The sequence below is a fragment of the Nocardiopsis moroccensis genome (genome assembly GCF_055763695.1).
Genome location: NZ_CP199747.1, coordinates 975,967 through 1,205,079, shown reverse-complemented (window position 1 = coordinate 1,205,079; position 229,113 = coordinate 975,967). Strand labels below are relative to the sequence as shown.

At 70.1% G+C, this 229,113-nt stretch carries 202 protein-coding genes, 3 pseudogenes, 1 CRISPR repeat array and 2 riboswitches (2 of these 208 cut by a window edge); of the genes and pseudogenes, 86 read left to right on the top strand and 119 right to left on the bottom strand.

Annotated features, from left to right (window positions below; all coding sequences use genetic code 11):
- A protein-coding gene (locus ACUKCB_RS05020; RefSeq protein WP_473039279.1) for an ATP-binding cassette domain-containing protein crosses the window boundary here: on the top strand, positions 1-1,259 show its 3' portion. 1,147 nt of this gene lie to the left of the window's left edge; the window shows 1,259 of its 2,406 coding nt (coding positions 1,148-2,406); the start codon falls outside the window, past its left edge; the stop codon is at positions 1,257-1,259.
- A 272-nt stretch (positions 1,260-1,531) separates the two neighbouring features.
- On the top strand, positions 1,532-2,077 hold the full coding sequence (locus ACUKCB_RS05015; RefSeq protein WP_473039278.1) for a hypothetical protein: 546 nt from the start codon (positions 1,532-1,534) through the stop codon (positions 2,075-2,077).
- A gap of 332 nt (positions 2,078-2,409) precedes the next feature.
- Here the strand turns inward: ACUKCB_RS05015 and ACUKCB_RS05010 are convergent, their stop codons facing one another.
- From ACUKCB_RS05010 to ACUKCB_RS04985, 6 genes are all read right to left on the bottom strand, one after another.
- On the bottom strand, positions 2,410-2,790 hold the full coding sequence (locus ACUKCB_RS05010; protein WP_191269243.1) for a VOC family protein: 381 nt from the start codon (positions 2,788-2,790) through the stop codon (positions 2,410-2,412).
- 186 nt (positions 2,791-2,976) lie between these two features.
- Positions 2,977-3,822, bottom strand: a complete 846-nt coding sequence (locus tag ACUKCB_RS05005) for an ABC transporter ATP-binding protein (RefSeq protein ID WP_473039277.1) — start codon at positions 3,820-3,822, stop codon at positions 2,977-2,979.
- Entirely contained in the window at positions 3,819-4,853 is a 1,035-nt protein-coding gene (locus ACUKCB_RS05000) for a FecCD family ABC transporter permease (protein ID WP_473039276.1), read from the bottom strand. The genes ACUKCB_RS05005 and ACUKCB_RS05000 overlap by 4 nt, the downstream gene beginning before the upstream one ends.
- Complete coding sequence (locus tag ACUKCB_RS04995) at positions 4,850-5,893, bottom strand: FecCD family ABC transporter permease (RefSeq protein ID WP_473039275.1); 1,044 nt, start codon at positions 5,891-5,893, stop codon at positions 4,850-4,852. Before ACUKCB_RS04995 ends, ACUKCB_RS05000 begins: the two co-directional genes overlap by 4 nt.
- The gene (locus ACUKCB_RS04990) at positions 5,890-6,918 is read right to left on the bottom strand and encodes an iron-siderophore ABC transporter substrate-binding protein (RefSeq protein ID WP_473039274.1); all 1,029 of its coding nucleotides are present in this window, start codon (positions 6,916-6,918) and stop codon (positions 5,890-5,892) included. Before ACUKCB_RS04990 ends, ACUKCB_RS04995 begins: the two co-directional genes overlap by 4 nt.
- A 290-nt stretch (positions 6,919-7,208) precedes the next feature.
- Complete coding sequence (locus ACUKCB_RS04985) at positions 7,209-7,988, bottom strand: helix-turn-helix domain-containing protein (RefSeq protein WP_473039272.1); 780 nt, start codon at positions 7,986-7,988, stop codon at positions 7,209-7,211.
- 83 nt (positions 7,989-8,071) lie between these two features.
- On the opposite strand from ACUKCB_RS04985, the gene ACUKCB_RS04980 reads away from it, so the two are divergent.
- Positions 8,072-9,055, top strand: coding sequence for an ABC transporter substrate-binding protein (locus tag ACUKCB_RS04980; RefSeq protein WP_473039271.1), 984 nt, complete (start codon positions 8,072-8,074; stop codon positions 9,053-9,055).
- Between the two features lie 54 nt (positions 9,056-9,109).
- Here the strand turns inward: ACUKCB_RS04980 and ACUKCB_RS04975 are convergent, their stop codons facing one another.
- From ACUKCB_RS04975 to ACUKCB_RS04955, 5 genes are all read right to left on the bottom strand, one after another.
- Positions 9,110-9,502, bottom strand: a complete 393-nt coding sequence (locus tag ACUKCB_RS04975) for a VOC family protein (RefSeq protein ID WP_473039270.1) — start codon at positions 9,500-9,502, stop codon at positions 9,110-9,112.
- Between the two features lie 166 nt (positions 9,503-9,668).
- Positions 9,669-13,679, bottom strand: coding sequence for an MMPL family transporter (locus tag ACUKCB_RS04970; RefSeq protein WP_473039269.1), 4,011 nt, complete (start codon positions 13,677-13,679; stop codon positions 9,669-9,671).
- The gene (locus ACUKCB_RS04965; RefSeq protein WP_473039268.1) at positions 13,676-14,377 is read right to left on the bottom strand and encodes a response regulator transcription factor; all 702 of its coding nucleotides are present in this window, start codon (positions 14,375-14,377) and stop codon (positions 13,676-13,678) included. The genes ACUKCB_RS04970 and ACUKCB_RS04965 overlap by 4 nt, the downstream gene beginning before the upstream one ends.
- A 199-nt stretch (positions 14,378-14,576) precedes the next feature.
- Positions 14,577-16,562, bottom strand: a complete 1,986-nt coding sequence (locus ACUKCB_RS04960; protein WP_473039267.1) for an alpha-L-arabinofuranosidase C-terminal domain-containing protein — start codon at positions 16,560-16,562, stop codon at positions 14,577-14,579.
- The gene (locus ACUKCB_RS04955; RefSeq protein WP_473039266.1) at positions 16,502-17,101 is read right to left on the bottom strand and encodes a carbohydrate binding domain-containing protein; all 600 of its coding nucleotides are present in this window, start codon (positions 17,099-17,101) and stop codon (positions 16,502-16,504) included. The genes ACUKCB_RS04960 and ACUKCB_RS04955 overlap by 61 nt, the downstream gene beginning before the upstream one ends.
- 537 nt (positions 17,102-17,638) lie before the next feature.
- On the opposite strand from ACUKCB_RS04955, the gene ACUKCB_RS04950 reads away from it, so the two are divergent.
- Complete coding sequence (locus tag ACUKCB_RS04950) at positions 17,639-17,878, top strand: hypothetical protein (RefSeq protein WP_473039265.1); 240 nt, start codon at positions 17,639-17,641, stop codon at positions 17,876-17,878.
- A gap of 47 nt (positions 17,879-17,925) precedes the next feature.
- Here ACUKCB_RS04950 and ACUKCB_RS04945 read toward each other — a convergent pair whose 3' ends face one another.
- The 7 genes and pseudogenes from ACUKCB_RS04945 to ACUKCB_RS04915 all read right to left on the bottom strand — a co-directional run bounded on the left by ACUKCB_RS04945 (position 17,926) and on the right by ACUKCB_RS04915 (position 31,626).
- Complete coding sequence (locus ACUKCB_RS04945) at positions 17,926-18,423, bottom strand: hypothetical protein (RefSeq protein WP_473039264.1); 498 nt, start codon at positions 18,421-18,423, stop codon at positions 17,926-17,928.
- Positions 18,424-18,461: 38 nt separating this feature from the next.
- A complete protein-coding gene (locus tag ACUKCB_RS04940) occupies positions 18,462-19,229 on the bottom strand; it encodes a polymorphic toxin-type HINT domain-containing protein (protein ID WP_473039263.1) in 768 nt (255 codons plus the stop codon).
- A 328-nt stretch (positions 19,230-19,557) separates the two neighbouring features.
- The gene (locus ACUKCB_RS04935; RefSeq protein WP_473039262.1) at positions 19,558-19,926 is read right to left on the bottom strand and encodes a helix-turn-helix domain-containing protein; all 369 of its coding nucleotides are present in this window, start codon (positions 19,924-19,926) and stop codon (positions 19,558-19,560) included.
- Between the two features lie 42 nt (positions 19,927-19,968).
- Positions 19,969-20,085 (bottom strand): annotated as a pseudogene (locus ACUKCB_RS04930) (helix-turn-helix domain-containing protein); the annotation flags it as partial.
- A gap of 135 nt (positions 20,086-20,220) precedes the next feature.
- A complete protein-coding gene (locus ACUKCB_RS04925) occupies positions 20,221-20,838 on the bottom strand; it encodes a hypothetical protein (protein WP_473039261.1) in 618 nt (205 codons plus the stop codon).
- Entirely contained in the window at positions 20,835-26,810 is a 5,976-nt protein-coding gene (locus ACUKCB_RS04920) for an RHS repeat-associated core domain-containing protein (protein WP_473040926.1), read from the bottom strand. Before ACUKCB_RS04920 ends, ACUKCB_RS04925 begins: the two co-directional genes overlap by 4 nt.
- A 1,294-nt stretch (positions 26,811-28,104) precedes the next feature.
- Positions 28,105-31,626, bottom strand: a complete 3,522-nt coding sequence (locus ACUKCB_RS04915; protein WP_473039260.1) for a LamG-like jellyroll fold domain-containing protein — start codon at positions 31,624-31,626, stop codon at positions 28,105-28,107.
- A gap of 512 nt (positions 31,627-32,138) precedes the next feature.
- A riboswitch (cobalamin riboswitch) is annotated at positions 32,139-32,320 on the top strand.
- 25 nt (positions 32,321-32,345) lie between these two features.
- On the opposite strand from ACUKCB_RS04915, the gene ACUKCB_RS04910 reads away from it, so the two are divergent.
- Genes ACUKCB_RS04910 through ACUKCB_RS04900 form a run of 3 tightly spaced genes read left to right on the top strand, consistent with a single transcriptional unit; the run spans position 32,346 to position 35,550 of the window.
- A complete protein-coding gene (locus tag ACUKCB_RS04910; RefSeq protein WP_473039259.1) occupies positions 32,346-33,392 on the top strand; it encodes an ABC transporter substrate-binding protein in 1,047 nt (348 codons plus the stop codon).
- Positions 33,393-33,400: 8 nt separating this feature from the next.
- Positions 33,401-34,492: a FecCD family ABC transporter permease gene (locus ACUKCB_RS04905; protein ID WP_473039258.1), complete on the top strand. Its 1,092-nt coding sequence runs from the start codon at positions 33,401-33,403 to the stop codon at positions 34,490-34,492.
- Positions 34,489-35,550, top strand: a complete 1,062-nt coding sequence (locus ACUKCB_RS04900; RefSeq protein ID WP_473039257.1) for a FecCD family ABC transporter permease — start codon at positions 34,489-34,491, stop codon at positions 35,548-35,550. The genes ACUKCB_RS04905 and ACUKCB_RS04900 overlap by 4 nt, the downstream gene beginning before the upstream one ends.
- A gap of 65 nt (positions 35,551-35,615) precedes the next feature.
- On the opposite strand, the gene ACUKCB_RS04895 is transcribed toward ACUKCB_RS04900, so the two are convergent.
- Positions 35,616-36,482 carry an NPCBM/NEW2 domain-containing protein gene (locus ACUKCB_RS04895; protein ID WP_473040925.1) on the bottom strand — a complete coding sequence of 289 codons (867 nt, stop codon included), beginning with the start codon at positions 36,480-36,482 and terminating at the stop codon, positions 35,616-35,618.
- A 280-nt stretch (positions 36,483-36,762) separates the two neighbouring features.
- Here ACUKCB_RS04895 and ACUKCB_RS04890 point away from each other — a divergent pair, with 280 nt between their 5' ends.
- Positions 36,763-36,933 (top strand): hypothetical protein, encoded by a 171-nt coding sequence (locus tag ACUKCB_RS04890; RefSeq protein WP_473039256.1) that lies wholly within the window; start codon positions 36,763-36,765, stop codon positions 36,931-36,933.
- Between the two features lie 60 nt (positions 36,934-36,993).
- On the opposite strand, the gene ACUKCB_RS04885 is transcribed toward ACUKCB_RS04890, so the two are convergent.
- A complete protein-coding gene (locus ACUKCB_RS04885; RefSeq protein ID WP_473039255.1) occupies positions 36,994-37,497 on the bottom strand; it encodes an SMI1/KNR4 family protein in 504 nt (167 codons plus the stop codon).
- Positions 37,498-37,674: 177 nt separating this feature from the next.
- On the opposite strand from ACUKCB_RS04885, the gene ACUKCB_RS04880 reads away from it, so the two are divergent.
- Complete coding sequence (locus ACUKCB_RS04880) at positions 37,675-38,454, top strand: DUF4097 family beta strand repeat-containing protein (RefSeq protein WP_473039254.1); 780 nt, start codon at positions 37,675-37,677, stop codon at positions 38,452-38,454.
- A gap of 116 nt (positions 38,455-38,570) precedes the next feature.
- On the opposite strand, the gene ACUKCB_RS04875 is transcribed toward ACUKCB_RS04880, so the two are convergent.
- Together ACUKCB_RS04875 and ACUKCB_RS04870 are read right to left on the bottom strand one after the other, a co-directional pair.
- Positions 38,571-39,356: a sporulation protein gene (locus ACUKCB_RS04875; protein ID WP_473039253.1), complete on the bottom strand. Its 786-nt coding sequence runs from the start codon at positions 39,354-39,356 to the stop codon at positions 38,571-38,573.
- 137 nt (positions 39,357-39,493) lie between these two features.
- A complete protein-coding gene (locus tag ACUKCB_RS04870) occupies positions 39,494-40,306 on the bottom strand; it encodes a sporulation protein (RefSeq protein ID WP_473039252.1) in 813 nt (270 codons plus the stop codon).
- A 477-nt stretch (positions 40,307-40,783) separates the two neighbouring features.
- Between ACUKCB_RS04870 and rox the strand changes: the two genes are divergently transcribed.
- Positions 40,784-42,211, top strand: a complete 1,428-nt coding sequence (gene rox / locus ACUKCB_RS04865; RefSeq protein ID WP_473040924.1) for a rifampin monooxygenase — start codon at positions 40,784-40,786, stop codon at positions 42,209-42,211.
- A gap of 108 nt (positions 42,212-42,319) precedes the next feature.
- A complete protein-coding gene (locus tag ACUKCB_RS04860; RefSeq protein WP_473039251.1) occupies positions 42,320-42,802 on the top strand; it encodes a YbaK/EbsC family protein in 483 nt (160 codons plus the stop codon).
- A gap of 53 nt (positions 42,803-42,855) precedes the next feature.
- Here the strand turns inward: ACUKCB_RS04860 and ACUKCB_RS04855 are convergent, their stop codons facing one another.
- A complete protein-coding gene (locus ACUKCB_RS04855) occupies positions 42,856-43,356 on the bottom strand; it encodes a hypothetical protein (RefSeq protein WP_473039250.1) in 501 nt (166 codons plus the stop codon).
- A 177-nt stretch (positions 43,357-43,533) separates the two neighbouring features.
- Here ACUKCB_RS04855 and ACUKCB_RS04850 point away from each other — a divergent pair, with 177 nt between their 5' ends.
- Both ACUKCB_RS04850 and ACUKCB_RS04845 read left to right on the top strand, forming a co-directional pair.
- On the top strand, positions 43,534-44,124 hold the full coding sequence (locus ACUKCB_RS04850) for a hypothetical protein (RefSeq protein WP_473039249.1): 591 nt from the start codon (positions 43,534-43,536) through the stop codon (positions 44,122-44,124).
- Positions 44,125-44,344: 220 nt separating this feature from the next.
- Positions 44,345-46,660 (top strand): FdhF/YdeP family oxidoreductase, encoded by a 2,316-nt coding sequence (locus ACUKCB_RS04845; RefSeq protein WP_473039248.1) that lies wholly within the window; start codon positions 44,345-44,347, stop codon positions 46,658-46,660.
- An 89-nt stretch (positions 46,661-46,749) separates the two neighbouring features.
- Here ACUKCB_RS04845 and ACUKCB_RS04840 read toward each other — a convergent pair whose 3' ends face one another.
- Entirely contained in the window at positions 46,750-47,958 is a 1,209-nt protein-coding gene (locus ACUKCB_RS04840; protein ID WP_473039247.1) for an FUSC family protein, read from the bottom strand.
- A 157-nt stretch (positions 47,959-48,115) separates the two neighbouring features.
- On the opposite strand from ACUKCB_RS04840, the gene ACUKCB_RS04835 reads away from it, so the two are divergent.
- On the top strand, positions 48,116-48,751 hold the full coding sequence (locus tag ACUKCB_RS04835; protein ID WP_473039246.1) for a histidine phosphatase family protein: 636 nt from the start codon (positions 48,116-48,118) through the stop codon (positions 48,749-48,751).
- Positions 48,752-48,809: 58 nt separating this feature from the next.
- On the opposite strand, the gene aroQ is transcribed toward ACUKCB_RS04835, so the two are convergent.
- Positions 48,810-49,265, bottom strand: a complete 456-nt coding sequence (gene aroQ / locus ACUKCB_RS04830; RefSeq protein WP_473039245.1) for a type II 3-dehydroquinate dehydratase — start codon at positions 49,263-49,265, stop codon at positions 48,810-48,812.
- Between the two features lie 145 nt (positions 49,266-49,410).
- Between aroQ and ACUKCB_RS04825 the strand changes: the two genes are divergently transcribed.
- Entirely contained in the window at positions 49,411-51,207 is a 1,797-nt protein-coding gene (locus ACUKCB_RS04825; protein WP_473039244.1) for an acyl-CoA dehydrogenase, read from the top strand.
- A gap of 84 nt (positions 51,208-51,291) precedes the next feature.
- Here ACUKCB_RS04825 and ACUKCB_RS04820 read toward each other — a convergent pair whose 3' ends face one another.
- The 6 genes from ACUKCB_RS04820 to rpmG all read right to left on the bottom strand — a co-directional run bounded on the left by ACUKCB_RS04820 (position 51,292) and on the right by rpmG (position 55,742).
- Entirely contained in the window at positions 51,292-51,669 is a 378-nt protein-coding gene (locus ACUKCB_RS04820) for a hypothetical protein (protein ID WP_473039243.1), read from the bottom strand.
- Positions 51,666-52,421, bottom strand: coding sequence for a MerR family transcriptional regulator (locus tag ACUKCB_RS04815; protein WP_473039242.1), 756 nt, complete (start codon positions 52,419-52,421; stop codon positions 51,666-51,668). The genes ACUKCB_RS04820 and ACUKCB_RS04815 overlap by 4 nt, the downstream gene beginning before the upstream one ends.
- 108 nt (positions 52,422-52,529) lie before the next feature.
- A complete protein-coding gene (locus ACUKCB_RS04810) occupies positions 52,530-54,920 on the bottom strand; it encodes a lysylphosphatidylglycerol synthase transmembrane domain-containing protein (RefSeq protein WP_473039241.1) in 2,391 nt (796 codons plus the stop codon).
- A gap of 155 nt (positions 54,921-55,075) precedes the next feature.
- Entirely contained in the window at positions 55,076-55,246 is a 171-nt protein-coding gene (rpmF, locus tag ACUKCB_RS04805) for a 50S ribosomal protein L32 (protein ID WP_473039240.1), read from the bottom strand.
- A 56-nt stretch (positions 55,247-55,302) separates the two neighbouring features.
- Positions 55,303-55,548: a type B 50S ribosomal protein L31 gene (locus ACUKCB_RS04800; RefSeq protein ID WP_473039239.1), complete on the bottom strand. Its 246-nt coding sequence runs from the start codon at positions 55,546-55,548 to the stop codon at positions 55,303-55,305.
- Positions 55,549-55,577: 29 nt separating this feature from the next.
- Positions 55,578-55,742, bottom strand: coding sequence for a 50S ribosomal protein L33 (gene rpmG, locus ACUKCB_RS04795; protein ID WP_452547669.1), 165 nt, complete (start codon positions 55,740-55,742; stop codon positions 55,578-55,580).
- 170 nt (positions 55,743-55,912) lie between these two features.
- On the opposite strand from rpmG, the gene ACUKCB_RS04790 reads away from it, so the two are divergent.
- The 3 genes from ACUKCB_RS04790 (at position 55,913) to ACUKCB_RS04780 (ending at position 59,833) form a co-directional block, all read left to right on the top strand.
- Positions 55,913-57,688: a PhoX family protein gene (locus ACUKCB_RS04790; RefSeq protein ID WP_473039238.1), complete on the top strand. Its 1,776-nt coding sequence runs from the start codon at positions 55,913-55,915 to the stop codon at positions 57,686-57,688.
- Between the two features lie 127 nt (positions 57,689-57,815).
- A complete protein-coding gene (locus ACUKCB_RS04785) occupies positions 57,816-59,189 on the top strand; it encodes a sensor histidine kinase (protein ID WP_473039237.1) in 1,374 nt (457 codons plus the stop codon).
- A complete protein-coding gene (locus tag ACUKCB_RS04780; RefSeq protein ID WP_473039236.1) occupies positions 59,171-59,833 on the top strand; it encodes a LuxR C-terminal-related transcriptional regulator in 663 nt (220 codons plus the stop codon). The genes ACUKCB_RS04785 and ACUKCB_RS04780 overlap by 19 nt, the downstream gene beginning before the upstream one ends.
- Positions 59,834-59,971: 138 nt before the next feature.
- Here the strand turns inward: ACUKCB_RS04780 and ACUKCB_RS04775 are convergent, their stop codons facing one another.
- The 7 genes from ACUKCB_RS04775 to metH form a co-directional block, all read right to left on the bottom strand.
- A complete protein-coding gene (locus ACUKCB_RS04775) occupies positions 59,972-61,744 on the bottom strand; it encodes an ABC transporter ATP-binding protein (RefSeq protein ID WP_473039235.1) in 1,773 nt (590 codons plus the stop codon).
- A 73-nt stretch (positions 61,745-61,817) separates the two neighbouring features.
- A complete protein-coding gene (locus tag ACUKCB_RS04770) occupies positions 61,818-62,831 on the bottom strand; it encodes an ABC transporter permease (protein ID WP_473039234.1) in 1,014 nt (337 codons plus the stop codon).
- Between the two features lie 93 nt (positions 62,832-62,924).
- Positions 62,925-64,670, bottom strand: coding sequence for an ABC transporter substrate-binding protein (locus ACUKCB_RS04765; RefSeq protein WP_473039233.1), 1,746 nt, complete (start codon positions 64,668-64,670; stop codon positions 62,925-62,927).
- A 98-nt stretch (positions 64,671-64,768) separates the two neighbouring features.
- The gene (locus ACUKCB_RS04760; protein WP_473039232.1) at positions 64,769-65,800 is read right to left on the bottom strand and encodes an ABC transporter permease; all 1,032 of its coding nucleotides are present in this window, start codon (positions 65,798-65,800) and stop codon (positions 64,769-64,771) included.
- Between the two features lie 565 nt (positions 65,801-66,365).
- Positions 66,366-66,893, bottom strand: a complete 528-nt coding sequence (locus ACUKCB_RS04755; protein ID WP_473039231.1) for a cellulose synthase — start codon at positions 66,891-66,893, stop codon at positions 66,366-66,368.
- A 131-nt stretch (positions 66,894-67,024) separates the two neighbouring features.
- Positions 67,025-67,738, bottom strand: a complete 714-nt coding sequence (locus ACUKCB_RS04750) for an HAD family hydrolase (RefSeq protein WP_473039230.1) — start codon at positions 67,736-67,738, stop codon at positions 67,025-67,027.
- Between the two features lie 85 nt (positions 67,739-67,823).
- Positions 67,824-71,297, bottom strand: coding sequence for a methionine synthase (gene metH, locus ACUKCB_RS04745; protein ID WP_473039229.1), 3,474 nt, complete (start codon positions 71,295-71,297; stop codon positions 67,824-67,826).
- A 283-nt stretch (positions 71,298-71,580) separates the two neighbouring features.
- Here metH and ACUKCB_RS04740 point away from each other — a divergent pair, with 283 nt between their 5' ends.
- Together ACUKCB_RS04740 and ACUKCB_RS04735 are read left to right on the top strand one after the other, a co-directional pair.
- Positions 71,581-72,420, top strand: coding sequence for a PAC2 family protein (locus ACUKCB_RS04740; RefSeq protein ID WP_473039228.1), 840 nt, complete (start codon positions 71,581-71,583; stop codon positions 72,418-72,420).
- Between the two features lie 229 nt (positions 72,421-72,649).
- Positions 72,650-73,846, top strand: a complete 1,197-nt coding sequence (locus tag ACUKCB_RS04735) for a glycosyltransferase family 4 protein (RefSeq protein WP_473039227.1) — start codon at positions 72,650-72,652, stop codon at positions 73,844-73,846.
- A 96-nt stretch (positions 73,847-73,942) separates the two neighbouring features.
- Here ACUKCB_RS04735 and ACUKCB_RS04730 read toward each other — a convergent pair whose 3' ends face one another.
- A complete protein-coding gene (locus tag ACUKCB_RS04730) occupies positions 73,943-74,368 on the bottom strand; it encodes an ABATE domain-containing protein (RefSeq protein WP_473039226.1) in 426 nt (141 codons plus the stop codon).
- A gap of 323 nt (positions 74,369-74,691) precedes the next feature.
- Here ACUKCB_RS04730 and ACUKCB_RS04725 point away from each other — a divergent pair, with 323 nt between their 5' ends.
- The gene (locus ACUKCB_RS04725) at positions 74,692-75,240 is read left to right on the top strand and encodes a nitroreductase family deazaflavin-dependent oxidoreductase (RefSeq protein WP_473040923.1); all 549 of its coding nucleotides are present in this window, start codon (positions 74,692-74,694) and stop codon (positions 75,238-75,240) included.
- A 61-nt stretch (positions 75,241-75,301) separates the two neighbouring features.
- Here the strand turns inward: ACUKCB_RS04725 and mshC are convergent, their stop codons facing one another.
- The 3 genes from mshC to ACUKCB_RS04710 form a co-directional block, all read right to left on the bottom strand.
- On the bottom strand, positions 75,302-76,525 hold the full coding sequence (gene mshC / locus ACUKCB_RS04720; protein ID WP_473039225.1) for a cysteine--1-D-myo-inosityl 2-amino-2-deoxy-alpha-D-glucopyranoside ligase: 1,224 nt from the start codon (positions 76,523-76,525) through the stop codon (positions 75,302-75,304).
- A gap of 114 nt (positions 76,526-76,639) precedes the next feature.
- Positions 76,640-76,828 (bottom strand): hypothetical protein, encoded by a 189-nt coding sequence (locus ACUKCB_RS04715; RefSeq protein WP_473039224.1) that lies wholly within the window; start codon positions 76,826-76,828, stop codon positions 76,640-76,642.
- Positions 76,829-77,041: 213 nt separating this feature from the next.
- Positions 77,042-77,353 (bottom strand): hypothetical protein, encoded by a 312-nt coding sequence (locus tag ACUKCB_RS04710; protein ID WP_473039223.1) that lies wholly within the window; start codon positions 77,351-77,353, stop codon positions 77,042-77,044.
- Positions 77,354-77,670: 317 nt separating this feature from the next.
- On the opposite strand from ACUKCB_RS04710, the gene ACUKCB_RS04705 reads away from it, so the two are divergent.
- Entirely contained in the window at positions 77,671-77,823 is a 153-nt protein-coding gene (locus ACUKCB_RS04705) for a hypothetical protein (RefSeq protein ID WP_473039222.1), read from the top strand.
- A gap of 103 nt (positions 77,824-77,926) precedes the next feature.
- On the opposite strand, the gene ACUKCB_RS04700 is transcribed toward ACUKCB_RS04705, so the two are convergent.
- A complete protein-coding gene (locus ACUKCB_RS04700; RefSeq protein ID WP_473039221.1) occupies positions 77,927-78,355 on the bottom strand; it encodes a hypothetical protein in 429 nt (142 codons plus the stop codon).
- A gap of 277 nt (positions 78,356-78,632) precedes the next feature.
- Here ACUKCB_RS04700 and ACUKCB_RS04695 point away from each other — a divergent pair, with 277 nt between their 5' ends.
- Entirely contained in the window at positions 78,633-78,866 is a 234-nt protein-coding gene (locus tag ACUKCB_RS04695; protein WP_473039220.1) for a hypothetical protein, read from the top strand.
- On the opposite strand, the gene ACUKCB_RS04690 is transcribed toward ACUKCB_RS04695, so the two are convergent.
- A complete protein-coding gene (locus ACUKCB_RS04690) occupies positions 78,794-79,243 on the bottom strand; it encodes a DUF397 domain-containing protein (protein ID WP_473039219.1) in 450 nt (149 codons plus the stop codon). The two genes, ACUKCB_RS04695 and ACUKCB_RS04690, sit on opposite strands and share 73 nt — an antisense overlap.
- A gap of 182 nt (positions 79,244-79,425) precedes the next feature.
- Here ACUKCB_RS04690 and ACUKCB_RS04685 point away from each other — a divergent pair, with 182 nt between their 5' ends.
- Positions 79,426-79,941, top strand: a complete 516-nt coding sequence (locus tag ACUKCB_RS04685; RefSeq protein ID WP_473036174.1) for a winged helix-turn-helix domain-containing protein — start codon at positions 79,426-79,428, stop codon at positions 79,939-79,941.
- A 28-nt stretch (positions 79,942-79,969) separates the two neighbouring features.
- Positions 79,970-80,476 carry a transposase gene (locus tag ACUKCB_RS04680; RefSeq protein ID WP_473036173.1) on the top strand — a complete coding sequence of 169 codons (507 nt, stop codon included), beginning with the start codon at positions 79,970-79,972 and terminating at the stop codon, positions 80,474-80,476.
- A gap of 7 nt (positions 80,477-80,483) precedes the next feature.
- Here ACUKCB_RS04680 and ACUKCB_RS04675 read toward each other — a convergent pair whose 3' ends face one another.
- The 3 genes from ACUKCB_RS04675 to ACUKCB_RS04665 form a co-directional block, all read right to left on the bottom strand.
- Positions 80,484-80,633 carry a Scr1 family TA system antitoxin-like transcriptional regulator gene (locus ACUKCB_RS04675; RefSeq protein WP_473040922.1) on the bottom strand — a complete coding sequence of 50 codons (150 nt, stop codon included), beginning with the start codon at positions 80,631-80,633 and terminating at the stop codon, positions 80,484-80,486.
- 116 nt (positions 80,634-80,749) lie between these two features.
- On the bottom strand, positions 80,750-80,941 hold the full coding sequence (locus tag ACUKCB_RS04670; protein ID WP_191269134.1) for a DUF397 domain-containing protein: 192 nt from the start codon (positions 80,939-80,941) through the stop codon (positions 80,750-80,752).
- An 8-nt stretch (positions 80,942-80,949) separates the two neighbouring features.
- On the bottom strand, positions 80,950-81,807 hold the full coding sequence (locus ACUKCB_RS04665; protein ID WP_473039218.1) for a DUF5753 domain-containing protein: 858 nt from the start codon (positions 81,805-81,807) through the stop codon (positions 80,950-80,952).
- A 220-nt stretch (positions 81,808-82,027) separates the two neighbouring features.
- Here ACUKCB_RS04665 and ACUKCB_RS04660 point away from each other — a divergent pair, with 220 nt between their 5' ends.
- The 8 genes and pseudogenes from ACUKCB_RS04660 to ACUKCB_RS04625 form a co-directional block, all read left to right on the top strand.
- Positions 82,028-82,285: a hypothetical protein gene (locus ACUKCB_RS04660; RefSeq protein WP_473039217.1), complete on the top strand. Its 258-nt coding sequence runs from the start codon at positions 82,028-82,030 to the stop codon at positions 82,283-82,285.
- Positions 82,285-82,626 (top strand): hypothetical protein, encoded by a 342-nt coding sequence (locus ACUKCB_RS04655; protein WP_473039216.1) that lies wholly within the window; start codon positions 82,285-82,287, stop codon positions 82,624-82,626. The genes ACUKCB_RS04660 and ACUKCB_RS04655 overlap by 1 nt, the downstream gene beginning before the upstream one ends.
- Positions 82,623-82,895: a hypothetical protein gene (locus tag ACUKCB_RS04650; RefSeq protein WP_473039215.1), complete on the top strand. Its 273-nt coding sequence runs from the start codon at positions 82,623-82,625 to the stop codon at positions 82,893-82,895. The genes ACUKCB_RS04655 and ACUKCB_RS04650 overlap by 4 nt, the downstream gene beginning before the upstream one ends.
- Before the next feature lie 184 nt (positions 82,896-83,079).
- Positions 83,080-83,280 carry a hypothetical protein gene (locus ACUKCB_RS04645; protein ID WP_473039214.1) on the top strand — a complete coding sequence of 67 codons (201 nt, stop codon included), beginning with the start codon at positions 83,080-83,082 and terminating at the stop codon, positions 83,278-83,280.
- A 148-nt stretch (positions 83,281-83,428) separates the two neighbouring features.
- A complete protein-coding gene (locus ACUKCB_RS04640; RefSeq protein ID WP_473039213.1) occupies positions 83,429-83,779 on the top strand; it encodes a hypothetical protein in 351 nt (116 codons plus the stop codon).
- Between the two features lie 19 nt (positions 83,780-83,798).
- Positions 83,799-84,347, top strand: coding sequence for a VanZ family protein (locus ACUKCB_RS04635; protein ID WP_473039212.1), 549 nt, complete (start codon positions 83,799-83,801; stop codon positions 84,345-84,347).
- Between the two features lie 260 nt (positions 84,348-84,607).
- On the top strand, positions 84,608-85,393 hold the full coding sequence (locus ACUKCB_RS04630; RefSeq protein WP_473039211.1) for an SAM-dependent methyltransferase: 786 nt from the start codon (positions 84,608-84,610) through the stop codon (positions 85,391-85,393).
- A gap of 407 nt (positions 85,394-85,800) precedes the next feature.
- Positions 85,801-86,004, top strand: a pseudogene (locus ACUKCB_RS04625) (methyltransferase domain-containing protein); the annotation flags it as partial.
- On the opposite strand, the gene ACUKCB_RS04620 reads toward ACUKCB_RS04625, so the two are convergent.
- Positions 85,928-86,512, bottom strand: a complete 585-nt coding sequence (locus ACUKCB_RS04620) for a roadblock/LC7 domain-containing protein (RefSeq protein WP_473040921.1) — start codon at positions 86,510-86,512, stop codon at positions 85,928-85,930. The pseudogene ACUKCB_RS04625 and the gene ACUKCB_RS04620 sit on opposite strands and share 77 nt — an antisense overlap.
- Here ACUKCB_RS04620 and ACUKCB_RS04615 point away from each other — a divergent pair.
- Entirely contained in the window at positions 86,498-86,635 is a 138-nt protein-coding gene (locus ACUKCB_RS04615) for a hypothetical protein (RefSeq protein WP_473039210.1), read from the top strand. The two genes, ACUKCB_RS04620 and ACUKCB_RS04615, sit on opposite strands and share 15 nt — an antisense overlap.
- Before the next feature lie 320 nt (positions 86,636-86,955).
- Positions 86,956-88,278: a helix-turn-helix transcriptional regulator gene (locus ACUKCB_RS04610; RefSeq protein ID WP_473039209.1), complete on the top strand. Its 1,323-nt coding sequence runs from the start codon at positions 86,956-86,958 to the stop codon at positions 88,276-88,278.
- A gap of 2 nt (positions 88,279-88,280) precedes the next feature.
- Here the strand turns inward: ACUKCB_RS04610 and ACUKCB_RS04605 are convergent, their stop codons facing one another.
- Positions 88,281-89,159: a phosphotransferase enzyme family protein gene (locus ACUKCB_RS04605; protein WP_473039208.1), complete on the bottom strand. Its 879-nt coding sequence runs from the start codon at positions 89,157-89,159 to the stop codon at positions 88,281-88,283.
- Positions 89,156-89,866, bottom strand: coding sequence for an HAD family hydrolase (locus ACUKCB_RS04600; protein ID WP_473039207.1), 711 nt, complete (start codon positions 89,864-89,866; stop codon positions 89,156-89,158). The genes ACUKCB_RS04605 and ACUKCB_RS04600 overlap by 4 nt, the downstream gene beginning before the upstream one ends.
- 235 nt (positions 89,867-90,101) lie before the next feature.
- On the opposite strand from ACUKCB_RS04600, the gene fxlM reads away from it, so the two are divergent.
- From fxlM to ACUKCB_RS04575, 5 genes are all read left to right on the top strand, one after another.
- On the top strand, positions 90,102-91,382 hold the full coding sequence (gene fxlM / locus ACUKCB_RS04595; protein WP_473039206.1) for a methyltransferase, FxLD system: 1,281 nt from the start codon (positions 90,102-90,104) through the stop codon (positions 91,380-91,382).
- Positions 91,379-91,576, top strand: coding sequence for an FxLD family lanthipeptide (locus tag ACUKCB_RS04590; RefSeq protein ID WP_473039205.1), 198 nt, complete (start codon positions 91,379-91,381; stop codon positions 91,574-91,576). Before fxlM ends, ACUKCB_RS04590 begins: the two co-directional genes overlap by 4 nt.
- A 73-nt stretch (positions 91,577-91,649) precedes the next feature.
- The gene (locus ACUKCB_RS04585) at positions 91,650-94,643 is read left to right on the top strand and encodes a lantibiotic dehydratase (RefSeq protein WP_473039204.1); all 2,994 of its coding nucleotides are present in this window, start codon (positions 91,650-91,652) and stop codon (positions 94,641-94,643) included.
- Positions 94,640-95,878 (top strand): lanthionine synthetase C family protein, encoded by a 1,239-nt coding sequence (locus tag ACUKCB_RS04580; protein WP_473039203.1) that lies wholly within the window; start codon positions 94,640-94,642, stop codon positions 95,876-95,878. The genes ACUKCB_RS04585 and ACUKCB_RS04580 overlap by 4 nt, the downstream gene beginning before the upstream one ends.
- 228 nt (positions 95,879-96,106) lie before the next feature.
- Positions 96,107-96,415 (top strand): restriction endonuclease, encoded by a 309-nt coding sequence (locus ACUKCB_RS04575; protein ID WP_473039202.1) that lies wholly within the window; start codon positions 96,107-96,109, stop codon positions 96,413-96,415.
- 144 nt (positions 96,416-96,559) lie between these two features.
- Positions 96,560-97,629: direct repeats of the CRISPR family, unit length 29 nt; unit sequence GGGTCCATCCCCGCGTGCGCGGGGAGCAG.
- Between the two features lie 153 nt (positions 97,630-97,782).
- On the opposite strand, the gene ACUKCB_RS04570 is transcribed toward ACUKCB_RS04575, so the two are convergent.
- Positions 97,783-98,562 (bottom strand): NRDE family protein, encoded by a 780-nt coding sequence (locus tag ACUKCB_RS04570; protein WP_473039201.1) that lies wholly within the window; start codon positions 98,560-98,562, stop codon positions 97,783-97,785.
- A gap of 251 nt (positions 98,563-98,813) precedes the next feature.
- Here ACUKCB_RS04570 and ACUKCB_RS04565 point away from each other — a divergent pair, with 251 nt between their 5' ends.
- The 4 genes from ACUKCB_RS04565 to ACUKCB_RS04550 all read left to right on the top strand — a co-directional run bounded on the left by ACUKCB_RS04565 (position 98,814) and on the right by ACUKCB_RS04550 (position 104,654).
- A complete protein-coding gene (locus ACUKCB_RS04565) occupies positions 98,814-101,381 on the top strand; it encodes an HAD-IC family P-type ATPase (protein ID WP_473039200.1) in 2,568 nt (855 codons plus the stop codon).
- A gap of 147 nt (positions 101,382-101,528) precedes the next feature.
- Positions 101,529-102,125, top strand: a complete 597-nt coding sequence (locus ACUKCB_RS04560) for an NUDIX domain-containing protein (RefSeq protein ID WP_473039199.1) — start codon at positions 101,529-101,531, stop codon at positions 102,123-102,125.
- Positions 102,126-102,187: 62 nt separating this feature from the next.
- A complete protein-coding gene (locus ACUKCB_RS04555; RefSeq protein WP_473039198.1) occupies positions 102,188-102,634 on the top strand; it encodes an ArsR/SmtB family transcription factor in 447 nt (148 codons plus the stop codon).
- The gene (locus ACUKCB_RS04550; protein ID WP_473039197.1) at positions 102,627-104,654 is read left to right on the top strand and encodes a heavy metal translocating P-type ATPase; all 2,028 of its coding nucleotides are present in this window, start codon (positions 102,627-102,629) and stop codon (positions 104,652-104,654) included. The genes ACUKCB_RS04555 and ACUKCB_RS04550 overlap by 8 nt, the downstream gene beginning before the upstream one ends.
- Here ACUKCB_RS04550 and ACUKCB_RS04545 read toward each other — a convergent pair.
- Positions 104,627-105,262: a class I SAM-dependent methyltransferase gene (locus ACUKCB_RS04545; RefSeq protein WP_473039196.1), complete on the bottom strand. Its 636-nt coding sequence runs from the start codon at positions 105,260-105,262 to the stop codon at positions 104,627-104,629. The two genes, ACUKCB_RS04550 and ACUKCB_RS04545, sit on opposite strands and share 28 nt — an antisense overlap.
- A gap of 7 nt (positions 105,263-105,269) precedes the next feature.
- The gene (locus tag ACUKCB_RS04540) at positions 105,270-105,749 is read right to left on the bottom strand and encodes a GNAT family N-acetyltransferase (RefSeq protein WP_473039195.1); all 480 of its coding nucleotides are present in this window, start codon (positions 105,747-105,749) and stop codon (positions 105,270-105,272) included.
- A gap of 106 nt (positions 105,750-105,855) precedes the next feature.
- Here ACUKCB_RS04540 and ACUKCB_RS04535 point away from each other — a divergent pair, with 106 nt between their 5' ends.
- The gene (locus ACUKCB_RS04535) at positions 105,856-106,344 is read left to right on the top strand and encodes a nucleoside deaminase (protein WP_473039194.1); all 489 of its coding nucleotides are present in this window, start codon (positions 105,856-105,858) and stop codon (positions 106,342-106,344) included.
- A gap of 56 nt (positions 106,345-106,400) precedes the next feature.
- Here the strand turns inward: ACUKCB_RS04535 and ACUKCB_RS04530 are convergent, their stop codons facing one another.
- From ACUKCB_RS04530 to ACUKCB_RS04515, 4 genes are read right to left on the bottom strand one after another with little or no spacing between them, the layout of a single operon-like run.
- Entirely contained in the window at positions 106,401-106,727 is a 327-nt protein-coding gene (locus tag ACUKCB_RS04530; RefSeq protein WP_473039193.1) for a nuclear transport factor 2 family protein, read from the bottom strand.
- A gap of 59 nt (positions 106,728-106,786) precedes the next feature.
- Entirely contained in the window at positions 106,787-109,042 is a 2,256-nt protein-coding gene (locus ACUKCB_RS04525; RefSeq protein WP_473039192.1) for a xanthine dehydrogenase family protein molybdopterin-binding subunit, read from the bottom strand.
- A complete protein-coding gene (locus ACUKCB_RS04520) occupies positions 109,039-110,040 on the bottom strand; it encodes an FAD binding domain-containing protein (RefSeq protein WP_473039191.1) in 1,002 nt (333 codons plus the stop codon). Before ACUKCB_RS04520 ends, ACUKCB_RS04525 begins: the two co-directional genes overlap by 4 nt.
- On the bottom strand, positions 110,040-110,630 hold the full coding sequence (locus ACUKCB_RS04515; protein WP_473039190.1) for a (2Fe-2S)-binding protein: 591 nt from the start codon (positions 110,628-110,630) through the stop codon (positions 110,040-110,042). The genes ACUKCB_RS04520 and ACUKCB_RS04515 overlap by 1 nt, the downstream gene beginning before the upstream one ends.
- A 299-nt stretch (positions 110,631-110,929) precedes the next feature.
- On the opposite strand from ACUKCB_RS04515, the gene ACUKCB_RS04510 reads away from it, so the two are divergent.
- On the top strand, positions 110,930-111,643 hold the full coding sequence (locus tag ACUKCB_RS04510; protein WP_473039189.1) for a potassium channel family protein: 714 nt from the start codon (positions 110,930-110,932) through the stop codon (positions 111,641-111,643).
- 106 nt (positions 111,644-111,749) lie between these two features.
- Here the strand turns inward: ACUKCB_RS04510 and ACUKCB_RS04505 are convergent, their stop codons facing one another.
- A complete protein-coding gene (locus ACUKCB_RS04505) occupies positions 111,750-112,364 on the bottom strand; it encodes an FxsA family protein (RefSeq protein ID WP_473039188.1) in 615 nt (204 codons plus the stop codon).
- A 94-nt stretch (positions 112,365-112,458) separates the two neighbouring features.
- Complete coding sequence (gene lnt, locus ACUKCB_RS04500) at positions 112,459-114,114, bottom strand: apolipoprotein N-acyltransferase (protein WP_473039187.1); 1,656 nt, start codon at positions 114,112-114,114, stop codon at positions 112,459-112,461.
- A gap of 620 nt (positions 114,115-114,734) precedes the next feature.
- Here lnt and ACUKCB_RS04495 point away from each other — a divergent pair.
- Positions 114,735-115,955 carry an ABC transporter ATP-binding protein gene (locus ACUKCB_RS04495; protein ID WP_473039186.1) on the top strand — a complete coding sequence of 407 codons (1,221 nt, stop codon included), beginning with the start codon at positions 114,735-114,737 and terminating at the stop codon, positions 115,953-115,955.
- A 126-nt stretch (positions 115,956-116,081) separates the two neighbouring features.
- On the opposite strand, the gene ACUKCB_RS04490 is transcribed toward ACUKCB_RS04495, so the two are convergent.
- Entirely contained in the window at positions 116,082-116,579 is a 498-nt protein-coding gene (locus tag ACUKCB_RS04490; protein ID WP_452547480.1) for a TspO/MBR family protein, read from the bottom strand.
- A gap of 172 nt (positions 116,580-116,751) precedes the next feature.
- Here ACUKCB_RS04490 and ACUKCB_RS04485 point away from each other — a divergent pair, with 172 nt between their 5' ends.
- Both ACUKCB_RS04485 and ACUKCB_RS04480 read left to right on the top strand, forming a co-directional pair.
- Entirely contained in the window at positions 116,752-119,010 is a 2,259-nt protein-coding gene (locus ACUKCB_RS04485; RefSeq protein ID WP_473039185.1) for a prolyl oligopeptidase family serine peptidase, read from the top strand.
- 288 nt (positions 119,011-119,298) lie between these two features.
- Positions 119,299-120,501, top strand: coding sequence for a JmjC domain-containing protein (locus ACUKCB_RS04480; protein ID WP_473039184.1), 1,203 nt, complete (start codon positions 119,299-119,301; stop codon positions 120,499-120,501).
- Between the two features lie 34 nt (positions 120,502-120,535).
- Here ACUKCB_RS04480 and ACUKCB_RS04475 read toward each other — a convergent pair whose 3' ends face one another.
- Complete coding sequence (locus ACUKCB_RS04475; RefSeq protein WP_473040920.1) at positions 120,536-121,312, bottom strand: TetR/AcrR family transcriptional regulator; 777 nt, start codon at positions 121,310-121,312, stop codon at positions 120,536-120,538.
- Between the two features lie 133 nt (positions 121,313-121,445).
- Here ACUKCB_RS04475 and ACUKCB_RS04470 point away from each other — a divergent pair, with 133 nt between their 5' ends.
- Together ACUKCB_RS04470 and ACUKCB_RS04465 are read left to right on the top strand one after the other, a co-directional pair.
- Entirely contained in the window at positions 121,446-122,252 is an 807-nt protein-coding gene (locus tag ACUKCB_RS04470; RefSeq protein ID WP_473039183.1) for a DUF2306 domain-containing protein, read from the top strand.
- Between the two features lie 240 nt (positions 122,253-122,492).
- The gene (locus ACUKCB_RS04465; protein ID WP_473039182.1) at positions 122,493-123,353 is read left to right on the top strand and encodes a ferric iron reductase FhuF-like transporter family protein; all 861 of its coding nucleotides are present in this window, start codon (positions 122,493-122,495) and stop codon (positions 123,351-123,353) included.
- A gap of 223 nt (positions 123,354-123,576) precedes the next feature.
- Here ACUKCB_RS04465 and ACUKCB_RS04460 read toward each other — a convergent pair whose 3' ends face one another.
- The 11 genes from ACUKCB_RS04460 to ACUKCB_RS04410 form a co-directional block, all read right to left on the bottom strand.
- Positions 123,577-123,876 carry a hypothetical protein gene (locus ACUKCB_RS04460; protein ID WP_473039181.1) on the bottom strand — a complete coding sequence of 100 codons (300 nt, stop codon included), beginning with the start codon at positions 123,874-123,876 and terminating at the stop codon, positions 123,577-123,579.
- Positions 123,877-124,294: 418 nt separating this feature from the next.
- The gene (locus ACUKCB_RS04455) at positions 124,295-125,602 is read right to left on the bottom strand and encodes an MFS transporter (RefSeq protein WP_473039180.1); all 1,308 of its coding nucleotides are present in this window, start codon (positions 125,600-125,602) and stop codon (positions 124,295-124,297) included.
- Between the two features lie 104 nt (positions 125,603-125,706).
- Positions 125,707-125,973 (bottom strand): hypothetical protein, encoded by a 267-nt coding sequence (locus ACUKCB_RS04450; RefSeq protein WP_473039179.1) that lies wholly within the window; start codon positions 125,971-125,973, stop codon positions 125,707-125,709.
- Positions 125,974-126,169: 196 nt separating this feature from the next.
- Positions 126,170-126,574 carry an aspartate 1-decarboxylase gene (gene panD / locus ACUKCB_RS04445; protein WP_191271696.1) on the bottom strand — a complete coding sequence of 135 codons (405 nt, stop codon included), beginning with the start codon at positions 126,572-126,574 and terminating at the stop codon, positions 126,170-126,172.
- A gap of 211 nt (positions 126,575-126,785) precedes the next feature.
- Entirely contained in the window at positions 126,786-129,623 is a 2,838-nt protein-coding gene (locus ACUKCB_RS04440) for a DEAD/DEAH box helicase (protein WP_473039178.1), read from the bottom strand.
- Positions 129,624-129,635: 12 nt separating this feature from the next.
- On the bottom strand, positions 129,636-130,532 hold the full coding sequence (locus ACUKCB_RS04435) for a diacylglycerol/lipid kinase family protein (protein WP_473039177.1): 897 nt from the start codon (positions 130,530-130,532) through the stop codon (positions 129,636-129,638).
- 92 nt (positions 130,533-130,624) lie between these two features.
- The gene (locus ACUKCB_RS04430) at positions 130,625-131,050 is read right to left on the bottom strand and encodes a DUF397 domain-containing protein (RefSeq protein ID WP_473039176.1); all 426 of its coding nucleotides are present in this window, start codon (positions 131,048-131,050) and stop codon (positions 130,625-130,627) included.
- A 153-nt stretch (positions 131,051-131,203) separates the two neighbouring features.
- Positions 131,204-132,055 carry a twin-arginine translocase subunit TatC gene (tatC, locus tag ACUKCB_RS04425; RefSeq protein WP_473040919.1) on the bottom strand — a complete coding sequence of 284 codons (852 nt, stop codon included), beginning with the start codon at positions 132,053-132,055 and terminating at the stop codon, positions 131,204-131,206.
- Between the two features lie 266 nt (positions 132,056-132,321).
- Positions 132,322-132,651: a Sec-independent protein translocase subunit TatA gene (tatA, locus tag ACUKCB_RS04420; RefSeq protein ID WP_473039175.1), complete on the bottom strand. Its 330-nt coding sequence runs from the start codon at positions 132,649-132,651 to the stop codon at positions 132,322-132,324.
- 54 nt (positions 132,652-132,705) lie between these two features.
- Positions 132,706-132,891, bottom strand: coding sequence for a hypothetical protein (locus ACUKCB_RS04415; RefSeq protein WP_473039174.1), 186 nt, complete (start codon positions 132,889-132,891; stop codon positions 132,706-132,708).
- 60 nt (positions 132,892-132,951) lie between these two features.
- Positions 132,952-135,003, bottom strand: coding sequence for a helix-turn-helix transcriptional regulator (locus ACUKCB_RS04410; RefSeq protein WP_473039173.1), 2,052 nt, complete (start codon positions 135,001-135,003; stop codon positions 132,952-132,954).
- 100 nt (positions 135,004-135,103) lie between these two features.
- Between ACUKCB_RS04410 and ACUKCB_RS04405 the strand changes: the two genes are divergently transcribed.
- A complete protein-coding gene (locus tag ACUKCB_RS04405) occupies positions 135,104-136,198 on the top strand; it encodes a DUF3866 family protein (protein WP_473039172.1) in 1,095 nt (364 codons plus the stop codon).
- On the opposite strand, the gene ACUKCB_RS04400 is transcribed toward ACUKCB_RS04405, so the two are convergent.
- The 6 genes from ACUKCB_RS04400 to ACUKCB_RS04375 all read right to left on the bottom strand — a co-directional run bounded on the left by ACUKCB_RS04400 (position 136,185) and on the right by ACUKCB_RS04375 (position 142,214).
- On the bottom strand, positions 136,185-137,231 hold the full coding sequence (locus tag ACUKCB_RS04400) for a methionyl-tRNA formyltransferase (RefSeq protein ID WP_473039171.1): 1,047 nt from the start codon (positions 137,229-137,231) through the stop codon (positions 136,185-136,187). The two genes, ACUKCB_RS04405 and ACUKCB_RS04400, sit on opposite strands and share 14 nt — an antisense overlap.
- A gap of 168 nt (positions 137,232-137,399) precedes the next feature.
- Positions 137,400-138,524, bottom strand: coding sequence for an FKBP-type peptidyl-prolyl cis-trans isomerase (locus ACUKCB_RS04395; protein WP_473039170.1), 1,125 nt, complete (start codon positions 138,522-138,524; stop codon positions 137,400-137,402).
- A gap of 191 nt (positions 138,525-138,715) precedes the next feature.
- Positions 138,716-140,074 carry a Pup--protein ligase gene (gene pafA, locus ACUKCB_RS04390; RefSeq protein WP_473039169.1) on the bottom strand — a complete coding sequence of 453 codons (1,359 nt, stop codon included), beginning with the start codon at positions 140,072-140,074 and terminating at the stop codon, positions 138,716-138,718.
- A gap of 113 nt (positions 140,075-140,187) precedes the next feature.
- The gene (gene prcA, locus ACUKCB_RS04385) at positions 140,188-140,943 is read right to left on the bottom strand and encodes a proteasome subunit alpha (protein ID WP_473039168.1); all 756 of its coding nucleotides are present in this window, start codon (positions 140,941-140,943) and stop codon (positions 140,188-140,190) included.
- Positions 140,944-140,997: 54 nt separating this feature from the next.
- Positions 140,998-141,843 carry a proteasome subunit beta gene (prcB, locus tag ACUKCB_RS04380; RefSeq protein WP_473039167.1) on the bottom strand — a complete coding sequence of 282 codons (846 nt, stop codon included), beginning with the start codon at positions 141,841-141,843 and terminating at the stop codon, positions 140,998-141,000.
- 170 nt (positions 141,844-142,013) lie between these two features.
- Positions 142,014-142,214, bottom strand: a complete 201-nt coding sequence (locus tag ACUKCB_RS04375; protein ID WP_473039166.1) for a ubiquitin-like protein Pup — start codon at positions 142,212-142,214, stop codon at positions 142,014-142,016.
- A gap of 666 nt (positions 142,215-142,880) precedes the next feature.
- Between ACUKCB_RS04375 and ACUKCB_RS04370 the strand changes: the two genes are divergently transcribed.
- Together ACUKCB_RS04370 and ACUKCB_RS04365 are read left to right on the top strand one after the other, a co-directional pair.
- Entirely contained in the window at positions 142,881-144,032 is a 1,152-nt protein-coding gene (locus ACUKCB_RS04370) for a S1 family peptidase (RefSeq protein WP_473039165.1), read from the top strand.
- Between the two features lie 444 nt (positions 144,033-144,476).
- Positions 144,477-145,631, top strand: a complete 1,155-nt coding sequence (locus ACUKCB_RS04365) for a S1 family peptidase (RefSeq protein WP_473039164.1) — start codon at positions 144,477-144,479, stop codon at positions 145,629-145,631.
- Between the two features lie 200 nt (positions 145,632-145,831).
- On the opposite strand, the gene dop is transcribed toward ACUKCB_RS04365, so the two are convergent.
- The 3 genes from dop to ACUKCB_RS04350 form a co-directional block, all read right to left on the bottom strand.
- A complete protein-coding gene (gene dop, locus ACUKCB_RS04360; protein WP_473039163.1) occupies positions 145,832-147,355 on the bottom strand; it encodes a depupylase/deamidase Dop in 1,524 nt (507 codons plus the stop codon).
- Between the two features lie 623 nt (positions 147,356-147,978).
- On the bottom strand, positions 147,979-149,748 hold the full coding sequence (arc, locus tag ACUKCB_RS04355; protein ID WP_473039162.1) for a proteasome ATPase: 1,770 nt from the start codon (positions 149,746-149,748) through the stop codon (positions 147,979-147,981).
- A gap of 308 nt (positions 149,749-150,056) precedes the next feature.
- Positions 150,057-151,028 carry a tRNA (adenine-N1)-methyltransferase gene (locus ACUKCB_RS04350; RefSeq protein WP_473039161.1) on the bottom strand — a complete coding sequence of 324 codons (972 nt, stop codon included), beginning with the start codon at positions 151,026-151,028 and terminating at the stop codon, positions 150,057-150,059.
- 195 nt (positions 151,029-151,223) lie between these two features.
- Between ACUKCB_RS04350 and ppgK the strand changes: the two genes are divergently transcribed.
- A complete protein-coding gene (ppgK, locus tag ACUKCB_RS04345; protein WP_473039160.1) occupies positions 151,224-152,012 on the top strand; it encodes a polyphosphate--glucose phosphotransferase in 789 nt (262 codons plus the stop codon).
- Positions 152,013-152,249: 237 nt separating this feature from the next.
- Here ppgK and ACUKCB_RS04340 read toward each other — a convergent pair whose 3' ends face one another.
- The gene (locus ACUKCB_RS04340) at positions 152,250-152,630 is read right to left on the bottom strand and encodes a hypothetical protein (RefSeq protein WP_473039159.1); all 381 of its coding nucleotides are present in this window, start codon (positions 152,628-152,630) and stop codon (positions 152,250-152,252) included.
- Positions 152,631-152,850: 220 nt separating this feature from the next.
- Between ACUKCB_RS04340 and ACUKCB_RS04335 the strand changes: the two genes are divergently transcribed.
- Positions 152,851-154,113: a helix-turn-helix domain-containing protein gene (locus ACUKCB_RS04335; RefSeq protein ID WP_473040918.1), complete on the top strand. Its 1,263-nt coding sequence runs from the start codon at positions 152,851-152,853 to the stop codon at positions 154,111-154,113.
- Between the two features lie 32 nt (positions 154,114-154,145).
- Entirely contained in the window at positions 154,146-154,619 is a 474-nt protein-coding gene (locus ACUKCB_RS04330) for a DNA-processing protein DprA (RefSeq protein WP_473039158.1), read from the top strand.
- Positions 154,620-154,676: 57 nt separating this feature from the next.
- On the opposite strand, the gene ACUKCB_RS04325 is transcribed toward ACUKCB_RS04330, so the two are convergent.
- Positions 154,677-155,846: a site-2 protease family protein gene (locus tag ACUKCB_RS04325; RefSeq protein WP_473039157.1), complete on the bottom strand. Its 1,170-nt coding sequence runs from the start codon at positions 155,844-155,846 to the stop codon at positions 154,677-154,679.
- A gap of 93 nt (positions 155,847-155,939) precedes the next feature.
- On the opposite strand from ACUKCB_RS04325, the gene ACUKCB_RS04320 reads away from it, so the two are divergent.
- The 4 genes from ACUKCB_RS04320 (at position 155,940) to ACUKCB_RS04305 (ending at position 159,528) form a co-directional block, all read left to right on the top strand.
- Positions 155,940-156,743 (top strand): RecB family exonuclease, encoded by an 804-nt coding sequence (locus tag ACUKCB_RS04320; protein ID WP_473039156.1) that lies wholly within the window; start codon positions 155,940-155,942, stop codon positions 156,741-156,743.
- Between the two features lie 30 nt (positions 156,744-156,773).
- Positions 156,774-157,487: a response regulator gene (locus ACUKCB_RS04315; RefSeq protein WP_473039155.1), complete on the top strand. Its 714-nt coding sequence runs from the start codon at positions 156,774-156,776 to the stop codon at positions 157,485-157,487.
- A 208-nt stretch (positions 157,488-157,695) separates the two neighbouring features.
- Positions 157,696-159,132, top strand: a complete 1,437-nt coding sequence (locus ACUKCB_RS04310; protein ID WP_473039154.1) for a threonine/serine exporter family protein — start codon at positions 157,696-157,698, stop codon at positions 159,130-159,132.
- 207 nt (positions 159,133-159,339) lie between these two features.
- Positions 159,340-159,528, top strand: coding sequence for a DUF5999 family protein (locus tag ACUKCB_RS04305; RefSeq protein ID WP_191271746.1), 189 nt, complete (start codon positions 159,340-159,342; stop codon positions 159,526-159,528).
- A gap of 107 nt (positions 159,529-159,635) precedes the next feature.
- Here ACUKCB_RS04305 and ACUKCB_RS04300 read toward each other — a convergent pair whose 3' ends face one another.
- The 17 genes and pseudogenes from ACUKCB_RS04300 to ACUKCB_RS04220 all read right to left on the bottom strand — a co-directional run bounded on the left by ACUKCB_RS04300 (position 159,636) and on the right by ACUKCB_RS04220 (position 184,071).
- Positions 159,636-160,889 (bottom strand): tetratricopeptide repeat protein, encoded by a 1,254-nt coding sequence (locus tag ACUKCB_RS04300; protein ID WP_473039153.1) that lies wholly within the window; start codon positions 160,887-160,889, stop codon positions 159,636-159,638.
- 332 nt (positions 160,890-161,221) lie between these two features.
- Complete coding sequence (gene gcvP / locus ACUKCB_RS04295) at positions 161,222-164,119, bottom strand: aminomethyl-transferring glycine dehydrogenase (protein WP_473039152.1); 2,898 nt, start codon at positions 164,117-164,119, stop codon at positions 161,222-161,224.
- A 97-nt stretch (positions 164,120-164,216) separates the two neighbouring features.
- A riboswitch (glycine riboswitch) is annotated at positions 164,217-164,307 on the bottom strand.
- A 221-nt stretch (positions 164,308-164,528) separates the two neighbouring features.
- Positions 164,529-165,017 carry a MerR family transcriptional regulator gene (locus tag ACUKCB_RS04290; protein ID WP_452547588.1) on the bottom strand — a complete coding sequence of 163 codons (489 nt, stop codon included), beginning with the start codon at positions 165,015-165,017 and terminating at the stop codon, positions 164,529-164,531.
- A 454-nt stretch (positions 165,018-165,471) separates the two neighbouring features.
- Positions 165,472-165,945: a bifunctional nuclease family protein gene (locus tag ACUKCB_RS04285; RefSeq protein ID WP_017583139.1), complete on the bottom strand. Its 474-nt coding sequence runs from the start codon at positions 165,943-165,945 to the stop codon at positions 165,472-165,474.
- 169 nt (positions 165,946-166,114) lie between these two features.
- Complete coding sequence (locus tag ACUKCB_RS04280; protein WP_473039151.1) at positions 166,115-166,657, bottom strand: FHA domain-containing protein; 543 nt, start codon at positions 166,655-166,657, stop codon at positions 166,115-166,117.
- 614 nt (positions 166,658-167,271) lie between these two features.
- Positions 167,272-169,776, bottom strand: a complete 2,505-nt coding sequence (locus ACUKCB_RS04275) for a sugar phosphate nucleotidyltransferase (protein WP_473040917.1) — start codon at positions 169,774-169,776, stop codon at positions 167,272-167,274.
- Between the two features lie 209 nt (positions 169,777-169,985).
- Positions 169,986-170,742 (bottom strand): annotated as a pseudogene (locus ACUKCB_RS04270) (CDP-alcohol phosphatidyltransferase family protein).
- Positions 170,743-171,046: 304 nt separating this feature from the next.
- Entirely contained in the window at positions 171,047-172,852 is a 1,806-nt protein-coding gene (locus tag ACUKCB_RS04265) for a carbon starvation CstA family protein (RefSeq protein WP_473039150.1), read from the bottom strand.
- Between the two features lie 220 nt (positions 172,853-173,072).
- Positions 173,073-174,464 carry a flavin monoamine oxidase family protein gene (locus tag ACUKCB_RS04260; protein ID WP_473039149.1) on the bottom strand — a complete coding sequence of 464 codons (1,392 nt, stop codon included), beginning with the start codon at positions 174,462-174,464 and terminating at the stop codon, positions 173,073-173,075.
- Positions 174,465-174,690: 226 nt separating this feature from the next.
- Positions 174,691-175,182 (bottom strand): SRPBCC family protein, encoded by a 492-nt coding sequence (locus ACUKCB_RS04255; protein WP_473039148.1) that lies wholly within the window; start codon positions 175,180-175,182, stop codon positions 174,691-174,693.
- Positions 175,183-175,563: 381 nt separating this feature from the next.
- Entirely contained in the window at positions 175,564-176,766 is a 1,203-nt protein-coding gene (locus ACUKCB_RS04250) for an amidohydrolase (RefSeq protein WP_473039147.1), read from the bottom strand.
- Between the two features lie 175 nt (positions 176,767-176,941).
- On the bottom strand, positions 176,942-178,618 hold the full coding sequence (locus ACUKCB_RS04245) for an RICIN domain-containing protein (RefSeq protein WP_473039146.1): 1,677 nt from the start codon (positions 178,616-178,618) through the stop codon (positions 176,942-176,944).
- Between the two features lie 297 nt (positions 178,619-178,915).
- Positions 178,916-179,878: a PRC and DUF2382 domain-containing protein gene (locus ACUKCB_RS04240; RefSeq protein WP_473039145.1), complete on the bottom strand. Its 963-nt coding sequence runs from the start codon at positions 179,876-179,878 to the stop codon at positions 178,916-178,918.
- 281 nt (positions 179,879-180,159) lie between these two features.
- Positions 180,160-180,510: a DoxX family protein gene (locus ACUKCB_RS04235; RefSeq protein ID WP_473039144.1), complete on the bottom strand. Its 351-nt coding sequence runs from the start codon at positions 180,508-180,510 to the stop codon at positions 180,160-180,162.
- Positions 180,511-180,581: 71 nt separating this feature from the next.
- Positions 180,582-181,454 carry a sigma-70 family RNA polymerase sigma factor gene (locus ACUKCB_RS04230; RefSeq protein ID WP_473039143.1) on the bottom strand — a complete coding sequence of 291 codons (873 nt, stop codon included), beginning with the start codon at positions 181,452-181,454 and terminating at the stop codon, positions 180,582-180,584.
- Between the two features lie 681 nt (positions 181,455-182,135).
- Positions 182,136-182,933, bottom strand: coding sequence for an FAD-dependent thymidylate synthase (gene thyX, locus ACUKCB_RS04225; protein WP_473039142.1), 798 nt, complete (start codon positions 182,931-182,933; stop codon positions 182,136-182,138).
- Positions 182,934-183,126: 193 nt separating this feature from the next.
- Entirely contained in the window at positions 183,127-184,071 is a 945-nt protein-coding gene (locus ACUKCB_RS04220; protein ID WP_473039141.1) for an NADP-dependent oxidoreductase, read from the bottom strand.
- Between the two features lie 114 nt (positions 184,072-184,185).
- Here ACUKCB_RS04220 and ACUKCB_RS04215 point away from each other — a divergent pair, with 114 nt between their 5' ends.
- Together ACUKCB_RS04215 and ACUKCB_RS04210 are read left to right on the top strand one after the other, a co-directional pair.
- Positions 184,186-184,554: a winged helix-turn-helix transcriptional regulator gene (locus ACUKCB_RS04215; protein ID WP_473039140.1), complete on the top strand. Its 369-nt coding sequence runs from the start codon at positions 184,186-184,188 to the stop codon at positions 184,552-184,554.
- Between the two features lie 222 nt (positions 184,555-184,776).
- Entirely contained in the window at positions 184,777-185,220 is a 444-nt protein-coding gene (locus ACUKCB_RS04210; RefSeq protein ID WP_473039139.1) for a GlcG/HbpS family heme-binding protein, read from the top strand.
- Positions 185,221-185,351: 131 nt separating this feature from the next.
- On the opposite strand, the gene ACUKCB_RS04205 is transcribed toward ACUKCB_RS04210, so the two are convergent.
- From ACUKCB_RS04205 to ACUKCB_RS04190, 4 genes are all read right to left on the bottom strand, one after another.
- A complete protein-coding gene (locus ACUKCB_RS04205) occupies positions 185,352-185,492 on the bottom strand; it encodes a GPGG-motif small membrane protein (protein WP_191271788.1) in 141 nt (46 codons plus the stop codon).
- A gap of 127 nt (positions 185,493-185,619) precedes the next feature.
- Positions 185,620-187,863, bottom strand: coding sequence for an anthranilate synthase component I (locus tag ACUKCB_RS04200; protein WP_473039138.1), 2,244 nt, complete (start codon positions 187,861-187,863; stop codon positions 185,620-185,622).
- Positions 187,864-188,113: 250 nt separating this feature from the next.
- Positions 188,114-188,917: a response regulator gene (locus ACUKCB_RS04195; protein ID WP_473039137.1), complete on the bottom strand. Its 804-nt coding sequence runs from the start codon at positions 188,915-188,917 to the stop codon at positions 188,114-188,116.
- Positions 188,917-190,527, bottom strand: coding sequence for a sensor histidine kinase (locus ACUKCB_RS04190; RefSeq protein WP_473039136.1), 1,611 nt, complete (start codon positions 190,525-190,527; stop codon positions 188,917-188,919). The genes ACUKCB_RS04195 and ACUKCB_RS04190 overlap by 1 nt, the downstream gene beginning before the upstream one ends.
- A gap of 178 nt (positions 190,528-190,705) precedes the next feature.
- Between ACUKCB_RS04190 and ACUKCB_RS04185 the strand changes: the two genes are divergently transcribed.
- From ACUKCB_RS04185 to ACUKCB_RS04160, 6 genes are all read left to right on the top strand, one after another.
- Positions 190,706-191,746: a tripartite tricarboxylate transporter substrate binding protein gene (locus ACUKCB_RS04185; RefSeq protein WP_473039134.1), complete on the top strand. Its 1,041-nt coding sequence runs from the start codon at positions 190,706-190,708 to the stop codon at positions 191,744-191,746.
- Complete coding sequence (locus tag ACUKCB_RS04180) at positions 191,743-192,351, top strand: tripartite tricarboxylate transporter TctB family protein (RefSeq protein ID WP_473039133.1); 609 nt, start codon at positions 191,743-191,745, stop codon at positions 192,349-192,351. The genes ACUKCB_RS04185 and ACUKCB_RS04180 overlap by 4 nt, the downstream gene beginning before the upstream one ends.
- Positions 192,352-192,372: 21 nt before the next feature.
- Positions 192,373-193,971 carry a tripartite tricarboxylate transporter permease gene (locus ACUKCB_RS04175; RefSeq protein WP_473039131.1) on the top strand — a complete coding sequence of 533 codons (1,599 nt, stop codon included), beginning with the start codon at positions 192,373-192,375 and terminating at the stop codon, positions 193,969-193,971.
- Between the two features lie 22 nt (positions 193,972-193,993).
- Positions 193,994-194,983: a Bug family tripartite tricarboxylate transporter substrate binding protein gene (locus ACUKCB_RS04170; protein ID WP_473039130.1), complete on the top strand. Its 990-nt coding sequence runs from the start codon at positions 193,994-193,996 to the stop codon at positions 194,981-194,983.
- 240 nt (positions 194,984-195,223) lie between these two features.
- Positions 195,224-197,509 (top strand): HelD family protein, encoded by a 2,286-nt coding sequence (locus tag ACUKCB_RS04165; protein WP_473039129.1) that lies wholly within the window; start codon positions 195,224-195,226, stop codon positions 197,507-197,509.
- 34 nt (positions 197,510-197,543) lie between these two features.
- On the top strand, positions 197,544-198,023 hold the full coding sequence (locus tag ACUKCB_RS04160; RefSeq protein WP_473039128.1) for a hypothetical protein: 480 nt from the start codon (positions 197,544-197,546) through the stop codon (positions 198,021-198,023).
- Positions 198,024-198,121: 98 nt separating this feature from the next.
- On the opposite strand, the gene ACUKCB_RS04155 is transcribed toward ACUKCB_RS04160, so the two are convergent.
- From ACUKCB_RS04155 to ACUKCB_RS04140, 4 genes are all read right to left on the bottom strand, one after another.
- Positions 198,122-199,003, bottom strand: coding sequence for a geranyl diphosphate 2-C-methyltransferase (locus ACUKCB_RS04155; RefSeq protein WP_473039126.1), 882 nt, complete (start codon positions 199,001-199,003; stop codon positions 198,122-198,124).
- A gap of 70 nt (positions 199,004-199,073) precedes the next feature.
- A complete protein-coding gene (locus tag ACUKCB_RS04150; RefSeq protein WP_473039125.1) occupies positions 199,074-200,276 on the bottom strand; it encodes a family 2 encapsulin nanocompartment cargo protein terpene cyclase in 1,203 nt (400 codons plus the stop codon).
- 34 nt (positions 200,277-200,310) lie between these two features.
- Entirely contained in the window at positions 200,311-201,711 is a 1,401-nt protein-coding gene (locus ACUKCB_RS04145; protein WP_473039124.1) for a family 2B encapsulin nanocompartment shell protein, read from the bottom strand.
- Positions 201,712-202,198: 487 nt separating this feature from the next.
- A complete protein-coding gene (locus ACUKCB_RS04140) occupies positions 202,199-203,044 on the bottom strand; it encodes a hypothetical protein (protein ID WP_473039123.1) in 846 nt (281 codons plus the stop codon).
- A 123-nt stretch (positions 203,045-203,167) separates the two neighbouring features.
- On the opposite strand from ACUKCB_RS04140, the gene ACUKCB_RS04135 reads away from it, so the two are divergent.
- The 4 genes from ACUKCB_RS04135 (at position 203,168) to ACUKCB_RS04120 (ending at position 205,942) form a co-directional block, all read left to right on the top strand.
- Entirely contained in the window at positions 203,168-203,986 is an 819-nt protein-coding gene (locus tag ACUKCB_RS04135; protein ID WP_473040916.1) for a metallophosphoesterase family protein, read from the top strand.
- A gap of 248 nt (positions 203,987-204,234) precedes the next feature.
- Complete coding sequence (locus tag ACUKCB_RS04130) at positions 204,235-204,696, top strand: hypothetical protein (RefSeq protein WP_473039122.1); 462 nt, start codon at positions 204,235-204,237, stop codon at positions 204,694-204,696.
- A 210-nt stretch (positions 204,697-204,906) separates the two neighbouring features.
- Positions 204,907-205,284, top strand: a complete 378-nt coding sequence (locus ACUKCB_RS04125) for a DUF1330 domain-containing protein (protein WP_473039121.1) — start codon at positions 204,907-204,909, stop codon at positions 205,282-205,284.
- A 160-nt stretch (positions 205,285-205,444) separates the two neighbouring features.
- Positions 205,445-205,942 (top strand): DoxX family protein, encoded by a 498-nt coding sequence (locus tag ACUKCB_RS04120; protein WP_473039120.1) that lies wholly within the window; start codon positions 205,445-205,447, stop codon positions 205,940-205,942.
- 177 nt (positions 205,943-206,119) lie between these two features.
- Here the strand turns inward: ACUKCB_RS04120 and ACUKCB_RS04115 are convergent, their stop codons facing one another.
- A complete protein-coding gene (locus ACUKCB_RS04115) occupies positions 206,120-206,287 on the bottom strand; it encodes a hypothetical protein (protein ID WP_452548348.1) in 168 nt (55 codons plus the stop codon).
- A gap of 258 nt (positions 206,288-206,545) precedes the next feature.
- Between ACUKCB_RS04115 and ACUKCB_RS04110 the strand changes: the two genes are divergently transcribed.
- Positions 206,546-207,499 (top strand): HNH endonuclease, encoded by a 954-nt coding sequence (locus tag ACUKCB_RS04110; RefSeq protein ID WP_473039119.1) that lies wholly within the window; start codon positions 206,546-206,548, stop codon positions 207,497-207,499.
- A gap of 49 nt (positions 207,500-207,548) precedes the next feature.
- Here the strand turns inward: ACUKCB_RS04110 and ACUKCB_RS04105 are convergent, their stop codons facing one another.
- Positions 207,549-208,514 carry a hypothetical protein gene (locus ACUKCB_RS04105; protein WP_473039118.1) on the bottom strand — a complete coding sequence of 322 codons (966 nt, stop codon included), beginning with the start codon at positions 208,512-208,514 and terminating at the stop codon, positions 207,549-207,551.
- A gap of 450 nt (positions 208,515-208,964) precedes the next feature.
- On the opposite strand from ACUKCB_RS04105, the gene ACUKCB_RS04100 reads away from it, so the two are divergent.
- The gene (locus ACUKCB_RS04100; RefSeq protein WP_473039117.1) at positions 208,965-211,115 is read left to right on the top strand and encodes an AIPR family protein; all 2,151 of its coding nucleotides are present in this window, start codon (positions 208,965-208,967) and stop codon (positions 211,113-211,115) included.
- 121 nt (positions 211,116-211,236) lie between these two features.
- Here ACUKCB_RS04100 and ACUKCB_RS04095 read toward each other — a convergent pair whose 3' ends face one another.
- The 6 genes from ACUKCB_RS04095 to ACUKCB_RS04070 form a co-directional block, all read right to left on the bottom strand.
- On the bottom strand, positions 211,237-213,375 hold the full coding sequence (locus tag ACUKCB_RS04095; RefSeq protein ID WP_473039116.1) for a UvrD-helicase domain-containing protein: 2,139 nt from the start codon (positions 213,373-213,375) through the stop codon (positions 211,237-211,239).
- Between the two features lie 53 nt (positions 213,376-213,428).
- On the bottom strand, positions 213,429-215,015 hold the full coding sequence (locus tag ACUKCB_RS04090; protein ID WP_473039115.1) for a serine/threonine-protein kinase: 1,587 nt from the start codon (positions 215,013-215,015) through the stop codon (positions 213,429-213,431).
- Between the two features lie 331 nt (positions 215,016-215,346).
- Positions 215,347-215,511 (bottom strand): hypothetical protein, encoded by a 165-nt coding sequence (locus ACUKCB_RS04085; protein WP_473039114.1) that lies wholly within the window; start codon positions 215,509-215,511, stop codon positions 215,347-215,349.
- A 15-nt stretch (positions 215,512-215,526) separates the two neighbouring features.
- Positions 215,527-216,069, bottom strand: coding sequence for a class IV adenylate cyclase (locus ACUKCB_RS04080; protein ID WP_473039113.1), 543 nt, complete (start codon positions 216,067-216,069; stop codon positions 215,527-215,529).
- Positions 216,070-216,113: 44 nt separating this feature from the next.
- Positions 216,114-217,280 (bottom strand): helix-turn-helix domain-containing protein, encoded by a 1,167-nt coding sequence (locus ACUKCB_RS04075; RefSeq protein WP_473039112.1) that lies wholly within the window; start codon positions 217,278-217,280, stop codon positions 216,114-216,116.
- Positions 217,277-217,693, bottom strand: a complete 417-nt coding sequence (locus tag ACUKCB_RS04070; RefSeq protein ID WP_473039111.1) for an NUDIX hydrolase — start codon at positions 217,691-217,693, stop codon at positions 217,277-217,279. Before ACUKCB_RS04070 ends, ACUKCB_RS04075 begins: the two co-directional genes overlap by 4 nt.
- A gap of 131 nt (positions 217,694-217,824) precedes the next feature.
- Here ACUKCB_RS04070 and ACUKCB_RS04065 point away from each other — a divergent pair, with 131 nt between their 5' ends.
- From ACUKCB_RS04065 to ACUKCB_RS04025, 9 genes are read left to right on the top strand one after another with little or no spacing between them, the layout of a single operon-like run.
- Entirely contained in the window at positions 217,825-218,601 is a 777-nt protein-coding gene (locus tag ACUKCB_RS04065) for a TauD/TfdA family dioxygenase (protein ID WP_473039110.1), read from the top strand.
- Between the two features lie 36 nt (positions 218,602-218,637).
- Entirely contained in the window at positions 218,638-219,117 is a 480-nt protein-coding gene (locus tag ACUKCB_RS04060; protein WP_473039109.1) for an NUDIX domain-containing protein, read from the top strand.
- On the top strand, positions 219,114-219,782 hold the full coding sequence (locus ACUKCB_RS04055; protein WP_473039108.1) for a hypothetical protein: 669 nt from the start codon (positions 219,114-219,116) through the stop codon (positions 219,780-219,782). Before ACUKCB_RS04060 ends, ACUKCB_RS04055 begins: the two co-directional genes overlap by 4 nt.
- Positions 219,770-221,578 (top strand): DUF4254 domain-containing protein, encoded by a 1,809-nt coding sequence (locus tag ACUKCB_RS04050; RefSeq protein WP_473039107.1) that lies wholly within the window; start codon positions 219,770-219,772, stop codon positions 221,576-221,578. Before ACUKCB_RS04055 ends, ACUKCB_RS04050 begins: the two co-directional genes overlap by 13 nt.
- Positions 221,579-221,602: 24 nt before the next feature.
- The gene (locus tag ACUKCB_RS04045) at positions 221,603-222,175 is read left to right on the top strand and encodes a phosphoribosyltransferase (RefSeq protein WP_473039106.1); all 573 of its coding nucleotides are present in this window, start codon (positions 221,603-221,605) and stop codon (positions 222,173-222,175) included.
- 8 nt (positions 222,176-222,183) lie between these two features.
- A complete protein-coding gene (locus ACUKCB_RS04040) occupies positions 222,184-223,284 on the top strand; it encodes a glycosyltransferase family 9 protein (RefSeq protein WP_473039105.1) in 1,101 nt (366 codons plus the stop codon).
- A complete protein-coding gene (locus tag ACUKCB_RS04035; protein ID WP_473039104.1) occupies positions 223,281-224,411 on the top strand; it encodes a hypothetical protein in 1,131 nt (376 codons plus the stop codon). Before ACUKCB_RS04040 ends, ACUKCB_RS04035 begins: the two co-directional genes overlap by 4 nt.
- Complete coding sequence (locus tag ACUKCB_RS04030; RefSeq protein ID WP_473039103.1) at positions 224,396-225,157, top strand: SDR family NAD(P)-dependent oxidoreductase; 762 nt, start codon at positions 224,396-224,398, stop codon at positions 225,155-225,157. Before ACUKCB_RS04035 ends, ACUKCB_RS04030 begins: the two co-directional genes overlap by 16 nt.
- A complete protein-coding gene (locus tag ACUKCB_RS04025; protein ID WP_473039102.1) occupies positions 225,150-225,770 on the top strand; it encodes a histidine phosphatase family protein in 621 nt (206 codons plus the stop codon). Before ACUKCB_RS04030 ends, ACUKCB_RS04025 begins: the two co-directional genes overlap by 8 nt.
- Before the next feature lie 164 nt (positions 225,771-225,934).
- Here ACUKCB_RS04025 and ACUKCB_RS04020 read toward each other — a convergent pair whose 3' ends face one another.
- Positions 225,935-226,411, bottom strand: a complete 477-nt coding sequence (locus tag ACUKCB_RS04020) for a hypothetical protein (RefSeq protein WP_473039101.1) — start codon at positions 226,409-226,411, stop codon at positions 225,935-225,937.
- Positions 226,408-226,950: an ATP-binding protein gene (locus tag ACUKCB_RS04015; protein ID WP_473039100.1), complete on the bottom strand. Its 543-nt coding sequence runs from the start codon at positions 226,948-226,950 to the stop codon at positions 226,408-226,410. The genes ACUKCB_RS04020 and ACUKCB_RS04015 overlap by 4 nt, the downstream gene beginning before the upstream one ends.
- Positions 226,951-227,287: 337 nt before the next feature.
- Here ACUKCB_RS04015 and ACUKCB_RS04010 point away from each other — a divergent pair, with 337 nt between their 5' ends.
- Positions 227,288-228,136, top strand: coding sequence for a helix-turn-helix domain-containing protein (locus ACUKCB_RS04010; protein ID WP_473039099.1), 849 nt, complete (start codon positions 227,288-227,290; stop codon positions 228,134-228,136).
- Complete coding sequence (locus tag ACUKCB_RS04005) at positions 228,133-228,369, top strand: DUF397 domain-containing protein (RefSeq protein ID WP_473039098.1); 237 nt, start codon at positions 228,133-228,135, stop codon at positions 228,367-228,369. The genes ACUKCB_RS04010 and ACUKCB_RS04005 overlap by 4 nt, the downstream gene beginning before the upstream one ends.
- 153 nt (positions 228,370-228,522) lie before the next feature.
- On the opposite strand, the gene ACUKCB_RS04000 is transcribed toward ACUKCB_RS04005, so the two are convergent.
- Positions 228,523-229,113, bottom strand: the end of a protein-coding gene (locus tag ACUKCB_RS04000) for a type I restriction endonuclease subunit R (protein ID WP_473039097.1). The gene runs 2,580 nt beyond the window's last position; 591 of the gene's 3,171 nt are visible here — the last part of the coding sequence; the start codon falls outside the window, past its right edge; it ends in the stop codon at positions 228,523-228,525.

Genomic DNA, 229,113 nt, shown 5'->3' with positions numbered 1-229,113 from the left:
GCACCAAGATGATCCGCCACCTGGGCTCCTCGCTGACCGACACCACCTACGTCTTCGACGAACCCACCGCGGGCCTGCACCCCCACGACGTCCGGCGGATGAACAACCTGCTGCTGCGGTTGCGGGACAAGGGCAACACGGTGCTGGTCGTGGAGCACGAACCCGAGACGATCGAGATCGCCGACCACGTCGTCGACCTCGGCCCGGGCGCCGGTTCGGCGGGCGGCACCGTCTGCTTCGAGGGCACGGTGGAGGGACTGCGCGACAGCGGCACCGCCACCGGTCGGCACCTCGACGACCGGGCCATGCTGAAGGAGAAGGTGCGTGCCCCCGAGGGCGCCCTGCGGATCCGCGGCGCGGGCAGGCACAACCTGCGTGACGTCGACGTGGACGTCCCGCTCGGGGTGCTCACCGTCATCACCGGTGTGGCCGGATCGGGCAAGAGCTCCCTCGTGCAGGAGGCGCTGGCCAGGGGTGCCGGGGCCGACGCCTCGGGTGTGGTCTCGATCGACCAGAGTCCGATCCGCGGTTCGCGGCGCAGCAACCCGGCCACCTACACCGGGCTGCTCGATCCGGTCCGCAAGGCCTTCGCGAAGGCCAACGGGGTCAAGCCGGCGCTGTTCAGCGCCAACTCCGAGGGCGCCTGCCCCGTCTGCAAGGGTGTCGGGGTCGTCTACACCGACCTGGGGTTCATGGCCAGTATCGCCACCACCTGCGAGGAGTGCGAGGGTCGGCGGTTCGACACCTCGGTGCTGGAGTACCGGCTGGGCGGCCGCGACATCAGCGAGGTGCTGGCGATGTCGGTGGCCGAGGCCGCCGGGTTCTTCGGCTCCGGTGAGGCGAGGACCCCCGCGGCGCACCGGATCCTCACCCGGTTGGACGAGGTCGGGCTCGGTTACCTCAGTCTCGGCCAGCCGCTCACCACCCTGTCCGGCGGTGAGCGGCAGCGGCTCAAGCTGGCCGTCCACATGGCGGAGGAGGGCGGTGTGTACGTCCTGGACGAGCCGACCACCGGTCTGCACCCCGCCGACGTCGAGCATCTGTTGGGCCTGCTCGACCGGCTGGTCGACTCCGGCAAGTCGGTCATCGTGATCGAGCACCACCAGGCGGTCATGGCACACGCCGACCGGATCATCGACCTCGGCCCCGGGGCGGGCCACGAGGGCGGCCGGGTCGTGTTCGAGGGCACCCCCGCCGAGCTCGTCGCCGCCCGCTCCACCCTCACCGGCGAGCACTTGGCGGACTACGTCAACACCTAGTACCGCGACGGCAGGTCGCGGCGCGCGGGTCGCACACGGCTGCCGTGTGCGACCCGCGCCGGGTTCGGCGCGTGGTCACAGGTCCTCGACGGGCCGCTCGTGTCCGGCGGGTGCGGGCCGGGAGGCCGGGCGCGGTCACTGCCAGGGGCCGGTTCGGGCTCGGTATACGACACCGTGTCCTCGAGGTTGCTCGGCCTTGGTGTTGGCTTTCACACCTGCCCAATGTGGTTTCAAGCACTACCAAAGTGCTGGTCAGCGCATACATTGCACATATGAAGTTTATCGGATCGATACCCAAGTTCATGTTTGCCGTGACCACGAGCCTGCTGATCACCGCAGGACTGCTCCTGGCCGGAGCGGGCGCCGCTTCCGCGGACACGAACGAGGACAAGGCCGTCGCTGCGGCCCTCAACGACGAGCTGAGCTCCGACATGGCCGGCCACATGACCGACGAGTACGTCTCCCACGCACGTGAGGTGGTCGAGGCGGCGCAGGAGCGCGACCTGGACGAGCGCGCCGCCACCATCGCGATCGCCACCGTCATCGTCGAGACCCACATGAACAACTACCCGGGCGGCGACCGCGACAGCGTCGGCCTGTTCCAGCAGCGCGACCACTACGGTTCGAAGGAGGAGCGTCTCGACCCCACCTGGGCCGCCAATGCCTTCTACGACGAGCTGGAGTTCGTCTACCCCGGCGGGAGCTGGGACGACGAGCCGGTCGGCGAAGTCGCCCAGGACGTGCAGCGCTCCGCCTACCCGGACCGGTACGGGTACCAGGCCGACGACGCCGAGGTCATCGTGAACCACCTCTGGTAACAGAGGGGCCAAAGGCCGGACATGGAGCGTGCAAACCCCGCTCTTGCACGCTCACGACACCCCGCCGGAGAACGGCAACGGGTTGGTCAGCAGGTCACAACCCCTGGGCAAGGACGCCGCCGCGCACATCGTGCCGGCGGCGACCTGCTGAACGGAGCCGGACCCCGCGGGGTCCGGCTCCGTTCTGCCGGATCCACACCTTGTGCTCCCCAAGCAGGTCAGGCCGCCCCGTCATCGACGGGGCGGCCTGACGTGTCCCAGGCGCACGCACGCCCCGCGCCAGGCCCGGGGCAGACCCGGTCCACCTGGCGCCAAGGCGTGGCCGATGCGCGTCAGAGCGGGTTGAGGCGAGCCTTGAGCAGGCAGAACTCGTTGCCCTCGGGGTCGGCCAGGACATGCCACTGCTCCTGCCCCGTCTGGCCGATCTCGGCCGGGCGCGCACCGAGGGCGAGAAGGCGTTCGAGTTCGGCGTCCTGATCGCGGTCGGTGGCGTTGACGTCGATGTGCAGCCGGGGTTTGCCCGGCTCCGGCTCGTCCCTGCGGCTGAGGATGATCGTCGGCTGCGCACCGCCGAACCCTTCGCGCGGGCCGATCTCCACCATCTCGCCGTCCTCGCGATCGAGTACGACGAAGTCCAGGACCTCGCACCAGAACCGCGCCAGCACCTCGGGGTCGTGACAGCCGAGGACGAGCTCACTGATACGACATGCCATGAACGCAACCTGCTCTCAGCTCGGGGAACCGCCGGGAAGACCACAGGAGAAACCTCGCGGGCCCCGTCGGCAGAACGACTCCGTGACCGTACCGAAGCAGGAAAACGCGGGCAAAGTATTTTCGGAGCCGACCGGACCCGGACCTCCGGGCGGGCCCGTTGACCACACGCGGTGGCGGAGTTGACTTCAGGACACGGAGTCGGCTTCAGGACACTGGGCGTCGGCCTGCGCGTCCGCCCGGTGGTGCCTGCCGATGGGGAGCATGAGGGGTTTGCCCGAGGTGGGGTCGGTGATGATCCGGCTGTGCATCCCGAAGACCGCGTGCACCGTCTCCGGGGTGAGCACCCGCTCGGGCGGGCCCGCCGCGTGCAGCCTGCCGGAGGCGAGCGCGATGAGGTGGTCGGCGTAGCGCGCCGCCAGGTTGAGGTCGTGCAGGACCAGCACGATCGTGGTGCCGCGTGCGGCGTTGAGGTCGGTGAGCAGGTCCAGGACCTCCACCTGATGGCTGACGTCCAGGAACGTCGTCGGCTCGTCGAGGAGCAGCAGGTCGGTGCGCTGGGCCAGGGCCATGGCGATCCAGACGCGTTGGCGCTGCCCGCCCGAGAGCTCGTCGACGGGGCGGTCGGCCAGGTCGACCGTCCGCGTCGCTTCGAGGGCCTCGGCGACGGCCTCGTCGTCCTGCCTGCTCCAGCGGGAGAGCATCCTCTGGTGCGGGTGCCTCCCGCGCCCGACCAGGTCGCTCACGGTGATGCCCTCGGGGGCGACCGGTGACTGCGGCAGGAGGCCGAGCGTGCGCGCGACCGCCTTGGGCTGGAGGCGGTGCACCTCCTGCCCGTCGAGGAGCACCCGCCCGCTCCGGGGTGTCAGCAGCCGTGACATCGAGCGCAGCAGCGTGGACTTGCCGCAGGCGTTCGCGCCGACGATCGCGGTGATCCGGCCCGGAGGGACGGCGAGGTCGAGGGACTCGATGACGTCGCGGTCCTTGTAGCCGAGCGTCAGTTCCTCGACGAGGAGTGAATGGTCCGTGGTCACAGGGAGCCTCCCACGCGGTTGGTCCGGACGATGAGGTAGACGAGGTAGGGGGCGCCGAGCACGCCGGTGACGACCCCGACCGGGAAGCGGGTCCCGAAGGCGAACTGGCCGCAGAAGTCGGCGACCAGGACCAGGAGCGCGCCGACCAGCGCGGAAGGCACCAGCAGGGAGCCGTCCGAGCCCACCAGTCGCGCGGCGATCGGTCCGGACAGGAAGGCGACGAAGGCGATCGGCCCGGCCGCGGCGGTGGCGAAGGAGATGAGGCCGACCGCGCCGACGACGGCCAGGAGCCGGGTGCGGTCCACCCGCACGCCCAGGGCCGAGGCAGTGTCGTCGCCCAGTTGGAGCGCGGAGAGGTTGTCCGAGAGCCCCAGGAGCAGGGGGCCGAGCAGGAGCAGCGCGACGACGACCGGGATCGCTCCGTTCCAGGTGGCGCCGTTGAGGCTACCGGTCAGCCACCGCATCGCCTCCTGCAGGTCCCACATGGCGGCCCGGTCGAGGATGTAGGAGGTGAGGCTTTCGAGCATCGCCGCGACACCGATCCCGATCAGGATCAGCCGGGTACCGGAGACCCCGCCCTTGAAGGACAGGGCGTACACGGCCAGGGCGACGGCCAGGCCGGCGACGATCGCGAAGGCCGACACCCCGGCTCCGTCGAGGGAGAGCACCACGATCGCGAAGGTCGCCGCCGCGCTCGCCCCCGCGCTGATCCCGATGATGTCCGGGCTGGCGAGCGGGTTGCGCAGCATGGTCTGGAAGGTGACCCCGCACAGCCCGAAGGCCAGCCCGGCGGCGACCGCCAGGACGGCCCGGGGCAGCCGGAGCCGTCCCACGGTGAAGGAGGCTCCCGGCACGTCCTGCCCGAGGAGTACCCGGGCCACGTCGCCGGGCGGGTAGAAGGTCTGCCCGACCATGAGGGTGGTGGCGAACCCGAGGACGATCAGGGCGGCGAGGACGCCGATCACGACGCGCCGTCGGCGCGCACGGCGCACCCGACCGCGGGCGACGGTCTCGACGGTGGAGATGCTCACAGGGCACGAACCTTCTGACGTCGGACGATGTAGATGAAGAACGGGGCGCCGACCAGGGCGGTCACGATCCCCACATCGATCTGTCCGGGGCGTGCCACCACGCGGCCGACCACGTCGGCCGCGGTCAGCAGCGCGGCGCCGCCCAGGGCCGAGAACGGCAGCAGCCAACGGTGGTCGACGCCGACGAGCAGACGGCACATGTGCGGCACGACGAGACCGACGAACCCGATCGGGCCGGTGACGGCGGTGCTCGCCCCGCACAGCACGACCGAGCCGACGGAGGCGCCGATCCGCAGGGCCTCGACGCGTTGGCCCAGACCGGCGGCGAGCTCGTCGCCGAGGGCGAGCAGGTTGAGCCCCCGGGCCGACAGCAGACAGACGAGGAACCCGGCCGTGAGGAAGGGGAGCACGTGCGCGATGGACTCGTACGTGCCGCCGCCGACCCCGCCGATCTGCCAGGAGCGCACCCCGTCGGCGATGTTGTTGCGCGGCAGTACGACGGCGCTGATGAACGAGGACAGGGCGGCGGAGGTGGCCGCACCGGCGAGGGCGAGCTTGAGCGGTGTCGCGCCGCCGCGCCCCAGCGAGCCGATGACGTGGACGAACAGCGCGGTCAGCCCGGCGCCGATGATCGCCGTCCAGATGAAACCGGTGGCGGAGGCCACTCCGAGGAAGGCCATGCCCGTGACGACGGCGAGTGAGGCGCCCATGTTCACGCCCAGGATGCCGGGGTCGGCCAGCGGGTTGCGGGTCACGCCCTGCATGACCGCGCCGGAGACGCCGAGGGCGGCGCCGACGAGGACGGCGAGCAGGGTGCGCGGGATCCGTTTGGCGACCGCGGCCTGGTCGAACCCCTCGGCGGACCCGCCGAACGCGGCGACGATGTCGGCCCACTGGACGTCTCGGGAGCCGACGGCGACCGAGGCGAACATGAGCCCCAGCAGGACACCGAGGACGAGGAGCAGCCAGAGGGGTTTACCCCGGTGCGGAGGCCGTGCGGTGGCGGCCCCCGCCTGGTCAGGGGACTCTCGCGTGATCACTGTGCCCCGTCGGCGGCCTCGGCCAGGAGCGACAGGTAGTCGTCGAGGACCCACGAGATCGACAGCGGGGTCGGGTTCGCGGCCGTACCGAGCGGGCTGTCCCCGGGCAGGCTGACCACCGCGGAGTTGCGCACGGCGGGCATCTGGGACAGCAGCGGGTCGCCCTCCAGGGCGGTCACCAGCTCCTCGCCGCCGTAGGTGACGATGACGTCGACGTCGTCGAAGGCGTCGGCCCGTTCGGCGCTGTGGGTGAGGGAGAACTGGTCGGTCTCGGCGGAGGCGTCCGAGACGCTCTGCGGGGTCCGGAGTCCGATGTCGTCGAAGAACAGCGCACGGGTGTCGTGTGTGGTGTAGAAGCTGACCTCGCTGAGGTCGGTGGTGTCCACGTGGGTGAGGAACATCGCCGAGGCGCCCTCGATCTGCGGGTACTCCGCGACCGCCTCGGTGATCTCGTCCTCGAGCCCGGCGATGAGCTCGGCGCCCTCGTCGGCCATGCCGAGTGCGGCGCTGTTCAGCTCGATCGTGTCCCGCCAGGACGTGCCCCAGGCGGTTTCCGGGTAGGCGACGACGGGGGCGATCTCGCTGAGGGTGTCGTAGTCCTCCTGGGTCAGCCCGGAGTAGGCGGCGAGGATCACGTCGGGCTGGGTGTCCGCGACCGCCTCGAAGTCGATGCCGTCCGTTTCGTCGAACAGGACAGGGGTCTCGGCGTCCAGTTCCTGGAGCTTCTCCTCGACCCACGGCAGGACGCCGTCGTCGTTGTCGTCGCCGAAGTTGGCGGCGGCCATGCCCACCGGCACGACGCCCAGGGCCAGGGGGACCTCGTGGTTGGCCCAGTTCACCGTCGCGACCCGTTCGGGCTCGGACTCGATGGTGGTCGTGCCGAGGGCGTGCTCGACCTCGATGGGGGTCCAGTCCCCGGAGGAGTCGGCGGCGCCCTCCTGGTCCGGGGCGGAGGAGCAGGAGGCGAGGGTGAGGGGGAGCAGCGCTGCCGTGGCGAGCACGGCCAGCTTGGGGAGACGGGACATGGTTTCCTTCCGGTGGTGGCCCTGAGCGCTGGGTGCGGCGTCTTCGGGGCCTGGTCGCGTCGCCTCGGTGGGGTGTGCGGGCGCACCGGGCCACGGGCACGGCGGTCCTCGGGTGCCAGGGCCTGTGGTGCGTGGACGCGGGGGTGCGTCACCCCGACCACAGCGAGTGCTTAGGTTTGCCTAACCAAATTTAGGGTGCACTCACCAGGTTCGCAATCACGCAGATGTGACACCGTTCTTCTCAAAACGGACAGAGCCCGCCCTGCTCCCCCTCGCCACCCCGGCAGGAATCACTGTGAGCGGAAGCGCCCCGGGCTCATCCCCGTCACCCGCCGAAAAACCGTGCCGAACGCGCTCGCCGAGTGGTAGCCGACCCGCTCGGCGACCTCCTCGATCTCCTCGCCACCGGAGAGCAGCGTGATCGCGTGCTGCACCCGGGCGGCGGCCAGCCACTGGCTGAACCCGAGCCCGGTCTGCTCGCGGAAGGCCCGCGTGATGGTCCGGGTGCTCACACCGAGTCGCGAGGCCCACGCCGCCAGGGTGGTGGTGTCGGCGGGATCCTCGCGCACGGCGGCGACGATCGGTGCCAGCAACGATGACTCGGGGATCCTCAGCAACAGCTCGACCGGGGCGGGGACCAGCAGGTCGAGCACCAGCGCCTCGGTCTTGGTACGCGAGTCGGGGGCCAGCCCTTCCTCGTTGAGCCGGTCGAGCAGGAGCCGCAGCAGCGGTGTGACCTCCACGGCCACGGGGGCGTCCGAGATCGCCGGGACCGCACGGACGCTGAAATGCGCGGAGTGGTGCCAGGTGCCGGCGGGTGTCCGCCCGGAGTGCGGCGTCCCGGCCGGGATCCACAGCCCGACCGAGGGGGTGATGGTCCAGACCCGCGCCCCGACCTCGGCCGAGGAAGCCCCCCGCCGGTTCCACAGCAGTTCGTGCGTCGGGTGCGAGTGCTCCTCCCAGAACGTGTCCCGATCGATGACCTCCTCCGTGCCGCGGACGACGAAGGGCACGTCGATCTCCCCCGCCGCATAGCTGGGGAGCCGACGACTCGTGTCTCGTGTGACCACGCCGTTCAGATTACGCCCCGCCGACCAGCCCGAAAGCAGTGAAGGATAGCCTTGCCTTATTTTCTACGAGAAGGAGAGTTCTGATGGCGTTGACGCGTGTGGGAACGGCCGTGTGCGGCCGACGGGGCGGTGTAGCGGCGGCGACCGCGCTCTCGCTGCTGGTGCTCGTGGGCTGCGGAACGGCCCAGGAGGGCGGGGAGGACGCCGCAGCCTCGGACGGAACGTACCCGCTGACCGTCGAGACCTCCCACGGGGAGGTCACCATCGACGAGGCCCCCGAACGGGTGGTCGCCCTCGGCTTCGCCTCGGCCGAGGAACTCCTCTCCCTGGGCGTGATCCCGGTCAGCGTGGCCGAGGACCCCGAGACCCTCGAGCAGAGCGTGCCCTGGATGGCCGAGGAGATCGCCGACATCTCCGACCCCGGTCTGATCACGGCGGACGGCGAACCCAACCTGGAGGCGATCGCGGCCGCCGAACCGGACCTGGTGATCGCCCAGACCTACCAGGTGAGTGACCAGGCGGCCTTCGACCGGCTGAACGCCATCGCCCCGACCGTCACCCCCGCCACCGACGCCGCCAACGCGGACTGGGACGAACGGCTGCTCAAGACCGCCGAGGCCGTGGACCGCACCGCCGAGGCCGAGGAGCTCATCGCCGAGATCGAGGCGGAGTTCACCGGGATCGGCGCGACCGTCCCCGGCATCGAGGACCGCACCTACCAGTGGGTCCGCGCCGACACGACCGGTTACGCCTTCGGCAACGGGTCCCTCTTCGAGCTGTTCGGCCTGCGGCCGGCCGACAACCAGGACAACACCCAGACCTCGGATCCGCTGTCCCGGGAGAACACGGCCGACCTGGACGCCGACCTGCTCGCCGTGTGGGCACCGGGTGATGAGGAGCGCGAGCAGATCGACGAGGACCCCCTCTTCCAGAGTCTGCCCTCGGTCGAGTCGGGCACCGTCTACTACGCCGACCTCGCCTTCGCCAACGCCATCAACTCCGCCGGTCCGATGAGCCTGCGCTGGCTCGCGGAGGAGCTGCGCCCGACCGTCGAGGCGCTCGGCTGAGCAAGGCGCCCCCGCGGACCGGGCACGTTCCCGGCCCGCGGGGGCTCGGAACGCTCAGAACGAACGCTGGTCCCGGCGCAGGGGGTGGTCGTCGGGGATCTGGACCAGGACGATCCGCACCCCGTCGGGGTCGGCGATCCACGCCTCGACCAGCCCCCAGAACTCCGTCCTGGGCTCGCGCAGACCCTGAGCCCCGGCCGCCGTCAACCGCTCGTACTCGGCCCGGACGTCACGCACCTGCAACCACAGGGAGAGCGGCGGCACCCCGGCGGGCTCGGAGCTGCCGGAGACCTCCAGCAGCCCGTTGCCCAGGAAGAACACGGTCCCGAGCGCCTCGGGGTCCCCGAACTCGCGGTGCACCGCCAACCCCAGGACGTCGCGGTAGAAGGAACGGCTGCGTGCGAGGTCGGTGGGCCGCAGCAGGATGCGGCTGCTCAGAACGTCCATGCCCGGCATGATCGCACCCCGCGCTCCCCGGAGAAGCACCCGACCCCGCTGTGGGAGGCAACCCCGGGCCCGCCGAGAGCGCGGGAACGGGAACGGCCCCGCCGAGCACTGCTGCTCGACGGGGCCGACACGGCGGGCGCCGCTGGGAAGGTACCGGTCCGCCGGGTCAGGTGCGGGAGTCCACCGGGGTGCGGGGCTCCTGGGCGCCCTCGCCGCCCCCGTCGCCCCCGTCCGAGCCCTCGCTGCCCCCGCCGGTGGCGGGCGCGGTCGCGTTCAGCCGGTCGCCCTCGATGTCGACGTTGGGCAGCAGCCGGTCCAGCCACCTCGGCAGCCACCAGGTGGCCCGGCCGAACAGGGCCATGACCGCCGGGCCGAGCGTCATCCGGACCAGGAAGGCGTCGATGAGGATGCCCACCGCCAGGACGAACGCGATCGGCTTCAACATCTCCACGTGGCCGAACACGAACGAGGCGAACACGCTGATCATGATGGCCGCGGCCGCCGTGACCACGCGCGCCCCCTGGGTGAAGCCGGAGGAGATCGCCGCCATCGGCTCGCTGCCGTGCACGAAGTCCTCCCGCATCCGGGAGACCAGGAAGACCTCGTAGTCCATGGCCAGGCCGAACAGGATGCCGATGACCAGGGTCGGCATGAAGGCCAGCAGCGGCCCCGGCTCGACGCCGAACAGCGCGGCCCCGTGGCCCCACTGGAAGACCACCACGGTCAGGCCCAGCGAGGCGCCCGCGCTGAGCACGAAGCCCAGCGCCGCCTTGACCGGCACGAGCACGGAGCGGAACACGACGGTCATCAGCACCAGGGCGAGCCCGATCACCACGGTGGCGAACACCGGGAGCGCGTCGGCCAGGCGTTCGGAGATGTCGATCGCGGCGGCGGTGGCACCGGCCACCACGATCTTCGCACCGATCTCCTCGTCCACCTCGTCCTGGAGTCCGCGCACCTGGTGCAGCACGTCCTCGGTGGCGGTGTCGGAGGGCCCGGTCTCGGGGATCAGCACGATGATCGCGGTGTCCTGCACCTCGCTGAGCTGTGGCGGGAACACCTCCGCGACCCCGTCGACGTCCTCCATCCGCTCGGCGACCTCGTCGGCGGCGGCGGGCATGTCGGACAAGCCGGTCAGGTCGGCCACCACGGCGAGCTGCGCGGTGTGGCCGGGGCCGAACTCCTCGCTGATGATCTCGTAGGCCTGGCGCTGGGTGGTGTCCTCCGAGCTGGTCTCGTCGCTGGGCAGGCCCAGGTGCATGCTGCCCAGGGGCAGCAGGAGCGTGCCCAGGACCGCGGCCACACCCAGGACAGCGATGAGCGGACGCCTGGTGACCATGCCGATCCACCGGGCGCTCATGGTGCGCTCGGACACCATCGCCCTCTCGGCGCGTCGGCCCAGCACCGGCAGGCGCCCGGCCGTGACCCGGTGCCCGACGAACCCGAGCAGGGCGGGCAGCAGCGTGATCGCCACCAGTACCGCCACCGCGACCGTGACCATCGCGGCCACACCCATGATGGTCAGGAACGGGATCCGTACGACCGACAGGCCGAGCAGGGCGATGATGACGGTCGCACCGGCGAAGACCACGGCGCTGCCGGCGGTGCCGATGGCGCGGGCGGCGGACTCGGCCGGGTCCCAGCCCTGCGACACCTGTTTGCGGTGGCGGGAGAGCACGAACAGCGAGTAGTCGATGCCCACGGCGATACCGAGCATCAGTGCCAGGATGGGGGCCGTGCTGGTCAGTTCGATCAGGCTGGAGGAGGCGTAGAGCAGCATCATGCCGACGCCGACGCCGATCAGCGCCAGCAGGATCGGCAGGCCCGCGGTGATCAGGGCGCCGAAGTTGATGACCAGCACCACCAGTGCGGCGACGAGGCCGACGGCCTCGCTCGCGCCCATGGAGGGCACCTGGTTGGTGATGGCCGGGCCGCTGAACTCCACGTCCATTCCGGCGTCGCGGGCCTCGTCACCGGTGGCCAGGATGGCGTCGACGGTCTCCGCGGGCACCTCGCCGTTGCGGGCGTCCAACTGGACCTGGAGCATGACGGTGTCGCGGTCGTCGGAGAGCTGCGGAACCTGGTCGAGGACCTCCTCCTCGTCGAAGTCGGGGGCCTGGCGGGCCACCTCCGCCAGAGCCTGCTCCTCGGCCTCCGGCAGCTGCTCGGCGATGACCTGGTCCCGGCCCGGGGTCTCCGGCGGCACCAGCCCCTCGACCCCCTCGCGGGCGGCCTCCAGGGCCTCCTCCTCGGCTTCGGCGATGCCCTCCTCGTACTGCTGGCGGGCGTCCGCCACGATGCCGTGCGGGCTGATGACCGTCTCGACCTCGGGAGCGTCCGCGAGTTCGTCGGCGGTCGCGCGGACGGCGTCGGCGTACTGTTCGTCCTCGATGACGTCGGAGCCCTCGGGTGCGCTCAGCACCGCGGTGACCGACTCGCCGGTGGTGGAGAAACGCGCCTCCATCAGGTCGGTGGCCTGCTCCGACTCGGTTCCGGGGATGCGCAGCGCGTCGTTGAGCGGGGCGCGGAACATCAGCGCCGCTCCGGCTGCGACCACGAGGACCAGCAGCCAGGAGACCACGACCAACCATCGTCTGCGGTAGGCGAACCCACCCAGACGGTAGAGCAGACCAGCCATACTCATTCCTCTCAACCCTGTTCGCTTCGCCGCCAGCCCATCCGACCGCGATGAGGCGAAATGCCGAGAACCATGAGATTTCGATGAGAACGCGACGTCCCCGGTGAGATCATCGTCACGGTGGCGCGTCAGGGGGTCCGGCTCGGGCTCGGGCGGGGCCGGGAACCGCAGGGTGACCGTGGTCCCCTCCCCCGCGTCGGAGGCGAACTCGGCCTCGCCGCCGTGCGCCCGCATGACCGCCCGGACGATGGGCAGCCCCAGCCCGCTTCCGGGACGGCCCGACGCCGAGGCGCCGCGGTAGAAGCGCTCGAAGACGAAGGCCGCGCTCTCCTCGTCCATGCCGGGCCCGCCGTCCGCGACCTCCAGGACGACCCGGCCGTCGACGCGGCACAGCCGGACCGTCGCCGGGCCGGCCGCCGGGGTGTGCACGCGCACGTTGGCCAGCAGGTTGGAGACGACCTGGCGCAGTTCCTGTTCGTCGCCGACCACGAGCCCCTCCGCGGAGGCCTCGGTGCGCCACTCGCGTTCGGGTTGGGCGGCGCGGGCGTCGGCGACGCTGTCGGCCACGATCCGGCCGAGTTCGACGACCTCGTGCCTGGGGGCGGGGCGTTCGTCGAGGCGGGCCAGGTAGAGGAGGTCGTCGACGATGGCGGCCATGCGTTCGGACTCCTGCTGGGAGCGGGTGATCACGTCCGGCCGTTTGGCGACGTCGACCACCCCCTGGGCGACCAGTTGCAGGTAGCCGCGGATCGAGGTGAGCGGGGTGCGCAGTTCGTGGGAGGCGTCGGAGACGAACCGGCGCAGCCGCTCCTCGGAGCGCTCGTGGCCGTGCAGGGCCCCGCGCAGGCGCGCCAGCATGCGGTTGATGGACAGGGTGAGGCGGCTGACCTCCACGGCGGCACCGGGTGCGGGTTCGGGTACGCGGCGTTCGAGGTCGCCGAGGGCGATGGCCTCCGCGGTCTCGACGACGTCGTCCAGGGGCCGCAGCCCCCGGCGGATGACCGCGGTCCCGGCGAGCAGCGCGAGCCCCAGCATGGCCAGGCCGACCAGCACCTGGATCGCGACCAGCCGGTGGACGGTGGCCCCGACCGGGTCCAGGGGTTCACCCGTGAGCACGACCGTGTCGTGGTCGGGCAGGTCCAGCACCATGACCCGGTACTCCGAACCGTCGTGCTCGACCGTGAACACGCCCTCGGGCGCGTTGTCGGTGTCGATGTCGCGCACCAGGGTCGGCCCCGCGCCCTGGAGCCGGTGCACCCGGGGATGGGGGTCGCCCGGGGCGCGGGTGACGAACTCCGCGACGAAGTCGCTGGGCGTGCGGATCTGCTCGACCAGTTCGTAGGGGTCCTGGGCGAAGATGTCGTCCTGGTGGGCGCGGACGAAGGCGGCGCTGGTCTCGATGCGTTCGTCGACCCGGTCGACCAGGTACGAGCGCAGGAAGGTGGCGCTCGCCGCCGCCACCACGGTCAGGGCGAGGAGCATCAGCACCGCGTTGAGCACGACCATGCGGCCGCGCAGGGTGCGCCACGGCGCCCTCACCTGGTCTCCCCCTCCCGGAGGGCGTAGCCGAACCCCCGCTGTGTCTGGATGAGGTTGGGTCCGTGCGCGCCGAGTTTGCGGCGCAGGTAGCCGACGTAGGTGTCGACGATGTTGGAGCCGCCGGAGTAGCCCTCGCTCCACACCTCGTCGATGATCTGCGGGCGGGAGAGCACCCGGCCGCTGTTGAGCATCAGGTAGCGCAGCAGGTCGAACTCGGTGCGCGAGAGCGGGACCGGGTGGCCCGCCCGGCGGACGACGCAGGCCCGTTCGTCGAGTTCGACGTCGGCGAAGCGCAGGATTCCCTCCGCCTGTTCGGGTCGGGGTCCGGGGCGGGTCCGGCGCAGGACGGCCCGCACCCGGGCGACGAGTTCGTCGGTGTTGAACGGCTTGGTGACGTAGTCGTCGCCGCCGTAGGTGAGCCCGGCGACCCGCTCGCTGTGGGCGTCCTTGGCGGTGAGGAAGACGATGCCCAGATCCGGGCGGGAGCGCCGCAGGGCGCGGCACACGTCGAACCCGTCCCCGTCGGGGAGCATCACGTCCAGCACGACCAGGTCGGGTCCGAAGGCGTGCGCGGCGGTGTGCGCCTCGGCTGCGGTGGCGGCGGTCCGCACGTCGAACCCGTGGAACTCCAGGACGGTCGCGACCATGTCGAGGATGTTGGGTTCGTCGTCGACGACGAGGATCTTGGCTTGGAGCATGGTCCGTCCATCACAGCCGAAGCGGATGAGAAAGGGATGAGAGCCCAGGTCACGCGGTTGCGCGGGGCCTGGGGCCCGGCCCGATCGTAGCCCTGTCCCCTGTCCCGGCCGGCCTCACCCCCGTGGCAGGTGGGGGCGCACCAGGGCGCCCGCCGGGCACCGGCTCTGCGGTGCCCGGCGGGCGCGGTGCCGCCGTGGGCTACTCCTCCGGGGTGAGGCGCATGAAGGTGACCGAATGTGCCGGGAAGGTGTGGGTGAACGTGCTGTCCACGCCGTCGATGGTGGAGGTCTCCGGGCTGACGGGCCGGTCGGTCGCCGTGTTCTCGGCGGTCGGGTCGGCCTGCAGGACGGTCAGCTCGGCGCTGGACTCCACCCGCGCGGAGCCCAGGTCGATCGACGTGCGGGCCGCCTCGCCCTGGGCGTTGACGACCTTGACGATGAGCTCTCCGGTCTGCTCGTCACGGGTGACGACCTGACGGAACGGTTCGGGCTCGGACGCGGTGAAGCTGCCCCACTCCTCGCCGTCGAGGTGGAGGGTGACGTCACGTCCGCGCACCTCGACGCGGATGTCGTACGTACGGCCGGACTCCACGGTGGTGCCGTCGGAGACGACGAGGCTCTTCGCGCCGCCGGAGGCGCGCTCCACCGCGGACTGGGTGTTGTTCCACCCGCCCAGGTTCCACCAGTAGTAGTCATCGGTGCCCTGGACTCCGAACCCGACGAGGAAGCCCTCGGCGCCCTCGCGCTTGGTGGCGGTCACCTCCAGGTCGTAATCGGTCCACCCGGGGTCGCCGGCGGTGACCATCGTGTTCTCACCCGAGGGCTCGGTCTGCACGTAGGCGCCGTTCTCGACGGTCCAGTTCCCGGCGTCGGTGACGTGGGTCCACTGGTCGGCGCCGGAGGAGAAGTCGTCCTCGAGCAGTGTCCCGCCGTCGGCGGAGGTGACCCGGACGTCGTCGTACTCGGCACTGGTGTTCCAGGTGGACAGTCCCACCGCACCGGTGATCGGCCCGCTGACACCGGGGGTGCCGGAGGCGGTGCTGGGCACCACCCGGTCTCCGGTGTTGGTGGAGAAGAGCCGCTGCACCTCGTAGTTGGCCGAGCCCCAACTGATGCCGTTGTTGAACCAGATCATGTCGGGGGTCCATTGGGTGCCCCAGTCGGCGGCCAGCAGCGGGGCGTAGGAGACCATCTTCACCACGTCGGCGTTGCGCTCCAGCCCGGTCATGTAAGCGGCCTCGGCCAGGGCGTTGGAGAACTGGTTGCCCTGCGAGGCGAACTCGCCCAGGTAGACGTCGGGGCCCTCGCGGTCGTAGGAGTCGTAGCGCTCGTTGTTGGCCAGGAACCAGGCCGGCGAGTTGTAGTAGTGCTCGTCGACCATGGCGGCGTCGTGCTCGCGGTTGAGTTCCCAGGCGCGATCGAAGACGGTGCCGCCGGAGGCCGGTCCGGAGTTGCTGACCACGGTGACGTCGGGGTACTCGGCCTCGATGGCGTCACGGAACTGCAGGAAGCGCTCGAAGAACGCGTCGGGCAGGTTCTCCTCGTTGCCGACCTGCACGTGGGTCAGGCCGAACGGCTCGGGGTGGCCCATCTCGGCGCGCACGCCGCCCCACTCGGAGTCGGCCGGACCGTTGGCGAACTCGATGAGGTCCAGGGTGTCCTGGATGTGGCGCTGCAGCAGTTCGGGATCGTCGGTGACCCGGTTCTCACCGCAGCCGGTGACCAGGGCGGGCACGACCGGCAGCGGCATGGCGCCGAGGTCCTCGGCGAACCGGAAGTACTCGTAGTAGCCCAATCCGTAGGACTGGTTGTAGCCCCAGAAGTTGTGGTTGGTCGCGCGCTCCTCGACCGGTCCGACCGTGTCCTTCCACTGGAAGGAGCGCTCGCGCGGCCAGTCGGGGGCTTCGTAGGCCTCGTGGCTGCCGGTGTTGACCAGGCAGCCGCCGGGGAAGCGGACGAAGCCCGGGGCGAGTGCGGCGATCTGCTCGGCGATGTCCTTGCGCAGGCCGTTGTCATGGCCCTTGAAGGTCTCGCGCGGGAAGAGCGAGACCATGTCCAGGTCCAGCACACCGCCACCGCTTCCGGTGACCGACAGCCGGCCGGCGGTGCTGGAGGCGGTCGCGGTCAGCGTTCCGGTGTACTGGGCCCAGTCGCCCCGCACGTCCAGGGACAGCGGCTCGGCCAACGGCTCGCCCTGGGCGTCTCGTGCAGCCGCACGGTCACCGGGTCCGGGCGGCCCGGGGCCTTGACCCACACCGAGAAGTCGTACTCCTCCCCCTCGGTGACGGGAATTCCGGTGGAGTATCCGCTGTTGACCACGCCGTATTCGCTGCCGTCTGTGGGCAGTACGACCCGGAGGTAGTTGCGGTTGCGCTCGTTGAGCCGACCGGAGTCGTTCACCACTCTGGCCTGGCCGTTGGTGTTTCCGGAGCCTGCCTCCTCCCAGGCGGTCATCGGGGTGTAGTTCCCGTTGTCCGCGGTGCTGTATTCGAAGGAGCGGTTCTGCACCAGTTCGGCGTAGAGTCCGCCGTCGGCGGCGTGGTTGATGTCCTCCATGAAAATGCCGTACATCTGGTCGCTGATCTGCGGCCCGGCCGCGAAAACGTCGATGTCGATGCTGTAGTCGGTCGCTGCCGACGCGGGGGACGCCGTGGTCACGACGCACAGCAGTCCGGTGAGAAGCGCACACGTGGTGCGCGCCGATGTCCTTCGGTTCGCTCGCAAGTCTCCTCCGAGGGGGTATACCAACGCCGGGCGCAGGGCGCCGGGCACCGGTCGGTGGTTGCGGGATGTGGCGAGTCGCTCAGGCGGGTGTTCTCGACGACGATAGGCGTTGCAAACCAGGGACCGGGGCGCGCATTACACGACCCTTGTCCCGGCGTTCTCTATTTGCATGTTAGCGCTAACATTATGAGTATGATTCGATCAACTTCGGCCGAATGTATTTTTCTAGATATAACTTCGCCACCACGGAGGTGTCAAGGGGTGTTCTACGAGTGAAACCCGCACGCCGTTTTCACCTGCGGGCGTCGGAGGTGGCCCATGAGGCACACGAGCCAGACGTCGTCCAGGGAGGCGATGCACTGGTCCGCCTGAACGAAGTACACCTCACCGTCGGGACATGCCCCTGAAACTTCAAGCCACCTCCGCCAAGGTGACCAGGGTGCCCCGATTATCCCGATCCACACCCGGGGTACGGGCATCCCCCTCACCGGCCCCGGGAGTACTGGCCAACGGTGGCTGCTCGAACACGTCATCCGCGTGCGCTTGGTCCGTTACGACGCCGAGTCCTCTCAACGCCTGGGCCGGCACCGGTACAAGATCGAGCGCTCGATCGCCTGGCTGGGCTCCTACAGCAGGTTGAACGTGCTCTGGGAGCGCAAGGCCTTCAACTCCCCGACCATGCTCGGCATCGTCTGCGTCCTCATCTGCTACAAGCACCTGACCAAGCATGCTGACGGCTTGGGCTCCAACCATGACATCAGGATATTCGAAGATTGACACCTTCCGACTCAATGAGAGCACTTACTTCACGAAACCATTTACAGTTATACCGAAATTCTATAATCACCCCACTTGCCAAAGAAAACATATTCAATTTGCCTCTGCAAGACTCCAATGTCAGGGGACATGGAGTCAGCAACCGAAACCGCTCCATACATGGACCTAAAAGAGGTTTTTAGATCCAAGGACAGCCAATCATCGAAATTTGGCACCAGGATTGCAATCGGCCGACCACCGGTCGCATAAAAATCCAAAATTGCGTCAGTGAAAAGCCCCCACGAAACTTCACTTTCTCGCCGCAACCCCAGAATCTGCAGCACCCTTGCTGCAAAAATTCTTTCAGAAGGTTCCGGGCCAAGAACAACTTCAACTACATCGAAACCTGCATCCGACAGCGAGCACCGAACATCCTCCGCAAAGGAGATATCCACCAACTTTGGGTGACCCGAATCCGAGGGAAGGGAAGCGTGAATATCGATATGCTGCGCATGGGAAAAATCATGCCGAATCCAAGGCGGTCTACCTGGATTACCAACAGCCACAATGGGGACCCCTTACCTCAGTAAAGCCGTCATAATGCCTAGAGTGCCAAACTTCTCCACGCCCCCCCAAATACGAGCCTTCCATCCGGACGCTTTCGATCCAGATTAGGAAATACGTCAGTCTCAACATAGTAATTTTCTGCTTCCGCCGGGAGCCCTTCCCCTGTGTAAATACCTTCACCTTTTTTACTCTTTCCCCGCCGAACACCAGGCGGGCGAGCCCCATCTGTATCCATTTGTCTAACAACGTTTTCTGCATAAGGTTGCGCATCTTCTGGAATCCCAGAGAAATCCGCATGAGGGCACGCATGTACGTTGTGGTTGAGAACATCCAGCGACTCTGTCGCCACGTGGTAGGTGTGGACGCCCTGCACGGTCAGGTTATGGACCGTGGCCGTCTGGGTCCAGGCCTGGACCGCGCTGACCTGCACCCAGGTGCCCGACGAGGTCTGCAACCACATCCCCGGAGCGAGGTCGATCGCCTCCACCCACAGGCCCAACTCCGGCACCCAGAACGGGTGACCGTCGGTCGCCACGATCATGTCACCGACTGCTACCGGCCCCGGAGCGCCCTCAGACCCCTCACCCGAAACGGTCTCGCCCCCTTCAGGGGCCTCACGTTCACTCGTCGGGTCAACAGTGATCTGCACCAGGCTCTTGGCGCCCGACCCCACGATCGTGGCCAAGACCGTCCGGGCCGACTGCTCACCCGTTTCTGGATCAGTGGCAAGGACCTTCTCACCGATATCGACATCCTCGATCGGCTTGGTGGACCCATCGGCCATCACCACCGCCGTGCCGGGCACGAAGCTGTTTCTCTCACCCCTCGGATCGAAAAAGCCTACGGAGACTGAGCTTCAGCTCGACACTCAGCCAGCTCCGCTCACCGATACGGCGCCGCATGTTCGCGCTGGTATGCCGGTTGAGGTTGTCCCAGACCAGCACCACCGCACCCCCAACCGACGGTGCACGGCGTCCACCAAGGCGATGTAGTCGGCCTCGTCGAAGGAGGTCCGCTCCTCGGTGGCCGGTGGTAGACGTGCGTCCGGTACAGCATCCGGGGCTGGTGCCCGGGTTTGTAGCAGCACAGCGCGGCCACGCTGACCCGGCCCCGGCCCGCCCCGGTGACGGTGATCACCGGGGTGCGCCCCTGTCTGCCCCAGGTGCGGGCCCTGGGCGGCCTGCCACCCTGGCCCGCCTCGTCCTCGAAGCAGATCCAGGCATCCAGGTCGCCCGCGGTGCTTTTAGGCGCGGCCATACCTCCTGCCGCCAGTGCTCCACGGCCTCCTCGTCGCGTTCGGCGCCACGCCGTGCCGGGATCTGCACGCTCCAGTTCATCCGGTGCAGCACCAGGGCCATGCCCTTGATCGAGTAGGTCACGTTGAAGTGCTCGGCCACCACTGCCCGCACCCGGGCCAGGGTCCAGCGCTGGTCGGGATAGCCGTGTGCGGCCGGGCCGACTTCCAGGAGCTGTTCCAGCAGGGTCAGTTCGTCCTCGGTCATTCGGCAGCGTGAGGCCGGTCCTTTGGAGCGTAGGGCCTGGCGTCCGCCGGTCTTGAGTGCGTGGTGCCATCGCCAGGCCGACATGTGGGTGACGCGGTGGGTGCGGGCGACTTGGAGATCGGTGGCTCCTGCCTCGAAGTCCTCGGCGGCGGCCAGGCGTACCGCCTCGCGCCGCTAGCGTTGTGCGGCGGTCAGCCCGCCGCCGGTGGAGTACCTCATACTCCCGGGGTACCCAGGCAGGACAGCCCGCCAAGAGCAGCAAATCCAATAATTCAACTTCAGCAAGGTGAGTCCTTACCCTTCATCTGAAAAGAGAAGGATTTTATCCCCGTCAGGGATATCTCTAATCTTGTTTGCCAAACGAGATTGCCTCCTTATTGCATCAATTGACCTCATGGGGCGAAGGTTGTCAATGGAAAAATCTCCACCCAGCACGAAAGGCGTTTTCGGAACAAGCCGAAACCCAGGGGGAATAGGCCCGTACTTATTTTGCCACTCACCAGCCAATGGGTATCCTGTTAGATATTCAGGATCTCCAAGAATCGCATGCGCCCAATCCTCAATGCTGCTTGAAATATTTTCCACTTCCCCCGTCTCCGGGTCAAAATGGAAAACAACACCCTCGCGCAGCAGAAACTGCCCACCAAAAATGTCACACGCGAACGCTACGAAATCATCCAGATCTTTTTTGTATCCCCCCCTCCAGCCATCAGGCCCGTTCCACTCCTCCAACGATTGCTCGCCCCCGACAGGGCCACTAGGGTACACAAGGAGCGCAGAGAGGAAGGCATAAAAACCATTCTTCCTCATAAGAAGAGAACGAAAAATCTCACTTGAGCCCACAACTTCCTCCCCCAATGGGGGAGAGGATTTTTCAATGAGCACATCAACTTGCGAGCGAATGACAGTCACCTCAAATCAGGAATAAACAAAACTTTCGAACCGTTCGGCAGTTTTCTCAACTGCCCTCCAAATGTCGCCCCCGAACCCCCATTATCTGACGAGGTTATATGCCGAACGCTTGCTCCATTTCCACCCTCTTGAAACATTGCAGGAGGATACTCATCCCGCTGCCTTCCAGGGTGAGTCGGCACGCCTCTCAAGGATTCCTTGCGACGATTTTTAGCACCTGATCGCTCAATCGTCAAGACACTCGGATGCCCCGCCTCTTGGGCATCTTTTACATGGCTTGCACTTTCAGGATATTTTTTCCCGTCCATAAAATGGACATTTTTAAACAAGCATACATGAGTTGATGAGTTGTGGTTGAGGACATCCAGAGACCCAGCGCCGGCGTGGTAGGTGTGGACGCCCTGCACGGTCAGGTTATGAACCGTGGCCGTCTGGGCCCAGGCCTGGACCGCGCTGACCTGCACCCAGGTGCCCGACGAGGTCTGCAACCACATCCCCGGAGCGAGGTCGATCGCCTCCACCCACGACCCCGGGTCCGGGACCCAGAACGGGTGGCCGTCGGTCGCCACGATCATGTCACCGGCCGTTACCGGCCCCGGAGCGCCCTCAGACCCCTCACCCGAAACGGTCTCGTCCCCTTCAGGGGCATCACGTTCACTCGTCGGGTCAACGGTGATCTGCACCAGGCTCTTGGCGCCCGACCCCACGATCGTGGCCAGCACCGTCCGGGCCGACTGCTCACCCGTTTCTGGATCAGTGGCAAGGACCTTCTCACCGATATCGACATCCTCGATCGGCTTGGTGGACCCATCGGCCATCACCACCGCCGTGCCGGGAACGAAGCTGTTTCTTTTCTCACTTGGACAGATACTGGAAATTTTCTTGTTGGCCTTGTTCAGGCCCTTGACACCCTCGATCAGATCACCGCCCAGGGCAGAGATCTTCCGACCCAGCTCCGCCGCCTTACCCCAGCGCAGACCGTACTTCGCCGCAATCTTGGCAGGCAGCCCGCCGACGAACATCAACGCCACATTGACCGCGGTCTCACCACACGCACCCAGATCACCGGAGGTGAAACACTCCAGCCCAGCAGTGATACCGAGCTCGTCGGCCACCAACTGCGCCAAACCGGTCGCCGCAGAGACCAGCTTCTGTTTTGCTTCTGCTTTCTCAGCCCGGGCTTCACGATAGGCCTTGGACTGCTTTTGATCCTGATAAGTCGAGCCACTACTTCCGGACCTGGGTCCGGATCCGGACCCAGAAGAGGAAATCCTGTCGATCCAATTATTTGCGCGCTGAAACGACGGATTGTTATAAACGTTCACCCCGCGCTTCGCCAAATAATTAGCCACCGAGTTGATCATAAGCCGGGCAACAAAAGCTACAGTTTTCCAAAAGAGCCCATCGGGGTCCGTGAAGGTCACTGGGTTGTTGTTGGCGTAGATATAGCCGTGCATCTGCTGGTGGTCGGTCACGTCCATGACCGGATCCGGAGAAATGAATCTCCCTAGCGTCGAGTCGTAGGCACGAGCTCCGAGCTGGGTCAACCCTGTGGAGGAGTCAACGGTTCCGTCGACGAAACCACGCTCCGAAGGCCAGCTACCGGCAGCTTCCCCGCGCTCGGTACCGAACACGCTCATGTACCGGTGCGTCGCCTCACCGGTGCGAGCATCGACGGCGACCTGGCCGGTGCCGTGGTGGTCGGCGTGGATCCACGACAGGGTGCCGTCGTTCTGCCGGACCGCGACCGTCTCCCCAGCGTGGGAGTAGAACCGGGTGGCCTCTTTGACCAGTTCTTCCTTGTCCAGGCGCAGTTCCATGCCCGGCAGGTAGAGCGTGGTGGAGGCCGGGTCCTCACGGATCAGCCGCTGCCCGTCGGCGTCGTAGGTGTAGGAGGTCTCCGAGCCGTCCTCCTCGGTGACCCGGGCCAGGTTGCCTTCGGCGTCCCACTCCAGTTCCTGGTCACGGGAGGAAGTGGTGCGGCCGGTCATGTTCCCGGCCTCGTCGTAGGAGTACTCCTCCAGCCGAGTCCCGCCCGGTCCGGACTCCTCCACCCGGGTCAGCGCCTGGGGCGCCACGTCGGTCGCATCGCCGTGCTGGTAGGTACGGGTGATGTCGCCGCCGGGAAGTCCGTGCTGGACCTCGGTGGTGCGGTTGCCGAGCTGGTCGTAGGTGTACTCGTGCCAGTACGGAGCCGCACCGCCCAGGGCGTCGGCGGAGGGTTGGGCCGCGCACGCCTCCTCACCGGTGGCGTCGGGGGTCCACACCCCGGTCATCCGGCGCATGTGGTCGTAGGTGAAGCACTGCACGTCCGACTGGAGGTGTTCGGCGGTGGGCTCGTCGCGCAGGCTGAGGACGTTGCCCGCGTCGTCGTAGCTGTAGTAGCGGTGCACCAGCGACCCGGTGAGACCTCGCTCGGGCACCAGGGTGGTTTCGGCCACCCGCCCCGTGGCGGGATCGTAGTCGCGGGTCATCCATGTGGCGTGGGTGGTCGACGAGTCCCCGGTGTCCAGGGCGATCTGGCGCAGTTCACCGAGCCCGTTGTAGACGGTGTCGGTGACGTATTCGGTGAACCCCGACATGAGGGTGGGCATGCCCAGCTCGTTGTAGCTGTAGCCGATGGTCTCCTGGCCCAGCCCGCCGGCGGCGGGCATGGACAGGCTATGGACCGAACCGTCGACGTTGTACTGGGTGGAGAAGCGGTAGCGCCCGGACAGCATGGGTTGGCTGTCGGGAATGCGGATCTCGGTGGTGGTGGGCCGGTAGAACTGGTCGTAGTGCACCACACGGGAGGTGTAGGCGTCCCCGCCGTCGTAGCGGGTGGACGAGGTCAGGTGGCCCTTGGCGAGGGTGTCGTAGACCCACTCGGCCCGTTTCTCCCCTTCCGGGGAGTCTTCGTACAGCCCAACCTGACGGCCGATCTCGTCGTAGGAGTAGGCCAGGGTCTGCCCGCGGGCGTCGGTGGCGGAGACCATCTGGTCGAGCTCGTTGTAGCCCATCGTGGTGGTACCGCTGATGGGGTCGTCCGTGCGCACCAGACGGCCGCGCAGGTCGTAGGTGTGCTCCCAGACGTTGCCCTCGGGGTCGGTGACCGTGGCCAGCTCGTCGTTCTTGGCGTAGGTGTAGGTGATGGCGTCGTAGTCGCCCTCGGGGGCGCCCCCGTGATGGGTGCGGACCTCGCTCAGACGCCCCTGGGCATCCACGATGGAGGTGGTGGCCACCGCCCCGTCGGGTGGGGTGACCAGGGTGCGCTCGCCGTGGTGTTCGGTACTGGTGCGCCAGCGTTCCTCACCCAGGGCCACGTGGATGTTGTCGGTGACCCGGCCCGCGCCGTCGTAGACGGTGACGGCCTGGCGGGGGACGTCGGCGTCGTTGGCGACGACGAACAGGGTGTCGGCGGCCTCGTCCTCGTTGTAGTAGGGCTCGCGTTCCCGGACGACCTGGCCGCGGGTGTCGTGGAAGGTGTCCGTGACGAGCCGACCGCCGCCCGGAGCGGGGCTCTGGGTCTGCCGCGGACGTAGGAAGGCGTCGAAGATCTCGTGGCTGGTGGTGTACTCGGTGCGGGTTTGCAGGGTGTGTGTGGTGATCGAGGTGGGTGCGTCCTGGCGGACGTGGTACTCGAACTTCGTGGTGGGGGTGTCGGTGGCCTGGTCGCGGTCGGGCAGCCACACTCCGGTGAGGCGGCCGAGCGGGTCGTAGGCCATGGTCATGGTGCGGCCGTTGGCGTCGGTCTCGGAGACCGGAAGGCCGCGGGTCGGGTCGACCGTGGTGCTCGTGGTGTGGCCGACGGGGTTGGTCTCGGTGACCGATGCGGGCAGGCCTTCGGAGGTGAAGGTGTACTCGGTGGTGGTCACTCCGCCGGAGGCGTCGGTTTCGGAGACGGTGTTGCCGAAGTCGTCGAACCCGGTCTGGTCGACCGTCTGGTAGACGGGCTCGCCGTCGGCGTAGGAGTCGAGCTTCTGGGTCCTGGTGGGCAGGCCCTTGGTGGGGGTGTCCCCGTGGTCTCCGCCGTCGTAGGAGACCAGTTCGTCGGTGATGACGTCCTCGGGGCGGTTCGGGGTGTCCGCACAGTCGACGGCGAGGGTCTCGACACGGGAGACGAGGTTGAGGATGCGGGCGTCGGTGTTGTTGACGTAGGTGGTGTTGACGCACTTCTCGTCGCCGTCGACGTCCACGTCACCGTGGTCGCGGACCCGTGTGACGGCGCCGTCGTCGTTGACGGTGTTGTCGACCCGGGCCTCAAGCCAGGAGTCATCAGCGAGACGGGTGAGGCTGATGACCTGTTCTGTCGCGATCTTGGTGGCGGTCTGCTCACCCCAGTCATGGGTGACCTTGGCGGTCTGCTTCCACCAGGGGGTGGTGATCTCCCGGGAGATGTCCTGGCCGCCCTCGCCGTCGCGGACGATGACCTCGCGGACGGTACCGTTCAGTTCCTTGTGGTCGGTGTGCTCGACCCCGCGGGAGTCGGTGACGGCCACGGAGCGTTTACCCGAGGGCTGCTTGTCCTCGTGCATGCCCTGGAAGTACAGGTACTCGGTCTCGGTGCGTTCCTCGTCCTCGTGGCCGGTACGTACGATGACGCGGTCGTAGCCGCGCCAGTCGGCCCAGGTGCGGTACTTGTCCTTGACCATGCCATCGGCCTCGGTGTACCGCCAGGCCGGGTCACCGACATAGTCGTAGCTGGTGGTGAGCGTGGGCTGGTCCGAGACCAGGTCCACTTCGTTGACCTCGGTGACCACGTACTTGTGGAACCAGTCGGTCAGTTCCACCCCGCCCTCGGGGGTCCACAGCACCGGGTAACACCGCTTGGTGTTCTCGTGCGGCTCCGGCGTTTTCCCGGGTTCGCACTCGGGTTGGGAGTAGTTGATGTCGAACTGGCCGCCGGACTCGGTGTAGATCGAGGTGATCCGCCAGCGCAGCATGGGGGCGATGTCGTCGGAGGGCGAGTCGACCCGGTTGGGCATCTGGGTGCCCGCGAAGCTGATCTTGGGCAGTGACTCGGTGCCGCCGACCTTGCCGACGTGTTCGATGGAGTCCAGCCACAGGGTGGGGCCGGTACCGTCCCCGGACTCGGGGAAGGAGTGCTCCAGTTTCCAGGTGTCCACGTCGGTGTAGGAGTCACCATCGCGGACCTGGGTGGTGATGGCATCGAGCTTCTTGGTGGACCAGAAGGTCGGCGAGTGCCGTCCGGCGCAGGACTGGCCCGACTTGCAGTCCTGGTCCAGGGGCACGTCGGGCCAGTGCTCGGCGTTGCCGGAGGTGCGCTTGTCGGCGGCGCAGTCGAAGGAGTCGGTGACCAGGCACCGCTCGGAGTCGGAGAAGAGCACCCGGGCCGGGGCGGTGGCGTAGACGTCGTCGCTGCGCAGTCCGTACTCGATGCGCTTGACGTTGGCCGCGCGCACGTAGGGTGTGGCGGTTTTGGTGAGGTTGCGGCCGTAGTGGTTGGTCTCGGCGTCGTAGTAGAACGTCATGACGTTGCCGTGCACGTCCACGACGTAGTCGAGGTTCCACTTGTTGGCCTGCTGGCACCAGGAGTCGGCGAAGTCGGAGTCGTAGCAGGGCTGGCCCGACTCGGGGGCGTAGACCGGCAGGGTCTGCGCCGATTCGGTCTCCGGATCGCCGCTGGACCAGCCGGGCAGGCGGTTGCGGCCGAAGAAGTACTGGGTGCCGTCGGGGGTGGTGACCTTCCAGTACTCGCCGTCGTGGGCGCCGTTGTCTGCGCCGGTGAGGCGTTCGACCCTGGTCCCGTCGTCGTTGGACAGCCGGTAGGAGCCGTCGTCGTCCTTGATGAGCGCACCGGAGTGGCCGGTCATCGACAGGGTGACGTTGTCGGTGTTCCAGCACAGGTCTCCGGTCTCGTGCCCGGAGTCCACGCAGGCGGAGTAGCGGCGTTCGATCGCGCCGGGGGCGTAGGCGAACCCGTCACCGATCCAGGAGGTCTGGTTGTTGGAGGTGGCGATGCGCCCGTCCACCCCGCCGGAGGAGTAGCCCAGCCCGACCGCCGGGTTCAGGTCGCTGGGGGCGGGGGGTGTGGCGAAGGCGTAGGACCAGGAGAAGTCACCGGACTGGTTGTTGACGTTCCAGCTGGAGGCGGCCGAGAGCTGGGTCGCCCCGTAGTCGCCGTTTCCGCCGGCCGGGGCGGCGGCCAGAGCCACCAGGGAGCCCTGGGGCGCGGCGCTCACCCGGGCGGTGATGTGGTTTTCCCCGGTGTCGTTGTCCAGGAGTACGGCCGAGTCATGGGCGGCGGTGTCCTCGTCCGCACAGGACTCGTCGAGCACGCACTCGTCGAGCTCGACCATGGTCAGACGGGAGGCGTAGTCACCGCCGAATGCCTCGGCGAAGCCGGAGTAGTCGACGCCGAGCTCGACCGGCGCGACCGACGCGGAGTCGTCGGTGCGACTCACCCGCAGCAGCAGACCGTTGACCCCGGCCTGCTCGGCCTGGTCCCGGTCCAACACCTCGACCTGGGCCGAGGCGACCGGTTCCGGTTCGGGGACCTCGACCGGCTCGACCGGCGCGGGGGCCGCGAGAGTCCGGGATTCCTCCTCGGCGGCGCTCTCCTCGGGCTCGGAGGGGTCCGAGTGCCGTTCCCGCTCGGCGGCGGTCCCGTTCCCGCCGCGGTCGGCCTCCTCGTCCGTTGCGGTGGCGTCAGGATCCTCGGCGGGTGCGGCTTCCCCGTCCGCGGACTCGGGTTCTTCGGATTGCTGCTCGGCCGCCTGTTCCTCGGCTGCCTCTGCTTCGTCGGCCGCCTTTTCCTCCAGGTCCCGGGCGGCCTCCGCCTCCAGCACCTCCTGCCAGTGCTCGGGGACCTCCCAGTCCTCGAACTCCTCACCGCTGACGGCCCCCACGGTGACCAGTGAGTCCTCCTGGGAGCTGAGTGTCCGCGCCCGGTCCTGTTCCAGGTCGACGTCGACACTGGTGGCCTCCGGCCAGGCCACGGAGGCCGGGGCGGTCATCGCGGCCTCGGCGACCGCGTCGTCCTCGGACAGGGCCTCGGTGACCGCCTCGCTCCCCTCCACGGAGGGTTGTTCGGCCACCTCCGGGCGGGGGTTGTAGGCGGTGGCCGAGGCCGGGAGCGTGTTCAGCAGCCCGGCGAACACCACCAGGGCCACGGGGTAGACGATGGCGCGGCGGATCGGTCCGGGCCTGGTCGAGGGGGCGGGTTCAGGGGTGTCACTGCGCGGGGTCACAGCAAGCCTCCTGTCACCCCGCCTTCCGGGGCGGGGCGACGGTTACGAGGGGAAAGGGGCGGGGGTGGAGCCTGGGTCAGCCTCGCGGGGCGGGGATCCGTCCCGCGTAGACCTGGGAGAGTTCGCGTTCGTTGAGCACGCCTTGGTAGGTGTGGGCGTCGTCGAGGTCGCCGGACCAGAAGTAGGTGTTGGCACCGCGGTGCTGGGCGCTGCCGATGCGTACCGGCCCGTCGGCGTGCCAGGCGTGGTCGACGGCCACGCGGGATTCCTCGAATCCGTTGACGTAGAGCACGAGCTGGCCGTTGGTGTGGTCGTAGACCCCGGCCAGGTGCACCCACTCCCCCAGCCGGGCGGGAGTGGTGGAGTAGGCGTAGGTCCATCCGGCGGCCCCCTCGGTGGGGGCGTCGTCGTGAGGGGCCATCTTGAAGGTCCAGTTGCCGTTGGAGCCCTGGTAGCCCAGGTGGAAGCCGCTCTGGAACTCGCCGGCCTGGCTCAGGGCGGAGACGTTGACGCTCTCGCCGGTCTCGTCCAGGCGTGCCCAGGTGGCGACGGTGAAGCTGCGGTCGGTGCGCACGGCCGGGCCGGTGGCCTGGACGTACTCGTCGTCACCGTTGAGCCGCACCCCGGGTGAGAAGGTGATGTCGTTCTCGGCGCGGTCCCAGGCGGTGCCGGGGTCGGCGTGCAGGGCGGCGTCCAGGCCGTGGTCGGTGGAGTCGACCACCTCGGTGCCCTGGTACTCGTCCAGCGCCCAGCGTCCTTCGGGGGCCAGGGGGCGGTTGGCCAGTCTCCACACCTCGGAGTGCTGCTCGGCGTCGGTGACGGTCTCGTCCAGGACCAGGCGGTCCCAGACCTTGACGTCGTCGACGGACCCGGGCCAGTAGTAGTTTCCCGTCCCCTGGAACAGTGCCCGGCCGACGGTCAGGGGGCCGGTGGCGTTCCAGGAGCCGGTGTGGGTGGACGCTCCCTGCCGGACACCGTCGACGTAGAGGACGAGTTCTCCGGTCTGGGAGTCGTGGGTGCCCGCCAAGTGGGTCCACACCCCGGTCTCGGCGGGGGCGGAGGAGGTGACGACGGCCCACTCCCGGGAGCCGTCCCAGTGCTGGTCCTCGGGGGACATCTTGAAAACCCACTCGCCGGTGTTGCCCTGGTAGCCCAGGTGGAAGGCGCTCTGCTCCTCGCCCTCCTGGGCCACCGCGGTGTGGTGGGCGTGGGCGCGGTCCAGCTTGACCCAGGCCGACACCGAGAAGGTGCCGGAGGTGTCCACGGCCGGGTAGTCGGCGTTGATCTGGTCGTAGGGGCCGGGGTCGCCGTCGGTGTAGCCGCTGGTGTGCACGGCGGTGCCGTTCAGGCGCGGGGTGGGGTTGGTGTCGGGGTTGTCGACGGCGCCGACCCGGCCGCGCACCCACTCCACGCCTTCGGAGAGGGTGGCCCCGCGGTCGGGGTCGACGGCGTCGGCGGCGCGGCCGCCCTGGCCCTCGTCGAAGGCCAGGTGCGCGACCGGGTCGCTGGGCGGTGCCACCAGGAAGGTGTGGGCCAGGACGCAGTCGGAGGAGTTGCCGAAGGCGTCCACGGTGCGGGCGTAGATCCGGTTGGGTCCCTCCAGGCGGGGTGTGAGGGTGACGGTCACCGATCCGCCGGGGGTCTCGGGCTCGACCTCGGTGACGCAGGAGTCGTCGTTGAGGGCGTACTTGTAGCCGGTGGCGCCCTCGACCCCGTTGTTGGAGAAGGTGAACTCGCCCGGCAGCCCGGTGGAACCGTGGAAGGCGTCCCCGGCCGGGTAGTCGGTGGAGGTCACCTCCGGGCCCTGTTCGGGGCGGTCGGTGCTGACCGTCAGGTAGCAGCGGGTGGACCAGCCCGACCAGGAGACGCCGTCGTTGGCGTTGGCCCGGTAGGTGATCAGCACGTTCTCCGGAAGGGTGCCCGAGCGCACCGACTGGAAGGAGCCGGAGGACCACACGGCGATGTCGGTCCTCGCGGTGTCCACGTCATCCAGGCGTTCGCCGTCCACCCACCACGCGAAGCGGGTCTTGACCTTCTGCCGGTTGGCGGAGGTGGAGTCGCGGTCGCGCACGTAGGCGGTGAAGGTGGGGCGGGTCTCGTTGATCAGCCGGGGGTCGTCGGGGTCGGTGGAGCAAGGGCCGCCGTGGGAGTCCGACACCTGGGTGGGGACCTCAGGAGGGTTGTTGTAGTCCACCTGCAGGGTGGGGTTGGAGGCGAAGCGGCGCCAGTCCCAGTTGCTGCTCGAACGGGTCTCGTTGCCGCGCAGCCCGACCGTCGTGGTCGCGTGCCCGGCGTCACGGCTCCACACGTACCCGTCGGTGGCGTTGAACTCCACCGTCGGGGAGGCTCCGCCGGGGCAGTTGGAGCGTCCGGCGTTGATGGTGCGGGTGTCGAGCCTGGTGTTCCAGAACGAGGACGGGTTCTGGGAGTTCCAGGTGGTGTTGGAGGTGATGGCGTTGGTACGCCACAACTGCACCTGGGCGTTGGTGCACCCGTAGGCGTGGGTGACCTTGGCTCGGAAGGTGGCCCGGGTGATGTCAGCGTCGCGGGTGCGCGAGTCGATGCTGAACCGCCAGAACGCCCGCTTGGTGCTGGCCTCGTTCGGTTCGTAGCCCACGCCGGGGGTGTGCGAGGTGGAGTAGTTCCAGTACGACTGGGTGGGGTAGTTGCGGTTGACGTAGGTGCGCCCGACCCGGCTGACCGCCACCGAGGGGTCGATGTAGACCGGGTACTGGGTGGCCTCGTCGGTGAGCATCGCCGTGTCCGGGACCAGGCGGATGCTGTCCGGGGCCAGATCGACGTCCAGCAGCGCGGTGCGGGCACCGGTCGGTGCCATGACCGTGGCGTCCTCGGCCATGTCCTGTTCGCCCGAGGAGTCCCACATGGCCGGGGCGAGGGCGCTGAACACGCTCTCCTGGCCGCGGTCGCCGATGGCGTCCAGGTTGCCGTGCTCACCGAGCCGCATGGTCACGCCTTCGGTGGCCAAGCCGAGCTCCAGGTCGGCCAGCATCTCGTGCCGTGCCGCCTCCGGGGTGTGTACCACCAGCACCTGGCCGAAGCCGTCGACCCCCGCGGTCAGCACCAGGTCCACGCCGGGCAGGACGTCCGGGTAGGTGGCCTTGTCGGCCTCCAGTACCGGTGCGGGCAGGTCCTCGTGCCAGCCCAGCTCCACCGAGTTGGACCCCAGCCCGATGCTCGCCAACGCCATGTCGCCGCCGCCGGAGAAGGCGATGTCCGCGGCCGCCGCCCTGGGGCGCACCCTGCCGTCGGAGTCCGTCACCAGGTCGGTGTCGACCGGGGTCCACCCGCTGCCGTCGCGCACCCGGACTGGGTGTGCGTTCTGCTCCATCGTGAAGCTGCCGTCGGGGTTGGCCAGATGGCGTGTGGTCTCGGTAGTGGCTCCGGCGATCTCCACCGGCTCACCGGTCTCGCCGGCCCGGGTGACGGCGGCCTGCTCGAAGAGCTCCGCGGTGGAGGCTGAACCCTCCTGAGGGGACGAGCCGGGTTCCTCCTGCGCGTGCGCGGTCGAGTGGAGGAAGGGGGTGAGCAACGCGGCTGACAGGGCGGCAGCGGTCACTGCTCGCACGGCGCGGGGCATGGCGGTGTGCTCTCTAGGCCCAGGTATGGGGGATGGCCGAGCTTGTGGGGTGCGCCCCGGTTGCGGGGCGGCCTCGACCGGTTCCTGAAACCGAGAAGGAAGTTAACAGGACAAAGCGAACACGGAACCCGTGACCCACTTCACTCAAGGCACCAGAATTCCCTTGGCCTGCACCCTCCTCCTCAATTCTCCCAAAATATGCACTTGTGGCCGAGATCGGACAACCAATCAAGGTTTGAACCTAATGATCCGGAGATCTCGGGTTCACCTCCTGTCGGGCGCGGCACGGAACCACAGGCCAGGGCCTCGAACTCCTCTGACCCGGTGGTGCCCCGCGTTCACGATCCCGGGGCGGGTCCGGGTCGGAACCGGCCTCGCCGCGCCAGGAGCCCGGTCACGTCATCCACGCACCCGCTCCCGCTGCCGATCCAGGGGCCCGACGGCAAGCGGGAGCGGGCTTCCCCGGGGAAACCCCGGTGTACTACCGTGATCCGTTGATTACCGACACAAGTTCATTTCGTCGACGTCGCAGTGCACGGGAAGCCGGTGGGAATCCGGCGCGGTCCTCGCCACTGTGACCGGAGGGCGCCTCCCACACACCACTGGACCCGCACGGGTCCGGGAAGGGGGGAGGTGCGGGGCGCAAGCGCCCGACTCCGGGAGCCAGGAGACCGGCTGCGACCGTCCGCGTCATCAAACCACGAAGGATGGTTTGTTCGATGAAGCCCACCGACGCACGGGCGGCCCTGGGCCGTGCCCGTTCCGCCGCCGTCCTCGCCCTGCTGCTGGCCGCGACCGCCTGCGGCGGGTCACCCTCCTCCCCCGCCCCGGAAACCGCCGGGGAGACGATCCGCAACTGCGACGTCGACGTGGCCGCGGCAGAGCCACCGGAGCGGGTGTTCGCCGCCTACCAGCCCGCTATCGAGACCGCCCACGCGCTGGGCATCAGCGACCGCCTGGTCGGAACGGCGTTCCTGGACGCCGAGGTGATGGACGAACACGCCGCCGCCCAGGCCGAGCAGGAGTACTACCCGAACCTGCCCAGCCTGGAGGAACTGCTCAGCCACGAGCCCGACTTCGTGCTCTCCGGATTCAACGGCGTGTTCACCGACGAGAGCCTGGGGACCCGGGCCTCCCTGCGCGAACTGGGCGTCGAGAGCTGGATCCTGTCCCCGCTGTGCCCGAGCGAGGACGGCCGCACCGACGAGACCATCGACCCCGCCACGGTGACGATGGACAACGTCTACGCCGACCTGCGCGACCTGGGAACCCTCTTCGACGAACAGGAGCGCGCCGAACGGGTCATCGCCGACATGGAGGCCACCGTGGAGGAGGTCGCCCAGACCCTGGACGGCCGCGTGGCGGAGGAGGACCGGCCCACCGTGATGATCGGTCGGCCCAGCGACCAGGGGTTCCGGGTCGCCGGCGGGCCGGACTTCTCCACCGAGATCATCGACCTGGCGGGCGGGGTCAACGCCTTCGCCGACCTCGACGGCAGGCGCAACCACGACGTCGCCACCGAGGACGTGATCGCGCGCGACCCCGACTTCATCCTGGTCGACGTGTGCTGTGACGCGCGGATGACCTCCGCCGACGCCGCCGACCAGATCGAGCAGATCATGGACGACCCCGCGCTGGCCAACCTGACCGCGGTCACCGAGGGCCGGGTCGAGGGGTTCACCTTCGCCGACCGCTCCGCGGGCGTACGCAGCGCGGACGCGGTGGCCAAGGTCGCCGGGACCATCCATTCCGACCTGTTCGGGTAGGCCGGGCGATGGCCGACCGTGTGGCCGAAAGGCCCCTGTCCCCCGCCCCCGCCGAACCACACCGGAAACCGCGGCCCCCGTCCGGCGGCTCCGGGCTGCTCAGCGGTCCTTGGGGCCGAAGCGTCGGGCTGGTGGCGGCGCTGCTGGTACTCGCCGGGGCCCTGTTGGCGTCGGTACTGGTCGGCTACCAGCAGCTGTCCGTGGCCGACGTGTATGCCGCCTACGCCGGTTTCACCGGTTCCGACACCGACCTGGTCGTGCGGCACCTGCGGGTGCCGCGCACCCTCGCCGGGCTGGCCGTCGGAGCGGCCCTGGGCGTGTCCGGGGTCCTGGTGCAGGGGGTGACCCGCAACCCCCTCGGTGACCCGGGCATCCTCGGCATCAACGCGGGGGCGGCCCTGGCCGCGGTCCTCGCGATCAGCGTGCTCGGGGTGTCGGCACTGCTGGGCTACGTCGCCTTCGCCTTCCTGGGCGCGGCGGTGGCCGCCTGCGCGGTCTACGCCGTCGGGTCGCTGGGCCCGGACGGGGCCGGCCCGGTCAGGCTCGCGCTCGCCGGCGCCGCGATCTCGGCCCTGCTGGGGTCGCTGACCTCGGCGATCATCCTGCGCGACCGTGCGAGCCTGGACGAGTACCGGTTCTGGGTGGTGGGTTCCCTGGCCGGGGCCGACGGTGCTGCGCTGCTCCAGGCGCTGCCGTTCCTGGCCGCCGGGCTGGTGCTGGCGGTGGCGCTGGCGCGCCCGCTGAACGCGGTGGCGCTCGGTGACGAGCTGGCCCGCTCGTTGGGGACGCGGTTGTGGCTGGTGCGCGGGGCGAGCGCGCTGGCGGTGGTGCTGCTGGCCGGGACGGCGACCGCCGCGGCCGGTCCGATCGGTTTCGTGGGGGTCGCGGTCCCGCACATCGCGCGCGCCCTGGTCGGCCCCGACCACCGTTGGGTGCTGCCGTGGTCGGCGGTGCTGGCGCCCGTCCTGCTGCTGGTCGCAGACGTCGTGGGCCGGGTGGTGGCGCGCCCCGAGGAGCTCCAGGTCGGCATCGTCACCGCTCTGGTCGGTGCGCCGTTCTTCATCCTCCTGGTGCGGCGGCGAAGGGCGGCGGGACTGTGACCGGGCGTTCCGGAGCGCTGATGCCGGGTACGGGGGTGGTCCGCCTCGGCGCTCTCTCGGTGCGGGTGTACTGGCCCGAGGTGGCGCTCGGTGGCCTGCTGACCGCCCTGGCCGCGGTGGTGGCCCTGGTCTCGCTGACCGTGGGCGACTTCGCGATGGGACTGGAGGAGGTGGTGGGCGCGCTCACCGGGCGCGGCAGTGTGATGGCGGCGCACGTGGTGGTGGAGATGAGGCTGCCGCGCGCCCTGACCGCGCTGGGGGTGGGCGCCGCGCTGGCGCTCTCGGGCGCCCTGTTGCAGAGGCTGGCGCGCAACCCGCTGGTCAGCCCGGACATCATCGGGGTCAGTGCGGGCGCCACGACCGCGGCGGTGCTGGCCATCGTCGCCTTCGGCGGTACGGCGTTGGCGGTCGCCTCCAGTGCGCTGGTCGGGGCCGTGGGCACCGCGCTGCTGCTGTACCTGCTCGCCTACCGGCGCGGGGTCAGCGGGCAGCGGCTGGTCCTGGTGGGGATCGCGCTCACCGCGATGCTGGGCGCGGCGACCTCGTACCTGCTGACCCGCACCGAACTCACCACGGCGCAGCGCGCCATGCTCTGGCTCACCGGCAGTCTGGCGAACCGGGAGTGGCCGCACGTGGCGACGGTCGCTCTGGCACTCGCCGTCCTGGCACCGGTCGCGTTCGCGCTGGCCCGTCCGCTGGCGCTGCTCCAGCTCGGTGAGGACACCGCGACCGCCCTGGGCGGCCGGGTGCAGTTCTCCCGGGCCGTCCTGCTGTTCACCGCGACCGCGCTCGCGGCCATGGCCACCGCTGTCGCCGGGCCCGTGGCGTTCGTCGCGCTGGTGGCCCCGCAGATCGTGCGGCGGCTGCTGCGGGAGCGTGCCGTCGGGCTGTTTCCCGCCGCGGCCTGCGGTGGGCTGATGGTGGTCGGCTCGGACCTGCTCGCCCGCACCGCCTTCGGCGGGAGCGAGGTACCGGTCGGTGTGGTCACCGGGATCCTGGGAGCCCCCTACCTGCTGTACCTGCTGGCGCGTGGCGGCAGGGTGGGCCGGGGCGGATGAGCGGGACCCGCCCGCCGGGCCTCGTCGGGGCTTGCGGGTGGATCGGAGCTTGTGCGGGTGGCGGGTCAGCGCGCCACGGTGGGGTCGGCCCAGACGGCCGTCCCGCCCGAGTTCTCGACCCTCTCCGCCTCCAGGCGCAGCCTCAGGGCTCCTTCGACGTCGACGGAGACCTCTTCGGTCCGGCCCAGGGTGAGGGTGTGCGTCGCGAGGAGGTTTTCGTCCGCGAGCACCCGCACCGCGACCGTCACATCGCTCGGGGAGTCATCGCTCAGGCCCACCAACGCCTCGAAGGTGGTCCAATCCCGGCCCAGGTCGAACTCGACGGAGCACGTCTTGCAGCTGTTCAACCGGACGGTCTCCGTGTAGTCCCGGCCGTCGACGGTGTAGGTGCCGGTGCCGTAGTGGTGCCCGCTCTCCTTGACCTCCAGCCGGGAGAGCCCCCACTGGTCGGCGGCCTCCACCGGGGTTCGCGTCGGTGAGAGGTCCTCATCCGGGGGAGGGGAGTCCTCGGCGGTCCCGTCCGTCGGCCTCTCCGGTTCGTCGTCCTCACCGCCTTCGGAGCCCGCTGTGGAGGAGGACGAGGAGCTTTCGTCCTCGGAACGCTGCTCCTCCCGGTCCTGCCGTATCACCGCACCGCCGTAGCCGATACCTCCTCCGAGGACCAGTCCCAGCAGCACCGTTCCCGCGATCACCGCGGACAGAGCTCCCCGGGTCAGTTCCAACGGCTTGCGCGGCCAGGCCACGCCCCCGTCGTCCTTCCTCCTCGAGACCCTGACGAACAGGGTGACGCAGGCGGCCACGGCCATGACGACCGCGGTGAGGGCCGCACTGACCCAGGCGGCGAACTCCCAAGCGGAGTCCTTGGTGATGCCACCGCCCACCCAGAGGACGAAGAACGCGAAGCCGAGCAGGGCAGTGATCGCTAGCAGCATGGCCAAGAACCACATTTTCGACATGTGGGGATGATGCCGCAGGTCGGATGCGACCGCCATTCCGAGCTGCTTTTTTGTCCAACCAAGGAATACATTCAGATCGAAAAAGATTTATGCAACCTATGTCTTGTTGTGCACCGTATGGACCGGTGCACGTGGACCTGCGGCTTCGCGACTCACCGGGCCCGAGGCCCAGGGGCCCGGTCTGCCCGGCGCGACGGACGAGGCTGCCTTGGCCCTTGCTCCCGGAACCGAGGGCGGCTGCGGATACCGTCCACACATGACGACAACGTTCGATCTCGCCGGTGCTCCCGCCCAGGGGCTCAGAAGCCGTAACGGAGCCCGGGAGTTCCTCCGCGACGACGGCGCGGGCCTTCTCGTCCGCGATCCGTCCCCCGAGGCACTCGACCGGTTCCGGGAACTGACCCGGGGCGAATGGCTGGAACTCTGACCGCCCGGGGCCGGGGCGCCCCGTTTTCGCACGGCCGGCGGCTGTGGCGGCCGGCCCCGTTCACCGGCACTGCGCGTCGATGTACCCCTGGAAGTCCGGGAACTCCTCCCGGGCCCGCCCGAGGATCTCCTCCGGAGCACAGCGGGCGTCGGGGGCGTGCCGTCGGGCGACCTCCAGAACGCCGGGGTCGGGCTCGCAGGGACCGTCGTCGCTCCACTCCATGACCTCGCACGGTCCATACCCCTGGGCCACCAGCCACAGGAAATCCCCGAGGTCGGTGGCCATGACCGCGATCTCCCCCTCCGAGCCGAGGAAGACCACGGGCTGCTCGGTCAGTGGCCGACCCTCCCGGACCAGCCACAGGCCGGTGTAGCCGCCCGAGCCCTCCATGCCGAAGAAACGGAATTCGCTGCCGTCGACCTTTTCGTTGCCGGTCCACAATCGGTACCACCACGCGGTCTCGTCAGGGTGCTCGAAGGCTTCGTACATCTCGAAGTCCATGTCCCGGGCGCCATGGGTCCTCCTGAGGTCTTCCAGCATCGAGGGAAAGGAGAGATCGATCATGGGTGGACGACAGTGCCCCGTACGGACACCGGCCCGAGGGGCCCGCGCCTGCGGCGCACCCGGCCAGGATCACGGACTCCAGCTCCCGGCGAGTGGTCCCGGCCCCACTCCCCCGGGGCTCCGTGCCCTTCGGCACCCACGGGTGTCCGACACCTGCGGGCGTGCTAGCTTCGGACCGTGGAAGGATCCCAGGAGCCGACGTCCCGCACCGTCCGCGAGGAGGTGCGGCGCAGGCTGCTCACCGCCGGAAGCGTTCTCCTGTCCCTGTCCCTGCTGGCCGGATGCGGGCAGGACCCGGGTTCCGGTGAACCGGGAGATCGGGAGGAGAAGAGCTACGAGGGCGTACCCGAACTGCTCATCGTCGAGAACGACAACGCCGCGCTGGAGATCGTCCCCGGCGGCACCGACGAGGTACGGGTACAGCGCGAGGCCGAAGGAAACCCGAACGGGGACTGGGAACTGACCGGCGACACCCTCCGCCTGGAAACGAACTGCGCGGCGTTTTCCGACTGCCGGATCCGCTACCAGGTCATCGTCCCGGCCGACACCGCGCTGACGGTGGCGACCGACGAAGGCCCCGTCACCGTGTCCGGGTTCAGCGCCCCGGTCGAGATCAGCTCCGGGAACGGCGGCCTCGACATCTCCGACGTCACCGGACCGCTCACCCTGACCTCGGTCGACGGGGACATGAACCTCACCGGGATCGGCTCGGAGAGCCTGAGCGCCGCCACCGACAACGGCGGCATCGACGCCGCGTTCGCCGAAGCCCCCTCCGAGGTCGAGGTCAGCACCAACAACGGTGACGCCACGATCGCCCTGCCCGGCGGTTCCTACGCCGTGTTCGAGACCTCCGACAACGGTCGGGTGGTCGCCGACGTCCCGGTGGACGAGGCCAGCGACAACACCGTCACCGCGCGGACCGGGAACGGGACCATCTCCCTGGTCCCGGCCGACTGACTCCTGACCCGGTTCCCGGTCTCCACGTCATCCCCGAGAGGTTCGCGGCCGGCGCCCTCGGGGCGCTTGCGAGGAGCGGCCCCGGGCCCGGGGATCGCCCCCGGACCCGGCCTGGCTCAGAACAGGTCCCTGCGGCCCGCCAGGGAGTCGATCCACTGGTGCAGGTGGCCCGTCCAGTCGCGTCCGGCGCCGTCGTGGTGGTTCACGGTGAAGCGGTGGAAGGTGTCGCGGCCCTCGGAGAAGAGCAGGCCCGGCTTCTTGTCCAGCTCCAGCACCACGTCCACACCGTGCTCGTCGGTGACCAGGGACAGCTCCAGTTCGTTCAGGCCCCGGTAACGGCTGGGGGCGTGGAACTCGATCTCCTGGTAGAAGGGCAGCCGCTGCCGGGTCTGGGCGATGCGACCCCGCTCCAGGTCGGCGTGCTTGAAGGTGAACCCGAGGGAGAACAGGGAGTCCAGGATGGCGGCCTGCGCGGGGAGGGGCTCGATGCCCACCGGGTCCAGGTCGCCGGGGTCGACCGCGTTCGCCACGTGCAGACGGGTGTTCACGCCGAGGTTCATGCGGTGCAGATGGCGGCCACGGTGGGCGGTGATGGGGGTCTCCCAGGGCACGAAGAGCTCGAAGGGTACCTGGAAGCGCTGTCCGGGAACCAGGGCCACGCCCTCGCCCAGGCGTACCCGGTGGAACTCCATGTCGCTGTTGACCTCGTGGTCACCGACCTCGGTCTCGACCCGGGCCTGGAGGCCGACGGTGAGCTGCTCGACCTGCTGCTCGACGTCGCCGCCCTCGATGACGACGGTGCCCCGCAGGGAGCCCCCCGGAACGGTCACGGACGAGTCCAGAGAGGTTTCCACCGAGGCTCCACCGAATCCGATACCGGCGAGCAGACGCTTGATGACCATAGATACTTCCTTTTCCCGGTGGGTGCGTGGCCGGGGATGGCGAGCGCACCCGGAGTCTGGGAGTGCGGCCGGGCCCCTGTGATCATCCGGCCGCACTCGGGTGAGTGCCCGGGCTCAATGGCGCCCGGAAACAGGGCCTAGAGCAGGCTGCGGTTGCCGGCGATGGCGTGGACCCACTCGTGGAGCTTGGCCGCGATCTCCTCGGGGTCGGTGTCCTCGTGTTCGATGCTCAGGCGCAGGAGGGTGTCGCCGCCCTCGCTGAAGAGGATGCCGGGCTTCTTGTCCAGCTCCAGCACCACGTCCACACCCTCGTCGTCGGTGAGGAAGGTCAGCTCCAGCGACTCCAGGCCCTCGTACTGACCCGCGGCGGCGTACTCGAGCTCCTGGTAGAAGGGCAGCTTCTGACGGGTGCCGGGGATCTCACCCTTCTCCAGGTCGACGCCCTTCAGGACGAAACCCAGTGCGTCCAGCGCCTGCAGGACCGCGGCCTGGGCCGGAAGGGGCTCGATGAGCAGCGGGTCCACGTCCTTGCGGTCCAGAGCCTTGTCCACGTGCAGACGGGTGTTGAGGCCCACGTTGTCCAGCACGTGCGTGCCCCCGATGGAGGTGATGGGGGCCTCCATCGGAACGGTCATCTCGAAGGAGAGCTCGAACTCCTGCTCGGGCTCCAGCTCCATCTCCTCGTCGGTGAGCGTCTGCTCGGCGACGACCACGTCGATGGTGTACTCGCCCGACTGCGTCTCGCCCTCGGAGTCCTCGTACTCGTACTCCTTCTCCACGTTGGCGCGGAGACCGACGCTGATGCCCTCCAGTGTCTGGGCGACCTTGCCTCCGGTGACCTTGAGGGTGCCGGTGACGGTGCCGCCCGGTTGGACGGTCTCGTTGTCGAGGGTGGTCTCTACGGTGGCACTGCCGATGCCGACACTGGCGAGCATGCGCTTGAAGATCAAAGCGTCTTCTTCCTACCTAGGTCCGCTGCCCGAGCGCCAGGGGATGGGTGCGGTGGGACCGATGGGGGTTCGTGGAGAATCCGGCGCTGTTGGTAGGACGCGTCGCTGGTGGTAGCGGTTCCCACCGCTGTGGAGTTTTCCGCACTTTCTTCGGTGTCGGCCACGGGGCGGGAGGCCTGCGAGACCCTGCGCGGTGTCGGCCCGGGCCCGCCCGGCTGAACCATATGAGGGTGCTTCGGCAGCCGGGGCGACCGCTGTCGAGGTGCGGAAAAAGCGAAAGCGAGGAGTAAAAACACTCCCCGCCACTCTCAACTTATAGCGCACCGGGGGGCTTGCGGCAAGACCCGGGGGATGCCGCAGAATCAACGCTCGTAGCCGGAACCTCCAGGTGAGGGGACCGACAGGTGCGGGTGCCGTCGTCGGTGCGCAGGCCGCACGGGGAGGCCGGGGTCCAGGATGATCGAACGGGGAGAGCTCATGTTTGACGTGATCGTGGTCGGTGGCGGTCCGACCGGCTTCGTGTTGGCCGCCGAGTTGCGGCTGCACGGTGTGCGCGTGCTCGTGCTGGAGAGGGACGCGGAGCCGACCAGGGTGGTTCGCGCACTCGGACTGCACGCGCGCAGTATCGAGCTGATGGACCAGCGGGGGCTGCTGGAGCGGTTCCTCGCGCTCGGCCGGCGGTATCCACTCGGCGGTTTCTTCGCGGGGATCGCCAAACCGGCGCCGGAGGGGCTGGACACCGCACACCCCTACGTCCTCGGCATCCCGCAGCCCACCGTCGACCGCCTGTTGGCCGAGCGCGCCACCGAACTCGGCGCCGAGGTCAGGCGCGGCTGCGCGCTGGTCGGGCTGGACCAGGACGAGCACGGAGTGAGCGCCGAGCTGGCCGACGGCACACGGCTGCGCTCGCGCTACCTCGTCGGCTGCGACGGCGGCCGGAGCACGGTGCGCAAGCTGCTCGGCGTGGGCTTTCCCGGTGACCCCTCCAGGGTCGAGACCCTGCTGGGCGAGATGGAGGTGACCGCGCCGCCGGAGGAGGTCGCCGCCGTGGTGGCCGAGGTCCGCAAAACCCAGAAGCGGTTCGGCCTCGCGCCCTTCGACGGCGGGGTCCACCGCGTCATCGTGCCCGCCGACGGGGTGGCGGAAGACCGCACGGTCCCGCCGACCCTGGAGGAGTTCAGGCGGCGGCTGCGCGCGGTGGCCGGCACCGACTTCGGTGTGCACTCACCGCGCTGGCTGTCCCGTTTCGGTGACGCCACCAGGCTGGCCGAGCGGTACCGGGTCGACCGGGTGCTGCTGGCGGGCGACTCGGCGCACGTCCACCCACCGACCGGCGGTCAGGGGCTCAACCTCGGTGTCCAGGACGCGGTCAACCTGGGCTGGAAACTGGCCGCCGAGGTCAACGGCTGGGCTCCGGAGGGGCTGCTGGACAGCTACGAGGCCGAACGGCGCCCGGTGGCCGCCGACGTGCTGGACAACACCCGCGCGCAGATGGAGCTGATGTCCACCGAGCCGGGGCCGCAGGCGGTGCGCAGGCTGGTGTCGGAACTGATGGACCTCGACGAGGTGAACCGGTACCTGACCGAGAAGATCACCGCGCTCGGGGTCCGCTACGACTTCGGTGAGGGGCACGAGCTGCTCGGTGGGCGGATGCGCGACATCGGCCTGGGGCGGGGCCGCCTCTACGGGTTGCTGCACGGGGGACGCGGACTGCTCCTGGACCAGACCGGGCGGCTCTCGGTGGAGGGCTGGGCGGACCGGGTCGACCACGTCGTCGACACCAGCGAGGAACTGGACGTGCCCGCCGTGCTGCTGCGGCCGGACGGCCATGTGGCGTGGGCGGGAGAGGAACAGAGGGCTCTGCTGGACGAACTGCCGAGGTGGTTCGGCGTCGCCTCGGGTTGAGTCGGACCCGGATGGGCGGCAGGGCCGCTTCGGGAGCCGGTCCGCCGCCTGGGCCCCGGACCGGGTGCGCTTGGATAACCTGCACCCGGAAGCGACGAAGGGATCGGCATGGACGAGGTCGAGGACCTGCCCGAACGCAGCCGCCAGGTGGCGCGGGCGCTCAGCGCGCTCGGGGCGCGGGGGCGGGTGCGTGAACTACCCGCCTCCACCCGGACCGCGGCGGAGGCCGCCGAAGCCCTGGAGTGCGAGGTCGGCGCGATCGCCAACAGCCTGGTGTTCATGGCCGACGGGAAGCCGCTGCTGGTGATGACCAGCGGACGGCACCGGGTGGACCTGGCCCTGCTGGCCGAACGCCTGGGCAGGACGAGGATCCGGCGCGCCGAACCGGAGGAGGTGCGGGCGGCGACCGGGCAGGCCATCGGCGGGGTCGCGCCCCTGGGCCACCCGGTACCGGTGGAGACCGTGGTCGATCCCGCCCTGGCGGACCACCCCCGTCTGTGGGCCGCGGGCGGCACCCCGAACACGATCTTCCCGCTCGACTACGCCGAGCTGGTCAGGATCACCGGCGGCTCCGAGGTCGCCGTCAACTGATCCGGCGCCCCGGCCGCCGCCCGGCTCGTCATCCGGGCGGCGGCCGTCGGCGGTCAGCCCGCCGGGGGACGCTCCCCGCGGTGGACCGCCCTGTCGATACCCCAGGCGATCAGGCCGCAGACGGCGCCCACGGCGGCGCCGGTGACCAGGCTGCTCAGTGCCGCGAACCCGCGCACGACCACCTCCTGGACCACGGGCGGGAGGTCGCTCAGGTTGCCGCCGAGGGTCGGCGGAGCACCATCCCAGCTCGTGTTCCACAGGATCTGGTGGCCGAGCACGAGGAGAACGCCGTACAGGAGGCCCACCACGAGGAGCGTCAGGAACGGGTTCGGTACCCGTCGCCACAGCACCACGGCGATCCACACCAGGGGCGGAACGAACACGAACAGGGCGTTGACGAAGGTGCCCTCGTGGATGATCCCGAGGTCGTGCAGGACCACTCGGGGCGCCGCTATCAGAGCCAGGGCGACGACGGCGGGAAGGGACAGCCCCAGGGCGGAACGGATGCGCGGCCCGGGGCCGCTCCTCGGGGTGGGCCGGTCTGGTGGGTTCATGCGTTCCACGTTAGGAACGGGGGGTAGGCGGCGCGTCAGCCCCCGGTCTCGACCTCCTACGTCCGAACGTGTCATCCCCCGCCGCGCCGTACCCCCTACGGCGGGGCGTCGTGCGGTACGGTCGCCCCGACATCAGGTGGACGCTCACGCGCCCGGTCCGGGAAGGACTCCCCCCGCATGACCAGAACCGGTTGGATCGTGGCCGCGGCCTGTACGGCGGTCGCCCTGGTCGTCGGGTTCGGTGCCGGCTGGTTCGCCCAGCGGGCCTCGGCGGTACCGCCCGCCCCGGAGCCCTCCGCCCGGAACCCGCACCCCGACGACGTGGAGGACCGGCCCGAGACCGGGTTCGAGCCGGTCACCGTCGGTCTGGACGAGACCCACGACTTCGGTGACGGGTTCACCATCGGCCTGGAGGGGTTCGAGCGCGGTGTCGAGGTGGGCGGGGTCGACCCCGACACGGGTGAGGAGGGGGACCTGCCCTACCTGTCGTGGACGGTGGAGATCGCCAACGAGGGCGCCGAGACCGTCCGGACCGGCCTGGTGACCAGGTCCTGTTCGGTGGGCGACCCTCTGCGGGAGTCCGGTTCCCCGGTGCTGGGCGACAGCGTGAACCCTCCCGAGAGCCTGGACCCCGGGCAGTCCGGGTCGTGGGACGAGGACTGCTGGGCGGACGAGGAGGACACCCACATCCAGTACACGGTCGAGTTCCACGACCAGGACTTCGTTCCGCTCTACCCGGCGGTGACCTTCGCGGGCACGGTCGACTGAGCGACGGCCCGGGCCGGTCCGCGCAGGCCGGCGAGCAGCACCCCCTCAGCGGTCGGGCAACAGCGGGCCACGGTTTTCCCCGGCCGGTACGGGCGTCGGCTTCCCCGTTTTTCCGCGCCGGTGGAACGGGCCGGGAACACCGTCGCACACCGTGCGACCCACCCCTGGTCAGGGCCGCGGTCCTGCGAGGACTCTGGACACGGGACAACCCAGTGGGAGAATGAACAGCGTGAGGAACCACGAATCGGACATGCCCGATCCCGTCCAGGACGCGCCGGAGGTCGGGCCGCCCAAGGAGAGCGCGGCGGGGGTCCCGGCCGTGCTCAGCAGCGTGCGCCACGTGGGCGAGCAGGCCGGGGTGCGGCGCGGGGTGCCCGCGATGCTCGCCGTCAACCAGAAGGGCGGGTTCGACTGCCCCGGGTGCGCCTGGCCGGAGCCCGACAGGCGGCACAGGGCGGAGTTCTGCGAGAACGGTGCCAAGGCGGTCGCCGAGGAGGCCACCCGCCGGGCCGTGACCGGCGACTTCTTCGCCCGGCACCCGGTCGCGGAGCTGTTCGAGCGCTCCGGGTACTGGCTGGGCCAGCAGGGGCGGCTGACCGAGCCCGTGTACCTGCCCGAGGGCGGCACCCACTACGAGCCGGTCTCCTGGGACCGTGCCCTGGACATGGTCGCCGAGGAGCTGCGCGCTCTGGACACCCCCGACAGCGCCGTGTTCTACACGTCGGGGCGCACCAGCAACGAGGCAGCCTTCGCCTACCAGCTGCTGGCCCGCCAGCTCGGCACCAACAACCTGCCCGACTGTTCGAACATGTGCCACGAGTCGTCCGGGTCGGCGCTCACCGAGACGCTGGGCGTGGGCAAGGGCAGCGTGTCCCTGGAGGACGTCCACCAGGCCGACCTGATCATCGTGGCCGGACAGAACCCCGGTACCAACCACCCCCGGATGCTCTCCGCGCTGGAGCGGGCCAAGCGCTCCGGGGCCCGGATCGTCACCGTCAACCCGCTGCCCGAGGCGGGCATGCGCGAGTTCCGCAACCCGCAGAACGCCCGGGGCCTGGTGGGGCGCGGCACCGAGCTGACGGACCTGTTCGCGCAGATCCGGCTGGGCGGGGACCTGGCCCTGTTCTCTGCGGTCAACCGGTTGCTGTTGGAGGCCGACCGGCGCGGCGGCGAGGTCCTGGACCACGGGTTCGTGGACGCCTGCACGCACGGGTTCGAGGAGTTCGCCGAGGCGCTGCTGGCCGAACCCGAGGACGAGTTCTGGGCGCGGACCGAACGCGACACCGGTCTGACCCGTGCACTCGTCGAGGAGCTCACCGCGATGGTGGTCGCCTCGGAGCGGATCGTGGTGTGCTGGGCGATGGGGCTGACCCAGCACAGGCACTCGGTACCGACCATCCGTGAGGTGGTCAACTTCCTGCTGCTGCGCGGCAACGTGGGGCGGCCCGGGGCCGGCGTGTGCCCGGTGCGCGGCCACTCCAACGTGCAGGGCGACCGCACGATGGGCATCTTCGAGCGTCCCGCGGACGACTTCCTGGACGCCCTGGGGCTGGAGTTCGGTTTCGAGCCGCCCCGCGAGCACGGCCACGACACGGTGAACGCGATCCGGGCGATGGCGCGCGGTGAGGTGGGCGTGTTCTTCGCGATGGGCGGCAACTTCGTGGCTGCCACCCCGGACACCGAGGTGACGGAGGAGGCGATGCGCCGGGTGGGGCTGACGGTGCACGTGTCCACGAAACTGAACCGCTCGCACGTGGTGACCGGTACGCGCGCGCTCATCCTGCCCGCCCTGGCCCGTACCGACCGTGACCTGAACGGGGATCGGCCGCGCTGGGTGACGGTGGAGGACTCGATGGGGCTGGTGCACGCCTCGCACGGGGTGTTGCCGCCGCTGTCGGAGGGGATGCGCTCGGAGGTCGACATCGTGCGCGGTCTGGGCCGGAGGCTGTTCGGGAACGATCCGGTGGACTGGGACGCGATGGCCGACTACGACCGGGTGCGCGACCACGTGGCGGCGGTCGTCCCGGGGTTCGGGGACTTCAACGCCAGGGCTCGGCGGCCGGAGGGGTTCGCGCTGCCGCACGCCCCACGCGACGACCGGCGCTTCCCCACCGCGACGGGCCTGGCCAACTTCACCGTCAACGGCACCTACGCGCCACAGGTTCCTCCGGGTCGGCTGCTGTTGCAGACGCTGCGCTCGCACGACCAGTACAACACCACGATCTACGGGTTGGACGACCGATACCGGGGCGTGCGCCGCGGCCGGCGGGTGGTACTGGTCAACCCCGAGGACGCCCGGGAGCTGGGGTTGGCCGACGGGGCCTACACCGACCTGGTGGGCGAGTGGTCGGACGGCCGGGAGCGGCGGGCTCCGCACTTCCGGGTGGTGCACTATCCGACGGCGCGGGGCAGCGCGGCCGCGTACTACCCGGAGACCAACGTGCTGGTGCCGTTGGACTCCACGGCGGAGGTGAGCAACACGCCCACGTCCAAGTCGGTGGTGGTGCGTTTCGAGCCGTCCCCCGAACGCGTCTAGCCGGCCGGGGGCGTTGCCGGTGAGCGGCGGTGTGCGCCGGCGCGGTGGGCCCTCGCGGCCACCGCGCCGGGCGGGGCGGCCGGCCCCGGTCAGCGGCGTTCCCGGAAGCGGCCGAAGCGGACCTTGGGCGGGCGGGGCAGGCGGGGCCGCCACCGCAGCCACGGGAGCCACGGCTCCTGCGGCGGCAGCGGGACCGTGGGGTCCTCCAGGTCGCCCTGGAGGACGTCCTCGACCTCCTCGAAGCGGATCCCGGCGAAGACCATGATGTCGGCGGCGACCATCTCCACGGCCAGGTGCGTGGCGTGGGTGACGGGGTCGTCCTCGGCGTTGCTGGCCCCGTACAGGCGCGCCGCGGTGAGTGCCTGCTCCACGGCTTGTTCGCGGGTCTGCCTGCTGCTGAGGTCGTCGGCGAGGGTGGCCAGGACGGCGGCCATGCCGCGCACGATGGGGCCGAGTTCACGGCGCTCCTCGGCGCCCATGGAGGTGGTGGTCCTCGCCAGGTACAGGCAGCTCTCGCCGAGGAGGATGAGCCGTTCGATGATGGCGTCCTCGTCCAGTACGGGCTGTGTGTCCCCCCAGCGGATGGTGGAGAGGCGGATCGTTGACATGCTGGCCTCGCGGGCCCGGCTGAGTTCGGCCATGGGGCGGCTGAGGTCACCGAGCCGGTTGACGACCTGCTCGCTGGAGGCCTCGCCCTCCTCGGTCAGGGACAGCCCCACCGCGTCGAGCATGTCGGCCATCTCCTGCAATGCGTTCTCCTCGATCCGTCTCAGCATGGCGACCAGGCGGGCCGGGAAGAGGAGCTGGCTGAAGAGCAGGGCGACCCCGGCCCCGATCAGCGCGTCCACCAGGCGGCCCGTCCCGGGGTTGCCGCCGACGAGGATGGTGGCGAGGATGGCGCTGGCGGCGGCCTGGCCGATGATGATGCGCTCGGCGTTGATCGCGACCGCGGCGGTCATGGCGATGCCGGTGCCCAGTGCCAGGGCCAGGACGCCCCGGTCGGTGACCAGCAGGGCGAACTCGCCCGCGATGATGCCGAGGAAGACCCCGGTGAGCAGCCGGATGGCGTTGGCCCCACGTTCGCCGCCCGAGGCGTTGAGCGCGATGACGGCGGCGATGGGCGCGAAGAACGGGTAGTGGTCCTGGACCAGGCCTCCGGCGATGGTCCAGGCCAGTGCGGCGGCGATGACGGCCAGCAGAATCTGGGACAGGTACGAGGACACACGCCGACGCGCCTTGGATGCGGCGGCTTTGACCGCGCGCCGCATGGATCGTCCTCCCGTGGACAGAGCTCCCATGTTCTCCTTCGCCGCTCGCAGACGCCGGAGGTCCGGGGGGACCGGCTCTGTCATTCATACCGGCCGAAGTGGGCGGAGTGTGGTTACGCCATGCCTGGGCGGGTGGCTCCGGGCCCCGGTGGGAGGTGTCGTGCGGTCTGCCCCGTACTGTGTCGGCATGCCTACGATCTACCTGATCCGCCACGGTAAGGCCTCCCCCGAGGCGGCGGACTACGACGAGCTGAGCCCCACCGGGCACGAACAGGCGCGCCTGCTGGGCGCCGAACTCAAACGGCGGGGGCTGAGTGCGGGCCCCGTGGTCTCGGGGTCGCTGCGGCGTCAGCGCCAGACCGCCGAGACGGCCCTGGCCGAGGCCGGCCTGGATGTGCGGCCCTCGGTCGACGAGCGTTGGAACGAGTACGACCACCTGCACCTGTTGGGCCGCTACCCGACCGGTGAGGGATCGCTCCAGCAGCGTTTGGACGCCTCCCTGACCTCATGGACCGCCTCGGGTGAGCGGGGAGAGGGTTCGTGGACGTCCTTCCGTGCGGGTGTGCGGGCGGGACTGGAAGCGCTGACGTCCCGCCTGGGCAAGGGGGAGACGGCGCTGGTGTTCACCTCGGCCGGGGTGATCGGAGCCGTCTGCTCGGCGCTGCTGGGCGCCCCGGACTCCGGGTTCGTCGCGATGAACCGGGTGGTGGTGAACGGTTCGGTGAGCAAGCTGGTGCACGGCCGCGGCGGCACCCAGCTCCTGTCGTTCAACGACCACGCCCACCTGGAGCAGGGCGGTCCGGAGCTGATGACCTACCGCTGAGCCGCCCCTTTTCACGACCGTCACATACCGACTGGTTGGTTTCGAATTGCGGGGGTCCTCAGGACCGGCGTTCGGCGTCGCGGGCCAGGACGGCGCGCAGCCCGAGCTCGTAGCCGAGGACCCCGCACCCGGCCACGTACCCGGCGGCCACCGGAGCGGTCACGGAGGTGTGGCGGAACTCCTCGCGGGCGTAGACGTTGGAGATGTGCACCTCGACCACGGGTGCCTCGACCGCGTCGACCGCGTCGCGCAGGGCGATGCTGTAGTGGGCGTAGGCTCCGGGGTTCATCACGATCCCGGCGAAGTGCCGGGCGGCGTGGATCCGGTCGACCATGCCGCCCTCGCTGTTGGTCTGCGCGCAGACCACCTCCACGCCGAGCTCCCCGCCCAGGGCGACCACCCGCCGTTCGACCTCGGCCAGGGTGGTGGTGCCGTACTGTGCGGGGTCGCGGGTGCCCAGCAGGTTGAGGTTGGGGCCGTTGAGCAGCAGGACGGTACGGGCGGTGTCGGTCATGCGGGTGCTTCCTGTCGTGGCGGTCCACAGCGGTGGTTCGGTGGGTCCAGGTTAGACCCGTCGCCCCGGCGGCCCCGGCCCGGCGGGCACCTGTCGGGCCAGGTAGCATACCGACCAGTCGGTTGATTACTTTTGGAGGCAACCCGTGGCGTCCACACTGCTGTCCGCGCGTGACCTGAGTTTCCTGCTCTACGAGTGGCTCGACGCCGAGGCCCTGACCCGGCGCCCCCGGTACGCCGACCACTCCAGGGAGACCTTCGACGGAGCCCTGGAACTGGCCGAGCGCGTGGCCACCGACCACTTCGCCCCGCACAACAAGGCCAACGACGCCAACGAACCGCACTTCGACGGCGAGCGCGTCCACCTCATCCCCGAGGTGAGGAAGGCCCTGGAGGTGTACGCCGAGACCGGCCTGTCCTCCATCGCGATGGACGCCTCCGTGGGCGGCGACCAGATCCCCAGGGTCGTCGCCAGCGCCTGCAACGCCTACTTCCAGGCCGCCAACCTGGGCACCTCCGCCTACCTCTCGCTGACCTCAGGCAACGCCTCCCTGCTCCTCGCGCACGGCAGCGCCGAGCAGGTCGACACGTTCGTGCGGCCCATGGTCGAGGGGCGCTTCACCGGCACCATGTGCCTGTCCGAGCCGCAGGCGGGCAGCTCCCTGTCCGACATCACCACCCGCGCCGAGGCCACGGGGGACGGCACCTACCGGGTCTTCGGCAACAAGATGTGGATCTCGGGGGGCGACCACGAGCTGACCGAGAACATCGTCCACCTGGTCCTGGCCAAGATCCCCGGGGGGCCGCCCGGGGTCAAGGGGATCTCGCTGTTCGTCGTGCCGAAGTACCTCGTCAACGAGGACGGCTCCCTCGGCGAGCGCAACGACGTGGTACCCGCGGGGCTCAACCACAAGATGGGCTACCGGGGGACCGTCAACACCCTGCTCAACTTCGGCGAGGGCCAGCACACCCCCGGCGGCGAACCCGGAGCGGTCGGCTACCTCGTGGGCGAACCCCACCAGGGCCTGAAGTACATGTTCCACATGATGGACGGGGCCCGCATCGGCGTGGGCGCGGGCGCCACGGCGCTCGGCTACACCGGCTACCTGAAGTCGCTCGCCTACGCCCGCGAACGCCTCCAGGGCCGCCCCCTCGGTGCCAAGAACCCCGAGGAGCCGCAGATCCCCATCATCGGGCACACCGACGTCCGCCGGATGCTGCTCGCGCAGAAGAGCTACGTGGAGGGCGCTCTCGCCCTGGTCCTGTACTGCGCCAGGCTCGTGGACGAGAAGGACAGCAGCGAGGACCCCGAGGCGGCCGAGAGGGCGCGGCTGCTCCTGGACGTGCTCACCCCGATCGTGAAGAGCTGGCCCTCCCAGTGGTGCCTGGAGGCCAACAGCCTCGCGATCCAGGTGCACGGCGGCTACGGCTACACCCGCGAGTACGACGTGGAGCAGCACTACCGGGACAACCGGCTCAACGCCATCCACGAGGGCACCCACGGCATCCAGGCCCTGGACCTGCTGGGCCGCAAGGCCGTCCTGGACGGCGGCGCCCGGCTGTCTCTGCTGGTGGAGACGGCCCGCGCCACCACGGAGCGGGCACGTGCGCTCGGCGGCCGAGAGGCCGAGTACGCCGACCTGCTCGACGCAGCCCTGGACCGCACCGCGCAGACCGCCGGGGCGGCCTGGGCCGAGGGGGACCCGGCGGCGGCGCTGGCCAACGCGACCCCGTACCTGGAAGCGGTCGGCCACGTGGTCGTGGCCTGGCTGTGGCTGGACCAGCTGGTCGCCGCACACGGCGGTGAGGGCGAGTTCTACGAGGGCAAGCGGGCCGCGGCCGCGTACTTCTTCCGCCACGAACTGCCCCGCACCGGGCCCCAGTTCGACCTGGTCGCCTCCGGTGACCGCACCGTCCTGGACGTGTCCCCCGACGTTCTCTGACCCCGGGGCCGCCCCGTGCCCCTCCTCCGGAACCGACGGACGCGGGCGCCCTCCCGGGGGCGCCCGCGCGGGCACCGGGGCGGATCAGCCGCGCCCGCCGACCCCTCCCGGGCCGGGGCGGAGCCGACCGGGTTCGGGGACCGGTAGAACGAACAGGTGCCCGATGTCGGCTTCCTCGTACCCGTGATCGGCGTTGGCCACCCGCACGCGTTCGGGAGTGATCTCCACGATCCGCACGGTGACCGGTTCCTCCCGACCGGGCAACTCCAGGAACCACGGATCGGCCAGGTAGGAGAGCCCGAGGCCGTCCAGCACCGCACGGGCCCCGGGCTCCGGCAGCACGTCGGCCACGGGGCGGCCGAACGGGGTGAGCGGCACGTGGCCGCCGGCCTCCGGGCGCAGGTAGCCCAGCACCTCCCCGTCCTCCTCCCGGTGGTGGGGAAGCCAGTGCCCGGGGATCACGTCCCCGCACCCCGCAGACTCCGCTCGGCGTAGACCTCCATGGCCTCGCGCTGGTAGTCGGCCAACCCGGGGGCCACCCGCTCGTACACCTCGCGCCAGGGGCCCTCCTCGGCGTAGACCCGCCCCAGGTGGGCGAAGGCGTCCGCGTCCGGGCTCCACATCCGGCGGATCCGCCGGTGGTGGTCCTCCACCTCCGTCTGGACGGCCGGAGCGTCGGCCGGCGTCCCCGCCCTCAGGTGTGCGGCCATCCGGGCCATCTGCTCGGCGGCCTCGGCGCGCATCCGCTCAGCGTCCTGCGGGGTCATCCCCTCCTCCGCTTCCCGGGCCCTCTCCCACTGCTCGGGCCAGTGCGTGCGGGCCCGCTCGGCGTAGTGGGCACTGTCGAAGCCCGCGAAGAGCTCCTCCGGTCGGCTGGTCATGTCGTCTCCCTCCAGTGCGTCGACGGTGCGGCGCACGGTCTCGACGAGGACACTGAGACGGTCCCGCTCGGACTCCAGGTCGTGGAGGTGCCGGCGCAGCGCCGTCGCCTCGTCGCTTTCGGCGTCCAGGATCCGGCGGATGGCCGCCAGCCCCAGTCCGAGTTCACGCATGACCAGGATCCGCTGGAGCCTGCGCAGCTCACGCCAGCCGTAACGGCGCAGCCCGCCCGGCCCGGTGCTCTCCGGGACCAGCAGGCCGACGTGGTGGTAGTGGCGCAGTGTCCGGGAGGTCACCCCGCTCATCCGGCAGACCTCGCCCGTCGGCCACGACATCCCATCTCCCCTCGTCGGGCCGGTTCCTCCGGCCCGGAAACGACGCTAGGCGTTGACGCCGTGTCAACCGCAAGCCCGCGCCCGTGCCGCTGTCGCCACGGGCCCCGGTCAGATGGCCTCGCGGCGTTGCAGGTAACTGAAGGCCGCCCATCCGGGCAGGACCGGGAACCAGAAGGTCAGCACCCGGAACAGCAGGACGGCGGGCAGGGCCACCGAGGTGGGGACCGCGGCCACCGTGGTGAGCCCGGCGATGAGGGCGGCCTCGACGGCGCCGAGCCCGCCCGGGGTGGGCGCGGCCGAGCCGACGGCGTTGCCCGCGAGGAAGACCACGGCGACGGCGACCAGGCTCACCTGGAGCCCGGGGTCGGCGAAGGCCAGGACCGAGAAGTGCAGGCACAGTACGAAAGCCGCGGTCAGCAGCAGGGTGCCGCCGAACCCGAGCAGGAGGCTGGCGGGCCGTTGGAGCATGTCCAGCAACTGGGGCAGGACACCGCTCAGGTAGGGGCGCAGCCGCGCGCGGACGGCACGGCGCAGCTTCGGATGCAGTAGGACCGCGGCGACGGCGGCGGTCCCGCCGAGGGTGACGAGCACCACCGTCGGGGAGGGGGTGAACCCGGTCCAGTAGGAGGTGCCGGTCAGGTAGGCGCACACCAGCAGCAGCGGCACGTGGATGAGGAAGCCCACCAGTTGGGAGAGGCCGACGGCGGACAGGGCCAGCGAGGCGGGCACGCCGGTCTTGACCACGAATCGGCTGTTGACCGCGATCGATCCCAGTCCGGCCGGGGCGGCGATGCGCACGAACGATCCCGCGTACTGCACCAGGACCGTCCGCCACCAGGGAAGCCGCGCCGGGACGAAGCCGACCAGCACCATGGCGGCGCCGATCATGCACAGGGTGGCCATGACCAGGGCGGCCGAGGACCACACGGGGTCGGCGTGGCGGATGGCGGCCAGGTCGACCCCGGCGAGCTGGTAGACGAGCACCAGCCCGACGACGGTGGCGACCACGAAGCTGACGATGGTGCGCGGGCGCATCCGTTCCAGGCGCGCGGGTTCGGCGGGCGCCTCGGGGGCCATTCTCGCGATGTGCCGCCGCAGCCCGCCCAGGAGGCCGCGGTCGGATCTGCGAAGTTCGGCGCGGAGTTCGTGCGGCAGGCCCGGGGGCTGCAGCAGGGGCAGGAGCGCGGCGGTGGCGTTCACGCCCAGGGCCCGTACAGCCGAGGCGACCGCGCGTTCGGACCCCACCCGCAGGGCCAGCAGGGTGAGCATCGCGGCGCTGTCCAGGGAGGTGCGGATCTGGGAGGCGGCGACCGCGCCCCGGTCCACCCCGGTCAGGGCGGCGGTGCCGGGGGCGTCGGCGAGGACGCCGACGGTGGCGCTGTTGAGGTGTCCGTGGGAGATCCGGCGTCGGTGCAGCAGGCCGAGCTGGTGCCAGAGTCCGTCGATCAGGGGGTCGGTGATCTCCGCCGGATCCAGGTCGGACAGGCCCCTGAGCCGGGATCGTTCGCGGGCCAGGAGAACGGTTCCCGGGGCGAGTTCACCCAGGGCGAGGACACGGGGGGCGTCGACCCCGGCGTCCCGGGCCGCGAAACTCATCAGTGCGGCGTGTTCGGCGCGTCTGCGGACCCCGTAGAGCATTCGGGGTGCGACGGGGCCGCGCAGCATGAGCAGGTCGAGCAGGCGCCACCAGAAACCCCTGGTGTTCTCGGAGCTGAGCACGGAGATCTCGATCTGGCGTCCGTCGGTGAGGTCGGCCAGGTACCGGGGGTCACCCTCCTCGTCACTGCCGGCGCGGGTGATGCGGTCGGCGGTCAGGTCGAAGCGGTGGAGTTCGTCGTGGATGCGGCCGGTGGCGGGGGGCGGCACGCTCGCACTGACGGCGTAGCGCGCCAGAGAGGCGCAGGTCAGACCGATGAGGATGGTGAAGAGGACGGCGAGGATGCTGCTGACCCCGGCCATGAGGGAGACCAGGGCGATCGCGGTGTTGGCGGCCCAGATCAGGGAGCGCACCCGGGGCTGTCCGACGGGCATGGTGCGGGCGAAGGCGATACCGGCGGCGACGTAGCCGAGGGTGGCGGCGGTCAGGACGCCGTCGGGCATCCCGGGAAGCGGTTCGGCGCTGTAGGTGGCGGTCTTGAGCACCGAGTTGACCCAGGAGGTCATGGCGTAGGCGGCCACCGCGGCGAGGGCCGGTCGCAGCAGGTCGCGCAGCCCCCCGGTGATCAGGGTGCGCAGGACCACGTAGGCGACCAGGACGATGAGCAGGAGGTTGGCGCCCACGGCGGTGAGGAAGAGCAGCCAGGACGGGATCACCGCGCGGAGCTGGGTGGCGTCGTCCGTCGGCGCTCCGTCGGCCACGGCGTCGCTGACCAGGAGCAGGACCAGGAAGACCAGGACCAGCCCGGCGATCCCGGCCAGGAGGTCGACGGGACTGCGTGGGGCGCGTGCTGCGGAGCGGCCCGGGGCGGGGGCCGGTGTGTCGGTCGGGGTTGTTGTCACGGAAACAAGACTGCCCGACTCATGGGGGTTCGGGCACCAGGGACGCGGGTGTTTCGTCCGTTCCGTTCCGTCGGCCGGTGCCGCCGGACGCGGAACGGCGCCGTCGGGCGGACCCGGCGGCGCCGTGGATCGGGTTCGGTGCGCCCCGTGCCGGACTACCCCGGGAGGGGGAGGAGTCCGCGCTGGTAGGCGCGGGCGAGGTTGCGGGGGACGCGGTACTCGCGGCCACCGATGTGCACGGTGACCAGGTCGGGGGTCGCGGCCTTCCACTGGGATCGGCGGGTGCGGGTGTTGGACCGCGACATCTTGCGTTTGGGAACGGCCATGTGCCCTGGGCCTTTCTGTTCGGGCGGCGGGAGGCCCCACCGCCCGGTTCTTTCGGTTACCTGCGCCGGTAGCGGCGCTGGAAGCGCTCCACCCGGCCGGCGGTGTCCACCACGCGTGCGGTGCCGGTGTAGAAGGGGTGGCTGGCGCTGGAGATGTCGACGTCGACCAGCGGGTAGGTCCGCCCGTCCTCCCACTCGATGGTCTTCGCACTGGTCTTGGTGGACCGGGTGAGGAAGGCGAAGTCGGCCGCCTTGTCGCGGAAGACGACGGGCCCGTACTCGGGGTGGATGTCTTTTCGCATACGGTTCTCCGTTGGGTTCGGGCCGCTGGTCAGCGTTCCTCGCGGAACTCGACGTGGCGGCGGAGCTTGGGGTCGTACTTGCGCAGGACCAGGCGGTCGGGGGTGTTGCGTCGGTTCTTCCGGGTCACGTAGGTGGTCCCGGTCCCCTCCGTGGACTTGAGCTTGATGATGGGGCGGGTGTCGTTGCGTGCCATGGGCGCCTCCTCGGGCTGTCGAACCTGACAACCAAATGATAACCGTTTTCATTCCCATGATGACCACGCGACACCGCACCCCTGAATACAGGGGAAAAACTACTTTCTGTGATTACCTCGTCACATAAAGCTCGAAGCAGTGTGCGTCACGCCCGGTCGGAGGAGAGAAAATGGCACCCGAACGCGGACCCGGTCGGCGACAGGTCCTGCGCGGTGGAGCGGGGATCGGCGTCCTCACCGCGGCCGCCCTGTTCGGCGACACCGCCCCGGCCACCGCGGCCGTCCCCGACACCGGTTCGGCACCCGCCTTTCGCGGGGTCCCCCCCGCCCGGGCCGACGCGGTGACCGTCCCGCCCGGGTACACCGCACGGGTCCTGCTCCCCTGGGGCGCGCCGCTCCACCGCGACACCCCCCGCTGGCGGCCCGACGCCTCCGACACCGCGGCCGAGGCCGCACGCCAGGTGGGCACCGGGCACGGTGGGCTGCGCTACGTCCCCCTGCACCCCGGCCACGACGGGGGGCGCCGCGGACTGCTCGTGCTCAACCACTCCTGGGCCGACCCGGTCCTGCTGCACGCGGACGGCGGCCGCGCCGCCACCGCCGCCCGCACCGACAAGGAGATGGCGTCCCTGGGGATGACCGTGGTCCGCGTCGAGCTCACGAACGGGCGCTGGCGAGTCCTCGACGACGAACTCAACCGGCGGCTCACCGCCACCTCGCCCACACGCCTGTCCGGTCCGCTCGCCGGGCACCGGGACCTGGAGACCGGCGCCGAACCGGCGGGGGTCATCGGTGGTTCCGCGCACGCCACCACCCCGTGGGGGACCTATCTGACCGGTGAGGACACGCTCGGCGACGTCTTCGGCACCGAGGTCGCGGGCTGGACCGCCACCGAAACCCAGCGCCGCTACGGGCTCACCGCAGGCGGCGGGGTCTACGGCTGGTACACCCACCGGGAGCGCTTCGACCTGGCCCGCAACCCCAACGAGGCGCACCGGTTCGGTTGGACCGTGGAGGTCGATCCCTTCGACCCCTCGTCCGCGCCGGCCAAACGCACCGCCCTGGGGCGCCTGGCCCACGGTGGTGCGGCCGTCACCGAATCGCGCGGACGCGCGGTGGTCTACATGAGCGACCGGACCCACATCTACAAGTTCGTCGGCGCAAGGCCCTGGCGCGAGTCCCGGGGCAGGGGCCCGGGCCCTCTGGACAGGGGCACCCTCTACGCTGCCCGGCTGTCCTCGGACGGCCTGGGGAACTGGCTCCCCCTGGTCCACGGCCGGCCCGGGCTGACCGGGAGGGACGGTTTCGCCGACCAGGCCGAGGTGCTGCTGCGGGCCCGCGAGGCAGCCGACGTGGTGGGGGCCACCGAGTTCCGGCGGCCGGGCACCCCCGCCGTCCACCCGGAGACGGGGATGGTCTACTGCCCCGAGGCCGCCGGCAGCGAAGGCGGCCGGGTGCTCTCCTGGACCGAGGGGGCCCGCGACCACGGCGCCACGCTCTTCTCCTGGGGCGAGTTCGTACGGGCCGGGACGGCGTCCGACGACGGTCGCGGCGCGGTCTTCGCCGCCCCGGTCGGGTTGCACTGCGGCGATGACGGCCGCCTGTGGATCAGGACGGACGTGGCCCGGCCCGGCGAGGCGGACGAGGACGCACGCGTACCCCCGGCCAACAGCGCCCTGCTGTGCGCCGATCCCGAGAGCGGGCAGGTCCGGCGCTTCCTGACCGGGCCGCGCGGCTGCGGGATCGGGGGCACCGCGTCCAGCCCCGACCAGCGCACCCTGTTCGTCACCGTGCAGGGTCCCGGTTCGGCCGCCGCCCGGGTGGGCGCGCCCACGGTGGACGATCCGCGCGCGGTGAGCAACTGGCCGGGTTTCGACCCTGCCGGTCGGCCCCGGTCCGCGGTGGTGGCGGTCCGCAAGGACGACGGCGGGATCATCGGGACCTGAGTCCGGCGGTACTCCCGGGACCGCTTCCGGCGCGAGTGCCGCGGAGGCGGCGGGTAGGGCAGGCCCGTAGCCGGAGGTAGGGCGGGCGGCCTTCAACCGGGCAATGCCGTTCCCCTAGTTTGGGACCGTGAGTGCGGAGCCGGAGGAGACGACGACGCCGCCCCGGGAGGCGGCTGCGCCGTGCACACCCCTGGAGGCGCTGCGACGGCGGTGCTTCCTGCGCTCGTCCTGGCCCTGGCGGAGTCTGGCGTACCTGGCCTCCACGGTGGTCGTCGGTGCGGTGATCGCGGCCCTGAACACCCCCTTCACCTTCCCCCTCCTCCATCTGGGTGCCGTCCTGGAGGAGATGGTCCGGGGCGGGAGCCGAGCGAACTGGCTCCTGGCGTCCCTGCTCGGGTCGGGGCTGGTCCTGCTCCTGCTGTTCGGGCCCCTCGTGGCGGTTCCCGTCGCCCGGTTCGAGCGCTGGCGGCTGGGCCTGGTCCACCCTCCGGTGGTCAGCGGGCACCGGCCCGGCGACGGGGGCGTGCTCCGCCGGCTGCGCGTGCGCTACACCGAGGCAGCGACCTGGCGGGAGTTCGCCTACATGCTCCTGCTGGTCACGGTCCTCGACACGATCAGCTGGTCCGTGCTGTTCCTGTCCGTGGGCGCGGGCGCCTTCCTCCTCGCCTCCCCGGTGGTCACCGCCCTCGGCTGGACCGTCAGCCTGTTCCCCTGGAGCTTCGACGATCCCCTGCGCACGCTCCCCCTGGCCGGGCTCGGGCTCGTCCTCCTCCTCGTGTCCCCATATCCCGTCGCCCTGGCCGCCCACGCACACACCGCTCTGGCCCGCATGCTGCTGGACGACCGCGGAACCGACGAGCTGCGTTCGGAGCTGGTCGAGGTCACCCGCTCCCGTGCCCGTCTGGTGGACGCCTTCGAGGCCGAGCGCCGCCGGATCGAACGGGACCTGCACGACGGCGCCCAACAACAGCTGATCTCTCTGGCGATGCAGGTGGGGCTGGCCCGGATGGACGCCCCACCCGGCAGTGACATGGAGCGGACCCTGTCCTCGGTGCACACCCAGGCCAAGGAGATCATCGGCTCCCTGCGCGAGATCGTGCACGGCATCCATCCCAGGATCCTCAGCGACCGGGGGCTGCCCGCCGCCCTGCCCGACCTGGCCGACCGTTCCGCCGTCCCGGTGCGGACCCGCGTGGACCTGCCCCGGCGCCTGCCCGCGCACGTGGAGGGCACCGCCTACTACGTGGCCGCCGAGGCGCTCAGCAACATCGCCAAGCACGCCGGCGCCACCGGTGTCCGGTTGAAGGCCGCCCTGGACGGTGACACGCTGATCGTCGAGACCACCGACGACGGCCGAGGCGGTGCCGACCCCGGCGGGGGCACCGGGCTCACCGGCCTGGCTGATCGGGTCGCCGTGGTGGGTGGCAGGATCTGGCTGTCCAGCCCTGAGGGCGGACCCACACGGCTTCGAGCGGAGATCCCTTGTCCTGCATCCGGGTAGTACTGGCCGAGGACGGCGCCCTGCTGCGCGAGGGCCTGTCCGGCCTGCTGCAGAGGTTCGGCTTCGACGTGGTCGCGGCGGTCGGTGACGCCGGAGCGCTGGTCAGGGCGGTCGAGGAGCACGAACCCGACCTGGTGGTCACCGACATCCGTATGCCTCCGGACTTCGGCGACGAGGGGCTGCGGGCCGCTGTCGGGGCGCGTCGCTCCCGGCCCACCCTGGCCGTGGTGGCGCTCAGTCAGTACGTCGAGTCCAGTTACGCCGCCGAGCTGCTCGACTCCCAGGACGGCCGCGGCGTCGGATACGTCCTCAAGGAGCGCGTGGTCGACGTCGCCGATTTCGCCGACACCCTGCGCAGGGTCCACGGTGGCGGCACGGTCATCGACCCCACGGTGGTCCGCCGGCTGGTCCGTCGCCGCAGCACCCCGTTGGAGCGGCTCTCAGAGCGTGAACGCGAGGTCCTCGCCCTGCTCGCCGAGGGCCGTTCCAACGCGCGGATCGCCCGGGACCTGGTGGTTTCCGAACCCACCGTCGGCAAGCACATCGGCAACATCCTCACCAAGCTGGACCTGCCTCCGGAGGGCACCGACGTGGACCGTCGGGTCATGGCCGTCCTCACCTATCTGCGGGAACGGCCCGAGTAGGCGGAGCGGGAGAAAGGCCGGGGCGGGCGCCGCGTCCGCCGGGGGCGGCGGGGCCCGGACACGCGATGGGCGCCGCAGGAGGTATCCCCCCACGGCGCCCATCGGGGAACGGCGTGCCGACCCTGTTCGCGCGTGCTGCTAGGCGGCGCGCCCGGCGACCCGTTCGGCGCGTAGTTGGCGGGCCTCGTCCGGGTCCAGCACCGGAGCCGCGGTCAACAACTGCCGCGTGTACTCACTCCGCGGACTCTCATACACCGAGTCACTGTCCCCCATCTCCACCACCTCACCCTTACGCATGACCGCCACCCGATCACTCACCTGACGCACCACCGCCAGATCATGAGCCACGAAGATATAGGTCAACCCGAAGTCGTCCTGCAACTCCGACAACAACCGCAACACCTGATCCTGCGTCGACACATCCAACGCCGACACCGGCTCATCACAGATAATCAGCTTCGGCTTGAGAATCAACGCCCGCGCGATCGCGATCCGCTGCCGCTGACCCCCCGAGAACGCATGCGGGAACCGGTTGTAATGGTGCGGCTCCAACCCCACCCGCTCCAACAACTCCTGCACCCGGGACCGCACCTTCTTCCCGTCCCGCTCCCCCTGCACCTTCAACGCCGTACCGATGCTCTCCCCGATCGTCAACCGCGGATTCAACGACGAATACGGGTTCTGGAACACCATCTGCACATGCTGACGCAACGGACGCAACTCCCGCTCCGCCATATGCGTGATATCGCGACCCTCGAACTCCACCGACCCCTCGGTGGGCTCCAACAACCGCATGATCATCCGCGACAAGGTGCTCTTACCCGACCCGGACTCACCCACCACACCCAGGGTCTCCCCCCGGTGCAGATCAAAACTGACCCCACGCACCGCCCAAAAATCAGACGCCCGACCCCACGTACCACCACGGACCCGGAACCGCTGCGCCACATCCCGAACACGCAGCAACGGTTCGCCGTCGGTGGCGGCGGGGGTGAAGGCCTCGAAGGTGCCGGGGCTGGTGACGGCGCCCTCGCGCTTGTCCTTCTCGGCACGGTCGGCGCGGTCCTGGGCGCGGCGCTCGGCCCGGGAGACCTCCACCCGCGGCACCGCCGCCAACAGGGCCTGGGTGTAGGGGTGCTCGGGCTCGGAGAGCACCTTGCGCACCCCGCCCCGCTCCACGGCCTGACCGTGCTTCATCACGATGACCTCGTCCACCGAACCGGCCACCACGGCCAGGTCGTGCGAGACCAGGATCAGCGCCATGTTGAGTTCGCGGCGCAACTCGTCCAGCAGGTCGAGGATGCGCGCCTGCACGGTGACGTCCAGGGCCGTGGTCGGCTCGTCCGCCAGCAGCACCTTGGGATCGCACATCAGACCCATGGCGATGACCACGCGCTGGCGCATACCGCCGGAGAACTCGTGCGGGTAGGAGTTGATCCGGGTGGCGGGCTCGGGGATGCCCACCCGCTCCAGGGCCTCGACGGCGCGCTTGCGCGCGGCCGCCTTGCCCGCCTTGGGGTGGTGCACCAGGTAGGCCTCGACCAGCTGGTTGCCGATCGTGTACTGCGGGTGCAGCGACTGCATTGGGTCCTGGAAGACCATCGCGATGTCGTTGCCGCGCATCGAACGCAGCTTCTTGTCGCTGGCGCTCACCACGTCCTGCCCGGCCACCTCGATGGCGCCGGTGATCTGGGCACGGCTCCCCCGGTGCAGCCCCATCAGGGCCAACGAGGTCACACTCTTGCCCGAACCCGACTCACCCACGATGCCCAGGGCACCGCCGGCGGGCACCTCGAAGGAGAGGCCCTTCACCGCATGGACGTCACCGTCCATCGTCGGGAAGGTCACCCGCAGGTTCTCCACGCGCACGACTGCGTCAGAGGCAGCCGGCGCCGGTCCGGTCGAGGCCATGTCACTTTTCCTTCGGTAGAGCTGGTCTGGGGTCAGCGCTGGCGAGCGCTGGGGCGTGTTCGGTGGACACGCCCTACGTGGCGATCCGCACCCGCGGGTCGACGACGGGGTAGAGGAGGTCGACGATCAGGTTGCAGATGACGATGAACACCGCGCCCAGGAGCGTGACGCCCAGGACGACTGGCAGGTCCTTGGCGACGATCGAGTCGATCGCGTAGGCGCCCACACCGTTGAGGGAGAAGACCTTCTCGGTGAGGATCGCGCCGCCCAGGACCATGCCGATGTCCAGCCCCAGGATGGTGACGATCGGGGTCAGGGTGGGCCGGAGGGCGTGCTTGAAGATCACCTTCCGCTCGCTCAGGCCCTTGGCCCGCGCGGTGCGGATGTAGTCCTCGTTGAGGGTCTCCAGCATCCCCGCCCGGGTCTGCCGCGCGTACTGGGCGGCGTGCAGGAACGCCAGGGTGATCCAGGGAAGGAGCATGACCTGGTACCAGCCGACCGGGTCCTCGGTGAAGGGCACGTAGCGGGAGACCGGGAACAGGCCCCACTCGTGGACCAGGAAGGACAGAGCCAGCAGACCGGTGAAGTAGATGGGCAGGGACACGCCGATCAGGGCGGTGCCCATGGCCAGGCGGTCGAAGATGCTGCCCTTCTTGACGGCGGAGAGCACACCGACGGACACGCCGCCGATGACCCAGATCACCGCGGCACCCAGGCCCAGGGACAGGGTGACCGGGAGCCGGTCCAGGATCTGGGGCAGTACCGGGGAGTTCGTGCTGAAGGAGTAGCCCAGGCACGGGGCGGCGCACTCCACGGTCTCCCGGCCGAAGGTGAACTCCTGGCCGAAGAGGATACTGCGGATGAATTCGAAGAACTGGACCGCGACGGGCTGGTCGAGGCCAAGGCGTTCCACGGTGGCGTCGAGCGCCTCCGGTGTCGGCGCCTTGCCCACGTACATCGCCGCCATGCCGTGCGGGGTGACGCCGGCCCAGCGGGGCAGGACGTAGAAGATCCAGAAGGTCACCGCCGTGACGACGGTGAGAAGCAAGAGACCCGCACCAAGGCGGCGGAGAATATAGTTCAGCATCGCGGTCGGCGGCGGGGGCGCCCCTGGGATCGCCAGGGGCTCCCCGCCGCTTTCACCTGCCTTCTCGTACTAGTTCAGGCTGGTATTCGGGAGCTAGCCCCGGTCCACGCCGAGCGCCATGAAGTCGTACATCATGTACGAGGGCTGGTAGTAGGCGTTGGTGAGCTCGTCGGAGCGGTAGATCAGGGCCTTGTCGAAGACCACCGGCAGGATGGCGGCGTTCTCCATGACGAGGGTGTCGATCTGCTCGTAGATGTCGGCGCGCTCCTCCGGGTCCTCGGTCTGGAGGGCCTGGTCCCAGAGACCGTTGATCTCGGGGTCGTTGAGCTCGGAGGTGTTGAAGTTACCGGTCTCCATGATCGCGTCGCCGTGCGTGATCTTGGAGGCGAAGCCGTAACCGGTGGGCCAGTCCGGACCCCAGCCGGAGACGCTCAGGCCGATGTTGTTCTCACGGACGTAGTCCTGGGAACCGGCGTACTGACCGAAGAAGTCGGCCGCGGGGAACGACTTGACCTCGGCCTCGATGCCGACCCGCTCCAGCGACTGCTGGAGCGCCTCGGCGGTCTGGACGTCCTTCTCGCGCTCGGCGCGGACGGCGATGTTGGTCTTGAAGCCGTCGCCCTCGCCGCACTCCTCGAGCTTGGCCTCGGCGGACTCCAGGTCACCCTTGTTGTCCTCGGACGGGTACAGGTCCGACTCGGTGTTCGAGCCGGGGATCGCCGGCGGGAGCAGGTTGGTGGCGATGTCGCCGCCCTCGGCGCCGCCCCAGGCACGCCACATGCTGTCGCGGTCGGCGGCGTACATGATCGCCTGGCGGCAGGCCACGTCCTCGATGATCGGGGTGTGGATGTTCACGTAGCGCAGGGCGCCGCTGTACGGGTTGTCCAGGTTGGCCTGGGCGGACTCGTCGTCGAGCAGACGCGAGTGCATCGCCGGGCCGACGCCGGTTCCGGAGAGGTCGACGTCGATCTCGCCGCTGACCAGGCGCTCGTCGATCTCGTCCTGATTGACGCCGATCTCGACCTCGATGCGGTCCGGCAGGGCCGGACGGACGGCGTCGGTGGAGGCGTCCCACTCCTCGTTGCGCTCCAGGTGCAGCTTCACACCCGGCTCGTACTCACCGTCGAACTTGTACGGACCGGAGGAGAGGACCTTCTCCTGGTACAGCTCACCGCGGTCGGCCTCGATCGGGACCGGGGCGGTCTGCGGCTGGGTCAGCACGTTCGGGAACTCGGAGAAGGAGTCCTTGAGGTGGAAGACCAGCGTGTAGTCGTCCGGGGTCTCGATGGAGTCGAAGCCCGCGAGCGGGTCGCTGCCCTCGTAGACGTTGTGGTCGTCCTGGTCCAGGTGGGTCTTGAAGTACTGCGGACCCTCGGCGAACGTGCCGCCGTTGAAGTTGGCACGGGCGATGCCGTACTTGATGTCCTGGGCCGTGATCTCAGTGCCGTCCTCGTACTTGAGGCCTTCCTGGATCTGGATGGTCCACTCGGTGAAGTCCTCGTTGGGCTCCGGCAGGTCCGTCGCCATGTCGGGGATCAGGTCGGTGGCGGCCTCGCCCGGCTCCGGGTTGAAGGCCAGGAGCGTACGCGCGTAGTAACGGGAGAAGTTCCAGTTGAACGCGTAGTACGTGTTGGCGGGGTCGGTGGAGTCGAAGTCGCCGGCGATGGCGTACTTCAGGGTGCCGCCGGTCTTGTCGGAGGGGTTGACGATCTCGGTGGAACCGAGGTCGAAGCTGCCTTCCGAGTCGGAGCTGCCGCTGGTGGCGGAGCCACCGCAGGCGGACAGGAAGAGGGACGCCGCCGCGCCGAGCGCGACGAAGCCGAGGGTGCGTTTCCTCAAGGGAATAACCTCTCTGAACCTGGTGTGGGGATGGGTTGGACCCGCGGGTTGGTCCGCGTCCGCGCGGGGAGGGGTGTCCCGCCGCGCGCGAACGCGGGTCAGTCCGAGGTCTTGGGGTCGAAGGCGTCGCGGAGGCCGTCACCGAACAGGTTGAACGCGAGCACGGTGATGAAGATGGCCAGGCCGGGGAAGACGATGAAGTAGGGCGCCTGCTGGTAGAAGGGCACTGCCTCGGAGAGCATCTTGCCCCAGCTGGGAGTGGGCGGGTTGATGCCGACGCCCAGGAAGCTCAGGGCCGCCTCGAACAGGATGTTCGTGGGGATCAGGAGCGTGGCGTAGACGATGATCGGCGTGACCAGGTTCGGCAGGATCTCCTTGAGGAGGATGTGCCGGTTGCTGGCGCCGAGGCTCTTGGCCGCCTCCACGAACTCCCGCTCGCGCAGGGCGAGGGTCTGTCCGCGGACGATGCGGGCGACGTAGGGCCAGTTGAAGAAGCCGATGATGAAGACGATGACGCCGATCCGCAGCCCGTTGCCGGTGAGCCCGAGGACGCCCTCGGGGATGACGCCGACCAGGGCGATGGCGAAGAGCACCAGTGGGAAGGCCAGGAAGATGTCCATGGCCCGGCTGATGATGGTGTCGACCCAGCCGCCCATGTAGCCGGCGATAATGCCGAGAACGGTGCCGAGGGCGACGCAGACCAGGGTGGCGAGGAAGGCGACCAGGAGGGAGATCTGGGCGCCGTACAGGATCCGGCTGAACAGGTCGCGGCCGGTGGTGGGCTCGACACCGAGCAGGTGGTCGCCACTGATCCCGCCCCAGCGGTCCACGCCGAGTTCGGGGTTGTCGGGATCCACGTAGGGGATCCGCCGACTGGGGTCGATCAGGTCCTGGTTGAACTGGGTGGGCGGCTGCCCGAACCACTTGCTCAGCAGGGGCGCGAAGACCGCCGCCAGGATGAGCAGGACCACGACGATGCCGGAGACCATGGCTACCTTGTCGCGGCGCAGTCGCTGCCAGGCGATTTGACGCAGGGAACGGTTGTCGGCGTCGCTGCGACCCGAGGCCGACGCACCGGGTTCCGGGTCGACCTCTTCGGTCGCCCCAGGGGCATGCGAGGGCGCGCTCATCAGGTCACCACTCTCCACTCATACGCTTCTGGCCGAGGGGACAGATCCCATGCGTGAGCCGCTCGGGGGGTGACCCTGCGGGGTCTCACGGTGGGGCCGGCCGGTTCTCGACTCGGGCTGGCGTGGGCGTTCGTCCGACGGTGCGAGGGGATAGCCCGTCACGTCGGTACAGGTACGCGGCATGTGCGCCCGACTGAGGGGTTCGACACACTCGCGGACCGTTCCGCCCGGGATGTTACACAGCGACCAACTTACTCGCCCCTCAGGCGCCCGTCGTCCAAACTTTGCCCATGTAGCCGAATCGTAACGAAAACTAATAAATGACCCACATGAGAACTAAAGACCTCAAAATGCGCATTCATCGGACGATCCGCGCTGAGCTGGGACGGGAGGATGCTTCGCGCGCCCCGGACAACGATACGACCACCGCCACACACTTCATCCCAATTCGCCTGAGCTATGGCAAGTGCTATAAATCAGACCGTGTCGGTATGAACCCGTAACGTGATGCGGGGCACAGAAAAGCGGCCCCGCCGAAGCGGAGCCGCTCTCGTCGTCCAGGGACCTACTCGATGCCGTGCTTGCGCAACAGCGCCTCGATGTCCTCGAGGTCCTCGTCCCCGCCGGTCTTCTTGCCCTGCTTGGGCTGGTCACCCTGCTTGGGCTGGGCCCCTCCCACCTGCCCGGCGGCGGGCCGCGCGGGCTCCGCGGCGGCGGGTGCGTCCGTGCCCTGCGCCCTGGCCTGGGCCTTGTCCTGCGGCCTCGCACCCGGCTTGACCCCGATGCCCCTGGACTTCATGAAGCCCGAGACGACGTACAGGACCACCATCAGTACCGCGAGCGCCAGCCCCACCCACGACTGCAGCTTGAAGGCCATCGTCAGCAGGATCCCGAGGACCCCCAGGACGAACTCCATCACGACGTCCATCAGCATGAGGAGTCCGGCGACCAGGGGCAGCAGCGACCAGGCCACACCGCGCAGACCGTAGGCAGCGCCCTTCCTGCGCCACAGGAAGTAGGAGATGACGAAGCCGACCACCGCCAGGGCCGCCCCCAGCCCCACGCCGACGTTTTCACTCAGAGTCTCAGGCATGCGACCAGTCTCCCATCCGGCGCCCGAACACACATCCGGCCGATCCCCTAGGGCGATTCACCCAGCGCGACGGCTCGGGCGCCACGTCCCTCTCCCCCACGCTACCCACCGGAGTGCCCGGCACAAGGACCTCAGCGGCCGGCGACCAACGACTCCAACCAGTCCAGGTCGACACCGACCAGGCTGTCCCGGAAGACCACACCCGCGCGGGGCGGAATCTCCACGTGGTTGGGCACCGCGACCGTGACACAGCCGGCGTCGGCGGCGGAGGCCACACCGACCACCGAGTCCTCGACCGCCACACAGCGCTCCGGCGCCACACCCAGACGGCGGGCGGCCCTGAGGTAGGGGTCGGGGTGCGGCTTGTTCGCGTCCACCTCGTCCCCGGCGACCGAGTCGACGAAGGCGTCCAGACCGATACCCGAGATCGCCGTCTCCACCAGCGCGCGCTCCGTCGAGGTCACCAGGACCAGCGGGACCCCGGCCCGGGACAGCGACGACACCAGCTCCCTGGCTCCGGGACGCACCTCGGCACCGCCCTCCAGCTTGGCGAGGAAACGGGCGTACAGCATGTCCGCCACCTGCCGCGGGGTGAGGTGGTCGGCCCCGGTCAGCTCGATGATGTACCGGCCCACCGGCTCGGCCGCGTTGCCGACGTTGACCCGGTGGTCCTCGGCGGTCCACACCCCGCCCAGCTCGGCGACCAGCTCGGCCTCGGCCTCCCCCCAGAGGTGTTCGCTCTCGATGAGGGTGCCGTCCATGTCGAACAGCACCGCCTGGAGGCGGCGCTCCCCTTCGACACCGGCCTCGGGCAGTTCGGAACTCACAGTGCTCAATTGGCTCATCTCGAATCGTGGCAGGGGTGGTCCCCACAGGGGGAGGCCCCACCGGCGACGGGCACCGGTGGGGCCTCCACGACCTCGGGGCTGGTCAGACGTTGAAGTATGTCGCCTCGGGGTGATGGATGACGATCGCGTCGGTGGCCTGCTCGGGAACAAGCTGGAACTCCTCGGACAACGACACCCCCACCCGCTCCGGCTCCAGCAGCTTCATGATCTTGGCCCGGTCCTCCAGGTCGGGGCAGGCGCCGTAGCCCAGGGAGAAGCGGGCGCCCCGGTAGCCGAGCTTGAAGAAGGCGTCCAGCTCGGCGGGGTCCTCCCCCGCGAAGCCCAGCTCGGCGCGGACCCGGGTGTGCCAGTACTCGGCCAGGGCCTCGGTCAGCTGCACGGACAGTCCGTGCAGTTCGAGGTAGTCGCGGTAGGCGTTCCGCTCGAACAGCTCCGCGGTGGCCCGGCTGATCGCCGCGCCCACCGTCACCACCTGGAAGGAGACCACGTCCAGCTCCCCGGACTCCTTGGGCCGGAAGAAGTCGGACAGGCACAGGTGCCGGTCGCGGCGCTGGCGCGGGAAGGTGAAGCGGGTACGTTCGGTGCTCCCGTCCTCGTCCAGCACGACCAGGTCGTCGCCCTCGCTGTAGCAGGGGTAGTGGCCGTGCACGACCGCGGCCTCCAGCAGGCCCTCGGTCTGGATCCGGTCCAGCCACATCCGCATCCGCGGACGGCCCTCGGTCTCCACCAGCTCCTCGTAGGTGGGGCCGTTGCCGCCACGGGAGGCCTTGAGGCCCCACTGCCCCATGAAGGTGGCGCGCTCGTCGAGGAAGGCGGAGTATTCGGCCAGCGGGATGCCCTTGCTGATCCGGTCACCCCAGAACGGCGGGACGGGCACCCGGTTGGTGGTGGACACGTCGCTGCGGGCGGGCATCTCCTCGGGCTCGGTGACCTTGAGGGTGGCGCCCCGCCTGACCTTGCGCTGGCGCAGTTCGGGAAGTTTGGCGCCCTCCTCACCGCGCTTGACCGCCATGAAGGTGTCCATCAGGCGCAGGCCCTCGAAGGCGTCCTTGGCGTAGCGCACGTGGCCGCCGAACATGTCGGCCAGGTCCTGCTCCACGTAGGAGCGGGTGAGCGCGGCGCCGCCCAGGAGCACCGGGAAGCGCTCGGAGATACCGCGGGAGTTCATCTCCTCCAGGTTCTCCTTCATGATCACCGTGGACTTGACCAGCAGACCGGACATACCGATCACGTCGGCCCGCTTCTCCTCGGCGGCCTCCAGGATCGCCGACACCGGCTGCTTGATACCGAGGTTGACGACCTCGTAACCGTTGTTGGACAGGATGATGTCGACGAGGTTCTTGCCGATGTCGTGCACGTCGCCCTTGACGGTGGCGAGCACGATCCGGCCCTTGCCGTCGTCGTCGGTCTTCTCCATGTGCGGTTCGAGGTAGGCGACCGCGCCCTTCATGACCTCGGCGGACTTGAGGACGAACGGCAACTGCATCTGACCGGAGCCGAACAGCTCGCCGACGGTCTTCATCCCCGCCAGGAGGGTGTCGTTGACGATGGCCAGGGCCGGGCGCTCGGCGAGCGCCGCGTCCAGGTCGGCCTCGATGCCGGTGAACTCGCCGTCGATGATCCGACGCTCCAGGCGCTCCCACAGCGGCAGGGCGGCCAGTTCCTCGGCGCGCGAGGCCCGCATCGCCTTGGCGTCGACCCCCTGGAACATGTCGATGAAGATCGACAGCGGATCGTAGCCGTCCTCGCGCCGGTCGTAGACCAGGTCGAGGGCGACCTTGCGCTGCTCCTCGGGGATCTGGTTGATCGGCACGATCTTGGAGGCGTGCACGATCGCCGAGTCCAGGCCCGCCTGGACCGCCTCGTGCAGGAACACCGAGTTGAGCACGATCCGGGCGGCCGGGTTGACGCCGAAGGAGAGGTTGGACAGGCCCAGGGTGGTCTGCACCTCGGGGTAGCGGGACTTGAGCTCGCGGATGGCGTTGAGGGTTTCGAGGCCGTCCCTGCGGGTCTCCTCCTGCCCCGTGGTGATGGGGAAGGTGAGGCAGTCGATGATGATGTCGCCGGTCCTGAGCCCCCAGCCACCGGTGATCTCGTCGATGAGGCGGCTGGCCACCCGCACCTTCCAGTCGGCGGTGCGGGCCTGGCCCTCCTCGTCGATGCACAGGCCGACGACGGCGGCCCCGTGCTCGGAGGCCAGCTCCATGATGCGGGTGAAGCGGGAGTCGGGGCCGTCGCCGTCCTCGTAGTTGACCGAGTTGAGCACCGCGCGGCCGCCCAGCGCCTCCAGCCCGGCCTCCAGGACGGGGGGCTCGGTGGAGTCGAGCATGATCGGCAGGGTGGAGGCGGTGGCGAACCGGGAGGCGAGTTCACGCATGTCGCGCACGCCGTCTCGGCCCACGTAGTCGATGTTGAGGTCGAGCAGGTGGGCGCCGTCACGGATCTGGTCCCGGGCCATCTCCACGCAGGTGTCCCAGTCCTCGGCCAGCATCGCCTCCCGGAACTTCTTGGAGCCGTTGGCGTTGGTGCGCTCGCCGACCGCCAGGTAGCTGGCGTCCTGGCGGAAGGGGACGCTCTGGTAGAGCGAGGAGGCGGAGGGCTCCACCAGCGGTTTGCGGTTCTTGATCCCGCGTCCCTGCACCCGCTCGACGACCTGGCGCAGGTGTTCGGGGGTGGTGCCGCAGCAGCCGCCGGCCAGGCTCAGGCCGAACTCGGAGGTGAAGGTGTCGTGGGCGTCGGCCAACTCCTCCGGGGAGAGGTTGTAGACCGCGCCCTCGGAACCCAGCTCGGGCAGGCCCGCGTTGGGCATGCAGGAGATCGGGACGGACGAGTGGTGCGACAGGTAGCGCAGGTGCTCGCTCATCTCGGCGGGGCCGGTGGAGCAGTTGAGTCCGATCACGTCGATGCCCAGCGGCTCCAGGGAGGTCAGCGCCGCACCGATCTCCGAACCCATGAGCATGGTGCCGTTGGTCTCGATGCTCACCTGGGCGATGATCGGCACGTCCCTGCCCAGCGCCTTGCGTGCGCGCTTGGCGCCGACCACGGCGGCCTTGACCTGTAGCAGGTCCTGGCAGGTCTCGATCAGGATGGCGTCAGCGCCGCCATCGATGAGACCGCGGTGGCACTGTTCGTAGTAGTCGCGCAGGTGCGCGTAGGCGGCGTGGCCCAGCGTGGGCAGCCGGGTTCCGGGGCCAACCGAGCCCAGGACGTAGCGGGGCTGTTCGGCGGTGGAGTAGGCGTCCGCGGTCTCGCGGGCGAGGCGCGCACCGGCCTCGGCGAGCTCGTAGGTGCGCTCCTCGATCCCGTACTCGAACAGGCCGCCGTAGTTGGCGGAGAAGGTGTTGGTCTCCACACAGTCGGAACCGACCTCGAAGAAGGCGGCGTGGATGTCCCGCACGATGTCGGGCCGGGTCAGGTTCAGGATGTCGTTGAGGCCCTCGTGTCCCTCGAACTGGTCGAGGTCGAGATCGTGCGCCTGCAACATGGTGCCCATCGCCCCGTCCGCAACGACCACGCGCTGGGACAGTGCTTCACGGAATGTCCGTCGATCTCTCATGTTCAGCAACTCTAGTCTCGGGGCGTGGTGGAACCCCAGTACGTCGCCGGTGACGAACGGCACTGGTACGGACCACGACGCGCTGCGGGTGGAAGCGGACGGGGACGTCGCTGTCCTGGTCAGTCGCTGGTCGCGAGGCTACCCCATCGACTGTTTCGCCACGTGAGACGGGTGTCCCAAAGTTATGAATGTTGCCTGAGGGGTCAGGCTTCCCGTAACGGTTTCCCGGCCGTGGCGGCACCCCATAGGGTGGTGTGCGTCCACGTCCAGGAAGGGGCCGTCCATGATCCAGCTCGACCGAGAGCTCGTCGAGCCTGTGATGGTGGCGGCGTTCGAGGGGTGGAACGACGCCGGTGAGGCGGCGAGCCTCGCCGTGGAACACCTGTCCGAGAAGTGGGGCGCGCGGGAACTGTGCGCCCTGGCGCCGGACGACTACTACGACTTCCAGGTGACCCGGCCGCGCATGACCGTGGTCGACGGGCGGCTGACCGAGATGGACTGGCCCACCACCCGGGTGCGGGTGGCCCGTCCGCCCGGTTCCCGGCGCGACGTCGTCCTGGTGACCGGCCCCGAGCCGAACATGCGCTGGCGCTCCTACACCGCCGACCTGCTCGCGATCGCCCGGGAGCTGGGGGTCCGGCGCGCCGTGGTCCTGGGATCACTGCTGGCCGACGCACCGCACACCCGGCCCATCCCGGTGACCGGTATGTCCTCGCCGCTGGAGCTGGGCACCCGGTTCGGACTGGAGGCCGCCACGTACACGGGGCCGACCGGCATCGTCGGGGTCGTGCACGAGACGTTCAGCTCGGTGGGTATGGAGACGGTGTCGCTGTGGGCGGCCATCCCGCACTACGTGGCCCAGCCGCCCTGCCCGAAGGCGACCCTGGCCCTCCTGGGCTGGGTGCAGGACTTCCTGGGCGCGGAGGTCCCCCTGGGCGACCTGCCCGAGGAGTCCGTGTCCTGGGAGGCCAGTGTCAACGACCTCACCGCCGAGGACGAGGACATCGCCGCCTACGTGCGGGGCCTGGAGGAGGCCAAGGACACGGTGGACCTCCCCGAGGCGACCGGTGACGCCATCGCCCAGGAGTTCGAGCGCTACCTCCGCCGCCGCGACGACGGCTGAGGCTCCGCCGGAAGACCCCGGGTGTCCCAAAGATCCCGTCTGCCGTTACCTCACCTTTATGTCGCCTTGGCTACGTTGCGTGTGATGGCTCGCGGACCGGGGGGACTGAGCCAGGATTCCGGGGCGCGTGGTACGGGGGTACACGCGCCCCGGACGCGGATTCGTCGCGCCCCGGGGCCTGGGACGAGTACCCTTCCCGACCGCGCGGGCGGGGGTCGATGGGGCAAACGTGAGGATCGCCTTCGTCATCGCGAACGGCTACGCCATGGGCGGCACCGTCCGTACCGTCCACAACCTCGCCAGGGGGCTGTCGGACCGCCACGAGGTGGAGATCGTCAGCCTGGTACGCAGGCGGAAGAAACCCTTCTTCACCCCGGCCGACGGGGTACGTCTGGTGCCCCTGAGCGACTACACCGAGAACCCCGTGGTCGAACCCCCCGGAGAGCGGACCCTCGCCCGTTGGGACAGCAGGGCCAAGAAGATCGTGCCCTCGGCGGAGCGGCGCCGGAACAAGAACTTCACCCCCGAGGCGGTCACCGGGTTAAGACGTTACCTGCGCACCACCGAGGCGGACGTGGTGATCGGGACCCGTCCGGGGATCAACCTGCTCCTCGCCGCCTGGGCGCCCTCCCATGTGCTCACCATCGGTCAGGAGCACCTCAACCTGGCCGAGCACAAACCGGAAGTGCGCAAGGCGATCGCCCGCGCCTACCCGAGGCTCGGTGGTATGAGCGTGCTCACCGAGACCGACCGGGCCGCCTACGAGGAGCTGCTCGACACCCCCGAGGGCTGGCTGACCGCCCTGCCCAACGCCCTGGAACCGGGTGAGCCGCCCCGGTCCGCGCTGGACGAACCGGTGATCGCCGCCGCGGGGCGGTTCTCCCCCGTGAAGCAGTACCCGTTGCTGGTGGAGGCATTCGCCCACGTGGCCGCGGACCATCCGGAGTGGCGGCTGCACATCTACGGAGGAGGCGACCGGGACACCGAACTCCGCGAGACGGTGGAGAGGTTGGGCCTGACCGAACAGGTGAGTCTGAAGGGGCAGACCACCGACATGCTCGGCGAGCTCTCCAAGGCCTCCCTGCTGGCGGTGAGCTCCCGGGTGGAGGGCTTCGGGATGACCATCATCGAGTCCTTCTCCGTCGGCATCCCGGTGGTGAGCTTCGACTGTCCGCACGGCCCGAGGGAGATCATCGACCACGGTCGCAACGGCCTGCTCGTCCCGCCCCAGGACACCAAAGCCCTCGGCGAGGCCCTGTCCCGTCTGGTCTCGGACCGCGAGGAACGCCAACGGATGGGCGCGCAGGCCCTGGCCTCCGCGTCCGACTACCAGCTGGAGGACATCACCAAGCAGTGGGAGGAGTTCCTGGGGCATCGGCGGGCAGCCCTGCCACGCCCGGGTCTCCTCGCCCGTCTGCGCGGGTGAGCGTCCGCCGCGCGGAAGACGGGGTTCGTGTGCTGCGGTACTGACGCACAACCGCGGGGGCAGGGCCCGCAGTGGGCCCGCACCCCTGCCGCCTGCTCACAGACGCAGGTGCCGCCACTCCCCCGTGGCGAGGACGGCGGCCCAGGCTCCGGCGATGCGGGCCAGCCCCCGGCGCACCTCGTCGACGACGGCGGGTGCCAGGGGCGACTCCACCTGTTCGGCGGGTTCCAGGCGGACGGTGACGCGCAGGCCGTCCAGGACCTTCTGGGCGCGCCCGAGGGCCTCCGGGTCGGGCCCGGAGTCGCGGTCGAGCAGGGAACGGATGCCGTCGCGCAGGATGACGGCCTCGTCGAGGTCGGCGAGGGTGATGGGGATGGCCCCCTCGGTGACGAGACGGTGCTCCCGCAGGAATCGGGCGAGGTCGGCCCGGTCGGTGAGGACGCCGCCGGTGGAGACGAAGTCCGCGATGAGTTCCGCTGCGGCGCTCGGCCGGGTGGGGGTGCTGGTCGTGGTCGTGGTCATGGGCGACATCCCATCACGCCGCGCGCCCCGGTGGTGGTGATTCGGCGATGTCGTGGCCACAGGTGGTCACCGCGAACACGACACGAAGGTACGTATCGGAACTGTCGCACCAACAGACCCGCACACCCGCTCCCTCCCCGCCGCGCGCGGTCAGCCGGAGACGACCCGGCGGGCGTCCGCGCGGAGGCGCCCGCCGTCGGCCTCGGAAGGGTCTGCGGGACTGGCGTGGCGCCCGGGCGGCCGAGGACGGCGTGACTACACTCGTGCCCGCCCTCGGCCTGCTCTGGAGGAGGGCCGGACACCATCGCAGGAAGGTCAGTGCCATGACGTTCGTCCAGCCCCCGAAGGACCCGCTCCAGCGCGCACTGCTGCGCGCCCCGATCTGGATCTACCGGCTGGGCCTGGGCGACCTCCTGGGAGAACGGCTCGTACTGCTCACCCACAGGGGGCGGACCACCGGCGAGGCACGGCAGGCGGTCCTGGAGGTGGTGGGGCGCAACGACAACACCGGGGCGGTACTGGTGGCCTCAGGGTTCGGAAACCGTTCGCACTGGTTCCGCAACATCCTGGAGGAGCCGCGGGTGCTGTTCCAGATCGGCGGCCGGCGCCGGCGGGGCACCGCCGAGCCACTACCGCCGGAGGAGTCCGGGCAGGTGCTGGCGCACTACGCGCAGCGGCATCCGAGGGCCGCGTCCGCGCTGATGCGGGGGCTGGGCCATGACGTCGGAGGCGGCGTCCGGGCCTACGAGCGCATCGGGTCCGACCCCGTCAACGGGGTCCCCGTGGTGCGGCTGGTTCCGGACACACCCGAACCCGGTCTGCCCGACTTCTCCGCGTCCCGGGGCGCGAACGTGCCGCGGCCGAGGATCTGAGGACGGCGGTGGGCCGGGCAGGTGCCAGGCCCACCGCCGGATCAGTTCCGGGGAAGAATCCCTAGAGCTTGACGCCCAGCAGGGTGTCGACGGTGGCGCGGATCAGACCGGGGGCTTCGGTGTCGCCGCCGCCCTCGGCCAGCGCGACCCCGGCCCAGGCGTCCACGACGGCCAGCGCGGCCGGGGAGTCCAGATCCTCGGCGAGTGCGGCGCGCACCGCGGCCAGCACCGGAGCCGCGTCCGGGCCCGAGCCCAGGGCCGTCGCCGCACGCCAACGCCGGGCGCGCTCGTCGGCGGCGGGCAGCTCGGCGTCGGTCCACTCCCACGGGGAGCGGTAGTGGTGGCTGAGCATGGCCAGGCGGATGACGGCTGGGTCCACGCCCTGCTGGCGCAGCTTGGACACGAAGACGAGGTTGCCCAGTGACTTCGACATCTTCTCGCCGTTGAGGCCGACCATGCCCACGTGCAGGTGGTTGTGGGCGTTGGGGCCCCCGGTGGCGCAGCGGGTCTCGGCCGCACCCATCTCGTGGTGCGGGAAGACCAGGTCGTTGCCGCCGCCGTTGAGGTCGAAGGAGGGGCCGAGCCGGTCCAGGGCGATGGCGCTGCACTCGATGTGCCAGCCGGGTCGGCCGCGGCCCAGGGGGCTGTCCCACGCGGGTTCTCCGGGGCGCTCGGCGCGCCAGAGCAGCCAGTCCAGGGGGTCCTTCTTGTCGGTGCGCTGCGGGTCGCCGCCGCGCCGGCCGAAGAGGTCGAGCATCTCCTCGCGGCCGAGGTTGCTGATCTCGCCGAACTTCGGTGCCGCCGCGGCGGAGAAGTAGAGGTCGCCGTCGAGTTCGTAGGCGGCGCCGGTCTCCCGAATGCGGACGGCGAGTTCGCTGATCAGGTCGACGGACTCCACGACACCGACGTAGGAGGTCGGCGGGATGACCGACAGTGCGGCCATGTCCTCGCGGAAGACGTCGATCTCCCGGTGGGCGAGGTCGCGCCAGTCGACCCCCGTCGCCTCGGCCCGCTCCAGGAGCGGGTCGTCGATGTCGGTGGTGTTCTGAACGTAGTTGACCTCGTGCCCGGCGTCCCGCCACACCCGGTTGGCCAGGTCGAAGGTCAGGTAGGTGAAGGCGTGCCCGAGGTGGGCCGCGTCGTAGGGGGTGATACCGCAGGCGTACATCCCCGCGGTGGAGCCCGGCGTCGTCGTCCTTATCCGTCCGGTGGCGGTGTCGTGGACACGAAGGGGGCCGCCGGTACCCGGCAGGGGAACGATGTCAGGCGCAGACCATGAACGCATACCGCGAAGCCTATCCGCACGTGCACGGGGCAAACGCACTGAAAGCGGGTGGCGCGCCGGGTGATGATCACCCCAGAACGGGCGGGAATACCGGCCCGGCGGCCGGTGGCCGGCTCAGCGCCCCTGGGCTGCCAGACCGGTCCCGGCACGGCCGATGAGCAGGGCGCTCAGTAGCGCGGTCGCACCGCACAGTGCCGCCAGGAACTCGTTGCCCAGGCGCCAGTGCAGGAGTGCGCCGCTGAAGGAGACGACGTAGAGCAACCAGTACGCCCCGTTTTCGATGAGGTTGCCGTTACGGCCCATGGTGGTGCCCCCTGCTGTGTACGCGTGCGTTCCACGCGATCCGACGGCGAGTACGTCGTCTCTCTCAGAGACGCCGCGCTCACCCAGGGGGTTTACGAGTTCCTTGGGTCGTGACCCACCCGACAGCGGGCCTCCGGCCCGGCGCGCCCGTTCCGGGAGTGCGCCGCTCGGCCGAAGGCCCGCGAACCGGGGCTCGAAGTGCGGGGTGCGGGATCAGGGGTGCGCGGCGAGCTGGAGGTCGAGCAGGTCCAGGTCGGCGGAGGTCTGGGACGCGGGGTCGTCCATGACGGCGCGCAGGCGTCGGCGGACGGACGTGGCCTCGCTCCGGCGGGTGACCGGCTCGGCTACCAGTTGTCCCCTACCGGTGCGGGTACCGGTCGGTGTCCGCAGGGTCCAGCCGGTGCGGTCGGCGGAGAGCAGCAGCCCGAGGGATCCGTCCTCGTGCACCCGGACCCACTGCCCCACCAGGTCGGCGGGGTCGCGGAGGGGGCGGGTGCCGGGCGTGGAGGCGGATTGGGCGCTCATCATGGTGGTTCCTCGGTGGGTCGTCGAACTTCTTTCCTGGGTGAAACGTTCCTCCACCTCGCCTATGACGCGCTTTCGGAAAACTTCCGGAAAAAGCACCATCTCCTGCCACGACACGGTCCGCACGCCCCGAGCCCGAGCCCGCTACGGGAAGGTCGACCCGACTGTCCTGTGTCCCCGGAGCCAGGAGAGGACCATGCGTACCCACGACCGTTCGTGGACACGCACTGGCTGGCTGGTGAGGGTCCGGGGGCCGCGCTTGGGCGGGGCGGTTCCGCGGGTGTACGCGCACCCCGGACGTACGGCAGGATGGGGCCATGAACGACACCTCCCAGACCGAGGCCGGGGCCGAGTTCGGGCTGTTCGCCCCCGGGGACGACGAGCGCTTCCGGACCAACGCGCTGATCGCACTCGTGGCCTTCGCCTCCCTGTCCGCCCTCGGCGTGCTGGCCTTCGTCCTCTTCGCCTGATCCGTGCCGGGGTCGGCGGGTCGGCGTACCGATGGTGTGCAGGCACCAGGCGCCGTACTTCCCGGGGCACCGGGCCGTCTCCTGCTGTTCTGGCCCCCGTGCGTCACGAACGCTGCTGGGGCAGGGTCCCGTAGCTGTTCCGGTAGACCTTGCCGGGTCTGGGCCGGGTGAACTTCAACCCGGCCCAGACCTCGTCGACGCGCAGGCAGATGCTTTCGACCATCCCGAGGTCGTAACCGGTGGCGATGACGCTCTTCATGTCGAGGTCGGTGCCGTGGCGGCGCCCTTTGGGCCAGGAGACCCACAGCATCCCGCCCGGGGCCAGGTGGCCCCTGAGCTCGGTGAAGCCCGACCGCAGTTCCTGTCGACCGGTGGCGAACAGGTGCAGGTAGTCGAACGTCCCGGAGAGTGAGCCGGGCAGCTCCAGCTCAGGCAGCCGGAGTTCGGCGAGTGCCGTGTCGGGTGCACCGACCAGGTGGGCCCGGCTGCCCGCCCTGACTCCCATCTTCTGAGCTACGGTTCGCTGTGCCATGACCACGAAGTTAGACCAGAGCACCGACATCCCAGGGGCTCCCGGTTCGCGAGGAGGCCGTGGGAAGCGCGCCGCCCCGCCTGTCCGGATCGTCGGACGCCTGTGCAAACCTGGGCACAAGGTCCAGTACAACCGCGGCTCGCCCACAACTCGGTTGAGAAGGTTCGGGTGAGTGCGGCGCAGGAGACGCGAAAGCCCCCGCTGCGGCTCTGCGGCCGACCCGTGGTTCAGCAGGACTTCGCCATCCGTTCCGAACGAACCGAGACGAAGGTGCGCCGTGTACGAATACCGCAACGACCCCGAGGTCACCTACACCATCCGTATCGACCGTCCTGACGGGGCCCCGTCGGACGAGGTGCGCATGACGGTGGGCACGAACAGCATCAGCGAGCATCTGGACGAGGCCGCACAGGCGTTCTTCACCGTGCTCGCTGAGCACTACGACGTCAAGGTCACCCAGAGCGTGCGCGCCACCGGCACCCGCCCCGGCCTGGTGTTCCCCGCCGAGTAACCGCCCCTCACCGGCGACAGAGGATCCCGGGCACGAGGACAGCGGCCTGGAGCCCTGGCGAGTACGGCCAGGCGCGAGCCCACGGGAGCTCCTTCCGGCCCCGGGCCGCCCGAGGTACAGTGTGGCCCGGATGAGTACGTGGAAGGCCCCGACAGGATGCCTGTCGGGGCCTCTCTGCTGCCTGGGGTCCACCCGTGGCGGACGGCCCCGAGAAGCGCCTCCCACTCTCTCCCCGGAACGAGGAAATATCCGTGCTCGGGATTCATGGAGTCGCGGACGGCAGCATCTCCGCCAGGCACGTCAGCGACCTCCACGCAGTTCGAGGGGTTGCTGTACGAGGACTTGCGGAACTTCAGGACCTCGGTGATTGAGTACATGGTCGTGGCTTTCTAAGCGGATAGTGATCGCAGGTATGCGGGCACGTCGTCGGGATCGAGCGCTTTGGCGAGCAATCGGTCAAAGCACTGCCGGTACCGAGTAATCTCTGCCGGCTTCTCCAGGTACAACTGATCTTTGAGGTGGGTCTTGACGGAAGCGGGCTCCTGTCGTGTCATAAGGCATGGAGGTCCCCCCGAACCCTCGCACCCTGGACGAACTCCACGACCGTCGAATGCTCGCCGCTGCCCTGTTCGAGGCCGGTGAGCACTCCCAAGCCCAGATCGCCCGCATGCTCGGCGCCTCGCGCCAGGCCGTCCACCAGTGGCACAAGGCCTGGACCCAGGGCGGCACCAGCGCCCTGGCCCCCGGCCAGCAGGGAGCCGACACCCTGCTGGCCCCCGCGCAAGAGCGTGAGCTGGTGTCCCTGATCGCCCAGGGCCCCGGCGCCCACGGGTGGCAGGACCAGCAGTGGACCCTGGCCCGGATCAACCGTGTGATCGAGGAGCGCTTCGGCGTCTCCTACGCCGACCCCTCCGGGGTCTGGCGGATGCTGGACCGTCTCGGACTGTCCTGGCAGGTACCCGCCGTTCGGGCCGCCGAGCGAGACGAGGAGGACATCGCGGCTTGGCGCACCCAGGTGTGGCCGCGGGTCAAAAGAACAAGCGCACCGGTGCGGGGCGTGGATCGTCTTCGCTGATGAGACCGGTGCGAGCACCGATCCTCCGGTGCGGCGCACCTGGGGCAAGCGTGGCCAGACCCCGCTGATCGCGGTGTCCCGTAAGCGGCGTCAGAGGATGAACGCCAGCGGGTGGCTGTGCGTCGACCCCGCCCAGGGCCGGGTGCGCCTGGTGTACACCGCCCAACGCGACTCCATCACCCAGTACGACCTGCCCGACCTGATCTCCAGAGTCCACTCCCAGCTCGGAGCACCTGTGGTGCTGGTGTGGGACAACCACTCCTCGCACACCGCCCGGTGGGTGAGCCGGGAGCTGGCCGACCGTCCGTGGCTGAGCGTGGTCCGCCTGCCCAAGTACGCGCCCGAGTTGAACCCGGTCGAGACACTGTGGTCACACCTGAAGGCTCACCTGGCCAACCGGGCGTTTCGGAGTCTGGACGAGCTGGAGAAGGTGATGCGGTCTCATCTGCGCTCGGTCCAACGCCGACCGGGCTTGCTGCGCGGATTCATCCGATCGGTCGGGTTGGACCCCGACCCCATTCTGTCAAGCACCTAATCAAAGATCAGAAGCCGTCTGTGTTCGTCTCCAGGAACACGAGCGACGACGCGGACTCGTAGTCCAAGATCGAGAACGGACCACCCATCCCGGCGTGGAGACCCGCAGCGATGGGAAGCACCTGGAGGGTGACCGAGTGCGACCATGAGCAAGCCAGGGAATCCTACTTCCTGCCTCCTGACAGCCCGGGGTACAGTAAAACCGGGATAATGCTTCTGGTGAGCATTCGAGAAGGCCCCGACCAACACGGTCGGGGCCTTCGTCGTTCGTCAACTACTGGCGGGCGGCGGTGCGCAGCAGCGCAGTCCACTCCGTGCCGGGGAACATGAGATGCCCGAGGCCCCTGTTCTGGGTGTCACGCACGGCGGCACCGGACGGGAGGTCTGCGACCTCCACACAGTCCTGCCCTTTCGCCGAACTGTAGGACGACTTGCGGAAGCGCAGGTGGGATTCACTGGTGAACATTGTGTCCTCTAGTCGAGCTGGTCTAGCCGATGCTGGATCCATGCCCGGGAGTCCTCCACACTGAGCGCGGCCGCCCGCACGTGGTCCAACACCGTCTCGTAGAGCGTAATCTGCTCCGGATCCTCCACAAGCAGGCCGGAGCCACCCGTCTGCTCGGCGTACACGGCGGACGGATCGTCCGGGAAGTCAAGGATGACGAAGGACCCGTCCATCCCAGCATGCGGACCCACCGCATCCGGCAGGACCTGGATGCGCAGGGACGGCCGCTGCACGGCGAGCAGATACCGGATTTGATCGGCCGCAACCTCAGGCGGAAGTTTGCGGAACGCCGTTTCGTCAACGATCGCCCACAAACGCGGGGCGTCCGCCCGAGCGAGAATGTGCTGCCGCATCATCCGCACTTCGACGCGACGGTCGACCTCTTCCTCATCGGTGACGCCACCGGCTCGGATCATCGCGCGGGCGTACCCCTCGGTCTGGAGCAGACCCGGAAGGTGTTGCACCTGGTATGTGCGGATCCGGCTGGCCTCGGTCTCCAGGTCGATGTAGGTCCCGGCACCCAGGATGTCCCGATACCCGAACCACCATCCGCTCTTGGCGGCCTCGCGAGCCAGCTTGCGGTAAGCCTCCCGCTCGTCGGTGTCGGTCACACCGTAGACGTCGAGGAGAACCTGAAGGTCTGCGTCCCGGACGCGCAAGATCTTCCGTGTCTCGATGCGCGTGATCTTGGCTTCGAACCAGCTTTTCTCCGGCGCGCGCTTCTTGGCTTCGGCCGCGGCCTGCTTCGCCGTGAGCCCTGCTTCTTCACGCAGCCGGAGCAGCCGGCGGGCGAGGCGTCGCCGTCGAAGGGTCGGACTGGCTGCCACGTCGTCGCTCCTCCGTGGAGTGGGTTGACCTGCTGAGCCTACGCTCCGCATCGATTTTTCAGACATTCCACGCGTCCTTCGCTTCTAACAGTCTGTCGCGGCTTAAATCGTCGAACGCGCTTAGAAGCGAATCTTGCGGTTTTGAAAGTCTTGGGTCACGAGGGGAGCTCACCAGAAGTCGCCGGACCTCCCATCCGGCACCTGACGAAGGAGCAGCGCCATGCAGCGATGCCTGAACCTGTCCGAGCCGGCGCACGTGCGCCGGCTCGCCTCCGAGACCATGCGCCGCCGTCGCCCCCGCCGAGCCGAACGTGTGCGCGCCTACGCCGCCAAGCCGCGCGCCCTCTCCGGGGGCCGGTCGCCGCGCCGGCCCCGTCCGCCGCTGGTTCCCTCACCCCGGAGGCCGTTGGACACCGCTCCCCCGGACGTCCTGCACGCTGTCCTGGCCGGGCTGCACCGGCTGGGGGTGTCCCTCTGATGTTGGACACGCACACCTGTGACCTGCTGGCCGCCGCCGAGGAGGCCCTGCACCCGCCCGCTCACCTGCCCCCGCGCCTGAGGGGCCGGTGGCACTCCCGCACCCTGCGCCACCGTCTCCCCCTGGTCCGCGAAGCCCTGCGGATCGCACACCGGGACGGCGACCTCGAACTGGCCACCCACCTGATCGACCAGGCCGTCACCGACCACCCCACCACCTCCGCCTCCTGGAGTGCGGCGGCACGCACCTGGACGCGGACTCGGCTCAGGCCCCGGGACAACCCACGCCACCGCTCCCTGGCAGCATGGCTGGACTCCCGGAGCCGGAGGTGGACCAGGTGAGCAACGAACTCCCCTTTCCCGAACGGGTCCTGTGCGACCTGCTGCACCGCCACTGGCGGATGACCATCGAAGGCCAGGGGCCCAACGCCAGGTTCGTGGCCCACCGGCCGATCGGCTGGACCGGAGAGGGGGACCCCTTCGAGCGGATCATTGCCCCCACCCGCACCGAGCTCCTCCGCCTGCTCGCCCACCGCCACCTCGGGACCGCCAGGACCACGCTCGAAGTCCGCCCCGCGCCCGACCCGGATCCGCCCTCGCCCGCCCGCTGACCCACGATCCGACAACCTTCGAACCCCGCGCGCCCGCTGAGGCCCCCTTTTGCACCGGCAAGCCCGGCGGGCGCGCGGCCAGCATGGCCGAAATCATCCAGGTGGACTACGACCCGTTACCCGGTCACGAACCGACCGGAGTCGTGGCCACCCGTCGTCGACGCAAGCCAACGCTTACACACACATGGCCAGCGAATCGGGTACCAGAATCCGTGGCATCGACGCGTTCACTCCCACCAGCGCCAACCGCCGCCTGATGCAGTGGGCGCCCGTTCGCGACCTGGAAAAATTAACCGAAGCAACATTAAAGAAATTGAATGCACTTTCAAACACACGAGGACAAACGGGGCAACTTGGCCAAAGTATTCAGCGGCATTTTGCTTGACTGTCGTTGTGTGGCCTGGATAAAGTCTTGATGTCTCATTCACTCAAAATGAAAGAGAAATCTTGAAGCGATCATTGATGGTGCTTCTTGCTGCGCTGCCCCCGCGGCAGCCGTCGCACAGGCGAAGGAGGATGGACAGGAGGCTTCCGTGGAGGTCACCATCTACGACAATGGGCACATTTTCGAGACCGGAAGCAAGACCGAGCACATGGCCGGAGAAACATCGACCAAGCTCTCCAACGGTCTGCTTTCCGTTCGGGCCAACAACTGCAACTACGTTCGAGTGAGCTACGTCAAGCACTCCGGAACACGCATTGACCTGCAGTTCGGATGGTTCTCGGGAAACGCCGGGGAAATCAGTGGCACAAAGCGCAACATTTCACCCGAGGACACTGTGAGTGAGACCTGGAGCCAGGTTCGGATACCCAGAAAAGTTGTCGGATACATGGAAGTCGAGGACCAGGGAAGGTACCAGACCCCTCCGGTGTCCTGCGACTGAGAAGCGGAGTTAGCATCGCATGTGGCAAATTCTTTTCTATCTGAGTCCATCTGTATTTTTGACAGTGATTGCCGTTTCCGCGCTTGTGGCATTCGGTGGCGTATTGCTCAAGAAGAAGGCTCCGCGACTCATGGAAACAGGTGGATTCCTTGTGCTTGCGACCGCTGTCTTCGCCTATATGGCTGTGCTCGTGGAGCCGGTCGGCGGTTGGGCTTCGGTCGGCCAGGGAGGCATGAGCCTCAGCCTCACCCCGTTCGGGTTTGTCTTCGGCGACCATGTCACGGATAACTCCCTGCACTGGGAAGAGTGGATGCTCAACATCCTCTTGTTCGTCCCGCTGGGCATCGTGGCTGCCCTGACGATCGCGAACCGATGGGGACGGTGGCTCTTCGGGCCGCTACTGTCCCTGGCCATCGAAGTCGGGCAAGCGGTACTCGCCACCGGGCGCCAGAGCTCACTCGATGACCTGCTGGCCAACAGCGCTGGTTACTTCATCGGTGTGGCCTTCGTGCTCCTGGCTCAGCGGATCCTCACCCGCCGGCATCAACCAGAGCGAGCGACCACGTGAGCGGGTTCCCCGAGTGACGCGCTGTCGGCAGCTTCACCCGGGGAACACCCCGCCCCCGCGTGCGCTGCTCATCTCACGGGACCAGGGCCAGCAGGCACAGATCGCGACGGGGAGCGTCCCCGCCCCCACCACGGATACCGAGGCCCACAGAACGGCGTTATCCCCTACGGGGCAGGCGATCCGGCTTGCGGAGCGCTCCACGCAGACAGGACAATTCGGCTGCGATCAGCGTTCACCCCCGCGAGGAAACACAGGTACCCATGCCGGACACGCCCCCCATCGACACGACCACCGCACACTCTGCCCGGGTTTGGAACTACTGGTTAGGCGGCAAGGACAACTACCCGGCCGACCACGAGGTGGGCGACTACGTCCTCCAGGCCTATCCCGAGATGGTCGAGGCGGCCCGCGCCGACCGCCAGTTCCTCATCCGCGCCGTCACCCACCTGGCCGCGCAGGAGGGCATCCGGCAGTTCCTCGACATCGGGACCGGCCTACCCACGCACAACAACACCCACGAGGTCGCCCAGTCCGTCGCTCCGACCTCGCGCGTGGTCTACGTCGACAACGACCCCCTGGTCCTGGCCCACGCCCGTGCCCTGCTCACCAGCAATCCCGAGGGCGCTACCCACTACATCGACGCTGACCTGTGCGAACCGGACACTCTCCTGGCCCAGGCCGGCAAACACCTGGACTTCTCCCAACCCATCGGGCTGACCATCCTGGGCACGATGGGTCACTACGCGGGCGAGCAGGCCTACGACCTCGTGCGGGCCTATGTCGGGGCTTTGCCTGCGGGCAGCTTCTTGGCCCTGTGCGACGGCACCAGCACGAGCGAACCGATGATCGAGGCCGCACGGCGATGGAACGACACGGCGCCGTTGCCCTACAACCTGCGCACGCCCGAAGAGATCGCGCGCTTCTTCGAGGGGCTGGAGCTGCTGGAACCCGGCGTGGTGTCCGCGACGATGTGGCGGCCGCAGGACTCCGAAGTGGGACGTGTCCGCAAGGTCGACCAGTACGGAGGGCTCGCGCGTAAGCGTTGAGCACGCTGGGCGGTGAGTCCCACCAGTCCATCCCCACGTGCGTGGGGCTCACAGTTAATGACCTGCGAAAACGCGGAGCGTTATCTCCGCGAGACCTGCCAAGGAGTAGGAATTTGGCCAAAATTAACCCAAACACCCCGCATCCAACCGCCAAGAAACTAGCGTCTCCTCACATATTCCCCTACACACCCGTGGAGCGCATCCCCACAGCTTCATCACCCCCGAGGTGTGGGAATAGCTAATCCTCTTGCTCGCCCGCGGCCACCTCTGAGCCCCGTCATGGCCGAACGCTACTTCGGTCAGGCCATGGCCTACCTGATCACCGCCATGGAGAAGACCGCCAACCTGCTCGATTACTGGGACAGGTACGCGAAAGGCGTCACTGCCGAAGCCGACCTGAACGAAGCGTGCGGGTGGACCCAGTGGGACGGGGACGGCACCGCCCCGGGCCGGAACTACTCGGGGATCCTGCCACCACTTTGGAGCTGGGGTGCGGCCGTGGAGTCGAAGTCGCCGCCCTGGCTCAGAGCGGTGTCAAGGCCGAAGGAGTCGATGTCTCACCCGTGCAGGTGGCACAGGCACGCGAACAGTGGGAACCGCTGGGAGCCCGCTTCCACCAGGGCGACGTGATCGAGTTCCTGGAAAGGACCGAGCAGCGGTGGGACGCGATTTCGTAGGTAACAGGAACGGCCGTGTTGGCCTCGACCATCGTGTGCATGACGACCGCGGCGGAAGGGCGTACCAGCAGGGGCTTGGGAGCCAGGGCGCCCATCGGGACACCACCAGTGCGGGCGTCAGCCTCAGAGGCCGGGTAAGGGTGTCCTGAGGGAGCAGGTGGCCTGATCGGGTGGTGAACTGGGCGATGGCGTAGGCGATCTGTGCCGACTTCTCGCTGCTGTCGGTCACCAGGCCCAGGCCGGAGGAGGAGCCCAGGGGTGCCAGAACGAGCGCACCAGCACGGTAGCGGAGCACGATTGCCTCGACCTCACCGCGTTCAGTGAGCTTCCCGGCCCCGCGGGAGAACAGCAGCACGTTGGTCATGATAGCGGTGACGCTCTCAACGCTGACCTGGTCCAGGTCTCCGGCCCGCAAAAGGTGCAGTCCATGGGCACCGAACACCACCACGTAGGAGGATCCGGTGCCCCGGACCAGCTCATCGAGCAAGCCCTGGAGTTCACTGTGGTGCACAGGATCAGCGTGGCGGCGTTCATCGTTGTGGTCGGCATGTTCAGCAGTGTCTGACCGTGCGCACCGGTGAGGCTATGCGCTTGCGCACGACCTGGCGTTCGAATTCGTGCGCGGTGTTCGATACACCACCTTTGAAAAGGGAAAAGCCCGAAGGCAGGAGCAGTCAGCTCCTGGAAGCATCGTCAGCGGGGATCGCTTTCTGGTTACTGTGGACAGGTCTCGTTACACCCCCAGGTGACAGAGGATCCCCGATGCGTTGTGGCAACTGTGGGCGGGACCGTGGCGATCGCCCCAGGTCCTGTGAGTGCATCCCCTCCTGGGTGTGGCGTGACCCGGAGATGGTGACCGCTGTCCGAGAACGGGATGCCCAGCGGGTGATCCAGTTCCTGCGCCGCCGGATCAAGAACCTGTCTCAAGAAGCACTGGCCAGGATGTGCGGAGTCGCCGCGAGCACCATCACCCGCGCCGAAGCAGGAAAAGGACTCACCGACCTCCGCAAAATCCACAAGGCCCTCCAAGGCCTCGGCGCACCCCTGGAGGACTCCCGGCCCGTTGCTGCGGTCCGAAGGAGCGCTCCTGCGCCTTCCATCGTCACCGCGGAACTGTTCCTCGAGTCACCGCAGCAAGCGGTAGAGCAGGCTGAAACGTTGTGGGGTGCGGATCTCGGACAACACCTGTCCGAACGCTCCCTCCATACACCAGCCGAGCAACTGAGCACTCCCCTTCTGCGCTGGTTGGTCGCACCGCCAGCCGTCCTCGAATCCATCCCTGACTCTCCGGTCAACGTCACCGAGGACGACGTACACGCCATCACCAGGGCATGCGACCTCTTCGAAACCCTGGACCACGAGTTCGGCGGCGGCCACGCGCGCACGGCGGCCGTTCAGTACCTGCACAGTGAAATCGCGCCCCTGCTCCGAGGACGCTTCACACCAGTGGTCGGCCGCGCCCTCTTCTCCGCAAGCGCGCGCTTCGCTGCCAAAACCGGAGCCATGGCCTACGACGCCGGTCTGCACGACCTGGGGCGCCGTTACTTCTTCCAGGCATTGAACCTGGCTCACCTGGGCACGGACCGGCTGTTCGGGGCCAAGGCCCTGGGCCTGCTCAGCCACCAGGCGAACTTCCTCGGAGACTTCCGCAGCGCGGTCGACTTCGCGCGCACGGCCAAAACGGGCGTCGGGTCCCGGGCCACGCCCAAGGTCCAGGCTATGCTCGCCGCGATGGAAGCTCGAGGCCTGGCCTCATTGGGGGAAGAGCGTGCCTGCACGCGCGCGCTCACCGAGATGGAGGACGCCTTCAGCCGCGGAGGTGCCGGGCAGGAGCCCGCCTGGATGGGCTACTTCGATGCCTCAGAAGTCGCTGACGAGTTCGCCCACTGTTTCCACGACCTCGGTCGAGGTGCGCTGGCCATCGAACACGCCCAACGCTCCGTCGCTTTGGCGCCGGCCAGCTTCCGGCGCAGCCGCACCTTCGCTGGTCTCGTCCAGGCTGGTGCCCACCTAATGGAGGGCGATCGTGACCTGGAGGCCGCTTGCACGCTCGCTGAACAAACCATCGCTCATGCCAGCCGTCTGCGCTCGGCCCGCGTACGCTCCTATATCGCTCGGTTTCAGAAGGGCCTGGAGCCGTACGCCAACGCCCGCCCGGTACGAGAGTTCCGTTCAGCCCTTGCTGACTCCCCTCTGCTACAGAGGTGAGTTCAGGTACCCGGCTGCCAGTGCTTGGGTTCGTCCGGCTGGTTCAACGAAGCGATGCGACGGCGTGCTTCAGGCAGGAGCCGGGGCTCGCGTCCGGTGCGGGCGCACAGCCACGCGGTCATGCGCAGTTCCCGCACCGCGGCCAGGGTCTCGTACCCCGACCAGGAGCGGACATCCCACCCGTAGGCCGAGGTGAAGTCCTCGTACTCCGCGCTCGTGTACCAGCCCACCCGCTGATAGACGGCGGCCACGACCAGATCCCATTCGCGCGGACCGACGCTGAAGCGCTCCAGGTCCAGGACGAGGGGATCTCCGTGGCCGTCACGCACGATGTTCTTGCGGTGAGCGTCCCCGTGCACCGGTCCCCGGGGAAGGGCGAACCGCAAACGCGCGTAGTCATCGTGCAGCTCGCCCAGACGAGCACGAAGGAACGCTGTTTCCGAACGTTCCAGCGAGGCCTGACCGATATACCCCGCGACCCCGTCGAGGGGGCCCAGCTCCGGCAACCCGGGAAGCGCAGGCGTGTCCAGCCGGTGCAGCTGCCGGAGAGCCGTGCCGATGGTGCTCGGCACCCCGGCCTCAATGCCGGGGATGAACTCCCAGACGGTGATCACCCACCCCCGGAACAGCACAGGAGAAGGAAACTCCTCGGCTGCCCGGACAGCGGGAACATCGTTCTCACGTAGCCAGTGGGCCACCGACAACTCTCGAGCCGCCCGCCCCCTTTCGGTGCTGGCGCAGATGCGCAGGACCAGCCGCGGTTCAGGTAGGAGGACCGTCGCGTTCTCTCCTACCGGGCCGAGGATCTGCGCTCCCCGGCTCGACCAAGCGAACTCCGGTTCGCTCTCGGCCGCGAGTCGTAGGGCTGTCTCGGAGGTCAAGGGTGGGGACGATTCGGCCACGGAGCCACTGTAGGGGCCCGCAGCTCCAGCGGGGGTGTTTCGAGTCCATGGTTGATCAGTCGGGGAAGGTCCTCGATCGAGTCGATGATCCAGTCCGCGTGTTCACGAACTCGCCGGTCATCGGCCCACAGATAGCCCCATGGGCCCCGTCGGATGAGTGCTGAACGCAGCCCGGCGGCCTGGGCGGGGATGATGTCGTTGTCTCGGTGGTCGCCCACGTAGACGATCTCGTGGGGTTTCCCGGGGGCCATGGTGATAACGCGGGCGAAGAAGGCAGGGTCGGGTTTGGCCACCTCCCATTCTCCTGAGGTGGCGATGGCTTCGACCGGAAGGTCCAACTGGTGGAGGAGATCCCCGGCGCGAGCAGTCTGGTTTCCGGCGATCCCCACCCAAAGACCGGCGTCCCGCAGAGTCTGCAGTCCTGTTCGTACGTCCGGGTACAAGTCCGCGTCTTCGATGAGTTCCCCTCGGCCCGCGTCCTCGCGTCGTTGGCGCTCTGTGGCCAAGTCGAAGCCGGGACGGAAGTAGTCGAAGGTCTCGGCGTTGTTGCGCCCCTCGGCTGTCACCGCGCCCAGCACAGCGGAGAAGGTGTGCCGGGGGATGTTGAGCCAATCGGCCCAACGTGCCCATTCCCGGGTGTCGTCGATGAGGGTCTCACCGACGTCGAACACCACTGAGCGAATCATGTTTCTCCTGCGCTTTCCAGACAGGGCGCACCCGGAAGTCTCGGAGTTCAGCGTAGGACCAGCGGCCGGGCGGGATACCAGGTCTTAACGTCCTGGATCGCATACGAGCTGTTCAAGGACGTTGATTCGAACACCGCGCACGATTCGAACGCAAAGAAGTGCGCACACGCATAGGTCCCCCAGGCCGGTCGCGGGAGACTGCTGGCTCCGACGTACTCGACGGGGAAGAGGCACCGTGGCAGCAGAAGCGGCCGACACACCGGCGCAGTCACCACAGGACCTGCGGAAGGCTATGGTCGAACAGCTCCGTGCGGACAGCGCCCAGGGGGGCGAAGCACTGACCGCACGGGTGGAGCAAGCCCTCAGCACGGTTCCGCGGGAGGCATTTGCGCCCGGTCTGGACCTGGCCGAGGTCTACAACCCCTACCTCGCGCTGGTCACCAAACGCGCCGAGGACGGCATCGCGCTGAGTTCGATCTCCGCTCCCAGCATCATCGCGACCATGCTCGACCGGGCCGACCTCCAGCCCGGCCACCGAGTGTTGGAGATCGGGTCGGGCGGCTACAACGCCGCGTTGATCGCTGAGCTGGTCGGAGAACAGGGCCAGGTCACTTCGATCGATATCGACCAAGAGGTCATCGAGCGCGCCGACCGGTGCCTGGAGGCCGCCGGGTACGCCGAGCGGGTGCGTGTGGCGGTCGCCGACGGCGAGCACGGGTTTGCCGACCGGTCCCCCTTCGACCGGATCGTGGTCACCGCGGGCGCCTGGGACGTGCCCGCGAGCTGGTGTGAGCAGTTGGCCGAAGGCGGTCTCATGGTCGTGCCGCTGCGTGTGCGCGGCCTGACCCGCTGCCTGACCCTCCAGGCGTGCGGCGACCATCTGCGGGCTGTGCACGTGGACATGTGCGGGTTCGTGCGTATGCAGGGCGAGGGTGAGCACTGGGAGCCCATGCCCTACCTCAGCGAGGAGCCCGGCCAACGGGTCGGCCTGCGGTTGGAGGATGGCCCCGACATCGATGTCGCAGCTCTGTCCAAGGCGCTGGCCGAACCCGGTGTGAGGCTGTGGTCCGGAGTGGGCGTCACCGATGAGGAGCCGACCGACGGCCAGGACCTGTGGATCGCCTCAGCCGTGGACTCATGGGCGGTACTCACTGCCGATCAGGGCGCCGTTTCAGCAGGCATCGTTTCCCCGACTTGGGTTCTGGGCACCCCGGCGATCCTCTCTCCCACCGGGGACAGTTTCGCCTACCGCACCCTGCGCCCGGACCCGCACGACGAAACCCGCGGAGAGCTGGGCGCCATCGGCCACGGCCTCCAGGCCCAGGAGATGGCCGAACAGCTGAACTCCCTGATGGCGACCTGGGACCGCGATCACCGCCACGGACCCGGACCCGACATCACGCTCTTTCCCCGCAGCACCCCCGACGACCGGCTCCCCGCCGGCCGTGTGGTGGACAAGAAGCACACCCGGATGGTCATCAGCCAGCCTTCCCCTACCCCTGAGGAGCAGCAGTGAAGGTAGCCACCCTCGACATCGTCGAGACCGAGGCCGGGTTCGCCCCCGTGCCCGAGCGTGAGGTGTTCGACCTGGACATCCAGATCCACCAGGGCCCGGAGCTGGACTCAGGGCTGTGGAGCATGACCAACGACGGTTGCGGCAAGACCTGCCAGTCGGCGTGCTCGGTCAGCTGCGCCAGGCGCACGGTCTGACCCTGACCGAAGCGATTCGAGAACGTGCCCGGGCCGGGCGAGCCCGGCCCGGGCATCCTTTGACGAGGAGACGATGTTCGTTCTGGCCGAGCCCGCCGTCACCGTGCGGGCCACCGCGTTCACACCCCCTGATCAAGAGGTTCCCTGGCCCGATCCCTCCACAGCCGACACAGACGAGCTCCATCTATGGGTGACTCACCTATGGCGGGAATCAGTGCTCTTCACCGACGCTGTGCGGGCGGCCAGCCCCAGCCTGGCCGAACAGCTCGATCGACTCAGCACAGGTGAAGTCGGCGATTGCGGCCGCCTGCGCCGGTGCACCGTCGCGCTCATGCGCTACCTCCTGCGCTCCCGCCACCGCCCCACCCCGTTCGGGATGTTCGCCGGAGTAGCCCCGACCGAGATCGGTACGACGACCCGGGTGACGTGGGGAGGCGCCCACCAGACCGTGGCCCGGCCTGATGCGCTCTGGTTGCACGACTACGCCCAGCACCTGACCACGCAGCACCACCAGGAGCTGACAGTCGTAGCCGCATCCACCCTGCACATCAGCGGGGACCGGCTGGTCCGGGAGTGGCTGCCGGGAACCACCGAACCCGACGAGGCCGTGCCACTGTCCGTACGCCACACGCCGGCCACGGCCATGGCTGTGGAACTGGCCCGTGATCCGTGGCCGTGGCGCGAGGTCGAAGACGCGCTGTGCAACGCCTTCCCCTCTACTCCCCGGGCCGCGGTCGCGCACATGCTCAATCAGCTCGTGCACGCCCAGATCCTGCTCAGCTCCGCACACCCACCGATGAGCGCACCTGACCCCCTGGCGCATCTCCTGCGCCAGTGCTGCGGGCAGGCCCCTGCCGAACGGGCGCACGCGCTACTGCTACGGCACAACACCACCGCGCCGGACAATGCCGGAAACCGGGCCAGACGCCGACACGCCCAGGAGCAGCTGTGGAAGGCCTGCCCGGCACCGCCGCCCCTCGCGGTGGACACCCGTGTGGACGCACAACTGACCCTGGCCCCGACCGTGGTCGACACCGCTCGGGAAGCGGCCCGAACCCTGCTCGCGCTGGCCCCGGACCGTCCCGGGTCTCCTGCGTGGGTGGACTACCACCTGCGCTGTCTGGAGCGGTACGGGCCCGGCGCGGTCATCGCGTTGACCGAACTGGTCGGCCCGACCGGGATGGGCTGGCCCGCCGGATACCGGGGCTCCTACCTCCCGCCCCCCGTACCCGAACCCCTCACAGCTCGGGATCACGCACTCACACGGGCCGCCCACACCGCAGCGCTGGACGGATCCGGTGAAGTCGACGCCCTGGACCTGGCCCGGGACCTGCCCAACGTCGAGGGACCCGTGCCCCCGCACGTGGAAGTGCGGGCCCAGCTCCAGGCCACCAGCACCGCAGCCGTGGATGCCGGGGACCTGACCCTGTGGATCACCGGCCTGTCCCGCGCGGTCGGTGTGCTCACCGGCCGTTTCTCCCACCTGGAGGGCATCGCCGACCACGGCCACACACGCCTCCCCACGATCACCGAGGGAGCCCTCCCGGCCCAGATCAGCGCCCCGCCCCTGGTCACCTCCGCACACAACATCGCCCGCACGCCACCCCTGCTCCCCCATGTGCTGGTCATCGACGAACACCCACCACCCGCCACACCTGACGGACCCCGAGTACTCGGCCCGGACGACCTCCTGGTGCGTATCGACGCCGATCACCTGCGCCTGCAACACCGTTCCACCGGGCAGATCATCGAGCCTCAGTTGTTCTCCGCCCTGGAACCGCGCTGGCACACCCACCCTCTGGTCCGCTTCTGCTACGAACTGCCCCGCGCCCGCACCGCGCCCCACCTGTCCTTCACCTGGCCCTCGTCCACCGACACCTGGAGCAGGCTTCCCCGCGTACGTGCCGGGCGAGCCGTCCTCGCCCCCGCCCGGTGGCGCATCGAACCACGCCAGTTCCCCGCCCCGAGGGAAAGTACGGCGGCTTGGGAACGCGCCCTGCAAGGCCTTCACGAGGAGCAACAGGTGCCGCGCCGGGTACGGATCAGCGACGGGGACTCCTTCCTCTCCCTGGACCTGGAGCAGAGGGCCCAACGCTCTCTGCTCCGCAACCACCTGGACCGAGCCCGGGCCGATGCACCGCTCACCCTCACCGAAGCCCCACCCACCGACGCGTTCGCCTGGTGCGAGCACCGCGCCCACGAACTCGTGATCCCCCTGGCGAGTGCCCGGGCCGCCACCACAGCCCCGAGGTCACTCACCCAACTGAACGACCCACCCTCCGCGGTGCACCTGCCCGGCTCGCCCTCCTGGCTCTCAGCGCACCTGTACTGCGACCCGGATCTGCACACCCGGATCCTCACCCACCACACGAGGAGCCTGTGGGAGCGCTGGGGCAGCGCCCCCGCCTGGTGGGCCGTCCGCTACTCCGACCACGACGGCCCCCACCTGCGCCTACGCATCCCCACCCACCACCCCGACGCCTTGGCAACACTGGCGCGATGGGCTGGCCAACTATGTCACGACGGCCTGCTCCGCCATATGCGGCTGGACAGCTACCGTCCCGAAACCGGCCGTTACGGCCACGGCTCGGCACTCGAGGCCGCCCACGCTCTGTTCTCGGCCGACACCACCGCGGCCCTGGCCCAGCTCCACCACACAACCAACGACCCCAGTCGAACCCGTGCCCTCGGCGCCGCTTCCCTGTTCCATCTGGTCAACGCTGCTCTCCCCACCGACGCGCTGGAGTGGATGATCGGCCACCTACCCAAAGCCACAAACCCGGTAGATCGGACCGCTCACACTTTGGCGTTGACGCTCACCGACCCGGACCACGGCCCCGTTCCCGCCGACCTGCGCGAGGCCTGGCGCGAACGCAACCGCGCCATGACCACCTACCGCAAACACCTACCCACCCCAGAACACCTTCTGGACGCGTTGCCCTCACTCCTGCACATGCACCACAACCGGTTCATCGGCCCCGACCGCGCCGACGAAACCCGTCTGCTGGAACTCACCCGCGCCCTCGCTCTGACGCTGCTTCATCGGGGGCTGGCGGTGGTCCGATGAACCACGACACTGCCAGGCGGTTTCTCGACGAGCTCACACAGAGCTACGCCGAGCCGCCCGCCGTCCCAACCGCCCCGCCCCAGTGCCTGGACACCGGAACAACCGGCATCGCGCTCTTCCACGCCGCCCAGGCCCGCCACAACCCTGAAGCGGCTCAACGTGCCCATGTATGGCTGCGCGCGGCCACGGCCCACGGTGTGGACGCCTCCGACAGGGCCGGGCTCTTCTACGGCCTCCCAGCACTGACCCTGGTGCTCTCGCTGCTGCCCGAGGACCAGTACGCCCGGGCCCGCAGCACCCTGACCCGTCACCTGAACAGGTTGGTTCACCAGCGGGTTGATGCCGCCCTGGAGCGGATCGGCTGCGGGGCTCGGGCCAGCTTCGGTGAGTACGACGTCATCAAGGGTCTGTCCGGCATCGGCGCGGTACTCCTGCGCGTAGACCCGAGTGGGGCAGCAATGGAACGTCTCCTTGGCTACCTGGTGCGCCTGACCGAACCCTTCCTGGAAGACGGACGGGAACTGCCCGGGTGGTGGGTCGATCACGCCCCCTGGCACGACCCCGAACCACCATGGCAGGGAGGCCATGCCAACCTCGGCACCGCCCACGGCATCAGCGGGGTACTCGCCCTTCTCGCCCTGGCCTACCGCCGCGGTTTGGTGGTCCAGGGTCAGGGGGAAGCGATCCGCAGGGTCTGCGACTACCTGGACACCTGGCGCCAGCACGACGGGGACCAAGTGTGGTGGCCCTCCTGGATCATCCGCACCGGCCAGGGGAACCTGAGCGCCGGTGAGCGGGGCAGAATCTCCTGGTGTTACGGAACCCCCGGTCTGGCGCAATCCCAGCAGTTCGCTGGCCTTGCGCTGAACGACTCGGTCCGCTGCCGAATGGCAGAACACGCGATGGCTGCCTGTCTAAAGCCCGCCTCACTCGAACAGACGACCGAGGCGGGGCTGTGCCATGGGCTCGCTGGATTGGTGCAGATCGCCCACCGAATGACACAAGACCAAGCTGACACCTCCACCCCTCTAAGGGGCGGTTTGACACGAGCAGCACGAGAGCTGCTCCAGCGAATCGGACCGACTCTCACTCCATCGTCAGGGCTTCTCAACGGAGACCTCGGGGTCGGGCTGGCATTCTCTGCAACCGTTGATGAGCAGAACAAACGGTCTAAGACGCCGGACACCCTCGGAGTCAGTAGTGATAAAGATTCGGACGATCTCAGCCTGTTGTGAGCAGGTAAGCAATTGCTGCCCCTCATAGGGGCGATGAGGACGAGGGGCTGGACCGGTCCCGTCTGCTCGGCATGGTGTTGCTGCCCCTCGTAGAGGCGATGAGAGTGGAGGCCGCAGCCGAGCGGAAGAGGAAGCAGAAGTCGCGGGAGCGCGCACGGACGCGGATCCGCACGCCCACGGAAGCCGAGACATTCGTGGCGAAGTGGCTGCGAAGCCAGGGTTTCCGGGGTGTCCGGGCCACGCCTCCGTCGGGTGGCAGGGATCGATGTTACCGCCTCGGGTATCTCCGCGCAGGTCAAACGTTACGGTGTCAAAGGCGTTGGGCGCTCTGAGGTGCCGCAGCTGGTCGGCGCGGCCCGGGTCGGTGACGTAGCCGTGTTCTTCACCTCCTCGCGTTACACGGACGCCGCCGTCGAGTACGCCGACCAACGCGGTGTCGCCTTGTTCGCGTTCGACTTCACGGGGGGTTACCCGGTGCACGTGGTGAACAGAACCGCGGAGTGGCTGCTCCGCGACCGCGGTCGCGGGCGCGAGTAGGACCGGTCCGGTCATCCCGGTCGGCCCCGGTCCTACCCGCTGACCCGGGTGGATGGACTCCCGCGTAGCGCTTCAGTACCGTGACGGCGTGATCGCGCATGGCCGTACTTCGGCCTCTGAGGCCCGGAGCGTCGTGGTCACGGGAGGTCCATCCCCGCGTGCGCGGGGAGCAGACCGGACGAGTACGCCGACCCGGCCCACACCTCGGGTCCATCCCCGCGTGCGCGGGGAGCAGGGGGCCGGTGAGGGCGTGGTCCTGCTCGGGGTGGGTCCATCCCCGCGTGCGCGGGGAGCAGCCGATGCGGGTGATCATGTTGACCAGCTCGGCGGGTCCATCCCCGCGTGCGCGGGGAGCAGAATGCGGTTGACCAGGGCCCGGTGCTCATCGAGGGTCCATCCCCGCGTGCGCGGGGAGCAGAACGTCGAGCGGGAGCACAAGAGCACCATCCCGGGTCCATCCCCGCGTGCGCGGGGAGCAGCCCGAGCGCACCCGCGGGGAAGTCGTGCACGCGGGGTCCATCCCCGCGTGCGCGGGGAGCAGTCACCTCCTGGTGCTCGAAGCGGTGTAGATGTAGGGTCCATCCCCGCGTGCGCGGGGAGCAGATGTCAGGGTGAACGCGGCCCACGCGCTCCCCGGGTCCATCCCCGCGTGCGCGGGGAGCAGAGCCCATGGTTGGCCTGTAGGTCTTGGACCGCGGGTCCATCCCCGCGTGCGCGGGGAGCAGTGGTAGCGCTGGATGCAGTCGGGGTTCGCGGCGGGTCCATCCCCGCGTGCGCGGGGAGCAGACTCTGGTTATCCACAATCCCCAGGTCAGTATGGGGTCCATCCCCGCGTGCGCGGGGAGCAGGATACCGGTCGGCAACAGCCCGTCCCCGGGTGGGGTCCATCCCCGCGTGCGCGGGGAGCAGGTGGTGGATGATCTGGCGGACGCCGACTGCGAGGGTCCATCCCCGCGTGCGCGGGGAGCAGACGTCCTCCAGGACCACGCCGGAGCCCGTGTGGGGTCCATCCCCGCGTGCGCGGGGAGCAGCTCACGGGCGGTAGGCTGTGCGGGCGCCCCCGGGGTCCATCCCCGCGTGCGCGGGGAGCAGGCAGTCGGGGCCGGTGCCGCCCCAACAATAGGGGGTCCATCCCCGCGTGCGCGGGGAGCAGCGCAACCGGGACCGCATGTGCGGCAGGCTGATGGGTCCATCCCCGCGTGCGCGGGGAGCAGACTTTTTGACCTGGTGTCTTACCAGCGGCAAGTGGCCATTTTTCCAACTTCTCGAAAGTCAGACACTAGGAACACATCGCCCATAAAACCCACCGCTTCCCGAAGCCACTTTACTCAGGGCCCCACACACGTGGCACAGACTTCCACCCCTGCCTAGACCTCGATCATCCGCCAGGCGTCCGGATCGGCCGGGTCCTCGGTGAACGCGTACCGAACGGTGTCCCGGTCCAAAGCGACCAGCGTGACCGAGCCGGTGGCCCAGACGAGCCCGTCCCCGAGTTCGGCGTGGGCGATCAGGCCCGAGGGGTCACCACCCTGAGTGGTACCCGCGGAGCGGGGCTCGGAGCGGGCGGCCTCGGTGATCAGGTCCGGCCACTCGCCCCAGACCCCGATCCCCTCGGCCGTGGCCAGGTCCGGGTCGGGGCGGGTGCGGGCGAACTCGGGGGTGTGCCGGTCCGCACGGGGATCCTCGGCGTCCAGACCGGTGTTGACGATCGTGGTCACCCCGCGGGGCAACGCCCGGGTGTCCAGACACCGCCCGTCCCAGCTGTGCAGGGCAGCCCTGTGCGCGTCGGCGTCCAGCAGGTGGAAGGGCGCGTAGCCGGTGGGATCCTCCCCGGCCAGAGGATCGCGGTTCTGCGTGGCCAGGGCCTTCAGCGGCAGATCACCCCGGCTGGCCGGATAGGAGCCCTCCCAGGGCATCCGGCCGTCCCAGGGCCAACCGTTGAGCAGCGCGGCCACCCGTTCGCGCCGCGGATCGACCGCCAACCAGGTCCCTCCCGCGAGCCGGTCACGGCCGCCGACCAGCTCCGGGCGCTCCGGCCAGTGCCGCGCGGGCCAGTCCCAGGGACGCGAACGCATCTCGTCCCGGATCGCCGCGATGACCAGCGGTGTCCGGGCGCCCGGATCGAAACCGACGATGACGGTGCACATCTGTTGTCTCCCACGCGTTCAGTTCCCTTGCCAGGGACTCTACGACGCGGATCCGCGTCGGCCCAGTGCGGGACGCGGCTCCCCTCCCAGATGCTTCGGTTTCCGGCCGAAGAGGACGGCCGAACCCGGGGTTTCCGGTCCGGCGGGCCCCTGCACTCCGGTTTCTCCCTACTCTGGTGAGCGTTGACACTGAGGCTCGTGTGACCGGGGTCCCCGCCGGTCCAGCCCTCCTCACCGACCAGGAGTCATCCGTGCCCGAAGAAGCCGACCGGACCGAACGGGGTCCGACCCCGACAGTGATCGAGCCCTCCCCGGCCCGGTCCGCGCTCACGGGCCCGCCCCCGGAACCGGGGCTGTCCCGTGAGGAGGTGGCCGAGCGCGTCGCGGACGGTCGGACCAACGACGTCCCCGTCCGGGCCAGCCGCAGCGTCGGACAGATCATCCGCGGCAACGTCTTCACCCGCATCAACGCGATGATCGCCGTGCTGTTCGCGATCATCGCGGTGATCGGCCCGGTGCAGGACGGCCTCTTCGCGATGGTCATCGTGATCAACACGCTGATCGGCATCGTCCAGGAACTGCGCGCCAAACGCACCCTGGACAGGCTCGCGATCGTCAACGCGGCACGCCCCCGGGTGGTGCGCGACGGTGTCACGGTGCGGGTCGCCACCCAGGAGATCGTCCTGGACGAGGTCCTGGAGGTCGGTGTCGGCGACCAGGTCGTCGTGGACGGTGTGGTGACCTGGGCGGGAGGCCTGGAGGTCGACGAGTCGCTGCTGACCGGCGAGGCCGACCCGGTGTTCAAACAGCCCGGGGACACCGTGATGTCGGGCAGTTTCGTGGTGGCCGGGTCCGGGCGGTTCCGGGCGACCAAGGTCGGTCGGCACGCGTACGCGGCACGCCTGGCCGAGGAGGCGAGCCGGTTCTCGCTGGTGCGGTCGGAACTGCGGTCCGGGATCAACCGGATCCTGCGGTGGATCACCTTCGCCCTGTTCCCCATCGGCGCCCTGCTGGTCTACAGCCAGCTGTTCATGAACGGCCAGGTCGCGCTGGACCAACCCGTCTCGGGCGGAATCTCGGGCCCGTTGGCGGACGCGCTGCGCGGCATGGTGGCGGCACTGGTGTCCATGATCCCCGAGGGGCTGATCCTGCTGACGAGCATCGCGTTCGCGGTCGGGGTGATCCGGTTGGGCCGCCACCGCTGTCTGGTGCAGGAGCTGCCCGCGATCGAGGGCCTGGCCCGCGTGGACGTGGTGTGCACGGACAAGACCGGCACGCTGACCGAGGTCGGCATGAAACTGGCCCAGATCCGTGACCTGGGCGGACAGCCGCCCCGGGGGAACGGGCGGCCGGACGGGGGCGGTGCGCCGGTCTCCCCGTCCCTGGTGCTGGCCGCGCTGGCCGACTGCGACCCCGACCCCAACCCGAGCATGGCCGCGATCGCCGAGGGGTGCGCGGCCACCGGGCAGCGGACACCGGACTGGACCGTGACGGCCCTGGCCCCGTTCTCGTCCGCGCGCAAGTGGAGCGGGGCGAGCCTGCTGACACCCGCGGGCGAGGAGAACTGGGTGCTGGGGGCCGCCGACGTCCTCACCGCGCCCGACTCGCCCGCCGTCGCCGAGGCCGCCCGGCTGGGCGCCCAGGGGCTGCGGGTCCTACTACTGGCGCGGGCCTCGGTCCGGGTGGACGTGGAGACCGCTCCGGGCACGGTGGAGCCGGTGGCGCTGGTGGTGCTGGACCAGCGGGTGCGCGAGGACGCCGCTCCGACCCTGGACTACTTCTCCGAACAGGGCGTGGGCGTCAAGATCGTCTCCGGGGACCACGCCGCCTCGGTCGGCGCGGTCGGCCGCGAACTGGGCCTGGCCGGCGCCGACCGGCCGGTGGACGCCCGGGAGCTGTCCGAGACGCCGGAGAAACTGTCCCGGGAGGTGGAGGAGCGGTCGGCGTTCGGCCGGGTGACACCCGAACGCAAGCGCGACATGGTGCGCGGTCTGCGCGAGCGGGGGCACACCGTGGCGATGACCGGTGACGGAGTCAACGACGTGCTGGCGCTCAAGGAGGCCGACATCGGGGTGGCGATGGGGTCGGGCAGCCCGGCCTCGCGTTCCGTGGCCCAGCTGGTGCTGTTGGACAACCGGTTCGCGGTCCTGCCCCGGGTGGTGGCCGAGGGGCGCCGGGTGATCGGCAACATCGAGCGGGTGGCCGGCCTGTTCCTGACCAAGACCGTGTACACGATGACGCTCGCCATCATCGTGGGCCTGCTGGCCGTGGCCTACCCCTTCTTCCCCAGGCACGCGACCCTGATCAACGCGGTGACGTTCGGTATCCCGTCGTTCTTCCTGGCGTTGGCGCCCAACACCGACATCGCCCGGCCGGGGTTCGTCCTGCGCACGCTCCGGTTGGCGGTCCCCTCCGGAATGGTGGCGGGGCTGGCGGCGGTGACGACCTACCTGCTGGTGCTCGGCGGGCGGACGGTGCCCGACCCCTCGGACCGCACGGCGGTGGTGATCACGCTGTGCGCGACCACGCTGTGGGTCCTGCTGCTGGTGGCCAAACCGTACGTGTGGTGGAAGGTGCTGCTGGTGGGCTCCATGGTGGGTCTACTGACCCTGGCCATGGTGACGCCGTGGGGGCAGTGGTTCTTCGAGCTGGACGTGAGCGACCCGGTGAAGGTCCTCACCGGGCTCGCGGTGGCCGGGGTGGCGATCGCGGTGATCACGGTGATCCGCGTGGTGGACGACCGGATGACGGCCCGTTCCCAGGCCCGGGCCGACGAGAAGGAGGCACAGGAGCGGGAGACCGCCGCGTCAACGTCCTGACCTGGCGCGGGGGGCCTGCCGCGGCACCGCGGCAGGCCCCCTGTTGTTCGGATCCCACCTCGCCGCCGGTCAGCGTGGGAACTGTTCACGCACCGGGCCGAGCCGCGATCCTGGTTGCGCCACGTGTCTGGAGCGACAGGAGCCACATTGAGCATCCCGAACACGCACATCCGCGCCGTGCTGGACGGCTATCTGGAACGCTTCCCCAAGGAAGTCGAAGCGGCCGGTCCCCTGGTGCGCGCCCTGGACGGGGGGCACGAGCTCTCCTCAGCCAAGGAGTTCCGCGTCGGGCACGTGACCGCGGGGGCCGTGGTGCTCGACCCGTGTTGGCGGGTGCTGATGGTCCGGGAGGGGGAGCAGGGGTCCTGGCGCCTGCCCGGCGGGCACCTGACCGGTGACGACGGCGCGCTGGACGAGGCGTCGCGGAACAGGTTGACGGAGGCGACCGGGCTGCTCCCCGAGCAGGTCGAGTCCGCGGGGGAACCGCTCCTGCTGGACCTGGACAACCACCGGGTACCCGAGGACCCGGTCCTGGGCGAGCCCGCTCACGAGCACTTCACCTTCCTGTACCTGTACCGGGCCAGCGCCACCATGGTGCCCGTGGGCGGCGCCTCCGGCCCCCTGGCCTGGCGTCCGCACACCGCCGTTCCCTCGGCCCGGCTGGCGGCGAAGATCTCCCAGACACTGGCGACCAGCCGTGCGGCGGTCAGGTACGAGCCCGTCGGGGAGGCGGCCCGAGCCTGAGTCCACGGCGGTCCGCACGGCGACCCCTAGCTTTCATCGCCAAAACTGAATATGATCGCCATATGACGATGAACAATGACGGTTGTGCGGAGAGGGTCTGCCCGGACCCCGGGCTGAGCGCCGCCGAGGCCCTCTTCCACAGCCTCTCCGACAGCACCCGGCTCGCGATCGTGCAGCGCCTCGCCAAGGGCGAGGCCCGTGTGACCGATCTGGTGGAACAGCTCGGTCTGGCCCAGTCCACGGTCTCCAAGCACGTGTCCTGCCTGCGCGACTGTGGGCTGGTCGACGGCCGCCCCGAGGGGCGGCAGGTGTTCTACTCGCTCAGCCGGCCCGAGCTGATGGACCTGCTCTCGGCCGCCGAGACCCTCCTGGCCGCGACCGGCCGGGCCGTGGCGCTGTGCCCCACCTACGGGGTCGACGCTGCGGGTGCCGCCGAGCTCGCCGCCGAGCCTTGCGGCACGGCAGCCGGTCCGGAAACGAGAACGGGCACGGCGGTGCGCGATGAGTGACGCCTGCTGCGGTGACGACCCCACCCCCGCGAACGCCCCCGTCTCCCCTGGACACGGAACCACCGAAGCAGTGGAACCCACCCGACTGTGGCAGGTCGGCGAGATCCGGTACGCCGCCGTCGCCGCACCGCTGCTCCTGGCCGGGTACGCCGCGGGCTGGCTCGGCGCCCCCGAGGCCGCCGTCCTCCTGCTGAAGGCCGCTGCCCTGGTGGTCGCCGCCCGGACCTTCGTCCCCGCCACGCTGCGCCGCCTGTTCCGCAAGGGTGCGGGCCGGAACCGGATCGGGGTCGGCACCCTGATGACCGTCGCCGCCGCGGGCGCCGTGGCCCTGGGCGAGGTCGGCGAGGCAGCCATGCTGGCCGTACTCTTCACGATCGCCGAGGGTCTGGAGGAGTACGCCGTCGCCCGTACCCGGCGCGGACTGCGGGCCCTGCTGGACCTGGTCCCGGCCCGGGCGACCGTGCTGCGCGACGGGGTCGAGCACACCGTCGCACCGGAGGAGCTCCGCATCGGCCAGACCCTGGTCCTGCGCCCCGGGGAGCGACTGGCCACCGACGGCACGGTCGCCTCGGGGAACACCTGGCTGGACACCTCCGCCATCACCGGGGAGTCGGTACCGACGGAGGTCGGCCCCGGAGACGGGGTGTACGCCGGTTCGGTCAACGGCACCGGCCCGTTGGAGGTCACCGTCACCGCGGGGGCCGAGGCCAACTCCCTGGCGCGCGTGGTGCGCATCGTGGAGGCCGAACAGGCCAGGAAGGGGCGCGGACAGCGGTTGGCCGACCGCGTCGCCCGGCCGCTGGTGCCCGGGGTGATGGTCGCCGCCGTACTGGTGGCGGTGCTCGGCTCCCTGTTCGGTGACCCGCTGACCTGGCTCGAACGGGCACTGGTCGTGCTGGTCGCGGCCTCGCCCTGCGCCCTGGCCATCTCCGTCCCGGTGACCGTGGTCGCCGCGATCGGCTCCGCCTCCCGCCAGGGAGCGCTGGTCAAGGGCGGTGCCGCGCTGGAGGCGATGGGCCGGGTGGGGGTCGTCGCCCTGGACAAGACCGGCACCCTGACCCGTAACGACCCGGCCGTGGTGGAGGTGGTTCCCGCCCCCGGCCGCACCCGCGAACAGGTGCTGGAGCTGGCTGCGGCCCTGGAGGCGCGCAGCGAGCACCCGCTGGCCCGCGCCGTCCTGGCCGCCCACCCCTCCCCCGGTCCGGCCGAGGACGTGCGGGCGGTGCCCGGATCCGGCCTGACCGGTCGGGTGGACGGCGCCCACGTGCGGTTGGGACGCCCGGGCTGGGTCGACCCCGGCCCCCTCGGAGCGCAGGTGGAGCGGCTGCTCGGCGCGGGGGCCACCGTGGTCCTGGTGGAGGAGGGGGGCTCGGTCGCGGGGGCGCTCGCCGTCCGCGACGAACTGCGCCCCGAGGCGGCCGAGGTGGTCGCCGAACTACGGCGTTCCGGTTACCGGGTGGCGATGCTCACCGGGGATCACCGGGCCACCGCCGACGCCCTGGCCGCCGAGGCCGGGATCGATCCCGACCAGGTCCACGCCGGGCTGCTGCCCGAGGACAAGGCGCGAGTGGTCGGTGAGCTGCGGGCCGGCGGCCCGGTGGTGATGGTCGGCGACGGGGTCAACGACGCCCCTGCCCTGGCCGGCGCCGACCTGGGCGTGGCCATGGGCGCGATGGGCACCGACGTGGCCGTGGAGACCGCCGACGTCGCCCTGATGGGCGAGGACCTGCGCAACCTGCCCCGGGTCCTGGCACACGCCCGCCGCACCCGGGTCATCATGTGGCAGAGCCTGGGGTTGTCGCTGGCCATCATCGGCACCCTGATGCCGCTGGCCCTGTTCGGGGTGCTGGGACTGGCCGCGGTGGTCCTGGTGCACGAGGTGGCGGAGGTCGTGGTCATCGCCAACGGCATGCGTGCCGGAAGGGCCCGGCCGGAGCGGACCCGTGCTGTCGGGGACGACCCGGAGGGGGCGGTCGACGGCCCGGCCCTGGCTCAGTCCGGCCTGCGGGCCCACAGGTAGGCGTGCCGGGAGCGCTCGCCCTCCTGCGCCTCGCGCACGGTACGGCTGGTCACCCTCAGCCCGGCGCCCTCCAGCAGGTCCGCGATCAGTTCCGGCGGGCGGAAGTGGAAGTCGAGGTCGACGCCGTGCCCGAAGCCCTCCTCGAAGTGCACGGTCTCGTCACCGGCCTGGAACACCACGAACGCCTGCCCGCCCGGGGACAGGACCCGGCGAAACCCCTCGAAGACCCCGGGCAGGTCTTCGAGGGGTACGTGGATGATGGAGTACATCGCCACGAGTCCGCCCAGACAGGCGTCGGGCAGGTCCAGGTCGGTCATCGAGCCCCGGACGAAGCGCAGCCCGGGGTTGGCGGCGCGGGCGAGTCCGAGCATCCCCGGGGACAGGTCGATCCCGAACACGTCCAGCCCCAGGGAGTGCAGGTACGCGGTGACCCGGCCCGGGCCGCAGCCGACGTCGGCGACCGGGCCGGTGACGGTCTCGGCGAAGGCGGTCAGCAGTGCCCGGTCCAGGGGCTTGCGCGCGAACTCGTCGTGGAAGCGGGCAGCGTAGGGTTCGGCGATGGCGTCGTAGGAGGCGCGGGTGGCCGCCAGGAAGTCGGGGCTGTGCACGGGCGGCTCACAGGCTCCGGTAGTAGTGGACCACCGGCGAGGGGACGAAGCCGGCCTTGGCGTAGACGGCGCGCGCCGGGGCGTGGGCCTCGTCGCCGCCGGTCCTGATCACGGCGAGGGTCATGCCCTCCTCCCGGAGCCGCTCCACCGCGAACCCGGTGAGCGCCGAGCCCACGCCCCGCCCCTGCTGGTCGGGATCGACCCCCAGCATGTGGACCAGGCCGGAGCGCTCCCCCCTGTCGAGCCGTACGGTGACGAACCCGGCGACCCGGTCGGTCACCGCCACCCACACGCCCGCATCCTCCGCCGCCAGGTCCTCCCGGACGTCGCGGCTGTGCGCCTGTCGCCAGTCCCCGACGACACGCTCGTAGGTCTGCGTACCGAGGGTCCGTTCCAGCGCGGCGTAACCGGGTTCCCAGGCGCGCAGGGCCAGGGCGACCACGGCTTCGCGGTCCTCGGGGGCGTAGCGGCGGATGCTGATGTCCATGAACCGCAGCGTAACCAGCCGAGCCCCGTCGCGGACAGGGGTTTTCCGGGGCCACGGCAGGGGCGCGCGGTACGGTGGCGCCGACCTGGGAAGAAGGAGGACGACCATGGTGGACCAGACCGACCTGCGACACCTGCGGCGTGCGGTGGACCTGGCTGCGCGGGCACTGGACGAGGGGGACGAGCCCTTCGGATCGGTGCTGGTGGGCTCGGACGGGACGGTGCTGTTCGAGGACCACAACCATGTGGCCGGGGGCGACGCCACCCAGCACCCGGAGTTCGCGATCGCCCGCTGGGCCGCGGAACACCTCTCCCCCGCCGAGCGGGCGGCGGCGACCGTGTACACCTCCGGTGAGCACTGCCCGATGTGCTCGGCCGCCCACGCGTGGGTGGGCCTGGGCCGGATCGTGTACGCCGCTTCCTCCGCGCAGTTGGCCTCCTGGCTGGCGGAGTGGGGCGCCGGCCCCGGCCCCGTGCGGGCGCTGCCGATCAACGAGGTCGCCCCCGGCGTCCCGGTGGAGGGCCCGGTGGAGTCCTTTGCCGAGGAACTGCGTTCCCTGCACGCCCGCCTGCACGGCCGGGCGTCAGGGCGGTGAACCGGGAACGTTTCGGCCGGGCCGCCCGGTGGTCCCCGGGCGGCCCGCGCCCCGGCTCAGCCCTCGCGGATGGTCATCCGGGCGATCCGGTCCCCCTCGACCGTGAACGCGAACGAACTGAGCCCGTTGGCGTGGTTGGACCGCCAGTCACCGACCACGGTGACGCCCTCCCCGGTGGGCTGGGCCGACTGCACGTCCAGCACGCCGCGCGCCCCGATGAACTCCTCGTCGCTCCACCGCCCGATGGCGTCGCGCCCCCGGAACTCGCGTCCCCAGTCGTCCACCACCCCGTCCGGGGTGAAGGCGTCCAGGAAGCCCTGCTCGTCGTGGGCGTTGACCTTGTCGATGAACGACGCCACCGGTTCGGGAACACTCACACTCATTCTGTCTCCATTCGAGTGAACGTCGCGGTCACGGGCTCCTCGGCCCCTGTACTGACGTCTCAGGCCGGTGCCATGACCGACTCGATCGTGATGGGCAGGTCGCGGAAGCGGCGGCCGGTGGCGTGGAAGACCGCGTTGGCGATCGCCGCCGCGGCCCCGACCTGGCCGATCTCACCGACACCCTTGACCCCGAGCGGGTTGACCACCCGGTCCTCGACCTCCAGCATCTCCACCTGGACGTCGGGGGCGTCGGCGTTGACCGGCACCAGGTACTCGCCCAGGCTCGGGTTGGCCCAGCGACCCTGGTTGGGCTCCATGTGGGTGGCCTCCAACAGCGCCTGGCCCAGGCCCCACAACATGCCGCCCATGAGCTGGCTGTGCGCGGTCCTGCGGTTGAGCACACGGCCCGGGGCGAACACCCCGGTCATCCGGCGCACCCTGACCAGTCCCAGGTCGGGGTCGACGGCGACCTCCGCGAACTGGGCACCGAACGTGGCCGTGCCGTAGCCGCTGTCCTGGCCCGGCGGCTGCCACGACCCCACCGCCTCGGCGTCGAAGGTCATGTTGCGGCCCAGCATCTGCCCGTAGGACTCCCCGGTGTCCGGGGACCCGCGCAGGGACATCCGCCCGGACCGGACCTCGACCTCGTCCGGGTCCGTGCCGTACAGCGGGGAGCCCTGGTCGGCGAGGGCCTGCGCGACCAGCTGGTCGCGCAGCTTGCGGGCCGCGGTGTGCACCGCGGCGCTGACGGCCCCCGCGCCCGCCGAGCCGACCGCCGAGACCGTGTTGGGCAGCTCGGTGTCCCCGTAGTGCACGGTGACCGCCTCCGACTCCATACCCAGGGCCTCGGCGGCGACCTGGCCCATGACGGTCGCGGCACCGGTGCCGATGTCGGAGCAGCCGGTCTCGACGACCGCGCGGCCGTCGGCGTACACCCTGGCCCGGGCCCGCTGCGGGTTCATGACGGAGTACACCGGATAGATGGCGCTGGCCATACCGGTGCCCAGGAGCCAGTTTCCCTCACGCCGGGCGCCCTCGACCGGGCGCGGGTCGCGTGAGTGCCAGCCGAACAGTTCGGCGCCGCGCGCGTAGCACTCCCGCAGCCCCTTGCTCGACCAGGGGTTCCCGGTCTCGGGGTCGGTGTCGGCGTGGTTGCGCAGCCGCAGTTCCAGCGGGTCCAGGCCCAGTTCGTGGGCGAGCTCGTCCATGGCCGTCTCGATGACGAACGCTCCGGTGCCCTCTCCGGGGGCGCGCATGAACGTGGGTGTCATGGTGTTGGCCCGGACGAGGTCGTACACGCCCTCGAAGTTGGGGCACGCGTACAGCTGGGCGGCAGGTCCCAGGGAGGGCTCGGCCCAGTCGTCGAAGTGCGACGTGGGCGAGAGCTTGCGGTAGCGGATCGCGGTCAGGGTGCCGTCCGAGCGCGCGCCCAGCGTCAGGGTGTGTTCCTGTTCCTCGCGGTGGCCGGTGTTGCTGAACGTCTGGGCCCTGGTCAGGGCGAGGGTGACCGGGGCGCGCACGTGCTGGGCGGCCATCGCCGCCAGGGTGGGGTGCGCCCAGATCATGGCCTTGCCGCCGAAGCTGCCGCCGACGAACTCGGACACCACCCGCACGTTCGAGGGCGGGACGCCCAGCAGTTCGGCGACGGTGAGCCGGGTGGCGGTGGGCCCCTGCGTGGTGTCGTACAGCGTGAGCTTGGAGTCCTCCCACACGGCGGTGGCCGCGGAGGGTTCGATCGCGTTGTGGTGATTGGCCGCGAACCGGTGGGTGCTCTCCAGAACCGTCTCGGCCTCGGCCAGGCCCGCATCGACGTCCCCGCGGTCCATCCGGCCGGGGACGAAGCCCCCGAAGATGCGCTCGGCCTCGTAGGCATGGTCACGGCCCTGGTCGACGGTGGTGGTCCAGGGTTCCTCGGTGTAGTCGACCTCGACGAGTTCGGCGGCGTGTTCGGCCCGTTCCAGGGTGTCGGCGACGACCATGGCGACGGGCTGTCCCGCGTAGTGGATCCGTTCGTCCTGCATGGGGAAGAAGCTCTGCCCGTGCGCGGTCGTGCCCGCCAGGGACGGGATCAGGTGCGGTTGCGCGGCGACCCTGGGCAGGTTCAGGTGGCTGAGTACCGCCAGGACGCCTTCGGAGACCAGGGCCCGTGAGGCGTTGATGCCGGTGATCCGGCCGCTGGGTATCCGCGAGCAGACCAGGACGGCGTGCGCGCCCCCCGTCGGGCGGTGCTCCGCGGAGTAGCGTGCCGTACCGGTGACCTTGGCGTGTGCGTCGGCCCGGGGCACGTCCCTGCCGATCTGGGGTGGGATGCTCATGCCGTCCCTCCTGTGGTTCGGGACGCGACCTCGGTCAGGGCCCGGACCATGGTGCGCTTGGCGAGTTCGACCTTGAATCCGTTCATGCCGCGCGGCACGGCGTCCGCGAGTTCGGCGTCGGCGGCGCGCGCGAAGGCCTCGGGTCCGGCCTCGGATCCGGTCAGGGCCTGTTCGGCGCGCCGGGCCCGCCACGGTTTGGTGGCGACGCCGCCCAGGCCGATCCGGGCCTCGGTGACGGTGCCGTCCTCCGTGCCGAGCGCGACGGCGGCGGAGGCCAGGGCGAACTCGTAGGATTCGCGGTCGCGCACCTTAAGGTAGTGGGAGGTGCGCGCCACGGGCAGCACGGGCAGGTCGATCGCGGTGATGAGTTCACCGTGTCCGATCGGGTGCTCGCGCTCGGGTGTGTCCCCCGGCAGCAGGAAGAAGTCGTCGAAGGCGACCGTGCGCTCCCCTTCGGGGCCGCGCAGTCGGACGAGCGCGTCCAGGGCGGTCAGGGCCACGGCCGCGTCGGACGGGTGGGCGGCGATGCAGTGCTCGCTGGTGCCCAGGACCGCGTGGGTGCGGTTGACGCCGTCCAGGGCCGCGCAGCCGCTGCCGGGCTCGCGTTTGTTGCAGGCGCGGTCACCGTCACGGAAGTAGGAGCAGCGCACCCTCTGCATGAGGTTGCCGCCCATGGAGGCCATGTTGCGCAGTTGCGCGGAGGCCCCCTTCTCCAGCGCCTCGGTGACCATCGGGTAGCGCTCGCGGACGACCGGGTGGGCGGCGACGTCGCTCATCCTGGCCAGGCCGCCCAGGCGGGTGCCCCCGTCGGGCAGTTCCTCGATGGCGGCGATGGGCAGGTCGTTGATGTCGACGACGCGGCGCGGGCGGACCACGCCGAGACGGAGCATGTCGACCTCGGTGGTGCCCCCGGCCAGGTACTCACTGGTGGGGTCGGCGGAGACGTCGGCGACGGCGGACTCCACGTCGGCGGCGCGGGAGTAGGCGAAGGAACGCATCAGCTCTCCCCCTCCTGTTCGGCCCGGTCGCCGCCGGAGTCACGGACCTGCCGGATGGCCCGGCGGATGTTGGGGTAGGCGGCACAGCGGCAGATGTTGCCGCTCATCCACTCGGCGATCTCGGAGTCGTCCCGGTGGTGGCCCTCCTTCATGAGGGCGACCGCCGACATGAGCTGGCCCGGGGTGCAGTAGCCGCACTGGAGGGCGTCGTTGTCGACGAAGGCCTCCTGCATGGGGTGGAGTTCGTCCCCGTCGGCCAGCCCTTCGACCGTGGTGACCTCGCGGCCCTCACAGGCCACCGCCAGGGTGAGGCAGGCGAGCACGCGGTGGCCGTCCACCCAGACGGTGCAGGCACCGCAGGCTCCCTGGTTGCAGCCCTTCTTGGGGCCGGTGACGTCCAGGCGTTCACGCAGGGCGTCCAACAGGCTGACCCGGGGTTCCAGGCGGACCCGGTGGACCGTGCCGTTGACCGTGAGGAGGATGTCCGCGGGTTCGGGACCGATCTCCCCCCGGTCGCGTTCGGCCGCGGTGGCCTGCCGCGGAACGGTGTGGCCGGCGAGGCCGGTACGTCCCTCCTGAGCCGGGGTCATGAGGCCCCCTCGCTGTCGGGACGGTGAAGGCGGCGGCTGGGCATGGGATTCCCCCTGTGAAGCGCGGATGCTTTCCGACGGCCCTTCCGCCCGGCGAGTGCGCGGCCGGGACGGGAGGTCGTGGTGGTGCCACTCCTTGGGGATGTTTCCAGCTGAGGGGTCTACCGAGTGCCGATGGAGCTCCAAGGTCGGGCAAACAACTCCCGTAGCTCACGCCCCCGGGACCGTCCCCGGGCTAACCTCCCGGCGACTGGCGGTGTTCGTCCGGGGGCGCCGTCGGGCGAAGGAAGGGGGTCGACGTGCGTGGTCGACCGGGGCTGTCGCGGTCCCTGGCCGGGTTCCTGGCCGCCGCGGTGCTGCTGCACTTCGCGTACCCGCTCACGTTGCACGGGCCGCTGTGGGCGGTGGTGTACTCGCTGCTGTACCCGGTCGTGGTGTTCCTGGGGGTGCGGGTCGTGCGGCCCGCGGGCTCGCGCCTGCTCCCCGTGGCCGTGCTCTCGGTGGTGTTCCTGACCTTCGGACTGTGGTCGGCCCTGGGCCCCGGGGATCCCGTCCCCCGGCTGGGGCTCTTCACCATCATCGTGCTGTTCCAGGGCTACCTGATGCTGGAGTTGTTGGCGTTCGTCTTCCGGAACCGGTACCGACGGAACCAGGGACCGCAGCTGATCATGGCGGCGATCTGCGCCTACCTGCTGTTGGGCGGTGTGTTCGCGGCGCTGTTCGGCGTCGTGGAGGTGCTGTGGCCGGGGGCGTTCGAGGACTCCCTCGCCCCGGACGAGTCGGTGGGCTGGCAGGGGCTCACCTACCTGAGTTTCGTCACCCTGGTCACCCTGGGCTACGGCGACCTGGTCCCGGTCACCCCCTGGGCGCGTTCGCTGGCCACCGCCGAGGCGGTGGCGGGCACCCTGTTCCTGGCCACCGTCATCGCCCGCATCGTGGGCGCCTACGTCTCCCCGGCCGGACCGGGGACCTCCGGCCCCGCCGAATCGGACCCGCCAGAAGAGCACGGGTGAGAGACCAGGGGGAAGGAGGCCGTACGCGACAGAGCCCGCCGGGGTGACCCGCGGCGGGCTCTGCCGGTGGTCCTCCGGACGCGGGAAGGCGGCCGGAGCGGTCAGGTCAGTTCCTGTCGTCCTCATCGGGCTCGAACCGGCCCTGGATGACGCGGCCCCGGTTGGCGGCGGGACGCTCCTGCTCGGCCGCGCCCGGGTTACGGGCGCCGCGGGCGGGGCCGCCCGGGCCGCGGCCGAAGGGGTCCCCGGCCGTGCCGGAGGCCCCCGGTCCGCCCGGGCCGAAGGGGCCCTGGTTCGGGATGGTGGCACCGCGGGCCGCGAACTCCTCGTTGACCCGTTCCTGCATCCTGCGCATCCGCCGGGCCGCCCACCCCGCGAACGCCCAGCGCAGGGCGGGGCGGGTGAACGGGGTGGCCAGCAGCAGGCCGACCGCGGCGGTGAGGAAGCCGGGGATGATCAGCAGGATGCCGCCAGCCATCAGCATCAGCGGGTCGAGCAGGCCCTTGCGGGGCTGTTCGCCGGTGCGCATCGCCTCGTCAGCCTGCTGGACGACCTCGCGGAAGGCCCGACCGGTGTGCCGGAGCACCGCCACGCCCAGGACCATCAGCGAGACCAGGGCGGCGAGTGTCCACGGAACGCCGATCTGACCACCGACCCAGATCATCAGTCCCACTTCGGCGAAGGGCAGTGCCATCAACGCCAGCACTGTCAGCAGCGGCATCGTGAACCATCCTCAGAGTCGTGGGCCGAAGGCGGGTGTCCCCTGCTGGGAAGAACGTGTCCGCGGTGTGAATGGTTCCCCCGCTCCGGGGACCTCACGCACTCCGCTGCACGCGTACGCGGCGGCCCACGATGACCGAAGCGATGACAGCGCCCAGTCCGATCGCGGCGATCAGCGCCTCGGGGACCGCGCCGAGCCGGGTCGCGACGGTGGGCCCGTCCATGGCGGTGAGTTCGGCCACGTGGATGTCGGGCTCGGCCTCGGGCGAGGTGTAGGCGACCGTGCCGTCGGGTTCCACCACGGCACTGATCCCGCTGGTGGAGACCACCACGGCGGGGCGGCCGTGTTCGACGGCGCGCAGCTGGGTGATGGCCAGCTGCTGGTCGGACTGGCCGGTGAAGTTGTAGTTCGCGTTGTTGGTGGGGATCACGATGATCTGCCCGCCCGCGGCCACGGACTCGCGCACCGGCGGGTCGAAGGCGACGTCGAAGCAGATCCCCACGGCCAGGGTGGTGCCGGCGATGTCGAGGGCGCCGGGCTCGCTGCCGGGGACGGCGTCGGAGCTGACCTGTTCCAGCCGCGAGACGAAGCGGGTGAAGAAGTCGCGGTAGGGGATGTACTCGCCGAACGGGACGAGGTAGCGCTTCCGGTACACCTCGCCGGGTCCGGTCCCGGGGTCCCAGACCACGCTCTGCACGTAGCGGGTCCCGTCGTCGTTGAAGCGGCTCATCCCCCACAGGAGGGGCACTCCGATGTCGGCGGCGGCATCGTCGATGGTCTGCTCGGCGACCGGGTCGCGGAAGGGGTCGATGTCGCTGGCGTTCTCCGGGAGCAGCACCATGTCGGGTTCGGGGTACTCGCCCCCGCGCACCGCCTCGGCGAGTTCGTGGACGCCGTCGGCGTGGTTGCGGAGCACCTGCATGCGCTCGCCGAGGACCGACATCTCACCGACGTTGGGCACGTTGCCCTGGACCATGCCGACGTTGACGGTCTCCAGGGGCGCCGGGCGTCCGATCGCGGGGGCCAGGAGGCCGCCCAGGAGGACCGCGGCGCCGGCGGCCAGGCCGACGGCGGGGATGAGCACCCGCGGTCTCCCCCGGGCCGGTACGGCGCGCAGGACGGTCCACAGCAGCACGGAGCCGGTGAGGGCGACGGCGAAGGTGACCAGGGGTGAGGAGCCGAGGGCGGCGTAACCCGAGAAGGGCGTGTCCGGCTGGGCGTAGGCGAGTTTGCCCCAGGGAAAGCCGCCGAGCGGCCAGCGGGCGCGTACGGCCTCCTGGGCCACCCACAGGGCGGAGGTCCACAGCGGCCAGTAGGGCAGGCGCACGACCAGGGCGATGCCCATGGCCATGGGCAGGAAGTAGACGGTCTCGGCCCCGGCGATGGCCAGCCACACGTCGATGCCGAAGATGTCCTGCCAGCGCACCAGGGGCACCATCAGGGTGGCCCCGGACAGGGCCCCGAGCCAGGCGGCGCGGCGCGGCCGCGTCCCGCCGACGGCCAGGATCAGGAGTGCGGCACTGAGCGGGCCGAGCCACCACAGACCGTACGGCGGGAGCGCGAGGAGTTGGGCCAGGCCCGCTCCGACCGCGGCCAGAACCCGCCAGAGGAGGTCGAGCCGCCCCCAGCGGTACCCCGGGGCCAAGGGGGACCACAACGTGGTCGGTGCCTCGGAATCCGACGCCGTGGTGTCCGGCGAGGGACTGTCCGGGCCCGGAGCGGACTCCGAACCCTTGTACTCGGCAACCACGTGGGTGCTCGCTTTCCGCTGTCTGATGAGGGACCTGGCGGTCAGCATATTGGGGGGACGCGGAAAAGGCCCGAGCCACCCTTCGGACCGGCTCCGTCCCGTCGGCGGCGAGCTCGGAAGACCGTTGTCTACTGGATGTTCGGGCCTTTTCCGGGTCCAACCCCCCGCCCGGTCGCGGTACTCCGCCCCTCACCCGATCCCAACTGCACCTGGCGCGTGATGCAGCGTCCAATCGGACGAGCGGGGGCCGCACAACCGGTCCGTCCAGTGCTGGACTGGTCGTTAGGTTACCCAGACTCCCCGACCCGTTGCCTCAACCCGGGCGCCGTGTCGTGGCTACCGCGTCAGGCGTCGGGAGGGGAGAAAGTGATGAACCGTCGGACAGGCTAACGCACCTGGGCCCGGCACGCCAGCTGGCCAGGGGTGGTTTGCGCATGACCGCAACCAGATCGAAACCGAAGACGCTATGGACATTTTGATCATGATCCTGTCTGATGTGATCAACAAACCGGCCCGTTTCGATCAACTTCGACCATCGGACCGGAGTGGGGGGTCTCCAGCCACGAGATCCGCCCGCTATCGGACACGCCGGACCACCGACCCAACGCGGGAGCACAGCCATGGCGGAGATCGCCCTCCAGAACGTCGACAAGATCTACGGCGGTGACGTCAAAGCCGTCGACGACCTGAACCTGCAGATCAACGACGGCGAGTTCATGGTGCTCGTCGGCCCCTCCGGCTGCGGCAAGTCCACCGCGCTGCGCATGATCGCGGGTCTGGAGGAGATCTCCGCGGGCACCCTGGTCATCGGCGACGAGGTCGTCAACGACCGGCCGCCGAAGGACCGCGACATCGCGATGGTCTTCCAGAACTACGCGCTCTACCCCCACATGAGCGTCGAGCAGAACCTCGCCTTCGGCCTGAAGCTGCGCAAGGTGCCCAAGGCCGAGATCGCCCGCCGGGTCAGCGAGGCCGCGGAGATGCTCGGCCTGGAGCCCTACCTCAAGCGCAAGCCGGGCGCGCTCTCCGGCGGTCAGCGCCAGCGCGTGGCGATGGGCCGCGCCATCGTGCGCGAGCCGCAGGCCTTCCTGATGGACGAGCCGCTGTCCAACCTGGACGCCAAGCTGCGCGTGCAGATGCGGGCCTCCCTCAACCAGCTGCACGAGCGCCTCGGCGTCACCACCGTCTACGTCACCCACGACCAGATCGAGGCGATGACCCTCGGCGACCGGGTCGCGGTGCTGCGGGACGGCCGGCTCCAGCAGGTCGACACCCCCAAGCGCCTCTTCGACGCCCCCGTCAACCTCTTCGTGGCCGGGTTCATCGGCTCCCCCGCGATGAACTTCGTCGACGCCGAACTGTCCCGCGACGGCGAGGGCGCCGTCCTCAAGTTCGCCGACCACGAGCTGCCGGTCCCGGCCAGCCTGCTCAAGGAGCGCCCGCAGCTGAGCGAGTACCTGGGCCGCTCCCTCATCCTGGGCATCCGCCCCTCCGACTTCAACGACGCCGAGTTCGACGGCAACGACGGCCCGCGCATCGAGGTCACCGCCAGCGTCACCGAGGAGCTGGGCACCGAGATCAACGTGATCTTCGGCATCGACGCCCCGCCGGTGCGCCACGAGGACGCCACGGCCCTGGCCAAGGACGCCGCCGGAGACGGCGAGGAGGCCTCCGACTCCGCCCTGTCGCTGGGCGGCAGCCGTTCGCTGTTCACCGCCCGGGTGAGCCCGCGCAGCAACGTGCGCCCGGGCCGTACGATCAGCCTGTCGGTGGACGTCAGCCAGCTGCACTTCTTCGACCAGGAGAGCGGCCTGGCCATCGGCCACCCCGACAACGCCTGATCCCGCCGACCGGGCCGCGCGGGCGGTGCCCCCATCCTCCGGGGCACCGCCCGCGCCCTCTTTCGGTCGGTCCGGTTCCCGGCCCGCCTCCGGCGTCCGGATCCTGGGCCCTGCGGGCGGGGTCCTTCAGTTGGCGGCCCAGATCGCCGCGTTGAGCGCGGTGGCGAAGGCCACCCAGGCCAGGTAGGGGGCGAACAGGAGCGCCGCCGCCCGGCTGTGCCGCAGAGCCAGCAGGAGGGTCGCGGCCACCGCCGCGGTCAGGAGCGCGATGTCGGCCAGCGCCACCCCGTACAGGGCCGCCCCGAAGAACAGCGGTGTCCAGGCGGCGTTCAACACCAACTGGACCGCGTAGACGGCCAGGAAGGACGCGGCGCCCCGCGTCCCCGCAGCGCGCCACACGAGCCATCCCGCCACGGCCACCAGCACGTACAGGGCGATCCAGACGGGGCTGAACAACCAGGCGGGCGGCGCCCAGGCGGGAAGTTCGAGGTCGGCGTAGACGCCCGCGGAACCGGCCGCGGCGAGGCCGCCGACCAGCGCGGTGGCCAGTACCGCGGCCGCGAAGCAGACCGCGGCCAGCAGCGACCGGCGCGGTGCGGGGGCGGTTCGGACGGTGCTCTCCATCTGCTCCTCCTCGGACGCGGACTCTTCGGGGACCTACCCGTGATCCGGCCTCGGCCACCCGGTCAGTCCTCCCAGGCCCAGTAGACAAACCTTCCCTCTCGGTGACATTCCCTTCGCCCGGGGAACAGGAATCTCTTCCTTGACCGTCGTGTCGGCGCGCTTGAAACATGTGATGGTGCGCAACCGAGCCCCCGGAGCCGCCCTCGCCCCCGAGCCCCTGTCGGTCGTCGACACCCTGCACGGCCGCCCCGTGCCCGACCCCTACCGCTGGCTGGAGACGGCCGACTCCCCCGAGACCCTCCGCTGGTTGGCGGAACGCGACCGGGAGTACCGCCGCCAGGCGGCCACCTGGCCGCTGAGGGAACGCCTGGCCGAACGCATCCGCGCGCTCGTGGACACCGACCTGTGGTCCCCGCCGGTCCACCGGCCCGGAGCCCTGTTCGGCACCGTGCGCCCGGCCGGGAGCGAGCATCCGCGGCTGGTCGTGTGGCCCGACCACCCCGGCTCCGCCGATCCCCCCGTCTCCGCCGACGCCGCCGGTTCCGCCGGCCCCGCGTCCCCCCGCGAACCGCTCGGTCCGCGCACCGTGCACGACCCCTGCGCCGAGGACCCCACCGGGCGGACCACCCTGGACGCCTGGGAACCCAGCCCCGACGGTCGCCTGGTCGCCCTCCAGACCTCCTCCGGCGGGGTGGAGCGCGGCGAACTGCGTGTGCTCCGCGTGGACACCGGAGCGGCCGTCGGACCGACCGTGGCCGGGGTCCGCTACTCGCACGTGGCCTGGCTGCCCGGGTCCGCACGGTCCTTCTACTACGTGCGCCGCGACGGCGCCCGGGGGGTGCGCGGCGTATGGCTGCGCCGGGTCGCCGACGGCGCCGAGTCCCTCGTGTACTCCTGCGCCGGTGCCGGCACCGTCCCGGGCGTGCGGGTGCTGGGTGAGCGGTGGCTGCTGGTCACCGAGAGCCACGGCACCGGGCACCGCACCGACCTGTGGTTGGCCGACCTGTCCACCTCCCCGCCGCAGCGACCCGAGTTCCGACCGGTCCAGGCGGGCCCCGAGGCCGAGACCGAAGCCCGGCTGGGGCCGGACGGTCTGCTGTACCTGCGCACCACCCTGGACGCGCCCCACCGACGCATCTGCGCCCTCGACCCGGCCGCGCCCGCGAGCGGCCTCTCCCCCGAGCACTGGCGCGAGGTGGTCGCCGAGGACCCCGGAGCGGTCCTGGACGCCTTCTGTCCGCACCGGAGCGCGGACGGCACGGCGCTGCTGGTGGTCCGCACCCGGTTGGGCACCAGCGAGGCGACCGTGCACGGGACCGCCGCCGGGGCCCGGGTCCGCACGGTGGAACTGCCCGGCCAGGGCATGGTCTCCGGCCCCGTCACGGCCCCCGACGGCACCCTGTACTTCGGCTACGCGGACGTGGCCACCCAGCAGAAGGTGCTGCGGCTGGCCCCGGGCTCCCACCGACCCGCCCCCTGGCCACCGCGTCCGAACACCTCGGATACACGGGGTGTCCCGGGCGCAGGGGCGGGCTCCGGCGCACCGGGCTCCTCCGGGGCACGGGAAGCCCCCGGGCGCTCCGCGACTGCCGGCTCCCCGCCCTCCCCCACCGTGGAGCGGACCGTCCTCTGGTGCCGTTCCGAGGACGGCACCCGCGTCCCCGTCACCGTCTTCGACGCCTCGGGGGAGCACGCCCCGGGGCCGACCATCCTGCACGCCTACGGCGGCTTCGGCCGCCCGCGCCAGTTCGGGTTCAGCGCGACCGTCCTCGCCTGGCTGCTCTCGGGCGGCCGGTACGCCGTGGCCCACGTACGCGGGGGCGGAGACGCGGGGCGCCGGTGGCACCTGGAGGGTTCGGGACGCCACAAGCCGCGCGCGGTCCAGGACCTGGTGGCCTCGGCCGACGCCCTGGTACGCACCGGCCGGTGCACGCGCGACCAGCTCTGCCTGTCCGGCGGTTCGGCCGGCGGACTGCTCGTACTGGCCGCGGCCACCGCGCGCCCGGACCTGTGCGCGGCGGTGATCGCCTCGGCCCCGCTCGCGGACATGGCCCGTTTCGAACGCATGGGGCTGGGCCGGATGTGGACCCGGGAGTTCGGCACAGTGTCCGATCCGGACGACTTCGCCGCCCTGATGTCCTACTCCCCCTACCACCGGGCCCTGGACGGCGCCCTGCGCACACCGGGGCTGCGTTACCCCGGCGTCCTGCTCACCGGCTTCGACGGGGACACCCGGACCGACGCCGCCCACCCGCGCAAGATGTGCGCGGCCCTGCTGGCGGCCGCCGGGGACCACCGGGAGCGCCCTGCCGCCCTGCTGCGCTACGAACGCGATGTCGGGCACGGCCCGCGTTCGGTCAGCAGGGCGGTCGGGCTGGCCGCCGACGCGCACGCGTTCGCGGCCCACAGGACGGGGCTGACCGGACGCTGACGGCGCACGGGACGGCCCTGGTCATGAGGATCAACGGCACACAGAAAGCGAGGTGCGGTATGGACCCCATCGAGGTTGAGGTCGAGGACCTGGCGGAGGTGACCTCCCGCGACATCACCGCGGGCGGCGACAGTGACGGCACCGACTCCAGCTCGGACTTCATCTGATCCGGTCCCGCCCGGCCCGGCCACCGCGTCCCGGGCCGGGCGGGTCCCCCTCCCCTTGCCGCACTCCCCGCCCCCTTCCCGGAGTCCGCGCGCCCCTCGAACCGTCTTGGAAAGGACAGCCGTGACCGATCCCGGCAGCCTGTTCACCGGAACCCTGTGCGACGTCGTGGGCCGCGACGCACTGACCACCCGACTGTCGGAGGAGTTCGTCTTCGCCGACCTGGGCGCGGAAGCCGTACGCTCGCTCCTGACCTTCGAGGACCTCAACGGTCTGCTGGCCACGTGCGCCCCGGAACCGCCCCGGCTACGGCTGCACCGGGACGGTTCCCCGGTGCCGCTGGACCGCTGGACCGAACAGGGCACGGCCTCGCGGACCGCCCGGCGGATCGTGCGCCCGGAGTCGCTGTACCGGGAGTTGCGGTCCGGGGCGAGCCTGGTACTGGACGGTATGGACCGGATGCACCCGCCGGTGGGCGCGGCCGCCGACGACCTCATGCGTCTCACCCGTGAACGCGCGCAGGCCAACCTGTACCTGATCTGGGGCGAGTCCCGGGGGTTCGACACCCACTGGGACGACCACGACACGGTGATCGTCCAGGTGGAGGGGACCAAGCACTGGCAGGTGCACGGACCGGGTTCGCGCCCGTACCCGATGAAGAACGACACCGACCACTCGCACACCCCGCCCCGGGACGCCGGCGGCGGGCTGCACACGGTGTGGGAGGGGGTGTTGCGGCCCGGCCAGGTGATCCACGTGCCGCGCGGCTGGTGGCACACGGTGACCGGAACCGGGGAGGTCAGCATGCATCTGACCTTCGGTTTCACCCGGGCGACCGGAATCGACTGGGCGGACGCCCTGGTGCGGAGCCTGTTCGCGGAGGAGTCGTTCCGGCAGGACCTGCCCCGGTTCGCGGCCCCGGAGGAACGCCGCAAGCACCGGCACGAACTGGTGGCCCGGCTGGTGGAACTGGCCGAGGACGCGGACCTGGACGCCTTCCTCGCCGAGCGCGACGCGCGCTTCCCCCGCCGCACGTCGTTCTCTCTCCCCTGGGCAGTGGCGGAGGACGTCCCGCCGGCCGGGGCGCGGGTGGAGTTCGTCCCGATCCTGCCGCCGCCGGTGGAGCGTGAGGGCGAGCGAGTCGCGCTCACGGTCTCCGGGAAGCGGTACCGGCTCCCCGCGGTGACCGAACCGGTCCTGGCGGCGATCGCCGAGCACCGGGAGCTGTCGGTGGCGGAGCTGGCCGAACGGGCGGGCGTGAGGATCGAGGAGTGCGCCCGGGTGGTGTCCGCGCTGAGCCGCCACCACCTGGTCCTGGTCCGCTGAGCTCTTTCCGGCCCCGGCCGACCGGCCGGGGCGGCTACCGGCAGTTCCCGCCGGTAGCGCGCACGTAGGCCTCCACACCGTCGAGGATGCGCTGGACGGGGAAGCGCAGCTCCTCCGACAGAGCTGCGTCCGGAGGCCCCTTCTCGAACGTGCCCGCGTCGATGGTCCTCGCGATCGTCGGAAACTCCTGCGGGTCGAGGACCCGGTGCAGGCTCGCCAACCACTCCCGTTCGGACTCGTCCAAGGGAATACCGCTCTTCTGCGCGGCGAGTTCCCTGTCGTTGTCCATGCGGAGCAGGTCGTGCAGCGTGGTGTCGAGCAGCAACAGGATCTGGAGCGACTCGGCGGGGGTGAGTCCGGAGGAGTTGAGTTCGCGTAGGCCCGCCTCCATCCACCTGAGCCCGTTGGGCCCGGTGGGCGGTCCGGGCTTCGAAATGTAGACGTACCAGGGGTGTTCCCGGTACTGGTCGGCCACCCCCTGACACCACGCCTCGATTCCGGCCCGCCAGTCGCCGTCGGTGCGCGGTCCCGGCGGGTGTTCGGACATGGCCACATCCCACATGAGGGTGAGCAGGTCGTCCTTGCTGTCCACGTGCCGGTACAGGGACATGGTCGTGTATCCGAGCCGCTTGGCGACCCGCTGCATGGAGACGGCGTCCAACCCCTCGGCGTCGGCCAACGCGATGGCGGCGTCGACGATCGCCGCACGGCTGAGCTTGGGCTTGGGCCCGCGCTTGGCTCCCTTCCGCAGCCCCCACAGGAGTTCGACCTCGCGGGTGACCCCGGTCGTCGGCTGTTGTTCGCTCGTCATACTCCACCAGTCGTCGGCGTCGCCGTACGCGAACCGCGGCTCCGGTCCGCCTTCTCGGTTGACACCCATCCTAGAACTGTGTATCACTTAAACAGATATGTGTAGTCGATACACAGTTTGCGAGATACGCGATATGACTCGAACTACCTCCGACTCACGACACCCCGCGGCAGCCACGCCCACCGACACCGCTCCACGGCGCCCACCGCCGAAACGCTCCCCCGCCCGCTGGTGGGAGCGGCCGTGGATCCTGCCGCTGGCCCTGTTCAGCGTCGTGTTTCTACTCTTCGCCGTCCCGCCCTACCTGAGCCTGGACCCGGCCGATTCACGCCTGCCGGTGCCGGAGAGCCCGTCCTGGTACTTTCCGGCACTCGTCATCCACGTCTTCGGCGGAGCGCTCATCACGCTGCTGGTGATCCTCCAGGTGTGGCCGTGGCTACGCACCCGCCACCCGGCCGTGCATCGGTGGAGCGGACGGGTGTACGTCCTGGCGGGACTCCCCCTCGTCGGGGTTCCGGCCATGCTCATCGCACCCTTCAGCGAAGCCGGCGCGAGCGCACAGATCAGCGGCTTCGTCTGGGCCGCACTGTGGTCGGCCTTCACCGTCCTGGGCTACGTGATGGCGCGCCGACAGCGGTTCGCCGACCACCGCGAATGGATGCTGCGCAGCTTCGCCCTGGTCTACGGCATCGCGTTCAACCGCGTGTTGCACGTCTTCTTGGTGATGATCACGGCGCCACGGGTGGACACGGCCTACGGAGGCGACTTCGAGGCGATGTCGCTCGACCTCGGCGCCGCGTCGGGCTTCCTGTCGTGGATCCTGCCCCTGCTGTTCGTGGAGTGGTGGATCAAGTACCGCAAGCCCCGTCGCCGCAGTCGCCGGCCCCGGACCACCGACAAGAGGACCGCCTCGCCCGCCGAACCGGACCACTCAGCCTGAACACACGGCACAATTTTCACACCTGTTTCGTGGCCAAGGCAGTGCTCCTGCTCTGACCTGACCTTGGGCCGCACAACGAGCGCCCAGGTTTCGGCAAACAAGTGCCCCGTCACATTGCAACCACAAGATTCGTTAGGATAGCCTCACTTAAGAGGCGCAGGTGAACCCGTCCCCCGGTGGTAGCTGCGACCACACCGCCCCCGGACTTGACGGTTACGCTATGCGACGAAGGGTTGCCAGGTGACTCCAGATCCGCTCGACGCTCTCCGCGGTGTCTGCTCGCGGCTGAAGTTCGCGCCGCTGCCCGAGATCACCAGCCTGGCCGAGCTCCACGGCCGACAGGCGGACGGCGTACAGCAGCACAGCGTCACCTCGATGACCGACCAAGGCCGGCTTCCGGTCCTGTTCGACAAACTCCGGGCCGAACACGGCCCCGGCCACCGGCTCCCGGCCGCCACCAACTTCCTGCGGGTCACCCTGCGCGAGCCCGTCTTCATGGCCGCCGCGTCCCTGTACCTGACCGGCCGCGGGCCGCTGTTCACACCGGACACGCTCCACCTGCCCTGGGACACCGCCCGGTCCCGCTTCGGCACCCCCGCCGTGGCCGACGTCCGCACCGCGGTGCTGCCCGACGACCCGGCCGCCGACCGTCCCGACACCGTGCTCGTCCGTGACGAGGACGAACAGCTGCGGCTCACCGCCGAAGCACTGTTCGCCACCTTCGAGCCCCTCATCGACGCACTGCACGCGCACTCCCGAGCGGGCAAGCGCACCCTGTGGGGCTGGGTGCTCGACACCCTGCACTTCTACATGCTCAATCCGGCCCGATACCTGGGCCAGGACGCCGAGCAGGCCTGGGAGCTGGCCACCCGGCTGGGTGACGCCGTGGTCGCTGCGGGGGCCGTCACCCGCAAACGCCCGCGCCTGTTCCCGTTCGCGCCCGATCACCCCAGGGGAACCTGGGCGGTCCGGGGCACCTGCTGCTTCGACTACAAGGGCGACCCCGAGCACGGCTTCTGCACCACCTGCCCGCTCAAGTGCGACAGCGAACGCCGGGAGGACCTGACGGAGTGGCTGCGCGATCCAGCGCTGGCCCCCTGACAGGGCCCCGGCAGAGTCCGCGGCCCGTCGCGCCCGGACCGCGGGCGCCCCTGAGGCGGTGACCCCTCCCGCAGGCGCCCGGACCAGCCGTCCGGAACCTCCACCGGGCCGGTGCGGCACGGCTCGAAGACCAATCGATCGGGTGGCCTCCCCTCGGCCGTGATCGCGCCGCTGGTGTTCCGTCCCGGGGTCCGCTGCACCGCGCGGTCTCGTCGGCGTCCGTCTAGGAGCCGCCTGCGGCGATCAGGACCAGCGCGGCACAACCGCCCAGAACCAGGAGCAGCAGGAGCAGGACACCGCAGCCGATCCCGATGATCTTGCCCCACGGCGTCTGCCTGGGCGGAGGCGGGCGGAACCCGCCCGGACCGCCGTACCCGCCGGGGGTCTGGTACGTGCCCGGCGCACCCGCGTACTCGCCGCCCGGCGCTCCGGGGTACTCGCCGTAGCCGGGGGCATAGCCCGCGTGCTCGTACCCGGCCTGGGCGGGCCCGTTCGGCCCCTCCGAGAGCTCCCCCGGGTCCACCGGTCCGGGCTGCGCACCGGCGGGGTGCCCCGTCGGGTACCCGTGGGGCGGTCGGCCCGGGGGCGGGCCGAGGTACGGCCGGGGGTCGCCGGAAGGAGGTTCGTACGCGGTGGATCCGTGTTCCGGTTCCCCGGGCGGTTGCGGACCACCCACGCTCGGATCACCGGGGTCGCCCGGCCGCCACTCCTCCGGTGGACGGTGGTTCACCGGATCCCGTTCCGACCGCTCCCCGGCCCCTTCCTCGGGTTCCCGGTCACTCAATGAGAACACCCCTTCGTCCGGCGGCACGAGCCCGCCTTCCTCGGCGGGCGCCTCGAAACTGCACCGTAACCGCGTAAAGAGAGGTTTGAGGAAAGCTCACCGGGCGTTTCCGGTAAAGGTCCGGATGTGTTTGCCCCGGGCCGGTCGCGCCGCCCGGTCAGCCCGCCCGAAGGTCCCGTTCGGCACGGCCGCGGGAGAGCAGGGCGCGGGCCGCGAGCACGAACACCGGGACGGTGAACAGGGCCGCGAACACGTTCAGGCCGCCGAAACCCGCCGTGGCCAGGACCACGCCGGAGAGCGCGCCGGACGCCGCGCCGCCCAGGTTCATCGCCAGGTCGCTGAAGCCCTGGGCGCGCGGTCGTACCTCGGCGGAGAGCGACTCGGCGAGCAGGGTGCTGCCGGACACCAGACCGAAGGACCATCCCAGACCGAGCAGGACCAGGCCAGTGGTCACCAGCGCCTCGTCGTGCCCCGCGGTGCCCGAGACGGCGGTGGCCGCGAGCAGGACCACCTGCCCGGCCAGGAGCACGGGGACACGCCCGAAGCGGTCCGCGAGCCAGCCCACGAGCGGGGAGAACGCGTACATGCCGGCGATGTGCAGGGAGATCGTCAGGCCGATGACGGTGAGCGCGGACCCGTGGTGCGACATGTGCACCGGGGTCATGGTCATCACCGCGACCATGACGGTGTGGCTGGCCACGATGCCGACCACGGCCAGGAGCGCGGCCGGGCTGCGGCCGATCGCCCGGAGGCCGTCGGCCAGGGTGAGTTTCGCCTTCAGCGCCCCGCCCCGGTCGCGTTCGACCCGTTCGGCCTCGGCCGTGGCGGCCAGCAGGGGGTCGGGACGCAGCAGCGCGCCGATGAGGGCGGCGCCGCCCAGGAAACCGGCCGTGGTGAGCAGGACCGGGCCCAGGAGGTCGGTCAGCCCCAGGGACTCGGCCAGGCCTCCGGTGGGGCCGATCAGGTTGGGGCCGACCACGGCGCCCACGGTGGTCGCCCAGACCACGACGGACAGGTCGCGGCCGCGGGTGCGTTCGGTGGCCAGGTCGGCCGCCGCGTGCCGGGCCTGGAGGTTGGTGGCGGTCCCCGCACCGATCAGCACCATCCCGGCCAGGAAGAGCGCGAACAGCTCCCACACGGTGGCGGCGATGACGACGGTCCCGCCCAGGGCGCCCAGGAGCCAGCCCAGGGCGAGGCCGGGGCGGCGGCCTCTACGGGCGGCGGTGGCGGCCAGGGGCAGTGCGAAGACGGCCGCGCCCAGGGTGATCATGGTGGTGGCCATCCCGGACCAGGTGTCCGAACCGCTCAGGTCCAGGGCGATGAGCGCGCCCACCGCCAGCATGGCGCCCATACCGATACCGCCGACGACCTGGGCGATCATGAGGACCAGGACGGTACGCCGTTGCAGCCTGGTGCGTTCCGCCTCGGTGAGGGCGTTCCCGCCCCGGGTGATTTCTGTGGACACTGGACCGACACTCCGATTCATCCGCCTGACAGACGAATCGTAGCTCGCTGGGATTTTCGCGGATCATACGGGGCAAAAGGGATGACTTGCAGGATGCGGACCGCTCACCCGCCGGGGATCCCGGTCCGGGACCGCACCCGGCCGTACCGCCACCGCAGGAAGTCGTGCTCGCGCTCGACGTAGCGCATCTCGGCGTACAGCAGGTCGGGGTCCTGCGCGTGGACGACCACCCCGCCCTCCGGAACCACCGGCCAGCAGGCGTACGCCCAGAAGCACCGGGTGTAGACCCCCCAGAGGACGACCCACGCTCCCTGCTTCTGCCACTCGATGTGTTCGGCGACCCGACGCCGTTCCTCGTCCCGTTCGTCCATGCCGCCTCTGGGCATACCCGGCGCCCGGACGACCGATCAGGCCGGAACCGGCCAGGATGCGGGGTTTCCCGGCCCCCACCCGGTTCCACCGCACCCCGGGGCGCCCTCCTGGAGCACCCCGGCCGCACGGCCCCCGCCACAGACGAACGCCCGTGCCGGGGCACGGGCGTTCGGGACGCTGCGGATGGCGAACGGTTCAGCGACCGGCGACGAGACCGCTGCCGGGGACCGGCTCTGCCGGGTCGTTGCCCAGTGCGACGATCTTGTTGTCGCGGTCCACGTGCACGATGTGCTGGACGTGGTCGGCCCGCTCCCTCTCGTCCACCTGGGCGTACCCGATGAGGATGACCAGGTCGCCGGGGCTCACCAGGCGCGCCGCCGCGCCGTTGATCCCGATGACACCGCTGCCCCGCTCACCGACGAGGGCGTAGGTGACCAGGCGGTTGCCGTTGTCGATGTCAACGATGTGGACCTGCTCGCCGTCGACGATGTCGGCGGCGTCCATCAGGTCGGCGTCGATGGTGACCGAGCCCACGTAGTGCAGGTCGGCCTGGGTGACCGTGGCACGGTGGATCTTGCCGTTCATGAGGGTGCGCAGCACTGCTGAAGCCTCGTTTCAGGACGTCTTGCGGACTACAGGCCCCGTCCGGGGTCCCGTGCTTATCCCATAATGGCGCCCCCGGTGACCCGGTTCGACCACCGGGGCCCCACTACGCCTCGAACGCCCGCCCTCGTCCGGTTGTTCCGCAAGGCCCCGCTCCCCGGGCCCCGCGGACACCGCAAGCGGGACCACCGCGGTCGGGGCCGGGGACCTAGTTGAAGGAGGAGTAGGCGACCACCCCGCGGCGGACCAGGTCCGAGGCCTTGCGGGCGTTGGACCGCATCCGGGGGTCGGCGGCCGCCCCCGCGATCTGGCTGAGCATGTCCACCAGCATCTTCGCGGTGCGCACGAAGTCCCCCGCAGTCATCTCGGACTGGCGCAGGATCGCGTCGAGCCGGTCCCCGCGCGCCCAGCGGTGCGCGGTCCACACGAAGCCGAGGTCGGGCTGGCGCAGGAACGAGACCCGGTGCCGGGCCTCCACCTCGTTGAGCTCCCCCCACAGACGCACCATCTCGGTGAGGGCCTCCTCGACCTTCCCCTCCGGCAGGCGCGGGAAGGCGTCGTCGTTCCGGCGCGCCTCGTAGACCAGGGCCGCGGCGCACGCGGCCAGTTCCACCGGGTTGAGGTCGTCCCACACGCCCCGGCGCAGGCACTCGGCGACCAGCAGGTCCAGTTCGGAGTAGATCTTGGCGAGCTTGCCGCCCTCCTCGGAGACCTCGTCGCCCGACAGGTACTCCAGGTCCTCCAGGACACCGCACACCCGGTCGAAGGTACGGGAGATGACGTGCGAACGCCCCTCCACCCGGCGGCGCAGCGATTCCGTCTCCTTCTGCAGGCGGAAGTAGCGCTCGGCCCAGCGAGCGTGGTCCTCACGGTCGGAACAGCCGTGGCAGGGGTGCTTCTTCAGCGCGGAGCGCAGCCGACGGACCTCGGGGTCCTCCTGCTGGTCGCGGCGACCGCCCCGTCGTTCGTAGGAGGGGTCGGTGCCCTGCTCCCTGAGTTTGTTGCGCAGGGTCGAGGCCAGGTCCTGGCGCGAACGCGGGGAGCGCGCGGAGAAGGACTTGGGGATGCGCATCCGTCCCGAGGGGTGCACCGGGATGTTGAAGTCGCTGGCGTTGACCCGCTTGACCTGCTTGTCCGCGGTCAGGACCAGTGGTGCGGGCAGGTCGTGGCGCAACCCGGGGTCCAGGACCACGGCGTGCCCGGAGAAGCGGCCCGAGGGGATGCGGATGATGTCGCCGGTACGCAGCCGCTCCAGACTCTCCAGGGCCTCGTCCCGGCGCTGGGCCGAACGGTTCTTCGCGAGCGCGGCCTCACGGTCGCTCAGGGCCCGGCGCAGTCCCGCGTACTCCATGAAGTCGCCCAGGTGGCACTCGGCGGCCTTGGCGTAGCCCTCCAGGGCCTCCTCGTGTTTGCGCAACTGCTTGACCAGTCCGACCACGGCCCGGTCGGCCTGGAACTGGGCGAAGGAGGCCTCCAGCATGTTGCGGCTGCGCCGACGGCCGACCTGGCCGACCAGGTTGACCGCCATGTTGTAGGAGGGTCGAAAGCTGGAGTTGAGCGGGTAGGTGCGGGTGCCCGCCAGGCTGGCCACCGACTCGGGGTCGGTCCCGGCCTGCCAGACCACGACCGCGTGCCCCTCCACGTCGATGCCCCGCCGTCCGGCCCGCCCGGTGAGCTGGGTGTACTCGCCGGGGGTGAGCGCGGCGTGGGTCTCGCCGTTCCACTTGTCGAGCTTCTCGATCACCACGGTGCGGGCGGGCATGTTGATGCCCAGGGCCAGCGTCTCGGTGGCGAAGACCGCCCGGATCAGGCCTTTGGAGAACAGGTGCTCGACGATCTCCTTGAAGGTGGGCAGCATGCCCGCGTGGTGCGCGGAGATCCCCGCCTCCAGCGCGCGCAGCCAGGAGTCGAAGCCGAGCACGCTCAGATCCGCGCGGGGGATGTCCGCGCAGCGCGTCTCGGCGTACTCACGGATCTGGTCCGCCTCCTCGGGCGTGGTGAGCACCAGGCCCGAAGCCACGCACTGGCGGACGGCGTCGTCACAGCCCGCCCGGCTGAAAATGAAGGTGATCGCCGGGAGGAGCCCCTCGGCGTCCAGTTCCTCGATGATCATCGGTCGGGTGGGCGGGGCGAACCGGGTGCGCGGACGCACGTTGCCGCGGGCCCTGGTCTGCGGGTGGCGGCGCCGGTTGGCCAACTGGGTGGTGCGCGCGTCGTCCTCGGCGGTACGGCTCAGATACGGGTTGATGAGCAGTTTCTGCCCGCCCACCCGGATCTCCTGGGGGCGCTGGTGCTGGAGCCGGCGCCGTTCCCGCTTGCGTCGGCTGCGGCCGCCCCCCTCCTCGGCGTCCGCGGGCTCCTCCTGCTGCTCGACGAACAGGTCGTGGATCCGTTTGCCCACCATGACGTGCTGCCACAGCGGAACGGGACGCTTCTCGTCGACGATGACGGTGGTGTCGCCGCGTACCTGTTGGAGCCACTCACCGAACTCCTCGGCGTTGCTGACGGTCGCGGACAGGGCGACCATGCGCACCGACTCGGGCAGGTGGATGATCACCTCCTCCCAGACCGCGCCGCGGAACCGGTCGGCGAGGTAGTGCACCTCGTCCATGACCACGTAGGCCAGCCCGCCCAGGGTGGACGAACCCTCGTAGAGCATGTTGCGCAGCACCTCGGTGGTCATCACGACCACGGGCGCCTCACCGTTGACGCTGTTGTCACCGGTCAGCAGTCCGACCTGGTCGGCGCCGTAGCGTTTGACCAGGTCGTTGTACTTCTGGTTGGACAGGGCCTTGATCGGCGTGGTGTAGAAGCACTTGGTGCCCTCGGCCAGGGCCAGGTGCACGGCGAACTCGCCGACCACGGTCTTGCCGGATCCGGTCGGCGCGGCGACCAGCACCCCGTGTCCGCCTTCCAGGGCCTTGCAGGCCCTGATCTGGAAGGGATCGAACTCGAACCCGTAGAGCCCCTGGAAGGCCTCGATCGCGGCGCTGGAGGCGCTCTGGCGCCGACGGAAGGCGGCGTAACGCTCGGAGTGACTACTCATAGGTCTCCCAGCCTATGAGGTCAGCTCCAACATCTCGACCGCCTTGGGCACCACCTCGCACACCAGTGTCGGCGGTCCGATGCGTTCCCCGTCGGCGTAGGCCGCCCCCGCGTCGCCCCGGATGGTGACGGTACGCCCCCGCACGGAGACCACCTCGTCGAGACCGAGGTGGCTTCCGGTGAAGACCTTGGGGAACATGCGCAGGAAGCGGCCGAGCGGCCCCTGCCTGACGAAGACGACGTCGAGCAACCCGTCGTCGGGGACGGCCTCGGCACACACGTGCATGCCGCCGCCGTAGGCACTGGTGTTGCCGACCGCCACCAGCATGCCGGGTTCGGCGATCCGGTGTTCGTCGATGTCGATCTCGAAGTCGACGGGCTGGAAGGAGCGCAGCTCGGCGAGGAGCCCGACCAGGTAGCCGGCACGGCCGACACCGAAGCGGAAGTTGTTCACCCGCTCATTGACCCGGGCGTCGAAACCGCAGGCCAGAACGCTCATGTAGTAGCGCTGGGCGCCGTCGGCCGCGGTCAGGCGGACCACGTCGCTGGGGCGGGTGCGGCCGGCCAGGATCGCCTCGGCCGCCTTGTGTGCGGAGCCGCGCGGGACGCCGAAGGCGCGGGCCACGTCGTTGCCGCTTCCCGCCGGGATCACCGCCAGGGGCACGCCGGTACCGACCACGCCCTGGAGTGCCTGGTGCACCAGACCGTCACCGCCGACCGCGACCAGTGCGTCGGGGCGGTCCGCGGCGGCCAGGCGGGCCAGGCGACGGCTGTCAGCAGCGGAGCGGCCGGTGTAGACGTGCACACGCGCGCCCGCGTCGCGCAGGGCCGCCTTCAGGCGCACCGCGATGACGGCGGCGCGGCGCCGGCCCGAGGCCGGGTTGACCAGAAGAGCGATGTGAGGGGGCATATGCCGGTCCTTAACTACCCGGAGCCGGGGTCAAAGGGGTGTACGGGGCCGGGTGAGGTACCCGCACACCCGCGCCCGGGCGCAGGCGCCGCTCAGTCGTCCCGGGTCGCGGACCCCTGCTCGGTCTCCTCACGCTGGCGGCGATGGTACTCCTCCATCGCCTCCGGCGTGTTCAGCGGGGAGGGCACCCAGGTCGCCTCGACCTCGGCCTGACCGCGCTGGATCGCGATCTCCTCCTCGGTGAGGTACTCCTCGGGGATGTCGAACTCGCCGTCACGGGCGCCCAGGACGAAGGCCTCCCACTCGGCGGGGGTGAAGAACAGGGTGCCCTTCTCCGGTGACTTGCCGTCCCGCACCGCACGGAAGCCGTCGTCGAACTCGGCGACCTCGACGACCGCCTCGGAGTCCGGCTTGGACAGGGAGGAACGCATCCACACGGCGTGGGTGGTGTCGTGCCACTTCTCGTTGCCCATGGCCTCGGGCGGCAGTTCCTTCTTGGCCTCGGTCTGCTCGCTCATCTGGTGTTCCTGGTCTTCCTGGTTCCTGGAGCTCGGTGTGGGTGGAGCTCGCTCTGGCAGCGGTGTCCGGGTCGACGGCGGGCCAGGGGCGTGTGGGCGTCCGGGCCCGCCACCGACTGTTCCCAGCCGAACCCTAGCGCTTCCCGAACGGCCTCAGGGGCGCTTGCCGGATTCGCCCTCGGAGTCGGGCTCGTCCAGCGAGGAAGGCGTGTAGTCCAGGTCGGAGGGCAGGTCGTCGAGCTCGGAGATCTCGTCGTCGTCGAGGTTGCCGGCGGGGTCGTTGCGCCGTCTGCGGCGGTCGTTGAAGAAGCAGAACAGCTCGGCGAGCTCGAAGAGGACGATGAGGGGGATCGCCAGGGCCAGCATCGAGATGGGCTCGGCCGGGGTGACGACCGCCGCGATCAGGAAGGCGGAGAAGATGATGACCTGACGCCACTTGACGATGGCCTCGTGGCTGAGGATGCCGACGATGTTGAGCAGGACCACCAACAGCGGCATGACGAAGCCGAGACCGAACATGCCCATCATGATGAGCATGTAGCTGAGGTACTCGCCGATGGTCAGGAACGGGTCCGCGTCCTCGGGCAGGAAGCCGAACAGCATCTGGAGGGCAAGCGCGGTGATCGAGTACGCCAGGGCCGCGCCCGAGACGAACAGGAGGCCGGCCAGCGGCGCGAAGATGTAGGCGTACTTCTTCTCGTTGCCGTGCAGCGCCGGGGCGACGAAGGCCCAGAGCTGGTAGAGCCAGAGCGGCGCGGTGACCAGGGCTCCGACGAACAGCCAGACCTTGAAGGCGACGAAGAACGCGTCGAAGGGCCCGGTGACGATCAGGGAGCAGCCGCCGCCCTCGACGACCTGGGAGGCGGGCAGCGAGCAGTAGGGCTCGGTGAGGAAGTTCCACACCTGGTCGTAGAAGACGGCGCCGACCACCGAACCCAGGCCCAGGATGAGCAGTGCCTTGGCCAACCGGTTGCGCAGCTCGCGCAGGTGGTCCATGAGCGGCATCCGGGCGTCCGGGTTGGCCGATCGGCTTCGGGACCTCATCGTGCGGTCACTCTCTTCTCATCCGGGCCCGCGCCGAGGGCGCGGACTCCCCCGCTGACGACAGCCGTCCGGCGCGGCACCGGCGGGTACCGCGCGTGGATCCGACCGGGGGCCGGGCTCCGTGGCTCAGCCCCGGGGGGTTTCGGTCGGGCGCCGGGAGGGTTCCTCCCCCGTCTTCTCGGCGCCCGGGCACACCGCGGTGAAGCGGGGGCGCCGATCCGGCACCGCTAGTTGTTGTGGGTCTGGTTGCTGCGCTCACCGGACTCGTTGACGATGCGCTGGCCGGGGGGCAGCTGCGGGTAACCCTGCTGCTGGTTGGCGCCCTGGGCGCTGTCGGGCTGCGGGGTCTGCTGCGGCTGCTGGTCCTGGGCCTGCTGCGCCTTCGGCTCCTCCTCGCCCTTGGTCTCCTCGTCGTCGACCAGGCCCTTGCTCTCGGCCTTGAGGATCCGGGCGCTGCGGCCCAGGGACCGGGCCAGGTCCGGAAGCTTCTTGGCTCCGAACAGAAGGATGGCGACGATCACCAGGATGGCGATGGTAGGTCCGTTGAACGGTCCCATGGTTCTACCTCTCTACGGGGCGCGACCAAGCGCCTCTGATGGTACGCGCGTCCGTCATGTGTCGGCACCGCCACGACGGATGCGCTCACGCAGGTCAGCGCTGCTCGCCTGGTACCCGCCCGCCGCCCGTGTCACCTCTTCGGACAGGACTCGGGCCTCGCGGCGCGCTCTCAGGGCGAGGGCGCCGACGGCATAGGCTCCGGCACAGAACACACCGAAAAGGACAGCGAGGGCGATCACGCTCTCACCATATCCCTTCCGCGCCGACCTACACCCCACCCCCGGGTGAACAGGTGGGCCTCACTCCGGCGGCGAAGTGGTCTCAACCAGTTCCCCGGGGGATTCGGAGGTCTCGTAATGCCGCAGGGCCCGCTCCGCCTCGGCCCGCACCTCCTCCGCGAGGCCCTCCGGTGACACCAGACGCCCCTCCCGCCCCAACGACAGGGCCAGCCGGGCCACCCACGCCGGCGCGGGGGTGCGCAGGGTCGCCCGCACCCCGCCCCCGGGGAGCTCCACCGCCGACTCGCACACGTAGTCCTCGGTGACCCACCGCGCGGAGGGTTCCAGCACCAGGGTCACCAGGGCGTCGCGCTCGGAGCGCTGGAGCACCCCGCCGGACAGGTCGCGTCGGCCCACCCCCTCGGGCACCTCGGCGGCGAAGGGCAGCACGGTCAGCTCCAGGACCCGGTCCAGGCGGAACAGCCGCACGTCCTGCCGCAGGTGGCAGTACCCCTCCAGGAAGGTGTGGCCGTCCTGGACCACCAGCCCCATCGGATCGACGTCCCGCTCGGTGACCTGGTCCAGGTAACCCGACAGGTAGCGCAAGTGCAGGCGCTGCTCGGCGCCCAGGGCATCCGCGCAGCGGCGCTGGGTCCGGGCGACCTGTTCGTCCAGCTCGACCCGGACCTGCACCGCGTCGGCGAGGCTGCTCACGGCCGTCCCGGCGGCGGTGCGCAGCTTCTCCCCCACCCGTTTGAGGGCACCGCCCTCGACCCCCTGGGCCTCGGGCAACGCCTCCAGCAGGGACAGGCCCACGACCAGGCTGGCCGCCTCGTCCGCGGTGAGCCGAAGCGGCTGGGCCAGGGTGTCGGCGTTGCCGATGATGATCTCACCGGTCTCCTTGGCCGCGTCCAGGTCCACCTCGATCAGGTCACCGGGGGTGTATCCCGGCAGCCCACACATCCAGAGCAGGCTCAGGTCGGAGACCACCTGCTTCTCACTGAGCCCGAAGTGCCGCGCCACCTCGGGAACCCGCACGTCGCGGCCGAGCGCGTACGGGACCAGCATGAGGAGCCGGCGGAGCTGGTCGGCGGATCGGGGGCCCCGGGCGGGGGCGTCCTCCCCCTCCGCGGCGGCGACGGCGCCGGGGTCCCCCGCCGTGGCGGCCCCCTCGACCACCCCGGCCAGGTGGGCCGCCACCGCCGCCCGGGCCTGCGGCGGCTCCACCACGACCGCCCGCGAACCGTGCGAGGCCACCTGCCGCACCAGCCCGCCCGTGTCGGTGTAGGGCAGTGTGAGGGTGTCCCAGCCGCTGCCGGTGCCGTCGCGCTCCCCCGGGACCACGCGCAGCGCACGGCGGCGCAGGGCGTGCGCGGAGTCGGTGCGCACCCGCAGGGTCGCGGTCCGCTCGGGCACGGCGCTCTGCTGGGAGACCACCGAACGCAGCTCCACCCCCTCGGGGACGACCACGTCGGGCCCGGTGCGCACCACGTCCACCCCGCCCTGGATCCGCCCGAGGCGGAACACCCGCCGGGCGTCGCGCAACCGGTCATGGCCCACCACGTACCAGTGGCCGCGCAGGTTCACGATGCCCCACGGTTCGACCTCGCGCCGCTGTGCCCGTTCCTGGCCCGGCTTGCGGTAGTCGAAGGAGATCGGCCGCCGGTCCCGGACCGCCTGCCACACCGGTCCGAAGGCCGGCTCGTCGGTCCGCATCGCCGGGGTCAGTCCCGGGGCCGCCTCCGAGTCGACCGGGACCCCGGCCGAACGGAGCTTGAACAGCGCATTGGCCGCGGCCTCGCCCAGGGAGGCGTGGCGCCAGGCCCGGGCCGCCAGGCCCAGCACGACCGCCTCGTCGGGCAGGAGCTCGATCTCGGGCAGCTCGTAGTCCGAGCGGGAGATCCGGTACCCCTCCTCCCCGCTGAAGGCGTCCCCGGTGCCGACCTGGATGGGGATACCGCTGTCCCGCAGCTCCCGCTTGTCCCGCTCGAACATGCGCTTGAAGGCCGACTCGGTGTCGGCCTCGGCGTACCCCTGCACCGTCGCGCGGATCTCCTGCGCGGTCAGGTGGCGCCTCGTGGACAACAGGCAGATGACCAGGTTGAGCTGCCGTTCGGTCTTCCTGCGCGACATTGTCCGCACTCCTCTTGCCCGCTGTGGTGGATGGACCGGGCGGGGCCGCGAGGGCGCGTCCTCCCACCTTCGGTTCAGCTCCGACGGTACCGTGCCCAGCATGATCCGGTGGCGCCGTGGTGAAGTCCGTCAGGTCCTGCCCTCGTGGCCCGGGGTCCGCCTGTGCGCGGTCTCGGTGAGCACCGGCGGGGAGGGGTCGGCACCGCCCCCCGTCTGCCGTGCGCTGGCCTACACCGACCTGGTCGGCGCACCCGAGGTCGGTGACACCGTCCTGCTCAACACCGGAGCCCTGGACCTGGGCCTGGGAACCGGCGGATACGCCCTGGTGGTGGCCCTGCCCGACCGGTTGCCCGCCGACCGCGAGGGCCCCGGACACCTGGTCAAGGCCCGCTACACCCCGCTCCAGGCCACCGTCCTGGGCGCGGACGAACAGGAGTCCGAGCACCACGAGGCGCTGCGCTCGGCCGAGGGGGTCGACGGGATGCCCGTGGTCGTCGCCGACCTGCACTCCGCGCTGCCCGCCGTCCTCGCCGGGATCCGCGCCGAACGCCCGGGGGCCCGGGTGGTCAACGTGATGCTCGACGGCGGCGCCCTACCCGCCGCCTTCTCCCAGCTCGTCGGGGTTCTGCGGGAGGAAGGGCTGCTCGCCGGGTGTGTGACGACCGGGCAGGCCTTCGGCGGCGATCTGGAGGCGGTCACCGTGCACTCGGGGCTGCTCGCCGCCCGGCACGTGCTGGGGGCCGACATCGTGGTGGTCTGCCAGGGGCCGGGGAACCTGGGGACCGGCACCCCGTGGGGGTTCTCCGGGGTGGCCTGCGGGGAGGCGGTGAACGCGGCCGCCGTCCTGGGCGGGCGCCCGGTGGCCAGCCTGCGGATCAGCGAGGCCGACCGGCGCAGGAGGCACCGCGGGGTGTCCCACCACAGCCTGACCGCCTACGGCCGGGTGGCCCTGGCCCCCGCCGACGTGGTGGTTCCGAGCCTTCCCGGGTTCTTCGGCGAGTGCGTCCGCGACCAGGCCTGGAGCCTGGCGGAACGGCACACCCTGGTGGAGGTGCCGGTCACCGGCCTGGAGGAGGAACTGCTCGCCCTGCCGGTCAAGGTGTCGACGATGGGGCGCGGGCTGGAGGAGGACCGGGCCGCGTTCCTGAGCGCGGCCGCCGCCGGGCGCCACGCCGCCACCCTCACCGGTGGTTGAGGTCCCGCTCGCCGGTCAGTCGGGCGGCGGGGCGGCGGTGTTCGGCGTCCCCGTTGCCCGGGACCGGGGTGCGCCGGGTCGCGGCCAGCATGTGCTCGGAAGGTGCGTCGAAGTAGCGTCCCGGCCGGAACATGGCCAGGGAGGTCGGGTCGGCGAGCACCCCCTCGTCCACCCGCACGGTCTCGGGCACGAAAACACTGCCGTCACCGCAGGTCACACCCCATTCACGTCCGGGGCCCGCGGAGACGATCTGTCCGGGGTCACCGCCCACGACCTCCTCGGAGAGCGCCCCTGAGCACAGGGTGATCCGGGCCCCGCCGAACATCGCGAAGGCACCGGGGTAGGGGGCGGCCAGGGCGCGCACCATCCGGTCCACGTCACGCCCGGCGGCGGTCAGGTCGAGGCGGCCGTCGCTGGGACGGCGGCGCGGCCACACCGAGACGTGGCCGCGCTGGGGGCGGCGGGGCGCGCACCCCTCCAGGAGCGCCTCCAGGTTGCGCACGAGCAGTTCGGACTGCAGGCACCCGGCCCTCTCGTACAGGCCGGTGGCGGTGACGTCGGGGGCCACGTCGAACCAGATCCGGTCCACGATGTCGCCCGCGTCGGCCTCCCGTTCCAGGTGGAAGAGGGTGACGGCGCTGGAGCGCATGTCGCGCAGAATCGTCCAGGGGATGGGGGCGCGTCCGCGGCCGACCGGCAGCGGGGAGGGATGCAGGCCGACCCCGCCCAACGGCAGCGAGGCCAGGACCTGCTCGTGCACCAGCTGCGACCAGCCCGCGACGACCATCAGGTCGATCCGGTGCGCCACCAGGGCGTCGCGCACCTCGTCGGTGTTGATGTCGGCCGCCCGCAGGTGCGGCAGGTCGTGACGGCGGGTGACCTCCTCGAAGTCGAAGTAGCCGGAGCGGTGCGCCAGCTCGGCCGGGTAGGAGACCACCAGGGCCGGCGGGCGTCCCTGGGCGCAGAGCTCCTCCAGCGCCGGGACACCCAGGCTCAGCCCGGACACGTAGCAGTACCGCCGCTGGTCTGGCATGGTTCCCCCTCGCCCATACTCACCCTGAGTGATCAACTCTACGCACGGAGCCGGACTCACCGGGGATGTTCGCGGGGGCCGGGAGTGTCGGTGCCGCCCATGACAGGGCCCCGTGGGCGGTCTCGCCCACGGGGCCCGGGGTTGCGGGGTCTCAGCCCACCGGAGTCCTTACTCCTCGGCTGACTCCTCGCCGGCCCCGTCCTCGGCGGCGCCCTCCTCGTCCGAGGCCTCCTCGCCGCCTTCCTCCTCCGCGGGCTCGGGCGGCGGCGGGTTGTCGTAGGCGCCCAGGACGTCGATCACGAACACCAGGGTGCCCGCCGGGCTGCCCTGGGCCTCCTCGGCGGTCTCGCCGTAGGCCATGTCGCCCGGCACGACCAGCATCAGACGGCTGCCGACCTTCTGGCCGGCCATGCCCTCGACCCAACCCTCGATGAGGCCGCCCTGTTCGCCGCTCACGAGCGTGGCGTCCAGGGGGTCGCCCGCGCGGCTCCAGCTGGAGTCGAAGACCGGGTGGTTGCCGTTCTCGTCGGCCTCCCAGCGCACGCCCGTGTACTGGGCGACGATCTGCTGTCCCTCCTCGACCTCGGCGCCGTCGCCCTCGATGAGGGGAACGACCTGCAGGTCCTCGGGGGGATCGGTGTCCTCGGGGATCTCGATCTCGGGCTGGCTGTGGCCGTCCTGCGTGACCGTGGGCAGGTCACCGCCGCCGTTGTCGGTCTGCTCGCCCGGAACGACGGCGCCCTTGCTGAAGCGGTCCACCATGTCGATGACCAGGACGCTGGCCCCCTCGGGCGCCGGCTGCCCCATCGCCTCGGCCTGCTCCCTCTCCTCCGGCGTCAGCGGCGGGAAGACGTAGACCGCACGGCTGTTCAGGGGTTGGCCGACCAGCGTATCGGTGATGTATTCGGGCATCTGCTCCATACGCACCAGGTCGGGAGCGCCGTTTTCGTAGCTGGACTGGCCCTCGACCTTCTCGCCCTCGCCGGGGGCCGTCCACTGGTACTGGACGACGTTGGCGACGACCAGGTCGTCCGCGCCGACGAGGACGTCCTCCCCCGACCCCTTGCTGACGACACCGGAGATCTCCTCGTCCGGAGGCTCGATGTCGGGGAAGGTGATCTCGGGTTCCTCACCGACTTCGCCGGTGACCTCGGGCAACCGCGAGTCGAGTGCGTCGTCGTTCATGCGGAGGAAGGCGGGGGTACGCCACTCCTCCGGGATCGATGCGCAGCTGGAGACCACCAAGGCGATGGCGGTCAGTGGCACCGCGAGGGCGGCAGCACGTCGGTGCATGGGTCACAACCTCTGATTTCCGGCTCAGGACAGGGTCACACTACCGAACAGTCGGAGTGTGGCCAGCCCCCCGGGAGCACCCATCCGGGGAATTTCGGCCGGAGGGAGGGTGAGCGGTGGCCGCTCCGAAAGCGGGGCTCCGCGGGGAACCGTCTCCGGTCCGCCCGCGGAGCCCCGCCCGCACGCCGGCCTCACATCCCCGCGATCAGTTTCTCCACCCGTTCGTCCACGGACTTGAAGGGGTCCTTGCACAGCACGGTGCGCTGCGCCTGGTCGTTGAGTTTGAGGTGGACCCAGTCGACGGTGAAGTCCCGCCGCTGCTCCTGGGCCCTGCGGATGAACTCGCCGCGCAGCCGGGCGCGGGTGGTCTGCGGGGGCACCGACTTGGCCTCGAAGATCTTCAGGTCCTCGACGACCCGGTCCATCTGCCCGCGCTGCTGCATCAGGTAGAACAGGCCCCGATCACGGTGGATGTCGTGGTAGGTGAGGTCGAGCTGGGCCACCCTCGGAGAGGACAGGGAGAGGTCGTGCCTGTCCCGGTAGCGTTCCAGCAGCAGGTACTTGGCGACCCAGTCGATCTCCCGGGAGACCGTCTCCAGGTTCTGGGTCTCGACCGCCTCCAGGGTGCGCTGCCACAGGTCCAGGATGCGCTTGCCCACGGCGTCGGTCCCGTGCCGGTCCACGTAGCTCTGTACCTTGTCCAGGTACTCGCGCTGGATCTCCAGTGCGCTGGCCTCGCGGCCGTTGGCCAGGCGCACCTTGCGACGGCCGGTCATGTCGTGGCTGATCTCGCGGATCGCCCGGATGGGGTTCTCCAGGGTGTAGTCCCGCATGACGACCCCGGCCTCGATCATCCGCAGCACCAGGTCGGTGGAGCCCAGCTTGAGGAGGGTGGTGGTCTCGCTCATGTTGGAGTCGCCCACGATGACGTGCAAACGGCGGAACCGCTCGGCGTCTGCGTGGGGTTCGTCGCGGGTGTTGATGATGGGGCGGGAGCGGGTCGTCGCCGAGGACACGCCCTCCCAGATGTGCTCGGCGCGCTGGCTGACGCAGAACAGCGCGCCCCGGGGGGTCTGGAGCACCTTGCCGGCGCCGCAGATGATCTGCCGGGTGACCAGGAAGGGGATGAGGACGTCGGCGAGACGGCCGAACTCCCCGTGCCGGCCGACGAGGTAGTTCTCGTGGCACCCGTAGGAGTTGCCCGCCGAGTCGGTGTTGTTCTTGAACAGGTAGATGTCCCCGGCTATGCCCTCCTCGTGCAGGCGCTGCTCGGCGTCGACCTGCAGCCCCTCCAGGATGCGCTCGCCGGCCTTGTCGTGGGCCACCAGGTCCACGAGGCTGTCGCACTCGGGGGTGGCGTACTCGGGGTGGCTGCCCACGTCCAGATACAGGCGGGCGCCGTTGCGCAGGAACACGTTGCTGCTGCGCCCCCAGGAGACCACCCGCCGGAACAGGTAGCGGGCGACCTCGTCCGGTGACAGGCGGCGCTGCCCCCGGAAGGTGCACGTGACCCCGTACTCGTTCTCCAGCCCGAAGATCCGTCGTTCCACGCGGCCTCACCAACTTCCCGTCACCGTGGGGTGGACGACGGGGCCGCGTCGCCCACACCCGCCCGGTCGGTGCGGCACCCGGGCGGCGCCGCACCGTGGTCATCGCTTACAGGTCACTCGTCGGCCCCGTCCTCGGTGCCGTTCCCCTCGCCGGCGGCGTTCTCGGCCGTTCCCCGCTTGCCCTCCGCGATGAGGGAGGCCAGACGGCTGCCGTGGATGCGGCGGAACTTGCGGTGCTGCCTGTCCCGCTCCAGGACGGCGACCTCCAGGTTGGTGGCCTCCAGTTCACGTTCCTCGCCGTTCTCGTGGGCGAGGGCGTGGGTGGCCGAGTTCAGGGCGGCACTGAGCGGAGCATCCGCGGAGAACCGGTCCTTGAGCTGTGTGGACACGTGCTCGGAGGAGCCGCCCACCGCGACGAAGCCCTGCTCGTCGACGATGGAGCCGTCGAAGGTGATGCGGTAGATCTCGTCGTCGGCCGCGGTGTCGCCGACCTCGGCGACGACGATCTCGACCTCCCAGGGTTTGAGGCTCTCGCTGAAGACGGTGCCCAGGGTCTGGGCGTAGATGTTGGCGAGCTGGCGGCCGCTGACGTCACGGCGGTCGAACTGGTAACCGCGCACGTCGGCGAAGCGGACGCCCATGAGGCGTAGGTTCTCGAACTCGGGGTAGCGGCCGACCGCGGCGAAACCGATGCGGTCGTAGATCTCACTGATCTTGTGCAGGGTGCGGGACATGTTGTCCGCCACCATCAGGATTCCGCCCTCGTACTGCAGGACGACGGCGCTGCGGCCGCGCGCGATGCCCTTGCGCGCGTAGTCCGCCTTGTCCTTCATCTGCTGTTCGGGGGCGACGTAGAACGGCATCGACACCGCGGATCGTTCCTTACCTAGTCGGGAGAGGTCTGTCGTGGGGGCTGGGCCGGCTCAGCCCAGCCGGGCGGTGGGACCGTCGGGGTCGGCGGCCCGTCCCTCGACCACCTCCGTGGCCAGCCGGGCGACCTCCTCGGCGGAGATCCGCCGGTGTCCGTCCTCGGTGATGACGTCGACGAGGGGGAAGATCTTGCGGTGCAGGTCGGGACCGCCGGTGGCGGAGTCGTCGTCGGCGGCGTCGTAGAGCGACTCCAACGCCACCCTGATCGCCGTGGTCTCGTCCAGGTCCTCCCGGTAGAGCTTCTTCATGGAGCCCCTGGCGTAGACCGATCCGGAGCCGATGGAGTGGTAGCGGTGCTCCTCGTAACGGCCGCCCACCGCGTCGTAGCTGAAGACCCTCCCCTGTTCGGTGTTCTCGTCGAAACCGACCAGCAGGGGGATCACGACAAAGCCCTGCATGGCCATGCCGAGGTTGCCGCGGACCATCTGGGCGAGCTTGTTCGCCTTACCCTCCAGGGAAAGGGAACGGCCCTCCAGCTTCTCGTAGTGTTCCAGCTCGACCTGGTAGAGCTTGGCCATCTCGATGCCGATTCCGGCCGAACCGGCGATGGCCACCGCGGAGAACTCGTCCGTCCGGTAGAGCTTGTCCATGTCACGGTTGGCGATGACGTTGCCCTGGGTGGCACGTCGGTCGCCGGCCAGCAGTACGCCCCCGGGGAAGGTCAGGGCGACGATGGTCGTCGCGTCCGGGGTGAGGTGCTCGGTGGTGCCGCCGCCCGTGCCCAGGTGCTGCCCGGGGAGCAGTTCGGGGTTGACCTCCCGAAGAAACTCGGTGAAGGACGAGGTCCCCGCACTCATGAAAGCGGCCGACATCCGTCCGCCCTCGAAACCTTCGAACACGCGACTCCCTCCACTCGCGCCCCACCCCGTCTCGGGGGCGGGTGGGGCGCCTGTCGTCCGTCTGTCTGTCAGTCTGCGGGCCGGGGAGTGACCCGGCCGATGGGGTTGACCCTAACTCCGCGCACCCCGGGGTCAGCGGCACCCGGGTGCGCTGTCAGCGAACCCGGGGGTCACTGACCGCCCTTCTGCACGAACTGCCGCACGAAGTCCTCGGCGTTGCTCTCCAGCACGTCGTCGATCTCGTCCAGGATGTCGTCGACGTCCTCGTCCAGCTGTTCGTTGCGCTCCTGGGTCTCAGTCGCGGCCTCGGACTCCTCGACCTCCTCGTCGCGGCGGGACGAGTGCTTCTGACCACCGTTGTCATTCGCCATCGCTCACTACCTCCCGTTCGGGGCTCTCGCCCTTATCTTGGCCCAACAGCACCCGGCTCAACCCCCTTCCCGGAGCCCGATACCCGCTAGTTACCTCGAATCGTCCCGTGTTCGCGCACACGGGGCGCAGCGGGGGCGCGGATCCGCCTCGGGCGTGTCCCCGACCGGGGCCGGGACCGGGCGGTGCGCGCGCTTCACAGACGCACCCCCTCAGCCATGGGCGTCATGCGAACACCTGTTCTTATTGCGACCACAGCCTTCACCCACACCACCCCCTGACCAAGGGGGTTACGTTTGCGCATCCAGACGGTCACGGATGGTACGAGGTGCCAGCGTCCGCATCTGGCCACTTTAGCCCCCTTGCAATATTTATATGTCTTTGATTCACATACATCCCACTACGGAAAGTCAAGGTCAGACGCCCCGTCACCCGGAGTCAGGAGCACTCATTTGCCCCCTGATCCTATGATCCGATTTCCAGTTAGGTGAATTACCAACTTCCAGGGCTTTTGCCGTCCAAGATGTTCACTTATGGTTTGTGATCGTTTACCGAATGTATCGGAAACGAAGCAGCCCCGGCCTGTCCGGGGTTAGCACACGGGATCGGCCTCCCCCGCGGAAACCGAACCCCGACCCCCGTCAATTCCCCAAGGAGAGTAGGGATCAATGAGACCCTCCCCCGTTGTCTCCGCAATCGGCACCGGAGCCCTTGCCTTCGGCCTCGCGCTCTCGGTCACGCCGGGAGCCACCGCCGCGACCGTGCCCGCCGAGCCCTCGCCCCAGGGCGGGGCCGCCACCATGCAGGAAGCGCTTGAGAGGGACTTCGGCCTCACCCCGTTCGAGGCCGAGGACCTGCTCGACGCCCAGCACGAGGCCTCCGGCCTCGACGAGACCGCGGCCGAGGCCGCCGGAGACGCCTACGGCGGCTCCGTGTTCGACACCGACACCATGGAACTGACCGTCCTGGTCACGGACAGCACCGCAGTCGAAGCCGTGGAGGCCGCCGGCGCCGAGGCCGAGGTGGTCTCACACGGCACCGAAGGCCTGGACGCGATCATCGACGAGCTCGACGCGGCCGGCGCACAGCCGGGCGTCGTCGGCTGGTACCCCGACGTCGCGAACGACACGGTCGTCATCGAGGCCACCGACACCGCCGGCGCCGAGGACCTCATCGAGGCCGCGGGAGTGGACTCCCTCGCCGTCCAGGTGGAGGAGACCGACCAGGCGCCCCAGCTGTATGCCGACATCACGGGCGGAGACGCGTACTACATGGGCGGCGGACGCTGTTCCGTCGGGTTCGCGGCCACCGACAGCTCGGGCAACGACGGATTCGTGACGGCCGGCCACTGCGGCACGGTCGGGACCTCCGCCGAGAGCTCGGACCGCACCGGTTCGGGCACCTTCGCGGAGTCCGTCTTCCCGGGCAACGACGCCGCCTTCGTCCGGGCCACGTCCAACTGGACCGTGACCAACCTGGTCAACATGTACAGCTCCGGCGGCACCCAGACCGTCGGCGGCTCCAGCCAGGCTCCGATCGGTTCGGCCGTGTGCCGCTCCGGCTCCACCACCGGTTGGCACTGCGGGACCATCCAGGCCCGCGGCCAGTCCGTGAGCTACCCCCAGGGCACGGTCAACGACATGACCCGGACCGACGTGTGCGCCGAGCCCGGCGACTCCGGCGGCTCGTTCATCTCCGGTGACCAGGCCCAGGGCATGACCTCGGGCGGCTCCGGCAACTGCACCTGGGGCGGCACCACCTACTACCAGGAGATCAACCCAGCGCTGAACAGCTGGAACCTCAGTCTGGTGACGAGCTAGACACTCCAGCAGTCCGTCAACCCGGCGCCCCCGTCCGCATCAGCGGGCGGGGGCGCCCTCGTACGTCAGAGGGGCCCCATCACGCCTCCCTGACCACCGGTGTTACGAATGCGTGTCCGGACGAACACGTTTGGTACGTGGTACCACTGTCCGGATGTGGCCAAAAAACACCCCTTGCACCCCGCGCCCGAATTCAGTCGGTAACGGTTCGGCTCCGACAACCTCAAGGTGGGCCACCACACGGACACGTTCCGCGACTGCCTTTGGACCCGTCATCGGATCTCCCCATACCGAACTGAATGCTTCATCGTTCTGGCGGTCTTTCCCTCACCAAAACGTGCACCTATGGTTAGGCGTTGTTTACCGGATGTCTCGGTGAACAAAGGGGGCCGTAGAGCATTCGGCCCCAATCCCCCGTCAATTCCCCCAGGAGAGTAGGGATCAATGAGACCCTCCCCCGTTGTCTCCGCAATCGGCACCGGAGCCCTTGCCTTCGGCATGGTTCTGGCCGCCGCCCCGGGAGCCCTCGCGGCCCCCGGACCGCTACCCCAGTCACCCTCCCCCGAAGCCGAAGCCGTCTCCATGCAGGAGGCGCTCGAGCGTGACCTCGACCTCACCCCGTTCGAGGCCGAGGAACTCCTCACCGCCCAGGACACCGCCGCCGAGGTCGACGAGGCCGCGGCCGAGGCCGCCGGAGACGCCTACGGCGGCTCCGTGTTCGACACCGACAGCATGGAACTGACCGTCCTGGTCACGGACAGCGCCGCGGTCGACGCCGTGGAGGCCGCCGGCGCCGAGGCCGAGGTGGTCTCGCACGGCACCGAAGGCCTGGACGCGATCGTGCAGGACCTCAACGAGGCGGACACCGAGCCCGGCGTGGTCGGCTGGTACCCGGACGTGGAGGGCGACACCGTCGTCCTGGAAGTCCTGGAAGGCTCCGGCGCCGACGTGGACGCCCTCCTCGCCGACGCGGGTGTGGACGCCTCCGCCGTCGAGGTGACCACCACCAGCGAGCAGCCCGAGATGTACGCCAACATCATCGGTGGTCTCGCCTACACCATGGGCGGACGCTGCTCCGTGGGCTTCCCCGCCACCAACTCCTCCGGCCAGCCCGGCTTCGTCACCGCCGGACACTGCGGCACCGTGGGCACCCAGGTCAGCATCGGTAACGGCCGGGGCGTCTTCGAGCGCTCCGTCTTCCCGGGCAACGACGCCGCCTTCGTCCGGGGCACGTCCAACTTCACGCTGACCAACCTGGTCAGCCGCTACAACAGCGGCGGCTACGCCACTGTCTCGGGCTCCAGCCAGGCGCCCATCGGCTCCTCCGTGTGCCGCTCCGGCTCCACCACCGGCTGGCACTGCGGGACCATCCAGGCCCGCGGCCAGTCCGTGAGCTACCCCCAGGGCACCGTGTACAACATGACCCGGACCAGCGTGTGCGCCGAGCCCGGCGACTCCGGCGGTTCGTTCATCTCCGGATCCCAGGCCCAGGGCATGACCTCGGGCGGCTCCGGTAACTGCACCTGGGGCGGCACCACCTACTACCAGGAGGTCAACCCGGTGCTGAACGCCTGGGGCATCCAGCTGAGGACCAGCTAACCCCCCGGCAGCACCGAACCCGTGCCCCCGTCCGCCCCCGCGGACGGGGGCACCCGTGTTCCCGCGCCCGTCGCCCTCCGCCGGGCATGGGAACACGGGGCGAACACCCGGACTGTCCGGCCCGCGCGCGTGCGCGGCCTCCGGGACGGCCGTCGCGATCGGGGTGGTGCGCTCCGCGGAGCGCACCACCCCGGCCGGGCTCAGCCCCGGCGGCCTCCGGCCAGGACCGCCACCAGGTCCGCCGCGGTGGCGGAGGCGTCCAGGAGCCCGCCCACGTGCTCCTTGGTCCCCCTGCGCGGCTCCAGGGTGGGGACGCGCTGCAGGGAGTCGTAACCCGGCAGGTCGAAGATCACCGAGTCCCAGGAGGCCGCGGCCACCTCGTCGGCGTACTTGGCCAGGCAGCGTCCCCGGAAGTAGGCACGGGTGTCCTCCGGCGGTTCGGTGACGGCCCGGTCGACCTCGGAGTCCTCCACCAGGCGCTGCATCCGGCCGCGGGCGGCCAGGCGGTTGTAGAGGCCCTTGTCCGCACGCACGTCGGAGTACTGCAGGTCCACCAGGTGCAGGCGCGGGTGGGACCACTCCAGCCCGTCCCGGGACCGGTAGCCCTCCAGGAGCTTGAGCTTGGCGACCCAGTCCAGTTCGGTGGCCAGGCTCATCGGGTCGGAGGCCAGCCGCGACAGAACCGACTCCCACCGGTCGAGCACGTCCGCGGTGTCGGGGTCCACGTCGGTGCCGAACCGGTCCTCGACGTACTTGCGGGCCTGGTCCAGGTACTCGCCCTGGAGCTCCAGAGCGGTCATCCGCCGCCCGTCCCGCAACCGGACCCGGTGGGTCAGCCCCGGGTCGTGGGAGATCTCCCGCAGGTCGGCCACCGGGGTCTCCAGGGACAGGTCCGTGCTGAGGAAACCGTCCTCGATCATCGACAGCACCAGCGCGGTGGTCCCCAGCTTGAGGTAGGTGGAGATCTCACTCATGTTGGCGTCACCGATGATGACGTGCAGGCGCCGGTACTGGTCCGGGTCGGCGTGGGGTTCGTCCCGTGTGTTGATGATGGGACGCTTCAGGGTCGTCTCCAGGCCCACCTCGACCTCGAAGAAGTCGGCCCGCTGCGAGATCTGGAAACCGCTGCCCTGGCCGTCCGCGCCGATCCCGACCTTGCCGGCGCCGCACACCACCTGACGGGAGACGAAGAACGGGATCAGGTGCCGGACGATGTCCCCGAAGGGCGTGGACCGGTGCATCAGATAGTTCTCGTGGCAGCCGTAGGAGGCGCCCTTGTTGTCGGTGTTGTTCTTGTACAGCTGGATCGGCTCTATCCCCGGGGTGGCCGCTGCCCGGGCCGCGGCATCGGCCATCACCCTCTCCCCGGCCTTGTCCCACAGGACCGCGTCGCGCGGGTTGGTGACCTCGGGGGCCGAGTACTCGGGGTGGGCGTGGTCCACGTACAGGCGCGCGCCGTTGGTGAGGATGACGTTGGCCAGCCCCAGGTCCTCGTCGGTCAACTGGGTGGGATCGGCGACCTCGCGTGCCAGGTCGAACCCGCGGGCGTCGCGCAGCGGGTTCTCCTCCTCGAAGTCCCAGCGGGCCTTCCTGGCCCGGGCCGCCGAGGCGGCCAGGTAGGCGTTGACCACCTGGGTGGAGGTGACCATCGCGTTGGCCCCGGGGTTTCCCGGCACGGAGATCCCGTATTCGGTCTCGATACCCATAATCCGCCGCACACTCATGGTGAGAGGTTATCCGCCAGAGACCGGTCTTGAACGCTTCCGCGCCAATTGTGGCCTAAGCGCCGTCTTCCCGGGCGTTTCAAAAGGACTGAGATGACCGTGTCGATGCAGGTCGGAGCCACTTCGCTTGGATTCGCAGCAAAACCACGACCAGTGCCGCACAAGCCCCGGCCAAACGGTTCGGTTGGACCTACCAACGGGTATTGTCCGAAGCCCAGTAGGCCAAAGGTCCCCGCTTGTCCCCGCTGAGCACGACCCCGGGGTCCATGCTCTCCACGGTCAGTTCCCGGGCGCGGCCCCCAGCGGCAGGAATTCGTACAGCACCAGGCCGTGGAGCGAGTTCGGGCCGCCGCTCGTGTTCAGCCCGTCGACCGCCGGTGCGGACAGCGCCCGAAACCGCCCCAACCCCGGTGATCTTGCTACCAGGGGCAACTTCGGCGCCGAAGTTGCCCCTGGTAGCAAGATCACCGCGGACAAGGGGCCCGGAAACGCCCGGGCCGAAGACGGACTCGATCCTTCCCCGTAAACGACACGGTGGCCGCAACCCCCGAAGTCAGGGTGTTGCGACCACCGCTGGAGCCCGGGACAGGGCCCCGAAAGGCGGACACGGCGGCGGAGCGCCGTTACAGGTACTGGCCGGTGTTGGCGACGGTGTCGATGGACCGACCGGAGTCGGCGCCCTTCTTGCCGGTCACCAGGGTCCGGATGTAGACGATGCGCTCGCCCTTCTTTCCGGAGATCCGGGCCCAGTCGTCCGGGTTGGTGGTGTTGGGCAGGTCCTCGTTCTCGCTGAACTCGTCCACGCAGGCCTGCAACAGGTGCGACACCCGGAGCCCCTTGGACTGGTGGTCGATGTAGTCCTTGATCGCCATCTTCTTGGCCCGCGAGACGATGTTCTCGATCATCGCGCCGGAGTTGAAGTCCTTGAAGTACAGGACCTCCTTGTCACCGTTGGCGTAGGTGACCTCCAGGAAGCGGTTCTCCTCACCCTCGGTGTACATCCGCTCCACGACCCGCTGGATCATGGCGTCCACCGTGGCCGAGGCCGAACCGCCGTGTTCGGCGAGGTCGTCCTCGTGCAGCGGCAGCCCGTCGGTGATGTACTTGCCGAAGATGTCCCGGGCGCCCTCGGCGTCGGGCCGCTCAACCTTGATCTTGACGTCCAGGCGGCCGGGCCGCAGGATCGCCGGGTCGATCATGTCCTCACGGTTGGAGGCGCCGATGACGATGACGTTCTCCAGCCCCTCCACACCGTCGATCTCGCTGAGCATCTGCGGGACGATGGTGTTCTCCACGTCGGAGGACACACCCGAACCGCGGACCCGGAAGACCGAGTCCATCTCGTCAAAGAACACGATGACCGGGGTACCCTCGGAGGCCTTCTCCCTGGCACGCTGGAAGACCAGGCGGATGTGCCGCTCGGTCTCGCCCACGTACTTGTTCAACAGCTCCGGGCCCTTGATGTTGAGGAAGAAGCTCTTTCCGACGTCACGGCCGGTGCGCTCGGCGACCCGTTTGGCCAGCGAGTTGGCGACGGCCTTGGCGATGAGTGTCTTACCGCACCCGGGCGGGCCGTAGAGCAGCACGCCCTTGGGCGGGGTGAGCTCGTGTTCCCGGAACAGGTCCTTGTAGAGGAAGGGCAGTTCGACCGCGTCGCGGATCATCTCGATCTGCCCCGACAGGCCACCGATGTCGGTGTAGGAGATGTCGGGCACCTCCTCGAGGATGAGCTCCTCGACCTCGGACTTGGGGATCCTCTCGTACACGTACCCCGAACGGGGCTCCAACAGCAGCGAGTCACCGGGCCGGATGGGCTCGTCCCGCAACGGCTCCGCCAACCGGACGATCTTCTCGTCGTCGTGGTGCGAGATCACCAGTGCCCGCTCACCGTCCTCGAGGACCTCCTTGAGCAGGACGACCTCGCCAACGGTTTCGAAAGACTCCACCTCGACGACGTTGAACGCCTCGTTGAGCATGACCTCCTGGCCGGGGCGCAGGTTGTCCATGTCCACGGAGGGACTGACGTTGACCCGCATCTTGCGGCCGTTGGTGAAGATCTCGACGGTCTCGTCGTCGCGGGACCCAAGGTAGACACCGAAGCCCGACGGTGGCTGTGCGAGCCGGTCGACCTCCTCCTTGAGTGCCACGATCTGCTCGCGCGCCTCCTTGAGTGTGGAGACGAGCCGTTCGTTCTGCCCGTTCGCGGCGGCTAGGTCGGCCTGGGCCTCCCGCAACCGCTCCTCCAGCAGACGCACATGTCGGGGCGAGTCGGCGAGCTTACGCCGAACCACGCTGAGTTCCTTTTCCATGTAGGAGACCTGGGCCGTGAGTTCAGCGACTTCACGGTCCCGGTCGCTCTGACGCTCGTCTTCGCGCTCGGCCACGTCCGCCACCTCCCTATGAGAAGGACGACTACTCGGGGTCCTACCTAACCTGTCCCTTTCCTAACCTTCAAGTTTCGGAGAGTGTCGCGGGCCCCCTGTCGAGACCCTGCGTAGGCACAGGTCACAGTGGTGACGAGCGACCCGGCGTAATGAGAAAGTAACCTCCGTGGCGGGCCCGGGGCAAGTGCCGCCCAGGCGCCGCAGCGCGTTCCGGCGGCCGCGGACGACCCCCACCACCTCCCCGGGACAGACCGGGGGCCCGCCCGGACACAGTCCCGGACGGGCCCCGAGGGACCGCGTTCACCCGCGGACCGCTCTCACTCCCGGTTCTCGGCGCTCCCCTCGTCCGGAGCCCCCGCCGAGGGCTCGACGGCGGGCGCGGCGGGCGCGGCCGCCTTCGCACCCGCGTCGGCGGCGGCCCTGGCCGCCTCGTAGTCCTTGCCGTAGGCGCCCTTGGCCGGGCGGCGACGGCGCTCGGGCGCCTCCACCCCGTCGGCCAGACGGCGCGCGGTCACCAGGAAGCCGGTGTGGCCGATCATCCGGTGGTCCGGGCGCACCGCCAGGCCCTCCACGTGCCAGGTGCGCAGCATGGTCTCCCAGGAGCGCGGCTCGTAGAAGCGCTCGTCCTCGCGCAGCTCCTCCACCACCCGGGAGAGCTGGGTGGTCGTGGCCACGTAACAGCACACCAGACCACCGGGGATCAACGCCCCGGCGACCGCGTCCAGGCACTCCCAGGGAGCGAGCATGTCCAGGAAGACCCGGTCCACCTCGGTCTCGTCGAGCTCCTCGACCAGGTCGCCCACGGTGAGTTTCCAGGCCGGGTGCGGACCGCCGTAGAACCTCTCCACGTTCTTACGGGCGATCTCCGCGAAGTCCGCGCGGCGCTCGTAGGAGTGGACCATGCCCTGTTCACCGACCGCACGCAGCAGCCAGTTGGACATGGCGCCCGATCCGGCTCCGGCCTCGACCACCCGGGCGCCCGGGAAGATGTCGCCCTCGACCATGATCTGGGCGGCGTCCTTGGGGTAGACGATGGTCGCACCACGCTTCATGGAGAGCGTGTAATCGATGAGCAGGGGGCGCAGCGCCACGTAGGCCGTGCCGGTGTTGGAGCGCACCACACTGCCTTCGGGTTCGCCGATGAGGTCGTCGTGGTCGACCTTGCCCTTGTGCGAGTGGAAGGCTCCACCCTCACGCAGTGTGATGGTGTGCATGCGACCCTTCGGGTCGGTCAACTGCACGGTGTCGCCGTCGGTGAAGGGGCCGCGGCGGCCATGGATACCGGTCAACGTCGCTCTCGTCTTCCCACGTCGCGTTTGGTCAGGGCAGTCGCCCAGCGTATCGGCCCCGCGCTACCAGGACGAACCGGCGGCCCCGGAGCTCGTTCCCGGAAAGCGTGCGAAGGCCCCGCCCCTGGGGCAGGATCAGGCGTGTGGCACCGCCACGTCCCCATACGGCAACGAGGACCACAGGAGAGACCACCCATGTCACAGCAGACCACGGGCCTGGGAATCGACATCGGCGGCAGCGGCATCAAGGGCGCTCCGGTCGACCTGGTCTCCGGCGAGTTCCTCCGGGACCGCCTGAAGATCCTCACCCCCGAGCACGCCGGCCCCGACGAGGTGGCACAGGTCGTGGGCGAGATCGCCGCGCACTTCCCCGAGACCGCGCAAACCCCCCTGGGGGTCACCTTTCCCGGGGTGGTGCAGGGCGGGGTGGTGCGCACCGCCGCGAACCTGCACAAAAGCTGGATCGGCACCGACGCCCGGGCCCTGTTCTCCGAGGCCGCGGGGCGGCCGGTGCGCGTGCTCAACGACGCCGACGCCGCCGCGCTGGCGGAGAACCGCTACGGGGCCGCCAGGGACGTGGACGGGACGGTCCTGCTCACCACCCTGGGTACCGGTATCGGTACGGCTCTGGTCGTGGACGGGCGCCTGGTACCCAACACCGAGTTCGGCCACCTGGAAGTGGACGGCCACGACGCGGAGACACGCGCCTCCTCCAGCGCCAAGGAACGGGACGGACTCTCCTACCACGACTGGGCGAAGAAGCGGCTCCAGCGCTACTACCGAACGGTCGAGGACCTGGTGTGGCCGGACCTGATCGTGGTGGGCGGCGGGGTGAGCCGGAAGTCGGACAAGTTCCTGCACCACCTCGACGTCCGCACCCCGATCGTTCCGGCGGCACTGCGGAACACGGCGGGCATCGTCGGAGCGGCCCTGTCCGCCGCGGACGTTCCGGGGACGTCCGCGGCGGACCCTCGTAGGGGGTGAGGGGCGCTCGGACCAGGGGGTGGCGCCGAGTGCCCCTCAGGGGGTGGATGCCGCCGTCCCTCCTTCCCACGAAGGACGGCCCTGCTTCGGGTGTCGAACGGGTCCGGAACCCGCGCAGAGGGAGACTGGGTTCCGGGTTCACCCGGACACCGTCCTGACACCCGGGACCGTGCTCGCGCACAGCCCGCTCCCGCCCGGGCGCGGCGACTCAGCGTCCGGGCGTGTCCTCCTGCCTCCTCAGCCGTCTCTCGTCGTGACGGACAGGGCCCTCACGATCCTGCGGGCGGCGTCGGAGGTCCGAGTGACCGGGGAGAGGGGGACTCCGGACAGTGCCGGGGGGACACCATCCTGCAGGGGCCACCTCATCCACCACCAGAGATCACCTCTGTGGGGCCGCAGGAGAGCGCGTTGCGGCCGAGCCGTGGGGCCGGCGTCGACGACCCCGGACACACCGTCCTCCCGCGCCTCGACCCCGCGTGCGCGCAGCTCCGCGGCCATCCCCCGCAGGGCGAGGGCTGCCAGGTCCACCCGGCACAGAGGTTCCACCGGGATGCCACGGTCCCCGTGCCCGTTTCCGGCCAGGCTCGGGTTACCCGCCGGTGGTGTCTCAACGGTCACGTGGCCTCCCTGCTTCCTCCCCGGGCCCGGCACGCGCTCCCCCGGACCAACGACTCCTCCACCTTGCCGGACCCCGAGAAGACACAGGTACCGGTATGCGGATCACGCATCGTGCCTTCTTTTTCGCACATAGCCACCGGGAGCGCCCGGAATCCCTAACCTAAGCTGCATGCCCCAACCAGACGGCGTACTTCCGAACGACCTGTGGACCCGACCGCGCATGGCCGCCGCCCTGGCCACCTGTGACATGCCGACGATCATCGAAGGCGTGCGCGTGGCGCGCGGATGGTCCCAGGGCGACCTCGCCCGTGCTCTCACCTACTCACAGAGCTGGGTCTCCCGGGTCGTCAACGGTCAGCAGTCCCTTACCGTCAGCCAGGTCCACGACCTCGCGCAACGGCTGGAGATCCCGCTCCACCTGCTCCGCTTCGGCGGCACCGGCAGACAGGAGGGCCACACCAGGAAGGCGGTGAACCCCGCCAGACGCCGCGACTCCGGCAGGGCGGTCGCCGGGAGCACCCTCCTGGCCACGGCGCCGCGCCCCACCGGGGAGCACGAGGGGTACCACGGGGTCAACGAGACCACCGCACCCGCGCTGCGTTCCATCACCGGGGGCCAGCGCCGCATGGACGCCACCTCCTCCGCCCGCCACCTGCTGCCCGGCGCCGCCGCGCACGTGCACCTGGCCGAGCAGATGCTCGGGAACGCGCGCGGTACGCCCTTCCACACCGAACTCAGCGCGGCCGCCAGCGAGGCCTCCGGTTTCGCCGCCTGGCTGAACGCCGACCTCGGCGACATGGGCTCGGCCCGCATGCACTACCGCACGGCCGTCATACGCGCCCGCCAGGCCGGGATGCGCCTGCTCGACGTCTACATGCTCGGCTCCCTGGCCGCCTTCGAGATCGACGTCGCCGAGGACCCCGAGCTCGGACTCGGGCTGGTGCAGGAAGCCGAACACGTACTCGGCCCCTCCGCCCACCCCACCGCCCGCGCCTGGCTGGCCTGCATCAGCGCACTGGCCCACGCGGGGATCGGTGACCGCGCCTGCGCGGCCCGGGCCATCAGGCACGCCGAACGGGAGGTCGCCAGCCCGGACAACGCCCAGCCCCCCTGGCCGTGGGTGTTCGCCTTCGACGAGGCCAAGGTCGCCGGTTACCGCGCTCTGGTGGGCGTTCGGCTGCGCAGCCCGCACGAGGCCCGCGCCGCCTTCGCCGAGGCCGTGGCCCCCTCCCCGCGCAACGTCAAGCAGTCCGCCCTGCTCAAGGTCGAACTCGCCTCCGCCCACGCCGAGGCCGGTGACGTCGACGAGGCCTTCCGGCTCGCCCAGGAGGCGCTGGCCACCGGGGTGCGTTTCGGCTCCGAGCGCGTGGTCGGCCGGGTCAGGTCCTTCCGCCGCCGCTACCGGGGTCCGGGCGCGCTGTGCGTCGAGGATCTCGACAACAGACTTTCGTCACTAGTTACCGGTACGCCCATCAGGGGGTAGAAACCCGGCGAAGCAAGCAGCAGGGAGGTTACGTGATTCGTATCGGGATCACCGGACACCGCAACCTGTCCCCTGACGTGAGCGGCGCCGTCGCCGACCTGGTCAAGGCGTACCTGGAACCGTACGGGTGCGAGATGGTGGGGCTGTCCTGCCTCGCGGACGGCGCCGACGCCGTCTTCGCGGAGGCCGTGGTGAACGCGGGAGCTCCCCTGGAGGCGATCGTCCCCGCCGCCGGGTACCGGAAGGCCCTTCCCCCCGAGCACCACCCGGTCTACGACCACCTCATGGAACAGGCCGTCCTCGTCCACGAGTTACCCCACGGCGAATCAGAGCCCGGTGCCCACATGGCCGCCGGGCGGCTGCTCGTGGAGCGGTGCGACCGGCTGGTCGCGGTCTGGGACGGGCAACCCGCGCGCGGCCACGGGGGCACCGCGGACGTGGTGGCCTACGCCCGGGAACTCGACCGCCCCGTCACCGTCCTGTGGCCCGAGGGCGCCCGGCGCTGAACCACCGCCCCCACGGCCCGCGCCCCTACCGCGGGTCCCTGCCCGGGTGCGGCCCGCTCATCTGCGCCCGCTCGGAGACCGTCCCGCCATCGCGGCGTTGACATCCACTGACCGCAACACCCCCGACAGCGCGCCGTCGGCCTCCACCACCAGGTACTCCGGCAACGGGTGCCGGGTGAGCTCCGCCAAGAGCTCCTCGCCCTCCAGGTCCGCCGAGACCCGGGAGTGCCCGGTCAGCGCCCGGGACACGTCCGACACCGGTACCCGGGCCCTGCGCTCTGCGGTGATCGCCTCCGCAGCGGCGGGGTGCACGACCGAGACCGGCGTACCGTCGTCGTCGGTGACCACGATCGTGTCCACACCCGCCTCCCCAGCACGGTGGTCGGCCCGCTCCAACGGCAGGTCCGCCGGAACCACCACGGCCGGACGGGCCAGGGTCCGGGCCCGCAGTCCGGGCACCCGGGCCCGGACCCGGGCGTTGCCCAGGGCCTCGCTGGCGCCCATCCACATGAAGCCGGCCAGCACCAGCCCCCACACGACCGCCCACGGCCCGGGGCTGCTCCCCGCGCTCCAGGCGAACAGGAACGGCAGGGCCGCGACCCCCAGGGCCAGCACCCGGCCGCCCCAGGCCGCCACCACACTGCCGGTGTGCGCACGCCCCGTCATCTTCCACACCCCGGCGCGCAGCAGGCGCCCGCCGTCCAGGGGCAGCCCCGGCAGCAGGTTGAACACACCCACGAGCAGGTTGGCGATCCACAACTGGAAGAGCAGCTCACCGGTGACGCTGAAGGGGTCGGTGAAGTACGCCAGCACGAACGCCCCCGCCGCCAGCACCAACGACAGCAACGGCCCGGAGAAGGCGATCCAGAACTCCCGGCCCGGGGTGGGCGCCTCCCGGTCGATCTCGGACACCCCGCCCAGGACGTACAGGACGATGCGGCGCACCGGCAGACCGTACCGACGGGCCACCAGCGAGTGCGCGAGCTCGTGCACCAGGACGGAGGCGTAGAGAAGGATCGCGAAGACGAAGGCCAACAGGTAGGCCGAGGGGCCCAGCGCCAACCGCGACTGGACGATCCCCCCGTAGACCAGCGTGATGAGGACCGCGACGATCCACCACGAGGAGGTGACGTAGACCGGGACCCCGAAGGGCCGCCCCAGCGGTAACCCCGGCCGCCTGGTCCGGTCGCCGGTCCTGGGCCTGGGGTCGTCACTGCCTCTGGTCACACAGCCAAGACTATGGCCCCCGCCCCGATGGTCCTCTCATGGGGCGACACGCAGCGGGGTGAGCGCCCGCCGAAGACGATCTAGGCTCGGAGTATGACCACCGCGCCGCTGCCGACCGCCCTGTCACCCTCGCGTGCCTCGGACTTCCTCCAGTGCCCGCTCCTGTTCCGGTTCCGCACCATCGACCGCCTCCCCGAGGCCCCCAGCACCGCCGCGCTGCGCGGCACCCTCGTCCACGCCTGCCTCGAACGCCTCTACGAGCTGCCGGCCCGGACCCGCACACCGCGCACCGCGCTGAGCCTGGTCGACCCCCAGTGGGAGAAGCTCCGCGCACGCGACCCCGAACTGCAGGAGCGGCTCTTCGACGGCGAGGAAGCCCTCCAGGAGTGGTTGGAGTCGGCCCGGACCCTGGTCAAACGCTACTTCGACCTGGAGAACCCCGAACAGCTGGAGCCCCGCGAACGCGAGATGCGCCTGGAGGTCTCCCTGCCCACCGGACTACGGCTGCGCGGCTACGTCGACCGCCTGGACGTGGCCCCCTCCGGCCAGATCAGGGTCGTCGACTACAAGACCGGGAAGTCGCCGCACCCCCGGTTCGAGGACAAGGCCAAGTTCCAGATCTTCTTCTACGCGGTGATGATCTGGCGCGACCTCGGTGTCGTGCCCGCCCGTCTCCAGCTCGTCTACCTGGGCGACGGCTCCGTGCGCTGGTACGACCCCACCGAGGCCGAACTCGCCGCCGCCGAGGCCGAGATCGCCGACATCTGGGCGCGGATCGAGGCGGCCGGACGCGCCGGGGTGTGGGAGCCCAAACGCAGCAAGCTGTGCGGCTGGTGCGAACACCAGGCGCTGTGCCCGGAGTTCGGCGGCACCCCGCCCCCGCTGCCCACGGCCTGAGGACCGCGCCGTGTGCGGGAGAATCGGCCCGTGCCCGTCTCAGTACTCCTCGTCGATGACCAACCGCTCGTCCGCGCCGGCTTCCGCCTGATCCTCGAATCCGCCCCGAACGTGTCCGTGGTGGGCGAGGCCTCCGACGGCCGCGAGGCCGTCCGGGAGGTCCGCGGCCTGCTGCCCGACGTGGTCCTCATGGACATCCGGATGCCGGGCGTGGACGGGATCAGGGCCACCCGGCAGATCGTCGAATGGGCCCGGCCGCTCGGCCACCGGGTGCGGGTCCTGGCCCTGACCACCTTCGACCTGGACGAGTACGTGGTCGGTGTGCTGCGTGCGGGCGCCTCCGGCTTCCTCCTCAAGGACGTCCCGCCCACCGAACTGGTCTCCGCGGTCGAACTGGTCGCCGGAGGCGCCTCCGTCATCTCCCCCACCGTCCTGAACCGCCTCCTGGACCGCTTCGCGCCGCTGCTGCCCTCCCCCGAGGCCGGACCCGAGCCGTCGGCGGACACCCTGACCGTCCGGGAACGCGAGGTGTTACGGCTGGTCGCCAAGGGATGGTCCAACGGAGAGATCGCCGCACACCTGGTCCTGGGCGAGGCCACCGTCAAATCCCACGTGGGCAGCATCCTCACCAAACTCGGCCTGCGCGACCGCGTCCAGGCCGTCGTACACGCCTACGAGACCGGCCTGGTCCGCCCCGGCCAGGACGGTCACCCGAACGAGAAGACGCAGGAACCCCCGGCCTGAGCACCCCCGGGAGCGCCCTCGGGACCGGCGCGTCGTCGCCCTCGGCGGCCTTCGCGCCTTGACAGGATGACCCGGTGACCGAACTCACCGGTGCCACCGCACCAGACGGGCGAACCCCGCCTGTGGGCGCGGCGTCCCCCATGGGGTTGCCGAGGCAGTGCGCCGAACACCAGGGGTGCGGGCGACGGGGAGGAAACGGAGAGCAGCCATGCCAAGCAAGAGGGAGCCGTCCGGGCCGCCGAGCGAGGAGTTCATGCTCAGCCGGATGCGTGACTGGCGGGCCGAGCACGAACGGGAACTGACCCCGGACAGCCTCGACGACGAGGAGGAGGTCAAGCTCCCCGACGCGCGGGCGATCAACCTGGCCCTGCGCGTGGGAGAGCTCATGCTGGCCAGCGGCGAGAGCACGGAGGCCGTCAGCGAGGCCATGCTCAGCCTCTCGGTCGCCTTCGACCTGCCCCGCTCGGAGGTGTCGGTCACCTTCACCACGATCTCCCTGTCCACCCACCCGGGCGGTGACAGCCCGCCGGTCACCGGCGAGCGGGTGGTGCGCCGCCGCACCCTGGACTACTTCCGCGTCAACGAGCTGCACAGCCTGGTCCAACAGGCCGCACTGGGCCTGCTGGAGCTGGAGGACGCCAGTGCGCGGCTGGAACAGATCCGCCGGGCCCGTATGCCCTACCCGAACTGGCTGATCGCGGTGGGCTTCGGCCTGATCGCCTCCAGCGCCAGTGTGATGGTGGGCGGCGGGGCGGCCGTGGCGGCGGTGGCCTTCCTGGCCACCGTCCTGGGCGACCGCACCTCGGTGTTCCTGGCCAACCGCGGGGTCGCGGAGTTCTACCAGATGGCGGCGGCCGCGGTCGTCGCCTCCTCCATCGGTGTGGGGCTGCTGTGGGTGAGCACCACCCTGGACCTGGGCCTGCAGGCGGGCGCGATCATCACCGGCAACATCATGGCGCTGTTGCCTGGCCGTCCGCTGGTCTCCAGCCTCCAGGACGGGATCAGCGGTAGTTACGTCACCGCGGTCGCACGGCTGCTGGAGACCTTCTTCATCCTGGGCGCGATCGTCTCGGGCGTGGTCACCGTGGCCTACACGGCGACCCGGCTGGGGGTCAACCTGGACCTGGAGAACCTGCCGTCCGCCGGGATGGCGCTGAACCCCGCGGTGCTGATCGGCGCGGCCGGGATCGCCATGGCCTTCGCGATCTCCCTGGCGGTGCCGCCCCGGATGCTGCCCACGATCGGAGCCCTGGGCGTGATGATCTGGGTCATCTACGCGGGTCTGCGAGCGTTCCTGGACGTTCCGCTGGTGGTGGGCACGGTCGCGGGCGCGGTGGCCGTGGGGATGGTCGGGCACTGGCTGGCCCGGCGGACCCGGCGCCCGGTACTGCCCTACCTCATCCCGTCGATCGCACCGCTGCTGCCCGGCAGCATCCTGTACCGGGGGCTGATCGAGATCACCCAGGGGACCGGGGGCGCGGTCTCGGGGCTGCTCAGCCTCGCCGAGGCGATCATGGTGGCGCTGGCGCTGGGCGCCGGGGTCAACCTCGGCGGCGAACTCGTCCGGGCCTTCCAGCGCGGCGGCCTGGCCGGGGCCGGGATGCGCAGCCGTCCGGCGGCCCGCCGTACCCGCGGTGGCTACTGACCCGCCGGGTACGGTTCGGTGCCTTCACCGATCCTCGCCGTCCGGGGCCGCCCGGACAGAACTACGCACGGGTGAGGTACGTCTCATTGGTGAGAGCGAACAAAAGGGGAGGGCGAACATTGTCGCCTAAACCGACAACACCATGTGATGTCAGCCACTATTGTTGGCCTCAGCTCAACGAAGAGCACCGAGACGAAAGGCTCTGTCATGTGCAGCCATTCACCCTCCTGCCCGTCCTTCGAGGACACCGACCGCGAGGCCGCGCGAATCGTTTCCAGCCACCCGGAACAGGGGTGGAGCCTACTCTGCAACGGCGTCGTCCTTTTCGACGACACCGGTGAACTCCTCCCCGACGGGGCGGTTGTCGCCCCGCACCGACCCCGCGCCGCCGCCTGAACGCGCCCGCTTCGGAGCTGAGCGCCGGAACCGCTCCCGCCCGGGCCTGTCCGGCCCCGGCCCGGGCGGGCCCAGGGCCGCCCCCGGCCACAGCCCGCAGGATCCCCTCAGCGCCCTTCGGGCCAGCCCTCGGGCAGTACGTCCTCCCCCATCGCCTCGCTGAGCCGACGCCGGAAGTCAGCGTGCACGTCGGCACCCCACACCAGTTCACTCGGCGTCCGAAGAGCCTGCTCCATCGCGGCACGCAGCACGGCCGGCCGGGCCTCCCCCTCGACCACCGGAACCGCCAACAGGGCGTGCATCTGGGTGATGACCGCGAACAGCTCCCCCGCCAGCGCCGGCGCGCTGGCGGTCGCCACGGCCTCCTCCAGGTAGACGTCCCACCACGGTTCGGGAGCCTGTTCCCCGTCCTGCCCCGGCGGCTGGGCGAAGGGACGGCGCAACCGTTCGCGCACCGCTCGGGACGCCTCCCGGTCACCACTGTCCAACCCCAGCCGCCAGACCCGTGCGGCCGCGTCCGGTTCTCCGCGCAGCGCCATCAGCCCGGCGAGCAGTTCCACCGCCGCGCCCGAGGTCTGCGGCTCCGGGCGCACGCCCGCCCCCTCCTCCGCAGGCCCGGGGTCGACCACCGCACCCGCGTCAGCGATCGCCCGTTCCAGGTGGGCCGCGGCCCGCAGCAGCCGCAGGCCGGGGTCCTCCCCCACGGCCAGCCCTCGCTCGACGGCCACGGCCGCGGCCTCCGGCCGACCCCGTTCGAGTAGGCGCCCGGCCAGGTCGCGTGCGGCGTCGACGACGGTGACGGCGTGCAGGCGGCTGAGTCCGGTGTCGCCGGAGGGCAGTTCCAGCACAGCCTCCCAGTGCCCCTCGGCCTCGGCCTCCTCACCACGCAGTTCCGCCTCACGGGCCAGCCCGTAGCGGGCCAGCGCGGTGTAGGCGGGACCGCCCAGCTCGAGCAGGCGGTGCCAGACCCGCGCGGCCTCACCGTGGGCGCCCTCCTGTTCGAGGGAGAGCGCCAGGTGGTAGGCGGCGCGCGGAGCGTAGCGGGAGTCCCCGGTGGCCAGCGCCCGGCGCGCAGCCTCGCGTGCGGCGGCCAGGTCCCCGCGCTGGTCCTGCACCACCGCCAGTCCGAGCAGTGCCCTGGCCTGGACGCCCGGGCGCGGGTTGGCCGCCACCGCCTGTTGGTAGAGCTTGGCGGCCTTCTTCAGATGGCCGTTCTCGGCGAGGTCCTGGGCCTGGTCGCACAGGTCCGGTGCGGACTCCGCCGGGGGCACGGCGGTCTCCTCCGCGTCATCGGGGTCCGTGGCTTGGGGTGCGGGGGTTGCGGGGCCAGAGCGTGCGGGAGATCCGGACGTCGCGGTCATTCCTTGCGCTTTCCATGGGGTGGCGGGTCCGCACGATGGGGGCGCGAACCGTCAGCATCGCCGCAACTCTAACGCGCTCTCCCACAGCCGCTGGAGGCCTGTGTGACGGATGTTGGTTCCTGTGGCTGTTTCCTGCACCTCTCCGGATCCGTTCCGCGGGTACTCGGATCGTTTGGCGCGAACCGAGCGACACCTTTACAACGTAGATCCTTAGTAGGCGTTCGGGGAGAGCGGATAGGACGACGGGGCGCCTCTCCCGGAGAGGCGCCCCGTTCGTGCCGGTCCCGCAGGCCGGCCCGTGTCCACCGCGTGCGTCGTGCGACGCGCGTCCGCTACAGCTCGAAGGCCTCCGGCGGCGGGCAGGAGCAGACCAGGTTGCGGTCACCGTAGGCCTGGTCGATCCGGCCGACCGGCGGCCAGTACTTGTCCTGGCGCAGCGACGGCAGCGGGTAGACCGCCTCCGAACGCGTGTAACCGTGCTCCCACTCGTCGGCGGTCACCGCCTCGGCGGTGTGCGGGGCGCCCCGCAGCGGGTTGTCGTCGGCGGACCACTCCCCCGCGGCGACCCGGTCGATCTCACCGCGGATGGCGATCATCGCCTGGACGAACCGCTCCAGCTCGGCGAGGTTCTCGCTCTCGGTGGGCTCGACCATCAGCGTGCCGTTGACCGGGAAGGACATGGTCGGTGCGTGGAACCCGTAGTCCATCAGGCGCTTGGCGACGTCCTCGTTGCTGATACCGCTGGCCTTCTGGAGCGGGCGGATGTCGACGATGCACTCGTGCGCGACCAGACCGTTGGCGCCGGTGTAGAGCACCGGGTAGTACGGCTCCAGGCGCTTGGCGACGTAGTTGGCCGAGAGCACGGCGGTCTCCGTGGCCGCACGCAGACCGTCGCCGCCCATCATCCGCACGTAGGCCCAGGAGATCGGCAGGATGCCGGCGGAGCCGAACGGTGAGGCCGAAACCGGGCCGACCCCGGTGTGCGGACCGGCCTCGGGCTGGCTCGGGTGGTTGGGCAGGAAACCCGACAGGTGCGAGCGGACCGCGACCGGGCCCACGCCCGGACCGCCGCCGCCGTGCGGGATGCAGAAGGTCTTGTGCAGGTTCAGGTGGCTGACGTCCGCACCGAACTCGCCCGGCTTGGCCCAGCCCAGGAGGGCGTTCAGGTTGGCGCCGTCGACGTAGACCTGACCGCCCGCCTCGTGGACCAGGCGGCACACCTCGGTGATGGTGTCCTCGTACACGCCCGCGGTGGAGGGGTAGGTGACCATGATGGCCGCCAGGTCCTCGCTGTGCTCGGCGGTCTTGGCACGCAGGTCGTCCAGGTCGACGTTGCCGTCCTCGGCGCAGGCCACCACGGCCACGCGCATACCCGCCATGACCGCGCTGGCGGCGTTGGTGCCGTGCGCGGAGCTGGGGATGAGGCAGACGTCGCGGTGGGCGTCGCCGCGCGAGCGGTGGTAGCCGCGGATCGCCAGCAGCCCGGCGAGCTCACCCTGGGAACCGGCGTTGGGCTGGAGTGAGACCGCGTCGTAGCCGGTGACCTCGGCCAGCCAGGACTCCAGGTCGCGGATGAGCGACACGCTCCCGGCCGCCTGGTCGAGCGGGGCGAACGGGTGCAGGCCGGCGAACTCGGGCCAGGTGACGGACTCCATCTCCGCGGTGGCGTTGAGCTTCATGGTGCACGAACCCAGCGGGATCATCGTGCGGTCCAGCGCCAGGTCGCGGTCGGACAGGCGGCGCATGTAGCGCAGCAGCGAGGTCTCGCTGCGGTGGGTGTTGAACACCGGGTGGGTGAGGTAGTCGACGCCGCGGGCCAGGTCGGCGGGCAGGCGGTCGGCGCTGCCGTCCACGGCGACCGGGCCGCGGTCGGCGCCCCGGTCGGCCTCACCGAAGGCGGCCAGGACCTGGTCGAGGTGGTCGACGGTGGTGGTCTCGTCCACGCTGAGGCCGACCGTGCCCTGGTCGACGGTGAGCAGGTTGATCCCGGACTCCAGGGCGCGCTCCACCACGCGGTCGGCACTGGGCACCCGCACCCGCAGGGTGTCGAAGTAGGCGCCGTGGACCACCTCGAACCCGCGCCGGGCGAGGGCGTCGGCCAGGGCGACCGTGCGGGCGTGGACCTGGCGGGCGATCGCGCGCAGGCCGTCGGGGCCGTGGTAGACGGCGTACATCCCGGCCATGATGGCCAACAGCACCTGGGCGGTACAGATGTTGCTGGTGGCCTTCTCCCGGCGGATGTGCTGCTCGCGGGTCTGCAGGGCCAGGCGGTAGGCGGGCTTGCCCGCGTTGTCGACCGAAACGCCGACCAGCCGTCCGGGCAGCTGGCGGCGGAGCTTCTCGCCCACGGACATGTAGCCGGCGTGCGGGCCGCCGAAGCCGAGCGGGACGCCGAAGCGCTGGGTGGAGCCCACCGCGATGTCGGCACCCAGGTCACCGGGGCTGCGCAGCAGGGTCAGGGCGAGGATGTCGGCGGCGACCACGGCCAGGGCGCCGCGTTCGTGCGCCTGGGCGATGACCGAGCTGGGATCGCGCACCACACCGCTGGAGGCCGGGTACTGGACCAGGACACCGTAGGCCTCGCCCTCGGGCATGCCCTGGGTCAGGTCGGCGACGACCACCTCGATGCCCAGGGGCTCGGCGCGGGTGCGCAGGACCTGGAGGGTCTGCGGGAACACGTCGGAGTCGACCACGAAGACGTTGCTCTTGACCTTGGAGGCCCGCCTGGCCAGGGTCATGGCCTCGGCGGCCGCGGTGGCCTCGTCCAGCAGGGAGGCGCCGGTGATGGGCAGGCCGGTGAGGTCGGAGACCATGGTCTGGAAGTTGATCAGGGCCTCCAGGCGACCCTGGGAGATTTCGGGCTGGTAGGGCGTGTAGGCCGTGTACCAGGCGGGGTTCTCCATGATGTTGCGCAGGATGACCGGGGGCGTGAGCGTGCCGTAGTAGCCGCGACCGATCATCGGGGTGTTGACCTTGTTGCGGGAGGCCAGTTCGCGGAGCTCGTCCAGGGCCTCGGCCTCGCCGATCGCCCCGGGCAGGTTGAGCGGGGCGCTCTTGCCGGGGCCGGTGAGGATGGACTCGGGCACCGCGGCGGTCATGAGTTCGGCGGTGGAGCCGTAACCGATCGTCTTGAGCATCTCCGCGGTCTCGGCCGGGGTGGGGCCGATGTGGCGGTCGGCGAACACCCGGGCGGGCGCGCCCGAGGTGGGGATGTTCGACGGGTCAGGCACGGAGACCTCCTGGTGACAGGGCCGATCGGGTCGGCGGTGTTCCTCACGGTCTCCCCCTCTGTCACCCGGCGCTACGGTGCCCGGGCTTCAGAGCGGCCTTCTCCACGCGGTCCATGGTGCCTGAGAGGTTACTGGGGAGTATTGCCCCGTCGGCGCCCCGTTGCCGAGGTCTCTCCCGCGTGGTATCAACAGCCTGCTGACGCTCTGTATATGTAGACAAGCAGGGAGAATGTCGGTTTTCATCCCTGTTGTGACTACGACCGTACTCGATCCACCGCCGAACCACCGAGCCAGGGCACGCCTTTTCGGCAGTTCACACGAAGATGCCCGCCGACCGTCGGCCGCACCGATGCCGTGGGCCGTCGGCCGGGACCCGGCCGTTCGCCCTCCGCCCCCGCCGTCGGCGGGCTCAGCCGGTGCGCCGCTCCCTGCGGCGCCGGGCCAACTCGTCAACGGGCTGGGCCGGCGCCGCGGGCAGATCGGTCCGTTCCTCGGCCGGAACCACCCCCAGGGCCTCCTCCAGCTCCCTGGAGACGTTGGCCAGTGCCAGGCCGAACATGCCCTGACCCCGCTGCATCAGATCGACGACCTCGTCCGGTGACGTGCACTCGTAGACGCTGACCCCGTCGCTCATCAGGGTGATCCGGGACAGTTCTGCGGCGGGACGGCCGCGCAGGTGGTCCACGGCGGTGCGGATCTGCTGGAGCGATATCCCGGTGTCCAGGAGCCGTTTGGCCACCTTCAGCATCAGGATGTCCGGCAGGCTGTACAGGGGGGCGTTGTGGGCTCCGGTGCGCACGCTCGGCTCCACCAGGCCGGTTCTGGCCCAGTAGTCGAGCTGCCGATAGGTGATACCGGCAGCCGTACACGCCGCTGGGCCCCGATACCCGACGTCCATAGGCAGCGCCACCACGTCCTCTTCGCACAGTAGGCCCTGCTGCCCCGCTAGCCGCAGCGCGGACCGCCTGTCATCGGGATCCCGCTTGCCGCTCGCTACCGCCACGCCGACCTCCGGCTTCTCGTCCCACGGCGGCATCGACAGGGGAGGGTCCACTAGGGAAAGGGCGCGCCGCGGGTTTCACAGCACTGACCGTAGGACGGCCGCACGATAGCGTCAACGAAGCCGCCCGGCGCGTCGCCAAGTGCACAAGGAGGCTGAGCCGCGGCACCGGCTCCTCGGGCCCGAAACGGGTCCGGCGGTTTTCGGCTACGCACTCCACGCCTGTTCCCCTTACCCAATCTAACACCGACGGGCCCGGCAAAGTCGCAGGCCACGAAGGTTTTTCCGGCAGCGCCCGGACCAACCGCCAGGCCATACGGCACGGGACCCGCGGTCGGCGGGCCCCGTCCGGTCACGTACTGCGTCGGCCGAAATCCTCCGGCGAGATGTTGTCCAGGAACTCCCGGAACGCCTCGACCTGGTCCTCCTGCTCGTCCGGGATGGGCATCCCGGCCTCCTCGATCACGTCCTCGTGGGCGTAGATCGGGGTGCCCGTCCGCAATGCCAGGGCGATGGAGTCCGAAGGGCGCGCGCTGACCTCCACACCGTTACTGAACACCAGTTCGGCGTAGAAGATCCCGTCACTCAGACCGGTGATGTTCACCGTCTCGAGCCCCGTGTCCAGAGCGTCCAGGACGTCCCTGAACAGGTCATGGGTGAGCGGTCGCGCAGGCGCGACCCCCTGTTGGGCGAGCGCGATCGCGGTGGCCTCCACCCCGCCGATCCAGATCGGCAGGTAGCGGTCCCCCTCGGATTCCTTGAGCAGGACAATCGGCTGGTTCGAGGGCATCTCAACCCGGACGCCGACGACCTCCATGTGCTTCACAGCGGCTCCGTCCCACGAGTCGTCATGCCGGTTGGGCGCTCGTCCCTGCTCCCCCGTTGAATCAGGATCCCGAGGGCAAAGGCACCCCTTCGTTACAAAGCTCTCCGGAGGCGGGGGGCCGCAAACCTCCTCGGCCCTCCCACCCCCGTCGACCGTGGTCAGCGCACCGTCACCGGCGCGGTTTGGTCAGCAGGACCATACGGAACTTGCCGATCTGGATCTCGTCCCCTCCGCCCAGTTCGGCCTCGTCCACCGGCTCGCGGTTGACGTAGGTTCCGTTGAGGCTGCCGACGTCCCGGACGCCGAAACCGTTGCCTCGTCGGAAGAACTCGACGTGACGCCGGGAGACGGTGACGTCGTCGAGGAAGATGTCACTGTTGGGGTGACGGCCCGCGGTGGTCACGTCGCTGTCCAGCAGGAAACGGCTCCCCGCGTTGGGGCCTCGCCGGACCACCAGCAAAGCGGTTCCGGGCGGCAGGGCGTCGGCGCTGGCGGGGTCGTCGCCGCTGAGCTCGTCACCCGGTTCCTCCTCTTCCAGGGCCTGTATCCCGGAGATGGAGATGGTCGACGTGACATCTCCGCCGGACTCCCCGGCCGTGGCGGGCTGTGGGCTCTGCTGTTCGGCCCTGCGGATGGGGGTTCCACAGTGGGAGCAGAAACGGGCATCATCCGCAACGGCGTGACCGCACTGCGTGCAGTAAACGCTCGACATAGGTCGGCTCGGCCTCCTACCGCACGGGGCGGTGCTTGATTCGGCTGATCGGTGGCGCGTCCCGGACGCCGGGCGGGCACCGGGCCCACACACCGTCCGGAACACGGTGAGTCGGTCCGCTGTCGCGGCAGCGGGACGGCTCACACGGTCGGTCGCTAGGTCTCATCCCCCATGTTGTACTCCTTGTCACCCCCCGTTGGGTGTCCGCCGTTGCCGGGATCACCGGGGCGGGTGGTGACGCGGTGCTTCAGGGAACACTCGACTTTAAACCATATCCCTGTCCAGGCAGGGTTTCGCTCCCGTTCGGCCCGCTGTGAACACCCTGAGGGGCGCCCCCTCTCGGGTCCGGCCGTGCCGGCACCTGGGGCACCGACTCGGGCGAGGCGCAGACCGCACGGAAGGGCAACACCTGTTATGGGGCAGATGCCCGATCCCGGCATTTGGTTCGCCGGATCGCCGGGTGGATTTTCGCGAACTTCCCACTCAGGCCCTGACCTGGCTTTTTGTCCATTTTATCCCTGTTTTTCAGGGAGAGGAAAGCCCGATCGAGCTGGCGACCCGCCTACGCCCGTGGGCGCGGACGGCCCTGCCGCCCACGCCCACGGGACGACTGGTTAACCCTCGGCCCGTTCCACCACGGCCGCCCACTCGTCGAGCAGGGCATGCGCGACGTCCGAATCAGGACCTTCGGCCCAAAGATGGGTCACGGCTTCGGAGGTGTCCGGCAGAACCAGCGCCCAGCTACCGTCGGACTCGATCACCCGGACCCCGTCCGTGGTGTCGAGCTCGCGCTCGCCGGCCGCCTCCACGACCGAGCGCATGACGCTGCCCTTGACCGCCCACGGGGTGGGTACCGAACGGCGCAGGAGGTGCGCCCGGGGGATCGCGCTGTCGATCTGTCCGAGCGAACGCCGGGTCCGCGCCACCAGACCCAGCAGCCGCACGAAGGCGGCGATGCCGTCACTGGTGGGGCTGAACTCGGGGATGACGAACCCGCCTCGGCCGTCGCCGGCGAAGACGATCTCCTCCCCCGCCGAACGGACCGCCTTGGACAGCTCGTCGGTGGCGGTGGCCGTCCAGAGCACCTCGGCCCCGTGCGACCGGGCCACCTCCTCGGCCACCCGGGTCGTGGTGACCGGCAGCGCCACCCTCCCGCCGCCGCGTTCGGCCGCGACCAGGTCCAGGACCACCAGGAGCGCACGGTCGCCGTCCACCAGCTTGCCGTTCTCGTCCACGATGGACAACCGTTCCGCCACCGGGTCGAAGCGCACCCCGAAGTCGGCCCCGGAGTTGGCGACCAGCTCGCCCAGCCGCTCCAGGTCCCGCATCCTCTTGGCGACGGTGTCGGTGGGAGAGGCCTCGTCCAACCGGTTGTTGACCGTGAGCACGTCCACGCCGATCCGGCCCAGCAGCGAGGGCAGGATCAGCGAGCCGGTACCGCCCGCGCAGTCGACCACGACCTTCAGCTCGGCCTCGGCCACCCCGGAGGTGTCCACGGACCTCAGGAGCTCGTGTGAGTAGTTCTCCACGTTGCGCGAGGGGAAGGACAGTTCGCCGATCTCCCCTGGGAAGGCGCGCCGGTACTCGGCCCTGGAGAAGACCCGGTCGAGCTTGCGCTGGGCCCCCGGCGAAAGGTCGGCCCCCTCCCCGTCCAGGAACAGGATGTCGACGGACTCGGGGTCGCCCGGGCTGGTGCGCACCGTGATGCCGCCGCTGATCCCGCTCTGGGAGGTGTGGAAGCGCGCCACCGGCACCGGGACCACCTCCAGGTCGCGGACCTCTATGGCGGCGGCGGTGAGCGCGCTGATAATGGCCCGTTTGAGCGTGCGCGCCGCCCGGGAGACGTCCCGGGAGGTCGTGACGACAGCGCCCTTCTTGAGCGTGGTGGCGTAGGCGTTGGCCAGCCGCACCGCGAGCTCGGGTGTGATCTCGACGTTGATCAGGCCGGACACGCCCCGGGGCCCGAACAGCGAACGCTGGCCCCGCGACTCCCAGACCACGTTGGTGTTGACCACCGCGCCGGCCTCGATGGTCTTGAAGGGGTAGACCTTGACGTCATTGTTCACGTAGGCCTCGGACTCGATGACGCAGTCCTCGCCGACGACCGCGCCCTCCTCGATCCGGGCCGCCGCCATGACGTCGGTGTTCTTGCCGATCACGCAACCGCGCAGGTTGGCGCCGCGGCCGATGAACACGTTGTCGTGGAGCACGGTGCGGTGGCAGAACGCCTCCGCCCGTACGACGGCGTTGCTGCCGAGCACCGTGTACTCGCGCAGCTCCGCACCGGCCTCGACCTTGGCGTAGTCGCCGATGTAGAGGGGGCCCTTCAGGACGGCGGTGGCGTCGACCTCCGCGCCCTCACCGATCCACACCCCGGGGGACACCTCGAAGCCGTCGATGTCGACGTCGACCCTGCCCGAGAGCACGTCGGCCTGGGCGCTGAGGTAGCTCTCGTGCGTCCCCACGTCCTCCCAGTAGCCGTCGGCGACATAGCCGTAGAGGGGCTCGCCCTCCTCCAGCAGTTCCGGGAAGACGTCGCCGGACCAGTCGACCACCTCTCCCGCGGCGACCCGTTCCAGAACCTCCGGCTCCATGATGTAGATGCCGGTGTTGACGGTGTCCGAGAAGACCTGGCCCCAGGTGGGCTTCTCCAGGAACCTCTGGATGCGCCCCTGGTCGTCGACGATGATGATGCCGAACTCCAGCGGGTTGGGGACCCGCTTGAGGGCGATGGTGACCTTGGCGCCGCGCTCCTTGTGGAAGCGGACCATGTCGGTGAGGTCGATGTCGGTCAGCGCGTCGCCGGAGATGACGATGAAGGGCTCTCCGCGCAGGTGTTCCTCGGCGTTCTTGACGCTGCCCGCGGTGCCGAGCGGGACCTCCTCGGCGACGTAGTGGAGCTTCATGCCGAGCTCCTCGCCGTCCCCGAAGTAGTTGCGGATGAGGGTGGCCAGGAACTGCACGGTGACCACGGTCTCGGTGAAACCGTGCCTGCGCAGCAGGCGAAGCACGTGCTCCATGATGGGCTTGTTGACCACCGGCAGGAGCGGTTTGGGCTGGTTGGCGGTCATGGGGCGCAGGCGTGTGCCCTCGCCTCCCGCCATCACCACGGCCTTCATCGGCGGCACCGCGGCGGGGGCGGTCTCCTCACTGGGGGTGCTCATCGACGGCACCCCCGGGCGGCGGCGCCGTCAGGAGGCGCGGCGGGGGACAGGTGTTCGGAGCGCGCGCACCCGCGCGCGGTGGGACATGTTCTCATTGCGGAGACGACACTCCCTTTCGATCCGACAGGACTCAGGTGAGCCGGTCCGCCGGTTCGGTCGGTGGATCAGGGTCCGTTCCTGCCCTGATCCGACGGGCCCGGTCCGTCCGAGCCCTCGGGCACCGCGCCGGGATCGCCGTCAACGGTCGCCTTCAGCAGCCGGATCGGGTCGATCCGCGCTGTGTCCGCGCACGGTGTCGCTGTCCGGGGAACCCGCGTGGATTCCCGTCCGATCAGCGCGTTCGTCGCGGCGAGTCTGGTCGATCAGGCGCAGCCCTTGTACGGCGTAGAGCAGTCCGGCCCACCAGTAAAGAGCCGTTCCCCACAGCGCGAAGGCCCAACCCATGATTCTGGCCACATCTCCGATGATCGACGCGTATCCGGCGATGAACAGCAGCGGGAACGAGTAGAGCAGACAGAGGGTGGCGGCCTTGCCGGCGAAGTTGACCGGCAGCGGCCCGTAGCCGAAGTGGCGCAGCAGCGGCAGGGCACCGAGGATGAGGACGTCCCGCAGCACCAGGATCCCCATCAGCCACCAGGGGATGATGCCCCGGATGACCAGGCCGAGCAGGGCAGCGAAGATGTAGAGGCGGTCGGCGAGCGGATCCAGGACCGTGCCCAGCCGCGAGGTCTGGTTCCAGGCTCTGGCGATCTTGCCGTCCAGCCAGTCACTGATCCCGGCGAAGGCGAGCACGAGGAGTGCCCACCAGTCCGCCTGCGGAACCAGGATGAGCCAGAGGAACAGCGGAACGCCCAACAACCGGAGCATGCTCAACAGGTTGGGAACCGTCCAGATGCGGTCACTGACCACCGGGCTGGCCACACTGCCCCCCGACTCGTGTCTGCCTTCTTCCGCGGATCGCCCCATGACGCCAACGATAACGGGAGGGACCGTCGTCTTCCGCCATCGCGCGCCCCACCGGCCCAGGGAGGCCCCGGGCAGGTCCGCCCCTTGATCGTACCGTGTACGGACTTCTCCCTTGACCCGGCGCCCACCTGCGCTTTCGGTTCCCCGCATGGCGGTCGGCGGGTGAGGGATGGTGCGGGGCGCCGACGGGACCGGAACCGGCCAGCCGTGCCGGGAGCCGCGTGCGGGCGCCCGGGTCCCGGGCGCCCGCACGTGGGATTCAGGACCTCTCGTCCCCTTCGACGGCGTCCCCGGCGACCGCGGTGTCCTCCCGCGGGTCCTGCCCCGGGTCGGCGGACCGCTCGGCGAAGGCCCTGCGCAGGGCGAGGAAGGCCTCCACCATCATCCACACGGCAAGGACGAAGATGACCAGGTCCAACGGGGCGAGCACGAAGCGCTGCATGGGGTCGGCGCTCAGCACGAAGTCCCGCAGCTGCACGATGAGGGCCCACGAGGTCATCACGGCGAGGAACACCAGCGGCACCAGGATCGCGACGGGGTTGCGCCCCCTCTTCGTGACCCAGACGGCGATGACGGACAGCGCCAGGCCGGCGGTCAGCTGGTTGGTGGTGCCGAAGAGCTGCCAGAGGGTGCCCGCGGCGAAGTTGCCCGGAACGAGCGCCAGCACGAAGGGGATCACCACCGCGACCAGTGTGGCCACGGTGATGTTGCGTGACAGGAAGTGTGCGGCGCGCCGGAGGGCGCCGCCCTCGGCGGCCCGTTCCCTGACGATGGCGCTGATCTCCTGGACCGTGTAGCGCTGGAGCCGGACGGCGGTGTCCAGGCTGGTGGCGGCGAAGCTCACCACGACCACCGTGGCGAACACCAGCCCCACGCTCTCGGGGATGCCGATGTTGGACGCGAACCCGGCCACGCCCTCGGTGAACCGGCCCGCCGGGTTGGTTCCCGCGGCGGCCCAGTCGACGTAGATGTCGGTCCAGGCCGTTCCCTGGTTGGCGGAGAAGACCATGATGCCCGCGGTGCAGGCCAGGATGGAGCAGACCGCCAGAGCGCCTTCACCGAGCGAGCTCAGGTAGCCCACGTAGCGGGCGTCGGGCTCCTTGTCCAGCTGTTTGGAGGTCGTTCCCGAGGCGACCAGGCTGTGGAAACCGGACACCGCGCCACAGGCGATGGTGATGAACAGCAACGGGAAGATGGGCGGGGAACCCTCGGGCAGGTCGCCGCGCAGCGCCGGGGCCTCGATGGTGTTCATGCCCACGATGATGCCGACCATGATGACGAGCAGGCCCAGCAGCATCTGCTGCTGGTTGATGTAGTCGCGCGGCTGCAACAGCATCCACACCGGCAGGCGCGAGGTGAAGAAGGTGTAGACGAAGATCAGCACCAGCCACACCAGGGCGGGCTCGACGCCCGCCAGGTTCGCGATCGGGTCCACGGTGATGGGCAGCGCCTGTCCGAGCGGGATGCACGCGTAGACGATCACCAGACTGATCAGCGAGGGGACGAGCGCGGCGCTGCGCCTGCGGTAGACGACCTGCCCCACCCCGATCGCCAGCGGGATGGTGACCAGGACGGGTAGTACGGCCTCGGGGTTGGCGATGAGCAGACCCGCGATGATCACCGCGAACACCGCGTTGACCATGGTCACCAGGAAGAAGATGATCAGCAGGAAGAGGAGTCTGGCCCGGGTGCCGATCACGTCCTTGGCCAGCGCCCCGATGCTCCTGCCCCGGTGCCGGACCGAAACCACGATCGCCCCGAAGTCGTGGGCTCCGGAGGCGAAGACCGTCCCGAGCACCACCCACAGGAGCGCGGGCCCCCAGCCCCAGAAGACGGCGATGGCCGGCCCGACGATCGGCGCCGCCCCGGCCACGGAGATGAAGTGGTGGGCGAAGACGATGTGTTTGCTGGTCGGGACGTAGTCGATCCCGTCCTTGTAGGCGTGGGCGGGTGTGACGAAGTCCGGATCCAGCGCGTAGACCCGCTTGGCGAGGTAGGCCGAGTAGAAACGGTAACCGAGGGCGAACAGCGCCAGGGCCCCGAGAAGGACTGCTATGGCCGGCATGGGGGTTCCTTCACACTCACGGCACCTGGGCGATCAGGGGAGCGAAAGTCGGTGCCTTTGGGGACGGGTACGACCACGCGAAACTAGCATGTGACCTGAAGCACAGTGAAGTGTCGGGATTCCGCCCGGTCCGCCCCGGGCACGGCCGGGACGGACCGGACCCGCTGCGCCGCGGTCGGCGGACCGCCCCCGGCCCGGAGCCCGGCCCGGCCGTCGGTCCTCAGTCCGTCGAGAGGATACGCTCGGCCTCCCGGCGCCCCGACAGCAGGGCCCCGTGCACCGTGGCGGTGTGCTCGATCTCGGTGGCCTCGCCCGCGAAGAAGACCCGGTCACCGACCGGCTCGCCCAGTGCGGTGCGGTCGCCGTCACCGGCACCGACCGCGGTGAAGGAGAACCCTCCCCTGGCGAAGGGGTCGTCCATCCAGTGCGTCAGATAGTGGTCGACCGGGTCCGGTGCCTTCTTGAACATGCCGCGCAGGGACGCCATCGCGTGCTCGACCACGTCCCCGTCATCCATCTGCGCGAGGAACCGGGCCGCCTTCCCGCCGTTACGGCTGACCAGGACGGGCTCACCGAAGACGTTCTGTCCGGCGTACCAGTGGAACCAGGCGCCCTCCTCGGTCCCCAGGTGGACCAGGACCTCGGCGTCGCCCCAGAAGACCTCGTCGAAGCGCAGGAAGAGCTTCTCCAGGCGGCCGTTGCCCAGACGCTCCAGGGAGTCCTGCTTGGCCACGGGCAGGGCCGGCTCGAAGTCGACCTGCCCTGCCTGGAGCACCCCCAGCGGCAGGGTGACCAGGACCCGGTCGGCGGTCAGCGTCTCCTCGCCGTCGGGGGTGTCCACCCGCACGTCGACGCCGTCGCCGTCGTGGGAGACCGCCAGCACCACGTGTTCCAGGCGCACGTCCAGGCCCCGGGCGAGGTGGTCGGTGAGCTGACCCATCCCGTCGGGGAAGACCACGTCGTCACCGCTGAACTCGTGCTGGGAGGCGACCGCGGAGAAGGCGATCTCCTCGGCGTCGGCCCCGTGATCGGCCTCGGCGAGGCGGTGGACGATCTCCGCCGCGTCCCTGGCCCGGGAGCGCACGAGGTTGGCGTCGTAGAGGGCGTGGTTGATGCCCTCCTCCATGGACTCCTCGGGGCTCGCACCGACCGTCGCCCAGTACATGTGCTCGTGGAGGAGGTTGACGTCCTCCAGGTTGCGGCGGTGCCGGTCGAACAGGAGCCTGCGCCCCTTGGGGTCGTAGGCGGTCTCGGTGGAGCGGTTGAACACGGCGGTGCGCGCGCCCACCTCCGCCACCAGCCGGGACAGCGGGTTGTTCTCCTCACCGCGCATCCACGAGGCCCCGACGTCCAGGGTCACGCCGTCCCACGGGCGCACCGAGTGGATCCGCCCCCCGGTCCGGTCGCGGGCCTCCAGCACGGTGACGCGTTCACCCTGTTCGGCCAACCGGTCCGCGGCGGCCAACCCGGCCATTCCGGCACCCACGACGATGGTGTGGCCCCGGCCCGGCTCGGCTTCGCGTCCGCGCGGTTCGGCGCGGGTGCCCGCGTCCGGCCCGGCCCCTGCGCCGGAGGCCTCCCCGGTGCTCTCCCCGCTCACGTCCTCGCTCATCGCACTCCCCCTCCGTGCCGGCGGCCGACAGTGCGACCTTAAACGCCCGGTCTGTCCCGACCAGGCAGGACACACCAGGAAGGCCCGGAAGGAACCACCGGTCCCCGGCGGGGCGCGGTGCCCCTGCCCCGGCCGCCGGGGTCGCGGGGGTCGCCGGGGTCGCCGGGGTCGCCGGGGTCGCCGATGGAATGGGAGTCGGGAGGGGCGGGCGCCGGGCACGGCGGGGTCAGGCCCTGCCGGGGCGCCCGGGTTCGACGTGGGCCGCGAGGTTGGCCAGCGAGGAGGCGAGCCCCGCGGCGTGGTCACCGGGGCTGATGCCCGGGGGCACCCCGGTCGCCTCGACGGTCACCCGGGTTCCTTCCGGGACCGGCGTGAGCCGCCAGGTCATCGTCATCGCCCCGGAGAAGTCGGGCTCCCCGGAGTCGAAGACGACACGCTGCACGACCCGCTCCTCGGGCACCAGTTCCAAGAACTCGACCTCGGTGACGTCGGTCGAGTCCGAGGTCTTGCCCTGCCCGGCACCCGCGTCGAGGTAGGTCAGGACCATGCGGAACCCGCCGCCGGGCCGCGGATCGAAGCGCTCGACCCGGCCGGTCATGCCCTCGGGGGGCAGCCAGGCCTCCAGACTGCCCTGTTCGGTCATCGCGCGGTAGAGCACCGCCGCCGGTACCGCCACGACCCGCTCACCCCGGTCGACGCGTTCCTGCCTCCGACCCATGCGAACCACCCGTCCTCTCGTCTGCCTGCACGAGGAGGGTAGACCGCTGCCGTGACGAACGGGGGCGGGGCGGCGGTCGGCGCTCTCCCACCGACCGCCGCCCCGATACACCGGCGGTCCCGTCCTGACCGCCTCGGCGCGGGTGGGCCGGTCCCGTCCTGACCGGCCCGCGCTCCCGGGTGGCAGGTCCCGGGCGTACCTGTCCACTGCTGTCCCCGGTGCCGCCACCGGTCCGCAGCGTTCCTCCACCCCCAGAAACCTAGTGCGCAAGGCTTTCAGATTTCTTCTGGTCGGAGACCCCGTGCCCGGACGGGCCGGAAAGGCACCGGATAGGCCCCTCCCCGCGTTCGGGCACCGCCGGGAGCTGCGGCCGTCCGACGCTCAGACCAGGCGCCCCTGCCGGGCGACGACCCTGCCCGCGCGGACGACCGCGTGGCGCTGCGGCACGTCCACCACGACCTGGGGCAGGCACTCGCCCTCCACCAGGAGGAAGTCCGCGGGTGTGCCCGGAGAGAGGTCGGCGACAGGCAGTCCGACCAGTTCGGCGCCGGTGTGCGCGGCCGTGAGGTAGGCCTCCGCCAGGTCCTCGTCCAGACGGGCGCGCAGGGCCCTGGCCAGCAGGTGGGCCCGGTGGAGCATGTCGGCGTCACCGAAGGGGCTCCAGGAGTCCCGGACACCGTCGGATCCCACCCCGACCCTGACCCCGTGGGCGCGCAACCGGGCGAGGGGCAGGACCCGAGCCGGGTCCGGGGCGACGGTGGTCAGCGCGATTCCGGCCTCGCCGAGGGCTGCGGCCAGGGCGTCGAACTCCCCACCCGCGCCGGCCACCCCGAAGGCGTGGCTGACCGTCACGTTGCCGCCCATGTCCAGGGCACGGGTGCGCTCGACGACCGACCACAGCGTCCGCGCACCCACGGGGCCGTCATCGTGCAGGTGGATGTCCACACCGACCCGGTGCCGGTCGGCGATACCGAAGACGAGGTCGAGTTGGCCCTCGGGGTCCCCGTCGAACCCCTCCGGGTCGATCCCTCCGACCAGGTCGGCCGCGCCGGTGCGGACGGCCTCCTCCAGCAGGGAGTCGGTCCCAGGTGAACGGCGGACACCGTGCTGGGGGAAGGCGACGGTCCGTACGTCCAGGGCGTGGGAGAGCCGGTCGGCGGCACGGCGGACGCCCTCCAGCCCCTCCAGCCCGAAGACGGGGGCGACGTCGGCGTGGGCGCGCATGGCCCGCGTGCCACGGGTGACGGCGTGGGCCATGAGCCGCTCGGCCCGGACCGCGACCGGGGTGGGCAGGGACCGGAAGAGTTCGGCGTCCTGTGCGCCCAGTTCGGCGATGCCCCGGGCGGGACGGCGGGAGTGCCAGGGCTCGCCCCAGGTGGTCTTGTCCGGGTGGATGTGCGCGTCGACCAGGGTGGGCAGGGCGATACGCCCCCCGCAGTCGACGGTGTGCTCCGTACCGTCGGAGACGGCGCCCCCGCGGGGCCCCGACCCGGCGACGAGGCCGTCGGACACCACGAGGTCGACGGCGGCACCGCCCATCGGGCGCAGGTCGCGGAAGATCGTCGTACGGGGCTGGTCGGTCATGGCCCGGCCTTTCAGGTCCGTGTTCGGGGACGGCCGCGGCCCTGGGGCGCGACACGCGGGGCATCGTACGCCCGACACCGCCGCGGACGGAGCCGGGTGGCCCTCCGGCGGAGGGCCACCCGGTGTGCGGTGCAGCGGGGGGCGGGCCGTGCTCAGCCGTACCCGGCCCCGGGTGTCAGCAGGTGTCGTCCCGACTGTTCTGCCAGGTGATGTCACGGACGACCGTGTTCACCCCGCACGGGTCCTCACGGAGCTCGGTGTCCACCAGCGTCAGGTTGGCGAAGGTGATGTCGCGGGAGTTGGGGAACTCCGAGCGGGCGGCGATCCGGATACCGCCCGGCCCGGCGACCGTACCGCTCTGCTCGGCGAGGGTGACGTTGTAGCAGTTCTCGACGAGTACGGCGTTGTTGCCGGTTCCGGAGATGTCCACGCGCTCGATCACGGCACCGCCGCTTTCGGACACGCAGAAGATCCCGCGGCCGCCGCCGCGCGCCCGGACCTCGCCGACCCGGATGTTGTCGGGGTACCCGTCTCCGACGCGGCCGTTGCGGTTGGCCATCCGGAACGCCGCGTACCCGGTGCCGGTCCCCGCGCCCTCGGCGTCGACCAGGCCGACGTCGGCGTTGACGGTGTCGTTGAGCAGCAGGCCCGAGTAGCCGGTGTCCCGCGCCGTGACGGTACCGATGGTCAGCCCGTCCACACCGTAGGTCTCCACGCCGTGGCTCCCGGTCCCGGAGACGAAGACGTCGTCGACGCGGATGTCCCTCGCCTGGCGGACCGAGTCGTCGTCGCGGCTGTCGATCCGCACGCCGAGGCCGCCGGACAGGCGCAGGTCGAGCTGTCCCAGGTGGACGTTCTGGGAGGTGCGCACGTACACCCCGAAGTACGGGTGGCCGGTCAGGGTCAGATGCGGAATCGACACGTCCTCCGCGTGGCGGATCCGGACCGGGGCGTGCCCCGCACCGGGTTCACCGGTCACGTCGATGGTGCCGCACACCTCCAGCGAGGTGTGGCTGGGCAGGTCGAGCGAGGCGTCGGCCGGAACCGTGCCCGTCCCCCGGACGACGACCCGCTCCTGGGACGTGCGACCCGGGGTGAGGCCGCCCACGGCCGCGCGCATCGCCTGGAGCATGTCGCCGCCCTCGTAGAGGACACCGTCCCCGGCGCGCGAGGTCCACGTGGAGCCGTCGAGGACGGCCTCGGCGTGGGCGTCGCCCGCACCGCAGTCGGCCGCCCCGTCCCCCTCGTCGACGCGGACCACGGACCAGACCTGGCTGTCGCCGCCGTGGTGGTCGAACTGGGACAGGCGTCCGCCGGGCTCCTCGCTCCAGTCCCACACCTCCAGCGCCTTACCGCTGTGCCGGTTGACCAGGGACACGCCTGCGGCGCTGTCGACGGGTTCCCACTGCTGGTGGTGTCCGCCGTTGGGCTCGTACTGGCGGATCTGCGCCCCGTCCTCGGTGGAGCGTTCCCACACGTCCACGGCCATGCCGCTGTGCACGTTGACGAGGCTGAAGAAGCCGTCCCCGCCCGGGACGAAGCGGAACCGCTGCCAGGGACGGTCGGTGCGCTCCCACTGGATGAGTTCCGCACCACTGTCGAGCGAGCCGCCGTTGACGTCGGCGACCAGACCGCTGTGCTGGTTGACCAGGACGTACTCGGCGTCCGGGGAAATGTCGGCGGCCGTGAACAGGGGTTCGCTACCGCTCTGCAGTTCCTGACCGCTCCGGTCACCGACCGGGTTGAGGACCAGGGCTGCCGCGGCGGCCAGGGTGGTCGCGGCTGCGGCCGCCGCGATCCACGGCGGGCGGCGCCGCCTGTTCGCCCTCCTCGAGGGGGTCTTTTCTGTCATGTCTGCTCCATGTCAGCGGGCTCCGGAACGGTGTCCGGAGGGGGGTGAGCGCACTGGGAGGCACGCTCGGAACACGTGGAGTGACAGAAACTAGCACGGAAAGCGCATTCCCGATATTCCTGCTGGAAAGCGACCGAAATCGGCCGGGTCGGCCCGCGACGCGTCGGGGACCGCGTCAGGGGCCGCGGCGGCCGCCGGGCCGACGAACCGAGGTAACGCCGAAAAGAACGGGTGGCCCCTCCCGTCCGGAGGGACCACCCGATGTCCGGAGGCCGGCCGCGTTCACCACGGCTCAGGTCAGTACCTGGGCGGCTCCTCCCCCTCGTCGTCCTCGAACTCGACCCGCTCCCTGCGGCGTTCGCCCTCGACGTGCTCCTCACGGGCGACGTCGCGCTTGCGCACGTGGATCTCCTCGACCGGGACCTCCTCCTTGGAGACGACCGGGCGCTCCTCGTAGAGGGTGAAGGTCTCCTCGCCCTCCTCCATGGTCCCGGTGTCCGAGACCTGGGAGGGGTCGGTGATCGGCCGACGCTCCACCTCCAGCTCGTCGTGGTGCAGCGGGACGGTCTCGTCGAAGCGCTCGGTGTCGACGTGCTTGCGCATCCGCGCGTGCCCGCCCTCACGCCGCTCGACGCCGATGTCCACCTGCTCCTCGTGGCGGATGACCGAGACGTCCTCGTCGTCCGGGGCGCCCGGCCGGCCCAGGCGCTCGTCACTGCGGCGTTCCGCGGGCGCGGCGAGCGGGTCGTCGGCGTCCCCGACGGCAGCCCCGGGCGTGGTTTCGGCCCGACCGGCGTCGGGCTCGTCACCCCTGCCCTCGCGCCGGTCCGCGAACTGGCCGTGGCCCTCGGGCATCGGCGTCCCCGCGGCGCCGCCGACCGGCCCGGTCCCGGTCTCCGTGCCGGTTCCGGCCGTCCCGGAGTCTCCCCTGGCCTGCCGGGGCACTCCCCCGTGCTGAGCGAAGTAGTCCCGGACGAGCGCCTCGTCCTCCGGAGAGACGTGGCGGTCGGCGTCGACGTTCGGTGCGTCCTTGACGGTCGCCTTGTCGTAGGGGACCTGGATGTCCTCCTCCACCGGGCGCGCGCCCTGGAGCGGGACGAGGGTCTCCTTCATGCCGAACAGGCCCGTGTGGACCGACACCCAGCTCGGTTCCCCCGTCCTGTCGTCGAGGAACACCTGGTTGATCTTCCCCACGTTGTTGCCCTCGGTGTCGAGCACACGGTGGCCGACGAGGTTCTCGGGTACGAGTTCACCTGTCACGGGACATCCCCTTCCTGAGCTCTCGGAGTCGGGGACGTTCCATTCCCCGATCACCCCCGGCCCCTACCCGGTCCCACCCCGCGTACGAGCGCCCCGACCGGTCCGTGGCCAAGGAAGTACCGGTCATGGAACCGCAGGTGGCGTAGAGCGTTTTCCCTTGGTGTCCGCACGCCCCGTCCCTGTCCTGAGTTGGCTCCGGGGGCCTCGCCGCACCCCCCTGACCGGCCCTGGAACGGAGACGGGCGGCCTCCCCGTGGAAAGGTGCCGCCAGCGGTCCTGTGTCAGTGCGCGACGGCGAGCGCCAGTGAGGCGGCGGCCAGCGCGAGGTAGGCGCCCGGGAACGCGAGGTTGTGGAGGACACGGGCCCGTATGTGGGCGATGACGGCACCCGTGTAGAAGGCCACGAGTCCCACCGCCGCGGCGATGCCGAGGGCGGGCGCCCCGAGCAGGCCCAGGAGGAGACCGGCCGCACCCGCGGCCTTCAGCGCGGCCAGGTACGGCAGCCACGTTCGCGGCACACCCACCTCGGCGGAGTTGGCGAGGACGAAGTCGGCCTTCGCCAGGTCGGCGACGGCGATGGCGGCGTTGGCCAGGATCGTGATGGCGGTGACGACGGCGTAGGCAAGGGACACGGGGAGCTCCGGTTTTCTCGTCGGGGGCGTTATGGGCGGCCCGCGCACTGAGGACCGCGTACGGTCACCGGTCAGGGGCCGAGGCGCAGGAGGGCGAGCCGACGCGGGTCAGCGATCACGTCGTAGTGGACGATGCGCCCGCCCTCGACGTGCAGGACCAGAGCGGCCCGGAGCTCCCGGGCGGATCGGACCACGATGCCCGGCCGGCCGTCGATCGTGGCCGCCCGGGCTCGCCGGGCGTCGGCCCTCAGCAGCCGGGTCTCCCGGATGACGGCCCGTGCGCCCACCAACCGCTGGGCCGAGCCGGGAGGTAGGACGTGCGGGTCGGCCGTTCTCGTCACGCCCGGGGCGAGGAGCCTGAGAAGAGCGTCGACGTCCCCTTGGCGGGCCGCCCTCAGGAAGGCGTCCGCCACCTGACGGGCACCGGCAGAACCGGAGCCCCCGCCGGGACCGGTCGGCGCCGTTCGGCGCACGCACCCCCGTGCCCGGCTGGCCAGCTTCCTGGCCGCTCCGGGGGTCGTGCCCAGGACGTACGCGACCTCCTCGAAGGGCACCCCGAACACGTCATGGAGGACGAGTGCGACGCGTTGTGACGGCGTCAGCTCGCCGAGGACGACCGTGAAGGCCTCGGTCAGTTCACCGGCCAGGAGCGCGACCTCCTCCGGGCCGCCATCGGCGTCCGCGGGCTCCAGGTCCAGCTCCTCCGGTTCCCGGGGACATTCCCGGGCCCGGCGCAGGAAGTCCAGGCACAACCGCGTCACGACGGTCGTCAACCAGGCCGGTACGTTGCGGATACCTGCGACGTCGGCGCGCGCGTACCTGAGCCAGGCCTCCTGTACCGCGTCCTGGGCGTCGGCGTCCGACCCCAGGATGCGGAACGCCACCGCGAGCAGGTGTGGTCGTTGGTGGTGGAAGACCGCTGTGCGGTCCGCGCTGCTGTCCATCGGGTGATCTCTCCGCGCGGCTTCAGGTGCTGTGGGTGTTCACTCACACGACGCACGGGCGACCCGAAAGGTGACGCCGCCGATGTTCACCGAGGGGCAGCCTGATGTTGCTTCGGTGTGGTTGACACCTGTGGCCCAGGTCCTCTGCTGCCCTTCTGTCCGCCCGGTCGGGTTCAGACCCCTTTTTCACGGTGATCTTGCTACCAGGGGCAACTTCGGCGCCGAAGTTGCCCCTGGTAGCAAGATCACCGTGGATTAGTGGGTTTCGGAAGCAGCGGACACCCTGCTGAACAGGTTTCGGGCACCGCGGGCTCGGGGCTGGCCCCTCAGCGGCCGATCGTGGCCCTCGGGTGCGTCCCGGGCCTGATGTAGCGCTCACTCACCCAAGAGCGGTGGAACGCCGCAGCCCCCGGCTGCAGCGTCCCCCGTTTCCGCTCACCTGGCCATTCAAGCTGCCAGCGCTCCGACTCCAGCAGGACCATTTCCCACCACTGCGCCAGGGAGCTGTACACCCAAAGTTCCCGCGACTGCCGGAAGACGTCGAAGACAGGCCTCTGGGACAGGGAGAAGGAGCTTTTCGCTCAGCAGCCCCTACCGACAAGGAAAAGTGGTGAAAGCAGGCGGCGCCCGCCCCGGGGAGTCCGGGACGGGCGCCGTCGTATTCGGTCCAGCGTTTCGGGATCAGACCTTGCGGTGCTGCGGCACCCAGGCGCCGTCCTCGACGGCGTAGTCGCCGAAGAGCGCGGGGGCCTCCTCCTTCAGCGCCTCGCCGATGAGGTTGAACAGGAGACGAATCTCCTCCTCCGCACCGGGAGCGGTGCGGGCCTCCAGGGTGTGGCGCAGGGTGCGCACGTTGGCGGTCCACACCAGGCCGGTGGCCACGCCCTCGGGGGCGAAGCGGCGCATGAAGGAGGTCTTGTGCTTCTTCTCCGCGAACTTCACGCCCTCGTCGTCGAGCCCGAAGTGCTCGGCCATCCAGAACTGGAACTCCTCCATCTGCTGGAGCATCGCGGTGGCGCGCTCCATCAGCTCCGGGTCCTCCTCGGCCCAGTCCGGGAACCAGAACGGCAGGTCGGTCAGGCGTACGAAGCGCAGCGACTCCTGCGAGACGGCCACGCCGGGCCGGTGCCGGATGAGCTCGTGGGTGAGCACCCGCGAGACGTTGTGCAGCACGAAGCTGAAGCTGATGTGCTCCAGCACCGAGCCGTGCAGGCTGGCCAGCAGGTTGCCCAGGTACTGGTCCTGGTCCTTGCGCACCCGGGTGACGTTGGGGTTCAGTCCCGGCTCCCAGGAGCGGTAGCACAGGCGCCCGGCGAACTCGGCGAGGTTCTGGGGGTCGTTGAGGTGGGCGTCGAGCTCCCCCCGGTCGAACCGCTCCAGCCACGCCTCGCCACCGACCTCCTTGAGGTAGTCGGTGATCGCGTCGTAGTCCACCTGCGGACGTGCAACCAGGCGGACCTGGGGCTCGACCTTCTTCACGGCACCTCTCCTAGCAACTCCCCGCCCCGGGGCACGCGTCAGGGCCATGACCAGGTTTTTCCAGGGCACGGGAGCGTGTGTGGGGCTGGGCCGATTGACCTCCCACGAGGGTACACGCCCCATCGGCACACGTTCACGGCATCCGGTCCGCCGCACGGCCCGCCGGTGCGGCGGGCCGTGCGGGGCTCCGGAGTCAGGTCAGGGTGAGGACGACCTTGCCTGCGGTGCGTCCGGTCTGGCTGTGCTCGTGTGCCTTGGCGGCCTCCTCCAACGGGAAGGTCCCGCTCACGACGGGGCGCAGTTTGCCCGCCTCCACCAGGGCGGTGATCTCGTCCCACTGGGTGTGGTCGGGCTCGACGCAGACGGTGGCGCCGCGGACGCCCGCCGCGGCGGCGGCCTCGACGATCACCTCCTCTTCGAGGGGGTTGGACACCCCGATGTACAACCCGTCCGGCCGCAGGACGCGCAGCGACCGCTGCAGGTAGTCACCGCCGATGCCGTCGAGCACCACGTCGACGTCACCGACCGTCTCGGTGAAGTCGACGGAGGTGTAGTCGACCAGTTCGTCGGCGCCGAGTTCACGCAGCATCTGGTGTTTGGCTGCGCTGGCTGTGCCGATGACATGGGCGCCCCTGGCCTTGGCGATCTGCACGGCCAGGTGGCCCACCCCGCCCGCGGCGGCGTGCACCAGGACGCGCTGGCCCTCCTGAACCCCGGCGGTGTCGACCAGCGCCTGCCACGCGGTGAGCGAGGCCAGCGGCAGGGCGGCGGCATGGGCATGGTCGATCCCCGCGGGTTTGCGGGAGAAGCGCCGGGCCGGAGCGGCCACGTAGTCGGCGTAGGCGTCGGGCGCGTCGGGGTAGTTCGGCATCCCGTAGACCTCGTCACCGACCGCGAACCGGCTCGACCCCTGCGAGACGGCCACGACCACCCCAGAGACGTCGAACCCCTGGGAGAAGGGGGGCGTGAGCCAGTACCCGTGCTGCCGGAGCTTCCAGTCGACCGGGTTGACCCCCGCGGCGTGCACGCGCACCAGGATCCGGGTGGCGCCCAGGTCGGGGACGGGCACCCGGTCGACCTCCAGGACCTCGGGGCCACCCAGTGTCCGCTGCTGAACGATTCTCATCTGCTCTGTCATGTCCCAGAGCCTTCCGGATAAGGTATCCGTTGTATAGAAGGCACTTTAAAGTATGGTAGGTACCCCGTGTATACCACTCCTGAACTGCAAGAACATGGCGGAGCAGATGCCTACTTGCGCAACTGTGTCTCCCGTGACGTTCTCGACCTGCTGGCCAGCAAGTGGGTGTGCCTGGTCATGGGCGCACTCCCGAACGGACCGATGCGCTTCGGGGTGCTGCGCCGCCGCCTCGACGGCATCACGCAGAAGATGCTCACCCGGACCCTGCGCGACCTGGAGCGCGCCGGCCTGGTGGACCGCCAGGTGTTCCCCACCACCCCGCCGCAGGTGGAGTACTCCCTGACCCCCCTGGGGCAGGACCTGGTCGTGCTCATGGAGGCCTTCCGGGTGTGGGCCGAGAAGCACGGGGAGGAGATCAGCGAAGCGCGTGAGCGCTACGACGCGCGTGCGGCCGAGCCCGTGCGCGCGCTGAACCCACGGTAGGACCCGCCCCCGGAGGCCGCCGTCGCTGTTTTCGATCCCACCGTTGGGCATGGAGCTTTCCACGAACTCCTGGTTCTTCCAGGCCGGGGAATCCGGCGCATTCCCACATTCAATCCCGGTTCGGCCCGCATTAGCCTCGTGTGGTACGCATCACCAACCTCTGTGAACGGCACGACTCCGACGTCTCCCCCTCGGGGGACCCGAACGAAGGGAACGCGCCTGGTGGCCATTACTTTGGAGCAGGCTCAGGGACTGATCGACGGGGCCGGGAAATACGCGGCCGCCAACGGCCTGAAGCCGCTGACCATCGCCGTCCTGGACCCGGGCGGTGTCCTCGTGGCCCTGGCCCGCCAGGACGGCTCGGGTCTGCTCCGACCTGACCTCGCCGTGGCCAAGGCCTGGGGCGTGCTCGGGCTCGGGATGAACAACCGGGCGATCGCCGCCCGTGCGGAATCCTCTCCGGAGTTCTTCGCCTCGCTCACCGCTCTGGCCCAGGGCCGAGTGCTCAGCGTCCCCGGCGGTGTTTTCGTCCGGGACGGGCAGGGCGCTCTACTGGGTGCCTGCGGGGCCACCGGAGACACCTCGGCCAACGACGAACTCGCCCTCCTGGCGGGCATCGAGTCCGTGGGGCTGCGCTCCGAGACCGGAGCCGAGGAGACCGTCTGACGGACGACGCCCCGGCGCCCGGGCGGGCGCTCAGCGCCGCACGCCCGGATGCCGGGGCCCCTGCCGCGGAGCCCCCGCCCGAGGAGGCGGGGGCGGCAGTCGGAATTCTTCCCTTACTCGCCCGGGACGGCCTAGAGGCCGTAGAAGTAGCCGGGGGCGACGAAGAGGCCGACGACGATGGCGATGATGCCCCACAGGAGCTGCCCGCGCAGCACACCGAGAACGCCGCCGACAATGAGAATGATTCCGAGGATCGTTAGCAAAATACCCATACGCAACCCCTGTCCGCTAACAGGTTGATCAAACTTAGTTAACGGCAAGGTTGCGGACGTGAATGCCTCCCCTGCAGGTGAAAGGCGGTCCACACGCGACAAATCTTTCACATGTGGATCATCAGTATCAGCCTCGGGCGAGCTCCAGGACCCGGGAGACGATGCCCTCCCCGACGCCGGCGGTGAGGATCGACTCGGGATGGAACTGCACCGCGTACCAACGCGCGACCGGATCCTCGATCGCCATCACCAGGGGCTCCTGGCCGGCTCCGTCCTCCAACACGGCGGTGACCTCGAAGTTCTTCACCAGGTCACGGGTGCTGTAGGTGGAGTGGTAGCGGGCCGCGGGGAAGACGCCGTCCTCACCCGTGCCCGACAGCAGCCGACCGCCCAGGACCCGGACCCGGCCGGGCTTGCCGTGCACCGGCTCGTCGAGGGTGCGCAGCTCTCCCCCCGCGTGCTCGACCATGCCCTGCAGCCCCAGGCACACCCCGAACACCGGCAGGCGGCGGGCGGCCAGGGCGTCCAGCAGGTCCGACATGGCGAAGTCGACCGGCAGGCCGGGGCCGGGCGAGAGCACCACCAGGTCGGGGGCGAGCCGGTCCAGCAGTTCGGGGTCGAACCCGTAGCGGACCGTGGTGACCTGCGCCCCGTGACGGCGCACGTAGTCGGCGAGGGTGTTGACGAAGGAGTCCTCGTGGTCGACCAGCAGGACCCGCATGCCCTCACCGGGAAGTCCGGCGGGCACCGGGGCGGCCTGGGCGACGGGTCCGTCGGCCTCCTGGTCTGCCCCGCCCGCCTCGGCACGCGCGGCCTCCTCGCCCAGGGCGAGGGTCTCCAGCAGGGCGCGGGCCTTGAGGAAGGTCTCCCTCTCCTCGGCTTCGGGGTCGGAGTCATAGAGCAGGGTCGCACCCACACGCACCGCGGCCACCCCGTCGCGGATGTGGGCGGTGCGCAGGGTCAGGCCGGTGTTCATGGAACCGTCGAAGTTGATCACCCCGACGGCACCGCCGTACCAGCGGCGGGGGCTGGTCTCGTGCTGTTCGATGAAACGCATCGCCCAGGTCTTGGGGGCTCCGGTGACGGTGACCGCCCACATGTGGGTGAGGAAGGCGTCCAGGGCGTCGAAGTCGCGGCGCAGGGTGCCCTCGATGTGGTCGACGGTGTGGATCAGGCGCGAGTACATCTCGATCTGCCTGCGGCCGATCACCTTGACGCTGCCGGGTTCGCACACGCGCGACTTGTCGTTGCGGTCCACGTCCGTGCACATGGTGAGCTCGGACTTCTCCTTCACCGAGGAGAGCAGTTCCTGGATGTTCTCCGCGTCCCCGAGCGCGTCCTCGCCGCGGCGGATGGTGCCGGAGATGGGGCAGGTCTCGACCCGCTGACCGGTACCGGGTTCGCCGCTGACCCGCACGAACATCTCCGGGGAGGCGCCGACGAGGTACTCGCCCTCCCCCAGGTTGAAGAAGAACTCGTAGGGTGCGGGGTTGCGTTCGCGCAGCAGCTCGTAGAAGCGGGCGGGTGAGGAGCAGCGCGCGTAGGTGCGGTGCCCGGGCACGACCTCGAACAGGTCGCCGCGGCGGAACTTCTTCTTGGCCTCGGCGACGATCCCGGCGTAGGAACCGGGCTGGGGGCCGGGCGGGACCTCGGCGTCGACCACCGGCGGCGTGGGTTCGCTCTGTCGGGGCAGGCCCTCGGTGGTGGCCTCGGGCCGGTCGCCGTCGGCGGGGACGGTGAACTCGTAGGTGTAGCGCACGCAGGTCTCGCGCTTGCGGTCGCGGACGACGATGGCGTCGGGCAGGTGCAGGACCATGTCCCGGTCGGCGGGGTCGCGGTCGATGTGCCGCTGGACCGGCTCGAACTGGAAGGCGAGGTCGTAGCCGAAGGCCCCGTAGAGGCCCAGGTTGGTGTCCTCGGGGCTGCGCAGGGCCGCGACGACCGAGCGCAGGGCGGTGAAGACGCTGGGGCGGCGGCTGCGCTCCTCCTCGGTGAAGAAGGCGTCCGGGTCGGGTTCGGGAACGGTGATCGCGACGTGGTCGGCGCCCTGCTCGCGGTCGGCGGCCCCGGGCACGTCATCGAGGGCTCCGGCGAGCACGGGGAGCAGGACCCGCCCGCGGGCGTTGAGCGCGGTGGCGGTGACCCTGCGGCCCCGGGTACTGACCTCCAGGCAGGGGTCGACGTACCCCAGGTGCCAGCGGTCGTAGCGGCCGGGATACTCCATCCCCGAGGAGAGCACACCGCCGCGCCGGTACTCGACCGAACTGACGAGGTCGGTGAGGACCTCGGGGTCGCAGGGGGTGGCGTTGCGGTGAACGGTCACGCCGCTCGGGGTGCGGTACGTGGTGGTCTGTGCGTCGCTGGGGTTCACGGCCGGTCCTTTTGGCGCTCTGCGGTCGGGGTGGTCGTCACCGGCCGGGGCCGCCAAACAGGAAACGACCGCCGGTCCGGGGCGGTCGCTGTTTTCGGGTACTACGAACCTGCGCCGCTCAGGAGCGGCGCCACCACTGGGCCTGGGCGGTCGTGTCGGTTCGCATGGGCCCGAGTGTAGCGGCTGCGGCGGGCCGGGGCCACCGCCGCACCGGTTCCGGTGCGGCTGCGACCCCGGTTCGGTCCCCGGTTCACCCCGACCAGCGGTAACGGCGTTCGGGCCGTCCGGCCGTGCCGTAGCGCAGCCGGACCTCGACGCGGCCGGAGTCGGCGAAGTACTCCAGGTAGCGGCGGGCGCTGACCCGGGAGATGCCGGTGGCGGCGGCGCACTCGGTCGCCGACAGGTCCTCGGTGCCCGCTTCCCCGCTCCGGGCGGCATGCTCGCGCAGCGCCCGCTCCACGAGCTCGGCGGTCGGGCTGGTCAGCCCCTTGGGCATCACCTTGGCGGGGCGGTTCACCGGCCGGGCCGCGCCGAAGGCCCGGTCGACGGCGTCCTGGTCGGCGGCGTCCCCGGCCGCCAGGTCACGGCGCAGCCGCGCGTAGTCGCGCAGCCGCTCGGTCAGGAGCGCGGGCTCGAAGGGTTTGATCAGGTACTGCACCGCCCCGCCGCGCAGCGCGTGCCGGACGGTCGCGCTGTCCCGGGCCGCCGTGATGACCAGCGCGTCCACCTCGGGCAGGTCCTCGCCGCCGGACGCGCGCAGTGCGCGCAGCACCTCGATCCCGTTCATGTCGGGCAGGTAGATGTCGAGCAGGACCAGGTCCGGGCGTGATCGCGCGACCATCTCCAGGGCCTCGGCTCCGGTCCCGGCCTCGCCGACGACGGTGAAGCCGGGCACCCGCTCCACCAAGCCCCGGTGGACCCGCGCCACCATGAAGTCGTCATCGACGATGAGCGTCCTGACCTGAGCAGCCGTGTCCTCGGATGTCGCATCCGGCGCGTTCGACGTGTGCCTGACGGTGTGCTGCGGTCGTGGGCTGCCAGGAGTGGTGGGCATCAGTTCTCCCCTTCGGGATCGGGCGGGGTCTCGTACAGGACGGCGGTGAACCGCGAACCGGCGACGGTCGCCGTTCCGCCGCGGCGCGCACAGACCAGGCCGACGATGGCCAGCCCCAGGCCGCGCTTGCGCCCGGCTTCGTCCTTGGTCGTGTAGCCGTGTTGGAAGACCTCGCCGGCGAGTTCGCTGGGCACACCGGGTCCGGAGTCGCTGACGCTCACGTGGACCGGGGCACTGCCACCGCCGACGACCCCGACCTCCACCCAGGGGCGTTCGGCGCCGCCGGCGGTCGGGGCGACGGCGTCCAGGGCGTTGTCGACCAGGTTGGCCACGACCGTGACCAGGTCGTCGGACAGCTCCTCCGAGACCGGCTCCAGCCGGGTCCGCGGACAGATCCGCAGCCGGGTGCGCTGCTCGTCGGCCAGGCTGGTCTTGGCGATGAGCAACGCGGCCAGCGAGGGGTCGTTGACCCGACCGGTGATGTCGGCGCTGAGCTGGGCCCGGGCGCCGCCGACCTGGCTGACGTACTTGGCGGCCTCACCGTACTCGCGCAGCTCCAGCAGCCCGGAGATGACGTGCAGTCGGTTGCTGAACTCGTGGGCCTGGGCGCGCAGGGTCTCGGTGGTGGTCTTGCTGGTGTCCAGTTCGTGCTGGAGTTCGACCAGGTCGGTGCGGTCGCGCATGGTGGTCACGGATCCTGCGGGGCTTCCGTCTGCGGCCAGGGGCATCCGGTTGAGGGCGACCAGCCGGTCGCCCAGGGCCACCACGGTGTCGCGGCCCCGGACCCGGCCCAGCAGGACGTCCTCCAGTTCACCGCCCACCCCCAGGTCGGCGAGGGTGGAGCCGACGCAGTCGGGGGGCAGGCCGAGCAGGCGGACGGCGGCGGCGTTGGCCAGGGTGACCCGGTGCTCGGCGTTCAGTCCCAGGACGCCCTCCTTGATGCCGTACAGCATGGCCTCCCGGTGTTCCACGAGCCGGGCGATCTGGTCGGGTTCCAGGCCCAGGGTCTGGCGTTTGACCCGGCGGGACAGCAGCAGGGACCCGGCCACGCCGAGCACGCTGGCGATACCCAGGTACACCAGGAGGTTGGGGGTGGCCAGGACGAGGAGTTCACCGGCGCCGGGGTAGTCCACGCCCGCGACGACGAGGCCGAGGATGGCACCGCCCTCGCCGATGACCGGGACGGCCGCGGCCACGGTGCGGTTGCCGTCGATCTCGGTGACCCCGGTCCAGGCGCGGCCCTGGAGCGCCAGGGCGATGCCGGGCTCCGCCCGGGACCCGCCGTCACCGGGGCCGGGGTCCAGGGTCAGGGCCCGCCCGTCGCTGTCGTGGACGATCAGGTGGTCGGTACTGGAGAGCACGCGCACGCTCTCGGCGGTCGGCGCCAGGACCTCCGGGTTCCCCTCGACCCGCAGCCCCGCGCGGACGATGTCACGTGCGGCGGTGCTCTCGGCGACCGAGAGCATCCGGCGGCTCTCGGTCTGGCGCAGGCGTGCGTCGGACTGGGCCAGGGACACGGCGGCGACCATGACCAGCACGATGACGACGATGCCGAGCTGCAGCGCGAGGAACTGCCCGGCCAGCGTCGTTCTCGGCGCTCCGAACCTCATCGGCCGGCCCCTGCCGGGGCCCGTGTGAACACAACGACCACAACATTCCTTACGACCATTGCCCGCACAAAAAACACAACACTTCTCACCCGTGTTTCCCTCTGCTTGCCTGTGCGTTGCCTCACACGACAACCGGAACATACCCGGCCAGATCCCCTACGGAGAAATCATGCTCCGCATGACGAAGACGCACGTCAGTCCCGGTGCCCCCGGTTCGGCCCCCACTCGCCGCGCCCCGGGGTTGCGCGCGGCGGCCGTCGGCGCCGCCCTCCCGCTGGTGCTCGCCGCCTGCGGCACCGACAGCGGCACCGCCGAGGACGGCACCTGGGCACCGACCGAGGCCATCGAGATCACCGCCCCGGCGGCCACCGGCGGCGGCTGGGACACCCTCGCCCGCACCGGTTCCCGTCTGCTGGAGGAGGAGGGCCTGGTGGAGGAGTCCGTCCAGGTGGTCAACAAGCCGGGTGCGGGCGGCGCCATCGGCTGGGCCTACGTCGCCGGGCACAGCGGCGACCCGCACAAGCTGTTCGTGACCAGCCCGCCCATCCTGCTGGTGCCGATGGCCGGGAACTCCGACCACGACCACGAGGACTTCACCCCGATCGCCCGTCTGGCGACCGACTACATGGTCTACCTCGTGCCCGCGGACTCCGACGTCGAGACCTTCGACGAGCTGGCGGCCCAGGCCGAGTCCGGTGAGTTCAGCGTCGGCGGCGGCTCGGGCCCCGGCAGCATGGACCACGTCGCCCTGGCGGGCGCGCTGACAGCGGCCGGGACGGACCCGGCCTCGGCCAACTACATCCCCTTCGACGGCGGCGGCGAGGCCATGACCTCGCTGTTGGGCGGGCACGTGGACGCGGCCGTCGTGGGCACGGGCGAGGCCCTGGGCATGTTGGAGTCCGGGGACATGCGCGCGGTGGGGATCTCCTCCCCCGAGCGCGTGGAGGCCGTGTCCGACGTGCCGACCCTGGTCGAACAGGACGTCGACTTCACCTTCGACATCTGGCGCGGCGTCATGGCCCCGGGTGACCTGGACGAGGCCCAGGTCGCCTACTACGAGGAGCTGTTCGCCGAACTGATGGACACCCAGGCATGGCAGGAGGAGTCCGCCCGCCTGGGCTGGACCGACGCCTACCAGGACAGCGAGGAGTTCGGCGCTTTCCTGGACGACACCCGCGACGAGTACGCCGAGATCCTGACCGAGGTCGGTCTCCAGTGAGCGACAGGACCACAACACCGGACGGAGCGGCGGCGGAGACCGTCCGGGGCCGCCTTCGGAGGTTCTGGGCGCCGAGCACGGGGGTGACGCCGGAGCGGGCGTTCCGGCTCTCACCCCGCACGATGGGCACCGCGATCGGACTGTTCGCGATCGGCTACCTGGTGCTGGCCTTCCAGATGCCCGACTACACGGCGGTGAGCGTCCCCGTCCAGCCGTCCACCCTCCCGCGCTGGCTGGGAGTGGTGCTGCTGGTGCTGGCGGTGCTGCTGTTCTTCCAGCGCGCCCCGGTGGACGACGAGGCGACTACGGAAGGTAAGTCCGCGGACACCGACCCCGCGCAGGACGCCGCCCGGCTGGGCAGGCTCGCCGACCCCCGCATGGAGATCGGCCTGTTCGTCGGCGCACTCGTCGTCTACATCGCCCTGTTCGAGCCCCTCGGATTCGTCCTGGCCACCGCCCTGTACCTCGGGTCGATGACCTGGTACCTCGGCTACCGCCGGCACCTGGTCACCGCCACGGTCGCCCTCGGCCTGCCCTTCGCGCTCTACGCGGCCATGACCTGGGGCCTGGGCGTGGCGCTGCCGAGCGGCCCGCTCCCCTTCTGAACCCGACCAAGGAACCCTCTCATGGGCATGCTCGACCAACTCCTGCACGGGTTCAGCATCGCGCTGACCCCGCAGAACCTGCTCTTCGTCCTCATCGGTGTGCTCGCCGGGACGGTCATCGGCATCCTGCCGGGACTGGGACCGATGAGCGCGATCGCGCTGATGATCCCGATCGCCTACGGCATGGAGCCCACCTCGGCGATCATCATGCTGGCCGGGGTGTACTACGGGGCCATCTTCGGCGGATCGACCTCGTCCATCCTGCTCAACGCCCCGGGCGTGGCCGGGACGGTCGCCACGTCCTTCGACGGCTACCCGATGGCCCTGCGGGGCAGGGCGGGCAAGGCCCTGGCGATCGCCGCGATCTCCTCGTTCGTCGGCGGCACCATCGGCGTCGTCGGCCTGATGGCGATCGCGCCGAGCCTGGCGGCGTTCGCGGTCAGCTTCGGGCCCACCGAGTACTTCGCCCTGATGGTGCTGGGCCTGACCGCGGTGGTCTCCCTCGGCGGGAACAACCTGGTCAAGGGTCTGATCTCGGCCGTGGTCGGGGTGATGGTGGCCCTGGTGGGCATCGACTCCCAGACCGCGATCGTCCGGTACACCTTCGACCTGCCCGAACTGTACGAGGGCGTGGAGTTCCTCATCGTGGCCCTGGGCGTGTTCGCGCTCGCCGAGGTGCTGGTCATGCTCAACCGGCGCGGGCAGGGCGGTGCGCGCAAGGGCGTGACCTCACTGCGGCTGTCCGGCCGTGAGCTGGGCCGGATCGCCCCGCCCACGCTGCGCTCCTCGGTGCTCGGCTTCTTCACCGGCGTCCTGCCGGGCGCGGGGGCCACGGTCGCCTCGTTCCTGTCGTACTCGATGGAGAAGAAGATCGCCCGCGACGGAGACACCTTCGGCCAGGGCAACCCGAAGGGGGTGGCCGCCCCCGAGGCGGCCAACAACGCGGCGGCGGTGGGCTCGTTCGTGCCGCTGATGACCCTGGGCGTGCCGGGGTCGGGCACGACCGCGATCCTGTTGGGCGCGCTGCTCGTGCTGGGCGTGACCCCGGGGCCGACGATGCTGGCCGACAACCCCGACATGTTCTGGGGCGTGGTCGCGTCGATGTACGTGGGCAGTGTGGTGCTGCTCGTCCTCAACCTGCCGCTGATCCCGGTGTTCGCCAAGGTCCTCAACACACCCAGGGCGGTCCTGGTTCCCCTGGTCGTCGTATTCTGCGTGGTGGGGGTCTACGGACTCAGCTTCAGTGTGTTCGACCTCGGCCTGCTGGCCGCGTTCGGAGCCGTCGGCTTCCTGATGCGGCGCAACGGCTTCCCGGCCGCGCCGCTGATCCTGGGGCTCATCCTGGGCGGCCTGATGGAGACCAACATGCGCCGGGCCCTGCAGATCTCCGGCGGTGACTGGGGTGTCTTCGCCAGCGAGCCGATCTCGGCGGGGCTGCTGGCCGTGGCGCTGCTGTCGCTGCTCCCGGCCCTGGTCCGCGCGGTGCGCGGACTGCGCCGCGGCCGGGTCGGGCCGGACTCGCCGGAGTCGGCGACGGACGCCGGAACCGGCTCGGACGCGGGCTCCGGGGACGGACCGGGCACCGGTTCCGAGAATCAGGCCCCGGCTCCGCGGGGCTGAGACGACGGGAAGTGACGAACGGTTGAACGGGCACAGCGGTGCGGCGGCGCGGCAGGGGCCGAGCCGCCGCGCCGTCCTCGCCGCAGGACTGGCGCTGGCGTTGGCGGGCTGCGGGGCGCCGGGGCGCCAGGAGGCACTGCGGATCATGGTGCCGACCCCGCCCGGCGGGGGGTTCGACCACACCGCCCGGACGCTGGCCTCGGTGGTCGAGGAGATCGAGGCGGTCCCCGACGTCACGGTCTTCAACCTGGCCGGGAGTACGGGCACCGCCGCGCTGGCCCGGCTGGTGTACGAGCACGGCTCGGCCGGCCTGCTGCTGCAGATGGGGCTGGGCCTGGTCGCCAACACCCACGTCGACTCCGCCGCCGACTCGGTCACCCAGGCCACCCCGGTGGCCCGCCTGATCGAGGAGCCCGAGGCGCTGCTGGTTCCCGCGGACTCGGAGTACGCCTCCATCGACGACCTGGTGCGGGCCTGGCGCGCGGACCCGGGCGCCGTCCGCGTCGGCGGCGGCTCGACCCCGGCCGGACCCGACCACCTGGTGACCATGCTGCTGGCCGAGGAACTGGGCATCGACCCGGCCGAGGTCGTCTACCACTCCTACGACGGGGGTGGTCCGATGCAGGCCGCCCTGATGCGCCACACGGTCGAGTTCGCCGCCGCGGGCCCCAGCGAGCAGCGCGCGGCGATCGACTCCGGACAGCTGCGGGTCCTGGCGCTGACGGCGGCCGAGCCGGACCCGGGGATCGAGGCGCCGACTCTGCTGGAGGCCGGGATCGACCTGGAGTTCATGAACTGGCGCGGACTGCTGGCCCCGCCCGGACTGTCCGGGGAGGACCTGGCCCGGCTGCTGGAGTTGGTGGAGCGGGTGCACTCCTCGGCGGAGTGGCGCGGGCGGCTGACACGCAACCGGTGGACCGACGCCTACCTCGCCGGGGACGAGTTCGCCGCCTTCCTCGCGGAGGAGGACGAGCGCACCGGTCGGACCCTGGGGCGGCTCGGCCTGGCCTGAGACCGCTTCCGGACACACGTGACCCGACCGGTGCCCGGTCCTGCCCAGGCACGGCTCGGGGTCCGGACACAACGAAACCCCCGCCCCGGTGGGGTGAGGGTCGTGACCGCGTGGACCAGCGTGTGGGCCGCAGTGCCAAGTGCTGATGGTGCGTATGGCGCGCACCTTCTGCTAGGCTGCCATATCCACGCTTATAAAAAGCAAAACAGGATTCTTCCTACGGGCAAGGATAGCAACCAAATGGATTCCCGTCAATCCGACAGCTCGGCCCCCTCGCCCGAGAAAGCCGCGATCGCAATCGAACAGGCACGCGTCAGCGTCATGTACGAACGCCTGGACACCCTGCGGGCACAGACCGAGCAGCGGCTCATCGACGCCCACCTGCAGGAGCGCAGCGGCTACGCCGCCATCGTGGAACGCGAGACGCGCTCCTACGAGCACGCCCGGCGCCGGGCCCAGCTCGGCTCCGTCGAGGAGGGGCTCTGTTTCGGCCGGATCGACCTCGCCCACGGGCCCGAGGAGACCGAAGCCCGCTACGTGGGCCGGATCGGCCTGCGCGACACCGAGCACGAGACCATCCTGGTGGACTGGCGGGCCCCGGCCGCCCGCCCCTTCTACGCGGCCACCCCCGGAGACCCGGAGGGGATCACCCGCCGACGCCACCTCAGAGTGCGCGACAGACAGGTCCTGGGCGTGGACGACGAGGTCTTCGACACCGAGGGCCTCAGCGAGAGCGACCGCCGCCAACTGGTCGGCGAGGCGGCCCTGCTGGCCTCCCTGCACCGCGGCCGCACCGGCCGTATGGCCGACATCGTCGCCACCATCCAGGCCGAACAGGACCGGGTCATCCGAGCACAGCTGGCCGGGGTCCTGGTCGTCCAGGGCGGCCCGGGCACCGGCAAGACCGTCGCGGCCCTGCACCGCGCCGCCTACCTGCTCTACACCCACCGCCGGGTCCTGGAGCGCCGCGGTGTCCTGGTCGTGGGCCCCAACCCGGCGTTCCTGCGCTACATCGGCGACGTGCTGCCCTCCCTCGGCGAGACCGACGTGGTGATGCGCACGGTCGGTGAACTCCTCCCCGGAGTGGCGGCCACCGAACACGACACCCACCGGACCGCGCTGCTCAAGGGCTCCCCGCGGATGGCCGACCTGGTGCGCGCCGCCGTCCGGGACCGGCAGCGCTCGCCCCGGCGGGCGTTCGGCGAGGACGACCTGCGCGTGGAGACCGACGCGGGGACGCTGGTCGTCCCCGGCGACCTGTGCGCCCAGGTACTGGAGAACGCCCGGAACCTGCGGCTGCCACACAACACGGCGCGCAAGTACCTGGTGAACACCCTGCTCACCGAACTCGGCCGGGCCGAGTCCGCGTTGCTCGGGCGCCCCGTCGCGGAGGAGGACCTCCCGCACGCGGGCGCACGGCTCTGGCAGGAGGAGCCCGTACGGCAGGCCCTGGACGCCCTGTGGCCCGACCTGACCCCGCAGCGGCTGCTGCGCGGACTGTACTCCGACCCCGAGGCGCTGGCCCGGGTGGGAGCCGAGGCCGGGGTCGCGGAGGCCGGGTCCCTGGTCCGCCCCGCGGGCCACGCGTGGACCGTGGAGGACGTTCCGCTGCTGGACGAGGCCGCCGAACTGCTGGGCCGGGACGACAGCGTCCTGCGCGCACGGCAGCGCAGGATGGACGCCGAACGAGAGGAGGAGGTCCGCTACGCCCAGGGCGTACTCGACTTCACCGGCCTGACCGAGGACCCGGCCGAGGGCCTGGACGCGGTCACCCTCGCCGCCCGCCACCGCGACTCGGGACCGAACCTGAGCACCGCCGACCGGGCCGGGGCGGACCGCACCTGGTCCTACGGGCACGTGATCGTGGACGAGGCCCAGGAACTGTCCCCGATGGCCTGGCGCACCGTGATGCGCCGGGTGCCGACCCGGTCCCTGACCGTCGTCGGCGACGTCGCCCAGACCGGCAGCGCAGCCGGGACCGACTCCTGGTCGGCGGCGCTGGAACCCTACGCACCCGCGAAGGTGCACGTGGAGCACCTGCGGGTGAACTACCGGACCCCGGCGCCGATCATGGCGGTGGCCGCCGACGTGCTGCGCGAGGCCGCCCCCGACCAGGGGATCCCCGAGTCCGTGCGCGCGGACGGGCAGCCGCCCCGCGCGGTACGGCTGGCGGGCCTGCACGGCCTGCCCGCCCTGGTCGTCGAGGAGCGTGGGGCCATCGGCGAGGGTCGGATCGCGGTGGTCACCTCCGACGCCTCCCTGGCCGAGGTGGCGGCCGTGCTGCCCGGGGCGGAACGTCCCGGGGCGGGTTCCGGTGACGAGCCGGGCGACTCCGTGGTGGTGCTGACCGCAACGGAGTCCAAGGGCCTGGAGTTCGACTCGGTGGTCGTGGTGCGCCCCGAACAGATCCTGGCCCAACACCGGGGCGCCAACGACCTGTACGTAGCGGTCACCCGCGCGACCAGGCGGCTGACCGTGGCCCACGAGGACGACCTCCCCGGGATCCTCGACCGGTTGGCCGGGTGAGGGGCGCGGGGGTGCTTCCGGTAGGAAGAGGGACATGACCTCCGACACCCAGGGCCGGGACCCGCTCCTGCCGCTCCCCCGCCCGGTCACCGGCGTCCACGTCCGCAACTTCCTGCAGACGGCCTGCCCCGGGTACTTCGCCCTGGTCTGGCTGGACGCCGGGCCCGCGCTCGACGGCGCGGACTTCGAGTTCGTCGACGACCTGCCCGCGACCTGCCCGCACCCCGACGAGCCCCTCCCCGAGGTGTTCAGGGCGGCCTTCGCCAAGGGGGTGCGCGAGGGGCTGGAGAACCGGGGCCGGGGCCGGGCGCCCTACGCCACGAGGGTCGTGCTCCGCGACGCCGTGTGGAGTGGGAACGACTCCAACCCCCAGAGCTTCGAGATCGCCGGGAGGTACGCCGCCGAGGAGGTCCTGGAGTGCGTCCGGCAGGGCCGCGAACCCCGGAGGGCGGGACGCAATGCCCTGGTCGACCGTCCCGTACCGCCGATGCCGCGGACCCTCCCACGGGACTGAGGACCCGCCACGGAGCCTGAGCCCGGTACGGGCCGCAGCCGGGCGCCCGCCCCACACGGCGGGCGCCCGGCTGCCGGACCTGGGGCCCCGTCGGGGGGTCAGACCCTGTCGGCGGCGATGAGCAGGTAGTGGAAGCTGCCCTCACGGTAAGCGGTCAGGAAGGGGTCCTCGATACCGGTGGCCACCGAGGAGCGCGCCCGCAGCTCCCAGTACGGGATGGTCTGGTCGGTCAGGTCCACCACGGAGATCGGGACCAGCCCGTTGGCGGCCATGGCCCGGAAGTAGGCGCTGCGCGGGTGGATGTTGCAGGTGTAGTGCTCGTCGATCCGGCTGACCGCCTTGGAGCGCCCACCGGTGACGTCGTTGTAGCAGCCGGTGATGGTCACGTACCGGCCGCCGTGGCGCAGCAGCCGGGCGTGCTCGGCGAAGAGCTCGTGCAGGTCCACGTACATGGTGGACTCGTTGTTCCAACTGGCGGAGAGCGAGCCGGTCTCGAAACCGGTGTCGAGCATGTTGCGGAAGTGGAAGCGCACACGATCCGCCACCCCGCGCTCCCGGGCCTGCTCGTTGGAGAAGTCCACCTGCTTCTGCGAGATGCTCACCCCGTCCACCGCGCAGCCGAAGCGGTTGTGGGCCATGAAGCTGCTGCCGCCCCGACCCGAACCGGTGTCCATGATCCGGTCCTGGGGCCCCAGCGGGCCGAGGTGGTCCAGGAGGAGTTCGGCCTGGGCGGTCTCCAGCCGGTGCATCTCCTCGATGATTCGCTGGTTCCGGGTCTCCTCCGGCCCCTCCAGCACGGAGGGGTCGAAGTCACCGACGCCGTAGTGGTGATGGTAGAGGCCGTCCACGTCGCCCAGGCGCAGGTTCACCGGATCCTGCTCGGCGTTCCAGTACTCGGCGACCGATTCCTGGTAGGCGGTACGCAGAACCGGACCCGAACCCGAGGTCGAGGACGAGGTCGAGGGCATGGTGTCAGTCATGTGAACTCCTTGTCGTGAGGGTGTGCGCACCCCTGCGCAGAGGGGTCCGCGAAGGCGTGTGCGGGCCGGGTCAGGACCGGGCCGCGCCGTGGTAGCGGGCGGTGCTGGCGTGCCACTCGCGGCTGCCGCCCATCCAGGCCCACAGCCCGGCCAGGAATCGGCCGAGCTCGGGCGGTCCGGTGGCGGCCAGCTGGGCGGACTCGGCCTCGAAGGCGTGCATGAGCTCGTCGTGCACCTGGACGGTGCGCTCGACCGCCTCCCGGGGCGAGCAGTCGTCCTCGGTCTCGATCAGCCGGGGCAGACTGAAGTCGTCGGGGTCCTCCTTGCCCATCGAGTAGAGGTCGTTGACGATCACGCTGGCCGATCCCGCCAGGGTGAACACGCGCCGCACCTCCGGGCGGGCGAACTGCTCGGCGGGCAGCTCGTATCCGGCGACGGTGTCGATGAGCGCCATGCACGGCACGAAACTGTTCTCGTGCCGGTGCATCAGGAACTCCCACACGGGGGGCCGGTGCCCCGCCGTGTGCCAGACCCCCTCCTGGTTGTAGGCGACGAACATGATCGCCAGCTCGTGCCGGAGCCTGCGCAGCTGCGCCCAGCTGGCGTAGGCGCGCAGGTCCTCCAGGCTGGAGCGCAGGGCGACCATCACCGGGTCCGCGCGCACCACCCGCTCCAGCTGGGGCGCGTAGCGGCGGGGCAGGTGGGCCTGGTCGATGACCGAGTGCGCGATCGCCAGGCGCTGGCCGAGCAGGTCGTGCCTGGCCTCCTCGACCTCGCCGTCCACGTAGTGGTCGTCCACCGACCACTCGGCCAGGGCGCACTTGGCGGCGGCCAGCAGCCGGTCCGGGTCGTCCGTCTCGGGATGGGCCAGCATGATGAGCCGGCCGAAACCGGCCGAACTCACCCGGTCGAGCTCACCGGGGTAGACCCCGACCCGCTCGGCCCACTCCACGAGCCTGCGGTCGACCTCCTCCCCCAGGGCGGGGTCGTCGCGTACCGCCGGAGGGCAGTAGAGGACGGGCACCGCGTCGTCCTCCCCGGCACGGGAGTGCTCCGCGGGCGGGGGCGCCACGGCCGTCCCGCCGCCGCCCCGGTCGGGGCCGAGCAGCGCCGCCAGTCCCGGAGGGTGCGCGGGCAGCGCGGGAGCCGCCGGGGCCTTCGGGGGCGCCAGCAGGTCCGGCCTGCCGGGGCGCCGCCGGTCACGCAGCAGGGCCTCCACCAGGGGGGCCGTGCCCGCGGCGGGGGCGGCGGACATTCTGGATAGCAGGGACACCGTCCCAGACCTCCTTCACAGACGTCCCGGACGGTCAGGAACGGGGCTTGACCTCGACGTTCTCCAGGATTCCGACCGCGTCGGGGACCAGGATCGCGGCCGAGTAGTAGGTGCTGACCAGGTAGGAGATGACAGCCCGCTCGTCGATCCCCATGAAGCGCGCGTTGAGGCCCGGCTCGACCTCGTCGGGCAGGCCCGTCTGGTGCAGGCCGATGACGCCCTCGTTGTCCTCCCCGGTACGCACCGCGATGATCGAGGAGGTCTGGTGCCGGGTGACGGGGATCTTGCCGCAGGGCAGCAGCGGGACGCCGCGCCAGGCCGGCAGCTGGTGGCCGTGCACGTCCGCGGTGCCCAGGGGCAGGCCGAGCCGGTTGCACTCCTTGCCGAAGGCGGCGATCGCCCGCGGGTGGGCGAACAGGTACTGGGTGTTGCGCCGCATCGTGATGAGGTCGTCCAGGTCGTCCGGGGTGGGCGGCCCGTCCTGGGTGTGCACGCGCTGGGAGAAGTCGGCGTTGTGCAGCAGGCCGAACTCGCGGTTGTTGACCAGCTCGTGCTCCTGGCGCTCGCGCAGGGCCTGGATGGTCAGCCGCAACTGCTGCTCGGTCTGGTTCATCGGCTTGTTGTAGAGGTCGGCGACCCTGCTGTGCACCCGCAGCACGGTCTGGGCGACGCTGAGCTCGTACTCGCGGGGCTTGAGCTCGTAGTCGACGAAGGTCTGCGGGAGCTCGGCCTCCCCGATGTGGTTGGAGGACAGCTCGATCTCGGCCTCGCCGTGCTTGTTCTGCCCGTGGCTGGGCAGCGAGCGGACCCGGTCGATGTGGGCGCGCAGCTCCGGCGAGCGGTCCAGGGCCTGGGCGAACTCCTGCCGGGGCAGCTCCAGCAGGGTGCCCGAGGTGTCCGCCTTGACGGTGAACTCCCAGACGGGGTCCTCGTCCAGCATGGACTGCTCGCCGAACCTGTCCCCGTCGGCGAGCACGCCCAGGCGGTTGACGTTGCCGTAGGGGCCGAGGTGGGTGCGGCTGACCCGACCGTGGGCGATCAGGTACAGGGACTCGGCGGTGCCGCCCTCGGTGACCAGCACCTGGCCGGGTTCGAACTCGCGCTGGGTGAAGCGGTCGGCCAGTTCGCTGAGGACCTGCTCGTCGTCGAACCCCTGCAGCAGCGAGAGTTCGCCGAGCTCGCGCGGGATCACCCTGACATCGGAACCGGTCTTGTGGAACTCGATCCGACCGTCGCCGAGCGTGTAGCTCAGGCGCCGGTTGACCCGGTAGGCGCCGCCGTCGGCCTGGACCCAGGGCAGGGTCCGCTGAACCCAGCGGCTGCTGATGCCCTGCATCTGCGGGGCGGACTTGGTGGTGGTGGCCAGGTTCCGCGCGGCGGCAGTACTCAGGCTCTTCTGGCCGTTGGTACGTACCTCGGGGGCTTCGGTCGACATCGGCCGTGTCTCTCCTGTGTGTCGTCTGTCGGCCCCGTCCCTCGGCACGCGAGCGAACGGGGAACGGAGGGAACAGCACTCACGGAGCCGCTCCGCCGCGGTGTTCGTCCGGCGGCGGAGCGGCCCGTGAAAGCGCTGATCACATTAGGCAGCGAAAAGAGCCGCGCACAAGGCTTTCGCTGTTTTTGCCGACAACAACGCCCCAGGCCAGGTCCGATACAAGAAGCAGCAGGGGTCCAGAAAACGACCCCTTTCGCGCGCTTCGTTACCAGCACCAGAAAACAAGTGGGGGCGAACGGTCAAAAAATCCGCCGCCAACACCAGACACAAGCCAACAGAAGCGACATTTTAAAAACTACCCCAATGGACCCCGAAAACCATGAGAGGGACATTTCCTCTTTTCCCGCTCCCGGGCCTGCCCCCCGACCCGGTCAGCACCACACGACGTGTTTCGGACCGGCTCCGGAGGCCCCCGGCCGGCCCCCGGTCAGGTGTCCCGGATGGCTTCGCACCCGTCATCGGCACCCTCTGCGGCGGGACCGTCCTCCAGGTCGTAGGGGTCCTCCGGCACGCCCCTGGGCCGTTCGCCGCGGGGCTGCTCGTCGGGGTAGGCGGGGGTGAAGGTGTGCTCGTCGAGGAGGCAGTGCGTCGGGCCCACGAAGCGCCACCAGTTCGGGAAGACCTCCCAGGTGCCGTCACCGTTGTCGTAGAAGGACACCTCGCCGTAGTGCGAGGTCACCAGACGCACCGACACCGGTTCCCCGGGGCGGGCGACGGGGTGCACGATCGTGTACTCGGTACGGACGGCCAGGTAGTCCTGGCCGTACTCGTCGCCGGCCTCCTCCGCCCACATGCGGCCGTCCACCTTGACCACGTCGCCGATCGGCTCGGCGGTGCCCGGGGCGAGGTTGAAGGGGATGACCCGGGTGTCGAGTTCGGGGTCCTCGTGCCCGTGGTGCTCCATGTACCAGGCCAGGGACTGGTCGGTGAGCAGCGCGGTGAACGCGCTGTTGTCCTCGCCGAAGACCGCGTCCCGGTCCAGGTAGACGGCCTCCATGAAGTCCCGGGTGGTCTCGTAGGCCTCCTGGACCCGCTCGCTCGGGTACGGGCCCACGGCCGAGGCCTCGGGGACGTCGAAGCCCTCCGCGTAGTCCTCGGCCTCGGTGCCGCCGAAGGGATCGTCGCGGTCGACCCGGTCGACCAGGGGCACCGAGATCTCGGAGAGCGGGTTCAGGGCCGCCTCGTCCAGGAAGTCCTGGAGCGGGGTGCAGGCGGTGAGGGTCAGTGCGGCGGAAACCGCCGTGCACAGGGCCAGGCGTGCAGGGGATGACATGGGGGATGCTCGATCTCTGGGTCGGGTGTGTCTTTGGGGCTTTTATACACCTTTCCTCGGTCAGTTCCCGTTACTCCGGTAGGGTGACCGCGGCCCGGCGTCGACACGGAAGAGGCGGTGGCCGTGGGCCTGTTCGCCATCAGCGACCTGCACGTGCGGCACGAGGCCAACCGTGCCTTCACCGAAGCGCTGTCCCCGGCCTCGGCGGAGGACTGGCTGCTCGTGGCCGGGGACGTGGCCGACACCGCCGACGAGGTGATCGCGACCATGGGGGCGCTGGCCGCCCGGTTCGCCACGGTGGTGTGGGCACCGGGCAACCACGACCTGTGGACCCTGCCCGCGGACCCCGTGCAGCTACGCGGGCAGGAACGGTACCTGTACCTGGTCGAGAGGCTGCGCGCGCTGGGCGTGCACACCCCGCAGGACCCCTACCCCGTGTGGCGGGGCCCCGACGGTCCTGTGGCGGTCGCTCCCCTGTTCATCGGCTACGACCACACCTTCCGACCGGAGGGCGCCCGCACCAAGGAGGAGGCGCTGGCCGTGGCCCACGCCAGCGGCGTGGTGTGCACCGACGAGTACCTGCTGCACCCCGATCCCCACCCGGGGCGGGACGCCTGGTGCAGGGCACGGCTGGAGTACACGCGCGCCAGGTTGGACGCCCTCGACCCGGAGCTGCCCACGGTGCTCGTCAACCACTACCCCCTGGTGCGCGAGCCCACCCGGATACTGCGCCACCCCGAGTTCGCCCAGTGGTGCGGCACCGAGGAGACCGCCGACTGGCACCTGCGCTACCGGGCCCGCGCGGTCGTCTACGGCCACCTGCACATCCCCCGCACCATCACCGTCGACGGGATCCCGCACACCGAGGTGTCCCTGGGTTATCCCCGGGAGTGGCAGCCGCGCCCCGAACCCCCGCGCGGACCGCGGCGGATCCTGCCGTAGGGATCGTTCCTCTCGCGGTCGCCGGGCACCGGCGGTGGTGCCGCCGGTGCCGGGGAGGCGGTGGACCGCGCTCGGCCCCTCGGCCCGGGTGCGTGTCGGTGCGGGTCCGCCGGTCCCGTGCGCTCCAGAGGGGAAACCCGCCATCGGGTGCGACTCGACCGCGCTGACATGCGAACCTGGCCGTGGGGGCGTGTGGAGCGGCCACACGCGCGAAGAATCCAGGGCGACGGCCGGACCGGGGGGCAACGATGGCTGCGGACGCACAGGACACGCAATCCACGGCGCTGGCGGCGATCGAGGACTTCCTCACCGGCCGGTTGGAGAGCACCCAGAACGTGTCCCGCGCAGTGCGGACGGCGCACAGCGGCGCGGGCAGCACCGGCAGGGAACTGGAGGTGCTGCGCGCCCGTGAGCTGGCGGCGTGGCAGGAACAGGGTTTCCTCAGCCACCTCAACGCCGCCGCGGTCGTCGAGGAGTACTACGGGCGGCGGGTGGCGCAGGCCCGGCGCGAGCTCAGGCGTGAACGCCCCGCGCGCAGGGAGCGTTACGCGAGGGCCCGCGACGCCTACCGCCGGATCGTCGAGGAACAGCGGGCGGTCCACCTCTGGCTGCTGGACCAGGGCTGGGACACCAACCTGAACAACGCGATCACCGAGGAGGCGGAAGGGGTCGCGGGCCACTACTGGAACGGGGAGCCCCGCCGCCCCTGATGCCCTGACCGCGTGCGGCCCCGCGCCTTCCGGCAGAGGGGACGGGGTCGGATACCGCCTCCGGACCGTTCGCCCGTGAAGGCGGAACGGCGCCGCACGGTAGATACCGACCAGCCGGTTTGTGATACTGGTTACCTGTCGGGAATTCCCGGCGGCCTACCACGACCCATCCGTCACACCGCCTCATCTCCCCACCACAAGGAGTCACCCATGGCTGTCGACCCCACTGGACCCGTCCTGGCGAAGATGCTGGAAGAGGGCCCTGACGGCCCCTTCGTGATGCTCAACCTGCTGCGGTTCGCCCCGGACGGCCGCGCCTCGTACGCGGAGTACTCCCGGCGGACGGCGCACTTCCTGAAGAAGTACGGCGCCGAACTGGTCTACGCGGGCGACGGTACGGCTCCCCTGGTCGCCGAGGAAGGGCAGGACTGGGACGCGGTGCTGCTCGTGCGCTACCCGAGCCGAGAGGTGTTCAGCCGCATGGTCTACGACCCCGAGTACCAGGAGATCACCCACCTGCGCTCCCAGGCCCTGAGCGAGGCCGTGCTCCAGCCCACGATTCCCTGGACCTCGCGCCGCAACTCCTGAACAGCCCCCCACAGGCTGAGCGGACCGGCCCCGGGCGTGCCCCCTGGCACCCCCGGGGCCGGCGAAAGGGGCCCAGCCGAGCCCTCCGCCACCAACTTTCCATTGACAAGTTGGGGCGCCATGCGCTTATCTTTCCATTGGAAACTTCGGAGGAGCGAGCATGGAACCCCTGATCACCCTTGTCGGTGTCACCCTGTCACTGTTGGCCGCCGGAGCGCTCGGCGTCCGGGCCCTGCGGTCCTGGCCGGTCGCGCTGCGCGGCGGGCTCGCGGCGATGTTCGCGCTGACCGGCACGGTGCACTTCGTCGGGATGCGCGAGGAACTCGTCGCGATGGTCCCGCCGCCGCTGCCCCACCCGGGCCTGCTCGTCACCGTCACCGGGGTCCTGGAACTGGCCGGGGCGGCGGCCCTGCTGTGGTCGCGCACGGCCCCCTGGGCCGCAGCGGGGCTCGCCCTCCTGCTCCTGGCGATGTTCCCCGCCAACGTGCAGCTGGCGCTGACCGGCACCGATCTGCCACCGCACCAGGAACTCCTGCCGCGCACCGCGATGCAGGTGCTCTTCCTGGCAGCCACCGCAGCCGTCGCGATCCACGCCCGGCGGCGCCGGGACGGCCGTGGCTCCACCCGGGCGCGGGCGGACCGCGACCATGCGGTCTGAGAACGAGCCGCCACCAAACCCAGGGGCAGAAGACCAGCCTTTGGGCCTGCCCCGCCAGCGGCATCCACCTGCGAGCTCGCTGGCCCTGGCCGTCACCCTCCGAGGAGGACTGCTGACCCGTGGGAGAAGGCCACAGCACCGACGTGGGGCGGCCCGGCCGGGCCGCCCCACCCCCGTTTACAGCAGCCCGGCGAGATTGCTGAGGGCGGTGACAGCCCCGAACAGGGCTCCTCCGGAGATGAGCAGGGACACCGCCCAACTCTTCCCGGCCTCTCGGGCCACAAGCAGGGCGACGTTGGCTGCGCTGGTCGCGGCCCCGATCACAAGGACAACGGTTACGGACATGCGTGTCTCCCATCCGGCGCACGGGCGACCTGCACTTGTGCAGGACTGTTACCGAAATCCCGACGCCTCCATTGGAAGCCCACAGCCACTAGGGCATGTCCGTGCGTATCACCGTGATCCTTCCTCCGTAGTCCACGCCCAAGATTCTGACAGATTCCTCCATCGGGTCCACCGGTTTTCGCTCCGACCTTCGGGAAGGGCAACCCGACCCTTGCGACAATTCCACCCAAAGGCATCATTGTCTCCATGAAGGCATATGTGGGAGTCACAGACCGCGCGTGGGCCGAGTTCCTCGCACAGAGGCCACGCCTGAAGGAGATCAACTTCTGGCGCCCCTCGTCCGACAAGGCGTTCAAACGGATCGGCCTGGGCGACCTGTTCCTGTTCAAGACCCGTTACCCGCACAACCGGATCGTGGGCGGCGCCGTGTTCAGCGGTTTCACGCAGGCCCCACTCTCCGAAGCGTGGGCGGCCTTCGGCGAGGGGAACGGCAGGAGCAGCTTGGAGGAGCTACGCGAGGCCCTCAACCGGTACCGGGTGAAGGAGGGGAACCCCGCCATCCGCGTCGACGAGGACCCTCCGATCGGATGCGTCATGCTGCGCGACCCGGTGTTCTTCGAGGAAGCGACTTTCGCGCCGCCCGCAGACTTCGCGAGCAACCTGGTTCAGGGCAAGGGGTACGACGACATCACCGGTTTGGCGCACGCCGCGTACTTCACCCCGATCGCCGACCGGGTGCTGAGGGGCGGAGGGGACCTCCTCCCCGAGGAGAGCCCCGATGACAGCGAGACCTGGGCGCACCACGGCCCAACCCGAGGCCCCTTCCGTCCCACCCGCCAGCGCCTCGGACAGGAGGCGTTCAAGCTGAAGCTCCTGGACACCTATCAGGGACGGTGCGCGGTCACCGGGGGCGACGTCCGGCCGACCCTGGAAGCCGCACACATCCACCCGGTCGCCGACGGCGGCCTGCACCGGCTCGACAACGGTCTGCTGCTGCGGGCAGACGTGCACAAGCTCTTCGACTCGGGCTATTTGACGATCACCCCGAAGCTGACCGTTCAGGTGAGCCCCAGCCTGTACAAGCACTCTCCCGCCGCGGATGAGTACACCTCCCTGGCCGGACGGAGCATCAGCGTCCCTCAGCGCAGGGCGGACCGCCCCCACCGGGAAGCCCTCGCCTGGCACGCGGAGAAGGTGTTCAAGAGCGGCTGACCTGAGACCGGGGACTCAGGGGAGACTCCTCGCTCCGGAGGCACTCATCTCACCATGCCAGCCGGTAGTCATGCGTGAACCCGGCTTCGCTCGCCAGCTGGTTTCCACTGAACACGTGGCCCCGCTTCGGGTCGAAGCTGAAGACGAAGGAACGGGAGCGGTCGGCGAACTCCGCGGCCGGGCCGGTGAGTCCGCGCCGGGCCAGCACCAGCAGCCGTTTTCCCTCGACCGCAGCGTCGGCGAACAGCCTCTTCAGGTCCGGAAGTCCCAGAGGGCGCTCACGCTGCCACCAGACCACCTGGAACTCCTCCGAAACCAGCTCCGTACCGTCCGGAGACAGGCGCACGCCACCGAAACCGAAGGCGCTGAGCTGGGCGGCCACCACAGCGAAGGGGTTCTCGGGGTCCACCGATCGGCCGACGACCTCAGGGGGCAGCATCGCCTCCGTGCTGCCGCCGATGGTGCCGTCCCCGGAGCAGAGAGCCCTCGTCGGAGGTGCTCCGTCCGCTACCCCCTTGACGACACCGACCAGTGCCCCGGCGAGTTCGTCGACGCTCACCCGGTCCTCGGACAGTCCCGGTGAGGTGCTGGCTGAGCCGAACAACTCCGCGTTCAGGTCGATACGCCACACCCGCCGCTGGGACGGAGCGTGGACGTCCACCAGCCAGCCGAGCCCGAGCCTGCGGTAGACCCACAACCGCCGGTCCGCCACCCGCACGAGCAGCAGATGTCCCTCACCCAGGTGGCGCCGGAACTCGTAGCCGTGGGCGCCGAACACAACCCGGATCCGGTTCTCGGCCATGGCATAGTCCACGGTGACACCCCGCAGGGTGAGAGCATCGGCCAGCCGGACGATGTCGGAAGCCTCGGCCTCGGCCCACCGCCAGGGGCTCGCCTCCTGGCGTCCTTCGGTCACGGCCAGGGCCTTCTCGTGGAGCGCGTCCGCGAGGACCTCTCGGGAGGTCCCGGTGTCCCACAGCACGCCCTGCTCACCCTCCACCGAACTGCTGATCATCCAGCAGATGTGGGACGTACCGGGGTGGTCGACCCGTACCCGCACGAGCTCGACCCGGCCCGCTTCCCCGCAGTCAAGGGTGAATTTCGCGGGCGTACCGTCCTCTCGCGGTCCCCGGAGCACCAGATGCCGCCCCATATCCGGGTGCCTCTTCCCGAAAAAACTCCAGAACACCTGGTCATCGAGGTGCCTGTTCATGTCCGCGCGCATGTCCGAACTCGGGGATCCCACTCCACGCCCTTCCCAACCCGGCCACCGCCGGGTGTGCCTGTGTGACCGGAACAGTCAACCAGAGCGGGGGCACACTCCCCCAGGGATCGAGGTCCACAAGCTCCGTCGGGGAGAACGTGAGCGGACCTGGGCTGCGAGGTCGTGAACCCTCCACATCGTTTCGGGCATCCCGCGTACGATCGTTCCTATCCCTCCCCACTCCCCTGAACAGAGGAATACATGCAGCGCCCGGACGACGTCCGCACTGAGCGTGCCCTTCGAAAGATCAAGGACATCCTGAAAAGGGATTTCACCGACCTGATCGACCTGAGCGACCTCGAGGGCAAACAGGCCACGGAGCAAGAGTCGGCCTTTCTGTCACGAGGATTGGCAGCGCTGGCAGCCAAGGGTGTGACCGGCTGGAACGACGACGACCGGAACGCGAAGGCCGCGGCGTGTGTCATCGACGGTCGGGACGATTTCGGGATCGACGCCATCGCCGTCTCCGAGAACACCAGTGAGATCTGGCTGGTGCAGGCCAAGTGGAGCCACAAGGGGCGGGCCGGGCTCGACCAGGCGGCCGCCCTGAAGTTCGTTCGTGGATGGAAGCGCCTCGAAAGGCACGAGTACGACCGCTTCAACTCGCGTGTGACCGAGAAAATGGCCCGGCGTATCCGCGCGGTGCTCAGGAGTTTCCAGGCCAAGGTGCACTTCGTGACCGTCTTGACCGGGCCCGAGGAGCTACACCCGGACGTGCTGACCGTATTCGAGGAGGAGTTCAAGGAGTCCAACGGCTTCGGGCTGAACCTGGACCTGCAGGTGGTCGGCACCAACCGCCTGTGGGAGCAGATTCGCATCGAGGAAGCTCCGAGATCCCAGCCCATCCAGGCGACCATGGGCCAGTGGCTGTACCGGCACGAGCCCGTGGAGCTCTACCAGGGATTCGTCCGCGCTGACGAGGTGGCCGCCTGGTACTCCACTGCCGGTCGGCACCTGTTCCGCCGCAACATCCGGGACTTCCTGGGCACGACCGAGGTGAACTCCGAGATCGCGGGGGCCGTCGTCGATGACCCCGAACTCTTCCTCTACCTCCACAGCGGGATCACCGTCATCTGCGAATCCCTGGAAGCGGCCTTCGACGGCCCCCGGAAACAGAGCGTTCCGGTGGCACTGACGCTGCACAACGCCAGCGTGATCGACGGCGCGCAGAGTGTGACCTCCCTGCACCAGGCGTCCCTGGACAACCCCGAGGCCCTGACCGAGGCCCTCGTCAGCGTGAACGTGATCTGCACGGGCCAGGCCGACAGTTCCCCGGAACTGCCCGCCCGCATCACCCACGCCCGCAACCGGCAGAACCCGGTGCGGGACCGCGACTTCGTCTCCCTGGACCCCACACAGTCGTTGATCAGCGAGGAACTGTCCGTCCGGGGCCTGCAGTACACCTACCGACGGGGTGAGCCCGATCCCGCACCGGAGCAGGGGTGTTCGGTGGTCGAGGCGGCGACCTCCCTGGCCTGCGCGCACTCGAACCCCAGGCTGGCTGTCGAAGCCAAGCAGAACGTGGAGACGCTGTGGGACCGGAGCGAGGGCGGGACCTACGGGTTGCTCTTCGGCGAGGAGCCCGGGGCCCCACAGATCTGGGGGTCGGTCCGGCTCCGTCGCGCCGTCGGCAACCGGCTGCACGAGCTCTCCGGAAGGCTCCGGGGACGCGCCTTCGACCTCGCCGAGCGCGGTGACCTCCTCATCGCCCACCTCGTCTTCCAGTGCGTGGACCGCAAGGAGATGAACTCCGACGAATACGACTGGCACGAAGCCGTGGCTCAGACCGCCCCCCTGACCGACCGGGCACTGCCGTGGCTGTTGCACCACATCGACGCCACCCAAGCCTCCACCGCTCCGGCGTCCATCACCCGTATCCTTTCTGACCCCAAGCGCTGCCGTGACCTAGTCGAGCTCACGCTCCGCGACCTCCGCACAGGTTCGGAAGCGCCGCCGGTGTCCGACAGCTACCGGGCCAAGGCTCACCAGCGCCCACGCAAGGCCCGGCGCCCCAACAGCGTGACCATCCTGTTGAACGCCGGTGAGCTCGGGCCTGGCACCCCCCTGGAGTTCCGGCCGATGAGCAGCACTGAGGAGGCCGCGTTGCGTGGCTGGCTCACGGAGGACCCCCGCAGGACGCGGGCTACCTGGACGAACAACCGCAGGTACTCGCTGCTGTGGGAGTTCGACGGCAAGCACCACTCCCCCAGCGGTCTGGTGATGACCATGTACGAGCTCGCCGGTTGGGAGAACTCGCCGGTATCGGTGCAGGGCCCCGCACGGTGGTACATCGAGGGGGAGCGCATGGATCGGCGTGCCGAACGGATCCTCGAGACGTTGGATGAGGAATAGGAACACCGCTCCGGCTTGGGCAGGTGTGTCCCCTGCGTCCCCCCTGCGACCCGACTGGAGCGGGCGAGCGTAGCCCGGGGCGGCGGGCGGTACGGATGCTCCGTACCGCCCGCCGCCCGGTTCAGGCGATACCCGCTTCCACCAGGAACGGGCTCGGCCTGCTGTGCCAGGACACGTGCAGATGGTCCCGGGCCCTGGTGCAGACCACGAAGAGCAGGCAGCGCTCGGCCATCATGTCCGCCCTGTGCTGGAGCTCGTCCACCTCCTGCGGGGTGATCGCCTTGGGGTTGGGCACCGACCCGTCGGCGATCCCCAACGCGGCGATGCACCGGAACTCCAGCCCCTTGAGCGAGTGCATCGTGCCCACCCGCACACCAGGGGTGTCGTCGTCGGCCTCGCGCAGCGCGCACGTGGCGATCCCAGCACCGGTCAGGGCCGCGACGGCCTTCTTCCCCACCCAGCCAGCGCGAACGGCGACCGCCACCGAGGAGGGCTCGATCCCCGCTTCGATCCAGTCGCGCACCCGCTCCACGAGTGCGTCCAGCTCCCCGTTCAGATCGTCGGCGGCGTGCGTGGTGGGTTTGGGCCCCTGGAGGGCGGACCGGTACCCGGCCAGGGACTCGGTGCCGCCGTCGGCCAGGGACTCCACCTTCTCCCCGTCCAGCAGCGGTCGGGACCAGGTGAGGATCTGCTGGGTGCTGCGGTAGTTGCGGCGCAGCCGCTGCGAGCGCCCCACCACGTTGATTCCCAGCGCCTTCAGGGAGACCTTGGCGTCGTAGATGCGCTGGTGGGGGTCGCCTCCGATGAAGAGGTCGTCGGGCGCGGGCGCCACGGCCGCGCGCAGGAACCGCCACTGGGCGGGGTGCAGGTCCTGGGCCTCGTCGACCACCACGTGCCGGAATCGGGGCCCGCTCTCCTCCAGGGCCCGGGCCGCCAGGTCGCAACCGCGCAGGTGGGTCTGCACCCCGTCGGCGTCCAGGCCCTCGGTGAAGGCGGCCATGGCCTTCCACACCCGCTCGCGCTGGGCGGCCGCCAGTCGGCTGCCGCGTCCGCTGCGGGTGGCGGCCTGGTACTGCTCCAGGGTGTCCAGGCGCTGGGCGAGGACGACGTGCCGGTACTCCTGCTGGAGGAACTCGGCGGTCCACTCCAGTCCCTGTTCCTGAACGATTCCGCGCCAGCGGTCGAGCTCCTGGAGGTCACTGACGAAGCGGGAGGCACGTCCGCCGTTGGCCTCGGTCAGGACCTGGCTGGCCTGGGCGTTGACGGTGCTGATCGTGATCCGCTCCAGCGAGCCCCGATCGTCCACGAGCTGGCGGACGCCCGTTCCCAGGGCCGTGGCGAGGGTGTTGGTGAAGGTGGTGAGCAGGATGCGCTCGTCGGGGCGCAGGTAGGTCAGCAGGTGTTTGACCCGGTGCATGGCCACCACGGTCTTGCCGGTGCCGGGGCCGCCGGTGACCTGGTAGCTGCCGGGGTAGCTGGCCTTGTAGGCGATCTTGCGCTGGGCCGGGTGCAGGAAGGTCCGCCAGGCGGCGAAGGGCTGGGAGAGGATGTCCTCCAGCTCGTCCAGGCCGGAGACCAGGCGCACCCGGGTGGGGGTGTTGCGGATGGCGGTGTCCAGGTCCGTGCTGACCGCGCCGGAGGGGCGGTGGGCGACGATGTCGCGCCAGACCTCCTCCACGGTGAAGCCGGCGGCCAGGTACTGGAGCACCTCGGCCTGGTCCTCGGGGAGGAACGGGACGATGTCGACGAGGGCGTCGGCGTCCACGACGGTACGTGCCGCCCGCAGTACCTTCTCACTGATGCCCAGGGTCGTGAGGTCGCCGTCCGAGACGTTGGCGAACAACCGCTTCTCGGGATCGGTGGGAGCGGCGCGCTCCTCCAGGTCGGGGGTCAGGCGCTCCAGTCCTTCGGCGTCCCAGATCTCCACCGAGCCGGTGAGGCGGTTGACGCCAGCGTCCTGTTTGTTGGCCCACTCATAGGCGGGGTCGTGGTTCATGACCTTGAGCAGCAGGTAGCTGTCGCCGCTCTCGGGGGCGAGCACGACCCCCCGGTAGAAGTTGTCCACCCTGAAGGTGAAGATGCTCCGGCTGCGCCGACGCGTGGGCGGCTTGAAGTTGAGCCCCTTGTCCACCTTCAGCTCTGCGTGGGTGAGGAGACTGAACTTCTCCATGGCGAGCCGGACGTTCCTGCGCGCCGACGGGGGGAGCTCGTCGTACTCACCGCTCTCGAAGAACTGTTTTCCCAGGGCGAGTTGGGGCATGGAGGAGGGTCTCCTTCTGGCTGGGGCTGCTCGGTTCTGGCTGGGGGCCGGGCTCAGCCGCGGTCGTGTCCCAGTCTGCCCAGGAGGTCGGCTACCTGGAGGGTTTCGGGGGCCTTGGGGCCGTAGGCGGCGCACAGGTCGGAGTAGAGCGGCCGCAGTTCCGCGGCGGCGCGTTCGGCGTCCCCCGAGCGCAGGCGCCACAGGGCCATCTCCAGGCGCAGGTCCAGGGCGTCCTCGGAGGTCTCCCCGAAGGCCCGGCGGAACCGGTCCAGCACATGCTCGGCCTCCCGCAGGGCCCGGGTGTTCTCACCCAGTTGCGCCATGCAGTACACGGCCTGCTGACGGCAGATGAGGGCCCGCTCGTCCTGCGGTCCGGCCTGGCGTTCGAGGATGTCGGCCAGGTCGCCGAACTCCGGTAGGGCGCGGCGCGCGTCACCGCTGATGGCCAGGGCGTTGGCCCGGAGGAGGCGCAGTTCGACGACCTGTGCCGACTCGGCGCCCAGAGCGGCCGAGGCGGGTTGGATGACGTCGTCGAGGACGCCCACGGCCTGGGCGAAGCGGCCCTCGTCGATGAGCGCCTGGGCGTGGCCGTCCGCTTCGGCCAGTTCCCCGGGGGCCAGCCCCGGCACCGCTTGGCCGGTCGGCTCCACCAGTGTGGGCGGCAGCGTGTGGTCCGGGTCGGGGGCGGCCGCTTTGGGGCGGGGCCCCATGGGGCGCCGGTAGGGGCGGGTGGGGTCCGGCAGGGCTCCGGGGGGCAGGGGTTCGTCGGGGGCGGAGGGGTCGGACTGGGGCAGGTGCGGGACGAGGCGTTCGTAGACGTCCTGGGCGGTGGCGGGCCGGTCCTCGGGGTCCTTGGCCAGCAGGTCCATGACGAGCCGGTCCAGGTCCTGGGGCAGCTCGGGGCGGTGCACGGACGGTGGCCGGGGCCGCTCCTCGACGTGTGCCCGCTGCAGGGCGAAGGGGGCGTAGTCGGCGGAGAAGACCTTGTGGCCGGTGAGGGCCTCGTAGAGGACGCAGCCCAGTGAGTACAGGTCGCTGCGCGGGTTGACCCCTCCGGCCAGGACCTGCTCCGGGGGCATGTAGGCGCAGGTTCCCAGCTGGCTGCCGGTCATGGTGATCCGGGTCATGTCGGTGCGCAGGACGGCGGCAATGCCGAAGTCCAGGACCTTGACCGTCCCGTCCTCGGCGACCATGACGTTCCCCGGTTTGAGGTCGCGGTGCACGACGGGGACGGCGTGGGCGTGGGAGAGCGCGGAGCAGATCTGCGCGGCCACGGCGACCGCCGTCGCGACGGGCATCGGGTCCGGATCGTGTTCGTTGATGACGTCGCCCAGTGGGACCCCGCGCACGAGCTGCATGACCAGGTAGAGCAGCCCCTTGTCGGTGTCCACGGCCGCGTCGTAGACCGCGGGCACGTTGGGGTGTTCGATGCGGGCCGTGATGCGCGCCTCACGGCGGAACCGGGCGGCCATCTCCGTGTACTTGGCGGTCTCGCCCAGCAGGTCGGGCCGGATGACCTTGACCGCGACCTGGCGGTCCAGGACGGTGTCGTAGCCGCGGAAGACCTGCCCCATTCCGCCCGTGCTGATCGGCTCGGTGATTTCGTAGCGGTCGGCGATCCGCTCGGGTGTGTCGTGCACCGGGCCCCATTCCACCTCGGGCGCGGCCGCCACCCTCCCCGGCCCGGCCACGCGGCTGTCGTGTCCTCCGGTGGCGATCCTACGGGGGTGCGGAGCCGGACCGGCGGCTGATGGTCCCCAATCGGACATCCAGGCTGCGGCGACGGTCAGGAAGCGCGTCGTGCGAACCACCCGCTGGGCGGCGCGGGCGTGGAACCGTCCCCCGAACACTCCCTCCGGAGCCCGCCCGGTTTCGAGGACGGTGCGGGGAAGTCCTACTCCTGGTCAGAGTCTTCCTCTGCGGGTAGGGGCCGGCTCGGATGCGCTGCCCGAGGCGTTCCGCGCAGCGAGCTCATCCGGCGTGGGCGGAACCCTTCCTGAAGGCGTGCTCCACGCGCAGGCGCTGGGTGTGGTGCATGTCCAGCCCGGCTATCTCCTCTGCGGTGAACCAGCCAGCCTCGTGCGGCTCGTCGCTGACGGCGAGCCCTTCCCCGATCACCCGTGCCCGGAAGCACACGTTGAGCTGATGGCGTCAGACCGCACCGAAGCGCAGGTCGGTGACCTCCGGCAGAGTGATGCCGTAGCGGGCGTAGACCTTGGTGGTGTTCTCACCCGTCAGAGACGACTCGTCGAATCCGAGCAGCGCGGCCACCCGCACCACCTCGGCACGGCTGTCCACTTCGATCTCCAGATACGCGGGAATCCGCGGCCAGGAGTCGATCTCCAACTGGGCACCGTCCAACGTGAAGCTGTGCCGCCGGTTCTCCTGGTAGGCCTTGGGCGTGTAACCGAGCTTGCCCAACAGCGCGTTGGCGGTCTCGAAGTCACCGACCTCCGTCTCGGTCTCCCGAGCGCCCCCGATGGCGTCCGAGTCGATCTCCTTCACCGTGAGCGTGACCCGGCTCCCGGTGTCGCGCAGACGCACCCACCGCGACGTGTCCCCCGGCTCGATGTCGTACACGTAGCGCCGCTGAAGCACCTCACCCAGGTCAGCACCGCCCTTGTCGAGAATGAGCCGGGCCACCTTTTCGGGGTCGATGTCCAAGACCTTGGCCTCGTATTCGATCACGCTCACGGAGCCTTCTCTCTTGTTCCTCTGAATCCATCTGCAGCGCTGCATCAGTGAGAGAGCGAACCGGCCGTTGTTCGATGCTGGGTGAGGTCGTGCAAGCGTGCCAAGGCATCGGCCCGAACTTCCTCGAGCCCGGGTTTGGCGGTGCTCCGCACCACGCGCTGAATCTGGTGCGGCAATCGAAGACGTGTGGCAAGGGACAACGCCTCGCTGTACAAAGTGTGCGCACTGGTGAGGTCCCCGACCTCGGACAGCGCGTCGGCGGAGGTGACGGCTTCGATAGCCGCCCACTGAGGCGCCGGCGTCTCTCCCGATCCTGGGCGAGCTCGGGCCAGTTCCGCTGCCGCAGATGCGCGCCCGGTTCCCAGGAGCCCTCGCACGCGCACTTCGCGCAGGGAGAAGGGGGTGAAGAGGATTCCGCTCGGCCCCGCGGCGTCCATGAGAAGGTCGGCGGTGGCTACGGCCTCGTCGTGCCTGGCTGCGTCCCCCTGCTCTCCGGCCGCACGTGCAAGAAGGACGAAGGTCTGGCCTCGCTCCCCCTCGTCATGCGAGAGCTCGGCTGCCTCAGCCAGACGCGCGATAGCGGCTCCCGGTCGGCCCGCCTTCCTCAGCTCGTTGCCGTGCATACGCAGCACGTGGCCGAGGAAGTCACCCTCGTCCAGATGCCGAGCGAGCCGCATGGCACCGCCCGTCCATCGCGCGGCCAGGTACAACTGCTCCTCCGGCAGAACGTGCCCCAGCGACGTGCCGAGCGTTGCCCGCGCCCGTGCCAACAGAGAAGCCGTCCCGTAGTCGACCCGTCCCTCCCTCAGGCGTGCCTCCAGCCGGACCACCAACGGCCACAGTTCCTCGACCGCCTCCGCCGCGCGCCCCGCCTGCCGAGCGATCTCAGCGAGCCGTACCGTCGACTCCCCGAACTGCAGTGCGGCGAGGAAGTCCGCGTCCTCGTCGTTGGTGATTCCCAGGGCGTGCGGCGGAACGCCCAGGACCCGGCTGATGTGCGACAACCCCTGACGGTCATTGATGGTGCGCTGGCTCCGCTCCAGCAGGGAAACATAGGAGGGGTCGTATCCGAGAAGCTCACCCATCGCCACCTGCGAGAGTCCCGCGAACTTGCGGTAGCAACGCAGGATCACCGCCAGCTCCCGGGTCTCCAGGGCCCGACGTGCTTCGGGTAGCAGCCACAGCCAGCGGGTGGAGGTCGAAGCGGTCACGTGTCCGGCTGGACGAACCAGGAGAGAACCGACCTCTTGTACCCCTCCGGCATCTTCAGACGGGGTACCTCGTCCTTGGTGAACAGCCCGGCTTCCTTGTGCTCGCTGGAGACCACGACCGGGGCGTCCGAGTCCACATGACAGCCGTAGGTGACGATGAAGACGTGCTTGTCGACCTGGGTGATGTGGTACATCCACGAATCGAGGATCTGCGCCACCGTGACCGGCCAGCCCGTCTCCTCCTCGATCTCCCGGGCCAAGCACTCCTCCGGGGTCTCCCCCAGTTCGATCTTTCCGCCGGGGAGCTCCCACTCGTCACGCTCGTTGCGCAACAGCAGTACCCGCCCGTCACGGACGACGACGCCTTTGACGGAGACGGGGAACGTGCGCGGTGCGTAGGGGGCGTCGGACACAGTGGCTCGCTTTCGACGGCGTAGGGGTTCGACGGTAGTGAAGCTAGCAGGCGCGTACCCGGTCTCGGGCAGGTCGCGCCTTGACAGATTGTCACTGGCCTCATCGCCCGGTATTCGTGAAGCTGGGCGGTGTGTACAAGACGACACCTCCCCTGCCCGTCGACACCGACGCTTCCTTCGAGCGGCACCGAGTCGACCCGCGCAGAACCGACCTCCACCCACATCTGGCGTCCGCCCTACGTGATCGAGGTCTGGCGACGTTCAGCGAGATCACCAGCCGCCCCGCCTTCGCCGACTTGGTGCGTGATCTAGCCGTCCTCTACCCGCACCCGGACAGCGGCCCTGACGGCCTGACCCTGCTGCACACGCGAGACGGGAGCCCCGGGGCCGGCCAACTCGGATTCACCGACTCCGAACTCCTCCCGCACACGGAGCGGTCGTGCCTACCGAGACCACCGCACCTCCTCATGCTCATGTGCCTGACTCCGGCGCACCACGGAGGCGAGAGCGTCCTCATCGACGGGCGGGCCGTGGCCGAGGAGCTGTCCCTGGCCGCCCCGGAGACGTGGAGTGCGCTGTCCGCGCCCCGGACCGCCTACTTCGGAGGCTCCTCCGGATACGTCGGCGCGGTCTTCGAACCTGCCGCACCAGAAACGTGGACCATCCGGCTAAGGCTTGACGAACTCATCCGCTTCGCTCCCCGCACGGTTCGCCACGTCGAGATCCTCCGGGAGGTCATGGACCGGCACACCATGGTCCTGCGCCTGGACAAGGGCCAGGGATTCATCCTCGACAACACACGTTGGCTGCACGGCCGTCGTTCCTTCACCGGTCCCCGAGTGATGCTGCGCGCTCTGGGCGAGCGGCATACCCGCCTCCTGCTGGAACGCGGATTCCGCCTGCCCTGACCTCCTATTCCAGAACACGACGTGGAACGAGTGAACATGACCGAGATCGTGAAGCAGAGCGCTCGCGTCCTCCTCTTCGACAGCGAGCAGCGGCTGGTGCTCATCAGGCGTACCAAACCCGAACAGGAGCCCTACTGGGTCGCCGTGGGAGGCGGGGTCGAGGCGAAGGACATCAGTGTCGAGGCGGCCTTGCACCGTGAGGTCCTGGAGGAGCTCGGCGGTCGAATCGACCGGGTCCGCCAGGTCCTCGTCATCACCGACGACCTCCCCGGCGGTATCGGAATCCAACACGTCTTCATCGCACGGTTGACCTCCATGGACCTCACCAACCGCACCGGGGCCGAGTTCACCGAGCCCGGACGCGGCACCTACGAAGTGGCCCGTGTCCCCGCCACACGAGACGCCCTCGCGGGACTCCATCTCCTACCGCCCCGACTCGCCGAATTCGCGCAGGCGAACATCCACGGCCTGCTGGCACTGGTGAACGAGGAAGACGCAGCGGACGAGGCGCCATGACCGACTTCGTCAGCCTCAACGGCCCCGACAACAGCGGCAAGTCGACGCAGGTGCGCATGCTGGCGGACAGCTGGCACGGGTTCCACGACCTGGGTCCGGTTCACCGCCACGATCCGGCCACCTGGGCCCGTGTCTCGGGCCCGGGATACGGCACCTGGTGGTTCACCACCTCCACCACGGAGGAGCTGACCCGCATGCTGTTCTCCAGCCACACCGCCCGAGCCAGAGCCCGCCCTCCCGGAAAGATCGGGCTCCTGGACCGCGGCTGGTACATGCTCCTCGCCACGGCCGTCGCTACCTGCGCCGTCAAGGAGTCGCTCACCGTCGAAGCCGCCTGGACCCGAGTTCTCGCCTTGGTGGACACGGACGAACCGCGCCCACCAGAGCTCTCAATCCTGCTGCTCCCCGCGCTCGACGTGGAGCAGAGCATCGACATCGCCCAACAACGTGAGGGTCGCCCGTGGGTCGGCGTCTACCTCGACTACCAACGGCGCCTGCACCGCGTGCTCCTGCACATGGCGCATCGAGGCGTGTTCGCTGAGGTTGTCTCCGGACGGACTCACGGCATCGACGCGACGCACGCCTTCCTCCGCAGAATCCTCAACGCGCACGACGTCAGCGCCCCCTCGATCAATCACCCCGTGAAGAACGGATGTTCGCCGTGAACCCTCCTCCTCTTCCCCTCAACGAACCCCTTGCCGCCTTACTGGCCCTACTCCCGACCAAGGAACGCACCCGGTTCGACGAAGCTGTCAGCGGACTCCACCACACCAACCACCGCCTGTGGCGAGCCGAGGACGGCGTGCGCGTCGAGGCGTCCGACCCTGCGCGGGTGGCCGATGGCAAGCGCGTCATCGACCAGCTCAACATGGACCGCGTCCGCTACGCCGAGCGCCTGGACGAGGTGATTGCCGCCGAATGCCCTGTGGCCCCCGCCGTGACCGCGCCGATGCACACCGAGCCGTTCAGTTCCGCGGTCGACCGGCTGTCGGTGACGGTGCTGCGGCTGCACCACACGCGGCTGGCGGCGGACGAGGACCCTGGTGTCCAGCCCCGTGTGGCCAGAGTGCAAGCCCAGATCCACGACCTGCACGAGGCGCTCGGGTCCCTGTCCGAAGACGTCGTCGCCGGTCGGAGGCGGCTGCCCGACGGGGCGCGGTTCAAGCTCTACGGCACGGCGGTGCGCGCGGACACCCGCCCCTCCCCGAACCCCAACCTGCCCCCGGTCATCGCCTTGGGCGGCCTGAGTGAGTGCGGCAAGAGCACATCGGGAATCTTCCTGAGCCGGGACGAGGACGCCGTCCGGTTCAAGATCGGCTTCCTGCTGACCCAGGCCGCCGCCCGCCAGGGCCTGGCCGATCCCTATGCCCTGTCGCCCATGCGTCAGGCGGAACTGCTCCTGGACGAGCTCAACCGGTTCACTGACGCTCACGTGGACGTCGAACTGATCACCATCGAGTCCGTGCACAGGGCCGAGTCGATCGCGGCTCTGAAGTCCTTGATGGGTGAGCGGCTACGGGTGGTCTACGTCGACGTCCCCTTCGTGGTGCGACTGGTGCGCTCGGGAGGTACCCGGCAGGCCCTGGAGGGGAAGGACCGGATCAAGACCAGCAGGGGCGCGGACCGGATCCCGGCTGACGAGGTCCTGGACAACTCCGGCAGCGTGACCCGGCTGCACGGCGGACTTAGGCGCCTGGCCAACCCTCCGACCACGGCACGGGTCAAGACCATCCCGCCCCAGGAGCTCCGGCTGCCCGCAGCGGTGCGGGGGGCGACCTCCCGACTCGTGGAGTCTTTGTCCGCCTTGCCAGACGAGCAGTGCCTCGTCGCGTTGACCGGGAGCGCGGTCAACGGCGGTTGGGAGGAGGGCTGGTCCGACGTCGACTTGCTCGCCATCACCGAGAGCGGACACAGCGAACGGGTCATGCGAGCCATCGACGAGTACCGGTCGACGCTCCTGGCCTGTGGTGGTATCCACCTGGGCGCGACGGTCCTCCCCGTCTCCGAAGCCCAAGTTCGCCGCCTCCCCGATCGGGTGCTCGCCGCCCTGGTCATGCTCCAGGAAGCAAGCCCCGCGCTTCTGGCCAGCCCTGGCCTGCGGCTGCCGGTGGTCTCCCGTGGGGAGGTGGAGCGCGGTACTCCCGCCGCCCTGGCCGACGCGGTCGCGACCACGCGGCGGCTGCGCCACGATCCCGGGCGCGGCCGTGTCCGCCCGCTCTACAAGCACCTGGTCCTGCTCTGCCGTCTTCTCCTGCGGGAGCAGTCGGTGTGGGTGAGCGGCGACGAGATCGTTCCCGAGGCCGTTCGACGGCTGCCCGGGCTCGGCCCTCTCGATCTCCCTCCCCTGGCTGCGGTCATCTCCGCCCATCGGGAGGACACGGACCGAGACCGGGTGCTCGGCGCGATCGAGACGGCCGTGGACCGGCTGCTCACCTGGCACGAACGACAGTGTGCCGCCTGAGAGCGGTCCGACGAGAGGAAGACCATGGAAGCGGTCACCCAGAGCACGGGCTTTCACGCCGAGGTCGTGGCGCGACTGGACGCGGGGCCGAGCAGTCGACCCGAACGGGTGGTGCACGATCTCGACGGTGCCCGGTCAGCGGTCTCCCCGGACCAACTCTCCGACGCAGGACATCTGTTGTGGAAAGCTCTGCGCCGCACGGTTCCTGTCGTCTCGGGCGCCGACGCGGTCCTCGGTCTGGACGCGGGCGGCATCGTGCCGGCGCTCGCGGTGAGCATGGCCTCGGGGCTCCCGTACAAGCTCGCGTGGAAGGTGCGCGTTCCCCTGCCTGGCGCCGTTCACTTCGTCGAGGGCCACGCCAACCGCCCCAACGTGTTCGCCTACGGAATCGCTCCCGGGCACGGCTACGTCCTGGTCGACGACGAGGTGACGACCGGCATCACCCTGGTGAACCTCGCCCAGGCCCTACGCCGTCACGGGGCGCACCCGGTCGCTGCGGTGTGCCTGGCCGAGGACACCCGGTACCAGGCAAGGTCCATCCTCGAAGAGGCCGGTCTGCCCCTCGTCTCCCTCACCCGGATCGGACGGGACGGATGAGCCCGGTCGTGCCCCTGGTGACCCGGCATTGGGGGAACACCGCCTACACACCGGAGCAGGTGCTCAGCATCCCGCTCGGTTATGACCGGTCCGTGACGCCCGTCGGTGCCGTCCTTCCCGAGGCACCCGACCCCGAGCTCCGAAGCGCCCTGGACCGATGCGCTCGGGTCGTGGTGGCCTTTGACGGCAAGCTGGGTGACTCCCTTCTCGCCTTCGGCGCGGTTGCCGCGGTCACCGACGCGCTCACCTTGCTCGGACGTACCGTCCCGATCAGCTCGTTGGGCCGGTACGGGTGCCTGTACCCGACAACGAGCACAGCCTGTTCGCGCGGCTGCTCTCCACGGCTCATCATCGGCGACGACGCCGGTGTGCAGCTGGCCCGGCCGACCGAGGACGAGCACGTCCTCCTCTGCTATCCGGAGCGGGCCCACTGCCGCGACGACGGCCAACGCGCCCACACCCACCTGCCCGCGCGCTATTACCTGGGGTTGGAGGAGCGGATCGGCCTCCGGCTGCCGGGCGAGCCGCCGTTCCTGCCGCCCCTGGCCCGCAGTGCCGCTGAGCCCGCCGGGGAGGCGTTGACGATCGCGGCCGTCACCGCGACCAGTTGGCCCGGCCGCAAGGACTACGGAGCCGAACGGTTCACCGACGCCGCTCGAATCATCGGGCAGCGGTCCAGCCGTCATGTGCGGCTCCTCCTTGTGTCCGGCCACGACAAGTCGGCTCCCCGACCGCCCACGGATGCGGCTGGCGTCCAGACCGAATCGGTCACGGGCGCCGACCTGGCGACCCTGATGGACCTGTTCGCCCGCTGCGACGTGGTCTTGGGCAACGACACCGGGCTGACCCACCTGGCCGCGCTCGTCTCGGCCAGGGCCGAGGTCATCGGGCTGTACGGGCGGCACTCCCACAGCAAATGGCGAACCGGTCTCGGCCATCACCACGTGCTCGCCACGCCCTTCTCCGAACGCATGCACCTCCGGGACATGTGCCCGGTACGCGATGGATTGGACGACACCGACAACAACGGACGCGCCCCGCTGTCCGCGATATCCCCGGATCTCCTCGCGGACACCGCTCTGCTCGCTCTGGAACGGAGTGGCGCATGAGGGCACTGAATCTGCTCCCACGTATCGGGACCCCGCTGAGGTTCACCCGCAACCTGCTCTATCCGATCGACACCCCGCGACGGCGCCTCATCGCCAAGTGCATGCCCGACCACGACGAGGCCCGCGCCGAGGTACGCGGCCACCGTCTGCTGAGCGACTGGTACCCGGTGCCCGCTCTCCACCACCGCGCCCGTCTCCCCGGCCGCACCGTCCTGGTGTACGAGCGGCTGCCCGTGGACACCGACCGCGGGCTGCTCCTGGACCTGCTCAACGCGCCCGACACCGCCGACCACGCGCCCCTGGACGGCTACATGCGGGAACTGACCGGCACCTATCTGCGCGCCTTCACTGAGACCGCCGAGCTGAGTCCGCCCTCCGCCGTGGTCGGCAAGCTCTACCGAGACCGGGCACTACCCGGAGGGCGACTCGATCACTACTACGCCGACCATGATCTCCCGCTGACCGGAACCGTGGACGGGCCGAGATTCAGTGACCTGGCGCGGACGGGGCTGTACGTCAACGGGAGCCACTACCAGCTCGACTGGTCCGGAACGCTCCGCTGGCCCCGCACCGCATTCGACTCTCCCGTCTGGAGCGTGATCAGCCAGGGCGACCCGACCGACGTCAACCTCGCCGTTCCCCTCGCCTGGCTCGACTACGACACCGCCGGGCGCAACGCCATCGCGGGAGAGATCGCCAACTTCAGCTTCTACATGACCGTCCTCGGGGGATGGCTGGTCCCCACTCTCAACCCGGAGGCGTTCACCCAGCATCCCGCCACGTTCGACCGCGTTCCCGCGAACACGCCACACGTCAGTACCCACCTCCAGGCGGACACCGTCCACGTCCGCTTCACCGACCGGCTCGCCCTCGCACGACGGCGGGCGCTGTGCCACTACTGGGAACGGCTCGTCCGCCCGCTCACCGCTCGTTACTTCCCTGGACATGCCCTCTCCGATGCCCTCCGCCCCTACCTCGCGATGCGGATCATCGGCGTGTTCAACCTGGCCGAACTGGCACCGGACCAGCGGCTGTACCTGCTCGCCAAGCTCGCGCAGTGCATGGCCCCCGACTTCTCACCCTGGAGCTTCTTCAACCTCACGGAGTCCTCATGGCCTACCCACTGAACGGCCGTCTGGCGCTGGTGTCGGGAGCCACCGGAGGCATCGGCTCGGCCATCACCCGCACGCTTGCGCACTCCGGTGCCCGTGTGGCGCTGGCCCACTTCGACGCACCCGATGACGCCCGCGAAATTGCCCAGGAGATCAGAAGCATGAGTGGAGAAGCCAGAGCCTTCGCAGCGGACCTGCGCTCGACCCGGGCCGCCTCTGCCCTCTACGAGCGTGTCCACGACCAGATGGGAGCCCCGGACATCCTCGTCACTGCCGCCGGAGACTACCCCCGAACACCCCATGCGGACCTCACCCCGGGCCGCTGGGACGAGTGCCTGTCCCTCAACCTGACCGCCCACCACCTACTGGCCCAGGCCGCCGCTCCGGCGATGAGCGCCCGCGGCCACGGCCGCATCGTGACGGTCGGCAGCGTCCTGGCCCACACCGGCCGCCGCGAACTGGCCGACTACGTCACGGCGAAGGCCGGTCTCGAAGGGCTCACCCGCGCACTCGCACGCGAACTCGGCGAACACGACATCACCGTGAACTGCGTGGCGCCCGGCTCCATCCGAGTGCCTGCCGAGGGCAACGTCGTCCCCGATCCCGGCGCCATGGAGAAGCGCCAACTCGCCCGCCAGTGCGTACGGCGTCGCGGACACCCCAAGGACGTGGCCTCCGCCGTCGCGTTTCTCGCCGGTGACGAGGCCGGATTCATCACCGGCCAGACCCTGCGCGTGGATGGAGGGTGGGTTCTTGGCTGACCTCTACCTCATGCGGCACGGACACTACGTCGGACACCGTCCGGGCTACCACGCACCCGACGATGCGGAACTCTCACCCCGGGGCCGGAGAGATGCCGCTGCCGCCGCGCAGCACCTGCCACCCGTGGCCGCTATTGTTTCCAGCCCTCTGCCCCGCGCGCTCCGGACCGCCGAACTCCTGGCTGAGCACTCCGGGATCCCCTTGCTGGAGGTCGTCCCCGACCTCCGGGAGTGGCGCAGCCCCACTGCTGTCCAAGGGCTACCTCCCGACGAGTTCCCCGAGGACTACACCCGCTGGCGCGTGCGACGAACCCTTGACCCCACCAGCCGGTACGGGGATGGTGAATCCCTACAGGAGTTGAGTGAACGGGCCGCGTGTGCCCACACCCAACTGTCCGCCCTCATGGATCGGCAGGGTCCCTTGCTGGTGATCTCGCACAAACTCTTCCTCTCCCTGCTCACCAGCAACGAACCAGCCTCCATCGCGTTCAGCACCGCCGCACGCACCCCGTGGCCCTTCCTCGAGGTTCGTCAGCTGAGCGATCCGTACTTGCTCGGCAGCCGTATCGGGCGGCGACCGCCAACGCCGCGTTCGTCTCCAACTCGGCGATGAGACCTGCTGTGCTGTGGGTGGTGGAGTCGGAGACGGGCTTTCAGGTGGCTTCGCACCCACGGTCACGCTCACGAATCCGCAAGCACTCGACCGTGGCCAGGAAGGCCGCGCCAGGCTCTGGAACCGGGCGCGGCCTTCCGTGCGGTGAGGGCGCGAGCGAGCCGTTACAGCAGGACCGCCGTGAGGTGGTGGGCCAGCGCCCCCGCCAGGGCGGCGAGGGTGTAGCCGGTCAGACGCCAGGCGGCGCGGCCCGGGCGGCGGGGTTTGCGGTGGCTGTTCGGGCGCCGGGGACGACGCGGCAGCGGTGGGCGCACCGGCCGGGGCTGGAGCGGGCCCTCGTCGGGTGCGGGCCGGGGACGCGGAACGGCGGGCGCTGGTGTGCGCTGCGGTGTCGGCGAGGGGCGGTGCGGTTCTCCGGAGGGGTGGGAATCGTGTTCGGCCAGCCGGGCGGCGTGGACGTGCATCCAGGCGGGCAGTTGGCCGTGTGCCTGGCGGTAGGCCACCCGGGGGTTGCCGGGCATCTGGGCCAGCAGGCGCTGTTCCCGGGTGGGAGAGGGCGGGGAGCCGGGGCGCGGGAAGCGCCGCCCCCTGGGCGCGTCCAGGACCGCGCGCACTCCGGCGGAGACGGGTTCGGCGTTCATCGGACGGTCTCCCCGCCGGTGGGGGCGGCCACGGCGGGCAGGGTGAACTCGGCCCACACGGTCGTGCCCAGACCGGCGCAGAACGGGAAGTCCACCACCGCCCGGCTCCCCCACCGGGCGGCCAGGGCGTCGACGATCAGCAGGCCCCGGCCGCGTTCGGCCGCTTCCCACTCGGCCACGGTGCGCTGGCGCGGAATCTGGGGGCTGGTGGGGGCGTCGGCCCGGGCACCGTCGTCGACGATCGACAGGTGCAGGGTGCGGACGGTGGGCATGGCCAGGGTCCGGATGACGCGGCCGCCCGGCTGGCCGGAGCGGGAGTGGTCGGCGGCGTTCGCGAACATCTCGCTGGCGCAGAGGGTGATGGTCTCGGCCAGGTCGGGGCACAGGTCTTCCAGGCGGAACAGGTCGGCCCGCAGGTCCTCGCGCACCCAGGCGGTCTGGGAGAGGTCTCCGGGGTAGACGCGGGAGGGCCAGCGCCGCCCCTGGAAACCCGGGGTGGGCGTGTGGAAGGGCACGCGGGGACGCGGCACAATGGTCATGACGCACAACTCCTTATGCACATGGGTCTTGTGTTGTCGATCTGGGCTCTGGGGGCGCTGCAATCGCCCCCAGAGCCCGTTTTCATGCCAGCCGCCAACGAGGGCGGCGGCTGTACCGGCGGTGAACAGTGCTCCGCCGGGGACTGAGCAGACTCCGACATCTCCTTCTGAGCCACAGAGTGTGTGGAGCCGACTACAGTAAAACCCAGCAGGCATCAACTTACAAGCCTGCAACTTAAAGGCGCGCAGAAAGCACCAGAAGGTCCGTTTTGAAAACAAAAGCGCAGTTCAAGGGCATGGCAGAGTGAAGCTACGACGTTGATGAACGAAGGATGCGATGGCTGATCCGATCCCCACCGTGCGGCAATATCGACTCGCGCAAGACCTGCGGGAGCTCCGCGCCGCAGCAAAGATGACCCAAGAGCAGGTCGCCGCCAGCATGGACTGGCATGTCTCCAAGCTCTTCCGCTTGGAGAACGCACGCAGCCCTCGCGTAAACTGGCTGGATATCCAAGGGCTGCTCGATCTCTACGGAGTCGCCAGCCCTCAGCGAGAAGCCCTCATCCAACTGGCGAAGGATTCCAAGAAACGCGGATGGTGGACCACCTATCAGGACGTCTTCACGGGATCGTTCGTCGCCTTGGAGGATGAGGCCCACCTCATCCGGTATTACTCCTCAGAGCTGGTTCCGGGCCTGTTTCAAACCGAGCCGTACGCACGCGCCGTGATCCAGGCGCTGCGCCCTGGTTACGACGTACAAAGCGTTGAGCGTCGAGTCTCTGCCCGTATGGCCCGCAAGAAAATCCTCGAACGAGAGAAGCCCCTACACCTGGACTTCATCCTCAACGAGGCCGTGATCAGGCGAAACGTAGGCAGCAAAGAGGTGATGGGCGAACAGCTCAGAACTCTGCGTGAGGTCGCGAGAACCGAGACAGCAACCCTGCGCTTGCTTCCCTTCCAGGCTGGTACACATGCAGCCATGGAGGGCGCCTTCACGATCTTCTCGTTCCCGGCAGAGCTGTACCCCGATGTGGTCTACATCGAGGGCATGATGGGCGACCTGTATCTGGAAAGCGCCGAAAGCGTCAGTCGCTACAGGGACGCGTTCGAAAGCCTGCGTAAGTCCGCTCTGTCACCATCTGACACGATGGACTTCATCGACTCGTTGGCAAGGGAGCTCCGATGATCCACTGGTGCAAGTCCAGCTATAGCGGAGGGGACAACAACTGCGTGGAGGTCGCGTGTGTCCCCACCAGACCATGGCACAAGGCGAGCTACACCAACGACCGTGGTGAATGCGTGGAGGTCGCAGAGGGGCCGGTCACCGGAGTGCGGGACACCAAACACCGCGAACTGGGCGCGCTCTTCTTCGCTGCTGACGAGTGGCAGGCCTTCATCGGCACCGCCAAGGACGCCTGAACCTCCCCACCAGCCCGCTCGCCAACGGCCCCGACCCTGGGGGCGCCGTCAGCGGTCGCTGGCCTTCCCGGGAACAGGGTCATCGCGATTCGGCCCCGCCTGCTGGTTCGAAGCAGGCGGGGCCGAACACTTCGCAGATCGGGCGGGCGGGGCTCAGACGGTGCTGAGGCCGTTGCGCTGGCGCAGCAACCGGTAGGCAGCCCGGCTCATGGCCCGGTTGATGGAGCTCTGGAAGTCCTGCTCACCGAAGTAGCGCTCGGTGAACTCGACCCCGCTCTCGTACCGCTCCATCACGGCGTCCTTCATCGCCGGTTCGAACGCGTGCCGGAAGGCGCCCTCATCGTTGTTGACGGCGGCCATCTCCACGTCGGGCTGGGCCATGACCGTCTGAAAGCGCTCCTCCATCATGAGCCGGTCGGCCTCGCTGAGCTCGTGGCCGAAGTGCTCGTTGAAGACCTCGATGATCTCCGACAACAGCTCCTTCTTCGCCTCGTGGGCACCGCCCGCACCATCGGAGAAGCCGGGCAGCTCCTGGTCTCCCTCCGCCTGGAGCCGCAGATCGTCCTCCGCCTTGCGGAACAGCTTCAGGTGGCTGAGGTCCACCTCCCCGAGGTCCACCCCGCCGTCCTTGCGCGCGGGCAGCATCCGCAGCAGGAAACGGCCATAGAGGTAGAGGCGCTCCAGATCGGCGTCGGGGTAACGCATCACCTGGGACAGGAAGGCGTACTTGGTGACGTAGTCGTT

What these genes read in the sequence shown, in the direction of transcription:
- ACUKCB_RS05015 (WP_473039278.1), top strand. Translation starts at nt 1,532, where the DNA reads ATGAAGTTTATCGGATCGATACCCAAGTTCATGTTTGCCGTGACCACG.
- ACUKCB_RS05010 (WP_191269243.1), bottom strand. Translation starts at nt 2,790, where the DNA reads ATGGCATGTCGTATCAGTGAGCTCGTCCTCGGCTGTCACGACCCCGAG.
- ACUKCB_RS04990 (WP_473039274.1), bottom strand. Translation starts at nt 6,918, where the DNA reads ATGTCCCGTCTCCCCAAGCTGGCCGTGCTCGCCACGGCAGCGCTGCTC.
- ACUKCB_RS04980 (WP_473039271.1), top strand. Translation starts at nt 8,072, where the DNA reads ATGGCGTTGACGCGTGTGGGAACGGCCGTGTGCGGCCGACGGGGCGGT.
- ACUKCB_RS04975 (WP_473039270.1), bottom strand. Translation starts at nt 9,502, where the DNA reads ATGGACGTTCTGAGCAGCCGCATCCTGCTGCGGCCCACCGACCTCGCA.
- ACUKCB_RS04965 (WP_473039268.1), bottom strand. Translation starts at nt 14,377, where the DNA reads ATGCTCCAAGCCAAGATCCTCGTCGTCGACGACGAACCCAACATCCTC.
- ACUKCB_RS04935 (WP_473039262.1), bottom strand. Translation starts at nt 19,926, where the DNA reads ATGACCGAGGACGAACTGACCCTGCTGGAACAGCTCCTGGAAGTCGGC.
- ACUKCB_RS04915 (WP_473039260.1), bottom strand. Translation starts at nt 31,626, where the DNA reads ATGCCCCGCGCCGTGCGAGCAGTGACCGCTGCCGCCCTGTCAGCCGCG.
- ACUKCB_RS04910 (WP_473039259.1), top strand. Translation starts at nt 32,346, where the DNA reads ATGAAGCCCACCGACGCACGGGCGGCCCTGGGCCGTGCCCGTTCCGCC.
- ACUKCB_RS04905 (WP_473039258.1), top strand. Translation starts at nt 33,401, where the DNA reads ATGGCCGACCGTGTGGCCGAAAGGCCCCTGTCCCCCGCCCCCGCCGAA.
- ACUKCB_RS04895 (WP_473040925.1), bottom strand. Translation starts at nt 36,482, where the DNA reads ATGCTGCTAGCGATCACTGCCCTGCTCGGCTTCGCGTTCTTCGTCCTC.
- ACUKCB_RS04890 (WP_473039256.1), top strand. Translation starts at nt 36,763, where the DNA reads ATGACGACAACGTTCGATCTCGCCGGTGCTCCCGCCCAGGGGCTCAGA.
- ACUKCB_RS04885 (WP_473039255.1), bottom strand. Translation starts at nt 37,497, where the DNA reads ATGATCGATCTCTCCTTTCCCTCGATGCTGGAAGACCTCAGGAGGACC.
- ACUKCB_RS04875 (WP_473039253.1), bottom strand. Translation starts at nt 39,356, where the DNA reads ATGGTCATCAAGCGTCTGCTCGCCGGTATCGGATTCGGTGGAGCCTCG.
- rox (WP_473040924.1), top strand. Translation starts at nt 40,784, where the DNA reads ATGTTTGACGTGATCGTGGTCGGTGGCGGTCCGACCGGCTTCGTGTTG.
- ACUKCB_RS04860 (WP_473039251.1), top strand. Translation starts at nt 42,320, where the DNA reads ATGGACGAGGTCGAGGACCTGCCCGAACGCAGCCGCCAGGTGGCGCGG.
- ACUKCB_RS04855 (WP_473039250.1), bottom strand. Translation starts at nt 43,356, where the DNA reads ATGAACCCACCAGACCGGCCCACCCCGAGGAGCGGCCCCGGGCCGCGC.
- ACUKCB_RS04850 (WP_473039249.1), top strand. Translation starts at nt 43,534, where the DNA reads ATGACCAGAACCGGTTGGATCGTGGCCGCGGCCTGTACGGCGGTCGCC.
- ACUKCB_RS04845 (WP_473039248.1), top strand. Translation starts at nt 44,345, where the DNA reads ATGAACAGCGTGAGGAACCACGAATCGGACATGCCCGATCCCGTCCAG.
- ACUKCB_RS04840 (WP_473039247.1), bottom strand. Translation starts at nt 47,958, where the DNA reads ATGGGAGCTCTGTCCACGGGAGGACGATCCATGCGGCGCGCGGTCAAA.
- ACUKCB_RS04835 (WP_473039246.1), top strand. Translation starts at nt 48,116, where the DNA reads ATGCCTACGATCTACCTGATCCGCCACGGTAAGGCCTCCCCCGAGGCG.
- aroQ (WP_473039245.1), bottom strand. Translation starts at nt 49,265, where the DNA reads ATGACCGACACCGCCCGTACCGTCCTGCTGCTCAACGGCCCCAACCTC.
- ACUKCB_RS04815 (WP_473039242.1), bottom strand. Translation starts at nt 52,421, where the DNA reads ATGTCGTGGCCGACGGGCGAGGTCTGCCGGATGAGCGGGGTGACCTCC.
- rpmF (WP_473039240.1), bottom strand. Translation starts at nt 55,246, where the DNA reads ATGGCCGTTCCCAAACGCAAGATGTCGCGGTCCAACACCCGCACCCGC.
- ACUKCB_RS04800 (WP_473039239.1), bottom strand. Translation starts at nt 55,548, where the DNA reads ATGCGAAAAGACATCCACCCCGAGTACGGGCCCGTCGTCTTCCGCGAC.
- rpmG (WP_452547669.1), bottom strand. Translation starts at nt 55,742, where the DNA reads ATGGCACGCAACGACACCCGCCCCATCATCAAGCTCAAGTCCACGGAG.
- ACUKCB_RS04790 (WP_473039238.1), top strand. Translation starts at nt 55,913, where the DNA reads ATGGCACCCGAACGCGGACCCGGTCGGCGACAGGTCCTGCGCGGTGGA.
- ACUKCB_RS04775 (WP_473039235.1), bottom strand. Translation starts at nt 61,744, where the DNA reads ATGGCCTCGACCGGACCGGCGCCGGCTGCCTCTGACGCAGTCGTGCGC.
- ACUKCB_RS04770 (WP_473039234.1), bottom strand. Translation starts at nt 62,831, where the DNA reads ATGCTGAACTATATTCTCCGCCGCCTTGGTGCGGGTCTCTTGCTTCTC.
- ACUKCB_RS04760 (WP_473039232.1), bottom strand. Translation starts at nt 65,800, where the DNA reads ATGAGCGCGCCCTCGCATGCCCCTGGGGCGACCGAAGAGGTCGACCCG.
- ACUKCB_RS04755 (WP_473039231.1), bottom strand. Translation starts at nt 66,893, where the DNA reads ATGCCTGAGACTCTGAGTGAAAACGTCGGCGTGGGGCTGGGGGCGGCC.
- ACUKCB_RS04750 (WP_473039230.1), bottom strand. Translation starts at nt 67,738, where the DNA reads ATGAGCCAATTGAGCACTGTGAGTTCCGAACTGCCCGAGGCCGGTGTC.
- metH (WP_473039229.1), bottom strand. Translation starts at nt 71,297, where the DNA reads ATGAGAGATCGACGGACATTCCGTGAAGCACTGTCCCAGCGCGTGGTC.
- ACUKCB_RS04740 (WP_473039228.1), top strand. Translation starts at nt 71,581, where the DNA reads ATGATCCAGCTCGACCGAGAGCTCGTCGAGCCTGTGATGGTGGCGGCG.
- ACUKCB_RS04730 (WP_473039226.1), bottom strand. Translation starts at nt 74,368, where the DNA reads ATGACCACGACCACGACCAGCACCCCCACCCGGCCGAGCGCCGCAGCG.
- ACUKCB_RS04725 (WP_473040923.1), top strand. Translation starts at nt 74,692, where the DNA reads ATGACGTTCGTCCAGCCCCCGAAGGACCCGCTCCAGCGCGCACTGCTG.
- mshC (WP_473039225.1), bottom strand. Translation starts at nt 76,525, where the DNA reads ATGCGTTCATGGTCTGCGCCTGACATCGTTCCCCTGCCGGGTACCGGC.
- ACUKCB_RS04715 (WP_473039224.1), bottom strand. Translation starts at nt 76,828, where the DNA reads ATGGGCCGTAACGGCAACCTCATCGAAAACGGGGCGTACTGGTTGCTC.
- ACUKCB_RS04710 (WP_473039223.1), bottom strand. Translation starts at nt 77,353, where the DNA reads ATGAGCGCCCAATCCGCCTCCACGCCCGGCACCCGCCCCCTCCGCGAC.
- ACUKCB_RS04705 (WP_473039222.1), top strand. Translation starts at nt 77,671, where the DNA reads ATGAACGACACCTCCCAGACCGAGGCCGGGGCCGAGTTCGGGCTGTTC.
- ACUKCB_RS04700 (WP_473039221.1), bottom strand. Translation starts at nt 78,355, where the DNA reads ATGGCACAGCGAACCGTAGCTCAGAAGATGGGAGTCAGGGCGGGCAGC.
- ACUKCB_RS04690 (WP_473039219.1), bottom strand. Translation starts at nt 79,243, where the DNA reads ATGTACTCAATCACCGAGGTCCTGAAGTTCCGCAAGTCCTCGTACAGC.
- ACUKCB_RS04685 (WP_473036174.1), top strand. Translation starts at nt 79,426, where the DNA reads ATGGAGGTCCCCCCGAACCCTCGCACCCTGGACGAACTCCACGACCGT.
- ACUKCB_RS04670 (WP_191269134.1), bottom strand. Translation starts at nt 80,941, where the DNA reads ATGTTCACCAGTGAATCCCACCTGCGCTTCCGCAAGTCGTCCTACAGT.
- ACUKCB_RS04660 (WP_473039217.1), top strand. Translation starts at nt 82,028, where the DNA reads ATGCAGCGATGCCTGAACCTGTCCGAGCCGGCGCACGTGCGCCGGCTC.
- ACUKCB_RS04655 (WP_473039216.1), top strand. Translation starts at nt 82,285, where the DNA reads ATGTTGGACACGCACACCTGTGACCTGCTGGCCGCCGCCGAGGAGGCC.
- ACUKCB_RS04645 (WP_473039214.1), top strand. Translation starts at nt 83,080, where the DNA reads ATGGCCAGCGAATCGGGTACCAGAATCCGTGGCATCGACGCGTTCACT.
- ACUKCB_RS04635 (WP_473039212.1), top strand. Translation starts at nt 83,799, where the DNA reads ATGTGGCAAATTCTTTTCTATCTGAGTCCATCTGTATTTTTGACAGTG.
- ACUKCB_RS04630 (WP_473039211.1), top strand. Translation starts at nt 84,608, where the DNA reads ATGCCGGACACGCCCCCCATCGACACGACCACCGCACACTCTGCCCGG.
- ACUKCB_RS04615 (WP_473039210.1), top strand. Translation starts at nt 86,498, where the DNA reads ATGGGCACCGAACACCACCACGTAGGAGGATCCGGTGCCCCGGACCAG.
- ACUKCB_RS04600 (WP_473039207.1), bottom strand. Translation starts at nt 89,866, where the DNA reads ATGATTCGCTCAGTGGTGTTCGACGTCGGTGAGACCCTCATCGACGAC.
- ACUKCB_RS04585 (WP_473039204.1), top strand. Translation starts at nt 91,650, where the DNA reads ATGTTCGTTCTGGCCGAGCCCGCCGTCACCGTGCGGGCCACCGCGTTC.
- ACUKCB_RS04580 (WP_473039203.1), top strand. Translation starts at nt 94,640, where the DNA reads ATGAACCACGACACTGCCAGGCGGTTTCTCGACGAGCTCACACAGAGC.
- ACUKCB_RS04570 (WP_473039201.1), bottom strand. Translation starts at nt 98,562, where the DNA reads ATGTGCACCGTCATCGTCGGTTTCGATCCGGGCGCCCGGACACCGCTG.
- ACUKCB_RS04555 (WP_473039198.1), top strand. Translation starts at nt 102,188, where the DNA reads ATGACGATGAACAATGACGGTTGTGCGGAGAGGGTCTGCCCGGACCCC.
- ACUKCB_RS04550 (WP_473039197.1), top strand. Translation starts at nt 102,627, where the DNA reads ATGAGTGACGCCTGCTGCGGTGACGACCCCACCCCCGCGAACGCCCCC.
- ACUKCB_RS04540 (WP_473039195.1), bottom strand. Translation starts at nt 105,749, where the DNA reads ATGGACATCAGCATCCGCCGCTACGCCCCCGAGGACCGCGAAGCCGTG.
- ACUKCB_RS04535 (WP_473039194.1), top strand. Translation starts at nt 105,856, where the DNA reads ATGGTGGACCAGACCGACCTGCGACACCTGCGGCGTGCGGTGGACCTG.
- ACUKCB_RS04530 (WP_473039193.1), bottom strand. Translation starts at nt 106,727, where the DNA reads ATGAGTGTGAGTGTTCCCGAACCGGTGGCGTCGTTCATCGACAAGGTC.
- ACUKCB_RS04525 (WP_473039192.1), bottom strand. Translation starts at nt 109,042, where the DNA reads ATGAGCATCCCACCCCAGATCGGCAGGGACGTGCCCCGGGCCGACGCA.
- ACUKCB_RS04520 (WP_473039191.1), bottom strand. Translation starts at nt 110,040, where the DNA reads ATGCGTTCCTTCGCCTACTCCCGCGCCGCCGACGTGGAGTCCGCCGTC.
- ACUKCB_RS04515 (WP_473039190.1), bottom strand. Translation starts at nt 110,630, where the DNA reads ATGACCCCGGCTCAGGAGGGACGTACCGGCCTCGCCGGCCACACCGTT.
- ACUKCB_RS04505 (WP_473039188.1), bottom strand. Translation starts at nt 112,364, where the DNA reads ATGCCGCTGCTGACAGTGCTGGCGTTGATGGCACTGCCCTTCGCCGAA.
- ACUKCB_RS04495 (WP_473039186.1), top strand. Translation starts at nt 114,735, where the DNA reads ATGGCGGAGATCGCCCTCCAGAACGTCGACAAGATCTACGGCGGTGAC.
- ACUKCB_RS04490 (WP_452547480.1), bottom strand. Translation starts at nt 116,579, where the DNA reads ATGGAGAGCACCGTCCGAACCGCCCCCGCACCGCGCCGGTCGCTGCTG.
- ACUKCB_RS04485 (WP_473039185.1), top strand. Translation starts at nt 116,752, where the DNA reads ATGGTGCGCAACCGAGCCCCCGGAGCCGCCCTCGCCCCCGAGCCCCTG.
- ACUKCB_RS04475 (WP_473040920.1), bottom strand. Translation starts at nt 121,312, where the DNA reads ATGACGAGCGAACAACAGCCGACGACCGGGGTCACCCGCGAGGTCGAA.
- ACUKCB_RS04470 (WP_473039183.1), top strand. Translation starts at nt 121,446, where the DNA reads ATGACTCGAACTACCTCCGACTCACGACACCCCGCGGCAGCCACGCCC.
- ACUKCB_RS04450 (WP_473039179.1), bottom strand. Translation starts at nt 125,973, where the DNA reads ATGGACGAACGGGACGAGGAACGGCGTCGGGTCGCCGAACACATCGAG.
- ACUKCB_RS04440 (WP_473039178.1), bottom strand. Translation starts at nt 129,623, where the DNA reads ATGAGTAGTCACTCCGAGCGTTACGCCGCCTTCCGTCGGCGCCAGAGC.
- ACUKCB_RS04435 (WP_473039177.1), bottom strand. Translation starts at nt 130,532, where the DNA reads ATGCCCCCTCACATCGCTCTTCTGGTCAACCCGGCCTCGGGCCGGCGC.
- ACUKCB_RS04430 (WP_473039176.1), bottom strand. Translation starts at nt 131,050, where the DNA reads ATGAGCGAGCAGACCGAGGCCAAGAAGGAACTGCCGCCCGAGGCCATG.
- tatC (WP_473040919.1), bottom strand. Translation starts at nt 132,055, where the DNA reads ATGCCGCTCATGGACCACCTGCGCGAGCTGCGCAACCGGTTGGCCAAG.
- tatA (WP_473039175.1), bottom strand. Translation starts at nt 132,651, where the DNA reads ATGGGACCGTTCAACGGACCTACCATCGCCATCCTGGTGATCGTCGCC.
- ACUKCB_RS04410 (WP_473039173.1), bottom strand. Translation starts at nt 135,003, where the DNA reads ATGTCGCGCAGGAAGACCGAACGGCAGCTCAACCTGGTCATCTGCCTG.
- ACUKCB_RS04405 (WP_473039172.1), top strand. Translation starts at nt 135,104, where the DNA reads ATGATCCGGTGGCGCCGTGGTGAAGTCCGTCAGGTCCTGCCCTCGTGG.
- ACUKCB_RS04400 (WP_473039171.1), bottom strand. Translation starts at nt 137,231, where the DNA reads ATGCCAGACCAGCGGCGGTACTGCTACGTGTCCGGGCTGAGCCTGGGT.
- ACUKCB_RS04395 (WP_473039170.1), bottom strand. Translation starts at nt 138,524, where the DNA reads ATGCACCGACGTGCTGCCGCCCTCGCGGTGCCACTGACCGCCATCGCC.
- ACUKCB_RS04375 (WP_473039166.1), bottom strand. Translation starts at nt 142,214, where the DNA reads ATGGCGAATGACAACGGTGGTCAGAAGCACTCGTCCCGCCGCGACGAG.
- ACUKCB_RS04370 (WP_473039165.1), top strand. Translation starts at nt 142,881, where the DNA reads ATGAGACCCTCCCCCGTTGTCTCCGCAATCGGCACCGGAGCCCTTGCC.
- ACUKCB_RS04365 (WP_473039164.1), top strand. Translation starts at nt 144,477, where the DNA reads ATGAGACCCTCCCCCGTTGTCTCCGCAATCGGCACCGGAGCCCTTGCC.
- dop (WP_473039163.1), bottom strand. Translation starts at nt 147,355, where the DNA reads ATGAGTGTGCGGCGGATTATGGGTATCGAGACCGAATACGGGATCTCC.
- ppgK (WP_473039160.1), top strand. Translation starts at nt 151,224, where the DNA reads ATGTCACAGCAGACCACGGGCCTGGGAATCGACATCGGCGGCAGCGGC.
- ACUKCB_RS04335 (WP_473040918.1), top strand. Translation starts at nt 152,851, where the DNA reads ATGGCCGCCGCCCTGGCCACCTGTGACATGCCGACGATCATCGAAGGC.
- ACUKCB_RS04320 (WP_473039156.1), top strand. Translation starts at nt 155,940, where the DNA reads ATGACCACCGCGCCGCTGCCGACCGCCCTGTCACCCTCGCGTGCCTCG.
- ACUKCB_RS04310 (WP_473039154.1), top strand. Translation starts at nt 157,696, where the DNA reads ATGCCAAGCAAGAGGGAGCCGTCCGGGCCGCCGAGCGAGGAGTTCATG.
- ACUKCB_RS04305 (WP_191271746.1), top strand. Translation starts at nt 159,340, where the DNA reads ATGTGCAGCCATTCACCCTCCTGCCCGTCCTTCGAGGACACCGACCGC.
- ACUKCB_RS04300 (WP_473039153.1), bottom strand. Translation starts at nt 160,889, where the DNA reads ATGACCGCGACGTCCGGATCTCCCGCACGCTCTGGCCCCGCAACCCCC.
- ACUKCB_RS04290 (WP_452547588.1), bottom strand. Translation starts at nt 165,017, where the DNA reads ATGGACGTCGGGTATCGGGGCCCAGCGGCGTGTACGGCTGCCGGTATC.
- ACUKCB_RS04280 (WP_473039151.1), bottom strand. Translation starts at nt 166,657, where the DNA reads ATGTCGAGCGTTTACTGCACGCAGTGCGGTCACGCCGTTGCGGATGAT.
- ACUKCB_RS04275 (WP_473040917.1), bottom strand. Translation starts at nt 169,776, where the DNA reads ATGAAGGCCGTGGTGATGGCGGGAGGCGAGGGCACACGCCTGCGCCCC.
- ACUKCB_RS04265 (WP_473039150.1), bottom strand. Translation starts at nt 172,852, where the DNA reads ATGCCGGCCATAGCAGTCCTTCTCGGGGCCCTGGCGCTGTTCGCCCTC.
- ACUKCB_RS04260 (WP_473039149.1), bottom strand. Translation starts at nt 174,464, where the DNA reads ATGAGCGAGGACGTGAGCGGGGAGAGCACCGGGGAGGCCTCCGGCGCA.
- ACUKCB_RS04255 (WP_473039148.1), bottom strand. Translation starts at nt 175,182, where the DNA reads ATGGGTCGGAGGCAGGAACGCGTCGACCGGGGTGAGCGGGTCGTGGCG.
- ACUKCB_RS04250 (WP_473039147.1), bottom strand. Translation starts at nt 176,766, where the DNA reads ATGACCGACCAGCCCCGTACGACGATCTTCCGCGACCTGCGCCCGATG.
- ACUKCB_RS04245 (WP_473039146.1), bottom strand. Translation starts at nt 178,618, where the DNA reads ATGACAGAAAAGACCCCCTCGAGGAGGGCGAACAGGCGGCGCCGCCCG.
- ACUKCB_RS04230 (WP_473039143.1), bottom strand. Translation starts at nt 181,454, where the DNA reads ATGGACAGCAGCGCGGACCGCACAGCGGTCTTCCACCACCAACGACCA.
- ACUKCB_RS04220 (WP_473039141.1), bottom strand. Translation starts at nt 184,071, where the DNA reads ATGACAGAGCAGATGAGAATCGTTCAGCAGCGGACACTGGGTGGCCCC.
- ACUKCB_RS04205 (WP_191271788.1), bottom strand. Translation starts at nt 185,492, where the DNA reads ATGGGTATTTTGCTAACGATCCTCGGAATCATTCTCATTGTCGGCGGC.
- ACUKCB_RS04195 (WP_473039137.1), bottom strand. Translation starts at nt 188,917, where the DNA reads ATGCCCACCACTCCTGGCAGCCCACGACCGCAGCACACCGTCAGGCAC.
- ACUKCB_RS04190 (WP_473039136.1), bottom strand. Translation starts at nt 190,527, where the DNA reads ATGAGGTTCGGAGCGCCGAGAACGACGCTGGCCGGGCAGTTCCTCGCG.
- ACUKCB_RS04185 (WP_473039134.1), top strand. Translation starts at nt 190,706, where the DNA reads ATGACGAAGACGCACGTCAGTCCCGGTGCCCCCGGTTCGGCCCCCACT.
- ACUKCB_RS04175 (WP_473039131.1), top strand. Translation starts at nt 192,373, where the DNA reads ATGGGCATGCTCGACCAACTCCTGCACGGGTTCAGCATCGCGCTGACC.
- ACUKCB_RS04165 (WP_473039129.1), top strand. Translation starts at nt 195,224, where the DNA reads ATGGATTCCCGTCAATCCGACAGCTCGGCCCCCTCGCCCGAGAAAGCC.
- ACUKCB_RS04160 (WP_473039128.1), top strand. Translation starts at nt 197,544, where the DNA reads ATGACCTCCGACACCCAGGGCCGGGACCCGCTCCTGCCGCTCCCCCGC.
- ACUKCB_RS04155 (WP_473039126.1), bottom strand. Translation starts at nt 199,003, where the DNA reads ATGACTGACACCATGCCCTCGACCTCGTCCTCGACCTCGGGTTCGGGT.
- ACUKCB_RS04145 (WP_473039124.1), bottom strand. Translation starts at nt 201,711, where the DNA reads ATGTCGACCGAAGCCCCCGAGGTACGTACCAACGGCCAGAAGAGCCTG.
- ACUKCB_RS04140 (WP_473039123.1), bottom strand. Translation starts at nt 203,044, where the DNA reads ATGTCATCCCCTGCACGCCTGGCCCTGTGCACGGCGGTTTCCGCCGCA.
- ACUKCB_RS04130 (WP_473039122.1), top strand. Translation starts at nt 204,235, where the DNA reads ATGGCTGCGGACGCACAGGACACGCAATCCACGGCGCTGGCGGCGATC.
- ACUKCB_RS04125 (WP_473039121.1), top strand. Translation starts at nt 204,907, where the DNA reads ATGGCTGTCGACCCCACTGGACCCGTCCTGGCGAAGATGCTGGAAGAG.
- ACUKCB_RS04120 (WP_473039120.1), top strand. Translation starts at nt 205,445, where the DNA reads ATGGAACCCCTGATCACCCTTGTCGGTGTCACCCTGTCACTGTTGGCC.
- ACUKCB_RS04115 (WP_452548348.1), bottom strand. Translation starts at nt 206,287, where the DNA reads ATGTCCGTAACCGTTGTCCTTGTGATCGGGGCCGCGACCAGCGCAGCC.
- ACUKCB_RS04105 (WP_473039118.1), bottom strand. Translation starts at nt 208,514, where the DNA reads ATGATCAGCAGTTCGGTGGAGGGTGAGCAGGGCGTGCTGTGGGACACC.
- ACUKCB_RS04100 (WP_473039117.1), top strand. Translation starts at nt 208,965, where the DNA reads ATGCAGCGCCCGGACGACGTCCGCACTGAGCGTGCCCTTCGAAAGATC.
- ACUKCB_RS04095 (WP_473039116.1), bottom strand. Translation starts at nt 213,375, where the DNA reads ATGCCCCAACTCGCCCTGGGAAAACAGTTCTTCGAGAGCGGTGAGTAC.
- ACUKCB_RS04060 (WP_473039109.1), top strand. Translation starts at nt 218,638, where the DNA reads ATGACCGAGATCGTGAAGCAGAGCGCTCGCGTCCTCCTCTTCGACAGC.
- ACUKCB_RS04055 (WP_473039108.1), top strand. Translation starts at nt 219,114, where the DNA reads ATGACCGACTTCGTCAGCCTCAACGGCCCCGACAACAGCGGCAAGTCG.
- ACUKCB_RS04050 (WP_473039107.1), top strand. Translation starts at nt 219,770, where the DNA reads ATGTTCGCCGTGAACCCTCCTCCTCTTCCCCTCAACGAACCCCTTGCC.
- ACUKCB_RS04045 (WP_473039106.1), top strand. Translation starts at nt 221,603, where the DNA reads ATGGAAGCGGTCACCCAGAGCACGGGCTTTCACGCCGAGGTCGTGGCG.
- ACUKCB_RS04035 (WP_473039104.1), top strand. Translation starts at nt 223,281, where the DNA reads ATGAGGGCACTGAATCTGCTCCCACGTATCGGGACCCCGCTGAGGTTC.
- ACUKCB_RS04030 (WP_473039103.1), top strand. Translation starts at nt 224,396, where the DNA reads ATGGCCTACCCACTGAACGGCCGTCTGGCGCTGGTGTCGGGAGCCACC.
- ACUKCB_RS04020 (WP_473039101.1), bottom strand. Translation starts at nt 226,411, where the DNA reads ATGAACGCCGAACCCGTCTCCGCCGGAGTGCGCGCGGTCCTGGACGCG.
- ACUKCB_RS04015 (WP_473039100.1), bottom strand. Translation starts at nt 226,950, where the DNA reads ATGACCATTGTGCCGCGTCCCCGCGTGCCCTTCCACACGCCCACCCCG.
- ACUKCB_RS04010 (WP_473039099.1), top strand. Translation starts at nt 227,288, where the DNA reads ATGGCTGATCCGATCCCCACCGTGCGGCAATATCGACTCGCGCAAGAC.
- ACUKCB_RS04005 (WP_473039098.1), top strand. Translation starts at nt 228,133, where the DNA reads ATGATCCACTGGTGCAAGTCCAGCTATAGCGGAGGGGACAACAACTGC.